The sequence below is a fragment of the Ottowia sp. oral taxon 894 genome, assembly GCF_001262075.1.
GTDB classification, from domain to species: Bacteria; Pseudomonadota; Gammaproteobacteria; order Burkholderiales; family Burkholderiaceae_C; genus Ottowia; species Ottowia massiliensis.
Genome location: NZ_CP012073.1, coordinates 57672 through 281702, shown reverse-complemented (window position 1 = coordinate 281702; position 224031 = coordinate 57672). Strand labels below are relative to the sequence as shown.

Genomic DNA, 224031 nt, shown 5'->3' with positions numbered 1-224031 from the left:
GCCGATGCACCAGTCTTCATCAATCACCGCCACCTGGCGCGGCGCTTCGCTGCCGTTTTCAGGGTTGAGCGGCACGGCGGGCCGCCCCGTGAGCGCCGCCAGCCGCACGATGCCTTCCTGCCCGCCCGGCGAACACTGGTTGATGGGCGCGCCCTCATGGGCAATGGCGTAGGCGTAGGCCGCGCAATCGTCATAGCCGCAGCGGCGGCACTGCGTTTGCGGCAGGGCGTCGAGCACGGCGGCGGCAAGTTCGGCAGGCGTAGGCATCAGGCGAGCGTTCGTGGGAAGGGGCGCGGAAGTTTCCGTGGCGGTTTCCGGATGGCGGATTTTGCCTGCGGCCACGCAGGCGCCGGTCTTGCGGGGTTTTCGCGCGGGCTGCATGAAATGATTGCGGGTATTGCGCATGGCATGCACGAATGCGCCCATTCACGAATGGCCATTCATGGATGCAATTTGGCGCTTTTTCATGCCGCGCGCACAGCGAAGCGCCGTGGATAATCCCCCGCTTTTCACGATTGCGGCTGGCCTGAAAGAGCCTTCAAACACGAAAAGCTGGCCGATGAAACTGGCAATGAACCTCAAATCGAAATTCGCGCAGGCGGCCTTGGGGCTGTGGCTGGCCGCGCCCGCCCTGGCGCTGGCCGCCTCCGCCGCTCCTGAAGCCGCCCCCGACTCCCATTCCGATTCCATTTTTTCGGGCTGGACTTTCGGCTACGCCCCTTACACCTACCATTTTTCGGAAGCGAAGAAAAAGCACGAATTCGAGCCGGACGTCAAACACTCCTACGTCTGGCTGGTGCAGGCTGAAAAACGGCTGGCGGGCCGCAGCGTGGCAGGGCTGGCCCTGTTCAGCAATTCATTTGGCCAGCCCAGCCAATATCTGTACTACGGCTGGCGCTTCACGCCCCTGCGCGCCGCGCCCGGCGTGTTTTTCAAGCTCACGGGCGGCGTGCTGCACGGCTACAAAAAGCCCTTTCACCGCAAGATTCCGCTGAACACTTCCAGCGGCTGGGCTGTCACCATCATTCCGGCGGTGGGCTACAACTTCACTCCGCACATTGGCGCCCAGGTGAACGTGCTGGGCAAATCCGCCCTGATGTTCCAGCTCAATTACAGCTTCTGAAAACCCGCCCCAAACAGGGCCGAAGACAGATCCAGCAGGGTGATTGACGCTCTTGTTTCAGGAGCATGATGTCCTAGTGAAGCCTGCGCGAGACGGCTTTTTCACCCCGCTGAATTTGCTCCTGTTTTCAAGTCAAACGGGCAGGCGCTGCGCTGGCCTGAAAACGCCGTTCAGGCCAGCTTGGCAAACGCTGCCACCACTTCGGGCGGGGCCTGGACCAGCTCGATCAGCACGCCTTCGCCGGCAATGGGAAATTCCTCGCTGGCCTTGGGGTGCAAAAAGGTGATGTCGTAGCCCGCCGCGCCTTTGCGGATGCCGCCGGGCGCAAAGCGCACGCCTTGCGCCGTGAGCCATTCCACGGCCTTGGGCAAGTCGTCAATCCACAGCCCCACGTGGTTGAGCGGGGTGGCGTGAACGGCGGGCTTTTTATGCTCGTCCAGCGGCTGCATCAGATCAACTTCCACCTTGAAGGGGCCGCTGCCCATGGCGCAGATGTCTTCATCCACGTTCTCGCGCTCGCTTTTGAACGTGCCTGTGACTTGCAGGCCCAGCATGTGCACCCACAGTTGTTGCAGGCGCTGCTTGCTGGGGCCGCCAATGGCGATTTGCTGAATGCCCAGAACCTTGAAGGGGCGTGGCGAGGTCATGTGTTTGTCTCCTTGAAGTGGCTTGAGTGGCGCGCCGCAGCGCGGAAAAAGAGGAGGGGACGTCAGCGGTGCAGGCCCTGTTCGTCCGGTTCTTCGGTCGAGGTGCTCACGATGCTGGCGTGCTGCCCTGTGGCTTTGCGCCAGGCGTAAATCAGATAGCCCGAGAGCGCGTAGCCGACGAAGAGCAAAAACAGCATGGTGGCCGGTTCGATGCTGATGACGGCCAGCAGCAGCGCCACCAGCACCAGCATCACGAAAGGCATGCTGCGGCGTCCGCCCAGATCCTTGAAGCTGTAGTAGGGAATGTTGGTCACCATGGTCAGCCCTGCCAGCAAGGTGATGCCAAAGAGCGTCCAGGAGAGATCGCCGCGCTCCAGCGGCGCGCCGCCCAGCAGGGTGAACAGGCTGCGGAAGATGGGCACATCCTTGTGCGCCAGCAGCATGGCGCTGGTCAGCCAGATGAAGCCGCCCACCAGCGCGGCGGCGGCGGGCGAGGGCAGGCCCTGGAAGTAGCGCTTGTCCACCACCGCCGTATTGACGTTGAAGCGCGCCAGCCGCAGCGCCGCGCACGCGCAGTACACGAAGGCGGCGATCCAGCCCCAGCGCCCCAGCGGGCGCAGCGCCCATTCGTAGGCCACCAGCGCAGGAGCCACGCCGAAGCTGACCATGTCGCACAGCGAATCCATTTGCTCGCCAAAGGCGCTTTGCGCGTGCATCATGCGGGCGGCGCGCCCATCCATGCCGTCCAGAATCATGGCGGCGAAGATGCTGGTGGTGGCGTAGTCAAAGCGTCCGTTGATGGCCATGACGATGGCGTAAAAGCCGCAAAACAGCGCCGCCAGCGTGATGGAGTTGGGCACGATGTAGATGCCCTTGCGCAGGCGGCGCACGCCCGCTGGTGCGGCAGGCGCTGGCGGAGACGCCGGAAAAGGCGCGGGGGAACGCGGGTGGTTTTCAGGCGTTTGCGAATCTTGCATGCTGGGGCGGCCTTGTCTCTGGGAATCTCGCCAGGCAGGCCTGCGCCAGCGCGAACGCCTGCGCTGCCCACCCGGCAAGCCGGCCAGTGTAGCGAGCGGAAAACCGCCTTCGCCAAAAGGACTGGCGCCGAATGCAAGAATCGGCCCCTTCCCACAAGCCGCCCACGAGCCGCCGCCCATGAGCACCCCGCAAGAGTACGTTCAGCAAAAGGCCGCCGCCTCCGGCAGCAGCTTCTATTACGCCTTTTTGTTTCTGCCGCCGCCCCGGCGTGCGGCCATCACCGCGTTCTACGCCTTCTGCCGCGAAGTCGATGACGTGGTGGATGAAGTCAGCGACGCGGGCGTGGCCGCCAGCAAGCTGGCCTGGTGGCGCGGCGAAGTGGCGCGCGCCTTCGCGGGCCAGGCCACGCACCCGGCCATGCAGGCGCTCATGCCCCACGCCGCCGCCTACGGCATCGAAAGCCGCCACCTGCTGGCCGTGATTGAAGGCTGCGAGATGGATTTGACGCAAACGCGCTATCTGGACTTTCCCGCGCTGGAGCGCTACTGCCACCTGGTGGCGGGCGTGGTGGGCGAAGTGGCCGCCCGCATCTTCGGCCAGACGCAAGAGGCCACCACCGCCTACGCGCACAAACTGGGCCTGGCGCTGCAACTGACCAACATCATCCGCGACGTGGGCGACGACGCCATGCGCGGCCGCATCTACCTGCCCATCAATGAGCTTCAGCAGTTCGATGTGAAAGCGCACGAAATCACCAACCGCGCGCACTCGCCGCGCTTTGTGGCGCTCATGCAATTTCAGGCCGACCGCGCCCGCCGCTGCTACGACGAGGCCCTGGCCCTGCTGCCCGACGCCGACCGCCGCGCCCAAAAGCCCGGCCTGATGATGGCCAGCATCTACCGCACCTTGCTGGATGAAGTGCAGGCCGAAAACTTCCAGGTGCTGCACCAGCGCATCAGCCTCACGCCCCTGCGCAAGCTCTGGCTGGCCTGGAAGATGCAGGCACTGGGGCGGTTCTGAGAGCATGTTCGGATGGAACATGCAGGAGATCAAGCGCTGCCAGCAACACATCTTCAAGGTATTGCTCAAACGCTGAATTGAGGAGAGAGCCTTTGCTTGGCTGAGTCAATCGAGAAGACTGAGCCAGGGCTACGGGGTCACGGCCCTCTTCAGCCGAAGCATTCGCGAAGATCGCTTGCATTCGGTGCACGGTCAGGCTTCCGGGATGATTTTTGGGACTGGCTCTCAGGGCTGCTGGCCTTCAGGCGCATCCAGCGTCAGCCCCTGCGTCTCACGCCCCAGAAAAGCCACGGCCAGCGCACCGGTGGCAATGGTGAGAGCGAAGAACGTGAAGATGGCGCTTGTGCTCCAGCCCCAGCCGCCCAGCACGGGAATGGCCAGCGGCCCCAGCACGCCGCCCATGCGGCCAACGGCTGCCGCTGCGCCTGCGCCGCTGGCGCGAATGGCGGCGGGATAGTTCTCAGGCGTGTAGGCATACAAAGCGCCCCACGCGCCCAGGTTGAAGAAAGACAGCATCGCGCCTGAAAACAGCAGCGTCGCATCGTAGCCAGCGTTGCCAAAAGCCCAGGCGCTGCCCGCTGTGCCCATCAGGTAGCCCACCAGCACGAACTTGCGGCCCATGCGCTCAATCAGCCAGGCCGCGCTGAAATAGCCTGGCAACTGCGCCAGCGTCATCAGCAACACGTATTCAAAGCTCTGAATGAGTTCAAAACCCTTGCTCACCATCACGCTGGGCAGCCACAGGAACATGCCGTAGTACGACAGCACCACCGTGAACCACAGCACCCACAGCATGAGCGTGGCGCGGCGATGCGGCGCCGACCACAAGGCCGCCAAGCGCCGCAGCCACGGCAAGCGCTGGGCGGCGCCAGCTGGCGCGTCCGCTGGCAGCTTGCGGCGCAGGTACAGCGCATAAAAAGCAGGCAGCGCCCCCAGCAGCAAGGCCACGCGCCAGCCCATGTCAGCCGCGAACAGGGGCATCACGAAATAGGCGATCAGCGCCGCCAGCAGCCAGCCTGCGGCCCAGAAACTCTCCAGCAAAACCACCACGCGGCCGCGCTCATGGGCAGGCACACGCTCGGCCACATAAGTGGCTGCCACCGGCAACTCGCCGCCCAGCCCCATGCCAATGAAAAAGCGCAACGCCACCAGCGCCGCCAGCGATACGCACAGCGCCGACAAGCCGCTGGCCGCAGCAAACAGCAGCAGCGTGGCGATGAACACGCGCTTGCGCCCCACGCGGTCAGCCATCAGCCCGAACGCCACCGCGCCCACGGCCATGCCTATGGAATTGACCGCGCCCAGCCAGCCCATCTCCGCGCGGCTCAGCCCCCAGGCAGCCTGCAAGGCAGCCAGCACAAAGGCCAGCAGCCCCACGTCCAGCGCGTCAAACATCCAGCCCAGGCCGGAAGTCAGCAACAGGCGGTTGCGCGACACGGGCGCCGCCGCAGGACCAGATACAAGGGAAATACTGCTCATGACATCTCCTGAAAAAACAGTCTCAGACGAAAGCGCCTGGCCAAGCGGCATCGCTCCCATTCATGCCTAAAACGATAACCGCAACCTCTAACCCTACCAGACCACACGGGCCATTCATTTTCTGAAAACAGGCCTTGCCAACGGCCCCGGAGCCCTCACCCGGTTTCGCGCATGCCTTGGTGAACTAACTCACAGCCCATAAGCGCAGCGCACAGCCATGCTGCTGCGCGGCGGGCTTTTCCCGGGGTCTTAGTTGTCTTGACATGCGATCCATTCATTGAATTACGCATCTTCCAGATTTTATTCACGACCGCTGGAAGCAGCTATGCAGCAGATAAAATGGCGAACGGCACAGGAAAACAAGTTCTCTCTCTGCCGCACGAAACCCAACCCGCATTCATAATAAGCAAGCAAATTGTCCGCAACAATCACCCCCCGCCATTTTAAAACGGACGAATGGAATCTCCGTGGAATCATGAAATAACATGAATCCATATGGAAACTGCAAGTGGAAGATCATTGCACGCCCAACAGCAAAATAAATTGAACAATACTCAAACTGGCTAAACCATGTTGAATGACACCAAGCACTGTTGAATCCAGCATGCCGGACGCGTAACAGATGCAAGGTAAACAAGGTTCAAAGAAGCCGTCTGATTTGCTCCTTGATTGATAGCATGAAGTCCCCGTACTTACTGCGACAAATGGCTTTTTAATAGGGTTGAATTTGCTCCTGCTTTTGATGTGGCAAGAGGCTGGTGATGCAGCATTGACAGTCTTGGTGAATCCGGCCTTGATTGCGGGATCATTCTCCCGCAACGAAATGAGGCGAAGCCTTTTTCTCGCACTGCTGTTCATGGTGGCATGATTGAAGTCATCAGCAGGCAAACCTTCTTTGAGTGGCAAGGCGGCAATATTTCAAAGATAAGGTGAATTGCCTTCTTTCAGCCTTTTACGCACTTCCGCAAAAGTTTTGTCCAGTTCCCAGGGGCCAATATCAATGGCCCCATTTTCTTGTCTAAAACCATTCATAACGTAAAGATAGTTTGACATAAGAAAAGCTATTCCGGTATATTTTTCATAGATTTGACCTAAATAATCAAAAACCAAACTTTCAACAACGCTGTCAGCACAATGAAGTCTTAATAAAACCTGGAGAGCAGCGTGTTTTTGGTCAAAATTTAGGCTCGGATACAATGATAAGATATTGTTTCTTATGTATGAAATGTCGTTGCTATCAAGAGGTTCATCCCACAGATGCTCCCATAGATAAAATATAGCCTGCTTCTTTCTTTTTCCATGCAGCCTTTTTATTTTCTCAATCTGAGTAGTGTGTTTAGACATGATTATTGCTTGAAATTCGTTCCATAAAGATTATCGACATCAATGCGAAAGCATGTCTTTTTATACATTTGTTGCGACGAAACCGCATCGATATTTCCGATTTTTTAAGGACACCAGAGATGTTGCATAAATAGTTGCTACAAATATATTTCGTTGAAATATGGGTATATATTTGTCACTATCCATATACTCGTGCAGTGAATGTAATATATCTTCTCGTCATGAACAATGGACTGAAAAGCAAATCCAGTGGAGAAATTTTCAATCAATCTCAAACCACATAATTTATTTCACTATGCTTATGACCGTGTTTCTGTAAACAATTTATATCCCGATGTAATTGCGCAAACAATGGATGCAGAGGTTCCCAGGTAAAAAACAAAATCTTCTTTTGAATAAAATACGATTGATATTATGAAAACCAGTAAAAAACATAGAAAAGACATGAAATGCCAACTATATTTTTTGGTTTTATGGGTTGCGTATGTGTCTATGATTACGCCAAGGATAAATATTATAATTAATAAGATGTTCAGTACTTGCATGTGTTTGTTCATAGAGAAAGTTGTGCGCAATGCCATGTTGAGACATGATGTTTGAGATAGGTTGTCTTGTAGTCGGTAATCAACTCATCAAAGCACATGGCGTCTAAATGCCGCTATCGGAATGACTGATACATCATAATAGTCTGCATGGCTATTAGTGATACGATAATAAACCACCATGTGAACGGCGACTTCTCATAAGATATCTCCCCATTTGTTTTTGGCAGACTGATTTTTTTTGCGACTACCCAAATAAAAAATAGGAAAACGCTGACCCAACCTAATATCTTCAGTAAAGTCATTATTAGCCTTTCAGGAAAAGGATGCTTCTTATAAGAAACCAGAGAATACTTCCTCTAGATCCCAAACTTGGTAAAAAGGTCATTGCTGTCATGAATCGCTCATTAGGCTCAAACCTTTCATTTGGTTCGTCAAAATGATAGGCTAGCTCTGTCACGATAAGTGTGATGGCGGTGACCGCCATTAAAAGCCAAGTGGCTATAACAGGCGCTGCCAAAGTTATGTCGATTAGCGCAAATATGGTGCTGTTATTGGTGTCAGAATTGCCACAATATACATAGATATCACAATGTGGGCAACTTTTGCCGCGCCATCTGCGCGTTGGCCTTGTTGATCGTGTAAATCTTCTGTCCTTCGGCTTGTGCGATGGCAATAGCCTTTACGGCGGATATGCCTTCCGCGTACGGATTTAATGTCGGGATCTGGATTCGCCCGTTTTCATCCGTATAGCTGCACTTCGTTTTATCCACCCAGAACGCCTCCGGCGCCGCATGCTCCATTGCGCTGGCGTATTGGCCTCTCATCTTGTTGTAGGCAATCCAGCGGTTTTGCGCCGCGCTTTTGTTGTTCTGCTTCAGCTCGGGCCTGTCGTTGATCTGGCTCTTTGGATCATCATCTTTTACCCAGCGCACATGCCGCAAGTGGCCTATGTCCATAGCCAGACTCTCAATCAACAACGCTAAATTCTGCGCTCGTAACTACGTCTAGATCATATTTTATTAAACACGCAACTCGACCAAACGTTTTTGATCCATAGATCAAACCTGTATCATCGCTAAATGAAAATTTTAGATTCTTATTGCTTGATCGGACACTTAGTTCAGATATTTTTAATTCTAACGAATTGCTGCAAATCTCCCTGATTTCATCATGTTCTGATTTGATCTGATAGACCAAATAAACAGCGAATAGAAATATCAAAAGAAATACCCAAACTCTTTTCATTGACGAATCCCTGCACATCCAAAATTTGCACAATATCCACCATATAGGCCGGCAATCAGCTGATCCCAAGTCACCGGACTACCTCTGAATGGCGAATATCCCTGGAGTATTAGGTTGGACAACGCTTTCACAATCCAATATCCCTCTGTAGCTATTGCATTAACAAGCCATCCTTGTTCAGGCGTAAGATGCTGAAGTGCATATAAGAAATGCTCAGCTTCCCGATAGTTGGCATTAAGCTGGCCTGTGATGGATTGTAGGGTGATCCTGTCTTGGCGAATTTTTTCCCAAGCCATTGGGCCATACAAAATTAGGTAATTATTTGCCAAAGCAAGCCATCCCCCATTCCCACTCCCTTCTATGATATAAGCACCCGCCCCGGTTTCCGGATCAATCACAATATACCCAAACCCCTTCCACCCGTGCTTGTTGATGCTTTTCTCATGCACGGTCACTTCCTTGCCAGCATTGACGGCATTCCTGATGATAAAATATAGCCTGCTCCTTTCTTTTTCCATGCAGTTCTTTTATTTTCCCAATCTGAGTATTATGTTTAGACATGATTATTGCTTAAAATTCGTGCCATAAAGATTATCGACATCAATGCGAAAGCATTACCCTTTTATACATTTGTTGCGACGAAACCGCATCGATATTTCAGATCTTACTCACTCCATAAGGACGTAATTGCTGCAACTTGGACAATGTCTGAACACTCATTGATGCTAGGCCAGGTAAAACTTGTTTGGAATCCAAGGCGCTACTGCCGCTCTCGCCAGTAATTTTCCATGCCTTGTTCACCATGGTATAACCAAGAGCGTATATAGTGCCAAATGTTAAAAATATATCCAAGCAGGCACCCAAAAGAAATAAACCTCGCCTCCTAGCCTATAATATCACGAATAAAATTCTTCAGGCACATAGCATACATGTGCTCATTAATTCTTATTAATTCGCATTATATGATATGAGAAGGCCATTAATAATATATACATCAGTTTGATGAATAATTTTTCGTTGTAATATCCTACGAACACCAGCAAAAATAACGAATAACTTCCAATAACCAATATTGATAATACTATGGAGAGTTTGTGATTTTTCAACTTGGCAAAGTAGAAGACAAGTAAAAAGGACGCCAAGGTTATGATATCAAGCATATCTTTAGCCATTTTACACCTCAAGAAGCGAAGCAGGCTTTCGCGCCTGATGCAGCACCAACAGTTGTTCCCCAAAAAGCGCCTTCCAGATGGACTAAACTAAGTATCTGCTTGGCAACCTTGGCAGTCACTCCGACTGGAAGCGTAATCATTGATGTGGCCAATGTTTGAAAGAACATTTGCGCACAAGGATTATTATTGAGATTTTTTTCTGCGCTTATCCATAATGCCAGTCCAGAAAGGATAACAGATATGGCAGCCGCCGTGAAGACCCCTGTGACTGCAGCAATGGCAGAAAATGTGGTTATTAGCAATGGGGCAAACACTGCTAAAATTATTGTAGCTACCACGATTGCAAATATGATGGCAAAAATTACACATCCATTACCGCCCCCCTCAATCAAATAAGCCCCGGCCCCCGTCTCCGGATCAATAACAATATAGCCAAACCCCTTCCATCCGTGCTTGTTGATGCTTTTCTCATGCACGGTCACTTCCTTGCCAGCATTGACGGCATTCCTGATTTCACTGCCCACTTCTCCTCCTATGGGCAGCTTCGCCAGCGCCATCTGCGCGTTGGCCTTGTTGATCGTGTAAATCTTCTGCCCTTCGGCTTGTGCGATGGCAATAGCCTTTACGGCGGATATGCCTTCCGCGTACGGATCTAATGTCGGGATCTGGATTCGCCTGTTTTTATCCGCATGGCTGCACTTCGTTTTATCCACCCAGAACGCCTCCGGCGCCGCATGCTCCATTGCACTGGCGTATTGGCCTCTCATCTTGTTGTAGGCAATCCAGCGGTTTTGCGCGGCCGTTTTGCCGTTTTGGGCGAGATTGGGGTCCTTGTTGATCTGGCTCTTGGGATCATCATCTTTCACCCAGCGCACATGCCGCAAGTGGCCTATATCCATATTCAAGCCCTGAAACGTGACGCCCCGGTTGACAAGGCCATACAGCTTGTTGGGTTTGACTTGCGCATGAAACAGCCCATAGCTCAAGGCGGGCGCATCCACCATCTGCGCCTGTGATGCGGCAATCAGCCCCTGGCTTTGCAAACTGGCAAAGTAGCCCCATACCGTGGCCGTGAGCATGTCTCCCGTGAGCTTGTCTCCGGTGATGCCCTTCAGGATCTGCTCGCGCTGGCTTTCGGGCGCAGCCTGCGCGCGCTCCAGCGTCTGTTTGGTTTCTTCCATCCGGGCCTTGAGCCTTTCTTCTATTCGAACATATACTTTTTTATGAGCAAGACGAAAAAACATAAAGAGCATATTAGAGCAGCATACTTTTTAGATATGCGGTAAGACTCGCAAAAATCCGAATTGAGGCGCTTTTTGGATATATGGACAATGCCTCCCATTGTCACCAAGAATAGACATTGAAAGATCATGTAATATATGAAATTCTGATTTCTAAATATAAAGACGGCCAATGCGGTTTCAAAATAGAAAATCAGCATTGCGATAATACGCCATTTTTCTAGCTTTGCATGATTCACCATGCGGTTCCATATAGACATATCAGCAACCTTCAACTGCTGACTTATATGTATCAGCCGCAGCGCCAAAAAAGATCAGCCTGAGAGCATTTGAGATAGAGTTGGCTGCTTTAAAAGCGGCGAATCCGGGCAATATGTTTCCAATAAATTTGCCAATTGCCCTGTAACACCCCTCCAAGAAGAAGTGCGAGTATGTCCATATCCCAAGTCCAATTACAGCGAGCTTGCCAGCTAAACTCAATCCTGCAAATGCAACTCCAAGCATTGGAATGCCGAACGAGATAAATGTTAAGATGGCTCCACCAATCAATATAAATAGTGATGACATCCCCACGATTACCAAGAACCATAAGAAAAATAATAGCGCATGCGTGAAAATGGTGAATAGGATGCCCCCATTCCCGCTCCCCTCAATCAAATAAGCCCCCGCTCCGGTCTCCGGATCAATAACAATATACCCAAACCCCTTCCATCCGTGCTTGTTGATGCTTTTCTCATGCACGGTCACTTCCTTGCCAGCATTGACGGCATTCCTGATTTCACTGCCCACTTCTCCGCCTATGGGCAACTTTTGCAGCGCCGTCTGCGCATTCTGTTTGTTGATCGTGTAAATCTTCTGCCCTTCGGCTTGTGCGATGGCAATAGCCTTTACGGCGGATATGCCTTCCGCGCACGGATTTAATGTCGGGTTCTGGATTCGCCCGTTTTCATCCGTATGGCTGCACTTCATTTTATCTACCCAGAACGCCTCCGGCGCTGCATGCTCCATCGCGCTGGCGTATTGGCCTCTCATCTTGTTGTAGGCAATCCAGCGGTTTTGCGCGGCCGTTTTGCCGTTTTGGGCGAGATTGGGGTCTTTGTTGATCTGGCTCTTGGGATCATCGTCTTTAACCCATCGAATATGCCGCAAGTGGCCTATGTCCATATTCAAACCTTGAAACGTGACGCCCCGATTGACAAGACCATATAACTTGTTGGGTTTGACTTGTGCGTGAAACAGACCATAGCTCAATGCTGGCTGATCTATCATGCCAGTCTGGCTGGATATGATTGCTCCATAACCTTGCAGGCTGGCGAAGTAGCCCCACACGGTAGCTGTGAGCATGTCGCCTGTAATTTCATCGCCAGTAATGTTCTGAATAATGCCAGCGTGTTGATTTTCTGGTGCGGACTGTAGCTGCTCCAGTGTTTTTTTCGTTGCTCCTATACGAGCTTGCAGTTTTTCTATCTGAGCCGCAGAAACACCTTGAATGGAAAGCCCCAATGCCGTTTGCTGCCCGGCGATGAGCTGATCATACGTTTCATCCCATTGGCGGCTGCCGTACTGGGTAAAGGCCCCGGCGCCGACCGGCTCGCTGCCCGCTCTCAAGGCGCTGCCTTCGACCTTGACAGCGCCCTCCACCAAAATCTGCGGCTTCAGGCTGATGCTGGCGGGCAGCCCTCTGGGCAAATCTTGCGGCTTGAGCGTCTGTCCGGGGCGTGGCGCAGGAATCAGCGCCTCTATGGCCCGCTGATCGGCATCGCTGGCCGCCACCCAGGCCAGCGTCAGCTTCTTGCCCGCCAGACTGGCCGTGTCCGCTTCAAATTGCAAGATGGGGCTGCCCTCGAGCACGGCGCTTTGCTTGTCGGGATAGATGGCGTATCTGAACCTGGCCTTGAGGCTGTCAGGAATGGCGCCGAAAGACTGGCTTCGGGCCTTGACTTCATAAGGCAGCGTAGCGGCAAAAAAGGGCAGGGGATCGATTTGCGCCGTGCGCTGGCCCAGCACCTGGCCGACAGTGCTTTGGCCGCCGTTCTGGCGGTCGATATAGGCTTTGAGCCTTTGCTGATAAGCGCCGAGCTGGCCTTGCAAGGCAGCGGTGTTCAAGTGCTGCACCCAGCCCTCGGCCTCATTGACTTGCGCGCCTTGCCCGGCGGCGCTGATCAGGGCAGCCGCATCCAGCGGCACGGCCTGCTGAAGATCCATGCCGTCGCTGTAGGTGTATTGCTTGAAGCTGGCGTCCATGGGAATCCAGGCGTCGGGTGTGTAGCGGGTGCAAAGTGAACAAGGTTCAAAGAAGCAGCCTGACTTGCTCCTTGATTGATAGCATGAAGTCCCCGTACTTACTGCGACAAATGGCTTTTTGATAGGGGTTGAATTTGCTCCTGTTTTTGAGGACACAAGAGGCAATGAAATGGCATAAATATCCCACTACACATTTATCACGATGATTTATTTCTTTTTCTCAAAATTAGCAGCATGATTGCCGCAAAGCTCGAAATATATAACATAAAAATACCCATGAAATTCAGGGCGGGTTTGATATAGGTTAAGGATATAGAATAGGGAAAAGCTATCAATATATAAAATAATATTATTGATGATTGTTTGTTTTCATTAAAATTAACACATGCTCCCATGAGCACCAGAGAGGTTGCATAGATAATCGCAACAAATATATTTTGTTGAAATATAGGGCATATATTTGCTATTATCCATATGCCCCATACGATGGGTGTAATATGTTTTCTCATCATGAGCAATGGTCTGAGAAGGCAAATCCACTAAAGAAATTTCCAGCAGCTTGCCCCATCACCATACCAAGAACATTAAATGAGAGGGCAAGCATACTCAAGCTTGCTCCTGCGTAAACGCTCATAAAGGCTGCACATATTCTTTTGTTTCCTGTAGCAAGCATCAAGCCAGCCATGTATATTGATATGCCTGCTATAAGAAAATTAGCAAATGCAATCAATCCGGTGCCGGCTGCAATTAATCCCAATCCTCCTGTGCTGGCTCCAATAGTAATAAATAAAATAAGCGCCGCCATCATATAAATGACGCCAATTAGCATTAATATGGCCCCATTCCCGCTCCCCTCAATCAAATAAGCCCCCGCCCCGGTTTCCGGATCAATAACAATATACCCAAACCCCTTCCATCCGTGCTTGTTGATGCTTTTCTCATGCACGGTCACTTCCTTGCCAGCATTGACGGCATTCCTGATGATAAAATATAGCCTGCTCCTTTCTTTTTCCATGCAGTTTTTTTATTTCCCCAATCTGAGTATTATGTTTAGACATGATTATTGCTTGAAATTCGTTCCATAAAGATTATTGACATCAATGCGAAAGCATTGCCCTTTTATACATTTGTTGCGACGAAACCGCATCGATATTTCCGATCTTACTCACTCCATAAGGACGTGATTGCTGCAACTTTGACAATGTCTGAACACTCATTGATGCTAGGTCAGGTAAAAGCTTGTTTGGGATCCAAGGCGCTACTGCCGCTCTCGCCAGTAATCTTCCCATGCCTTGCTCAGCTTGCGTAATGGTTACGCCGACACCGATTTCGCCTTTAATGATTTCTCTAGGCAGAGTATTAAATGTTGTGCCTCCAAAATTATTGCAATACTGACTCGCTTCCTGTGGATATTAATTCATGCATTGGGAGAAGGATTTAGAGCGATGTCGACAGATAAGCCGCAACTGGCCAATCTCTCTATTATGGCTGCATTAAGAAAGAAACCTGCTGGTTCATCCGCCTCCTGAACAATCAAGAATTTTCTAAACAGATCTCCCTTTGAACATTTAAAAAATAGATCTATTGTTGTTGCATGCCTGTCAATATAATCTTGGATTGCTGTTTGAGACAATATGAAATTCTGATACATGTAAACGATTTGTTTCTCGGTAGACTCATTAGTTGTCTTGTGTCTTAGTTTTTTAAACTTTATTTTATAATATTCGGGCTTCTCGAGCGGAACTCTGCCATTGGCCCATCTATAAATTCTCCCTTTTTCAATAGAAAAATCTCTCATGGAAACTGCTTGACTTTTCAGAAAGGCACCTTCGTCAAAATCAAAGGCGCCACACAATATCTCACATTCAAACGACATTTATTTCCACCTGAAATCTGTTATTATTGGTATTGCTCCAACGGGAATGCTGCCACATTTTTGCACCTCCCATATCACGATGCCTCCATCCTTGCAGCTGCATATATCGAATCTGCTAACAGGAGTGGCTCCATATTCAGCCTTGAATTCATGCTCTCTGCCCAATATCGGTTCTGGCATGGTAATCTTTAGGATTTGAGGCGTTGCTTTTGTGCAATCTATAAAACAACTTGTCCTAGAACTGGCAGCCATGGCTGGCTTTGATGCCAGTGCAACTACTATAACTGCAGCAGGAGCAAGGGCTGGGGCATTTCGTATCACAGCAACAATTAGCGCCAAGATAATTGCTAGCACAAGTATATTGATAATCAGCTCACTATTGCATTTCAGCCAAGCACTAACCGTGAGGGCGGCATGTTCAACCATACTTAATACACGATTAAGCATGCCTAAATTATAAGTCATTATTGATTGTTTGATTCTGTCTGGAGCAAGCTGATTAATATTCAATGCCTTAGCAATTGCAGCATCTATCTGTTCTCCACCATTCCCACTCCCCTCAATCAAATAAGCCCCGGCCCCGGTTTCCGGATCAATAACAATATACCCAAACCCCTTCCATCCGTGCTTGTTGATGCTTTTCTCATGCACGGTCACTTCCTTGCCAGCATTGACGGCATTCCTGATTTCACTGCCCACTTCTCCGCCTATAGGCAACTTTTGCAGCGCCGTCTGCGCGTTGGCCTTGTTGATCGTGTAAATCTTCTGCCCTTCGCTTTGGGCAATGGCAATGGCCTTCACGGCGGATATGCCTTCCGCACACGGATTCAATGTCGGGTTCTGGATTCGCCCGTTTTCATCCGTATGGCTGCACTTCGTTTTATCCACCCAGAACGCCTCCGGCGCCGCATGCTCCATCGCGCTGGCGTATTGGCCTCTCATCCTGTTGTAGGCAATCCAGCGGTTTTGTGCGGCCGTTTTGCCGTTTTGGGCGAGATTGGGGTCCTTGTTGATCTGGCTCTTGGGATCATCATCCTTCACCCAGCGCACATGCCGCAAGTGGCCTATGTCTATGTTCAGGCCCTGAAACGTGACGCCCCGATGATTTATGAGCACATAAAATTCCACATTGAAACTACATTAATAAATCCGCAAACAATATGCAACCAATAAATACAACGAGAATAATTTGACCAGTCAAAAATATTCTAGCATTAAAATGATATTTACCCATATTGCCATTAATAATAATAAAGCAAAAAAATAATGTAAATAGGATCTCATATATATAACTAATATTGATATTAACCCCAAAAATAATTCTAATTGCGTAAATCAAGATGGACGCCTCGCTAATCATAGGCGCTTTTGATTCTTGCAAGGTTGTTAGTAGCGCCTTTTTAATATTTTTGGTTATTTTATATGTAGTCACGATAGATGTTACTATAAAAATATATAAATGAATTGCAATCAGTAACAGTATATTTACGGAATGATTATTTGAATCCCAGAGGTTATTCATGTTGCACTTATTTAAAACAATTGCTTGAGGTCTCTGTTGGTGTATTTGAAGATATCACTGCAATTATTAAAGAGGTCGATGCTATTGTAATAGTTCCTCCCGGAAGAGGATGTCCCGATAATTTTCCCAAAATTGCTATAGCGACATTTGCACTTGCTAGCCCTAAGCCGATCCCGGTGACGAAACATTGTTGAGCTTTATCGCCATACAATGCCCCATAAGCCTGCCATATTACTGCGATTGACGCCAGTTCAAGAGCAAGCGCCGTCAGCATAGGACCAATAAATGCAGACGAGGCTTTTGAAGCAATGGCGGCATCAAGCCCAAGCATGGTATAGCCAAGAGCGAAACCATACAAGGAGCCAATTGCTAAAAATATTCCCCCATTCCCGCTCCCCTCAATCAAATAAGCCCCCGCTCCGGTCTCCGGATCAATAACAATATACCCAAACCCCTTCCATCCGTGCTTGTTGATGCTTTTCTCATGCACGGTCACTTCCTTGCCAGCATTGACGGCATTCCTGATTTCACTGCCCACTTCTCCGCCTATGGGCAACTTTTGCAGCGCCGTCTGCGCATTCTGTTTGTTGATCGTGTAAATCTTCTGCCCTTCGGCTTGTGCGATGGCAATAGCCTTTACGGCGGATATGCCTTCCGCGCACGGATTTAATGTCGGGTTCTGGATTCGCCCGTTTTCATCCGTATGGCTGCACTTCATTTTATCTACCCAGAACGCCTCCGGCGCTGCATGCTCCATCGCGCTGGCGTATTGGCCTCTCATCTTGTTGTAGGCAATCCAGCGGTTTTGCGCGGCCGTTTTGCCGTTTTGGGCGAGATTGGGGTCTTTGTTGATCTGGCTCTTGGGATCATCATCTTTCACCCAGCGCACATGCCGCAAGTGGCCTATGTCCATATTCAAGCCCTGAAACGTGACGCCCCGGTTGACAAGGCCATACAGCTTGTTGGGTTTGACTTGCGCATGAAACAGCCCATAGCTCAAGGCGGGCGCATCCACCATTTGCGCCTGTGATGCGGCAATCAGCCCCTGGCTTTGCAAACTGGCAAAGTAGCCCCACACCGTGGCCGTGAGCATGTCTCCCGTGAGCTTGTCTCCGGTGATGCCCTTCAGGATCTGCCCGCGCTGGCTTTCGGGCGCAGCCTGCGCGCGCTCCAGCGTCTGTTTGGTTTCTTCCATCCGGGCCTTGAGCCTTTCCATCTGCGCCTGGCTGATGCCCTGAATACTCAGCCCCAATGCCGTTTGCTGCCCGGCGATGAGCTGGTCATACGTTTCATCCCATTGGCGGCTGCCGTACTGGGTAAAGGCCCCGGCGCCGACCGGCTCGCTGCCCGCTCTCAAGGCGCTGCCTTCGGCCTTGACAGCGCCCTCCACCAAAATCTGCGGCTTCAGGCTGATGCTGGCGGGCAGCCCTCTGGGCAAATCTTGCGGCTTGAGCGTCTGTCCGGGGCGCACCTGGGGAATCAGCGCCTCAATGGCCCGCTGATCGGCATCGCTGGCCGCCACCCAGGCCAGCGTCAGCTTCTTGCCCGCCAGACTGGCCGTGTCTGCTTCAAATTGCAAGATGGGGCTGCCCTCGAGCACGGCGCTTTGCTTGTCAGGATAGATGGCGTATCTGAACCTGGCCTTGAGACTGTCAGGAATGGCGCCGAAAGACTGGCTTCGGGCCTTGACTTCATAAGGCAGCGTAGCGGCAAAAAAGGGCAGGGGATCGATTTGCGCCGTGCGCTGGCCCAGCACCTGGCCGACAGTGCTTTGGCCGCCGTTCTGGCGGTCGATATAGGCTTTGAGCCTTTGCTGATAAGCGCTGAGCTGGCCTTGCAAGGCAGCGGTGTTCAAGTGCTGCACCCAGCCCTCGGCCTCATTGACTTGCGCGCCTTGCCCGGCGGCGCTGATCAGGGCGGCCGCATCCAGCGGCACGGCCTGCTGAAGATCCATGCCGTCGCTGTAGGTGTATTGCTTGAAGCTGGCGTCCATGGGAATCCAGGCGTCGGGTGTGCTCTGGCCGGGCACATGGCGCGCGCCCCAGCCGGGGTGGTACTGAATGAAGGCTTCGGCCCACACATGCTCCATGCGAATGGCCACAGGCTGGCCGCCCTTGACCAGCAGGGTGTTGGCAATGCCGCCCTGGCCCAGGATTTGTTGCAGGGCTTCAGGCGTTTTCAGGCCCCCGGCCCAGTTCTGCGCTTGCGCCAGCGGAATATCCACCGTGCCATAGACATAGCGGGCGGCGATACCGCTGCTGCGCAGCAAGGCAATGAGCAAGCTGGCGGTGTCTGTGGCGTTGCCCGCCTTTTTGTCCAGGGTGTCGGCCGCGCCTTGCACGCTGCCCTGGGTGGGCGTGTAGTGAATGTGGTCATGCACCCACTGGTAAATCTTCAAAGGGTTGCGCTCCAGCTTTTGGGCCAGCTGGCGGATTTCGGGGCTGTCGGGCGCTTCCGGCGTGAAGGCCGTGTCGGCAGCCGTGGCGGCGCTGGCGGCTTTGGCTTGCGGCAGGCCGAGCTTTTGTTGCAGGGCGGCTTCGCTTTCGGCGGGCCGGGCTTCAAGGGGTTTTTGCACTTGCCAGGGCAGGCGCTGCCAATCAATGAGCGAGGGAGCCGGGCGCGGGGCGTTGTCTGCCAGAAACTGTTGCAGGGCGCGGCGGGCGGATGCCTGGGCGCTGGCGCTGCTTTTGGCTGCGGGGCCTTGCGCAGCTTCAAGCGGGGCCATCAGACGATGGTGCTTGTCAAGAAACTGCTGCTCAAGAGCCGCTTGCCTTTCAAGGATGGCAGCCTCCACGCCTGCGGCTTGCCACTGCTGGCGCAGCTGCTGCGATTGCTGCCGGATGCCCTCGGCGTAGGTTTGCAGGGTTTGCGCGCTGGCCAGGGCTGCGGCGGACATGGCTTTGGCGCGGCCCTGGCTTTCGCCCTGGTTTTCGTTTTGCAGCGCCTGTTCAATGGCTTGCAGGGCCTGGGCGTAGCGCTGTTCGTCGGAAGCGGCGCTGTCTTCAGCGGCCTGTGCAGCGGCCAGCTGTCTTTGATGCTGCATGGCGCGCGCCAGCGGCGCGAAGCTGGTGTTCAGCAAGGCGGCAATGACCAGCCAGGACACAAGCCGCAAGGCGCGCCCGCCCAGGCCGCAGAAGGCAGGGCGGTCCAGGCCGCCGTGCTGCACTAAAAGCTGGCGGCGTGCGCCCGTTTGCAGCGAATGGAGCAGAAAGCGGGCGGTCATGGCTGGGTCTCCTGTGTGGCGTGGTCAAGATGGCAGGGGTGATGGGCGGCGCGGCGAATGGCGCCGTTTTTGCGGCGGCGCGCGGTCAGGGCCACAGCTGCGGCAAGCAGCGCCAGCGCGGCCGGACTGCTGGCGGGCACGGCAGCGATGCGGCCTGACGGGCTGGGCGTCGGTGTTGGCGTTGGTGTCGGTGTTGGTGTCGGCGTCGGTGTTGGCGTCGGTGTTGGCGTCGGTGTTGGCGTCGGTGTTGGCGTCGGTGTTGGCGTCGGTGTTGGCGTCGGCGTTGGCGTCGGCGTTGGCGTCGGCGTTGGCGTTGGCGTCGGCGTTGGCGTTGGCGTTGGCGTTGGCGTTGGCGTTGGCGTTGCGGTGTTTTTCTGCACCGTGTATTGCGCCGTTGCGGTGGCCAGGGTCACGCCGGTGTCGTAGGTCTTGCGGGCTGTATGTCGCTTGAGGTTGTGGCCGCTGCCGATGAGGCTGGCCTGCACGGTGTAGATGCCTTCGGGGGCATTGCGCAGTTTTTGAATCCCATTGGTTATACGGATTGCGAATGCATTCAATTGCCCTATAGGTAATCTATCCGTATAGATAATTTGTCTATTGGGAGCAGTTGCTTTAAGTAGAACGTAAACATCATTCAGATTGGCATTTGAAGTTAGATTGTGAGCATAGGAAGTAATATGCACGTTATCACTGCTGGAGTAGGCGGCACGGTCTGTTTTGACCTCAAGAGTTGCTTTTGGATTATTTATATGACCAGCAGCAATGGAAAACAGACTGCTATCCGTATCAACAACATGCCCGGAGGTATCTATTAATGAACCTGTCAAGGTGTATATTCCCGCCGGATAGTTGGCAGTATTCCAGGATTGCTGATAATGTACTGATTGCCCAGGTTCCGGGCTATCCAGTGCATGCGGAGAAAACCGCATGATCTCACTGCCATCTGAGCTATGCAGACGCAACAGCAGACGTAATTTAGAAGCGGTCGTCCCGCTGTTATGCACATCGGCTTGCAATATGACTGGAGAATCAGCCGGATATACTGGTTGATCAGTAGTAACGTTCAGCTGTCCACTGAACGGTGGAACTGATGCGCCGGGAGAATAATTGGCCCCCAGAAAAGTGTAATAACTATCATAAATTCTATAACCTGAAATGAACGCAAGGAAGGGTAGATCCGCCTCAATTTTTCCTGCTCCTTCGGGGATAGACAAATAACCTGTGCTGTAGCTTGTATTTTGAACAGTACGGAAAGTTGACGTATCAACCCGAGCGCCATTGAGCTTTAGCGTTGGCAATGCTGTATTAGGTATAACCAGATTCAACGTGTTGACGGGATAGGCTGCCTGTCCAGTGGGGGTAGTGAATACGTAGCTTTTCAGCGCTTGTTCGATGCCCAATAAGTAGGTGAAGGATGGATCAGCCTTACCATTTGTAGCGCCTGCACCTTTCATGAACTGCCCTACTAGCACTGGACGGTTACTAGTGATGTGCAGGTCGGTGTCCACATCTTTCTGGTAAAACTGTCCAGCTTGCAGACTGGCCACCAGTTTGCCGTTGATGGTGATATGTGTGTCGTCATCTGCAGCAAGAATTCGTGTTAAGGTGCTTGCCCCACTTATTTGTGTTAAGGCTGGCACAATATACTCATTAACCCATTGTTCCACAGGAGGCAACTGGGTAAATAAATGATCACAAGCAGCCGTTTGAGCAGGAATGTTGGCGCATTTTACTCCCGCGAATACAGCTATGGGTTTATTGGAGTGAATTTGACTGCCGGTCATGTCGGAACCGTATGTGGCGTGATAGATAACAGACTGGCCTTTGTTTAATCTGATTGTGAATGGGTTTCCTGGCTTTTGACCAGACGAAAATTTCTTTGCTGGAATAATCGTTATATTTGTGTCATGCTCGATTGCTGTTACAGACATCTGCATGATGCCTGAATCCCAGTTCATCACTCGATAGTGCGTACCTAGCGCCGCTGCGTCCAAAAGATAGGTCATATCTGTTGAGTGATTCTCTCTGTTTAGAAATGAGGCACTCACAGAATTATTTGCGTAAATAAAAAGCGCTTTTTCTTGCACTATATTTTCAGTTGCAAGAAACTGGCTGGCTGGCACGATGATGTCAGAAATGCCAGTGTTATCAATAATGAAATTCTGATCCAGAATACCATCATTGCTTCTAATTGCACCGGATGTGCCTGGTTGCCCAAAAATGAATAAATGCCCTATTGCGCGAGTAGAGCTATTAGAATGGCCTGCCACAACAGCACGCAATGTATCCAGGCCAGATTGTTCGTTGCTGCTGGCGAGCAGCTGAATATCAGCGCGAGCGCTGGCAGTCAGATCCAAAATACGGGTGTTACTGTAGTAGCCAGTTTTTGTTGCAGAAAGGTGCCACCTTCCTTGGTGCAGACCTGCAAACTCGTAATATCCACTAGTATCGGTCGCAGTTTGCATGCCATTTAGTCCGGACAGATTGACGCGAACGTTAGGTAATGGTTGTCCACTGGACGCATCTAGCACTTGTCCATGAATGCGGAAGCCTCCTGAATTTCGTGGATCCAGTTTTATCGGAATTGAATAAGTACCACCAGCTTTGAATTCAATATCAAAATGGTTCTCTTCATATCCGGTCGCTTCTGCTTTGATATGCGAAATTCCAGCGTTTAGGCCACTAATACTGGCGTGCCCTTGCTTGTCAGTTTGCAGAGTTCGGGCGTTGACGCCTCCTATAACAATTTGAGCGTTGGGAACTGGCTGCTTGCTTGTACTGTTAAGCACTATGAATTGCGCGTTAATAGACTGTGCTGCATCTATTTGCTGTGCCAATGATACATTAAACTCATGAATATAATTTTGCCGCAGATTTAATGTCTGCGCTTGACTGTTGTAATTGGATTTTTCAATCAAGATTTTATTTTGTCCTGCGGGCACATCACTTAGAATGTAATGTCCATCTGTTCCAGTGCGGGTTAATAGATTCGTATTGAAAATGCGCACAGTTGCATCAGGTATGGGGAGGTGGGTCTCTGCGTCTGTGATTAGCCCTTGCAGCGTTGTGGAGGTTGTGCCTCGCGTATCAGGTGTGAGGGTGACAGGAAGAAGTATATGCTGCGCTCCCCGTATTTTTATGTGCATGCTGCGTGAAATATATCCTTCGGCAGAAATGCTCACAAAATTGTTTTCAGTAGCCAGTTCAGAAGAAAAAGTGAGTTCACCATTAATATTAACGGTATGTTCAATACCGTTAAGACTAACGATAGCATTGGGTAAGGGTTGGCCGGAAGATGCATCAGTAACTACCACTTTAACGGATCGGTTCCAGCTAAGGTGAGTAAATTTGGGATCGAAGCGTATTTGCTCGCCCGCTTGAGCTGTAAGCGAGGTTTCAATTGTATTGAAGTTTGCGTATGCTGAATTGGAATATTCAGCGCGAATATTTAAGGTGCCGGGAGTTATATTATTTAAAACGTATTCTCCTTTCCAGTTTGTTGAGGTAAAAAGCATTCCAACACTGATCCTTGCATTGCTAGCTGGAAGCCATTTGTAGCCGTCTATGCTGTAGTGCGCTACTCCAGAAATAGAAAAAGTATGTGAATTGCTGGGGCCAAGTGCTTTAAGAATAATTTTCCCCAGATTGAGTAATTGGCCAGGCATCAAGGATAAGCTGGCTGAATAATTTTGCATTCCATCAGTTTTTATATGTAATGTATCGATTCCTGCTGGCAAACCAGAAAAAACGAATTCTCCTCGAATGTCAGTATTTGTTTGCTGTGTGTTGCGGGCCAATTGCACAGATAGGCCTGCGATAGGTTTGCCGGCTTCATCCACCACCTGCCCCCGCACGCTGGCCAGATCAGGATTGGTGGCGGGTTGCGCGGCCAGCCGCAGCGCGCGCAGAGCCAGCGCTGTCAGGTGTGGATCGCCCGCCCAGCTGCCATCAGGCCGCTGGGCCTGTTTCAGTGCCGTGAGGGCGGGCTGCATGGCTGCTGCCGTGTCCAGCCCCGGCAGCACGGCCAGCAGGGCCTGGGCAGTATGCAGATTGCTGCTCCAGGCTTGTTGCGGATTGCGCTGAGCAGTGAGCCAGGCGCGCGCTTTGGCAAGGGCGGCCTGCGCGGCGGGCTGTTGCCGCCAAGGCAGCAGGGCCTGGGCGGCAAGGGCGGTGGTGATGGTGGCGTCGCCATCTGGCGCAAGGGGCCAGGAGCCGTCAGCGTGCTGGGCGCTGGCCAGCCATTGCAGCGCCTTGAGTGTGGCCTGGGCGCTGGCGCGGCTGGCGGCCAGGGCGCGCAAGGCCCAGGCTGTGTCCAGCGCATTGCCGGGCAGGCCCTGTGCGGCACCAAAGCTGCCATTGGGGTTTTGCAGCGCGGCCAGTGCGTCCAGCAGACTGGCATCGTCCGCGCCTGCCTGCTGGCGCGTAAGGGCGCGCTGGGCAAGGTAGCGGGTGGCGGGGGCCGTGAAGCCGTCCATGCCTGCAATCAAGGTGGCAGGCACGCTGGCGTTCAGCGCCTTGAGCGTGGTAACCGTTTCATGGCGCGATTGCGCGGGCAGCGCAGGCGAGGCGGCTTCGCTCGCCAGGCTGCCATCGGGCTTGGTCTGGGCTTGCAGCCATTGCTGGCCTTTTTGTAGCGCGGGGTCTGGCCCGCCTTGCGCCACGGCCTGGCAGGCCATGAACAGCAGCATGAGCAGGCATACCAAGCCGTGACGTGCGGATTGACCGCCCTGTGCCCTAAACCACTGCATTTCTGCTCCCCGTGCAAGAGTTGTTTCTGACGAATGGATACAGAATAAACGAATTCAGCAATGAAAGACACATGGCACGCGCGCAAGCAAGCAGCGGATTGCGCGAACGAATTCACGCAATCCGCCGTTTTTACGGCTGCCAGGGCCGCTGCATGGCGCAGGTGGTGGGCATTTCGGCCTGGCTGGCGGGGATGTCGCGCACGATGCGAAAGCCGTAGCCGCTGCCTTCCACGTCAAAAGGCACGCCGGGCGCGCCTTGCTTGTCCATCACGCCGACAACGAGGTTTTGCTGGAACTGGTGGTCTTGCGCGCGCATGTGGCCGCTGCGGCCGGCCAGTTGCACTTTGGCGTTTTCAAGGCTGGCGGCGATGTGGGCGGCGGTGGGGCCGCCAGGGCGCTTGCTGGCGGCGTCGATGGCTTGCGCCAGCGCCTCAATGAGCAGTTGCTGGCGCAGGTGCACGTAGTCGTCTTCGGGTTTGGGAAAACGCTCGCGGAAGGCCTTGTAGAAGGCGGCGCTTTCGGGCGCGGGCACGTTGGGCATCCAGTCGGCCACGGCAAAAACCTTGCCTATGCCCGCTTCGCCAATGGCGGCGGGCGCGCCCAGGGCGTTGCCGTAGAAGGTGTAGAAGCGCCCGTCAAAGCCTGCTTCGCGCACGGCCTTGACGAGCAAGGTGAGGTCGTTGCCCCAGTTGCCGGTGAGCACGGCTTGCGCGCCGCTGTTTTTGATTTTGGCGGCGTAGGGGGCGAAGTCTTTCACGCGGCCCACGGGGTGGAGTTCGTCGCCCACGATTTGCACGTCGGGCCGCTCTTTTTCGAGCTGGCGGCGCGCTTCGCGCAGCACGGCCTGGCCAAAGCTGTAGTCCTGCCCGATGAGGTAGATGCGCTTGAGGTCTTTGTCTTCTTTGATGACTTGCATGAGCGCGGCCATGCGCATGTCGGCATGCGCGTCAAAGCGGAAATGCCAGGGGCTGCAACGCTCGTTGGTCAGGGCCGGGTCGATGGCCGAGTAGTTGAGAAACAGCACTTGCCGCTCTGGCTCGCGGCGGTTGTGTTTGTTGATGGCGTCTATCAGCGCGGCGGCCACGGCCGATGAGTTGCCTTGCAGCACCACGCTCGCGCCGTGGTCGATGGCCGCGCGCAAGGCGGCCAGCGATTCGTCCACCTGGCCTTTGTTGTCGTAGCGGCGCAGTTCGATTTGTGCGCCGCCACGGGCATTGACGCGCTCGCTGGCCATGAGCAGGTTGCGCCAGACGGATTCGCCCGTGTTGGCAAAGGGGCCGGACAGGGCTTCGATGAAGGCCACCTGCACGGGCGCGGGCTTGCCAGCGGGTTGAACAGGGGCCGCTTCAGCGGCCAGAGCCGCGCCAGGCAGGGCGGCGCAGGCGGCCAGAGCCAGCAGGTTTTGCAGCAGGGCGCGGCGGGGGGGATGTGTCATGGGGGTGCTCCTTGGATGGGGGAAAAAACGGGAATGCTAGGCGCTGGATGAGCGGGGCAGAACACTTGCCATTATTTAGCTTCTCTTTCTGTAGCAATGGGTCCTAGTGGAATGGGCGCAAGAGCCTGTTTCGTACCCCTGAATTTGCTCCTGTTTCTGATGATCAAGAGCGCTTGTCAAGACTTGCTCATGGCTTGCCGCAAAGGGCGGCGCAAGGTGGTTCCGCTCTATTTCTTTTTCTGAAAAAGGGGACAGAGAGCAGGTCGGCAGTTCGCACAAACCAGTCCAGCCACTCCGCGCTCCAGCCTTGTCAGAGAGCTTGCCCACAATCTGTTCGCGAGTGTCTGTTCGCCAGTGCAGTAAGTGCGGCCTTGGGGCGGCCTCGGGCGCTTGTGACCGTTGCAAATCTCAAATGAGGCGTGAGGTCCACCTGCGCTTTGCGCCCATCCCGATGCGCCTTTTTGCCCCTCATGGTCAGATCGTGGGCAGGTGCTGATAAAAAACCATCGCCCGAGCAAGCCGGGAATGCAGGCGGCCTGCGAGGTAATAGGAGAGAAAAGCGGATCGAATCCGCTCCTTAATCAATAGCATGAGGTCCTAGTAGAGCGTGCGCAAAGAGGCCTTTCGACCCCCTCAAATTTGCTCCTGTTTTTGCCGCCGCCCGGCCGCGCTCACTGCCAGCGCAGGGTCGCCAGGTCATTGACCGAGATGGGCATCTGCTCCCATAGCCCTTGCAGACCCTTGCGGGCGGCGGTCAGCCAGTGCGGCTGGTACAGGAAGATGGCAGCGGCGTCTTCGGCCAGCAGGCGCTGGGCTTGCTCCAGCAGCTTCAGCCGCTCGCCTTCATCGGCGCTGGCGCGCAGGCGCTGGTAGAGGGCGTCGAAGGCGGGGTTTTCGTAGCCCCAGTAGTAGCCGGGCTTGCTCCAGTTGCCCAGATCGAGCGGCTCGACGTGGCTGATGAGGGTGAGGTCAAACTGCGCCTGCCCGTAAACGTGGCTGAGCCACTGCGCCCATTCCACGTTTTGCACTTTCACGCGCACGCCCGCCTGCGACAGCTGCGCGGCCACGACTTCGCCGCCCTGGCGGGCGTAGGGCGTGGGCGGCAGGGTGAGGGTGAGCGACAGGGGGCCATCGGGCAGGGCCTCTTTGAGCAGCTGGCGGGCTTTGTCCAGGTCATAGGCATTGACGCCGGTCAGGTCCACATAGCCGGGGCTGCCGGGGGTGTAGTAGCTGCCGATGGGCGTGCCCAGGCCGTTTTGGCCCGCTTGCAGCACGGCCTGGCGGTCAATGGCGGCGCACAGGGCGCGGCGCACGCGCACATCGCGCAAGGCCGCGTGGCGGTGGTTGAATGCGACGATGGTTTTGGCGCGCGAGCCGCTTTGCAGCAGCGCAAAGCGTCCATCGGCCTTCAGGCGCGCGGCGCCGCGCTCGCTCATGCGGACAAAGGCATCCACATCGCCCGCCAGCAGCGCGGCCACTTGCGCGGCCGGGTCGCTGATGAAGCGAAAGACGGCGCGGCCAATGGCGATGGCGCCCGCCTCGCGCCACTGCGGCCAGGCCTTGAGGGTGAGGGAAGCGCCGCGCTGCCATTTGTCCAGCACGTAAGGGCCGCTGCCGACGGGGCGCGTGGCGTTGCCGGCGGCGCTGCCCGGCTCGACGATGATGGCGGTGGCCTGGCCCAGCTTGAAGGGCAGATCGGCATCGGGCTGCTCCAGCTCGATGCGCACGGTGCGCTCATCAGGCGCGGCAATCTGGCGCATGGCGGTGAAAGTGCGCCGGTCTTTGTTGGTGCTGCCTTCGCTGGCAGCGCGCGTGAAGGCCCATTGCACGGTTTGCGCCGTCAGCGGCGCGCCGTTGGAAAAGCGTGCGTTGTCGCGCAGCTGAAAAGTCCACTGCTTCAGATCAGGCGAGCTGTGCCAGCTTTGCGCCAGCAGCGGGCCGACGCTGGCGTCGGGGCGGATTTTGGTGAGCGTCTCAAAGACGTTGTAGAGCATGATTTCGGCGATGGCCGAGGCTGCGCCAGCCGTGGGGTCCAGCCCGGGCGGCTCCAGCGTCATGCCCAGCGTGAGCGAGTGGGGCGAGCGAGCCAGCGCGGGCTGCGCCAGGGCGGCCAGGGCTGGCAGGGCCAGGGTGAAATGGCGGCGGCGTATCGAGACAGTCATGTGAGAGGAAAGCGCTCAGAGACAAAAGGGCGCGCATGGTAGCGCGCCAGCCTGTGAAGCTGGTCTGCCTGGCCGGCATTTGCCACTTGCTTCGGCTTCGGATGGGAGGATACGTGTTTCGTATGAAGGTTATTTGCATGGAAACCCATGCGACAAACAGATGCCAGAGCCGTCGCATTGAGGCTATTTCTGGTTTTGGGCTTTTGTTGGATATTCCGAAGCAAGGAGTTGATATATAACCCCGAATTGGCAGGCCACGAAAAACATGCGCGTGGCAATGAATAATATGATTCCGAACGAAAATGCGCCTGCCACACTGCCTCTTGATGGAGACGCTGACAATTGAGCAAACCCCTTTCTTCCCTGATTCATCATTTCATTCTTCTGGCAAGTGGAATGTTCATCATGACTTTTACGGCAGATACCGCTGCCGCCTCCGCGCTGGAGCGCGTTCTTGCCCAGGCGGAGGCCGAATCGAACTGGCCTCGATCACAAGTGGAAGCCAGCGTCATTGACGTTCTGACGCGCAACGGCTGCACGTTTTATGGCGTGCGAAACAAGCAGCAAATGGATGGCCCCCGGTATGGATATGTCGCGCTGCCTGACGGATCTATTTTGGGCGTGCGCGAAGAAAACCGGGCCGAACGCGCTTTGAATGCCTGCGGCCGGGGAGCCGATTCCGTATGGTGGGCCGGCGTGATTGCCCGTCTGGAAAATGCAGGGGGCGTATTGGTGACTGAAACAGCGCCTTTGGCTGTTCAGCAAATCAGGAAAGCAGGCATTGAAAACGCCTTGCCAGACATGAAACGCAGCGCCGACGGGACGGTTTTATTGCATTTTCATACCTATGATCCGGACCGGAATCTGATTCATCAGGTTGATGCAATTCTGCCACCCCAGGGGCATTTGGAAATCAGGAAATCCGTCATTCAGTCATCAGACTGAAACCGTGAACAGGACGAAGCGGGGATGGGGCTGTGGAAAGAATGGCTCAAGGGTGGCTTGGCTTGTATAGCTGGCTGCGCGGAGCCGTTTTTTCGCATTTAGGGTCAAACGCTAAAGCGATTTCCGCCGTTTCTGGACATTCCGTGGGCCGCAAGTCCTGGCCGAACGGGCCTGGGCCGCTTTTATTTCAAGAGCAGAAAAACCTGCACCAGCCGCCCCTGCAAGTAAGACACCCCCACGCCCAGTAGATAGAGAACCAGCAGCACGAGCAGCGGTGACCAGTCAATGCCCTTGAACGGCGGCAGCAGGCGGCGTGCGGGGGCCAGCAGCGGGCGGGTGAGGCGCTCCAGCCAGCGCAGCTCATCCATGCCGGGCCGCAGCCAGGAAGCCAGCGCGGCCAGCAGCACCATGACCTGCGCCACGGAAAGGGCCATCCACAGCACACCCAATAGCGCCAGCGGCAGCCATGCGCTCCAAGGCGGCTGGCGCAGGGCCGAGAGCAGAACGGCCTGTCGCAGCAGCTCCAGCACGAAGGCCACCAGCAGGCTGATCACGTCCCAGCGCTGGCCAGGCTGGTTCACTGGCAGGCGCAGCGCCTGTGCCAGCGTTTCAAGCGGAGTGACCAGCCAGCCGGTCAGCACGGTCAGCAAAGGAGCCAGCACCAGTTTTTGCCACGACTCGCCGCGCAGGCGCAGCCATACACGCAACAGGCACGCGCCCCCCACCACGGAAGCCAGAATTTGTGTCAGCAGATTGAGAAAGTCATGCAGCATGGCGTTTCCAAAAGCAAAAAGATCGGTGCAGTGGATGATAGACGCTAGCAATCGTTCGCAACGCAATCGTGTGGCGACGCGTGAGCGCGCGAGGCCAGAGGCGCTTCGCACGAAGACGCGCAAAAATGGCTGGCAGCCTGTGAATTGCGGGCCTGCGTCTTTCACTTTTCATTCAGACCACCAGCTTAATCAATGCGTTTGTATTTGTATAATTTTTGCCTGCTGATGAAACGGGTGGCCTGATGGGATTGACCGATATGCAGCCAATCAGACGGGCCGCAATGGTGCGATTCGCCTGGAATTGCCGTAAAACTGCCACACCGCACTGAATAACGGAAAGCCTGAACATGAATTCCAGAAATCCCTCCATTTTTGGCGGCGCCATGATCATTGCCGGCACGGTTATTGGCGCGGGTATGCTCGCCAATCCAACGGCTACTTCAGGCGTCTGGTTCATTGGTTCGCTGGCGGTGCTGCTTTACACCTGGTTTTCCATGCTGTCGTCGGGGCTGATGATTCTGGAGGCCACCACGCATTATCCGCGCGGCGCCAATTTCGACACCATCGTCAAAGACCTGCTAGGCCCGGCCTGGAGCGCCGTCAATGGCCTTTCTGTCGCTTTCGTGCTGTATTTGCTCACGTATGCCTATATTTTTACGGGCGGCAATCTCACGGCGCATGCATTGGGGCAGCCCTTGTGGGTGGGGCAAATCATTTTCACACTGATTTTCTCGGCTTGCGTTTGGTGGTCGGTTTATTGGGTAGACCGCGCGACCACTATTTTGATTGGCGGCATGGTCATCAGCTTTTTATGGGCCAATGGCGGCTTGCTTGCTTCGGCGCAGCCAGGTATTTTGCTTGATGCGGCTTCAGGCGGCCAGGCGCATTACTGGATTTATGCGGGCGCGGCCCTGCCCGTGTGCCTGGCTTCATTCGGCTTTCATGGCAACGTGTCGGGCCTGTTTGACTATTTCAAGGGCGATGCGCGCAAGGTGGCCCGCTCGCTGTGGCTGGGCACATTGATTGCGCTGCTGATTTACGCGCTCTGGCAATTTGCCGTGCAAGGCAATCTGCCGCGCAGCGAATTCGGCCCGGTGATTGCCGCGCAGGACAACGTGGCCGCCTTGCTTGACGCGCTGGCGGGTGTGGCAGGCAGCGGGCTGGTCAGGGTGCTATCGTTTTTCTCCTACATGGCCATTGCTTCGTCGTTTCTTGGCGTCACGCTGGGCTTGCTGGATTACCTGAGCGACCTGTTCGGATTTGACTCCAGCCGCGCCGGGCGCAGCAAGGCCGCCGCTCTGACTTTTTTGCCGCCGCTGGCAGCCTGTTTGCTGTTTCCCACAGGATTCGTGCTGGCAATCAGCTACGTAGGCTTCGCCGCCACGGTATGGACGGCTTTCGTGCCTGCCTTGCTGCTGCATGCGTGCCGCAAGAAATTTGGCGCAGGTAAGGGCTACCACGTGTATGGCGGCCTGTGGCTGATGGTTTGGGTTTTTTTGTTTGGCGTGCTCAACGTTCTGGCGCAGATTCTCAGTCGCGCCGATGTTCTGCCGGTTTTCAAAGGCTGAAAACGCCATTTACGCCTTTTCAGAAGGCCGATTGCATAAAAAAAGCCCGGGAATGCTTTCCGGGCTTTTTTTATGGCATGAATTGACGCCTATTTTTCTTCCTGGCCGGGCGGCTGCAATTTCACCGGGCAGGTGCTCAGGCCCAGCAGCCGGTATGCTGGACAAAACTGGAAAATCCCCGTTACCAGCGGCGCTACGCCGATATAACCCCACCAGCCAATGTAGCCCAGCGCCGCTGCCACAATCAGCGCCAGCCCTACGAGAATACGCAAAATGCGGTCAATGCCGCCAACGTTGAGTTTCATGGCTTGTCTCCTTTCTGGATATGCCTGGGTTGATGAAACCATCGTGGGGAATTCATGCCGCCGTGGCGGCCTTTTCGCCGCCAAATTCCTCGTAGGCGGCCAGTGCGTTGGCAGCATACATCAGAGAGGGGCCGCCGCCCATGTAAACGCACACCGCCAGCATTTCTTCCAGCTCCGCCCGCGTGCAGCCCAGCCGTACCAGCGCCTGTGCGTGATAGCCCAGGCAAGGGTCGCAGCGCGCCGCCACGCCCAGCGCCAAGGCGATCAATTCCTTGGTCTTCTTGTCCAGCGCTCCATCGCCTTGCCCCGCCTGCGACAGCGCGTGAAACGCCTGCATGGTTTGCGGGATATCCTTGCGCAGCGGCCCCAGCCAGGAAGTCACGTGTTCAATGATGTCGCGGTAGCTTTTGCTCATGAGGGTGCACTCCTTTCAGTTAAGAAAGCAATAGTATATAAAAATATAGATTGTATGGACGCCTCTGTTCTCTCCGTCACCCCCGAAGCCATGCGCAGCGGCGCGGCGGCCGCCGTGCGCATGCTCAAGATGCTGGCCAATGAAGACCGCCTGCTGCTGCTGTGCCAGCTCTCGCAAGGCGAAAGCTGCGTGAGCGATCTGGAAGCCGCGCTGGGCATTCGCCAGCCTACGCTCTCGCAGCAACTGGCCGTGCTCCGCGGCGAAGAGCTGGTCAGCACCCGCCGCGACGGCAAGAACATCTACTACGCCATCGCCCGCCCGGATGTGCTGCGTCTGCTGCAAACGCTGCATGAGCTGCACTGTCCCGCTGCCTCAGGGTGATGTGCCGAAGGTGAATCACGCGAAAGGCGCCAAAGCGCCTTGGCAGATCGCGCCAAGGGAAGTCTGCCCGGCAGTGATAAAGCACGGCATCGACAAACAGTCTCGTGCTTGAAGCGTGGCCAACGCGATTGGCTATTGGCTTGCGTCCGCGTGCCTTGCCTTTCTGTCCAGCGCTTCTCTTGCGGAAAAGGGCAATTGGCTGCCGGAAAGCGGGGGCCGCAGATTTCTGAATGGCCGCCGCAATCCACCTGGCTTTCAGGAATGTGCGGCGCGGGCCTGGGTGAAGAGAAAACGCGGGGCATCAAAAACAGAAGCGGATTCAACGCCCTGAAAACGGCGTTTGCGCCCGTTTGGATGGGAGTTGCTGCTATCGAATGAAGAGCGAATCCAGGCCGCTGGCCTGAGCCGCCCAGGGCTGAGCATGAAAGCAGGCGGACAGTCTGCCCGCCGCGCCCAGCCACTACAATCGCGCCCCGACGGGCCTTCCCGCATGGGGAAGCGGCCAACCGGGTCAGGTGGGGAACCAAGCAGCCCTAACCGTGGAGCCAGTGCCGGGGTCAAGGCTCGTCATCCTTTCTTCTCCCTCCTCTCCCGCTCCGGCGGCGCGCCTGAACGAAAACGCGCAACGCGATGCCCCCAGACGAACGCCCGCCGCCAGCCGGATTCGCGCCCCAGCCGGTTGAGCATTACGAAAACTTTCCCGTCGCTTCCTGGCTGTGCCCGCCGCGCCTGCGCGCGCCCATTGCCGCCATTTACCACTTCGCCCGCACGGCGGATGACCTGGCCGATGAAGGCGATGCGCCCGCCGCCGCCCGGCTGCGCGATCTGGCCCGCTACCGCGCTGACCTGCTGGCCGTAGCGCAAGGCCAGCCGCCTTCGCCCCGCTGGCCGCAGGTGTTTGTTCCGCTGGCAGCGCAGATGCGCGCCTTCGGCCTGCCCGCGCAGCCGCTGGACGATTTGCTCAGCGCCTTCGTACAAGACGTGACGATGACGCGCGACGGCGCCGCCTACGCCGATATGCCCGCCTTGCTGAACTACTGCCGCCGCTCGGCCAACCCCGTGGGCCGCCTGCTGCTGCACCTGTATGGCGTGACGCAAGAGCAGGCCCTGCGCGAGAGCGACGCCATTTGCACTGCGCTGCAACTCATCAACTTCTGGCAAGACTTGAGCGTGGACATTCCCCGTGGCCGCTACTACCTGCCGCTGGCCGAATGCGCCGCGCACGGCATTGCCATCACCGCCCCGCGCGAGCAGTTCGCGGCCCTGCGCCCAGACGATGAGCGCGCCGCCCGCCTGCTGGAATCGCTCACCCGCCACGCCCGCGCCACCATGCTGCAAGGCGAGCCGCTGGTGCATCGCGTTCCGGGCCGCGCGGGCTGGGAATTGCGCGCCGTGGTGCAAGCCGCCCTGAGCGTGCTGGCGCAGACCCGCGCCCTCGGCCCGCGCGCCCTGGCCACGCGCCCCGTGCTGCGCCGCCGCGACGCGCCGCGCGTGCTGTGGCGCTGCCTGCTCATGTGAGAGGCGGCTCACCCGTGCGTTCGTGAGCGCAAAAAGCACGGACTTGGGCCTTGCGAACCCTTGCCTGGCCCCAAGCAAGCCGCAAAACCCGCGCTGTCGTGGCAACAAATGTTCAATCAAGTTCCATGGCAAATCCGCAAGGGCGCATCTGCGTATCGCGCTCCCGTTTCCGATGCCGCCCGGCTAGCGCCAGAACGCAGGTGGGCTGCTTTGAAAAGGCTCTTAAAGCAGGCCGGCCTGCCGTGCGAAAGCGTTCAACGCCCGGGCGAATTCGGCATAGCCTTGGGCGTTGGCATGCACGGCGTCGCTGCGCAGAGCGGGCTGGGCGAGCACGCGGCTCCAGCCGTTCGCAAACAGGGGCAGTTGCAGCTCGCCAGCCAGGTTGGCGTAGAGCGCGTGGTCATTCAAGCGCCCCAGGGCGGCGGAAAGGGTGAGGGCGGGTACGGCCACCAGCAGCACTTGCGCGCCGCTGGCCTTGGCTTGCTCGCAGATGGCGCGGATGTGGCGGTATGTGTTGGCTTCGGGCAGGCGGCGCAGAAAGTCATTGCCGCCAATGCTGACGATGACCAGTTGCGGCGCGTGTTCTTGCAGCAGTCCGGGCAGGCGTTGCAAGGCTTGCGCGGCGGTGTCGCCGGGCACGCCGCCATTGGCGATGCGCCAGCCCGTCAGCGCCGCCAACACGGCTGGGTAGCTGGTTTCAGGCGTCGCGCCAACGCCCCAGGTGAGCGAGTCGCCCAAGGCCAGCACGGGCGCACCAGGCGGCACACGCGTGACGGGTGGCTTTTTGCGGCCGCAGGCGGGCAGCAGGCAGGCACAAGCAAGCAGGAGGAAGGCGCAGCGGCGCGAGGGCATGGAAGAGAGAAAAATCAGGCGGATGCGTCCGGCCTTGGCCATTGCGCCCAGGTTTGCGGCACGTGGTTTGCGCTGTCTGCGCCACTTGCCTTGCGGGGAGGAAAGAGCAGTACGGGGCGTTTGATGAGACTGGGGCGGACCAGCATCAGGGCACTGGTGCCGTCTTGCGCCAGTGCAGCGGGCAGCGCGCCCTGCTTTTTGAAATCATGAAAAACCAAGGCCACGGCTGGCGACGCACTGACGGCTTTTGCAGGCGGCCATGCTGTAGGACATGGGACTGTCGCAGAGCTGGGCATGGGCGCGGCTTTCAGGCCTGGGGCGACAGGCGCGCGGGCGAGGTGTATTCGCGGCGGTATTGCTCGAAGCTGAGGGTGTCGCTCACTTCAATTGCATGCTGCTGCGCGCGCGATTGCACGGCCATTTCGGCAAAGCGCTGGCGCAAGGCGGCGTCGGGCGGCTGCGCCAGCATGAGGGAGCGAATTTGCTGCGAGCGGTCAAGCATGAAGGCCACGTAGCTGTCGCCATAGCCGGGCAGCGCCGCCAGCACGCGGGCCGAGGGCAGCAAGGCGGGGTTGTGCAGGGCTTGCTGCGCGGCCTGCACGGCGGCTTGGTGGCCGTCGCCGCCCAGGGCTTCGTCCAGTGCGCGGGCCAGCGCGGGCAGCTCGCCCAGCACCTGGGCGGCCCAGTCGGTCAGCGCCACTTCCATGCCGCCGCAGGCAAGCTTGAGGCCCGGCTCGCGGCCGCGCTCGGCCACCAGATGCTGGTTGCGCTTGAGCGCCTCGATTTCGGCGGGGCTGTCGGGCGGGCTGTCGCTGAGCAGGCAGTGCAGCAAGAACACATCCAGAAAGCGCATGGTCTGCTCGTCTATGCCCACGGGCAGGAAGGGATTGAGGTCCATCAGCCGCACTTCCACGTATTCCACGCCGCGCGCGCGCAAGGCGTGCAGGGGGCGCTCGCCCGGCTCGATCACGCGCTTGGGGCGAATGGTGCCGTAGAACTCGTTTTCAATTTGCAGCAGCGTGACGGCCAGCTGGTTGTAGTCGCCGCTGGGCGCCTGAATGCCGATGGCTTCATACGCGGGCCAGGGGCGCGTGAGCGCGTCTTGCAGCGAGGCGGCGTAGCCTTCCAGGCCGTTGTAGCTGACGGCCAGCGTGGATTGCGCATCGCTCTGGTACCCCAGCCGCCCCATGCGCAGCGACGTGGCGTGCGGCAAATACATGGCCCGGCTGCCCAGCGGCTGCAAGGCATGCTGGCGGCCCTGCACGAAAGTGCCGCACACAACGGGCGAGGCGCCAAACAGGTACAGCAGCAAAAAGGCGTGGCGGCGGAAGTTGCGGATCAGCCCGAAATACTGCTCGCTGCCCGCGCCCGGCAGCGACCAGTTGTAGTGAATGCCCGAAATGGTCTGCATGCGCCGCCCGTAGCGGTGCCCCAGCCCCATGCGATAGACGCTCTTGGCGCGGCCCACGTTGCTGGTGCCGTAGTAGCCCAGCGGAATCATTTCATCAGGCGGCAGCTTGCAGGGCATGCTGGAAGCCCACAGCATCTCATCGCCCAGCACCGCCATTTCGGCATACACCACCTGGTGAATCTGCCGCAGCTCATCCAGGCAAGCCTGCACGCTGCCATGCGTGCCCGTGACCAGCTCCGGCTGCGACTCGCTGAAATCCGTGGTGATGTGCGGGTGCGTGAGCGGCGAGCCAAGCGCCGCCGGATGCGGCGTGAGCGCCAGCGCGCCATCTGGCGCGGCGCGCAGGCTTTCTTTTTCCAGCCCGCGCCGCATGCCCGGCAGGGCCTCGGGCGGCAAGGCCGCCAGGCGGCGCAAAAGCAAATCACTGGATGCGTTCATGTCGTCAAGCCCCGGGGTCGTTCAATGGCAGAGGAAGGTAACACACGGCCCCCGCGCGGCGGGCCGAGCGTCTTTCTGCGTCTGTCTCGTGTTTGTTCAGCGCCTGTCGCACGCCCGTTCCACGCTTTTTCCGCCCAATTCGCGTTGATGGCCAAGCAGAAAGCATGCAGGTCGGTTTAGCTATTTAATCAATAGCATGATGTCCTAGTGGAATGTGCGCAACAAGGCATTTTTGACCCCGTGAATCTGCTCCTGTTTTTGGGTGGCGCTGGCATGAAGGCCCTGCCAGCCATTGACCGCGCTCTGCGGTTTGGCGGGATTGGCAAGCCCTCAGGCCCGGTTGGAGACTTGCGCGGATTCAAACGTGGCCATTTCGTTCAGGATGGCGCAGGCGCTTTGCAGCAGCGGCCAAGCCAGCATGGCGCCGGTGCCTTCGCCTAGGCGCAGGCCCAGATCGAGCAGCGCCTGGGCGTGCAGGCGCTCCAGCATGAGCGTGTGGCCGCGCTCTTGCGAGTGGTGGGCGAATACGCAGTAGGGGCGCGCGTTGGGCGCGAGTTCGCAGGCCGCCAGCGCGGCGGCGGTGGTGATGAAGCCATCGACGACGATCACGCGCCGCTCGCTTGCCGCTTGCAGCAGCGCGCCGGTGAGCGTGGCGATTTCAAAGCCGCCCAGCGCGGCCAGCGCGGCCAGCGGCGTGCGCGCGCCGGCATTGGCCGCCAGGGCGCGCGCCAGTGTTTCGCACTTGCGTTGCAGGCCCGCGTCGTCCAGGCCGGAGCCGCGCCCCACGCATGCGGCCAGCGCGGCGCCGCTTTCGCGCCCTGTCAGCCGCGCCAGCAGCAAGGAGGCGGCGCTGGTGTTGCCGATGCCCATTTCGCCCAGCAGCACGGCGTTGCCCGGCAGGCTTTGCACCAGCGCGCGGCCATTGCGGATGGCCTGCTCGCACTGCGCCAGGCTCATGGCCGGCCCTTGCGTGCTGTCGGCCGTGCCGGCGGCAATGCGCATCTGGCGCAGGCCGGGCGCGTTTTCAAAGGGCTGGCGAACGCCGCAGTCGGCCACCGTGAGCGCGACGCCGTGCTGGCGCGCCAGCACGCTGATGGCGGCGCCGCCAGCGAGAAAGTTGCGCACCATCTGCCAAGTCACGTCCACCGGGAAGGGCGAGACGCCTTGCGCGGCAATGCCGTGGTCGGCCGCGCACACCAGCATTTGCGGCTGCGCCAGGCGCGGCGCTTCGCTGCCCAGCGCCTGGCCGATTTGCACGGCCAGCGCTTCCAGGCGGCCCAGCGAGCCGGTCGGCTTGGTTTTGCTGTCGAGCAGGCTCTGAATGCGCGTGGCCAGGGCGGTGTCGGGGGCGGCGATGTCTGGAATGAGGCCGGGCAGTTCGGATGTCATGGTGTTTGTCCTTGCGAGGTGGAAGAAATGCCGTCACCAGAGACTTTCAGGCGCGGAATCGGGCGTTTGTCCTTGTGCAGTCAGCGCATGCCGCTATTGTTTGAGGAGCGATGGGCCGGTTTTGCCGAGGGCGCGGCTGGCGGTTTTTCCCGCGCTTGTTCTTGCAGCCATTGCAGCACGGGAATCGTGCCGGGCAGCACGGGCGCCACTTGCACGGGCAGGGTTTGCCAGGCGTGCTGCTGGCCTTCGCGCATTTGCGGCTGGCCGCGCCAAGCGTGGACTTTGCAAAAGTGCAGGCGCACCAGGGCGTGGGGGTAGTCCACCAGTTGCTGGCGCCAGGGACGGATGGCGGCGGCCTCCAGCGTCAGGCCCAGCTCTTCATTGAGTTCGCGCGCCAGGGCCTGGGCGACGGTTTCGCCCGCTTCGAGCTTGCCGCCCGGAAATTCCCAGTAGCCCGCGTAGGCTTTGCCGGGCGGGCGCGTGGTGAGCAGGAATGAGCCGTCTGCGCGGATGAGGATGCCGACGGCCACGTCGATGGCCTGGCGCTGCGCCTGCTGCGCGCCGCCCGTGCGGGGCAGCTGCGGGTCGGCGTGGAGGATGCGGCCGTTCATGCCGGGCCGCCTTGCGTGGTGGCTGGCGCGGCGGCTGCCGGGGGTTGATCAGATGCGCGCCGCCCCATGTAGTCGCGCGCGAATTGCTGCGCCACGCGGCCGCTGCGCGAGCCGCGCTCCAGCGCCCAGACCAGGGCTTCGGGCCGCGCGGCGGCGATTTGCGCGGGGCTGGCGCCCAGCGCGGCCAGCCACTGGGCGGCGATGCGCAGGTATTCGTCCTGGCTGAAGGGGTAAAAGCTCGCCCACAGGCCGAAGCGCTCGGAGAGGGAGACTTTTTCCTCGATGGCCTCGCCCGGGTGCAGCTCGCCGTTTTCGCCGTGGCGGGCGGCCAGGTTGTCGCGCATGGTTTCGGGCAGCAGGTGGCGGCGGTTGCTGGTGGCGTAGATGAGCGCGTTGGGCGCGGCGGCGGCCACGCTGCCGTCGAGCGCGCTTTTGAGGGCCTTGTAGCCCGGCTCGCCTTCGTCAAAGCTGAGGTCGTCGCAGTAGATGATGAATTTTTCGGGGCGGACCGCCACCAGGGCCATGATGTCGGGCAGGTCGGGCAGGTCGGCCTTGTCCACTTCAATCAGGCGCAGGCCCTGCGCGGCCCATTCGTTCAGGCAGGCGCGGATGAGCGATGACTTGCCCGTGCCGCGCGCGCCGGTGAGCAGCACGTTGTTGGCCGGGCGGCCTTGCAGAAATTGCAGGGTGTTGCGCGCGACTTTTTCTTTTTGCGCGTCGATTTCCTTCAGGTCGCCCAGGGCGATGGCGCCCACGCTGGGCACCGGCTCGAACTGGCAGATGCTGCCGCGCTTGCGGTAGCGCCAGGCCACGGCGCGCGGCCAGTCGGGCGCGGCCAGCGGGCGGGGCAGGGCGGCGTCCAGCCGCTCGGTCAGGCGCTCCACGCGGGCGATGAGGGTGGCCAGCAACTCTTCCAGCGCGGTCATGGCTGGCTCCCTGGCGCCTGAATGCGGGCAGCCGCTTCATCGGCGCATTCAACGACGCAGAAGCTGGCGGCGTATTCGCTCTCGTCCGTGAGGCTGATGTGCGCGCGCAGGCCGCGTTCGGCAAACCAGCTTTGGAGCGCGCCGTGCAGCACCACTTGCGGCGCGCCGCCGGGGCGGTTGGCGATTTCACACAGCTGCCACTGCATGGGGCCGCTCATGCCCGTGCCGATGGCCTTGCTGAACGCTTCCTTGGCCGAAAAGCGCGTGGCCAGGTAGCGCAGGCCGCGCTCGGGCCAGCGGGCGCTGCGGCGGCGCCACACGGCCAGCTCGCCGCCGGAGAGAATTTTTTCGGCGAAGCGCTCGCCATGCCGCCCGAAGCTGGCGCGGATGCGGCGGATGTCGCAGATGTCAGTGCCGATGCCGTAGATCATGGTGAGGCGCAAGAGTGCAGAAGGTTGAAGGGCAGGAAGAAAGGGCAGGGCGGGGCAGAATCAGCTCCTTGATCCATAGCATGATGTCCTAGCCGAATGTGCGCTGAACGCCCTTTTGATGGGTCTGAATTCGCTCCTGATTCAGGAGTGTTTTCGGGGCATTGCAGGCGGCCTTCCGGCTTGCTCACAGCTTCCAGCGGGCCATGAGCTTTTCGGGCGGCAGTTCGTCGTAGTTCTCGAAGGGCTGGTGTATCCAGGGGTTGGTGGGCAGGCGCTCCACGCAGTAGTCGGGCTGGAAGCTGGAGCAGCCTTTGCTCCAGAGCACGGCGGTGCGCATTTCGGTGATGGGCGGGTAGCTGCTGCGCAGGCGCTGCACCACGGCTTGCAGCGTGACGCCGGTGTCGGCCAGGTCATCAACGAGCAGCACGCGGCCTGCAATCTGGCCCTGGGGCGTGGTGATGTAGTGGGCAATGTCCAGGTGGCCTTGCACCTTGCCCGCTGCGGCGCGGTAGCTGCTGGTGGACATGATGGCCAGCGGCACGCCGAAGATGCGGCTGAGGATGTCGCCGGGCCGCATGCCGCCGCGCGCCAGGCACAAGATGGTGTCAAAGCGCCAGCCCGAGAGGTGGATTTTGAGGGCGAGCTTTTCGATGAGCTGGTGGTATTCGTCGTAGCTCACATACAGGTGTTTGCCGTCTTCGGTCAGCATCAGCGGGGTCCTTGCAGGGAAACAATGTCATTGGGCAGCCACTGCACGCGCCAGCCTTGCTGGTCAATGAAGGCTTGCACGGCATCCAGCGTGGGCAGTTGCGCATCGGCCGTCCGCAGCGTGCCGCCGGGGCCGTTCCACCACTGGCACACCAGGCAGCCGCTGTCGCCCTGGATGATGTGGATGCGGTGCCGCAGCCGCCCGCTGCCGCTGACGGCGCCCAGCATGAACAGGGTGCTCATGGGGCCAGGAAGGGGTGCCGCGTCATGATGGTGTGATCGCGGTCGGGGCTGGTGGAGATGAGGTGGATGGGCACGCCCGTGGCGTGTTCGATGCGCTGCAAATACAGGCGCGCGTTGATGGGCAGCTTGTCGTATTCGGTCAGGCCCACGGTGCTGTCGCTCCAGCCTTCCAGCGTTTCATAGATGGGTTTGCAGCGGGCGATGTCGTCTGCGCCCAGGGGCAGCAGGTCGATGTGGCGGCCGTCCAGTTCGTAGCCCACGCAGAGTTTGAGTTCGGGCAGGCCGTCCAGCACGTCGAGCTTGGTGATGCACAGGCCCGAGAGGCCATTGACTTGCGCGCTGCGCTTGAGCAAGGCGGCGTCAAACCAGCCGCAGCGGCGCGGGCGGCCCGTGGTGACGCCGCGCTCGGCGCCCACGGTGCTCATGTGCCAGCCGGGGGTGCCTTCCTTTTCCCATTCCAGCTCGGTGGGGAAGGGGCCGCCGCCCACGCGGGTGCAGTAGGCCTTGGTGATGCCCAGCACGTAATGCAGCAGGCCGGGGCCGATGCCCGCGCCAGCGGCGGCGTTGCCCGCCACGCAGTTGCTGCTGGTCACGAAGGGGTAGGTGCCGTGGTCCACGTCCAGCAAGGTGCCTTGCGCGCCTTCAAACAGCAGGTTGTCGCCGCGCAGGTGGGCTTCGTTCAGCTCGCGCGAGACATCGGCCAGCATGGGGCGGATGGCTTCGGCCTGCTGCATGGCCTCGGCGTAGATGGGTTCAAATAGCAGCTCGCCGTCTTTCATGTAGGGCGCCAGCGCGGGGCCGAAGGGGTGCTGGCGCGAATTGAGCAAGCCGGTGAGGATGAAGTTGTAGAGATGCAGCAGCTCGCGCAGCTTGGCGGCAAAGCGGCCAGGGTGGCGCAAGTCTTGCGCGCGCAGGGCGCGGCGGGCCACTTTGTCTTCGTAGGCGGGGCCGATGCCCCGGCCCGTGGTGCCGATTTTTTCGCTGCCGCCTTGCTCGCGCGCGGCTTCGCGGGCCACGTCCAGCGCGGCGTGCAGGGGCAGGATGAGCGGGCAGGCTTCGCTCACGCGCAGGCGCAGGCGCACTTGCACGCCGGCTTTTTCCAGCTCGGCAATTTCTTCCAGCAGCTTGGCCGGCGAGAGCACGACGCCGTTGCCGATGTAGCATGTCACGCCCGCGCGCATGATGCCGCTGGGTATGAGGTGCAGCGCCGTGCGCTGGCCGCCAATGACCAGGGTGTGGCCCGCGTTGTGCCCGCCCTGAAAGCGCACCACGCCTTGCGCGCTTTCGGTGAGCCAGTCCACCAGCTTGCCCTTGCCTTCATCGCCCCACTGGGAGCCGACGACAACGACGTTGCGTCCGCTTGTGCTTTTCATGAAATGCGCTCCTGAAAAAGAAAAAAGAGAAGGCTCGCGGCCATTTTTGCGGCCATTTATGTGTGCTGCACGATCCATTCGCCGGCGATTTCCACCAGCTGCAACTCGCACGCGAATTCGTCGGGCTGGCACTCGGTGCCCGGCAGGTCGCTGATCACCGTTTCGCCGCGTGCGCGCAGCGCGGCAATGGCGGCGGCCAGTTGCGGCGCTTCGGCGGGCGTGGCCCACGGCGCGCGTATGGCGGCGCGGCGCGCGCGCGGGGCCGTGGCGCGGGCCAGGTGGCGCACATCCAGGCTGAAGCCCACGGCGGGGCGTTCGCGCTCCACATAAGGGTTGAAAACGGCGCCCACGCCGTCGTAGCGGCCGCCGCGCAAAACGGCATCAGCTCCCCGGGCCTGGCGGCGCGCCTGCTCGGCGCTGGAAAGCGCCTGCGCGTCGTCTTCGCACGCGGGCGAGCCGGCGTACACCGCAAAGCGCATGCCGCTGTAGTAGGCGTAGCCGCGCGCGTCGGCCAGGTCAAAGCTCACGCGCACATCCGGCCCCAGCCGCGCGGCCAGCCAGCGCAAATCTTTCAGCGCCTGGCGCAGCAGCGGGGCCGTGCCCAGCGTGCGCTCGGCGCGCGCCAGCATGTTTTCGTCGCCATACAGGCCGGGCAGGGCCAGCAGGCGCTGGCGCGTGTCGGAAGGAAAGTCGCGCGTGAGCGCGTCCAGCCGGCTTTCATCCTTGGCGGCCAGCGCGGCCAGCACTTCGTCCAGCGCGCCCGCTTCCAGCGGCAGGCCCGCCAGCAGCGCGCGGGGAATGCGGGCATCGGCCAGATCGACCGTGAGCGGCCCTTGCGCGGCCAGGCCGGTGGCGCGCAGGCAGTCCAGCGCCAGCAGCAGGATTTCCAGATCGGCCTCGCGCCCGGCGTAGCCGTAAATTTCCGCGCCCATTTGCAGCGGCTCGCGTGAAGCCAGCGCGCGCTCGGGCCGCGTGTGCAGCACCGGCCCGCAGTAGCAAAGGCGCGCCACGCCTTCGCGCCCCAGCAGGTGCGAGTCAATGCGGGCCACTTGCGGCGTGGTGTCGGCGCGCACGCCCAGCGTTTTGCCCGAAAGCTGATCGACCAGCTTGAAGGTTTGCAGCTCCAGCGCGCTGCCCGTGCCGGTGAGCAGCGAATCCAGATACTCCACCAGCGGCGGCATGACCAGCTCGTAGCCATAGGCGCAGGCCGCGTCCAGCAGCTGGCGGCGCAAGTCTTCAATGTGCCGCGCCTCGGCGGGCAGGGCATCGGCAATGTGATCCGGCAGGAGCCAGGCAGACATAGGCAGTGAAGGCAGTCGAAAAAGGGGAAATTCTATCGGCGCGGCTGCGGATGTAAGCGTCTGTAGCCGCCGCAGGCCGCGCCTTCGCCGCCGGAAGCGGCAGCGTGCATTAAAAAGAAGAGCGAATTCAAGCCGCTTGAAACCGGCGTTCCCGCACATTCGGCGAGGAGGTCTTGCTATGAATCAAGGAGCGAAAAACGACGCTTTGCTTCCTTCGCCGCATCTCCGCCTGCCCCAGGCTCATGGCGCAAGCGCGCGACGGCCTGCACGGATGCCGCTCACGCCGTCTCCAATCATTTCACCCCGCCATTCGGCCATTCGGATAGGCCCTGTTTTTGCGCCTGCCTGGCATGGATAATGGAAATCCAAATGAACGGCGAGCATGGATATTGAATCAGGGTGCATCAAAATCGGGCTGGCCGCGCTCTGGCGAGTTGGAAAGATATTCGGGAAACAGCGTTTTTCCAGTATTCTTAAGGATTTTCTGAATGATTTCTCGCGCGCATGTCAGGGAAAGAAAGTCTTTTTTCACGCCATGAGGAAGAGTTGTTGAAACCGGGCGGCTGAAAGGCCCGGTTTTGCTGGCTCATTCGGGCCATATTTGCATTTTATTTTTACGCGCAAGCAGGAGCTTTTATGGTGTTTTTGGTTTTTAGCGTGTTTCTCAGCATCATTTTGTTAATTTGCTATGAATGCCTCAAAATAAAAACAAAATGGTGGCAGCGAATGGCAGCGGCCTTATTGATTGCCCCGGCTATGATGTTCATTCTGGTCGGCGGAACGCGGGATAAATTCTGGCTTGCCGCGCTGGTGTTCGCATTTGTTTACGCGTTTCTGGCATCAGCTTTTTGCGAATGGGCGCTTTATATTCGCGGCGGCTTGAGGCGCCAAATGGAGGACATGAAAAAATCCGCTGCGGGCGGCGGGGCCGGCAGCGGATTTTCCAGAAATATCCGGAAAGAAAAGGCATGACGCCCGTTTCGGGCCTGCCGCGCCTTTCCGGGGCCGCATCAGCGCATCAGGCGGCGATTTTTTCGCATTCCTTGATGCAGGCCAGGCAAGACTCGTGGCAAGCCTTGCATTCGGCGTGGTGCGCGGCGTGCTCCTTGCAGGCGTCGGCGCATTCCTTGCAGGCTTTGGCGCAAACCTTGGCCAGCGCGGGCGTGAGGGCGGAGTTTTGCGCGGCCAGGCTTTGCAGCGCGCCGCACAGGGCCAGCATCTGGTTCACGCTCTTGGCGCACTGGGCCATGCTGGTGTCGCCCTTGGAGAGCTGGCGAATGCAGTGGTCCAGACACACCTGACCGGCGCTCAGGCAGTGGGCGGCGGCCAGGCGGGCGGCGTCATAGGGGTTGGGCGCGGCCTTGGCGGCAGCGTGGTCGCCGTGCTGGTGCTCTTCGGCGGCGATGGCGGCAGCCGACAGGGCGGCAAGGGAGACGGCAGCGGCGCTGCCCACGAATGAACGACGGTTCATGTTGATATGGCTCACAAATGAAAGATCAAAAAAACAGATGCGGCCCGGATTGGCCGCACCGGCGCGGATATTAGGGGAAACCTGAATTGCATGAGTGACGAATGGCTTTCCGCAAGCGCGCGGGCCAGCAGGGCAGGGCGCTTCACGCGCCAAATTTCATTCTTGACAGAAATTTCAGCCAGCCTACAATCCGCGCTCATGGAACTCACTGACATTCAGCAACGCTTCGTCATCCACTGGGGCGAGATGGGTTCGGCCTGGGGCGTGAACCGCACGGTGGCGCAGATTCACGCGCTGCTGTTCATTCACGGCAGGCCGCTGCACGCCGAGGAGCTGGCGGCCACGCTGGGCGTGGCGCGCTCGAACGTGAGCAACAGCCTCAAGGAATTGCAGAACTGGGGCCTGGTGCGCGTGACCCACACGCTGGGCGACCGGCGCGACTATTTCGAAACTTCAGGCGATGTGTGGGAGCTGTTCCGCACCATCGTGCGCGGCCGCAAGGAGCGCGAGTTCGACCCCACCACGCGCCTGCTGGCCGAGCTGGCCGCGCGCGAAGACTTCGCCCAGGAGCCACCCGAGGCGCAAGACCGCGTGCGTGAAACGCTGCGCCTGATGCAGGCGCTGGGCGCGTGGACGGAGGAGATGCTGCGCCTGTCGCCCCACACGCTGGAGAAAGTGCTGCGCCTGGGTGCGAGCGTGCAACGCTTCGTGCGCGACAAGCCGGACTGAGGCAGGACTGGGCGCCGGCGCGAAGGGTTCAGCGCTTCGCAATGGCACCAGGCGCAGACGGCGGGCGTGCGGCTTTTTCTAGCTCCTTTCTTCATAGCATGATGTCTTGGTGAAATCTGCGAGGAACGGTATTTCTGACCCTTTGAATTTGCTTCTGTTTTTGATAAAGGTTTGAACGATGGCGCCTTTGCTTTCACCCCTTCGCCGGGCTGGCCCGCTCTTGTTTCGCGGCGCGGGCGCTTTGGCTTCGCCTCTGGCCGGGCTGCGGACAGCGGCTGGAGCGGGGCTTCAGGCTTCGCGCTGCGGCGCGCCACCCCTTTTTTGTCCATCATTTTCATTTTCAACTGAAATTTTGAAAGCAACTGCCATGACTGATGAAAATAGCTGCGCCAACCCGGCCAGCCAGGCCGATGCCGCCCAGGCGCATCAAGAAAAGGAGCAGACATGAAAGCTCAAGAACCTGTTCAAAGGCTGCCGACAGGCGCGAAAAGCGCGGCCTTCAGGCGGTCTGCGCCCCCTCATGGCCAGGCTCCGGGCAGGTTCCCAAACCGCGAAACGTCCCCACAAAAACGGAAAGGCCCTGCGCCATTGATGCGGTAGCGAATGCATTGCCTCAACCCAACCGGAGAAAACCATGTCCCTGTCCCCCTTTGCCGCTTTGCTCATCTCCCTGGCGCTTGCCGTCGCCGGGCCGCTGGCCGCCATGCGCTATTTGCGCCCCATCCTCATGCAGACCATTGGCCGCCTGTGTGACGACGGGCAGGGCAGCGGCCCCATTGCCGCCGATTTCTGGACGCGCGCCGCCTATGTGCTGGCCATCAGCGGCACGGCCCTGCTGGTGCTGCTGTGGGGCGATTTCGACGCCATTCACCCCATGCAGGCCCTGCGGCGCGGGCTGCTGCTGGTGTCAGGCGGCGTGTTTGCCAGCGTGGCTTTCATTGCTTTCAATGTGTGGAAGCACGTGGCGGCCCTGCTGGCCGCCCGCCGCCCGCCTGGGGCCGTGCCCGCGCCCGCGCCTGCTGTGTGCTGGCCTGAAGACGGGGAGTCCAGCTCATGAGCGCCCAAGCCGCAACTCCATCTGCTGCATCCGCCGCATCCGCCGCATCCGCTGCCCCGCCCCTTGCGCTGCTGTGCGGCGCCAGCGGCTTCATTGGCCGCCACATCGCCTGCGCCCTGCGGGCCGCCGGCTGGCAAGTGCGCCCCGCCAGCCGCCGCAGCGCCCCGGCGGTGGACTACACCCGCGCCACCCACGCCAGCGACTGGCAGCCCCTGCTGCAAGGCGCCAGCGCCGTCATCAATGCCGTGGGCGTGCTGCGCGACAGCCGCGCGCGCCCCATGCAGGCGCTGCATGCGGATGCGCCCTGCGCCCTGTTTGAAGCCTGCGCGGCCAGTGGCGTGCGGCGCGTCATCCACATCTCCGCCCTGGGCATAGACGGCGACGGCCCCGCCGCCCGCACGCCCTATGCCCGCACCAAGCGCCAGGCCGAAGAGCGCCTGCTCGCCCTCACCGCGCAGGGCCGGCTCGATGGCATCGCCTTGCGCCCCAGCCTGGTTTTTGGCGCGGGCGGCGCCAGCACCCGCCTTTTTCTGGCCCTGGCCCGCCTGCCCGTGCTCGCGCTGCCGCGCTGCGCCTTCACCGCCCGCGTGCAGCCCCTGGCCGTGTGGGATTTGGCCGAAGCCGTGGCCCGCCTGGCTGCAAGCCCTGCCGCCAGCCATGCGGCGAACGCCCGCCCCCTCACCGGCCTGCTGGAGCTGGCAGGCCCCCAGCCGCTGACGCTGGCCGCCTACATCCAGCAACTGCGCGCCAGTCAGGGCCGCCCGCCCGCCCGCGCGCTGGCGCTGCCCGCCTGCATCACCCGCGCCAGCGCCCGCCTGGGCGACGCGCTGCCCTTTTCGCCGTGGTGCACCCAGTCGCTGCACCTGCTGTCTGCCGGCAACGTGGCCAGCCCCGCAGCTTTACCGGAGCTGCTGGGCCGCCCCGCCACCGCCCCCGCGCAATTCATGCAGGCTTTGGCCGCTGCCGCCCAGGCGGACGCGCCCGGGGTGCGAAAGCCTCAAAACGGCAGAGACGAAGGAGGCGCGCCATGAGCCACAGAACGCACGGAGCGCCTGCATGCCCGCGCGCTTCAGCGCCCGGAACGCCTGAAGCAGGCGGAACGCCCAGCCCGGCTGAATTCGCTCATGTTTCCATAGCAATACGTCCTAGTGGAATCTGCGCAAGGCGGAATTCACGGCCCCTGAATTCGCTCCTGTTTTTGATGACCTGCGGCCTTCTTCATGGCCTGACGGCAAGAAGCCCGCAGCCGCGCCTGGCCCAACGCCATCCGGTCCCGTTTCCGCCTTTGCCTGCCATGACTTTGCCTGCCATGACCTCTCCCGCCATGCCTACTGCTTTGCGCCCCCATTCGCCTGACGACGCCCGCCTGCTGCGCGCAAGCCTGATCGCCGTCTGGCTCATCACCATCGCCGCCAGCCTGCTGGAATGCAACGGCCAGAGCCTGGCGCTGCTGCGGCAAGGCGGCGTGCATTCGCTGCCCTTGGCGCACGCCCTCATCGCCGCAGGCGTGGCGCTGGACGCCGCGCTGGCGCTGGCCCTGATCTGGCGGCCCGGCCGCGCCGCCTATGCCCTGGCGGCGGCCAGCGTCATCGGCCTGACCCTCACCGCCACGGCGCTGCTGCCCGCGCTGTGGCTGCACCCCATCGGGCCATTGAGCAAGAACCTGCCCATCCTCGCCATCCTGGCCGTGTTGTGGAAGCGCGCGCCATGAGCCACGCCTTCAGCCTCTATCTGGCCGTCAAGTGGCTGCACATCGTCAGCAGCGTTTTCATGGTGGGCACGGGCTTTGGCTCGGCCTTCTACATGTTCTTTGCCAACCGCAGCGGCAGCGTGGCCGCCCAGGCCGTCGTCAGCCGCCTGCTCGTGCGCGCCGACTGGTGGTTCACCACGCCCGCCATCCTCATCCAGCCCGCCAGCGGCCTGTGGCTGGCCCACGCCGCAGGCTGGCCGCTGGGCGCGCCGTGGATCGTGCTCACCCTGGCTCTTTACGCCCTGGCTGGCGCATGCTGGCTGCCCGTCGTCTGGCTGCAACTGCGCATGGCCCGCATGGCGCAAGCCGCCCACGCCCAGGGCGCGCCCCTGCCCCCGCTCTACTGGCGCTACGCCCGCCGCTGGGAGGCGCTGGGCTACCCCGCCTTCGCAGCCATGGGCGTGATCTACTGGCTCATGGTGAACAAGCCCGCGCTGTGGGGCGGCTGAAGGCGCGCCCAATACGCCAATGGCCACACACCCGTTGCTTCAAGACAAGGCGAATTGAATTGCCTGCGCGAATGATGAATAAACGCTCTGAATACCGAATGGCATTCAGGCACATTGTCATCCGGTTTCCCTCTTTTTTGATTCATGCCCCTGTTCCACGGAGCAATCAACCATGCTTTGAAAAGAACAATCAAGCGTGAAAAAAATTCACCTGCATGCATCATGCAAGGCGATAAATATTATCTTCCAATTATTCGCTTTGCATGAAGCGGCTGAAACGTATTGTTCGGCGAACAGTCTGGAATGAAAAATAATGTTCAATGAGAACCGGCCCTTGCCATCAAACTTCGCTTGCCAACAAGAGTACGATCAATATACCGCTTGATTTCCCTTGCCTGCTCATCCGTCAAACATTCTTGCCCGAGCACTGCCAAAAAATATCTGACTGATCTGCGGGAAGGTATATGCCTGGATGGCGCGCGTGCATATAAAATGCCCAGCTCATACGCCGCGTCAAAATCGCCCAACGCATATGCTTTCTTGAACCAGAACCTGGCTAATCTCTTTCGCCCAGCATTTTTGTAAACAAGGCCGAGATTAAAGCATGCGACAAAATATCCTTTGCTTGCAGCCAGGCGATACCATTGAATGGCAAGCCTGCGGTTTTTTTTCACGCCCCGCCCATGATCATACAAGAAACCAATGCTATTCAATGAATCTGGTCCTCCGTCTTGTGCATCCTGCATGAAAAGGCGAAATGCTTTATCTGCATCTCCACAATCCAGCGCCTTATTGGCCGCATCAAACAAAGAAGTATTCATTCCGGTCGCTCCTGATGCAAACTGTTTTCTTCTGCTTTCGTGAATGATCAAACCCGGACTGCCTTGTTTTTTTGTCTTTCCCGGTTTGACGGCCGGTTCAAATATTCCTGAAATTTGTCAGGTGCGGCCATGCGATGTTTGCATGGATTATCTGTATGTCGCCCTGAAGAACCTTTTGCTGCTCCCTTTTCACCCCCGCTGCCCATGGCAAACGGAAAAACAGCTGGCGGATGCTCTGCAAGACGGGTAGCGGCAAGGCCTGAGCCAGGAGCAGGCAAAGGAAGACGAGGGACGAGCTTTGCTCTTTCTTTGCTCCTTAACTGATAGCTGCAAGTCCTAGTGCAAACTGCGCAATAGGCGTTTTTCTGCCCTTTGAATTTGCTCCTCTTCTTGAGTCGGCCCGGCCCTGTGAGCAGGCGCTCAGGCATCATGCCCGGCCATGACGGAACGCGCTGCTCTTTCCCGCTGGCTTTTTTTCTTGCCGCGCAGGCTGGCCTGGCATTTCATGAATCCGGCGGCTTCGCCTGTGCTGGCGGCCTGGCGCGTGCTGATGCGGCGCTGCGCGCAGGAGCGGCTGGGCGTGACGGCCGGCTCGCTGACTTTCACCACGGTGCTGGCGCTGGTGCCGCTGGCGGTGGTGGCGCTGTCGCTTTTCACGGCTTTTCCTTCGTTTGAGCGGCTGCGGCTGGCGCTGCAAGAGTGGCTGGCGGGCAACCTGATTCCGGCCGGCATTGCCCAGAGCGTGCTGGAGAACCTGACGGCTTTTGCGGGCAAGGCCAGCCAGCTTGGCGCGGCGGGGCTGGCGGTGCTGGTGTTCACTTCGCTGTCGCTGATGCTCACCATTGACCACGCGCTGGGGGGCATTTGGCGCGTGCCGCGCCCGCGCCCGCTGGGGCAGCGCCTGCTGGTGTATTGGGCGGCGCTGACGCTGGGGCCGCTGCTGCTGGGCGCCAGCCTGGCGATTACGAGCTATGTGATGTCGCAATCCGGCGCGTGGCTGGCCTGGCTGCCGCAGGAGGCGGGGGTGGCCCGGCATGCCCAGCAGGGCGCCGTGGCGGCGCTGCGCGCTTTGCAGCTGCTGCTGCCGATGGGCGGGCTGGCGCTGCTGTACCACTATGTGCCCAATACGGCCGTGCTTTGGCGGCACGCGCTGGCGGGCGGCGCTTTTGCCGCGCTGGGGCTAGCCGCACTGCGCTGGGGCATGGGGCTGTATCTGGCGCAGGCGCCCAGCTATTCGCTCATTTACGGCGCTTTCGCCGCCGTGCCGCTGCTGCTGCTGTGGATGCATCTTTCGTGGTTCATCGTGCTTTTGGGTGCGGTGCTTGCGGCCAGCCTGCCTTTGTTGCAGGAGGCGGCAGGCGCGGCCCGCGCGCGCTTGCGCTGCGGCCAGACGCCAGGCTGGCCTTTCCAGTTGGCCGCTGAAGCCTTGCAGCAGCTGGCCGCCGCCCGCGACACGCCCGCGCATGGCCTCACGCTGATGGAGCTGGCCGCCGCTTTGCGCGCCGATCCGCTGCAATTGCCGCCCGTGCTGCAAACCTTGCAGGAGCTGGGCTGGACGGGGCAGCTGAGCGCGCAGGGCGCCTGCCCGCTGCCGCGCTACGTGCTGCTGGCCGATCCGGCGCGCACGCCGCTGGCGCCGCTGGTGGAGCGCCTGTTGCTGGCCCCGCCGCAGGCTGGCGCCGGTGCGCCGCTGGATGCCTCGCCAGACGCCCCGCCCGCCTTGCCCGCGCTGTGGCGGCACTGGCGGGCGCTGAAGTTGCTGGATTTGCTGGAGCCGGGCCGAGCGGCTGGCAGGGCCGCTTGGGCAGCGGAGCAGCATGCGCGGGGCGCATCGCCCGGGCCATAGCCCGCCAGCGGGTGGTCTGTGCGCGGCAGGCGGCTGCCGCAAGGCGGGCATACCCGGCGGCGGCTGCGCCACTATGCTTTGCGCCCTTGTTTGGTTTAAAGGCAGCCTGAAAGGAGGGAAATCCGTTTTCAGGCTGCCGTGCGAATGAACGGGGTTATTCGTTGCGCAAAATGCGGTAGGCGGCGGATGGGGCGAGGCGCAGCAGCCATTTGAGCAGGCGTATTTTGCCGATGCAGGTCTCGGCGCGACCGCTTTCAATGGCGCGGACGACTGCATCAGCGACCGCTTCGGGACTGAGCTTGCCGCTGCCGCGTCCGGCGGTCATGCGGGTGTCAACCAGGGGCGGCACGATTTCCTGTACGCGGATGTGTGGCGCGGCGGCTTCCGTTTGGTAGCGCAGGGCGCGGGTGAAGTTGTGCAGTCCTGCCTTGGCAGCGCAGTAAACGGGGGCGCTTTTTTTCGGCGCGAGGGCAAGGCCGGTGGTGATGTTGACCACGGCGGCCTGCGGCTGGCGAGCCAGCACAGGCAGCAGCGCGGCGGTCAGGGCAACGGGGGCTTCAAGGTTGACCGCCAGCTCCTGTGCGAGGTTTTGCAGCAGGGCTGCGCGTTCGCCGCCGACAAAATCAAGCGTGTGCTGCACGGCGGCGTTGTTGATTAAAACGGCGGTATCGGGATGTTCCTCGCGCACCCATGCGGCCAGCGCGTCGCGTTCGGCGGGCAGGGATAAATCGCAGCGGCGGAAGGTAATGCCGCCTGGCAGCGGTTCCGGCAGGTGGCGGGCGCAGGTCAGCACGTGTGCGCCGCGACGGTGCAGGGCTTTTGCCAGGGCGGCACCGATGCCGCTGCTGCCGCCGGTAAGAAGGATTTTTTTGTCGGTCAGGTTCATGTGGTTCTCCGTTAAGCGTGGTGGAAGAGCCTGTTTTTCAGGCTGCCTTTGGTTTAGAGCCTTGCAGCTTGGGTCTTGTAGCGATACTCACAAAGTTCTGTACGGCGAAGCGGCGCAACGCTGTATGAAGCTTTCGGTGGATGGCTATAAATGCCCGACCTGCACGGCTGAAAAAATACTTCGGCCACAACTCACTCAATTTTTTCATTGGCCGCTATCTCACGAAAAAGTAAAAACAGCGGGAGCGCGAAAGAGATGCCGATTAACAAGCACAAAACAGACCACATCATCCATGCTTTTCCTGCCTTTAAGGATTCTGAAACCACGAAGGCAATAAAAACCAGCACGGACACTATCACGTCAAGCGCAAAAAAGGTGCTGATATGGCTATAAAACAATTCATTGAAGAACAAGCCCGCATCAACCCCATTTTCCAAAAGGAAAAAGCAAAACGGGGTCAAAGGAAGCAAAGCACCCAAAAAACTCAGCAGAGCGTATAGAGCGAATCAAGGAAAAGTTGTGGAAACAGATAATAGTGGCGGCCTGCACTGCCCAACGCGGTGTAGAGCGCAGCCGCATCTTGAGCCGTATATCCGCCCGAACGCATAATGTCATCTTCCCCATCGCCTTCTTCGCCTCGCCTTTCAGATGTTTTCGCGCGCGCCCATCTGGTGCTGGGCGGCCAGAAAAGCGGCAAATCCCGCTGGGCCGAAGAGGCGGCGGCCCGCTGGCTGGCGGCAGACTGCGCCCATGAAGCCGTGCTGCTGGCCACCGCCTGGCCGCACGGGCCGGAAATGCGCGAGCGCATCGCCCGCCACCAGCGCGAGCGCGCCGGGCGGGCGCCGGGCATGCGCACGCAAGAAGCCTGGCGCGATCTGCCCGCAGCCATTGCTGGCGCAGGCGGCGAGCGAACCCTGCGCGTGGTGGACTGCCTCACGCTCTGGCTCACGCAAATCATGCTGCCGCCGCCGGGCATGCCCGCCTTGCGGCAGCCGCCTGACGCCTTTCTGGCCGCGCCCGCCGCCCCGGCCTGGCAGGCGCAGGCTGCCTGGCTGCTGGACGCCGCGCGGGCCTGCCCCGGCCCGCTGGTGCTGGTGAGCAATGAAATCGGGCTGGGCGTCATCCCCCTGGGGCGCGAGACGCGCGCGTTTGCCGACGCCCTGGGCTGGCTCAACCAGCAGGCCGCCGCCTGCTGCGAGCGCGTGACCTTCATGGCCGCCGGGCTGCCCCTGCACCTCAAGGCATGAGCGCGCGGCGGCAAGCGAAGGCGCGCGAAGCTGGCAGGCATGAAAGAGCGCTGATTCAGCTCCTTGATCAATAGCGTGATGTCCTAGTGGAAACTGCGCGAACAGCCTTTTCACACCCCTTGAATTCGCTCCTTTTTTTGATGAAAGAAATGCCATGATTTCTGAACCTCGCTTGCCAGCCGCTGCGCCTTGCACTGGCGGCCCCAATCTGGCTTGGCTGGCCCGTCTGGCCCGTCTGGCCGCCGTGGCGCTGCTGCTGGCCGGCGCAAGCGGGCTGGCGCAGGCGGCGCAGGGCTACGAAGCGCGGGATGACCGCGGCCAGCTCCTGCGCTTTGCCGCGCCGCCGCAGCGCGTGGTGAGCCTGCTGCCATCCATCACCGAAAGCATTTGCGCACTGGGCGCGTGCCAGCGCCTGGCAGGGGTGGACCGCTACGCCAACTGGCCCGCCAGCGTGCAGGCGCTGCCGCGCGTGGGCGGCGGGCAAGACCCGGACGTGGAGGCCATTCTGGCGCTCAAGCCCGATCTGGTTTTCATGGCCGCAGGCTCGCGCGCCGCGCCGCGCCTGCAAGCGCTGGGCCTGCGCGTGGCGCAGCTCGACACCCGCACGCAGGCCGACGTGCGCCGCGTGCTGCACACGCTGGCGGCCATGCTGGCGCTGCCCGGCGGGCAGGCCGAGCAGACATGGCAATCCATTGAAAACGCGGTGGATGAAGCCGCGCGCGGCATGCCCGCGCAGGCCCGTGGCGCGAGCGTGTTCTTTGAAGTCAGCAGCGGCCCCTACGCAGCGGGCGAAAGCTCCTTCATCGGCGAAACGCTCCAGCGCCTGGGCGTGCGCAACGTAGTGGGCGCCGCGCTAGGCCCCTTCCCGCACCTCAACCCCGAATACGTGCTCGAACACCGCCCCGACGTGCTGATGGCCACCAGCCGCAGCCAGCTGGTCGCGCAGCCCTACCCCGGCTGGGAAAAGCTGCCCGCCTGGCGCGAAGGGCGCCTTTGCATCTTCAACGCCGAAGAAACCGACACCCTCATCCGCCCCGGCCCCCGCATGGCCGAGGCCGCCCGCCTCATGGCCCGCTGCCTGGCCGAAAAAGCGCCGCGCGCAAGCCCTGGCCAGGCCCGCGCAACGCCCCGGCCCTGAAGCGTTTGAATATCTGACGGCCCCGCGAGCGCTTTGCGGCCCGCCGTTTTCAGGGCGCGCTCCGCGCCGTTCGACCATTTATCTGGCCATTTGAAACCGGAAAACGCACAATACGCCAAGGCCGGTTATTGCACGGCGGCGCGAAAAACCGCCCGCCCGGCGAACCGGAAAAACGCGCCATTTTCAGCAACCTCTGCCCCAAAACTGCCATGAAAAACCTTTTTCAGCCTTTCACCTTCAATAACGGCGTTGAAATTCCAAACCGCCTGGCCGTGGCGCCGATGACCCATTTTGCTTCCACGCCGCAAGGGCGCATCAGCGAAGAAGAGCGCCTGTTTCTGCAAGGGCGCGCCAGTGGTTTCGGCCTTTTCATCGCTGCTGCCACGCTGGTTTCGCCCGAAGGCCAATCCTTTGAAGGCGAGCCTTATGCCATCAGCGCCGCCGATGTGCCCAGCCTGAGCGAAGTCGCGAAAATCATTCAGGCCCAGGGCGCCAAAGCCATTTTGCAATTGCACCACGGCGGCAAACTGGCGGAAAAGCATTTGATTGGCAGCCTGGACAAAATCGCTCCCAGCGACGACAGCGCCACCGGCTCGCGCGCCATGACAGAGGCGGAAATCGCCCGCGTCATCGCCGCATTCGGCCACGCCGCCGAATGGGCCATTCAGGCCGGATTTGACGGCGTGGAAATTCACGGCGCCAATGGCTATCTTTTGCAGCAGTTTTATTCCGGCCACAGCAACCGCCGTGCTGACGAATGGGGCCAAAACCGCCTGCGCTTTCCCCTGGCCGTGACGGACGCCGTGCTGGCCGCGCGCGAAAAGCACCGCCGCCCCGGCTTCATCATCGGCTACCGCTTCTCGCCCGAAGAGCCGCAAGAAAACGGCATCACCATGACCGAAACCTTCGCGCTGGTGGACGCGCTTGTGCAAAAGCCGCTGCAATACCTGCACGTTTCCCTGCACGACTTTTTCAGCTGCGCCCGCCGTGGCGCAGACAGCCAGCGCATGCGCGTGGATTTGCTGCACCAGCATATTGGCGGCAAACTGCCCCTCATGGCCGTAGGCGGCCTGCTGACCGCTGCGCAAATTGAAAAAGCCTGGGCCACCGGCGCGGCGGAACTGATCGCGCTGGGCCGCGCCGTTTTGCTCAATTCCAATATGGCCGAACTGCTGAAAAGCGGCGAATATGACCGCATTGAAACCGAGCTGGACCCCGCGCAAAAAGCCAAATACCGCTATCCCGAAAACCTGTGGAAACGCAATATGCAGAATGCGGGATTTCTGCCCAAAGTCAAGGGAGCGTGAAAATCATGCACAGGCATGCCCGTTTTTGGTTTTTTGCGCTGCTTGTTTGCCTGCTGGCCGCCCGTGCAGCCGGCGCCGCTGAAACCGCCGGCCCCAAGCCCGCCGATTTATGGACGGGCGACTGGCTGACCGTTTGCGATAACACGGGCAGCTGCCGCACGGCAGGCTACAACGCTAATGGCGCTGAACGCCTCATTACCTTGTCTTTTTATCGCAAGGCAGGCGCCCAAGCCAAGGTTGCAGGCCTCTGGTTTGCCATTTATCGCGGCAGCGACGAGCCATTGCCTGAAGGCGGCAGTTTGCGGATTGACGGCAAACCGCTCACTCGCAATGAAATACTCACGCCGCAGGAAATTGCCGCGCTGCTCGAGGCACTCAAGCGCGGCAGCAGCATCACTTGGGCGGCTGAGGGCGGGCCAGTCTGGCAGCTTTCCAACAATGGCGCGCTTGCTGCCCTGCGCTTCATGGACGATTACCAGCAACGCAGCGGCACGCCATCCGCGCTCATTGACAAAGGCCACTCGCGGCGCCCCGTGCGAGCGCCTGCCGCCGTGCCCAAAATTCAGGCGGCGGCTGCCACGGCCACGGAGCAAAGGCGCGTGCTGGCGCATTCCGATCCGCAATTTGCCGCCTTGCGCGAAATGCTGGAAAAAAAGGAAAACGCGAATAAATGGGGGCTGGATGGGTGCGATGTGTTCATTCACGACGAATGGCGGACCATCACGCTTGACCCTCTGACTTCCAATCTCACGCTGGCAGAAATTCCCTGCGCGCATACGGGTTTCAACAGCCATAATGCCTATGCCGTGCTGACTCGCGATCTGAATCACGTTGTGGACGTAATTGACAGCCATATCACTAACGATTATGGGCTTGACGAACAAGGCGTTTTGACCATTACCGGATACTGGAAAGAAACGGCCCCGGGCGATGGGCAATCATGGGAAACCTGGGTGTGGACAGGCAGGCGTTTTGTTCTGGCCAGCAAAAGCAACAGCGGCATGGCGCGCGGTTTTGACGGATTTGCCGGTATTCCGCCTTTGGAATTTACGCAGTACACCAGCCAGGTGTTGCCGCCCAAAAAGAAACGCCGCTCAGGAAAACCGTAAAGGCCGCATATTCGGATGGTTTGAGGGTCGCACATTCAGCCGGGAGCGGCAGCGCCTGCTGGCGGGAGCGCCATTCACTCCCCGCCTTGGCCGGTTTCCGCCGGGCCAATGCCGGCATCTCACGGGAAAAGCCGCGTCCATGCCCTCGCATGAAAGCCGCCTTGCGCGCCAGCCTGATGCGGCATCTGACGGCCACGCCCGCCGGGAGCATCACATCAGAATCAGGAGCAAATCCAAGGGGGTTGAAATGCCGCTTCGCGCAATATCCACTAGGACATCATGCTATTGAATAAGGAGCGAATATGAGCCGGTCTGCTTTGCCGGCGCCTACCAGGCGTGGGGCGGCAGCTCAATGACGGGTTCGCCTGTGCGCTGGTCGATGAGCGGCAGGGGCAGGGGGCTGCGGGGGCGGCCATAGATGCGGCGGATGCGCTCGGGCAGCGGCGGGTGCGTGGCAAGAAAGCGGCCCAGGCGGCCCGGGTTTTCGGGGGTGGGCCACTGGCCGTCGTCGGCCACCAGAAAGAGGTGGGAAGCGCGGCTGAGCCGCAGCAGCGGGCGGGCCAGGGGGCGCCGGGCGGCGGCTTCCTGTTGCTGGGTGAGGATTTTGCGCAGGGTGCGGCCCAGGCCGTCGGCCTGGCGCGTCCATTGCACGGCGCGGGCGTCGGCCAGGTATTCGCGCTCGCGCGAGACGGCTGCTTGCAGGATGTGGCCGGCCAGCCAGCCCAGCCAGCCTACGGCCATGATGATGGGGCCGAAAACAAGGCCGAGCGCGGCCAGCGGCGTCTGGAAGGTGCGCAGCTGCCAGCGCCAGTCTTCGTTGCGCCGCTCGTCGTCCGCCTCTGGTTCAGGGATGAGGCTGCGGCCAAAGTCCCACACCATTTCCAGGCCGGCCACCATGCCCATCAGGCGCATGTTCAGGGCGGTGTCGCCTTCTTTGAAGTGGCTGCATTCATGGGCGATGAGGCCCATGAGTTCGTCGCGCGTGAGGCGCTCGAGCGCGCCATCGGTGACGGTGACGGCCCAGTCCAGCGGCGTGGTGCCGGTGGCAAAGGCGTTGATGCCTTCATGGCGCGGCAGCACCATGACGGCGGGTGCGGGCATGTGCGCGGCAATGCAGATTTCGCCGACGATGTTCACCAGCCGCTGCTCGGCAAAGCGCGTGCCCGGCTGCGCGCGGCGCGCGCCCAGCTTTTCGGCCAGGCGCACGCCGTGGCGGCAGTTGCTGCTTTCAATCCACCAGCCGCCCAGAATGAGCAGCAGCGTCAGCCCGATGTTGATGGGCATGAAGCCCAGCGGATACGCGGCGTAATGGGGGGCGAACGCATTCCAGATGACCCACGGCAGCGACAGCGCCAGGTTCATGCCCACGGCGGTGGCCGCCACCGCCAGCGCGAAAGCCCATGAGAGCTGGCGGGAACGGGTGCGGGCGTCGGCTTGCTGGTCAAAAAAGCGCATGTTTTCTGAAATCAGATGGAGATGGCTGGATAAAACCGCTGCAAATCACCTTGTTTAATATGCAGCACGGATGGCGCTTATTTTTCCAGGCTTCTTGAGACGAAAATACTGACGCGATGCTGGCTCATGTCGAAATTGACGTTTCTCGCCTCTATTGAAACTCTGGTTTCGGGGCACGCCAAGCGCCATTTTCCGGGTTTGAGAAGCAGTGTTTTGATCCAGATTCCCTTGCTGTTCATTCCCGTGGATGTTTCGAGAAGATTGATGTCGTGCCGCTCGGTCACGCCATGGGACGAAAAGGAAAGCGTGGCATTTCCCGCAATGGCCTTGCTGAAGTTCGCGAAATCAGCCACGGGAAGCGGAGGAGCAATCTCGAAGCCAATTTCCATTGCATGAAAGCGGTTGCATGGAACTTCAAATTCTGCCCGGAACCCGTTTTTGAAAATGGAAGGCTCGTGCATTTCTTTTTCCCTGAGTTCAGAAAAGAACAGAAAACCCAGGGCCAGCGCAGGCGCCAGGATCAATATCATGGCGCAGAGCATTTGCTTTTTTGTTTTCATGAACAGGGCTGCATGCCAATGGCAAATAGCGGGCCGGAGTGGCCCGCTTTGCGGCTTGGGCCGCGTTCAGAAGGCCACGCGCGGCGCGGCGCGTTCGGCTTCGCTGGCGGTGGATTCCAGCGGTGCGGCGGGGGCGAAGCCGGTCAGGCGGGCGAGCAGCACATCAGGGAAAGCCTGCACGGCGTTGTTCAGGTCAAGCACGGCGTCGTTGTAGGCCTGGCGGGCGAAGCCGATGCGGTTTTCGGTGCTGGTGATTTCCTCGCTCAGCTCGCGCATGTTCTGGTCGGCTTTGAGCGCGGGGTAGCTTTCAGAGACGGCCAGCAGGCGGCCTACCTGCCCCATGAGCGCCTGCTCGGCCACGGCCAGCGCGCCGATGGCCGCCGCGTTGCCCGGGTTGGCGCGCGCTGCCGTCACGGCCCCCTGCGCCTGCCCGCGCGCCTGGATGACGGCGATGAGCGTGGCGTTTTCATGTTCCATGTACTTGCGGGCGACTTCCACCAGGTTGGGAATGAGGTCGTGGCGGCGCTTGAGCTGCACGTCAATCTGCCCGAAGGCATTGGCGATGCGGTTGCGCAGCTCCACCATGCGGTTGTAGGCGCGCACGGCCCACAGCAGCACGCCTGCAATCAGCGCGCACACGATGATGAGACCCATGAAAGAAACCGGCATGGCGTTTTTCCCTTTCTGGCAATGGAGGTTGGAAGGTTTGCAAATGTATCAAATAAGCGGCCATGTTATGTCTGATTCTGGCTTTTCGTGTCGCTTTTTTTTGCTTATCCCAAGGGCAGGGCGCAGGTGGCGCGGCTGAGTTCGTCGTGCCAGTCCAGCACGGGACGGACGTTGATATCGATCTGTCCGGCGCCCAGCGTTTCGATGAAGGCGCAGGCGGCCCAGGCGCTGGCCGTTTGCTCGTAGCGGGCGATCCAGGCGTCGCGCTCGGCCTGCCTGCCGGGGGCGATGGGCCATGCCCGGCTCCCGTTCCGGATGCGGGCATTGATGCCGATGCGCCAGGGCTTGGCCGTGACGCGGGCGCGAAAGCACTGTTGCAACAGGCACATGCGCTGATAGACCGGATCAACCCGCACGGCTTTGAACAGCTCCTGAACGGCGGGATCGCCGGGCGTGAAGGTGCGGTGCGTGGCCAGCAGGCGCAGGCCCGCCGGTGTTTGGTAGAGGCGCAGGCTCCAGTCCGGGCGGGCTGAGGCGAAGCGGCGAATTCTTTCCAGTGAGGCGCGGCGCGCGGCGGCGGGGCGATGGCGCCAGCGCTGCCAGCGTGCGTAAATCCATGCGGATAGCAGCAGCGCGCACGAGATGTAAAAGGGCTGCGGCGAGCGCGGCGGCTTGCAGGCTGGGGAGAGCAGCCAGCAAAGCGCGCAAAGCAGCGTGACCAGGGCCAGCAGCGCGATCAGGCAGCCGATGCCGTAGCCGGTGTATTGGGCATCGTCCACGTCGGCAAACAGCACGTCGGGCGTGTTGATGCAGTGCGCGCCATAGCTGTTGCGCGTGAGCACGGCGCTGCCGTGGCGGGCCAGCACTTCCTCGCAGATGGGCAGGCCCTGCGCGCCGTTGTAGCCGGGGTGGTTTTCATGGGCGCTGGCCTGGCCTTGCGCGTAGGCGGCCAGCGCCTGCCGCAGGCGCTCTTGCGCGTGCGCTTCGGCGGCCTGCTGGCTGTCGTCAGACCAGCCCCAGCGGCGCACGGTGACGGTGTGGCGCCAGCGGTTTTGGGCGGGGGCGGAGGCGCTGGCCCAGTATTTCGGAATCAGCATGGCGGGTGAAGGCAGGCGAGGCAGGTTTCAGAATGTGACGATTGTGATGCTGCCAGCGGAGCAGTCCAGGCGCCCAGTCCAGACGCCTCGTCTGCCCCAGAGAAAAACCGCCTTGCAGCCCATCCCGATCCGCACTTGCGCCCCTTGCGGCCCGATCATGTGCAGGACCCCATTGCGCGCAGGCTTTGGGTGAAGGCGCAACGGAGCCGTTCTGGAGGCTCTTTGCCGCTGGATGCGCAACGAGGGTTTGCCATGGATAAAAGAGCAGGCGAATTCCTTGCATGGCCAAACCAGCGGCTGGCCGTTGTGCCCGCAGCCTTTGCCCGGAACGGCGCTGCCGCTCTGTTATGGCTTGTATTCGTTTGCAACAATCGCGCGCTTTGGCTCGTCCGGTTTTGCGGCTGTCCCGCCCGTCACGGTCATTGGCTTTTTTCCGCTGCCCTGCCAGCGCCTGCCCCGTATGTTCCAGTACCTGTTAGACCTGCTGTTCAAGTTTCTGCAAAACCTGCCGCGCATTGTTCGCGTATTGCTGTGGGCGGTGGCGCTGCCTCTGGCCGTGGCGGCTGTAGGGGCGTGGCAGCTGGCGCTGTATCCCGATGGGCAGGCCCAGCGGCAGGAAGAAATCCGCCAGCTGGAAGGTATTCAGGCCGATTTGCAGGCTGCGCTGCAAGCCCGCCCCGCCGCCCCGCTGCTGGCAGAGGTGACTGACGAACAGCAGGTAGGGCAGGCCGCGCAAATGCAGGTGGAACGCCGCCTGCAACGCCTGCGCGAGGAGGCGGCGGCCGCGCCTGACGGCGATGAGCGCGCAGTCCGCCTGGTGCGGCTTGCGGCGCAGGTGACGGTGGCCGCAGGCGTGGCGGCGGCGCTGTGGGGCGGCCTGGGCATTTGGGTGGCGCGCCGCTCGGGGCGGCGGGCCATGCGCTCGCGTGACGAATTGATCAGCGCCTTTTCACGCTGGCGGCATGGGCTAGGGCGCTATCTGGGGCTGCTGCTCGCACTGCTGGCGTTGGCCCTGGTGGCGCTGTTGGTAGCGCGCGCGGCCGCCATGTGGGCGGCGCTGGCGGGTGACGGCGCGGCGCGGAGCCATATGCGGGGCGGCGTCTGGATGTTGCTGCTGGTGGCCTTTGCCGCCCTGGGCGCGCTGGCGGCTCTGTGGCGGCTGCGGCATGCCATGCCGGAGGCCGATGAACCGGGCGAAGTGCTGGGCATGCTGCTTTCGCATGGGCAGGCGCCCGGTTTGTGGCGGCACGTGACCGACTTGGCCCGCCGCGTGGGCACCGCGCCGCCCGATCACATGGTGCTGGGCATGACCGAAAGCTTTTACGTCACCTGCGCCCGCCAGCGCGTGATGCCCGGCGGGCAGCTGCTGGAGGGCCGCACGCTGCATCTGCCGCTGACTTACCTGAGCTTGCTGCGGCGTGATGAGACGGATGCCATCCTCGCCCACGAGCTGGGCCATTTTCTGGGGGAAGACAGCGCCTACAGCGTCCGCTTTGCACCCATGTACGCCAGCATGATGCACGCTCTCGACAGCGTGGCCGACGGCGATGAGGACCGGATTTCCTGGGGCTGCATCTCTGCCGTCATCTTTGGCGAATACGTTCTGGAGAGCTTTCACCGTGCCGTAAGCCACTGGAGCCGCGTGCGCGAGTTGCAGGCCGACGCTGTCAGCGCCCGCGTGGCCGGCCCCGAAGCCGCAGCCCGCGCGCTGGTGCATGTGAGCGCGCTGGAGCCGGTGGTGTATGAACGCCTGAGCGCCATTGCCCGCCGCCCCGCCGAGGCCGGGCAAGACCTCATCGCCATGCTTCAGGCCGACGTGCAGGCCCACCCCTTGCAGGCGCATGACCTTGACGCCGAAGCCGCCACCAGCCACCCCTTTGACAGCCACCCGCCCACGCTGGAGCGCCTGCGCGCCCTTGGCGCTCTGCCAGAAGGCAGCGGCAGCGCCAGCGCTCTGCCCGCGCTGGCCGCGCCCGATGCCGACTCGCTTGCCTGGGTGCGTTCCCTGTTTGCCGACAGCGACGCCGTGCAGCGCCAGCTGCTGCAAGACTTCAAAACTGACGCCGCCATGCACAACGAAGAAAGGCGCCGTGAACTGACCGAAATCCGTGACCAGGTGCATGGCGAGGTCATCGTGCACGAGGGGCGCTTTTTTCTGGGGCTGACCGCGTTCATCACCCTGGGTCTGGGCGCTGCCGTTTGCGCCTGCGTCATGCACCGCGCCTGGCATGCCGCATTGGGGCTGCTGGCCGCCTGCGCCTTTTTCGCCTTCATGACCCGCTGGTTCTGGCTGCGCTGCCGCCACCCGGTGATGACCCTGACGCCCGCCGCCTTGCTTTTGCCCGGCCTGGCCGCGCCCCTGGCGTGGGGCGATATTGAAGATTTCAGCGCTCAAGACATCGGCAACTTCTTCACCATCACCTTCCAGCTCACTTCCGAAGCCGCCTTGCCCGTCCGCCAGCACGGCAACTATCAGCGCTTGAGCGTGAAGGCCAAAAAACGCAGCGTCATTGCACAAATGTCCAGCCCCAGAGGCCTGAAAAGACAGCGGCTGCTCGACTTGCTCGTTATCTACTTGCGCGCCTGGCATGCCAGTGAGGCGCTCAGGCAGATGTGAGCGTCCGCGCGCTTGCGGGCCGGTTGCGAACAGGTTCTGAAAACCGGCTCTTGCGGCTTGCCCATCAGCTGCCCCGGCTGGCGGCGGCGCAGCGGCGTCTCCAGTTCGCTTCCCGCCCGCCAGGCTGCATCAAAGACAGGAGCAAATTCAAGGGGGCAAAAATCCCATTTCGCGCAGTTTCCACTAGGACCTCATGCTACGAATACAGTAGCGAAAATAAGCGTCTGCCAGCGGCGCTTGCACGAACGGATTGCGAACGGATTCCCGGAATGCGGCGACGGTGATGCCGCCAGCGGGGCAGCCCAGACGCCTTGTCTGGCTCAAATAAAAACCGCCTTGCAGACGGCGAATCTGCAAGGCGGCTGATGAGAAGGCGGCAAGGCCGCCCGTGTGTCGGTCAGGCTTCGGCCTTGGCCTGCTGCTTGGCCACGCGGCTGGGCAGCTTTTCCTTGATGCGGGCGCTCTTGCCGCTGCGGCTGCGCAGGTAGTACAGCTTGGCGCGGCGCACGTCGCCACGGCGCTTGACTTCAATGCTGGCAATCAGCGGGCTGTAGGTCTGGAACGTGCGTTCCACGCCTTCGCCGCTGGAAATCTTGCGCACGATGAAGCTGCTGTTCAGGCCGCGGTTGCGCTTGGCGATGACCACGCCTTCATAGGCCTGGGCGCGCTTGCGGTTGCCTTCCACCACGTTCACGTTCACCACCACGGTGTCGCCGGGGGCGAAGTCAGGAATTTGCTTGCCGAGACGCTCGATTTCTTCTTTTTCGAGCTGTTGAATCAGGTTCATGAAAGTCCTCGTTTTCCGATCATGCTCACGCTACGCTAAAGGCGGCAACCCTGGGGGAAAGGACTCCCGCAGGGCCTGGGGTTCCGTGCCGCGGCTGGCAGAGGATCGCAAAGCCCGCCATTATAGCCAGCGCGGATGGTTGAGGCGCAGGCACCCGGCTACTCTTCGACGAAGGCTTCTTCGCGCTTTTTGCGGATGGCTGGCAGCAGCACGACAGCCAGCAGCGAGGCGGCGGCGGCCAGCAGCGCGGCGGAAATGGGGTGCGTGACAAACACGCTCCAGTCTCCGCGCGAGAGCAGCAGGGCGCGGCGCAGGTTCTCTTCCATCATCTGCCCCAGGATCAGGCCCAGCAGCAGCGGCGCCGGCTCCATGCCGAGCTTGATGAACACGTAGCCGATGATGCCGAACCAGCCCAGCAGCCACACGTCCCAGGTGTTGTTGTTGAGCGAGTAAACGCCGATGGCGCAAAACAGCACGATGGCCGGAAACAGCCAGCGGTAGGGCACTTTCAGCAGCCGCACCCAGATGCCGATGAGCGGCAGATTGAGGATGACCAGCATCAGATTGCCGATCCACATGCTGGCGACCAGGCCCCAGAAGAGATCCGGGTTGCCCGTCATCACCTGTGGGCCGGGCTGAATGTCGTGAATGGTCATGGCGCCCACCATCAGCGCCATCACGGCATTGGGCGGAATGCCCAGAATCAGCAGCGGAATGAAGGATGTTTGCGAGCCTGCGTTGTTGGCCGACTCCGGCGCGGTCACGCCACGGATGTTGCCCTGGCCGAAGGGCACCTCTCCCGGGCGCAGGCGCGTTTTCTTTTCGACGGTGTAGGCGGCAAAGGCCGAGAGCATGGCGCCGCCGCCGGGCAGCACGCCCAGCGCCGCGCCCAGCGCCGTGCCGCGCAGCATGGCGGGCATCATCAGGCGGAAGTCTTCCCGGGTGGGATACACGTGTTCCAGTTTGCCCGTGAAGACTTCGCGTTTTTCAGTGTGCGAGAGGTTGGAGATGATTTCGCCATAGCCGAAGATGCCCATGGCAATCACGATGAAGCTGATGCCGTCGCTCAGCTCCGGCACGTCGAACGTGTAGCGCATCACGCCCGAATTCACGTCCGTGCCCACCATGCCCAGCAGCAGGCCCAGAACGACCATGCCCACGGCCTTGAGCAGCGAACCGGAGGCCAGCACCACCGCGCCGACCAGCCCCAGCACCAGCAGCGAGAAGTATTCGGCCGCGCCGAACTTGAAAGCCAGCTCCGCCAGCGGCGCCGCGAAAGCCGCCAGCGTGAGCGTGCCCACGCAGCCGGCGAAAAACGAGCCAATGGCCGCCGCCGACAGCGCCGGCCCCGCGCGCCCGCGCCGCGCCATCTGGTAGCCGTCAATCACCGTGACCACGGACGAGGCTTCGCCCGGCAGGTTCACCAGAATGGCCGTGGTGGAGCCGCCGTACTGCGCGCCGTAGTAAATGCCCGCCAGCATGATCAGCGCCGCCGTGGGCGGCAGCCCGTAAGTGGCGGGCAGCAGCATGGCAATGGTGGAAACCGGCCCAATGCCGGGCAGCACGCCAATGAGCGTGCCCAGCAGGCAGCCCACCAGCGCGTACAGCAGGTTTTCAACCGTGAAGGCGACGGAAAAGCCCAGCGACAGGTGCCCTTGCAGTTCCATCAGGGCGGGGGCGAAACCCGCCGCCCACTGACTCAGAGTTTCCATTTTTCTTGTTGTTGCGGCTATCGGGGCCTGATCACCCGGAAATGAAAGCGGGCCAAACCTGGAACGGCAGCTTCAGCCCCACGACGAAAGCGCCCCAGCAACCCAGCGCCAGGACGGTGGCCAGCGCCAGCGATTCCTTCAGGCGCGATTCGCGGCTGGCCAGCGACGCCACCAGCACCAGCGCGTACACCGCAGCGATCAGGCCCATCGGCGGCAATCCCAGCCAGGGCGCGCCGCCCAGCAGCACGCCAAACAGCACGTTGGCCAGCGTCACGAAAAACAGCGGCCGCCAGGCCCAGCGCCCGACCGGCTCGCCGTCGGCGGTCTCAATGACCAGCGCCTTGAAGGCGATCACGGCTCCCAGCGCCGCCAGCAGCGCGCCCAGCGCCATGGGAAAGTAGCCCGGCCCCATGCGCGCCGTGCCGCCCAGTTCGTAATCCGTGGCGCCCCATGCAAAGCCCAGGCCAATGGCGATGAACAGCAAGCCGGCGAAAAAATCCTTCTGGCTTTTGATGAGCACGGCTCTCTTCTCCTCGCTCGTGTGTGAATGAATGGGGGCGATTGTTGCCAGCCGCATGAATGTTTTTCTTGTGGATGCCACCTATGAATTCATAAGCAGTGGCGCATCGCGCGCCCTGCCGGAAGGGAGGGGGCGGCGGACGGGCAGCGCCGCGCCAGCCGTCCGCAGCAGCCCTTTCAAGCCAGCACGCGGCCCGGGTTCATGATGTTTTGCGGGTCCAGCGCGCCCTTGATGGCGCGCATCAAATCCAGCGCCACGGCGGGCTTGTAATGCGGCAGCGTGTGCGCCTTGAGGCTGCCCACGCCGTGCTCGGCGCTGATGGAGCCGCCGTGCGCCTTCACGCTGCCATAGACGATGTCGTTGATGCGCTCTTCTTGCGTGCGCAGGAATTCGGCGGCATCCGCGCCTTCGGGCGCCTGCACGTTGTAGTGCAGGTTGCCATCGCCCAAGTGGCCGAAATCGACCAGGCGCACGCCCGGTATGGCCTGGGTGAGCAGCGCGTCGGTGGCTTGCACGAATTCGGGAATGCGCGAGATGGGAATGCTGATGTCGTGCTTGATGTTCAGCCCCTCGGCGGCTTGCGCCAGCGGCACGCTTTCGCGGATGTGCCACAGGTTCTTGGCTTGCGCCAGGCTTTCGGCCACCACGGCGTCGCTCACGCAGCCCGCTTCCAGCGCGGCTTCCAGCAGGGCCTCAAAGCGCGCGCGGGCGTGGGCCTCGCTCTCGTCGTCGGAGTTTTCCAGCAGCACGCACCAGGGGCTGCCCTGCCACAAGGGCACGCGCAGCTGCGGGTAGTGCCGGTCCACCAGCTGGAGCGCAAATTGGCACATGGCCTCAAAGCCGGTCAGGCTGGAGCCGAGAAACTTTTGCGCCAGCCCCAGCAAATCAACGGCGGCGGCAATCGATGGCACGGCGGCCCAGGCCGTCAGCCGCGCGGCAGGCAGCGGATAGAGCTTGAGCGTGGCGGCCGTGATCAGCCCCAGCGTGCCTTCGCTGCCGATGTAGAGGTTGCGCAAGTCATAGCCCGTGTTGTCCTTGCGCAGGCCTGTCAGGCCGTTCCAGATGTCGCCTTGCGGCGTGACCACTTCCAGCCCCAGGCACAGCTCGCGCGCGTTGCCGTAGCGCAGCACTTGCGTGCCGCCCGCGTTGGCGGCCAGATTGCCGCCGATGGTGCAGCTGCCTTCGGCCGCCAGGCTCAGGGGAAAGAGCAGGCCTGCGTCACGCGCGGCTTGCTGCACGTTTTGCAGCACGCAGCCGGCTTCGGCGGTCATGGTGAGATTGGCCGCGTCAATGCCGCGCACGGCATTCAGGCGCGTGGTGGAAAGCACGACCTGGCGGCCGCTGGCATCGGGCACGGAGCCGACCACCAGCCCCGTGTTGCCCCCCTGCGGCACGATGGCCACGCCATGCGCGGCGCACGCGCGCACGCAAGCGGCCGCCTCCGCCGTGCTGCCGGGGCGCAGCACGGCCAGCGCCTTGCCGCGCATGCGCTGGCGCCAGTCCTGCTCCCAGGCCGAAAGATCGCCTTCAGTGAGCACGTGTTCGGCGCCAATGGCGCTGCGAAAAGTATCGAGAACAGGATGGGACATGAATATCTGGCTATTTGCAGTGGGAGAAAAAAGGAAAGGCTGATTTTCAAGCGCCCGCCGCTTCCTGCCTGGCGGTCTGCATGGCCTGCGCAGCCAGCCGGCCCGCCTTCAGCCGCGCCCGGATGTGCAGCACGCACGCGGCAAACAGCCCCAGGCACAGCAGCACCTCGCCCAGCGCCAGCCAGCGCGCAGGCGCGCCTTCTGTCGTGGCGCGCACCACGCCTTCGGTGAAATACAGCCACAAAAACAGGCTCACCCAGCGGTAGGTATAGAGCCGGTAGCGCCACAGCCCGCCCAGCGGCAGCAGCACGGGCAGCGCCTTCAGCGCCACCCACGAGCCGCCTGGCCGCAGCGGGGCCAGCCACAGCTCCCAGGCCAGCGCCAGCAGCGCCAGCGCCAGCACGCAGGCCACGGCGGCAGCGCGCGTGGCGCGCGCGGCAGGCGAAGGCCGGGCGGGGCAGGGCGCGCAAGCTGGCAAAGGAGCGGAAACAGCGGTCATGACAAGGCGGCGGGCATCATACCGGCCTGCATTGATGCGTGGATGGACAGTCTGGCCGCACCCGGATGGGCAGGCACAGACGCCAGGGCCAGCAGCGCAAGAAGAGTGGAATAGCCCCAAAAAAATAGAGCAAATCCAGAAGGCCAAAAAAGGCTTCTGCGCCCGTTCCACTAGGACCTCATGCTATCGATACAGAAGCAAAATAAGCTTTCCCCATCCTGGGTAAACAGCTTCTGCAACCCGCCCTTTTCGACATACCGCTGCCTGGCGCGCCACGCTGCTCTGGGCGCAAGCCGCGCTGGCCCGCTGGCTGAATGGCGGCCCCGGCAGCAATGACAAATCAGATGCGGCATGAAAGATTGAAGCAATGGCTGCCGCGAATTTCAGAAAGTTTTGTCGCGCGCATGACGCTGGCGGCTTTGATTGATGAGCTGGCCTCGTTGCCTCTGCGCATCCGGCACAGTCTTTCGCCTGACAATGGTTTTACCCGCCTGGCTGCACGTCATTAACCAATTGAATTTCACTGCTTTCACAAAACGCCGGAAAACAGCCGGCGCCCATGCGAAATAAACCCCATATTGATGCATGCGGACACCTTTGGTGGCGCTGTCGATGATTCAAAAAGAGCAGCGTTTATAAAAAAGGCTCTTGCACCCTTGATTGACGCCAGCCCTGGAGCCAGACGGCAAAGCAAAGCGGGTTTTTGAAGGGGGCAGACCGGCGTGGAAAACGGCGCGGAAAACGGCGCGGAAACGGCGCGGACAGGGGCGCGAGGCTTTCCGGCGCCAAGCCTTCCGATAATCGCCCGCTTCGCCACTCGAACATGCCGCGCACCATGCTCCTCACCATTGCCACCCGCGAAAGCCGCCTGGCCTTATGGCAGGCCGAACACGTCAAAACGCTGCTCCAGCAGCAAGGGCATGCGGCCGCCCTGCTGGGCATGACCACGCGCGGCGACCAGATTCTGGACGTGGCGCTGAGCAAAGTCGGCGGCAAGGGCCTGTTCGTGAAAGAGCTGGAAACGGCGCTGCATGAAGGCCGCGCCGATCTGGCCGTGCACTCGCTCAAAGATGTGCCCATGGAGCTGCCGCCCGGCTTCGCGCTGGCCTGCGTGATGCGGCGCGAAGACCCGCGCGATGCCTGGGTGTCGCCCGGCTGCGCCAGCCTGGAGGAGCTGCCGCCGGGCGCGGCCGTTGGCACTTCCAGCCTGCGCCGCACCGTGCTGCTGCGCGCGCGGCTGGCGGCGCTGGGGCGGGCTGACGTGCGCATTGAGCCGCTGCGCGGCAACCTGGACACGCGCCTTCGCAAGCTGGACGAAGGGCGCTACGCCGCCATCGTGCTGGCTGCCGCCGGCCTCAAGCGCCTGGGGCTGGGCGGGCGCATCCGCCGCCTTTTTTCTACTGACGAAATGCTGCCTGCCGCTGGGCAGGGCGCTTTGGGTATCGAAATTTGCGAAGGCCGCGCTGATGTGCAAGCCGCGCTGGCACCGCTGGCGGATCAGGCCACCTGGCTGGCCGTGGAGGCCGAGCGCGCCGTCAGCCGCGCCTTGGGCGGCAGTTGCTCCATGCCGCTGGCCGCCCATGCCACGCTGGAAGGCGGCGCCATGCGCCTGCTCGCCGCCTGGGGCGATCCGCAGGGACAGCCGCGCCTGGTGACCGCGCAAGGCAGCGCCGCCGTCGCCACGCAGGCCGAAGCGCGCGCCCTGGGCCAGCGCGTGGCGGCCGATTTGCAAGCGGGCGGCGCCAGGCCCTGAAAGCCTGCTCAACGTCAGGCCGTAGGGGCAAAAAGCGCGGCCTCAGGCGGCCTGCGGCCTTGGAAATCCTCGCCGAGTCACAAAGCCCGCTTGTGGTTTGTGATTCGCGCCGCGCAGCCCCCGATCCGCCGCCCCCACAGCCAGATGGCAGACGGGATCTGTGCGACTGCTTGCGACTGATGCCGGAGCAAGTGGCGGTATGCCCGCCATGCGGCATTAAAAACAGGAGCGGATTTGATGGGGCAGAAATGCCTTTCTGCGCACGTTCTACTAGGGCGTTACGCTATGAATAAAGGAGCGAAAATGTCCCTTCGTTATCGCTTTAAACGCCATAGCCCGCCCTTTCCGCCCTTGCTGCCAGGTTACGGGCAGTCTCCGGACTTTGGTGAAAAAACAGCAGGATCAGCACAGCTTTTTTGGCGGCAGCCTTGTGTGACGGGCATTTTTCAAACACGGCAAAAATGCTTTTTGCAAATATGGGCATTGCGGCTTTGAAAATGGCGGTTTTCGTGTGTTGAATGGCCCTTGAACCGGGGTGCGCGGCGCCGCGCGCGGGACGAGCGGGGCCGGTGCACAGGCAATGGCGTGACAAAATGCGCGGAAATCCGTTTGGACGGAAATTTTTTTGTTTTTCCCTTCCGTTTTTCGAGTAGTTGACGATCATGACCGAGCTTCTTTGCCCCCGCGCCCTCATTACCCGTCCGGAGCCTGAAGCCAGCCGCTGGGTGCAGGCGCTGGCCTCGCGGGGAGTGCCCGCGCATGTGCTGCCGCTCATCGCCATTCAGCCCGTGCCGGATGCAGCGGCGCTGATCGACACATTTGCACGCCTGGGCAACTATTCGGCGCTGATGTTCGTGAGCGGCAATGCGGCGCGGCACTTTTTCATGGCCTTCAAGCGCTTTGCGCCCAAGTTGCTGGAATCGGGCTTGCTGGAGATGGCCGCCTGGTCGCCTGGCCCCGGCACCAGCGCAGTGTTGCGCGAATGCGGCTGGCCTACGGCGTTGATCGTGCAGCCTGCGGCGGATGCGCCGCAATTCGATTCCGAATCGCTATGGCAGAGCGTGCGCGAAAACGTGCGCCCCGGCGAGCGCGTGCTGATCGTGCGCGGCGGCGATGCCCAGGGGCGCAGCCAGGGGCGCGACTGGCTGGCCGAGCAGCTGACGGAGGCGGGCGTGACAGTGGAGCAGGTGGTGGCCTACTGCCGCACCGCGCCCATCTTCAGCGCTGAGCAAAAGGCGCTGGCGCGCCAGGCGGCGGGCGATGGCACGGTGTGGGTGTTCAGCAGCTCCGAAGCCATTTCCAACCTGCGCAAGTCCGCGCCCGGGCAAAACTGGCAGAAGGCCCGCGCGCTGACCACGCATCCGCGCATCGCGCAGGTAGCGCGCGAGGCGGGCTTTGGCACAGTGCGCGAATCCCGCCCTGTCATGCAGGCCGTGGTGCAGGCGCTGCGCTGCTGGGACGAGCCGCAGCAGGAGCCTGCGCAGGAGCAGGGCGCGCCGCAGCCCTGAAAAAGCGGCGCACATGAAAATAACGCTCGGATTCCGTCAGATCAATGGTTTGAAAATCGCTGAAATCCGCTCGCCAGAGCGGGCGATTGGCCATATTGGAGATGCGCTGGATTGACTGGGCGATGTGTCTTTCAAGACAAAGATGGCCGGATAAATACGGCAACAATTTGCCGCCCGTCGCTTTCGCCTCGTCATTAGGGGTGATTTTCAAGGTATTCAGCGCATGACGGCAGGCGGGCGTTTTCAGATTCGCCATTGCGCCATGCCGGGCATGGGTTTGTCTAGCGCTATTTCTTCGATAGGCTTGCATGAAGCGCTGGCGTGCGTCTGAAAGACGCCGCTGTTTCAGGATTCAGGGTATTTGCGATGCCGCGCCGGATTTTGAATGCGCTTGAATGAATGGCTGAAATGAATATCGCCAGAGCGCATGGCGATGCTGGAAATGGATATTTCCTGTTGTTTGCGGCGCCGGGCGTTTGCCGGTTTGCATCAAGCTGAAAAAGGCAAAAAGGCGAAAACGGCAGCGCTGGAGATTTAGCGGCTAGCCAGCTGCGGCAGCATCCAGACGGGAGTAAGGCCCGCAGGCAGGGGCGGCAGGCGGCCCAGGTCGGTGCGGCTTTCGCGGGGGCTGTGAAAGTCGCTGCCGCGCGAGGCGGCCAGGTTGAATTCCCGGGCGATGCTGGCGTAGTGCGCGATTTCGGCCGGGGTGTGGCTGCTGGTGACCACTTCAATGCCATGCCCGCCGTGCGCCTTGAATTCGGTGAACAGCGCGTATTTTTCGACGGGCGTGAGCCGGTAGCGCGCCGGGTGGGCAATGACGGCCACGCCGCCCGCCTGCGTGATCCAGCCTATGGCCTCGCTCAGCCCGGCCCAGTGGTGGGGCACATAGCCGGGCTTGCCGGCGGTGAGGAAACGGCGGAAGACTTCGCCGTTGTCGCGGCACACGCCGGTTTCAATCAGAAAGCGGGCGAAATGGGTGCGGGCGATGAGGGCGGGGCTGCCCGCATGGCGCAATGCGCCTTCGTAAGCGCCTGAAATGCCTGCCTTGGCCAGCCCTTCGGCCATCTTCTGGGCGCGGGGGCCGCGCCCGTCACGGTTGGCGGCCAGGCCGCGCGCCAGGGCGGTGCTTTCCGCCGGGTCAAAGCCCAGGCCGACGATGTGGACGGTATCGCTTGCGAAGCTGACGGAAATTTCCACGCCGGTGAGATAGCGCATGCCGCAGGCGCTGGCGGCGGCATGCGCGCGCGCCTGGCCGCTGATGACGTCGTGATCGGTCAGCGACCACAACTGCACGCCGTTGGCAGCGGCGCGCTCGGCCAGCGCTTCAGGCTCCAGGGTGCCGTCAGAGGCAGTGGAGTGGCTGTGCAGGTCGGCATTGAGTTCGGACGAGAGGGGGGAGATGGAGGTTCTGGGGCGGCTGGTGTTCACGTAGGCATTCTAGGAGGAAGGCAAGGGCGGACAGGCCTGGAAAACCACCTAAACGAAGGGCTGAAAAAGCTTTTTCTGCTTTGAATTTAATAGCATGAAAACACGAGTGGACTAGGACATAAGGCCGTTTTGATGCTTGCTCAGCCAGATGTCACAGATGTATTTGAAAATCATTTTCTTTCTTGAAAAAGGTTTGGAGCCTGTTTTGCTTCTCACGGCCAGATTGCAAACAGGCGCTTAGCGGGGGCCTAGCCTTCAGCGGCCGGGCGGCTGCTGGGCGGCGCGGGCGGCAGCAGGGTTTGCGCCGCGCTCTCGGGCAAGGCTTCCACCTGTTTGAGGGCGCGGTGCATCACGTTGCTGCGCGTTTGCGCCTGCTCGAGCGTGTTGAGCACGGTTTGCGTCTGGCTGCGGATGCGCGCGAGCACGTCACCGAACTTGCCGAATTCGGTTTTCACCGCGCCCAGCACCTGCCAGACTTCGCTGCTGCGCTTTTGCAGCGCCAGCGTGCGAAAGCCCATTTGCAGGCTGTTGAGCATGGCCAGCAAGGTGACGGGGCCGGCCAGGGTGATGCGGCATTCGCGCTGCAAGGCTTGCAGCAGGCCGGGGCGGCGCAGGGCTTCGGCATACAGGCCTTCGGCGGGCAGAAAGAGGATGCCGAAGTCGGTGGTGTGCGGCGGCTGCAGGTATTTGTCGGCCATGCTGCGCGCTTCTTGCCGCAAGCGCGCTTCCAGCGCGCGGGCGGCGGCTTCGGCGGCAGGCGCGTCGGCTCTTTGCTGGGCGTCCAGCAGGCGCTCGTAGTCTTCGGTGGGAAATTTGGCGTCGATGGGCAGCCAGACGCTTTCGCCGTCTTCGCCCCGGCCCGGCAGGCGGATGGCGAAGTCCACGGCCTGGCGGCTGCCGGGGCGCGTGGCCACTTGCGCGGCGTATTGCTCCGGTGTGAAGACCTGCTCGAGCAGGCCGGCCAGCTGCGCTTCGCCAAAGATGCCGCGCGTTTTCACGTTGGCCAGCAGGTGCTTGAGGTCGCCCACGCCTTGCGCCAGGGTGTGCATTTCGCCCAGGCCGCGATGCACTTGCTCCAGCCGCTCGGCCACTTGTCGGAAGCTCTCGCCCAGGCGCTGCTCCAGCGTGGTTTGCAGTTTTTCATCGACGGTGCGGCGCATTTCGTCCAGTTTTTCGGCGTTGCCTTGTTGCAGGCGGGCCAGCTCTTGCTGCAAGGCGCCGCGCACTTCCTGCAAGCGGCGGGCGTTGTTTTCGCTGAGCGATTGCAGTTGCGTGACCAGCGTGTCGGCCAGCGTTTTTTGCAGCAGGGCCAGCTGCTGGGCGAAGGCGTCTATCTGCGCATTTTGCGTGCGGGTGGCTTCGGCGTTTTGGCGGGTGATGGTTTGCTGAAAGGCGGTGAGCGCGTGCAGGCTTTCTTGCCGCCCTTCGCGCGCGCCTTGGGCGATTTGCTGGCGCAGTTCGCGCTCCAGGCGCACGGAGGTTTCACGCTGCTCCTGCGCATGCGCGGCAGCCTGTGCGGCAGCGCTTTGGGTCAGCAGCTGCATGTCTTGCAGCGAAGGCGCATCCGCCGCGCGCTGCGGCCTGCGCAGCAGCACGGCGATGAGCAGCGCGGCATTCAGCAGGCCCAAGGCCAGGGCGGCCCAGAAAAGAAAAGCAGGGTGGTTCATGGAAGCGAGCCGGTCCGGTCTCAATGACTGCCGTGGTGCGCCCGGATGGCGGCCACGATGCCCAGGGTGAAAAGAAGGGCGGCGGCCAGTTGCATGCCATCAAGCCAGGCGCGCGCCCAGAGCGCGTCGTAACACAGCGCGAAGAGGGTTTCGCTCACGATGAGCTGCCCGCACAGGCTGGCGGGCAGGCGCTGGCTGGCGACGTTCCACAGCACGGTGGCCAGCCAGCTTGCGCAAAAGCCGATGGCGAAGGCCACCAACAAAAAAACGCCCAGGCCGGGTGTGGCGGCCAGCCGCGTGGCGGGCGTGCCGACGGCCAGCCACATGAGCGCGCCGCCCAGGCCCGTGGCCACGCCCAGCCAGTTGGTCCAGTCGCGGGCGCCGACATCAGGATGGCGCTTGAGCCAGGCGGCGTTGAGCAGCGCGAAGGCCGTCCAGCTTGCCAGGCCGCCGCAAGCCAGCGCCAGGCCTGCGGCGTCTAAGCGGCCCGTGGCTGCGTGTTGCGCGCTGTGCAGTCCCATCAGCCACAGGCCTGCCGCCGTGAGCGCCAGCCCCGGCAGCAGGGCGGCCCAGCGCAGGGATTGGGGCTTGCCCAGCAACATCACCCAGATGGGCACGGTGCCCATGATGAGCGCGGGCAGCGCCACGCCCAGCCGCCGGATGGACAGCACGACCAGCAGGTAGTAGCCCGTGAAGCCCAGCACCGACAGCGCCAGCGCCGCCAGCGAGTGCCGCAAACCGGGCAGACGGCTGGGAGCGAAGCGCCAGGCCATCATGAGCAGCGCCGTCAGGCCATAAACGATGAAGCGGGCCGCGCTGACATCCAATGCCGAAAAAGCCGGAACCACGCGCGGCGCCAGAAAGGAAAAGCCCCAGAACGCGCCCGCGCCCAAGCCCGCAAAAACGCCAATCCACATGCTTAGAGCTTCGCCCGAAAAACGTTCATTTGCACACGCGCAACTCCTGAAAGGATAGCAGCGAATCAGGGCCGCGTAACGGGCTGGCCAGCGTTGAAAGCAGGTTCAGTGACCCACCTCAATACCTTGTATTACGGCGCGCTCCAGCCCTGTGCTGTTCCTTCGTTTTGACGGAAGGCATATTTACAATGAGAAGTGATCTTCTCCCACTCACAAGAAAGAGACAAAACCATGAGTACAGCACAAGCCATTTTGGAGCAGTACGGCCCGCGCGAGGCCATGGAATACGACGTGGTGATCGTTGGCGGCGGCCCCGCCGGCCTGTCAGCCGCCATCCGGCTCAAGCAGCTGGCCGCCCAAGACGGAAAAGAGCTTTCTGTCGTGGTGCTGGAAAAAGGTTCGGAGCCGGGCGCGCACATTCTTTCAGGCGCCATCATGGATCCGCGATCGCTGAACGAGCTGATTCCCGACTGGAAGGAAAAAGGCGCGCCGCTGAACCAGCCCGTCACGGACGAAGCCTATGTCTTTCTGAACCGCAACGGCGGCGGCGCGCGGGTGCCCGGCGTGCTGCTGCCGCCTTTTGCCGACAGCCACGGCTGCTACATCGTCAGCTTGGGCAACGTCACGCGCTGGCTGGCCGCGCAGGCCGAAGAGCTTGGCGTGGAAATCTTCCCCGGCTTTCCCGCCGCCGAAGTGCTGTATGACGAAGAGGGCCGCGTCAAGGGCGTGGCCACGGGCAACATGGGCGTGGGCAAAGACGGCGAGCCGACCGAAAACTTCCAGCTGGGCATGGAGCTGCTGGGCAAATACACGCTGTTTGCCGAAGGCTCGCGCGGCCAGCTGGGCAAGCAGCTCATCGCCCGCTACAAGCTCGACGCCGAAAGCGACCCGCAAAGCTACGCCATCGGCATCAAGGAGCTGTGGGAAATCGACCCCTCGCGCCACACCCCCGGCTTTGCCATGCACACCGCCGGCTGGCCCATGGACGAAATGACCTACGGCGGCGCCTTCATGTACCACGCCGAAAACAACCTGATGTATTGCGGCTTCGTCATCGGCCTGAACTACACCAACCCCTACCTCAGCCCCTTCGAGGAATTCCAGCGCTGGAAAACGCACCCGCGCATCAGCTGGTATTTCACCGACGACCACGGCAACGTGAACGCCAAGCGCGTGTCCTACGGCGCGCGCGCCATCACCGCTGGCGGCGTGTTGTCGCTGCCCAAGCTGGTGTTTCCGGGCGGCGCGCTGCTGGGCTGCAACGCGGGCTTTCTGAACGTCAGCCGCATCAAGGGCGCGCATGCGGCCATCAAAAGCGGCATGCTGGCCGCCAAAGCCGCCTATGACGCCGTGACGCAAGGCCGCCAGCAAGACGAACTCACCGATTACCCGCGCACCTTCTATTCAAGCTGGCTTTATGCCGAGCTGGAAAAAGACCGCAACTTCAAGAACTGGTTCAAGAAGGGCCTGACGGTGGGCAGCCTGATGAACGGCTTCGAGCAAATGGCGCTGCGCGGCCACATGCCTTGGACGCTGCACCGCCACCAGCCCGACCACGTGCAGCTCAAGCCCGCCGCCCAGTGCCAGCCCATTGATTACCCCAAGCCTGACGGCAAACTCACCTTTGACCGCCTCTCGGGCGTTTTCATCAGCAACACCAGCCACGAGGAAAACCAGCCCTCGCACCTCACGCTGAAAGACCCCGATGTGCCCGTGAAGGTGAACCTGGCCAAATACGCAGGCCCCGAGGCGCGCTACTGCCCCGCCGCCGTGTACGAATACGTGCCCGACGAAACCAAAGGCGGCAACGCCCAGCGCCTGCAAATCAACGCCTCCAACTGTCTGCACTGCAAAACCTGCGACATCAAGGACCCCACGCAAAACATCGTGTGGGTTGCGCCCGAAGGCGGCGGCGGCCCCAACTATTCAGGCATGTAAAGCCATATGACCCTCAAATACACACCAGAGCATCAATGGCTGCGCGTGGACGATGCGGCGGCGGGCATGGCCACCGTAGGCATCACGATTCATGCGCAAGACGCGCTGGGCGATATCGTTTACGTGAGGTGCCCTGATGTGGGCCAAGTCATTGCCAAGGATGCCATTGCCGCTGTGATTGAGTCCGTGAAAACCGCCGCAGACGTTTTCATGCCCGCTTCGGGTGAAATTGTCGAAACCAATGCCAGCGCCCTGGCAGCCAATCCAGCCCTGCTCAACACCGACCCGATGGGGGCGGGCTGGATTTTCAAGGTCAAACTGAGCGATCCATCCCAGCTGGAAACCCTGCTGGATGAAGCGGACTACCTGGCACTGACGCGAGCGCCTTAAGATCCTGTTGACGGTCGGCTGTGAACAGGTTTTATGCAACCTGAAGGGGTTCCCCGACTTTCAAGCGCCTGTTTCAGGCGCTTTTTTTATGCCTGCGGGAATAGCTGTCTGCGCTGGACACATGCCAACGCGAAAAGCAGCAAAGCGGGTTTTGAGCTGCTGCGCGAACCGGTTTCGACGCTTCTCTTTGTTGTGAGCAGAGGCGAATTGCCAAGCATCCAGGAAAACGCGTCCGGATACGCTGGAAATGGACGCAAGCGCCAGGCGGTTGCGTATCTTTTGTTTCAAGGTGCCTGTTTTATTTGCCTTGCAGCGGAATGGGCGCTTAAACTTCGGGCGTTTTTTTGCCCCATCTTCCTCCTGCCGGTGCTGTCATGCTGAACAAATTGCTGCCCCTGTGTCTGGCCTTGACGGCCTTTGCCGTCCATGCCTCGCCCGAGCAGGACCCACTGGCAGCCTTGCTGGCCAGCCGGGGGCTTTTGCCAGTCAGCACGCCGGTTAGCGGCCCATCCGTCAGCCCGGATCAAGCCAGCAAGCTGCTGATGACGGCGCTGGGGTTCAGCGGCAGCACCTACCGGATGGGCGGCACTTCGGTGGAAACGGGTTTTGATTGCAGCGGCTTTGTGCAGCACATGTACCGGGACGCGGTGGGCTTGAAACTGCCGCGTGATACCGCATCGCAAGCGGCGGCCACGCAACCCATTGACGCGGCTCATCTGGCACCGGGCGATCTGGTTTTTTTCAATACGCAGCGCCGCGCCCATAGCCATGTGGGCATTTACGTGGGGGACGGCAAATTCATTCACGCCCCGCGCACGGGCGAGAAGGTGCGTCTGGAGAGCATGAATGCCCGTTATTGGCAGCAACGCTTTGATGGCGCGCGCCGCGTGTTGTCCGGCCTCAAGCCGCCGGTGCCTTCAGCCATTGCCGCTCCGTTGATGCCGCCGCCTTCATCGCCCACGGAAGCGGCCGAGTCGGCCATTGCCGCTGCTGAAAGAGCAGGCTTGCTGCCCCGGCGGTCGCGCTGAGAGCCTGATGCTGAAACGGCCAGCATGGCCGCGCGTCTGGCAGAACCCGCCCTTGGCATGAAAGCGAGCGGCGAAGGGTGAGGGGCTGGCGCAACAAGTCGCCTGCGCATGCCTGGAGTCAGCAAAAACAGGAGCGAATTTGAGCGGCCTGAAATGCCGCTCCGCGCAGTTTCCACTAGGACGTTATGCTATGAAACAAGGAGCTGAAATATCCCGTGCATTCGGGCTTTGTCCGTGCGGTGCGCTCCATCCCGATTTGCTCTTTGAGGCCAGACCATGAACCCTTCCGAATCAGACATTCCCTTCAAGCCTGGCCTGGCCGCTGCGGGCATTCCCATGCGGGACGGCATCTGGCAGTGCCTGGACGCGAGCCAGGTGCAGGGCAGCAATGCCAGATATATGCGCATGTACGACCGCCTCGCCCGCTGGTACGACCTGGGCGAGCGCTGGATAGGCCGGCTGCTTTATGGCCGCTCCATCGCCCGCATGCGCCGCGAGCTGATGGCCAGCCTGCCCTGGCGGCCTGGCTGCCGGGCGCTGTATGTTTCCATCGGCACGGGCATGGATCTGGCCTCTATCCCGGCGGATCTGAACGCCATCCGCCTCATTGGGGCGGATCTGTCGCAGGGCATGCTTTGCCGCTGCCGCGCTGTCTGGGCGCGGAAAGCGCGCCTTGAGCTGGTGCGCTGCCAGGCGGAAGAGCTGCCGTTTCAGGATGGCGCTTTCGACATCGTTTTTCACGTGGGCGGCATCAACTTCTTCAGCGACCCGGCGCAGGCCGTGCGGGAGATGCTGCGCGTGGCCCGCCCTGGCGCGGCCCTGCTCATTGCGGATGAAACGGCTGAGCACATCGAGCGCCAGTACAAGCGCAGCCTTTTCACGCGCCGGGATTTCCGCGACGCGCGCTTTGACCTCTCCGCCATTGAAAGCTGCATTCCGCCCGGTGTTTTGAACCGCCGCACGCGCCTGCTCTGGCAGGGGCGCTTTTACTGCATTACTTTTTCCAAAGAAGGAGCGCGACCATGCAACCCGGCCTGACGGGCATTTCCGAAACCATGCTCTGGACGCTGCACAACCGCGCCAGCGAAGCCGCCCGCCCTGACGGCTGCCTGCGCGATCCCATGTGCCTGCACATCTACCGCGCCCTGCATTACGACTACGAGCGCCACTTTGGCCATGCCGATGGCTCGCACGGCGTGCGCTCGCAGCTGTTTGATGAGCACCTGCGCATCTTTCTGGCCGCTCATCCCCGCGCCGCCATCGTCAATTTGGGCGAGGGGCTGGAAACCCAGCGTTACCGCATTGATGCGCCCGAGGCCCTGTGGATCAGCGTGGATGTGCCCGAGGCCCTTGCCATCCGCGAGCGTTTCATCCAGCCTGACGCGCGCCACCTGCACGTGCGCGCCAGCGCTCTGGACACCGCCGCCTGGTTCGGCGCCGTGCCGCCAGAGCGCCCCTGCTTCATCACCGCCCAGGGCCTGTTCATGTATTTCAGCGAAGAGGAAATGGCCCGCTTCGCGCGGGCGCTGGCGCAGCGTTTTCCCGGCGCCATCCTCATGTTCGACTACATCAGCCGCAGCCTCTCGCGCCGCACCTTGAGCAAGCATGGCTGGATGAAAACGCCCTACTACCGCACGCCGCCCATGCCCTGGGGCGTGAACCGCGACGAGCTGGAGCCGCTCTTTTCGCGCTGGCTGGGCCAGCCCGTGCGGGTGCACAACGTCACCTTTGTTTTTCCGCGCGGCCCCCTGCATTGGCTCATTCCCATGAGCGAGCATTACCTGCCCTGGCTGGCCAATCATTTCCCTGGCGTGTGCTGGCTGCAATTGCCGCAGGAAGGGCCGTCTGGCCAAGAGTCCGTTTCCGCCTAGAAAAAAGCAGGCAGGGCGGGGGCGCAAGGCGGCAGGCGGGCTGGCGGCGGCGGGCTGGGCCTGACCGTTTTTTCGCCAGCCGCTGCGTGCCCGGCCCGCGCTTGCGGGCGATTGGGCCGCGCGAAAAAGCGGCCTCTGGCGCAAAGCGGCGGATCACATGGCCTGGCGGGCCAGCCAGCGCTTGAGCGCAGGCAGCTGATTGACGCCGCTCAGCCCCCAGTTGCGCAGGGCGGCCAGCGGGGCGCAGTCCGGCTGGCCAAAGAGCTGTTGCAGCCCGTCGGTGGCGCACTGCATGGCGGCCACCGGCAGGGCGCGGGCGCGGGCGTAGCGGCGCAGCAGGCGGGCATCGCCCACGCTGCGCCAGTATTCGCGCTGCGCCAGCGTGGCGGCCAGGCAGGCCACGTCGCCCAGGCCGGTGTTCAGGCCCTGGCCCGCAAGCGGGTGCATGGCGTGGGCGGCATCGCCCGCCAGCGCCCAGCTTTGGCCGGGGCGCCCGGGCATGGGGCCGCTCCAGCGGCTGGCGCGGCCCAGCATGAGCGGCCAGCAGGCGCGCTCGCCCTCCAGCGCCAGCGCGCCCAGCGCGTGTTCGCTGGCAGCAGCGGCTTCTGCGGCAAAGGCTTCGGGTGGCAGCGCCATCAGCTGCGCCGCGTGTTCCGGGCGGGCGGACCACACCAGCGCCACGCGGCGGCCCGCCGGGCCATCCAGCGGCAGCAGGGCGGCGATTTCGCCCTCTGGCGTGAACCACTGCCGCGCCACTTGCTCATGGGGGCGCTCGCACGCCAGCCGCGCGGCCACGGCGTGCTGCGGGTAGGGCACGGCCTGCCAGCCCGCGCTCAAGGCTTCGCGCGTGGCGCTGTCGCGGCCCTCGCAAATCACCGTCAGCGGCGCAGGCACAGCCTCGGGCGTGACTTCAATGCCCGGCGCAAAGCGCACGGCCTCGGCCAGCAGGTTTTCCAGAACCGGCACATCCACGATCCAGTTCAGCGCCGGCACGCCCTGCATGGCGGCAGTAAAGCGCAACTGGCCGTGCTGGTCGCCGCGCACCTGCATCTCCATCACGGGCGTGGCGTGCTCCGGCGCGGGCCAGCAGCGCAGGCCGGCCAGCAGCTTTTGCCCGGCGGGGTTGATGGCGTAGGCGCGCACGTCAGGCGCTTTGGACGCACGCTCAGGCGGGGCCGTCAGCGCCACGCGCAGTTTTTCACGCGCCAGCAAAAGCGCCAGCACACGGCCCGTAATGCCCGCGCCGCGTATGCAGATGTCAGCTTGAAATGCACTCATGGCGGCGGATTTTAGGCGGGGCAGGGGAGCAGAAAACCCGAAAGCGCGGCCATTGAAGACGAAAAAACAGAATGGGCATGTTTCTCGCGGCGGGAAAGCGGGGTTTGCTGAAAATGCCACGCTCACTCCGTTTTACCCCTGTTCAGCAGATGGAGCCATGACAGCCCGCGTTTTCAACCCTGTCTGGGAATGGCTCATTTCATGCTTTAACCCAACGCATGAGACAGGCGTCACGCTCCCGGGTTGTAATGGAAATAGAAAAGCGCTTCGCCTTTTTCGACAGCGTGCCGCCCGTGCGAATGTTCAAAGGCTCGCCCGAAATGGCCGCCAGGCTCAAGGCCATGCCGTGGAAGGAGCGGCTGCTGGTTCTGAACAACTGGTTTGCCTTCTTTTTCACATTCATCTACGTCGGCTTTTTCCTGAAACTGTGGAAACAGGCACTCATGATCTTTGGCCTGGCCATGCTGGCAGGCGTAATTGGCGCCATTTTCGACTTGTCTGACAATGTCATTCGCGCCCTGGGTTTCAGCATTTCGTATCTGTTTTCCTTGCGCGCCAATTACTGGTATTACCTGAGCAAGGCCAAGGGCAAGAATATTGGCTGGATGCTGTAATACTGGCGCCCGGCGTTGGCCGAATAAATGAGCGGGGAATTGGAAACCGGGAAAGCCGCGCGCGTTCCGGTTTCACTTGACCGCGCGCCTGGCGCAGCGTGGCAGCCAGTTTCCCGGCGGCTAGCAAAACCGCCTTGATGAAACGCCCGGCCCGCCCGCATTTCTGATGCCTTTCCCGCCCCGCCAGCGTGGGAAGGGCCGTGCCTTGGGGCAGGCCGTGCTTGCCAAATGACATCAGAAACAGGAGCAGATTTAAAGGGTATAAAAAGCCGTTTCGCGCAGTATCCACTAGGACCTCATGCTATGAATGAAGGAGCAAAAAAACGCTGCGTGCAGCAAAGCAGCATCCTGCACAGTCCGCGTTCGCTCCTGCGCGGCTTTTTCACGCTTGCAACCAGATCGGAAACGGCAAAAAACGGCTTTTGACGAAAGGCCCGATTTTCAGATTTCAGACTGAATGCTGCGGCCCTTCGCCACTGCGTTCGCAACGCTGGAAAATTGGGCGGGCGGATAAAAGCCGCCGCGCTGAAGGGCGGCATTTTCATGCTGGCGCTTCAGGGGCGTGATTTCATTTCACGGGCAGGCGAAAAGCTCCGGGCGGCTATGCGCATGGCAATGGGCTTGCCTCGAATTCATCTGCCGCACGATGTTTTCTGATGCCCGGAACTGCTGCCAAACTGCGCCAGCTGAAATGATGGGCCGCCATTCCGATATGGCTTTTGCCTGAAGTTGATTTGCGGGCCGAATGGAGAGAACTGGCTGGCATTTGATTCGGATATTTTCAGATGGCCTTGTTCTATTTTTTTTGCCGGTTTTCTTTTTTGCTCCGAAACATTGGAGTCAGGCGATTTTGCTGCTATGGTTTACCCCTTTTGAATTGCTTGTGCCGGCGTCGATTCACGGCGCTGAAAATGATCGGCCAGTCTGAAAACCGGCCGCTCGTGCAATGACTGGCTTCTTGCGCAGCGCCAGCCAATCATCATTTGCATGAATCATGCACGGTCTGCCGGTTTGGCTGATGCGTCATGAAGAAATGGGCGCGTGCGTTTTTGGCGATGGCCTGAATGGGAAAAGTTTTTTCCGGAAGAAGCGGCATTCATTTTCATGGCCGGCAAGCGCAAGGGCATTCTTCAGGCATGCGCTTTCTGCCGCCTTTTCGCGCCTAGGGCCTGACCAGCAGCGCCACGGCGCGCGCCTCCATGCTTTCGCCCCGGCCTACGGGGCCGAGCTTTTCGGCGGTTTTGGCTTTCACGTTCACCTGTTCGGGCGCCACACCCAGGGCGCTGGCGATGCGCTGCGTCATGGCCGGGCGGTGGGGGCCGATGCGCGGGGCCTGGGCGATGACGGTGCAGTCCACATTGGCGATGCGCCAGCCGGCGGCGCGCACGCGGCGGGCGGCTTCTTGCAGCAGGGCGTGCGAATCGGCCCCGGCAAAGGCGGCATCCGTGTCGGGAAAGTGCGTGCCGATATCGCCCAGGCCCGCCGCGCCGAGCACGGCGTCGGTGATGGCGTGCAGCAGCGCGTCGGCGTCTGAATGGCCCGCCAGGCCGTGGGTGTGGGGCACGTGCACGCCGCCCAGAATGAGCGGGCGGCCCTGGACGAGGGCGTGGGTGTCCCAGCCTTCGCCCACGCGCATGGGCGGCCAGTCGGCAGGATCGGCAGAGGTGTTTTCAGGCAGGTTCATGGCGGGTTTGCAAAAGGGCGGCGGCCAGGGCGAAATCTTCCGGCCAGGTGACTTTGATGTTGTGGGCGCTGCCGCGCACCAGCAGCGGGCGGCTGCCAGCGGCTTCCATCGCGCTGGCTTCGTCGGTGATGCCCGCAAAACCGCTGGCCGCGCGCGCCGCCAGCGCGGCATGCAAGGGGGCGATGCGGAACATCTGCGGCGTTTGCGCCAGCCACTTGCCCTCGCGCGGCAGCGTGGTGGCGGCGCGCCCCGCAGCGTCAGCGGTCTTGAGCGTGTCAGGCAGGGGCATGGCCAGCAGGGCGCCAGACAGGCCGCCTTCTTCGTTGGCGCTGGCGGCATTCAGGCAGGCGTCAATCAGGCGGTTGATGAGCGCGGGGGTGATGAGGCAGCGGGCGGCGTCGTGCACCAGCACCCAGTCGCTGCCAGCCGCTCCGCGCTGCAACAGGCGCTCCAGCCCGTTGAACACGCTTTCGGCGCGGCTGGCGCCGCCGCAATCGGCCAGCGCGAAAGCGTCATGGGGCAGGCGGTCAAGCAGGCGGGCGGCCAGCGCGTCATCGCCCGGCGCGGTCACGATCAGCGTCTGCGCAATGCGCGGCACGCCCGCAAAGGCCGCCAGCGTGTGCCACACCAGCGGCGCGCCGCCGATGGGCTGGTATTGCTTGGGCTGCGCCGCGCCCGCGCGCGAGCCGCTGCCCGCGCAGGGAATCAGGGCATGGCAGCGGGCAACGCAGCGATTGGGAGCGGCGGATTTCATGGGCAGGGCAGAAGCTGGCGTGCAGCGCAAAAAGCGCGATTTTCATGGAAATGAAATTGGCGGAAGATATGTATTTTTATTGATTCGCCGCATTCAACTTTGCCTGCCGCCCCGCCACCCCGCAAACACATTCGCGTTCCGCAAATCATCAAGGCCAAGCCAGGGCCGTATGGAAGAAAAACATGAAAGACATGGCTGACAACTTTTTTGCCAACCCGCGCCCAGTCGAGGGACGCCTGCGGCAACTCTTCATGGCGCGGCCTGGCAGCTAGCCAGTCCATCTTTTGGAGTGGCAGAAAGCCTTGCCAGCGGTGGAATTTTCCCCATTCAAATGTATGAGCATTACTAACGCAACGGGCGTTGCAGGAGGCAGCGGCGAGTTTTGGGAACGGCGCACTTAATTGATATGGCAAAAACCGCCATGCACGGCTTATGATGGATTCCGCTATTTAAACGAGTGACCACTTACGGAAAGGAGCGATGCAATGCAACTGGAACATTTGTCAATCGACGGGCGGCGCAAGCTGCCGTTTTGCGGCTTTCATGCGCTGCTGGGGTGCTGGCTCCGGTGGGCCTTGCTGGCCATGCTGGCGCTGGGCTGGCAGGCGGCGATGGCGACGCCAATTTATGTGGAGCCTGGGTCGGAAATCGTGGTGGATGTTCCCAATCCACAGCCGGGCATACCGGTGGATGAATTCGAGATGAAGTTCTCATTCATCCGGCTGGAAAAGGGCCTGCATGGCAAGATCAAATTCAAGGTGGTTGGAGCCAATCACCGGGATTTGACGGGCATTGAGGTGCCATCGGAGTTGCCGCTGGATAGCCCGGGGCCGACGGCAGAGGCTAAATTCAGGCCAAAATTTTTGAAAGCTGGCTGGTACGACATTTTAGCTGATTTTGAATCCAATGAATTCAATGGCGGAATACAATTCAGCATCTTGCTGTATAACGGAAAGGTTTATTACAGCTGGGTTGGGACAGACCTGCTGAATTCAATGGCCAGATTCAATCTCAGGAACCACGATGAATATCAGTCATTGGTCTCTAAATTCAATAAAAAGCGCGATCAATGGAAAAAAAGCCATCCAGGGGAAGAAGAACTGCTTTTTTCTGAAAGGTGGCTGAGCAAGGAAGAATCGAAGCGGGCTACGGAGATCGTTCTGGAGGAAGAAGGTCGTATCTATAGATCCATCCAGCAGGAGTCCAAGCCACACCCAGAAAAGTCAGAAGATTCTGACAAGAAAATATCCAAAGGGGATGCTGTAATAATCAGGGTTAAATTTGCCATAGATCATGGGTTCTCCAAGTTTTTGCCATTGCATGGCGCCGTGATTCGCGTTACACACACTGGAAAGGTGCCTCCAGGACTGGCTGAGCTGATTGCTTATGGCCGGTTGGATGAAAAAGGGGAGCTTAAATTCATATCTCCCGTTGATGATCTGAAATACCAGGTGCAGCTTCTTGGCAAGCACGATAGATTTAATATTGGTATTTTTAAAGATGCCGATAATTTTACCCCCCCTTGATATCGCTGTTTGATCAAAAAGAAGAAATAAACATCAAACCTGATGATGCACATAAAGATAACAAATACCACATCAGCGAAGCCGAAGCCAACTCCTGGTCCGTTTTCCAGGCCCTGTATGAACTGACGGAGCATGTCAAACCCATCGCAGGTATTCCCGAAGCGCCCGTTTTCAAGAAAGTCGTCACCAACCGTCCCACGCCAAGAGAGGCTTTTCACGGGGCTGGCAGCGATGGAGGGAAAAAAGTGTCTGAAATGCACCTGGGTTCTCTCAAGTCTTTTGACTGAGACGTGATGGCGCACGAATACGGCCATGCCGTGGCTTACCTGCAAGGCGCAACCAGGGCGGAAGGCGGCTTTCATGACGGAAGCAACCCGTACGACATTGACAAAGACACTTCTATCTCCTGGCGTGCTGCGGTATGAATTGGTCTTTTTTATTTTCACCGGTATGGCTGGATGCGAACGGCAGTTTCATCGAAGACAAAACCGGCAAATACAGATTGGACAAAGACGATTTGCTGATAGAAAATATTTCGGCAGGAATTGGCGTGCCAAATTTGGCGGCCACCGTGCCGACGTTGCTGAAACAAAGAAAATTTGTCTGAATGCTTTACCATGGCTGCCATATAATGGCTCTTAAACAAGAGCCGATTGAAAACCTTGAACATCAGGTTTTTAGTCGGCCTATCCCCTTTACCAAAAGGAAACTCAAAATGAAAAACATCTGTCTTGCGGCAATAGGGCTGATTTCATTCATGCTGCATTTCAATTTGACTATTGTCGCATTCATGAAATCATCTGCGCTATATGCGGATGAAAAAACGATCTTATGGAGAAGTGTTCTTGAATATTTGTCTATTCCAATTGCCTATATCGATGGATATCTATTCATTGACAATGTAATTGTATTGATCATGCTCAACAGTCTGATCTGGACATGCCTGATCGTATTTGTAATTTGGCGTCTGTGGATGTTCAAGAAAACATGAAATATACGAAAGTTTTGCTTTTAGATATTGGGCGGTTGTCATGAATCAGATTGGCCACTTGAAGGTTCTTATTGAGCTGGGCGCCGGTATGAAAGCAAAAACGCCGGACTCTCCGCCCGAGACCTTGATGCAGGTGGCCAAAAGAATGATGTCCCGTGAAATCATTGAACTTTTGGGATCTTATGGCGTACGGTCTTGACTCTGAAGCGCCACGCCGTTGATTTTATGGCTCATAAATATACAGCGGAGATTGGATTTCAAGGCGCCAATCTTGATGTGGATTTTCTGACTTCTTTTCTGTATCTCACTCCTTCAATGACAAGAAAAAAAGAAAGCGGCAGATTCAAAAGGTGCTGGAGCTATAACGGACATTTGGAAGCCGGATTCAAAAAGGAGTGGGATACATTGGAGGAAGGTCTCGTTTTATATTAGGAAAAACTCTCGCAAATGGGTTGCCGGCGCTCGATTTCAATGATTAAAGATATGGGAAATTTATGGCGGTAGCATGTGGATTATTTATGTTGCTTCATTTTATAATTTTCTGGGTTGAGGAGGTGGTGGCAAAACGTTTTTACAAAAAAATCATGGAAAAACAGATGGATATCATCTTAAAAAGGTCTTGAAAAGCATAAAGAATGGCGATCTGGATGATGAATTTTCCGGGGTGGCGAGAAAAATAATGATCCTGGACCGTTTCTCATTGATATTTTTAGTGCTTGCATTTATTTGTTTTTATGTGTCTTTATTGACCCAAAATCAACCAGCTTGAACAAATGGATCGCTTAGGCCGTGAGGGGTAGAAGGGTGGAGCGTGTCGCAAAGCACGCCGATGAAAGGGAGGAAAGGGGGGGGAAACGCTGTTTTCCGCTCCTTTGTTCATAGCGCGCTGTCCGCGCCGCTGAAGCGGCAGATGCCTTTAAGCCCTGGCTGAATTTGCTCCTCTTTTAGATGCAATCCGGCATGTCAGGCGCTGCGTAGCGCGCGTAGCCTGAGAAGCTGTTCAAAGAAGAAGCGGGGCCTGCAAGCCCCGCTTCTTTGTTGGCATGCGGCGTGCGTTGGGTTATTCACCCTGGCTGCCCAGGGCGCGGGTGACGACTTCGCGCACGTCGCGGCTGAGGGTGTCGCGGGCGGCGACGGTTTGCAAGGCGGCGCGGGCGCTGCTGCGGTATGGCTCGGCCAGGGTGGCCCAGCGGTCGAGGGCGCGGGCCAGGCGGGCGGCCACTTGCGGGTTGAGGGCGTCGAGCGCCAGCACTTGTTCAGCCCAGAAGGCGTGGCCTGCGCCGTCGGCGCGGTGAAAGGCGGCGGGGTTGTTCAGGCAGTAGGTGAAGATGAGGGCGCGGGCGCGGTTGGGGTTTTTGAGCGTGAAGTCGGGGCGCTGCATGAGCTGGCGCACGAGCGGCAGCACATGGCCGTCTGCGTCGGGCGTGCGCGCTTGCAGGGCGAACCATTTGTCAAGGGCCAGGGCGTCTTCGGCAAAGAGGGCGTGGTAGCGGGCCAGGGCTTTTCCGGCCAGCGGGTGATGGGTGTGGATGAGGGCGGTGAGGGCGGCCAGGCGTTCGGTCATGTTGCCGGCGTCTTTGGCGCGCTGGTAGGCCTTGCCGGGCCAGACGGCGTCGCCGGTGGCCTGGGCGTTCAGGCAGAGCATGAGCAGGGCCAGGCCGGCGAGGGCGCGGCGGCCGCTGCTGGCGGCGTCGGGCTGGTAAGCGCCGCTGCCCTGGTGCGCTTGCCAGGCCCATTGCCAGTCGGCTTGCAGGGCGCTGGCGATTTGGGCGAGCATGGCCTGGCGCGTGGCGTGGATGCGTTGCGGATCAACAGGCTGGCCCTGGCTGGCCATGTGTTCGGCAATGTCGCTTTCGGCGGGCAGGGTGAGGGCCAGGGCCTTGAAGGCGGCGTCCAGCTGCGGGTGGCGAAGCACGGCGCGCAGGGCTTCCATCTGGGCGCCGTTCAGCGCGGGTTCGCCGGGGTTCGCGGATGCGCTGGCGTGGCGGGTGGCGGCTTGCAGCAGCAGGGTCTGGCCGGCTTCCCAGCGGTTGAAGGGGTCGCTGTCGTGGGCCAGGCGGTGCAGCAGTTGCGCGGGGGTTTCGGCGTATTGCAGCCGCACGGGGGCTGAGAAGCCGCGCAGGAGCGAGGGGGCGCAGCCCGCAGGCACGTTGGTGAAGGTGAAGCTGGCTTTTTCTTCGGTGAGCAGGGCGGTAAAGGTGGCGGCGGGGGCGGCAGCGGGGGCGCTTTCGCCTTGCTGGCCTTCTTGCGTTTGCAGGGGCGCGTCTTGCCCGTCCGGGCCGACAAGGCCAATGCGCACGGGAATGACGAGCGGCTCTTTGACAGCCTGGCCGGGGGTGGGCGGGGTGTGCTGGGCGAGGGTGAGCGTCCAGGTCTGCGCGGCTTCGTCGTAGCGGCTTTCGGCTGTGACCACGGGCGTGCCGGCCTGGCTGTACCAGCGCTTGAACTGCGGCAGCAGGGCGGGCAGGGGGCTTTGCGGGTTGGCGTCGCTCATGGCCTGGGCGAAGTCGTCGCAGGTGACGGCCTGGCCGTCGTGGCGCTGAAAGTACAGGTCCATGCCGCGCCTGAAGCCTTCGCGGCCCAGCAGGGTTTGGTACATGCGCACCACTTCGGCGCCTTTTTCGTAGATGGTGGTGGTGTAGAAGTTGTTGATTTCCTGGTATTCGTCGGGCCGCACGGGGTGGGCCAGGGGGCCGGCGTCTTCAGGGAACTGGTGGGCGCGAAGGACGATGACGTCTTCAATGCGCTTGACGGCGCGGGCCGATTCGCTGCCGGCCATGTCCTGGCTGAATTCCTGGTCGCGAAAAACGGTAAGGCCCTCTTTGAGCGAGAGCTGGAACCAGTCGCGGCAGGTCACGCGGTTGCCCGTCCAGTTATGAAAGTATTCGTGGCCGATCACGCTTTCCACGCCTGCAAAGTCGGCATCGGTGGCGGTGGCGGGCTTGGCGAGCACGAACCGGGTGTTGAAGATGTTCAGGCCCTTGTTTTCCATGGCGCCCATGTTGAAGTCGCTGGTGGCCACCACCATGAAGCGCTCCAGATCCAGCGGCAGGCCAAAGCGCGCTTCGTCCCAGGCCACGGCGGCCATGAGCGAGCGCATGGCGTGGCCGGTCTGGTCCAGATCGCCCGGGCGCACAAAGACTTGCAGCAAGTGCTCCTTGCCCGCGCGGGTGGTGATGCGCTGCTCGCGGGCCACCAGGCGGCCAGCCACCACGGCGAACAGGTAGCTGGGCTTTTTGTGCGGATCGTGCCAGATGGCGAAATGGCGGCCATCGTCCAGATCGCCGCTTTCAACCAGGTTGCCGTTGGACAGCAGCACGGGCCAGCGCGCCTTGTCGGCGCGCAGGGTGACGGTGTAGGTGGCCATCACGTCGGGCCGGTCCAGAAAGTAGGTGATGCGGCGAAAGCCCTCGGCCTCGCACTGCGTGAAAAAGTCGCCGCCGCTCATGTACAGGCCCATGAGGCGCGTGTTTTTTTCAGGGCAGCAGGTGGTGAAGATTTCCAGCTCGAACGGCTCCGGCCCTTCGGGCAGGTTTTCCAGCACCAGCGTCTGGCCGTCCATGCGAAAAGAGCAGCCCTGCCCGCCCAGCAGCACGCGCGAGAGGCTGAGTTCATCGCCATCCAGCCGCAGCGGCTGCGCGGGCACGGCCATGTTGCGGCGCAGCGTCATGCGGTTGAGCACGCGGGTCTTGGCCGGATCCAGGTCAAAAGTGAGGTTCACGCTGTCGATCCAGAACGCGGGCGGGGCGTAGTCGGCGCGGCGGATAGTGGCGGCTTGCGGATGGTTCATGGCGGTGTGGTGCAGGAAAAGGAATGCGGGAAGGGCAGGGCGGTGTTCCGCCCTGCGGCGCATGAGAAAGAGTTCAAAAAGAGAAGCAGATCCGGATGGGGCAAAAACGGCTTTCGCGCAGTCTCCACTAGGACATCACGCTATGGTTATAAGAGCAAAATCAGTTTTTCTTTCCAGGTGACGAATGGCATAAAAAAGGCAACGGCGCCACGCCCATGCGGCTTCAGCGCGAGAGGCGGTTGCTGCTGCTGGCCAGCTGGTTGCAGTTGCGCGCCACCTTGCCGGGCGAGCCGTCCACCATCCAGCCGCCGCAGCCTTCAAGCATCATGCGTTCGCCTTGGTTGTAGGGCTTTTTGCCGCGAACGCGGCGCACACGCTCCTTGGCGGCCACGAGAAATGGCTCAATGCTGCTTTCAAACGCGCTCCACATGGGCTGCCCGCCTTCATGCGCCTTGGCGTAGGCCAGGGTTGCGTCGGCAGCCTTTTCAAAGCTGACCATCGGGGCGGCGGCCTTTTCCACACGGGCCAGCCCGGCGGCATAGAAGTTTTCCATCGCCGGTGTCAGCGCGCCTACATCTTTCAGGCAGTCGCTCACTGCGTTATCGCCGAGGGCACAGAGGCCATCAACCATGCGCTCCCTGCCCGCAGGGCCTGTCTTCATGTTTGCCACCCGGTTGGCGTAACGCTCCATGCCTTGTATGGCGCGGCCATCCACGCTGTTGCAGCAGCCGATATAGGCGGAGACTTTGGCGGACGGGTCATCTGCCGACGCGAGCGCTTCATCCGGCTTGCCCGAGCGGGCGGCGAGCAAGGCCGGAACCAAAGTGGCGTGAAGCGTGTTTTTCATATGCAGAGCGAAGGTTGAAAAAGGCGAACGCGGGGAATGCAGACGATGAAAATGCCGCCGCCTGCCGCCAGAGGCCCCGGCGCGGGGCAGGGCGGCCGGGCTGGCTTGGGCCTCACACGCCCTGCTTCAGGCTGGCTTCGATGAAGGCGTCCAGGTCGCCGTCGAGCACTTTTTGCGTGTTGCTGATTTCCACGCCCGTGCGCAGGTCTTTGATGCGGCTTTGGTCGAGCACGTAGCTGCGGATCTGGTGGCCCCAGCCCACGTCGGTTTTGCTGTCTTCGAGCTTTTGCTGCTCTTCCATGCGCTTGCGCATTTCATGGTCGTAGAGGCGGCTGCGCAGGCGGCGCCAGGCCACGTCGCGGTTGGAGTGCTGGCTGCGGCTGTCCTGGCACTGCACGACGATGCCGGTGGGCAGGTGCGTCAGGCGCACGGCCGAGTCGGTTTTGTTGATGTGCTGGCCGCCCGCGCCGCTGGCGCGGTAGGTGTCCACGCGCACGTCGGCGGGGTTGATGTTGATTTCGATGGAGTCGTCAATTTCCGGGTAGACGAAGATGGACGCAAACGAGGTGTGCCGCCCGCCGGCCGAGTCAAAGGGCGATTTGCGCACCAGCCGGTGCACGCCCGTTTCGGTGCGCAGCAGGCCGAAGGCGTATTCGCCTTCCACTTTGATGGTGGCGCTTTTGATGCCGGCGGTTTCGCCCGGCGTTTCGTCTTCCAGATCGGTTTTGAAGCCTTTGCGCTCGGCGTATTTCAGGTACTGGCGCAGCAGCATGCTGGCCCAGTCTTGCGCTTCGGTGCCGCCCGCGCCGGCCTGGATGTCGATGAAGCAATTGCTGGGATCGGCGGGCTGGTTGAACATGCGGCGAAATTCCAGCTGCTCGACCGTGCCTTGCAGGCGCTGCACGTCGTCGGCAATGGCCAGCAAGGCGGCTTCGTCGCCTTCTTCGCGGCTCATTTCATACAGCTCGGCGCTGTCGGCCAGGTTGCGCGCCAGGTCGTCGAGCACGAGCACCACGTCGTCGAGGCGCTTTTTTTCCTTGCCCAGCTCCTGGGCTTTTTGGGGGGCGTTCCAGACGGCGGGGTCTTCCAGCGCGGCGTTCACCGTGCGCAGGCGGTCGGCCTTGGCAGGGTAGTCAAAGATACCCCCGTAGCTCGGCGGTGCGGGCGGTGAGGTCTGCGATCTGGCTGCCAATCTGGTTGATGCGTTCTGCGTCCATGGTGTTTTCCGGGTGTTTCTTGAGAAAAAAGCGGGCGATTCTCGCATGCGGGTCTCTCGGGAGCCTGCCTGCGGCAGGCTTTGCCGCCTTTGCGCGGCTGGCGGCGGCGCGGCGGCATTTGGCGGTTTGCTTCCCGTCCGCCAGACTGCATCAAAAACAGGAGCGAATTCAGGGGGGCAAAATGCCGTTTCGCGCAGATTCCACTAGGACCTCATGCTACGAATAAAGTAGTGAGAATGACCGTCTGCCCGCAGCCCTGCGCGGACAGATTGCGAACAGGTTCTCAGAGCTTCGCCAGCGTGCGCAGCAGGGCCTCTTGCACCGGCGGGGGCGCGACGGCCATGCGCACGTGGCCGGGCAGGCCGAAGCTGGCGCAGTCGCGCAGCTTGAAGCCTTGGGCGCGCAGGGCGGCCAGCAGCGCGGGCAGCTCGTGCGCCGCCAGCGGCGGGCGGGCGGTGAAAAAGCTGGTTTGGCTGGGCAGCGCTTGCCAGCCCGCTTGCGCCAGCCCGTCAAGCTGCCGCGCGCGCCACTGGCGCAAGGTGGCGCGGCACGCATGCAGCCAGGCGGCGGCGGCGGGGCTGGCCCAGGCTTGCAGCAGGGCTTGTCCGTGCGCGCCCAGCGGCCAGGAAGGGGCCAGCGCCTGCACGCGTGCGAGCAAGGCGGCATCCGCATGCAAGGGGGCGATGGCGTAGGCGGCGCGCACGCCGGTCAGGCCCAGCGCCTTGTTGGGGGTGATGAGGCGCCAGGCGCGTTGCAAGGCGGCTTCGTCCAGGCTGGGCGCGCCTTGCAGGCGCAAGGGGGCGTAGGCCTCGTCCAGCGCCAGCGTTTGCTGCGGCGCGAGGGCGGCGGCCAGTGCGGGCAGGTCAGTTTGCGGCTGGCCCAGCGGGCTGGATGGCTCGCAGGCCCATAGCAGCGCGGCTTGCGCGGGCGCGGCAGCCAGCGGCAGGCCGTGGGCCTGGGCGGCGCGGGCGTAGTCGCCGTAGGCGTGGCGGGGCAGCCAGACGGCGGGCGGCGCGCCGCCATCGCGCGCGGCGGTGCCTTGCAAAGCTACAGCGGCGGTCAGGCGCTGGATGAATTCGCTGCCGCTGGCGGCCACGAAGATGCGGCTGGCCGCCACGCCGTGCCACTGGCCCAGCAGCGCGCGCAGGCGGGTGTAGGCGGGGTCGGGGTAGCGGCGCGCGTCGGCCCGCTCCAGCGCCCGCACGGCCAGCGGGCAGGGGCCGCAGGCGTTGGCGTTGGTTGAAAGATCGTGCTCGGGCGCGCCCAGGGCATCAGGGCCGCCGTGAAGGGGGGTGGGGCCGGGCATGGCGGCAGGTTCGGTGTGCTGCAAAAAGTGAGCGGCCCGCGCTGATTCCACGGGGGCTTGGGGCCGTTTGATGCTGATTGGGCGCTGATTGAAAGAAAAGCGCGACGGCGCTTCAAGGCAGTTCCGCCCCGGTTTCTTCCTGCGGCGCGGGCGGCGCAATGCGCCCCAGGCGCTGGGCCAGGGACTGGGGCTGGCCGGTGAGCAAGGCGGCGTAATCGACGGTGTTGGAGAGCACGTTTTTGACGTAGGTGCGGGTTTCGTCGAAGGGAATGTTTTCCACCCAGGCCGCGCCTTCCAGCTCGGGGCCGGCGCCGTCATCGGGGGCGCGCCACTGGCGGGCGCGGTTGGGGCCGGCGTTGTAGGCGGCGGCGGCCAGGGGCAGGGCGCCGTCAAAGCGCTCCAGCGCCAGCTTCAGGTAGTGGGAGCCGATTTGCAAGTTGGTGTCCAGCTCGTTGATTTGCGCGGGCTTGAAGCCCTTGAGGCCGAGCTGGCGCGCCGTCCAGCGGGCGGTGGCGGGCATGATTTGCATCAGGCCCGATGCGCCCGCGCGCGAGCGGGCGGCGGTGACAAAGCGGCTTTCCTGCCGGATGAGGCCATAGACGTAGGCCGCTTCCAGCCCGCTGGCGCTGGCGTGGCTGAGCACTTCGGCGCGGTGCGGGGTGGGAAAGCGCAGGGCTTCGTCGCTGAAGGGCAGGCGTTCGCTGGCGCTGATGCAGCGGTCCCACACTTCGTGCTGGCAGGCGTAGGCGGCTGCGGCGTGGCGCTGTCCGTCGCTCATGCCGCCGGGCGTGTGCAGATTGACGGTGTAGTTCCATTCGCGCACGCCTTCACTGCGCAGGCCCAGCAAGATGGCCAGCAGCGCGCGGTTCAGGCCCGCGTTGTGCCGCACGGCCTGCTGCATGGCGGCGGGCACGGGCGGGGCGGCGGGGGCGCGTTGCAGGCGCTGGCCCAGGCGCTCGGCAGCGAGCTTTTCGTAAAAGCCGCCGCCGCTGGCGCGGGCGATGGATTGGTAAAGCGGCTGCGCCTGCGCGGCCTGCCCCGTGGCGGCCAGTGCGCGCGCCTTCCAGTACACCCATACGGGCTGGCTGGCCTGGGCGGCGGGCATGGCGCTGATGGCGCGCAGCACTTCAGGCCACTGCCCGGCGCGCAAGGCGGCGCGAGCCATCCATTCGCGCGCTTCGGGCAGCAGCCAAGCGGGCTGGCGCACGTGGCTGAAGTAGGAGGGCGCGTCGGCGGAAAGGCGCAGCGCGGCTTTGTGGCCGGCGGCGGCCCAGACCCAGTCGCGGCCTTCTTCGCTCATTTGCCCGGCCCACTGGGGCATCCAGGCGCTGGCTTGCGCGGGGTCGGCGCTGGCAAGCCGGGCCAGCGCCAGGGTGGTGAGTTCGCGGCGCAAGGCGGCATCGGCCACGGCGGCGGGCTGCGCGGCCAGCCAGCGGGCGGGGCTGGCGGCAATGGCTTCAATGTGCGGCAGCGCTTCAGGGTGCAGCAGGGCGACGGCGGCGCGCGCCAGCGGGGTTTTGCCCGCCAGCAAGGCAGCGCGCGCCTTGCGCCAGACGGCGGACGGCGGCACTTGCCCATCGTCCAGCAGGCGCGAGACGGCCCAGAGGCACCCGTCGTCAGCGTCTTTTTGCGCCAGCCACAGGCGGGCGGCTTCTTCGCCCGCGCCCGCCGCCGTTTCCGGATGCGTCAGATGCGCCAGCCCCAGCGCGTAGCAGCGCACTTGCGCGTCATCTCGCATGCGGTAGGGCGGCTCGTAGGCCAGAAAGCGGCCCCAGTCGCGCCGCTGCCCCAGCAGCAGCAGCCAGTCGTTGCGCAGGCGGTCTTCCTGATACGTGCCCGCGTGGCGCTGCAAGAAGGCATCCACCTCGGCGGGCTGCGCCAGCGGCAGGCGCGCTTTCAGCTCCCAGTAATCGGCCCACGGCTCCAGCGCATGGCCCGCCGCCAGCGGCAGCAGGGCCGCAAGCTGCGCCCGGTCACTCTTGCGGAAGGCGGCGCGCATTTGCACGATGACGGCGTCGGCGGCGCCAAGGGCCTGCGCGCCGGGCGCGTCGGGCGCATCAGGGTTCGAGCCGGTTTGCGCCCCGGCCAGGGGAGCGGCCAGCGCCAGCAGCAATGTCAGAATCTTTCGCATATTGATTCAATTATGAGCACCCGCCCCGACAAAAAAGCCCTGCGCCAGCGCCTGATGGCCCAGCGCCAGAGCCTGCCCGGCCGCGCGGCGCGCTCGGCCGCCCTGCATGCGGCGCTGCAGGCCTGGCTGGCGGGCCGGCCCGAAACCTGCATGGGCGCTTACTGGCCCATCAAGGGCGAGTTCGATCCCCTGCCTGCCCTGTGCCATTGGCAACAAGAAGGCCAGCAGCAGGAAGGCCAGCAGGCGAACCAGCGCCGCCGCATCGGCCTGCCCGTGATGGACAAGGCCAGCAAAACCCTGGCCTTTCACGACTGGCGCCCCGGCTGCCCGATGGAGATGGACGCCTGGGGCATACCCCAGCCCAAGGGCACGCCAGCCATTGCGCCCGATCTGCTGCTGGTGCCTTGCGTGGGCTATGCGCCCGGCGGCGTGCGCCTGGGCTACGGCGGCGGCTTTTATGACCGCACCCTGGCCGCGCTGCGCCCGCGCCCCTATGCCGTGGGCCTGGCCTTCGCCTGCGCCTTCGTGGCCGACTTGCCGCCCGAGCCGCACGACGCGCCGCTGGACGCCATCCTCACCGACTGCGGCTGGGCCTGGCCCGCCGAGGCCGAATCGCATTGAAAACAGGAGCAAATTCAAGACCCATGAAAACGGCTCTCGCGCAGTTTCCACTAGGACCTCATGCTATTCAAAAAGGAGCAAAAAAAGACCCTTCATCCAGCCCCGCCAGGCGGCTGCCCGGCTTGAAAAAGAACGGGGCAGCCGCAACTGCCCTGTGTCATTGGGAGCGTGCGCACTGCACGCTCACGAAAGGAGAAAACACTGATGCGAGCCGACAAATTCACCACCAAATTTCAAGACGCGCTGGGCGACGCCCAGTCGCTGGCGCTGGGCAAAGACCACGCCTACATCCAGCCCGAGCACTTGCTGGCCGCCATGCTGCGGCAAGAAGGCGGCCCCAAATCGCTTTTGCAGCGTGCGGGCGTGAACACGCAGCAGCTGGCGCAGGCGCTGGACGCTGCCGTACAGCGCCTGCCGCAAGTGCAGGGCCAGGAGCAGGTGCAGCCCAGCCCTGATCTGATGAAGCTGCTGCAAGCCACCGAAAAAGAATCCATCAAGCGCGGCGACCAGTTCATCCCCAGCGAAATGTTTTTGCTGGCGCTCACCGAAGCCAAAGGCGAAGCCGCCCGCATCGCCAAGGAAGCGGGGCTGACGCGCAAGGCGCTGGAAGCGGCCATTGACGCCGTGCGCGGCGGCCAGACGATGGACAGCGCCGACGGCGAAAGCCAGCGCGAGGCGCTGAAGAAATACACGCTCGATCTGACCGAGCGCGCACGCCAGGGCAAGCTGGACCCGGTGATTGGTCGCGACGACGAAATCCGCCGCGCCATTCAGGTGCTGCAACGCCGCAGCAAGAACAACCCCGTGCTCATTGGCGAGCCGGGCGTGGGCAAAACGGCCATCGTGGAAGGGCTGGCCCAGCGCATCGTGGCCGGCGAAGTGCCCGACACCTTGCGCGACAAGCGCGTGCTGGTGCTGGACATGGCGGGCCTGCTGGCCGGAGCCAAGTACCGGGGCGAGTTCGAGGAGCGCCTCAAATCCGTGCTCAAGGAAGTGGCGCAGGACGAAGGCCGCATCATCTTGTTCATCGACGAAATCCACACGATGGTGGGCGCGGGCAAGGCCGAAGGCGCAATGGACGCGGGCAACATGCTCAAGCCCGCCTTGTCGCGCGGCGAGCTGCACTGCATTGGCGCCACAACGCTGGACGAATACCGCAAATACATCGAAAAAGACGCCGCGCTGGAGCGGCGCTTCCAGAAAGTGCTGGTCGATGAACCCAGCGTGGAAGACACCATCGCCATCTTGCGCGGCCTGCAGGAAAAGTACGAAGTGCACCACGGCGTGGACATCACCGACCCGGCCATCGTCGCCGCCGCCGAGCTGAGCCAGCGCTACATCACCGACCGCTTCCTGCCCGACAAGGCTATTGACCTCATTGACGAAGCGGCGGCCAAGATCAAGATCGAAATCGACTCCAAGCCCGAAGAAATGGACAAGCTGGAGCGCCGCATGATCCAGCTCAAGATCGAGCGCGAAGCCATGAAGAAGGAAACCGACGAGGCTTCCCGCAAGCGCCTGGCGCTCATTGAAGACGACCTGGCCAAGCTGGAAAAGGAATACGCCGATCTGGACGAAATCTGGAAGGCCGAAAAAGCCAGCGCCCAGGGCAGCGAGCAAATCCGCAAGCAGATTGACCAGATTCGCTTCCAGATTGACGAATTCACCCGCAAGGGCGACTTCAACAAAGTGGCCGAGCTGCAATACGGCCAGCTGCCCGCGCTGGAAAAACAGCTCAAGGAAGCGCAGGCCACCGAAGTGGCCGGCGAGCGCGCCGCGCCCAAGCTGCTGCGCACGCAAGTGGGCGCGGAAGAAATCGCCGAAGTCGTCAGCCGCGCCACCGGCATCCCGGTCAGCAAAATGATGCAGGGCGAGCGCGAAAAGCTGCTGCACATGGAAGAGGCCCTGCACCGCCGCGTGGTCGGCCAAAACGAAGCCGTGAACGCCGTGGCCGACGCCATCCGCCGCTCGCGCTCAGGCCTGTCAGACCCGAACCGGCCCCTGGGCAGCTTCTTGTTCCTCGGCCCCACCGGCGTGGGCAAAACCGAACTGTGCAAGGCGTTGGCGGGCTTCTTGTTCGACAGCGAAGAGCACCTCATCCGCATCGACATGAGCGAGTTCATGGAAAAACACTCCGTGGCCCGGCTCATTGGCGCGCCCCCCGGCTACGTGGGCTACGACGAAGGCGGCTACCTCACCGAAGCCGTGCGCCGCAAGCCCTACAGCGTGGTGCTGCTCGACGAAGTGGAAAAAGCCCACCCCGACGTCTTCAACGTGCTGCTGCAAGTGCTTGACGACGGGCGCCTCACCGACGGCCAGGGCCGCACCGTGGACTTCAAAAACACCGTCATCGTGATGACCAGCAACATCGGCAGCGCCCAGATTCAAAGCCTGGCCGGCCAGCCGTATGAAGACATCAAGGAAGTCGTGTGGGCCGAGCTGAAAAACCACTTCCGCCCGGAATTTCTCAACCGCATCGACGAAACCGTGGTCTTTCACGGGCTGGACGCCAAACACATTGGCGAAATCGCCCGCATCCAGCTGCAAGTGCTCAAGGCGCGGCTGGAAAAAATGGACCTCACGCTCGACGTGAGCGAACAGGCCTTGGAGGAATTGGCCAAAGTCGGGTTCGATCCCGTCTTCGGCGCGCGCCCGCTCAAGCGCGCCATTCAGCAGCGCATTGAAAACCCGCTGTCCAAGCTGCTGCTGGAAGGCAAATTCCCGCCCAAATCCACCATCCACGTCAAAGTGGACCCGGTGCAAAACCCCGGCGTCTTCGAATTCAGCGCCTGACAGCCGTACCCATGCCGGGCGGCCCGCCCCATGCGCCGCCCGGCAGCCCGCCAGGATGGCAGCAGGCGCGGGCCACAGCCTGATTTGATCCTGAAAAAAGAGCAAATTTCAGGGGCTAAAAAGGCCTCTTGCGCCCGTTTCACCAGGACCTCATGCTATTGATCTGGTAGCTGATTCCTGGTGGCTGATAGCAAACACGGATACCACGAACGGACGGCCTCGCCTGCTCGCGCCGCCTTGACCTTTGCAGCGCCTGCCTACTTGACCACCGGATAAAACGGCGCAGCCTGAAAACTCTGCGGCTGCCGCATCATCAGCGCCAGCATCACCGGCAGCACGCTGCCCAGAATGGCCCGCCCGTCGCACACCTGCGCCCGGTTGATGGAGCTGCCCCAGGTCGCGCCGCCGTGCATGAGCTGGTTGCGCAAGGTGTAAAGGCGCACCAGCACGGTTTTCAGCACCTCGGCCGTTTCGCGCGCTGCCATCGCGCGCTTGACCAGGCGGCCTTCCTGCTCAAAGCGCCTTTTCCAGTTGCATTGCAGCGTGGGGGCATTGAGCTGATCCCAGAAAGGCTGAAAAACATAGCGGTTTTCCAGCAGCAACTGAATCGGCCCGGCGTATTGCTCCCAAATCAGCGCGGCCAGCTCGCCTTGCCCGTCCAGCTCGCAAATCTTTTCAATGAACTGCGAGTGCATGAACTTTTCATTCATCCCAATGGCGTCTTTCTGCGCGTAAGCCGAGTTGAAGGCAATCCACAGGCAGATGAACGCCACATCGTCGTCATCGCCCGCCGCCTGCGCGCGCCCCAGCCAGCTGATCGCGCGCCGCATGCGCAGCGTGAAAGCGGAGCGCTTTTCCCCTTCAGCCGCCGCCAGCGCCAGGCGCGTCTGCTCCAGTTCTTGCAATGTGTGAGGCATAAGTGCAGCCGCTTCCTTCATTCAGATGCAATCAAAGCCGCCGCCGCCCCGCCAGAGACAGATGCAGGGCAGGGCGCTGGCAGCCCGGCAGCAAAGAGCTTTTTTTGCTCCTTTATTCATAGCATGAAGTCCGCACCGAATGGGCGATATCTACGTTTTTCATGCCCATGAATCAGCTCCTTTTTTTAAAGCGCTGCGCCAGGCTGGCGGGCCTGACGCGGCGCTCTGGGCAGGCTTTCACGGCTTGCGCGTTTGCTCCTGAAGCCGCTGCATGGCTTCGTGCAATTGCTGCTGGCCGCCTTGCGCCAGCGCCGCATCGCGTGCCCGGGCGCTGGCGTGCAGGGCGGCGTGGGCTTGCAGCACGTCGCGGATGCGGCCCAGGCACGCGCGCGTGTCTTGCCAGCCTTGCTCCATCCAGTCGGCAATCAGGCGGTTGTCAAAGCCCAGCACGTCGCGCACGCGGCCTTTGCGCCTGATGCCGCTGGGGCGGATTTCAATGATTTCCGCCTGCTGCGCAAAGCTGCGGCGGCTCCACAGCGAGCCGTCTTCAAGGTGCGTCACCACCACGGCGCGGCAGCCCGCTTGCAGCAGCGGCTCGATGGGCGTGTTGCCTTGCAGCGTGGCCCAGCCGCCCTGGCCGCCGTCGCTGTAGAGCTGCCCGTTCACGGCCTGCGGCGTAAACAGCAGCGGCAGTGCCGCCGAGGCCATGAGCGCCTTTTTCTGCTCGTCGGCAGGCAGCGCCTGCACGTGCACGAAATGCGAATCGGGCGTCTGCGACAGCCCCATTTCCGCGCACGCCAGTTTCATCAAGTCCAGCGCCGTGTCTTCCGTGGGATAGAGCGAGACGTAAAGCGGCACGCGCGCGGGCAGGCCGCCAGCGGGCAGGTATTCATCCAGCAGCGCCTTCACCGGCTGGTTGCTTAGCCAGCCGCTCACCGCATCGGGGCCGGGCAGCAGCTTTTCAAGCAAAGGCAGGTGCGACAGCAGCGCCTCGCGCCAGGCGGCGGGCAGCGAAGGCAGGCGCGCGGCCAGCCTAGCCACCGGCGCCGCCTTCAGCGCCAGCGGCCCCAGCGCGGCCAGCAGCGCCATCAGCGGCCGTAGCGCGGCGGGCGTCATGCCGAAAGAAGCCAGCAGCATCACATAAGCAGGCACGCTTTGGGCCAGCCGCTGCGCGGCCGAGGCATCGGCCTGCAAGGGCGATTGCTGCGCCAGCGTGTTCCATAGCTGCTGCAAATGCTCCACCGCCGCCTGCTGCGTGGGCGCGGCCGCCACCAGCGCCCCGTTCAGCGCCCCAATGCTGGCGCCGGCCACGTGCGTGGCCGCCACGCCCTCTTCCGTCAGCGCGCGCAGCACGCCCGCCTGATAGGCCCCCTTGGCCCCGCCGCCCGAAAGCACCAGGCCCAGGCTGCCGCCTTGCGGCTGTTGCGGCTGCTGCGTCAGTTCCTTGTGTGTCATGCGCCTTCTCCTTCGCGCTGTTGCGCCAGCGGGGCCAGCGCCGCATCGGCCAGCAGGGCCGCCATGCGGTCGGCCGTGGCCAGGCGCGGCATCTTCAGCGGCAGCGCCATGTCTTCCTTGCGCTCCAGCAGCGGCCACTGGCTGCACACCTTCAGCACGCCTTGCGGCCCATCCAGCGCCACGCTGCCGCCCAGCCAGTCCAGCCCTTCCAGAAAAGCGCGCGTTTGCGGCGGCTGCTGCGTGCCGCCGCCCGGCAGCGCCAGCCAGGCGCGCAGGCCCAGCGGATCGTTGGCGTCCATGTTCTCCTCGCGAATGTCTGCCTGAAGGCGGATGGCCGTGTCCTTGATGGCCGATTCGCGCAGCGTTTGCGCCTCTTGCGGGCGCCGCGCCAGAAACTCGCCAAACACGCCCCAGCGCAGCTCCTGCAAGGCCGCGCTGGCGCGCGAAGCCAGCGGCAAATGCCTGAAGTCGCCCGCCGCCCAGCGCTTGAATACCAGGCCCAGCTGCTCATGGGCCGCCACGCGCAAATCCAGCGTTTGCAGCCGCTCGTCCACGCGCAGGCGCTCGCTTTCCACTGTTTTCGCCAGCGCATCCAGCGCCTGGCGCTGATCCAGCGCCAGATGGGCTACTTGCGCCAGCGAGCGCTCCACGGCGCCCAGCCGCCCGCCCACTTCAGCCAGCGCCAGATTGGTATCGCTCAACTCGCGGGCCAAATGCGTGGTGACATTCACCACCTCGCGCAGCGTGGTCTGCTGGCTTTGCGCAATGGCGGCGTCGCGCCGGCCGCCCTGGCCCGAGAAAAAGTCGAACATGCGCGGGAAAAAACTCTGGCGCCGCTCTTTCACGCGCAAATGGTCATCGGCCACGTCCAGGCAGTTCACCATGTCAATCAGCATGCGGCTTTTGACGGCGCTGGGCAGCGCCTTGGCGAAATGGGCTATTGCGGTATCGGTCATTTTCATTTCTCCTTGCGGTATTTCATTTGCGCTTTTATTTGCGCGCCAGCGCGGCGGCATGTTTTTCCAGTTGCACGGCGGCCCATTGATTCAGACTGGCGGCGTCCTCTTCTCCACCATCGTGCTGCTGCTGAAGGTTTTTCAATTCAGCGCGAATCGCCATGCGCTCCTCTTCTTCGCGCTTCTGGTCATGCAGCCCTTTTTGCAGGCTGTCCTGCACTTGTTCAAAGCATTGCTGAATTTGTGCAAAAAAATCGTCGAAACTGTTTTCCAGAGGCTGCATGAAATCATCCTGGACTTGTTTGCGCATATTCTGCAGCGCCCGGGTGATTTTGCCATTCCAGTAGTTTCTTAATCCTTCGGTATCTAGGCGGGCGTATTTTTCCTCTTTCTCTACATCGTCATATCCCCAACCTTCATCAATCCAGTTGAAAAGACGTTTAAAACCACCCCAGGTGCTGTTTTGACGCACACGCACAGTATATGTTTTTGTTTTCGTCTCGATGAGATCGGGCTGATTCACTTCATCCGGTTCATCAAACGCCCATTCATCCAGATATGAGGGTATATTGAACGCCAGCGCATCTAGATTGATCTTTCTGGCTTCTTCCGAGAAATCGTTAATTTGTTGTTTTACCTCGTCACGCAATTCAATCAATTGGGCGGCCAGGATTTCTGTCTTGGCTTTGGTTTGCTCTCCAATTTGATTTCCAGTATTCCTCAGTATGAGTTGTGCGCTGTCAGCGATTCTATTTATGACCTCATTGGCAGCTTTCTCGCTCTCATAGGTGTCGCCGAGACCCTTTGAATCAAAAAGGGTGGTAAATAAACCGCTGAACTGGGTGGGTTTTGTTTTTCTTTTTGTGCCGATTATCCGGTCAAGCAGGTTTTGTGTGGGTGGTTTTTCTTCAATTTGACCGGCAATAATGTCCATCATATCATTGAGTGAAGAAAATCTATTTTTATCTTCGAGCCTCTTGATTATGGAGAGATAGGTGTTATAATCATCTGGTAGTTGCTCTATCAACCCATCCAGCCTCCTTTTCGTGTCGTCTTTATTGCTAGTGGAAAACCATTTCTGACTTTCTGCCATCTGAAGGACGATGTCTCTTGTGTATTCAGCCATGTTCAGCTTTCCCTTCTCCAAAAGCTGGGCAATGTTTTTTTTAGTCACTTCCTCTGCGCACTCCACGATTCGCTCGATAGCGTGCTGGGCGCCTTTGAATTCATCAAGCAGCTTTCTTCTGATTTTTTGGCGCGCCTTTTTGAGCTGTTCGATTTGCGTCTGGGCGCTTTCGATCAATTCGCGCAGCTTTTCAGGGTCGGCATCCTGCGCCTGAAGGCGGCCTTTGATGAAACGTGTCAGCTCCTGCGCGTTGTGGGCCAGCACGCCTGCGGCAGCGGCCACGGCCAGCAAGGCAGCCGTCTGGTGGCCGTATTGAATGACTTTTTGCAGGGGTGCCTCAAACAGGGATTTCTTCCACATCGAACCAGCGCGCTTCTGAACCTTTGTGCTATCGGCAATATCGTCTTCCCAAAACTCCCCAAATGCTTTCTTGCCAAAATCATCTATCCAGCTAACGGGCTGGCCTTCCTGCCATTGAATGCCGCCTTCGGTCAGCGCCAATTGGGCGCGCTGGGCCAAATAGGCGTTGCGCGATGAAACGGGAAAAATATTCTCTGAATTATTAAGTTGAGGCAGCAGTTGTTTGGCAACATATTTGCACGTCTTTTCGGCGTTGTCGCTGTTGCTGTCCTGATTGTCAAATTTATTGACAAGCGCGAACATGCGGTCCCGGGCATGTCGTGCGATTTGCTCCAGCTCATCGCGCAAGTCTTTTTCCGATTCGGATTTGAGCTGCGTGTAATCGAGCACGGCCAGCACGGCCGAAGCTTTTTCAAGCTGTTCGCGCATCATGGGCAGCAAATGCTCTTGTTGCCCGGCTTCATTGAAGCCGGGCGTGTCCAGAATCATGAATTTGCCTTGTCCGGCCTGATTTTGATTGCGCAGGTGGAAAAACTCCACTTCAATGCGCGGAAAATCGGCCACGCCGGCATAGGCTTCAAAAGGAAAGGGCACTTTCAGCGCGGCAGACAGGCGCACCAGGTCATTGAGCCAGGCCAGAAAGTCAAAAATGGCTTCTTCGCCTTGATACGCTTCGGCAATGTTGCGGGTTTGATGGAGCTTTTGCAGCGCGTCTTGCAAATGGCTGTCGCCCTCCAGCCTTTCCTGCAATGATTCAGGTTTGAGTTTTTGGGCTTTTTCTTCCAGCTTTTCAAGCAGATCCAGAATGGGCTGGCGTTTTTCAAAATATAAAACGGGAGTTTTTTGCCCGGGCGCGTGTTCGATGAGCGTGGGCAGCGCCGTCATGGGGCGGTTGCGGTTGGGCAGTATTTCGCGGCCCACGATGGCGTTGATGGTGGTGGATTTGCCGGCTTTCATGGTGCCCACCACGGCCAGCACCATTTCAAGTTTTTCGGTTTTGCGCCGGTTTTCGGCCAGTATTTCCAGTTTTTTCGCTATTTCCGCCGGCGAGAAAAAGCGGGGGGCTTCACCCTCATTTATTGTCGATTGTCGATCGTCGATCGTCGATTGTCGATTGTCGATTGTATTTCAGAATCAGCTTGCAGTATTTTGCTGTCGCGTATTTGTTCCAGCAAGCTGCTTTGCAGGTCTATCAGCCGCAAGGCTTCGGCCTGCACGTCTTCGATGGAGAAGGAGGGGTTCATGGCGCTTGGCTTCCGGGTGGCAAAAACAGAATGAAACATTCCAATTATTACAGATTCACTCCGACATACCCTGTCGCATTTAGGGTGTATGGGCGCGCGCTGGCGGCGCTGTGCAGGCAGGCACGCTTGTTGATTGGATGAAGCGGGCCAGGCTTGCGCTGATGCTTGCGCAAGCGAGGGATTTGAAGCGTGGCAGCGGGCCGAGAGCGGGAGAGGCCGCGCCTTACCCCGCTGCGCCCAGCACGCGAGTTTTGAGCAGGGCGAGCTGGTCGCGCGCCTGGGCGGCCTGCTCGAATTCCAGATTGCGGGCGTGTTCCAGCATTTGTTTTTCCAGGCGCTTGATTTCGCGGGCCAGGTCTTTTTCGCTCATTTCCTCGACCTCGCGGCGGGCGGCGGCGCGCTCGCGGGCCTGCTGGGCCTGACGGTCTGATTTTTCGGAATACACGCCGTCGATGAGGTCGCGCACTTTTTTGACGATGCCGCGCGGGGTGATGCCGTGCGCCTGGTTGTAGGCCATTTGCTTGTCGCGGCGGCGGCGGGTTTCGTCAATCGCCTTTTTCATGGATTCGGTGACGTGGTCGGCATACAAAATGGCCGTGCCGTGCGCGTTGCGCGCGGCGCGCCCGATGGTCTGGATGAGGCTGCGTTCGGCGCGCAGAAAGCCTTCCTTGTCGGCGTCCAGAATGGCCACGAGCGAGACTTCCGGTATGTCCAGCCCTTCGCGCAGCAGGTTGATGCCCACCAGCACGTCAAACGCGCCCAGGCGCAAATCACGAATGATTTCCACGCGCTCGACGGTGTCCACATCGCTGTGCAGGTAGCGCACTTTCACGCCGTTTTCATTCAGGTATTCGGTGAGCTGCTCGGCCATGCGTTTGGTGAGCGTGGTAATCAGCACGCGCTCGCCTTGTTGCACGCGCTGGCGGATTTCCTGCAACACATCGTCCACTTGGTGCGTGGCGGGGCGCACTTGCACTTCGGGGTCGAGCAGCCCCGTGGGGCGCACCACTTGTTCCACCACTTGTCCGGCGTGCTCTTTTTCGTAATCCGCCGGGGTGGCGCTCACGAAGATGACCTGGCGCATGCGCTGCTCGAATTCGGCGAATTTCAGGGGCCGGTTGTCCAGCGCGCTGGGCAGGCGAAAGCCGTATTCCACCAGCGTGGTTTTGCGGGCGCGGTCGCCGTTGTACATGGCGTTGAGCTGGCCGATCATCTGGTGGCTTTCGTCCAGAAACATGATGGCGTCGCGCGGCAGGTAGTCGGTGAGCGTGGGGGGCGGATCGCCCGGCCGCGCGCCCGACAGGTGCCGCGTGTAGTTTTCAATGCCCTTGCAGTGGCCCAGCTCGGTGAGCATTTCCAGGTCAAAGCGGGTGCGCTGCTCCAGCCGCTGCGCTTCCACCAGCTTGCCTTCGGCGGTGAAGAATTTCAGGCGTTCATTGAGTTCCTGCTTGATGGTTTCTACCGCCGCCAGCGTTTTTTCGCGCGGGGTGACGTAATGGCTGGAGGGGTAAATCACGAAACGCGGCACGTTTTGCTGAATGCGGCCCGTGAGCGGGTCAAACAGGGCGATGCTTTCAATTTCGTCGTCAAACAGCTCAAAGCGCACGGCCAGTTCCGAATGCTCGGAGGGGAACACGTCTATCGTGTCGCCGCGCACGCGGAAGGTGCCGCGCGAAAAATCCATTTCACTGCGCTGGTATTGCATGCGCACCAGCTGCGCAATGGCCTCGCGCTGGCCCTGCTTGCCGCCCACCTTCAAGATCATGCGCATTTGCAAATAATCATCGGGCGCGCCAATGCCGTAAATGGCCGAAACCGTGGCCACAATCACCACATCGCGCCGCTCCAGCACGCTTTTGGTGGCCGAAAGGCGCATTTGCTCGATATGGTCGTTAATGGCACTGTCTTTTTCAATGAACAAATCGCGCTGCGGCACATAAGCTTCCGGCTGGTAGTAATCGTAATAACTCACGAAATATTCCACCGCGTTTTTCGGGAAAAACTCGCGGAATTCACTGTAGAGCTGCGCCGCCAGCGTTTTGTTGGGCGCAAACACAATGGCCGGCCGCCCCAGCCGCGCAATCACATTGGCCATGGTGAAGGTTTTGCCCGAGCCGGTCACGCCCAGCAGGGTCTGAAACACCTCGCCATCGCGCACGCCTTCCACCAGCTGCGCAATGGCCGTGGGCTGGTCGCCCGCTGGCGGGTAGGGCTGCCAAAGCTGAAAGGGCGAATCAGGGAAGGTGACGAAGCGGCCTTCCGGGGCGGCGGTTGATGCGGAAACAGGCGTGGAGTCTGGCGTGGCGGGCGGCATGGCTGGCGGCAAGGCGGGCAAAACTAGGCATCGTATAGCGCCCGGGCTGCCCGCGCGGCGCGTTGGCGTGGGCAACGGTGCGTTGCTATTGCCTTGATAGCTGCCCGCGCCCGTATTCAGAGGGCTGGCGCTGGTTTTGGGCTGAATTGAAATGGCGCGCTGCGGCTCCAGAAGCAATCAAGGCTGCCGCAATCCGGAAGGATGAGCTGTTGATGCTCCAGGCAGAACGGCAGAACCCACAGGCGCAAGCCAGGCGGCTGAAACTCGAAAACAGGCAGCGCCTGCCTGAAAGCATCCGTTTTTGGGTAAATCAGCGCCATGTCGCCTTGCCCTTTGAGATAAGTCTGGCCGTAGGCGTGCAGCTGATAGAAGTCTGCCTGGCTCAGTCCGTACTTGTCTTCGCTGTTGCCGCGTGCGTTGTCAAGCAGCTTCCACTTTGTGTCCAGCACCAGACGGTTTTCTCCTGATTGCTGAACCAGCAAATCAGGCTTCAGGCGAAACCAGCCTTGCTCCCTGTGCCTGACCAGCGAATGGCTGCCAGCTTGCACGCGCAGGGTCAAAGGCGGCGCGAGCTGCCGCTTCAGATGCCTGGCCACGCAGGCTTCAAATATTTCCGCCATCGGAAACAGCAGCGAGGGCGCGTCATGCCCGCCCGCGCCGGTAAGGGGCGATTCGTTTTGCAAGATCAGACGCGCCCACGCCAGCGCGCTGGCGTAATGCGCCATGCTGCGGTCCAGCCGCGTCCGACGGAAATCCTGCGCGGGTTGCGCTGACTGCGGAATTTGAGCGAACACGAAGCACAGTTCGCGCGCCAGTTGCTGGTGCGCGGGCCAGGCTGTCCACGAAAGAGTCCGCCGCAGCGCAGAGTGCAGCAGGCGGTTTTCGGGGCGATCGCTTGAAAACTCGTCGAACTCGCAAAAAAAGCGGTCGCGCTGGCACAGGTTCCGCCGCAGATGCGCGGCCATTTGCAGCTTGCCGCGCAGTGCGAACACATTGCCGCGCCGCGCAACGTAGTCGCCACGCAGGCCGCGTTTGACAACGCGCTCTGCGGCGCGCAGGAATTCGCCGATGAACACCTCCAGCAGGGGCATGCGCGCGGCCTTCAGGCAAGCGCTTTCGGTTTGAATGTGGCGAAACCGCGCCAGGCAGCACAGCATCCTGATGAAAAGCTGCCGCGTCCGGGCATCAGCCTGATCGCCGCTTGTGGCCCTGCCAATCTTTGGCAGCACTTCAATCTGATAGCCGCCCGGCGCGCGAATCACCCCGGCATATCCTCCAAGCGCCTGCACGGCGCGGCGGCCGCCTTTTTGCATCAGGCGCAGCCAGGCCGTGCCGCCCGCCAGCGCCTGGGCCTCCAGCCAATCGAAAACCGGCTTCGGCACTGCGCGCAGCCCGCTGGCGTTGGGTGCGGACGGCGGGCATGCCGTCAGCGCGTCGAATTCGTAAATCGTGATGCCAGCCATCCGCGCGCCTGCCGCCTGTCAGTTGGAAGAGAAAGACTGATAAATACCGATATAAGCGTCAGGTTCGGAAAACGCCTTTTCCTGCAATACGTAATGGCGCTTGAGGGCGTGGTTTTCAAGCTCATGGTTTTCACCAAACAAGGCATTCAGGTCCGTCTCACTTTCAGTCATGAACTGATGCGCCTTCTCTTTCTGGTTATCGCCCAGCACCAGGCGAATCTTTTGCCAGTCATCGAAAAAATACTCTTCCAGCAGCGCAATGATGCGATGGCGGAAAACATTTTTCAAATCGTCAAAATGTTTTACACCCATCAGATAGGCATGGCCGATGCAGTGGTCGCGGTCATACAGCGCCTCAATGCGCGCGTTCATTTTTTCCAGCATTTGGCACAGGTTGATTTCCTTGTTTTCAAAAACCACCTTCCCCAGCAGTGCGCCATCCGGCAGCAAGGGCCTGAACTCAAACCGGCGGCGCAAGGCCATATCCAGCAAGGCCAGCGAGCGGTCGGCCGTGTTCATCGTGCCATAGATATCCACATTGGCCGGCACGGAGAATTTTTCGCCGGAATACGGCAGAACCACTTCGATGGGCGGTTTTTCTCCATTCAGCGGATCGCGCTTGTCCGCTTCAATCAGCGTGATCAGCTCGCCAAAAATCTTGCTGATATTGCCCCGGTTGATTTCGTCAATCACCATCGCAAACCGCTGGCCGGGCGACTGCCTTGCCTCATCGCACAGTTGCTTGAATACGCCCGGGCGAATTTCATAGGCCACTTCTCCCTGGGCCGTTTCATCATTCAATACAGGGCGCAATCCCTCGACAAATTCCTCATAGCCATAGGACTGATGGAAGGTGACAAAGCGGTAGCGCTGAATGACGCTGGCTTCTTGCGGCCCACGCTTGAACTCATCAACAAGCGCAATCAAATCAGCGCAGGCATCTTCCCAGTCCCCCGCCAATTTCCATACCGAACTGGCGTTCTTATCGAACACGGCAGGGGCCGCACGGTTTTGTGTTGCCACAATGGAACCTTCGATTGCGTGGTGCTGTAAAGCGCCCCACAAGGTGGCCCGCAAATTTTGGATGCTTTTGGTCTTTGCAATGGCCTGGATAAATGGATGGCGGGTCATTTGCGTGACATCGGCTTCTCCGCCCAAGTCATACAACACGGCGGCCGCGCTTTCCCACCATTTCAAGGTTGTAATCTTTTCGGCGATGAATCGATTACGCCATTCTTCCGGAGAAACATTCGTTTGAGCATATTCATGTTCAAGAATTTCGTTTAACTTATGGGTCTTTCCCGTGCCAGGCGGGCCGTAATAAATGAGATTGGTGCAAGGCGCGGGCGGCGGCGCAGCGCCGCCATTTTTTTGCTGCTGCGTCATCCCTATCTGCCGCCCATATTCCAGAATACCCATGCCCGCCGGGCGTTTTGCAATGGCGGCTTTCTGCAAGGCGGTCATGCTTTCGCTAGCGTCGCGGCCCGTGTATGCGGCCAAAAGCGCAGGCTTGAAAACGTCCACGATCACCGGGTTTTGCCGGTTTTGATAGTGAAAGGCGACTTTCCATCTGAATGCTTCGCCTTCGGCCTCTTTGATTCGTAGGCTGCGCCCTTCGCTGTCTTTGAAACTGAGCGCCCCAATGCTGTCCACATCTCCTTGCGAGGCCAGTTCCGCAATCTGAATCACGTAATCGCGCACCTTTTCAAAAGCTTCTTCAGCCGTTGCGCCCAGAGCCGAATACCAGGCATGCGAGTCGCAATAGCGCAACCTGCCATGACTTTCTTTTGGCTCATCGTTTGCGCGCGAAAAAATGCCAAATTTCGAGGCCCATATGCCCCGGATGCTGCCCAGATCACGAAGCCGCCATTCAAGCCAGTAGGTAAAAGTATCTTTTGAGCCAGCCTGGGTGTATTCATCCAGCGTCATCGTACGCAGGCGCTGGGCGGGCCATTCCTTCAAAAATTCATCCCACAGGGTGTAAAGCTGTTCAATATCTTTCATGAATCAATGGCCTTCCTGGCGTTGAAAGTGCAGGCATTTTTGAAATGTATGCGAATGAGCGCATTGGTCCGCTGGCGGCCAGGGCAGCCAAGACCAGAAAGGGCGGGCGGCAAGCGGGCGCCGATGCAGCCTTCAGCGGCTGGCTTGCAAGCGGATTTGAAGGCGTGCACTGAAGGCGTGCGCATTGCGGACGCGGGCACTCATCAGTTGCTCCATACGCTTTAGGAAGCCAAAAACAGGAGCAGATTCAGGGGGGGCGGAATACCGCTTCGCGCCCGTTCCACTAGGACCTCATGCTATGTTTTTAGAAGCGCCTAAGGCTGGCGGATGAATGACGCCAGATCCGGCGGCAGCGCGGCTTGCAGCTCAATGGCCTGGCCGGTGGCCGGGTGCGCAAAGCGCAGGCGCCAGGCGTGCAGGAACATGCGTTTGAGGCCGTGCTTTTGCAGGGCGCGGTTCAGGGCGAAGTCGCCGTATTTGTCGTCACCCGCAATGGGGTGGCCGCTGCTGGCCAGGTGCACGCGGATTTGGTGGGTGCGGCCGGTTTTGATGGTGACTTCCAGCAGGCTGCCTTCGGGCAGGCCGGGCGCAAAAGCGGGCAGGCGCTGCTGCACGCGCACAAGGGTGATGGCGCGCAGGCCCTGGGGGTCGTCACGGCTGGCAATTTGCACGCGGCGCTCGCCTTCGCCAGCCGCGCCAGCGGGCACGATGAGCTTGCGCAGCGGCGCGTCAATCACTTTGCGCCCGGCAGGCCATGCGCCCAGCGCCAGCGCGAGATAGGTTTTGCCGGTGGCGCGGTCGCGGAACTGGTCTTGCAACTGCTTGAGGGCGCTGCGTTTTTTGGCGATGAGCAGGATGCCGCTGGTTTCGCGGTCCAGCCGGTGCACCAGCTCCAGATAGCGGGCTTGCGGACGGGCGCGGCGCAGCTGCTCGATGACGCCAAAGCTCACGCCGGAGCCGCCATGCACGGCCACGCCAGCGGGTTTGTCAATGGCGATGAGGTGCTCGTCTTCCATCAGCACGGCAAATTCGCGCGCGGGAGCCGCCGGCTGGGGCTTGGCGGCAATGCGGATGGGCGGCACGCGCACGGCGTCGCCCGCTTGCAGGCGCGTGTCGGCGCTGGCGCGCGCCTTGTTCACGCGCACTTCGCCGCTGCGGATGATGCGGTAGACATGTGTTTTGGGCACGCCCTTGAGATGCCGCATGAGAAAGTTGTCCAGCCGCTGGCCGGCGCTTTCGGCGTCCACGGACAAGGAGCTGGCCTGGCTGGCGCAGGCCAGCGCCAGGGGCGCGCGGGCAGGCATGGAAGCTGGCATGGATGGGGCGGCGGCCATCAGCGCGAAGCACGGCACGATGCACGCGGGGCGCGCCTGCAATAAGTGAAAAAACGGATGAATGGAGTCGGCATTTTCAGGCGGAGGCAGAAAACGGGCAAAAGCGATGGGCGCGCGGCCTGTCTGGTTTTGCATCCAGAAAAAGGAGCAAATCCAGGCCATCAAAAAAGCGCTCAGCGCACGAAACACGGGGACATCATGCTATGAAACAAGGAGCTGAATTTGCCGCCTTCTTGCGCCTTGGCCGGGCCGCCTGAAAAGCGCGGCGGATTGTACAAACGCAGTGCCATGCCCCAGACGGCGCGGCAGGCCCCGCGCCTATAATCCGCGCCTGTCCGCGCCCATAGCCTGAAACCTGCTGATTCATACAGCCCGGCAACTTCGTGAAACAGGCGCCGCGCGGGCAAGGTTCATGCCACGCGCCACGCGCCCGGCTGCCGCTTGCGGCCCCCGGCGGTGGCGGCAGGCCGGATCGAAACACTCGGACACTGAAACGGATTTTTCTTCCGGCAGGCCCCTTTGCAATGCCTGCCGGTCTTTTCTGGACAGGCAATGCTTTTTTTGTGGGTTTGGCTGGCTTCACTCTGGCGCGGGCGTCAAGCCGCCGCGCCAGCGTTTGGCGGCCTCTTTCCGCCTTCTGCCGCGCCCGCCGCACCCGCTGCGGCGGCCCCGGCAGGCAGCGGGCTGGCCCACGGCCTGTTTTGCGCCTGCCCGCACGCGCCGCCGTGGCGCCTGATGCGCCCCGCCATGCCCCGCCTGGGGTGAACGGCTGACTGGCGCGCGCCCGTTTCCCTTTCCTTTGTTTCGCTTCGCGCTCCTGCTGCGGCATGAGGTGCGGCCCCCTGGCGGGCCTGTTTTGATTTGCAAGAGACAAAGGACAGCGCATCATGAAACGGATGCTGATCAATGCCACGCAGGCCGAAGAGTGCCGCCTGGCGATCGTCGATGGACAAAAACTGCTTGACTACGAAGTCGAAGTCGAGGGGCGCGAGCAGCGCAAGGGCAACATTTACAAAGCCGTGGTCACGCGCGTGGAGCCATCGCTGGAGGCGTGCTTTGTGGACTACGGCGAGGAGCGCCACGGCTTTCTGCCTTTCAAGGAAATCTCGCGCCAGTACTTCGCCGAGGGCGTGCCCGTTTCGCAGGCGCGCATCAGCGACGTCATCAAGGAAGGCCAGGAGCTGCTGGTGCAGGTGGAAAAAGAAGAGCGCGGCAACAAGGGCGCGGCGCTCACCACCTTCATCAGCCTGGCCGGGCGCTACGTGGTGCTCATGCCCAACAACGCGCGCGGCGGCGGCGTTTCGCGCCGCATCGAAGGCGACGAGCGCGCCGAGCTGAAAGAGGCGATGGACCAGCTCGAATACCCCAAGGGCATGTCCATCATCGCCCGCACCGCCGGCATAGGCCGCAGCGCGACCGACCTGCAATGGGACCTGAACTACCTGCTCAAGCTCTGGGGCGCCATTGACGACGCGGCCAAAGGCGGCAAGGGCGCCATGCTGATCTACCCCGAAAGCAGCCTGGTCATCCGCTCCATGCGCGACTACTTCAGCAGCGACATTGGCGAAATCCTGATCGACACCGACGACATGTTCGAGCAGGCCCAGCAGTTCATGAGCCACGTGATGCCCGAGCACGCCAGCCGCGTCAAGCGCTACCGCGACGCTGCGCCGCTGTTTTCGCGCTTCCAGATCGAGCACCAGGTGGAAAGCGCCTACAGCCGCACCGTGCAGCTGCCCTCGGGCGGCGCCATCGTCATCGACCACACCGAAGCCCTCGTGGCGGTGGACGTGAACTCCGCCCGCGCTATCAAGGGCGGCGACATCGAAGAAACCGCCACCCGCACCAACCTCGAAGCCGCAGACGAAGTGGCCCGCCAGATGCGCCTGCGCGATTTGGGCGGCCTCATCGTCATCGACTTCATCGACATGGAGGAAAGCAAAAACCGCCGCGAAGTGGAAAACCGCCTGCGCGAAGCCCTGCGCCAGGACCGCGCCCGCGTGCAATTTGGCTCCATCAGCAAATTCGGCCTGCTGGAAATGAGCCGCCAGCGCCTCAAGCCCGCCCTCTCCGAAGGCGCATCCATTCCCTGCCCGCGCTGCGGCGGCTCCGGCCACGTGCGCGACACCGAATCGAGCGCGCTGCAAATCCTGCGCGTCATCCAGGAAGAGTCCATGAAGGACAACACCGCCGCCGTGCACGTGCAAGTGCCGGTGGAAGTGGCCAGCTTCCTGCTCAACGAAAAGCGCGCCGAAGTCGCCAAGATCGAGCTGCGCCAGCGCGTGGCCGTCGTCCTTGTGCCCAACAAAACGCTGGAAACGCCCCACTACAAGCTCGAGCGCCTCAAGCACGACGACCCGCGCCTTGACGCCCTGGCCTCCAGCTACAAACTGGCCGAAACGTTTGAAGACCCCACCGTCGTCACCCGCCGCAGCCAGGAGCCGACCAACCGCCAGCAGCCCGTCATCAAGGGCGTGCTGCACGACGCGCCCGCGCCCATCGCGCCGCCAGCGGCGCAGCCCGCTGCGCGCCCCATGCCCGGCGGCCATCCGGCCTACCCCGGCGGCCAGCCCGCCAGCTTCATGGCCTGGCTCAAGCTCTGGCTGCAAAACCTCTTTGGCGGCCACCCGGCCGCCCCCGCCCCGGCGGCTGACCCCGCTGGCAAGCCCCGCGAAGCGAGCCGCAACGGCCAGCGCCGCGACAACAACCGCAACAGCCGCAACCGCAACGGCCAGCGCCGCGACAACCGAGACGAGCGCACCGCAGAACGCAACGCCGAACGCAACGATCGCCCCGCCGACAGCGACACGCGCCGCCCGCCGCGCGACAACGGCCCAGGCAGCGAAAACCGTGACAGCCGCGAAGGCCGGGAAAGCCGCGAAAACCGCGCCAGCCGTGAAGGCGGCGAACGCAGTCGCCCGCCGCGCGCCGAACGGCAAGACCGGCCCGACCGCTCCGACCGCCCCCGCCGCGACCCGCTGCCCGCTGATGCAGCCGATACGGCAGGCAACGCGCCCGTAGCCGCGCCCATCGAAACCAGCGCCGAACCCCGCCGCAGCGAAAACGGCCGTAGCGAGCCTCGCAAGCCACGCGCACAAGCCGCAGCCGCCGAAAGCGACACCCGCCAGCCGCCAGCCGCCCAGGCTGACGCCGCAAGCCAGAGCGCCGCTCTTGCCGAAGGCGAAAGCACGCCAGAAAACACGGCAGAAAACACGGCAGAAAGCGCCCCCCAAGGCGAGCGCCGTGAACGCCGCGCCCGCGACCGCTATGGCCGCGACCGCCGCCGCAACAGCGAAAGCGCCGACAACACCAGCGAAAGCGCCCATGAAGGCGGCAGCACCGCCAGCGCCGATGCCGCTTTGGAAGAAGCCGTGCCCGCCTCCTACTTCAGCCGTGGCGCAGCCCCGGCAGCCGCCAGCGCGCCGACTGCCAGCGCCGAAGCCGCGCCAGCCGCCGCACCAGAGCCTGCCCCCGCAGCGCCAGCTGACCAGGCCGCGCCTGAAAAAGCGCCCCCGGCCCGCGCCAAACCCGAAGCAGCGCAGCCCTACGACCTGCCCGTCGCCCAGCTATCCGGGCTGATTGAAAGCGCGGGCCTGCAATGGGTGCAATCTGACCCCGACCGCGTCGCCGCCACCCAGCAGGCCATCGCCGCCGAGCCGCCGCCGCAGCGCACGCCGCGCGAACGCGCGCCCTTGCCCGTGCTGGACGAAGGCCCGCTGATCCTGGTGGAAACACGGCAAGACCTGCGCCAGGCCGCCATGCCTTTTGACAACGCCTCATAAGCCCTGGCCGGCCCGCCTCACAAACGCGGGCTTCTCCCAAAACAACAGACGCTGAGTCCGCAATGGATTTAGCGTCTGTTTTTATTTTTCTGAATTGATTCATCCATGAGCGGCAAAATCATTGTCATTGACCTCGAAGCCACCTGCTGGGAAGGAAATCCCCCGCCAGGAGAAATCAGCGAAATCATAGAAATAGGCGTCTGCGTGCTGGATCAGGGCACTGGCGCCATCGATAAAAACAGGGGCATTCTGATAAAACCTGTGCATTCCGCAATCAGCCCGTTTTGCACGCAACTGACGACCATCACCCCCGATTTGATCGGGAAAGAAGGCATTTCTTTTGAAGAGGCCTTGCATATTCTTGAGAAAGAATATCAGGCGGGCCAGCATGCATGGGCCAGCTACGGCATGTACGACAAAAACATGCTGCAAAAACAGTGCGCTTTGCGGCATATTCTTTACCCCATGCACCATGAGCACATCAATGTGAAGGAGCTGTTCCGGCAAGTGACCCGCATTCCCAGAAAAGTGGGAATGAGCCAGGCCCTGGATATTCTGGGCTATCCGCTGCAAGGAACGCACCACCGGGGCGGAGACGACGCCTTCAATATCGCCAGGATATTGCGTTATTGCCTGAATCATTCTGAAGCCGCTATTGAATAAAAGCCCGTTCAGGGCGGATGCCGGCCATGCCGCCAAAGTCTGCAACAGGCGCTGTGTCCGGGCGCAGGGGCGGCGCAGCGGCCCGCCTGCTTTTTTGCCGCGTGCGGCATATCGCAAGCAGACCGAAAACGAGCCATTGGGGCAGGCAGGCGGGTATCAAAAACAAGAGCGAATTCAGAAGCAAAAAATTGGCTTCTACGCCCGTTTTACTAGGACCTCATGCTATGGATAGAGTAGCGAATAGAAGCGCTCTCTGAACCGGCTTGCGGCCAAGCGATGAACAGGCGCTCAGGCCTGCCCGCAGTGCAGGCAAGCGTGCTCGTGGCCGTGCGGGTGGCTGTGGCCGTCCATGTGACCCCATAGCAGCCAGGCATCGCGCCCTTCCAGCAGCAGCTCCACGCGCGCGCCCACGGGCAGCAGCACTTTGGTGGGCACGTGGCCCATGGGCAGGCCGCTGAGGATGGGCGTGCGCGTTTGCGTGCGCAGCCAGTGCACGGCTTCATGGAGGTTGAACCCCCGGTCGTGCGGCACAGGCTTGTAGGCCGAAAAGCTGCCCAGCAGCACGGCTTGCTGCGCGTCCAGCACGCCCGCATGCAGCAGCTGGCAGAGCATGCGCTCGATGCGGTAAGGGTGCTCGCCCACGTCTTCCAGAAACAGCACGCCGCCCTGAATGGACGGCAGCCACGGCGTGCCCGCCAGCGCGCAAAGGGTGGAGAGGTTGCCGCCCCACAGCAGCGCGTCTTGCACGTGCAGCTTGCCGGGCAGCGGCGCGGGCTGGGGTGCGAGCAGCGGCGCGCTTTTGGCCGGGCGCGGCGCGGGCAGCCGCCAGCCCGTGCCTTCGCCTTCGCCCGCGAGCAAGTCACCAAAGCAGGCCTGCATGATTTCGTCTGGCTCGCCAGGGCAGCCGAAGTCGGCGCACAGGGTCGGGCCGGCCCAGGTGATGGCACCGGTTTGCGCCAGCAAGGCCATTTGCAGGGCGGTGAAGTCGCTCAGGCCCACAAAGCGCGTGCCTTGCTGCGCGGCGCGGGCAAGGGCCTCATAGGGCAGGGCGGGCAACAGGCGCGTGAGGCCGTAGCCGCCGCGCGTGATCAGCGCCACGTCAGCGCCGCTGGCCGCCGCGCGGGCAATGGCGGCCAGGCGCGTGGCGTCGTCGCCCGCGAAGCGCTGATGGCTGGCCAGGGCGGCTTCATCCACCTGCACTTCATGGCCCAGGGCCTGCAGGCGGCGCACGCCGCGCCGCAGGGCCGCGCGATCGCGCACCGCGCCGGAAGGAGAGTAGATGTAGATGCGAGGCATGAGTGGCTTTCAGCGTTTTTTTCAGTGTTGCGGAGCAGCGTCAGGAACCGGCAGGCGGCGAATGGACGGCATTTTCGGCGCGCGGCAGGGCTTGGCGGAGCAAATGGAGCTGGCTGGCAGCCGTTTCAAAATGGCCTTGTCCAGGCTGCCTGAAACGGCATTCACAAACTCACGCCGTCCTGCTCCATTTTGGCGGACAAGGCCGCCAGTTTTTTCGCCGGGTCAAGCAAGGGATTTAGCAGGTGGGCGGCGCAATCTTCGGCAGATTGGGCGATGGCCTGCCCGTCGGCAACCACTGCGCCGTGAAATACAAACGGCGGCAGAAACGGCGTTTTCAGCAGGTTTGCCGTCTGCTGCAGCGGTTTCAGAAATTCGCTCATGGAAAAGCTGTTGTAGCCGCCCGCCTGATACGAATCGGCAGGCCCGCCCGTAGAAATGGCGCAGACCCATTCTTTTCCCGCCAAAACCCCGCCTTTTGGCCCGTATGCCCAGTTGTAGGTCAGCACATCGTCCAGCCATTGTTTCATCAGCGGCGGAATGGAATACCAGTAAAACGGATGCTGAAAGACCAATCTGTCGTGCGCCAGCAGCGCAGCTTGTTCGGCCGCAATATCAATTTTGCTGTCGGGATACAGCTCGTATGGCTTGCGGACGGTCACATTGGGTTCGCGCGCCAAACGTTGCGCCCATGCGCGGTTTACTTTGGATTGAGAGAGATGGGGGTGAAACAAATTAATCAGTATTTTCATGGCGCTTCCTTTTTCAAATGGGCCGGACTGGGTGGTTTCAGAATGGGCCGGCTTTCCCGTCAGGGCGGACTGGCGGGCTGGCATGCCTGCGCCCAAACAGGCGAAAGAGCGCATACGCCAGCGTGGCAAAGGGCCACAGCCAGCCGACCCACTGGGCCAGGCCGTAAAAGTGGATGAAGCGGCCCTGCTCCCACTGCTGCAAATTGGCGGCGTCGTAGGCGCTCAAAGGAGCCTCGTTGAGCAGCCACAGCTGCGCGCCCAGCGCCACGGCCAGCAGGGCCAGGCAGGCGCGCTGCGGCAGGGGCAGCGCCAGCAAGGCCATGAGAGCGCCGCCTGCCAGCCCGCCAATTTGCGGCGCGCGCAGCCAGCCCCAGGCAGAGGCAGGCCCCCAGGTGAGCGCGAAGGAAAGGGCCAGCGTGGCCACGCCCGCCAGCAGCGCGGCCAGCGCAAACGGAACGCGGCGGGCCGCGCCTTGCATCACGCCATAGCCCAGCAGGCAGGGCGCGGCCGCGCCCAGGGCGACGCACAGCACTTGCACGCCAGGCAGCAGCGGCTGCAGCTCGAATTCACGCAGGGGCAGCCATTCCAGCCAGGGCGTGTCTTTCAACAAGGCGGCCAAGGCCGCTTCAACGCGCTCGTACACGTGCCCCAGGCCAAGCGCCACAGGCGTGGGGTAAAGCAGCCCCACGGGCCACAAGGCCAGCAGCACCAGCGCGCCGCGCGCATCGGGCGCAAACCAGCGGCGGCGAAAGCGCCGCCAGCGGCCAGCCAGCCCGGTTTTCTCCAGCGCCAGGGCGGCCATCGCGCCTGCGGCGGCCCCGGCGGCGTTCAGGGCCAGGTCAAGATTGGAGGCAATGCGCAGCGGCAAATAGGTTTGCAGCGCTTCCAGCACGAACGACAGCGCGGCGGCGGCCAGCGCAGCCAGCAGCGCGGCCAGCCAGGGGCGCAGGCGGCCGCTGGCAGACCAGGCCAGCGTCAGCAGCAGGCCCAGCGGGGCATAGCCCGCAAAGTTGGCAAGCACGTCAAAGCGCGTCCAGTACTGCGGCAGGGCTTCGTCAATGTAGGCCCACGGCATCAGCCCCTGATTGCGCCATCCCGTGAAGGGAAAGAGACTGGCGTAGGCAATGAGCGCCACCCAGCACAGCGCCAACGGCGCGGCGGCGGACTTTTCGCTGGGCGGCGGTTTGGCGGTCATGGGCGGCGCAACAGGCGAGGCTGGTCAGAACGGCTTGAGCACCACGAGCAGCACGGCAGCCAGCATCATCAGCACGGGGCCTTCATTGAACCAGCGGAACCACACATGGCCGTGAGTGGGCAGCCGCGCCTCAAAGCGCCGCAGCAGCCGCCAGCACCAGAAGTGATAGGCCAGCAGCAGCAGCACAACGGCCAGCTTGGCATGCATCCAGCCATTGCCCGGTCCCAGCCCGATGCCGTAGCCCAGCCACAGCCACAGGCCCAGCGCCAGCGCAGGCGCGGCCAGCAGCGTCATGAAGCGGTAGAGCTTGCGCGCCATCAGCAACAGCCGCTCGTATTCGGCGCGCGAATCGGGCGCCACCATCGCCAGATTGACGTAAATGCGCGGCAAATAAAACAAGCCTGCGAACCAGCTTGCGATGAAAACAATGTGCAGGGCCTTGATCCACAACATGCACGCAAGTGTAGGGCGCGCCAGAGGGCGCAGAACGCGGGCGGCATGATCTGCTTCAAGCTGCCTGCCGCCGGAAAAAAGAAAACCCCTGATCCGCAAGGACCAGGGGCTGAAAAGCCTCTCGTCAGAAAGGCTCCCGCTCAGGGAGGAAAAGCAGGGCGCCCGAAGGCGCGGACGGGAATATAGCAAAAAAGCTGCCACTTCGTGAAATAGTGCACGATTTTTTTGCCTTCCGACGAGCGGTTGATTGGACTGGCTGAATGGATGCGCATGATGTCCAATCAGACAACTGCATCCTTGAATGTGCGCCGCAAGCGCAGCGCTTCGCCACAAAAGGCCAGCTGCCGCGCTTTCAGAGCCTGCTCAAATTCCTTTGAACAGGCGCTCAACGCTTGATTGCCAGCACCAGCACGCCAGCGGCAACCAGCCCCAGGCCGCCCCACTCATGCGGCCTGGGGCGCTCGCCCAGGAAAACCACGGCCAGCAGCGCCACGAGCACCAGGCTGAATTTGTCCACCGGGGCCACCCTGGAGGCGTCGCCCAGCTGCAGCGCCTTGAAGTACGCCAGCCACGACGCGCCCGTGGCCAGCCCGGAAAGCACGAGAAACAGCCAGTTGCACGCCGTGAAGGCCGCCACACCTTGCCATTTGCCTGCCCAGGTGAGAAACAGCGCCAGAGCGGCCAGGATGACAAGCGTGCGGATGAAAGTGGCGAAGTCCGAATCAATGCCTTGCAGGCCCGCCTTGGCGAAGATGGCCGTCAGCGCCGCGAAGAAGGCCGAGGTCAGCGCCCAGAAAAACCACGTGTGTCCGTTCATGAAAGTGCTCCGCAGGCCCGGATTTTGGAGGCGAACCGGGCGCCTGCCTGCAACGAGGCGGCTCCAGAGCCTGTTCAGCGCTTGGGGCCGCGAGGGCGAAAGTGCGGCCCGAAGCGAGCTGCCGCGCCGCTTTTTCCCCGCCCTGCGCGGCCAGCCCTGAATAGACCAGGCGCGCAGAACGACAATACGCCTTTCCACTCACTGAAAGAGAGCTTGCCATGATCGATCTCTACTCCTGGACCACGCCCAACGGCTTCAAGGCCACCATCATGCTGGAAGAGTGCGGCCTGGCCTATCGCCTGCACCCCGTCAATATTGGCAAGAACGAGCAGTTCGCTCCCGACTTTCTCAAGATCAGCCCCAACAACAAGATTCCGGCGCTGGTCGATAGCGAAGGCCCTGGCGGGCAGCCGCTGCCGCTGTTCGAGTCTGGCGCCATCCTCATTTACCTGGCCGACAAAACGGGCCGCCTGCTGCCCGCTGCGGGCGCGGCGCGCTACACCGTGCTGCAATGGCTCATGTTCCAGATGGGCGGCGTCGGCCCCATGCTGGGGCAGGCCGGGCACTTTCGCTTCTTCGCCACTGAAAAAGTGCCCTACGGCATTGAGCGCTACACCGCCGAGGCCAAGCGCCTCTACGGCGTGATGAACGGGCAGATCGAGCGCACGGGCGCCTTCATCGCCGGCAGCGACTACTCCATCGCCGACATCGCCATCTACCCCTGGCTCATCCACCACGAGCGGCACGGCATCGACTGGGCCGATTACCCGGCGCTCAAAGCCTGGTTCGACCGCATCAGCCAGCGCCCTGCGGTGCAAAAGGGCCTGAAGGCATTTGAAAAACAAGGCTAGAATCGCCCGCTTTCACGGAACGTAGCGCAGTCTGGTAGCGCATCTGCTTTGGGAGCAGAGGGTCGCGAGTTCGAATCCCGCCGTTCCGACCATCCCAATAACCGCCAGCGCCCGGCAACAGCCGCGCTGGCGGTTTTTTTTCATTCTGGCGCGGGCGCTTGCGTTGCCAGAAGGCATGAAAAACAGGAGCGGATTTGATGGGGTGAAAAATGGCGTCTGCGCTCTTTCCACTAGGACATCGTGCTATGGATTACATAGCGAAAATAATGCAGCTTGCCCTTGCCCTTGCCCATCTCATGCGAAGGCCCGGGTCTGTTCCTTACCCAACCGCAAGCCGGTGAACTGGCAAAGGCCCGTCGCGGTGCGCAGTTCGTGCGGCTCGCCGTGGGCGTGAGGGGCGCAGAAAGCATGAGGGCCGCGCGCCGTGCCTTCTTCGGGCATAGCCGCCTGCACTGCATAATCGCGCGCTTCGCGCCGTTTCGTCATGACCTTGGCATTTGCCGCTGGCTCTTGTCGTTCGGCAGCAAAACAGCCTGGCGGTTTCCGCCCTGGCGAAAGGCCCGGCTGGCCGGGTTTCCATCTTTTTGCTGGCCCGTTTTTTCGTCTGCCCGTAGCTCAACTGGATAGAGCAGCTGCCTTCTAAGCAGCAGGTCGGGGGTTCGAGTCCCTCCGGGCAGGCTCCGCCGGAGCTGGCGCAGGCATCCGGAAAGCTTGACTCCATGCCCTACATGAATCGCGCCCTGGCCCTGGGCCGGCAGGCTCCCAATGACGCCGATCCCAATCCCCGCATTGGCTGCGTGCTGGCGGCCGCCGATGGCCGCGTCATCGGCGAAGGCTGCACCCAGCGCGCAGGCGGCCCCCACGCAGAAATCATGGCGCTGCGCGCCGCGCAGGCCGCTGGCCAAAGCACGCAAGGCGCCACGGCCTATGTGACGCTGGAGCCTTGCTCGCACCAGGGCCGCACCGGCCCCTGCGCTGATGCCCTGATCGCCGCTGGCGTGGCCCGCGTGGTGGCCGCCCTGCCTGACCCCAACCCCCGCGTGGCCGGACAGGGCTTTGCGCGCTTGCGCGCCGCTGGCGTGCAGGTGCAAACCGGCCCGGGCGCACGGCAGGCTTTTGAAGACAACATCGGCTTTTTCAGCCGCATGGTGCGCGGCCTGCCCTGGGTACGGCTGAAACTGGCCGCCTCGCTGGATGGCGCCACGGCCTTGTCCAACGGCCAAAGCCAGTGGATTACGGGCGAAGCCGCCCGCGCCAACGGCCATGCCTGGCGCGCCCGCGCCAGCGCCATCCTCACCGGCATCGGCACCGTGCTGCAAGATGACCCGCTGCTGAATGTGCGCCACGCCAGCGCCGCCCGCCAGCCCGCCCTGTTCATTGCTGATAGCCAATTGCGCACGCCGCTGGCCGCCCGTCTGTGGCAAACGCCGGGCCGTTGCATCCACATTTGCACCACCGTGGACAGCGCCGAGCGGCACGCCCCCTACCTGGCCCAAGGCGCGCGCCTGCACGTCATTCCCGCCACGCCGCAGGGCCGCTTGCACCTGCCCGCCTTGCTGCACACGCTGGCCGCGCTCGAAGTGAACGAGCTGCACGTGGAAGCCGGCCAGCGCCTTGCAGGCGCGCTGCTGCAAGCGGGCCTGGCTGACGAATGCCTGCTGTACTTGGCCCCGCTGCTGCTTGGCCCTGGCCGGGGGCTGGCGGATATCGGCCCGCTGGACTCGCTGGCAGCGGGCGTGCCCCTGCGCTTTCACGCCATTGACCGCATAGGCGAAGACCTGCGCCTGATCGCCCGACCGCCGGAGCGCGACAGATTCTGGGCTTTTGACGCGGCGGGCCGCCAGCAGTGACGGCGCGGCGCCCAGGCCGTCTGGCGAACCGGCGTTGACCAAAGAAAAAAACGCCTGGCACGGCCAACAAAAAAGCTGGCAGCCGCTTGCGTTGCGGCCGCCAGCTTTTCGCGCTTCAGGCAGAGAATGTTTCAGCGTTCAGCGTGCGCGCGAGACTTTCGCGCCCTGCACGGATACCCCCGCTTCCAGCCCCACATTGGTGAGCACGAAGCTGGTCACAGGCTGCTCGCTGGTGCGGCTGTCCACCATGCCATTGGCGCCCAGATGGCCGATGGCGGCCGTGGCGTCGATGCCGATGGTCCAGCCATTGCTGCGGCGGAACATTTCCAGCGCCTCGGGCGAGTTGAAAACGTAGATGACCGACTTGGCCTGCCCGCCCGCCTGAAAGCCCAGCGACCCGGCATTGATGGTGTATTCCTGCGGCTGCGTGTTGCCGGCCACGTATAGCAGGCCACGGCCATGCTCCACGCCCACGATCAGGCTGCCGCCCACCACTTGCGGAAACACCAGCGCGCCCGCCGAACGGGCCACCAGCGCCTCGGAGCCTGGCGCGGCGCGATACAGGCGCGACAAGGCTTCATTGACCTGCGCCTGGAGCGACTCCTGCTGCACTTTCTGGTTGGCGTTGTCATAAAGACCGGTCGTGGTGCAGCCCGTGGTGAAGGCGGCCGCGCCAGCAGCCAGCATGGCAGTGGCGGCAAGGCGGGTGAAAGCGGTGGTTTTGTTCATGATGTGCGTCCTTGAAAAAAGGAAGAAGCGGCTACGCCGCCAGGCCCTCTGACGGCAGCCGGGCATAAATGTAACGTGCGCCGCGCCCACGCCGCCGTGCCAGGGCGGGTGCGGAAAGGCTTCAGGTTGCTCAGGTTGGCCTGGTTGCATTAAAAAAAGAGCAAATTTGAGGGGTAAAAATACTGCGCAGCACTTATTCCAGTAAGACATAACGCTACGGATATAAGAGCAAATCCGATCTCTTTTTGCTTTTTCCTTTCTCATTTGAAGGCCGCCAGAGGGCCTTCAGGATTGCTTGCCGAGTTTGGGGTCGTCCAGCGGGCCGAGGTGCGAGGAGCCGAAGCCTGTGGTGCGGTCAAAGCCTGATGAGCCAAAGCCCGTGGTGCGGAAGGCGCTGTTGTGCACGTCCAGCGTGATGTCGGTGAACGAAGGCTCGTCGGCAATCGCGTCTTCATGCATGTGCGCCTGCTGGGCGGCGATGTGGCGGCTGGTGTCGTTTTGCAGGCGCCAGAGCAGGTTGGTGGGCGAGTCGGCGTAGGCCAGGCCTTCTTTGCGGTCGATGCGGCCTTCGTTGATCAGGCGCGCCAGGTCGGCTTCAAAGGTCTGCGAGCCTTCGGCCATGGAGTTTTCCATGGCTTCTTTCACGCCGGTGAAGTCGCCTTTTTCAATGAGGTCGGCCACGAGTTTGGTGTTGAGCATGACTTCCACCGCCGGGGTGCGCAGGCCGTCCACGGTGCGGATGAGGCGCTGCGAGACGATGGATTTGAGCGCCGAGGCCAGATCGCCCAGCAGCGTGGGCCGCACTTCCACGGGGTAGAAGGAGAGGATGCGGTTGAGCGCGTGGTAGCTGTTGTTGGCGTGCAGCGTGGCCAGGCACAGGTGGCCGGACTGGGCGTAGGCGATGGAGGCGCTCATGGTTTCGCGGTCGCGGATTTCGCCAATCATGATGACGTCAGGCGCCTGGCGCAGGGCGTTTTTCAGGCCGATTTGCAAGCTGGCGGTGTCGCTGCCCACTTCGCGCTGGTTCACGATGGATTTTTTGTTGGTGAACATGTATTCCAGCGGGTCTTCAATGGTGAGGATGTGGCCGGTCATGTTCTCGTTGCGGTGGTCGAGCATGGCCGCCAGCGTGGTGGATTTGCCCGCGCCGGTGGCGCCCACCATGAGGATGAGGCCGCGCTTTTCGAGCACGAGGGTGCGCAGCACGTCGGGCAGGTTGAGCGTGTGCAGCGGCGGGATGTCGGGGCTGATGAAGCGGATGACGGCTGAGTACATGCCGCGCTGGCGCATGGCCGAGAGGCGGAAGTTGCCCACGCCGTGCAGCGGAATGGCGGTGTTGAGTTCGCCGGTTTCCTTCAGCTCTTCAATGCGGTTGGGCGGCACGATGTCCAGCAGCAGGTTCATCGGCCCGTCCACGGGCAGCGGCTGCGAGTTGATGGGCAGGTATTCGCCGTTGATCTTGATGGTGGCGGGCGCGCGCGGCGAGAGGTAGACGTCAGACGCCTTTTTTTCCGCCATCAGGTGCAGGATGCGCTCCATCATGGAAGCGGGTGCGTTGGACATGGTGTGTTTTCCTTTCCCTTGAGAGATATGTGCAGTGTGGGCCGGGTGCGGGTTGCGGGGGGGCGTAGAGCGGTTTTGCATTGAAAAGAGGAGCGAATTCAAGCCGCTAGAAATGGCGTTTGCGCACGTTCCACTAAGACCCAATGCTATGAATCGAGGAGCTAGATCATCTCCGCAACCCATCCCCTTTGGCCTTCAGGGGCGCAGCAGGTCGTTGATGCTGGTTTTGGCGCGCGTTTGCGCGTCCACGCGCTTGACGATGACGGCGGCATACAGGCTGTAGGGCTGGCCGCTGGCGGTCTGCCGGGGCAGGCTGCCGCTGACCACCACGCTGCCCGCTGGCACGCGGCCATAGCTGATTTCACCGGTTTCGCGGTTGAAGATGGGCGTGCTCTGGCCCAGGTACACGCCCATGCCGAGCACCGAGTTTTCTTCCACGATCACGCCTTCCACCACTTCAGAGCGCGCGCCGATGAAGCAGTTGTCTTCAATGATGGTGGGGTTGGCCTGCAAAGGCTCCAGCACGCCGCCCAGCCCCACGCCGCCTGACAGGTGCACGTTTTTGCCCACTTGCGCGCAGCTGCCCACGGTGGCCCAGGTGTCCACCATCGCGCCTTCATCCACGTAGGCTCCAATGTTCACGTAAGAGGGCATGAGCACCACGCCCTTGCCGATAAAGCTGCCGCGCCGCGCTACGGCGGGCGGCGCCACGCGCACGCCGCTGGCAGCCAGCGCAGCGTCGTCCATGCCGCCGAATTTGGTGGGCACCTTGTCAAAAAAGGCCAATTCGCCCGCCCGCACGGGCGCGTTGTCAGTCAGGCGAAAGGAAAGCAGCACGGCTTTTTTGATCCACTGATGCACCGTCCACCGCCCCACGCCTTCGCGCGTGGCCACGCGCAGGCGCCCCGCGTCCAGCTCGGCCAGCACGTGCCGCACGGCCTCGCGCACGTCAGCCGGGGCTTGCGCGGGGGAAATTTGCGCGCGGTTTTCCCACGCGGCATCAATGGTTTGCTGCAATAGCTGGGTCATGGGTTTCTTTCGGGTTGAGTGAGTGAATCAGGGAGATCAAGCAAGGCGCGCCATCACCACGTTGGGTCTTGGCCGTAATCGTTGCGGCCTTCTTCGCTGGGCTGCACGAGCCAGAACAGCAAGACCAATGCGCCGATGATCGTGATGTAGAGCAGCTGCCACCAGCCGCTGCGGCCCACGTCGTGCAGGCGGCGGGCGCCCACGGCAAAGTTGGGGATCAGAAAGGCCAGGCTGAGAACGAGCGACAGGTTATCGGCAAGGCTTTGGGACACAAAAGTCAAAACCAAAAGCGCCATGTTCAGCAAAAACTGAAACAGCATGAAATACCAGTATTCCGCCCGCCGCGCGCGCCCGGAAAAGTCGAAATATTTCCGGAAGCACTGCTGAATGGCCCACAAAAAGCCGGCGCTGCCGTCATCGCTGCTGGAACGGCGGCCTGCGCGGCTTGATCTGCTGGCCGCTGCTGCGCCGCCAGCGGACCATTCATGCGCATGGCCGCCAGGCGGCACGGAAGACGGCCCTTGAGCGCGGTGCGCCACTTCCAGCTCTGGCACGGCGGCCACGGCGCGGCCGGGCGCGGCTGGCGGCGGGGGCGGCAGCTGCTCGCTGGCATGCGGAGCCGGGGGCTGGGTCGCCCGCTCCCACAGTTTGGTGAGCTTGCTGGCGCGCACCCACTCGGTCATGCCTTCGCGCCAGACGAGCGTGTCAGGCATGACAGTGCCCTTGCGCGCCAGCCGCGCCAGTTCGCCGCCCGTGCACGGGCCGAATTTCTCTTGCCCAACGGCGTACCACCAGATTTTTTCTGAACTGTCACTCATCACTCATTTCCTCAGGGTTTGAAATCGGTAAAACCAGCGTTCAATCAGGGTTGCCGCTGATGAACGCCGCGATGCGCCGCGCCGCTTGCACGCATTCATCCACCGGCGCCACCAGCGCCAGGCGCACGCGGCCCGCGCCCGGGTTGAAGCCCGCCGCCTCGCGCGCCAGAAAGCTGCCTGGCAGCACCGTCACATGGCACGCGGCATACAGCGCGCGGGCAAAGGCCGCGTCATCGCCGCCAAAGGCGGGCGGCACTCCGGCCCACAGGTAAAACGACGCATCGGGCAGGCGCACATCCATCACCGGCTGCAAGATGGGCATGACTTGCGCGAACTTGTCGCGGTACAGCCGCCGGTTTTCACGCACGTGCGCTTCGTCGCCCCAGGCAGCGGCGCTGGCCGCCTGCACTGCGCCGCCCATCGCGCTGCCGTGGTAGGTGCGGTAGAGCAAAAACGATTTGAGCAGCTGCGCATCGCCCGCCACGAAGCCCGAACGCAGCCCCGGCACGCTGCTGCGCTTGGACAGGCTGGTGAGCATGACGAGATTGCGCCAGCCGCGCCCCAGCTGCATGGCCGCCTGCAAGCCGCCCAGCGGCGGGGCGGCGTCGTCAAAGTAAATCTCGCTGTAGCACTCGTCAGAGGCAATGACGAAGCCGTGCCGCTCGCTCAGCTCAAACAGCATGCGCCATTCGTCCAGCGGCATCACCGCGCCCGTGGGATTGCCGGGCGAGCACACGTAGGCCAGCTGCGTGCGCTGCCACACGGCCTGAGGCACCTGGTCCCAGCGCGGCGCGAAATTGCGCGCCGCGTCGCTGGGCACGTAATGCGGCTCGGCGCCAGCCAGCAAGGCCGCGCCTTCGTAGATTTGATAGAAGGGGTTGGGGCAAACCACCGTGGGCCGCGCCCGCGTGGGGTCAATCACCGTCTGCGCCAGCGCAAACAGCGCCTCGCGCGAACCCAGCGTGGGCAGCACTTGCGTGGCCGCGTCCGCCTGCACGCCGTAGCGCCGCCGCAGCCAGGCCGCGCAAGCTTCGCGTAACAGCGGCAGCCCCGCCGTGGCAGGGTAGCCCGCCAGGCCATCGGCCAGCGCTTCATCCAGCGCCTGCCTGATCAGCGGCGGCGCGGCGTGGCGCGGCTCGCCGATACCTAGGTTGATGTGGCGCAGCGCCGCAGGCGGCTGCACACCGGCAAACAACTGGCGCAGCCGCTCAAAGGGATAGGGCTGCAAACGGGCAAGGCGAGGATTCATGAAACAGGCCGTAAACGAGAAGGGCCGATTGTGACGGACTTGCGACGGCCGCAAAGCCCCCGCCCGCTGATTCGCGCAGGCCGGCGTGGCAAATCTGCGGCACTTCCATCTGCAGCGCTTTCATTTGTGGCGCTGGGCTTGCGGCGGGCCGCTGAGGCCCGCTTCAGCGCTTTTCCTGGCTTTCTGGCAAGATGTCATCAGAAACAGGAGCAAATTTAATGGGGTTCAAATGCCGCTCATCGCAGATTCCACTAGGACGTCATGCTATGGATTGATGAGCAATAAAAGAGGCTTTCAGAACTGTGCAACGCTTGCGGGCGCTGGAGCGGGGCAGTTTCTGGGGCCGCCATAGAGCAGGCATTGGCTTTGTGATGGATGCCGCCCGCGCCCTTTTGGGGGCGCGTTGGGGGCGCGCTTTTGCTTGCTTGCCTACCTGCACTTGCGTCCGGCGCGCGCCTGGCTGGCTGCGCCGGCGGCCATGAGGGCGAGCAGGGCGCAGATGGCGATCAGGCGCTGCCAGTCGGTTTCGTCGCTGCCATCAGGCGGAGGGGGCGGCTGCTGGCGTTCGAGCTGCATGCCGCGCACGGTTTCGGCGGGCGGGGCGTCGGCGGCTTGTTCGGGCGGTTGTTCAGCCTGCGGCTGGGCGGGCTGCTCGGCCGGGGCGGCCGCAGCGGGCGCTTCCAGGCCGAAGCCGGGGGCCGGGGCTGTGCTGGCGGGGTCATTGACGAAGGCGGTGAACGGGGCGTTTTCGCTGCGCACGTCGTATTTGCGCGCGAGTTCGACGTAGCGGGCTTTCAGATCGGCCAGCGTTTGCTCGTCGGTGCGCCAGTAACCCTGGCGGATGGCTTCGACCATGCGCTCGATGGTTTGGGCCTGGGCGTGGGGGTTGTGCTTTTCAAACCACTGGTTCAGGCCCAGCTGGTGTTTGTCGCGCACGTAGACGTCCATCATTTCCTGCCATTGGTCGTCGCGCACGATTTCGCGGGAGACGGCGGTCCAGCCCCAGAAGTTGTTGGTGGCGTCGAGCACTTCGAGCGTGCCGGCGTAGCCTTCGGCCATCAGGCCCTTGATGTAGCCGGGGTGGAACTGGCGGGTGGACAGTTCTTTGGCCAGGAACTGGGCGGCGGTTTCGAGCCGTTCGCCGCCCGCCTTGCGCAGGTTGCTGATGTACAGCTGCGGCGCTTTGCCGTCGAGGTGGCGCACGGCCAGGCCAATGCCGCCGAGGAACTGGAAGGGGTCGTCGGTGGTGAGCATGCCGTAGACGTTGGAGGTGCGCGAGAGCACGGCGCCTTCGGTGCCGCGCAATTGTTCGGCGTAGAGGTTGGGGGCGTCTTGGGCGCTGGTTTTGCCGCTTTCTTTTCCGCTGGCTTTGCCGCCGCCTTCATCTTCGCCATCGCCTGCCAGGGTGCTGCCCCATTTGGCGGCATTGGGGCCGTAGGCGTATTGCATGCGCGAGAGGTAAAGGCGGGCGAGCTTGCGGTCGCCCTCGGCCTTGCCTTGCCACTGGTCGGTGTCCATGGCGGCGTGGTTGATGCCGGTGCCGTAGCGGCCCGAGGCGGAGGAGAAGATGCGCGTTTGCGCGGCGTCCAGCGCGTCGGCTTCGCTCATGCCGCCTGCGCGCAGCTTGCTGGCAATGCGGCGGGTGTTGGCGGCAATGGGGTTGTCGGCTTCGCTTTCGCCTTCGGCCTCGGAGGCGAGCTTGGCGGCCTGGGCGAGCTTTTCCATGATGTTGGGGAAGTGGTCGCGGTACAGGCCGGTGGCGGAGATGACCACGTCCACGCGCGGGCGGCCCAGCTCCTGGCGGGGGATGAGGCGCACGCCTTCCACGCGCCCGCCCGCGTTCCACACCGGCTCCACGCCCATGAGCCACAGCGCCTGCGCTTCGAGCAGGCCCTGGTGGCGCATGGTTTCGGCAGACCACAAGGAAAAGGCGATCTTGGCGGGGTATTTGCCGCCGTTTTGCTGGCGGTGGGCTTCAATGAGGGCGTCGCCCGCTTTTTTGCCCGCTTCCCATGCCTGTTTGGGCGGCACGCGGCTGGGGTCAAAGCCGTAGAGGTTGCGGCCCGTGCGCAAGGTGTCGGGGTTGCGCACGGGGTCGCCCCCGGTGCTGGTGGGCACGTAGCGGCCTGCCAGGGCTTGCAGCAGGCCTTCGTTTTCGCTGCTGGCGTCCAGCGCCTGCCACCACGCTTTGCCTTGCTCCAGCTGCTTTTGCAGCTCTTCGGGCAGATTGGCGGGGGTTTTGCCGTCAAGGTAGTCGGCCAGCAGGCGGTAGCCGGGGTTTTGGTCCAGCGCTTCGTAGTTGATGACGAGGGCTTCGTCCAGCTCGCTTTCAGGCACGCCGGCCTGGCGGGCGGCGGCTTCCTGGTACGGCTGGCCCAGCATCATCATGGCGGTGGCGATGCGGTGCCCGGGCGTGGCGGCTTCGCCGAAGGTGTGCAGGCCGATGGGCTGGATGGTTTGCGCCAGCTCGTGCAGGTGCACGTGCAGCGCGTCCACAAAGGCGGGGAATTCGGCCCTGGCTTTTTCGGGCGCCCAGGCCATGTCGGCCATGAGGCGCTCTTTTTCGGCCATTTTCAAAATGTCGGCGGCGTATTGCGCCTTGACGGCGCCTTCGTCTTGCGCCAGCCATTTGTGCAGCAGCTCGTGGATTTCTTCCAGCTTGTCGTGCAGGCCCGCCGGGCGCAGGGCGGCGGTCTGGTGGCTGATGGTGACGGCGCGCCCCCGGCGCTTGGCCTGGGTGGCTTCGCCCACGTTGTCGATGATGTAGGGATAGACCACGGGCACGTCGCCCACGGCGAGCATGGGCGGGTCGAACAGGGACAGGCCCCGTTCCTTGCCCGGCAGCCACTCTTGCGTGCCGTGGGTGCCGAAGTGAATGAGCGCGTCGCGCGCGGGCGAGGCAGCGGGCGGCAGCGGGTGTTTTTTGGCCGCTTGCAGGGCTTTTTCATCCATCGCGCCCTGGCGCACCCAGAGGTAGGCGGCCAGATACGAGTGGGGCGGCAGCGCGTCGGCCTTGGTGGAGTGGTAGAGGGCGGCTTCGCTCAGGCTGCCTTCGCCTGCGTTTTTGTCCACGCCTTTGTCGCTGCGGCCCATGAGGGGCAGCAGGGCCAGGCGGCCCATTTGCAGGCGGGGAATGACGAAGTAGCTTTTGCCGCCTTGTTGGATGACGTAGGCCGAGCGTTCCGGCTCGCCCCAGCGCTTGCGCATGGCCGCTTGCGTGGCCGCAGGCAGGCTTTGCAGCCACTGGCGGTATTGCGCCACGGGCAGCAAGGCGGCCAGGCCGTCTTTGAGTAGGCCGGGCAGCTCGCCGTCGCGGTAGCCGGGGGCCAGCAGGCGCTGCACGTCGGCAATGAGTTTTTCTTCTTCGGGCGGCTCGGGCACGTCATAGCCTGCCGCGTGCAGGGCTTTCATCACGCTGATGAGGCTGCGCGGCACGTTCATGAATGAAGCGGCCACGTTTTTTTCGCCGCCGGGGTGGTTCCAGAAGATGAGCGCCAGCTCTTTGTGCGCGTTGGGCTTGCGGCGCAGGGCGGCCAAGTTCAGCGCCTTGCCGGCCATGGACTGCATTTGTGCAGGAATGGCGGCGATGGCTTCATCGCCGCCCTGGCGCACGGCAGAGGCAATCTGGATGTCGGCCACGCCGGCCATTTCAGGCTGCGTCATGTAAAAGGGAATGCTGGCCATGGGCAGGCCGTGTTCGTCGGCGGCCCAGGCGGCTTCGTCGCCCGTGCGGTAGGTGGTGGCCTGAATGACGGGCAGGCCCAATTCTTCAAATTCTTTCCGGCGGCCTTCGGCGTTGAGCGTGATTTGAAAGCTGACGATGGCGTCGGCCAGCGGGGCGGCATCGGGCTGCTCGTTAGCAAAGGGACGCAGCAGCTTGCCAATGTCGCCAGCGGGCAGCATGCGGTCGTAAATGGGCATGGCAATGGCGCCTGTTTTTTCGATGCGCTGCACCAGGTCGTCAATAAAGCCCGTTTGCATGCCCGAGATGTATTCCTGATGGATGGACAAGGCGATGATGGGCGGCCGCTCGGCCTGGCCCTGAATCTGCGCCTGGCTCAATCCCTTGAATTTCAGAAATTCGGGCACGCTGGCAAAAACCAGATCGGGCGCTTTGGGGTGATATACGGCGGATTTTGGAAAGACCACGGGCGCGGGCAAATCAGCCGGGGCGGGCTTTTTGTGAACAATGGCCGAAAGCAGCGCGAGAAAGTTTTTCATGTTGCGCTCGCCGCCATTTTCATAATAGGCAATCAGCTTTTGAAGCTGCTTTTCGTCAAAACCGCCGGCCAGCGGCGTTTCCGATTCATGCAGCCAGGCGAAATAAGGCGCCTCAATGTTTTTCACGATGTCGCCCATGGCCGCCAGGGTTTGCGGGCGCATGGGCAAATCCAGCAAAACGGCTTCATGGCCCTTGAGCCGCTGCGGCTCCAGCGCGCTTGCGCCTGCGCCCAACGGCACGATGTATGAATCCACGGCCAGGCCGTAGGGCGCGGCCATTTGGGCCAGTTCGTGAAATTTGCCCTTGGGCACGTTGGACGTGGCGATGAACAGCAGTTTGTGCGGCGCGCCGCCTGCTGGCGGCTGGGCCAGGGCAGGGCAGGCCAGCCAGCAGGCGGCCAGCCAGAAAAGAAGAAAACGGCGCAAAAGACCAAGGGCGAGACGGGACATGGCGTGTCTGGCTGGGCGGTTGGAAAAGAGGCGGTTGTGCGGGCAGCGGACCGGGTGGCAGGTTTTGGGCATCCAATCGGCCGCAAGTCCTGATGGAATCAGCGCGGGCAGCTATCTTTTTTGAAGTCCATGACGGGCGCAAGCATGGCTCTTGCGCGAAAGCGGCCCGCAGAGCAGGGCGCTGATTCAGGAAAAAGCATATTCATCACTGCCATCCGGAATGAATCCGGCCATGCGCATGAACGGATATTTCCGGATGGGCGGGCCAGGTGAAAACGGACAAATGACATGGCTGAAGATTCGGCGCTTTCATTTCGCCAATGTGCGGCGGCATTTCCGGTGCCGTATTTCATTCATGGGCCTTCCGGGCCGCGCGCCCCTGCTTGAGCAGGGGCTGCTTCTCATCAAAAACAGAAGCAAATACAGACCCCACAAAAGGGCATCCTGCGCAATCTCCTTGCGGACCTCATGCTATCAAACAAGGAGCGAAAAAAGCCTTTTCGCAAGGGCTGCGCAAGCGCATCAGAAATCGGCCCGCACGTTCACGGCCAAGGTGCGGCCGCGAATGGCGTAGCCGAAGTCTTCGGACTTGTCGGCCAGGCGCACGTTGCCAATGTTGTCCACTCCCACGCGCCAGCTCAGCATCTTGTTGACTTGCTGGCCCACGCTGAGGTTGAACAGGGTGTAGGCGGGCAGGCGGCCGCCGCTTTGGCTGATGCGCTGGCGGCCCGTGTAGTCCAGCCCCAGGCGCGCGCTCAGGCCCCAGGCGCCTTGCCATTGCAGTTGCGAGTGCAGCACCTGGCGCGGGCGGCCGGTCAGTTCCACGCCGGAGTTGCTGTCTTTGGTGCGCAGCAAGGTGAGGTCGTTGTTCCACTTGAAGCCAGGGGCGAAGGCCCAGCTCAGGCCCAGCTCCGCGCCGCGCACGGTGGCGCGGTTCACGTTGTCGTACTGGTAGGTGACGCGCACCAGCCGCCCCATGCGCTGGCGGCTGACTTCGCGGAAATAGATCAGGTCTTTGACGCGGGTGTGAAACAGCGTGCCGCGCAGCGAAAGCGGCCCGGTGGTGTAGTCGGCCCCCACTTCAAACGAGGTGGAGCTTTCGGGCTTGATGCGGGCGTTGCCCAAGAAGGTGTGCGGGCCTTCGGCGCCCACGTAGTTGGGCGATATCTGCTTGAGCGTGGGCGCCTTGAACGCGCCGCCCACGCCGCCTTTGATGACGAGGTTTTCATTCGGCTCCCAGACCAGGTAGGCGCGGGGGCTGACGTGGTTGCCAAAGATCTGGTGATGGTCCACCCGCACGCCCAGCGTGGCGATGAGGTGGCTGGCAAAGGCGAATTCATCTTGCGCGAACAGGGCCTTGTGCGTGGCGCTGTCTTTGCCGCCGGTCAGCCCGGCGTTGATGAGCTTTTCGCGCCGCCATTCGCCGCCGGCGGTGAGGCGGTGGCTGCCCATGCGCCACTGCACGAAGCCATCGCCCACCACGTCGCGCATGTCTTGCGGGCGCGTGGGCGCAACGCCGTTGGTGCGGTGCGTGCTCACGCCAATGGCGCTGCGGTAGGCGCGCAGCTGCGCTTTGACGTCGTTGCCGAAAACGCCGTTCCACTGGCCGTAGCCGTGGTCGCGATTGACTTTGTAGGTGTTTTGGTAGGGCGTGGCCCGGGCGCTGCGCGCCACGTCGTCGTAGAAGCGGTCTTCGCTGCCGTGCTGAATGCCTGCCTCGAAGGTGTGGCGGGCGTTGAGCGCGTAGCGCGCCGAGAGGCTGCCGGAAGTGCTCCTGCGGCCTTCGATTTCGCTATAGCGCCGGTCTTCGCGCAAGGCCACGGGATTGACGTGGCTGCGCTCGGCATTGACGCGCAGCGCCAGCCCTTGCGCCACGGGGCCGCCCGCGTACACAGCGGTTTTGCCGCCCGTGCCGCCCCATTTGGCGCTGCTGGCGCGCTGGCCGGAGAGGCTGACCGAGCCTTCCCATTTGTCGGTGGGCCAGCGGGTGATGATGTTCACCACGCCGCCCAGCGCCTCGGAGCCATACAGGGCCGAGAGCGGGCCGCGAATGACTTCCACCCGCTCGATGGCGGAGGCGGGAACCCAGCCGTACTGGTAATCAGAGTGGCCCACCACGTCGTCCGAGGCGGCAATGCGGCGGCCATCCATGAGCACCAGCGTGTGCGAATCGTTCATGCCGCGCAGGGTGAAGGTTTTGCGCCCGCCCACCTGGCGCGCCGAAAGCGTCAGGCCCGGCGCGTCTTCAATCAGGGTGAGCAAGTCTTCATCAGGGCGGCTGCTTTGCTGGAGTGTCTGGCGGTCAAACACCGTGACGGAAGCGGGCGCGGTGCGGGCGTCTTCTTCGCTGCGCGTGGCCGTCACGGTCACTTGCGGCAGCACGGCCTGATCCTGGTTTTTTTTCTGCTTCTGCACATGGGCATGGCCCGCGTGCAAATCCTGCGACTGCGCGGCTCCGGCGCAAACCAGCAGGCTGGCAGCGGCCAAAACACTGAAACTCAAAGGGTGGCGCGACATGAAACAAGTCTCCTTCTAGCTGCGAAGCTAGTTATTTTGTCACAGCGAATAACAAGCGTTATCAGTCAGGGTCTATGCGCCAGCGGCGCTCTATTCAGGTTTCATCCAGAAGCGCCAGCCTTGGACTGGGCTATATTCATTTCCTTCTTTTCCCCGCACTCAAGAGGCCGCCATGAAAGTCAGCGATATTTTGCGAATCAGGGGCAATACCCTGTTTACCGTGCAAGCTGGCGAAACCCTGGAGGCGGCCATTGCCGTCATGGCTGAAAAAGACATTGGCTCGCTGGTGGTTGTGGAGCATGGCGAGCTGGCGGGCCTGCTCACTTTTCGTGAAGTCATTCTGGCGCTGGCGCAAAACCGTCCGCTGGACAGCATTCACGTGCGCAGCGTGATGAATGACAGCCCCCTGACTTGCACGCCCGAAACCGACATGGAAGAAGTCAGCCGCATGATGCTCAAACACCATGCCCGCTACATGCCCGTGATGGATCAGAAAATGCTCATGGGCATCATCAGCTTTCACGACATGGCCCATGCCGTGGTGAGCAGCCAGGATTTTGAAAACCGCCTGCTCAAGGCATTTATCCGGCAATGGCCGCAAACCGACGGCGGCGAACAGGGCAGGGCGGCATAAAAATGGCAGGCAACACGCTGGGCACTTTGTTTGCCGTGACCAACTTCGGAGAATCCCACGGCCCGGCCATCGGCTGCGTGATTGACGGCTGCCCGCCCGGCATGGCGTTGGCCGAATCTGACATCCAGCCCGAGCTGGACCGCCGCCGCCCTGGCAGCAGCGCCTTTGTCACGCAGCGCCAGGAAGCCGACCGGGTGGAAATCCTCTCGGGCGTGTATCAGGGCCAAACCACCGGCACACCCATCTGCCTGCTGATTCGCAACACCGACCAGCGCAGCAAAGACTATTCAGACATCGCGCAAGCCTTTCGCCCTGGCCACGCCGATTACGCCTACTACCGCAAATACGGCATCCGCGACCCGCGCGGCGGCGGCCGCTCATCCGCGCGCCTGACGGCCCCCACCGTGGCCGCAGGCGCCGTGGCGCGCAAATGGCTGCGCGAGCGCCACGGCACGCAATTTCAGGGCTGCATGACGCAGCTGGGCGAGCTGCCCATCGCCTTTGAAAGCTGGGACTACGTGGCGCAAAACCCGTTTTTCGCCCCTGTGGCCGACACCGCCGCGCTGGAAAACTACATGCGCGCGTTGCGCAAAAGCGGCGACTCCTGCGGCGCACGCCTGCGCGTGACGGCCCGGAACATGCCCGCCGGGCTGGGCGAGCCTTTGTATGACCGGCTGGACGCCGACATCGCCCACGCCATGATGGGCCTGAACGCCGTCAAGGGCGTGGAAATTGGCGACGGCTTTGCCTGCGTCACCCAAAAAGGCAGCGAACATGGCGACGCCATGTTCCCGGGCGAAGCGGGCCGCCCGCGTTTTGCCAGCAACCACGCTGGCGGCATCCTGGGCGGCATCAGCACGGGGCAAGACCTGGAGGTGAGCGTCGCCATCAAGCCCACCAGCTCCATCCTCATTCCCCGTCCTTCCATCAACACGGCAGGCGAAGCGGTCGAACTCATCACCAAAGGCCGCCACGATCCTTGCGTCGGCATTCGCGCCACGCCCATCCTGGAAGCATTGCTTGCTTTGGTCGTCATGAATCATGCGATGCATCAGCAAGCGCGCGCTACGGCTTAATTTTTTGGATGAGGAAAAGCTAGCCCGACGCTATCCGCCGAGAGCAGTTCGACCGAGAACAGTTCGAGCTTGCGCATTCTTTGTTCGAGAGAAGACTATTAAACTTAACATAAGGCAAATTATGGGAAGCTATTGGGTGAAGCGCGATGCTAAGGGTGAAGCGCGATGCTAAGAACGATGCTTGCCGCTCAATCCCATCATAGGCAAGGTGAGGTTGCTGGTAACGCAGGACATGCATGCTTTTTCCAGCAACTTGAGGAGTACCTTCAATGAGCCTTCGCCAGCGCGTAGAGCGTCCACAGCTTCTAATCAGCGCCAAAAGCGGCAGGCCCGCAAGGCACAGCAGCCTGCGGCTTGTCTAACCCCATGTCTGACTCTCATCCATGAAAATCCGGCCGATTTGGGCCGTTCGTGATTCATGCCTGCCGTTTTCCGTCTTGTTTTCGCCTTGTCGTTGGCTGGCATCGCCTTGGCCTGCCTGGGGCTGGGCGTGGGCAGCACGGGCTGGCGCAGTTTGTGGCAGGTGTGGGGCGATGCAGCGGCCTGGCAGATCGTGTGGGATGTGCGCCTGCCGCGCACGCTGGGCGCCTGGCTGGCCGGGGCGCTGCTGGGGCTGGCCGGGGCGGTGGCGCAGGGGCTGTTTCGCAATGCGCTGGCGGATCCGTTTTTGCTGGGCAGCGCCTCGGGGGCCACGCTGGCCGTGGCGCTGGCGCTGGCCGTCATGGGCCTGCCGCTGGCTGCCGCTGGCTGGCTGGCGCGGCTGGGGCTGACGGGGGCCGCTTTTGCGGGGGCGCTGGGCGGCGTGCTGCTGGCGCTGGCGCTGGCGCAAGGGGCGCAGCACACGCCGCGCCTGTTGCTGGCAGGCGTGGTGGCGGGCTATGCGCTGGGGGCATGCAAGGATCTGATCACGCTGGCCGCGCCTGACATCTTGCAGGCCATGCAGCTTTTCATGCTGGGCAGCAGCGCCTTCGTGGGCTGGGCGGGCTGCGCGCTGATGGCCGCCGCGCTGGCGGCCTGCCTGCTGGCGGCCTGGGCGCTGGCCCGCGTGCTGGACGCCCTCTCGCTGGGCGAGGCCACGGCGCGGAGCCTGGGCCTGCCCTTGCCTGCCGCCCGCGCCGCGCTGGTAGCGGTGCTGGCGCTGGCCACGGGGGCGGCGGTGGCGCAAACGGGGCTGATTGCTTTTGTCGGCCTGGCTGCGCCGCACGTGGTGCGCCAGCTCGCTCCGGTGCGCCATGCCTGGCTGCTGCCCCTGGCGGCGCTGGCGGGCGGCACGCTGCTGCTGGCAGCTGACATCGGCGCGCGCTGGCTGCTGGCGCCGCAGGAGCTGCCTGTGGGCGTGCTCACAGCCACGCTGGGCGGCGGTTATCTGCTGTGGCTGATGCGCCAGCAGGCGCGCAGGGAATGAAGCCGCTTGGAAGGATTGATTTCGCTCCATTATCCATAGCAATACGTCCTAGTAGAACGTGCGCGAAAGGCGTTTTTAAACCACTTGAATTCGCTCCTCTTTCTGATGCCCCAGATGCATTGCCCAGAAACCGTTTCGCCGTGAATCCGAACCCCCATCCACCCAACCCCCCTGCCCTGCAAGCTGAAAACATCACCCTGCGCCGTGACGGTCAGAGCGTGCTGTGCGGCGTGCGCCTGAGCGTGCCGCTTGGGCGCTGGCTGGCCGTGGCGGGGCCGAACGGCGCGGGCAAATCCACCTTGCTGCAATGCCTGGCCGGGCTGCTGCTGCCACATGAAGGGCAGACGCGCGTGCTGGGGCAGCCGCTGGCGGCGCTGACCGGGCCGCAGCGCGCGCGGCGCGTGGCCTGGCTGGGGCAGGCCGAAGCCGTTTCAGGCGAGCTGACGGCGTGGGATGTGGCCATGCTGGGCCGCCTGCCGCACCAAGGCTGGCTGGCCACGCCCTCGGCCGCCGATCGTGAAGCGGCCGAATCCGCCTTGCGCGACACCGGCGCGTGGGCCTGGCGCGGCAGGCCGCTGGGCCAGCTCTCTGGCGGCGAACGCCAGCGCGTGCTGCTGGCCCGCGCCCTGGCCACGCAAGCGCCCGTGCTGCTGCTGGACGAGCCGCTGGCCAATCTGGACCCGCCCCACCAGGCCGACTGGATGGCGCTGATGCGCCGCCACGTGGCAGCGGGCGGCGCCGTCATCAGCGTGCTGCACGAGCTGGGCATGGCCTTGCAGGCCGATGACCTGCTGCTGATGCGGGCGGGCGGCGTCTTTCACTGCGGCCCCGTGCAGGAAGATGCCACGCGCCGCGCCCTGCAAGCGGTGTTCGATGACCGCATCGCCATCCACCCCTTGCCGCCAGCGGCTGACGGCAGGCCCCAATGGGCAGCCATTGCCGTGTGAAACGGATTTTGAAACGGGCTTTGAAAATGGCCTTTTTTCTTTTTTAACCAGGTTTCAACGCCAAAAATGCAAATCGAAAACCCACCCGCCGAACGCACAACCCCCCGCCCCGAAGGCGAAAGGCGCGGCCTGATCATCATCAACACCGGCAATGGCAAGGGCAAAAGCACCGCCGCATTCGGCCTGGCCTTGCGGGCATTCGGGCGCACGCACGTTCACGGCAAAAAAATTCACATCTTCCAATTCATGAAAGTGCCCAGCGCCCGTTTTGGCGAGCATCGCGCTTTTGAAAAACTGGGCATTCCCATCGAAGGGCTGGGCGACGGCTTTTCATGGATGAGCAAGGATATTGAGAAAACCGCCGAACTGGCGCGCCAGGGCTGGCAAAAAGCGCGCGCGGCCATTCTGGATGGCGAGCATTTTCTGGTGGTGCTGGATGAAATCACTTACCCGCTCATCTACGGCTGGCTGCCTTTGCAAGATGTGCTGCAAACCCTGGCCGAACGCCCGCGCCACGTGCACGTGTGCCTGACGGGCCGCCGCTGCCCGCAGGAGCTGATGGACGTGGCCGACACCGTGACGGTGATGGAAATGCGCAAACACGCCTTCAGGGCCGGCATTCCGGCGCAGCGTGGCATTGAAGATTGAATAGGCCGGCTGACGGCCCGGAAATGAATCCGAAACACATCTGAAACACCCCGCGCCCAGCCGCCGCATTTCTTCTTCCGAATCGGCACGCGCACATGATGCCATGATTTGGAATCAGATGGCATAGGGCGCTTACAAGCAAGCAAAACCGCGACTTAATGGCTTCGTCGGCGGGCAATACGTCGTGCGAACACACGGCACCTTGTGGTGCTAAACCGTGTTCGCGCCGTGGCCCGCTTCACTCGGAGCCAACGCATGCAATCCAAGATAACACAGGCCCTCGTCGAGAGGGCGCCAGCACCCGACAGGGGCAAGTCCGTCCTCTACGCCGACAGCGAGATGCGCGGCTTCTACCTGATCGTCACGCCAACGAAGCGCAGCTTCTACGTGCAGTCCCTCGTCAACGGCAAGCAGGTCCGCACGAAGCTGGGCGACCACCCGAGCCTCGACGCCAAGCAAGCCCGCGACCTCGCCCGAAGGACGCTCGTGGACATGCGGGCGGGCGCGAACCCGAACGAGGAGCGCCGCAAGGCCAAGGCGCGCGGCATCACCCTGCGCGACGCGCTCGACCTGCACCTCGCCGCCAAGCCGCTGTCCCCGCGCACCAAGCAGGACTACCGCTACAACTGCGAGCAGTACCTCGGGGAGTGGATGGACAAGCCGCTGGCCGAGCTCGGCGCGGACCGCGCGGGCGTGCGCGAGCGCCACCGCAAGATCACCGAGAAGCACGGCGCGCCCTCGGCCGACAACGTCTTCCGCATCTTCCGCGCCGTCTACAACCGCGGGCTGCGGGAGCACCCGGACCTGCCCGCGAACCCGACCGCGAACGTGGACTACCACGGGCTGCGGCGGCGCAAGGTGGACTCGAACGCTGACAAGCTGAGGGCGTGGGGCAAGGCGGTGCTCGACCTCCACCCCGTGCGGCGCGACCTGCACCTGTTCTCCCTGCTTACCGGCATGAGGCGTAGCGCGACGTGCGAGGCGCGGGCGTCGGACCTGCACCTAGACAGGAAGATCCTTCACGTCCCGAAGCCCAAGGGCGGATCGGCCCGGGCGTTCGATTTGGCTCTCTCCGATGCCCTTTGCGACCTGCTCGACCACCGGCTGCGCGAATCACCCCGCCTACAGCGCAAGGGTCAGTGGCTATTCCCCGCCGACTCGAAGTCGGGCCACGTCGCCGAGGTGGCGCAGCACGAACTCGGCGGCCTCACAGGGCATGCGCTCCGGCACTGCTATTCAACGCTGGCGGTCGAGGCCGGCGTCCCGCTGCTTGAACTGAAGTACCTCCTCAACCACGCGGCGAGCAACGTCACGATGGGCTACATCCACGTCGGGCCCGAGCATCTGCGCAAGTATCAGGAGCTGGCATCCCGCTACATCCTCAACAAGATCGGACTGGAGTGGACGCCCGGCACCTGGCCGCCACGTCTAGCGTCGTCACCCGAAACGGTGGCCCCCGCCGATCGATCGGCGCAGCAGCATGTAGGTATGAACTGTGATTGAGGGGCCGGAGATGGTGGAATCCGAGGAAGAACTGCTAAGGCGGAAAAAGCGGGAGGCAAGCGCCCGCTGGTATGCAAAGAACCAAGAGGAAGCACGCAGGAGCGCGCGTGAGCGGGCAGCCCGCCGGTACGCCAAGGACCCCGAGAAGGAGCGCGAGCGCAGCCGCAATTGGGGTGCCGAGAACCCAGAGCGGAAGCGCGAGACGAACAAGCGTTGGTACACGCAGAACCCAGCAAAGAAGTTGCTACAGCAGTGCCGTGGAAGCGCGAAGCGGCGCGGGCATGAGTGCACGATCACGGTCGAGGACATCGAAGCCATGCTGGCGCCGATGGCCTGCTCGGTCACTGGTCTGCCTCTGTCGCTGGACTACGATGGCGAATCGAGGAATAACCCCTGGGCGCCATCAGTGGACAGGATTGACTCTCGTGTGGGCTACTACGTTCTCGGTAACGTTCGGGTTGCGTGCTGCGCCTTCAACCTTGCCCGCAACGAGTGGCCTGACGACGTGCTGCGCACGCTGTTCGAGGCTGGCCTCCGGGCGCTGCAGTAGACGGGTTACACGTCCTTTCGCGCCACCCACTGCGTGTGCTCACGAGAGAAGGCATTCTCAGCGTCACCCACGAACAACGAGAACTTCTCGGGGGTGTCGGGGAGCATGGATTGTTCTTTGATGAGGCCAATCTCGTGGGCAGCAAGCGCGTATGAGGCTGCCAACTCAGAGAACCTCTTGGCCTGCATCCAGCTCAAGACGCTGGCCGCCATCGCAACGAATACATCCGTGGGCCAAAAGGGCTGGTCCACGTAGACCATGCGCAGCACCGCGCAGACCACTGCAACCGTATTCACTCCGATCAGCGCCCAGAAGAAATACCGCGACATCCGGCGATTGAACGCGGCCTTCTTCGCATACCAAGTTAGCTGGTCTTTGATCCGGCAGCCCGCGTAGGTCTCTCGGCGCTCTTCCAAGGAGCGAGCGCGCATCTGCTCCATCACGGGCGTGAACTGCTGGCCGTCGAGATGCTCCGTCAGCGACTGGCACACCTCGCGGTTCTGCTCGACGATCTGCTTGAGCGTCTGGCGGAAGTCGTTGTGGGCGCTCGCATCATCTCCCTGGAACGGCTCTGCTCGGCAGACGTAGCGCCAGGTGATGGTCTTGATCGATTCGGCCACTGCCCTGCCTGCGTACCAGAATCGGTCGGGGCGCATGGCAAACAGGTAGATCGAGCAGCCTAGAGCACCCAGTAGGGCGAGAAGTTGGGCTGCTGCGACCGACCAATGCGGGATGCTGACGATCGACAGGATCGCGGCGACCACGAGCGTGACAAGGTGAACTCGGAGCGCACGAAAGAAGTGCTTCTGCGACTTCAAGGACAGGTCATCGGCGGATCGATAGAGCGCGGGGAAGTCTTGTTCTTGCATGCAGCCCGCCCCCTTCACTTGTAGCCGAGCTTCTTGTAGACCTCGTCCGGGTAGTGCCAGTTTCCCTTGTCGTGCATCTTGAAGTTCTCAAGGGCGTAGGCAACGATCTTCGGGGAGAACGGAACAAAGACGGCGCCAATATCCTTGATGATGGGTGGGCACGTGGCATCGACCATCTGCCGCGAGCCGTCGAGATTGATCCCGATAATCCGGCAGCCCTTTTCCCGAGCTACCTCCATCTCCCAACGCACGTATTTGTGCTTGCTGCTGGTGTCCTGCCCGATGAGCACCGCAAACGTACCTGCCATGTCGATGCGCTCTCGGCACTTGCGCTTGATGTAAGCCTCGTCCTCTGAGTTGATTTCCTGCCCAAGCTGGCAATTGGCGAAGTTGAAATCGATGTGCTCGTTCTCCTTCCAGGCGAGCATCAAGCGGTAGCAGTGAATGTCGGTGCTGCTGAACCCGACGAAAGTTCTAGGAAGTCCCATCCCCTCACCCCAAAAAGTTATTTCAAATTGGCGATATGGGGGAGCTTAGCCGGATTTCAAGTGGCAACCGCTCAGCGAAGCGCCTCCCCGGTCTCACCAGGCGGCCCGTGGCGAGCCCGGACGCCTCGGCCTAGGCGCAGAGCAGCGCGCGGCCGACCGGACGCGCCAAGGACTCACCGGGAGCCGTGCGGAACGTTGGTATTTCTCGCCGAGCCCTTGTGGCATATTCGTTTCTGTCGGGCGACGCCACCCGCCCGACGAAGTCCCGCGCCGCCCGCGGGCAAGGCCCTGCACGGGGCTTAGATCGTGCCGCCCGCCCCACCGACTGAGGGGACCACACGGGCGCTTCTCCGTGACGCACATCGGGCAGTCATCCGCCGACCGGCAATCCCGCCGGCCGGGAGCCCGATGAGGTACGAGAGATGACGAACCCCACCCCACTTGCGCTGACGCTCGCCGAGCTGCGCGAGCTCCACGCGCTGCCCGACGAGGCGCTGCTCAACGTCCAGGAGGCCGCCGCCTTCCTGCGACTCAGCCCCAACGCCTTGAATTGGTATCGCAGCCAGCGCCGCGGCCCGACCTACCAGCGCATCGGCCCCAAGACCATCCGCTACCGCGTGGGCGACCTGCGCGCCTACATGGTTGAGGTGCAGCCGCTGTCGCGCTCCTACGAGTCCCGCACCGCCCGCCGCAAGCTCGCCGAGATGGCGACCGAGCGCGCGAGCGCGGAGGGCTGACCGATGAGCGCACAAAAGAAAACGCCCACGGGGGATGAGTCCGTGGGCGCAAACGATCAACAAGCAGAGGAAGCGGGCATGACGACCCACGGGAAAGATCATGCCGCGACCAGGTCGGCCGCAAAGCCATCGATCGACGCCGAGAGCCTGCTCCGCGCGGGCCTGACGCTGATCCCGCTGCACCGCTGGGACGCGAGGGACGCCAAGGGCCGCGCCTGCGGCAAGTCGCCGATCGACGGCGCGTGGCAGTCCCGCGACTACGACAGCCGCGAGGTGCTGGCCCAGGCCGAGCGCCGCGGCCTCAACGTCGGCGTGCGCCTGCCGCCGAGCTGGATGGTCCTCGACGTAGATCCCCGCAACTTCCCCGAGGGCCGCGACCCGCTGGCCGAGCTCGCCGCCGACGCGTGCCTCGACCTGGACGCCTGCCCCGCGTGCACACCGGGTCGGGCGGGCGCCACTACTGGTTCCGCAAGCCGGCAGACGTGCAGGTGCTCGACAGCCTGGAGGACTACCCCGGCGTGGAGTTCAAGAGCCACGGCCGGCAGGTCGTCTCGCCCGGCTCGATCCACCCGAACGGCACGGTCTATCGCTGGAACGACCTCGCGCCGTTCCCCGAGGAGGCGCCGCAGGTGCCCGACACGCTGCTGCGCCTCATCCGCCGCCCGACCCGCGCGCACGGCGAGGCCGCGGGCCTCGGCGAGCTCACCCCCGAGATGCTGGCGGAGACCCTGGAGCAGCTCGACCCCGAGGACTTCAGGGAGCACGGCGACTGGCTCAACCTCATGATGGCCTGCCACCACGCGACCGACGGCGAGGGCCGGCAGGAGTTCATCGAGTGGTCCACGCAGGACGCGAAGTACCAGGACGACGCCTGGATCATCGGCAGGCGCTGGGACTCGCTGCACTCGACCGCGTCGCGCGGCGGGCGCCCGATCACCATCAAGTACCTGCACAAGGTCGTGCAGGCGGCAGGCGGCGAGGTGGCGCGCGCGGAGCCCGAGGACGACTTCGACGCCTGGGAGGACCCCGCCGAGCTCGGCCAGGGCGTGGACGACTCGACGCTGCGGCAGCCGCCGAAGGCGCAGGGCGTCGATGCGGTCATCGAGGAGATGAACGCGCGGCACTACGTGGTGATGGAGGGCGGCAAGTTCCGCATCGTCACCGAGGAGGCCGACCCCGTGCTTAACGGGCGCACGATCTACCAGCGCTCGACGAAGGAGGACTTCGAGAACCTCTACTGCAACCAGCTCGTCGAGAAGGGCGACAAGCTCGTCAGCAGGTCCAGCCTGTGGCTCAGGCACCCGCACCGCCGGCAGTACAAGGGCGTGGTGTTCGACCCCGAGCGGGACCACGAGGGCTGGCTCAACCTGTGGAAGGGCTGGTCCGTCGAGCCGCGCAAGGGCGACTGGTCCCTGCTGCGCGAGCTCATCCGCGACGTGCTGACGGACGGCGACGCCGAGAGCTTCGAGTACGTCCTCAACTGGATCGCGCACATGGTCCAGCGCCCCGGCCGCCCCGCCGAGGTGGCGCTCGCCTTCCGCGGCGACAAGGGCACGGGCAAGGGGACGTTCGGCCGCGCCCTGGCCGAGCTCGCCGGGGCCAGCGGCCTGCACATCGCCAACCCGTCGCAGCTCGTGGGGCGCTTCAACTCCCACCTTCAGAACTGCATCCTCCTGTTCGCGGACGAGGCGTTCTGGGCCGGCGACAAGGCGGGCGAGTCGGTGCTCAAGGCGCTCGTGACCGAGCCGACGATCACCTACGAGGGCAAGGGCCGCGACGCGGTGTCTGGCAAGAACCTGATCCACATCGTCATGGCCTCCAACTCGGACTGGGTGGTCCCGGCGGGCCTCGGGGACGAGCGGCGCTTCGCGGTGTTCGAGGTCAACGGCAGCCGCCGCGGCGACAAGGCGTTCTTCGACGCGCTCAACGCGCAGCTCTACGGGGACGACCGCGCCGGCCTCGCCGCCTTCCTGCACGAGATGCTGACCCGGAACATCGAGGGGTGGGCGCCGCGCGACAGCGTGCCGCAGACGCGGGCGCTTGAGGAGCAGAAGCTGCGCGGGCTGGACATCCAGCAGGAGTGGTGGCTCTCGCTCCTCCAGTCGGGAGACCGGCCCTACGACGGCACCGACCACAAGGGCGATTGGGCCGAGCGCGAGGTCAGGGTGCTCTGCGAGTCGGTGCACTCCTCGTACCGCGACTACGCGAGGGCCAAGGGCCGCCAGTGGCTCGCGCCCGACCAGCTCGGCCGCGTGCTCAAGACCTACGGCGTGAGGCGCTGCCAGCTTGGGAGTGGCGAGCTCCGCGGGAAGATGGCCTACGTCCTGCCCGCCCTCGGCCACGCGCTCGCGACCTTCTCCGAGCTCACGGGCATCCCCATGAAGCGCCTGCATGGTGACTGAGTAAGCGCCAGAGGCGTGTTTACGTAAGCTCCGAACGTAAACGCCTCGGCGCGACCAAAAAGGAATACGGATCAACGCCTTGCGTCGTCCGTAAGCGCAGTAAGCGCGAAAACGCGCTCCGGGTTCTTTCAGGAAAAAAGCGCGCCGTGCCGAGCGCCGACCGACCGCCGCGACATCAGACCGACAGAGAATTTCCTGGATTGACTCAGAGAGTATTTACAGCACTTACAGTATTTACGATCTAAATAACGTATTGATTTATAAAGAAAAAACCGTAAATGCTTCCGTAAGCACTGCAAGCAGTAGGAGCCCTCCGGGCCCGAATCCCCGTGAGGCCGCGTCAGCAAGACCAGAGCCTGGCCGACCGTGGCGGGCGTGGCGATCGATGCGGGGAACGCGGCCGATTCGGCGTCCGACCTGCTGCGCCGAGACCTTCGCGCGCGAGGCCAACTTCCCCGGCCGCCTCACCCCCTGATCGTCGATTCGCGGGCCAAGGCCCTCCAAGCCGTTGATGCGCTTGAAAGAACGATGGCGTGCCTGCGCGCACAAGCACGACACGATTACTCCGTAAGCCATTTTTCGGAGAACAGACGTGAGCCGCCCATCTATCCCCAACACCTTCACACCGGAGAGGAAGGCGATCTTCCTTGCGGTGCTCGAAGACACGGCGAGCCCCAAGGCTGCGGCAGCCGCTGCGGGGATCGTGCGCTCGACGGCCTTCTATCACAAGGCCAACGACCTGGAGTTCCGCACGCAGTGGGAGGCCGCCGTCGAGGTGGCGCTCGACAGCCTGCTCGAAGAAGCCTACCGGCGTGCTGCCGTCGGCGTCGATGAGCCCGTCATCCATCAGGGCCGCGTCTCGACCGTGGCCGACCCCGAGACCGGCGACGAGCGCCCGCTGACGGTGCGCAAGTACAGCGACAGGCTGATGGAGGTCCTTCTCAAGTGGCGCTACGGCGACCAGATGGCGGACCGCCTGCGCGTCAAGGTGGACTCCACGGGCCTCGACGCCGAGGCCCTGCTGCGCATGCCGGCCGACGAGCGTAAGGCCCTGACAGCACTGCTCTCCAAGTACCACGAGAACAAGGAGCAAGACGATGAGTGAGAAGCTGACAGTCGCCGAGGCGCTGGAGCGCGCCGAGCAGATCGACCGCAACCTGGATGCCTTCGACAAGACGGCACCGCAGACAGTCGCGGCGATGGGCTGGCGTGATGCCCTTGCTCAATGCTGCGAGATGACCTGCATCGGCCCGATCCCGCGCATCGACGCGGACGCATGGCAGGCCATGTCGAACGAGTACGAGGCAGGCCGCCAGCATGGCAGCGTCAACCGCGGGCAGTAACGGGCACGCCGTCGCCATCGAGGTCGAAGGGGTGCGATACCCCAGCGCCCGGCAGGCGGCCCTGACTCTCGGTATGAGCACGGGCACCGTGCAGCAGCGAGCGCACAGCCTGAACTTCCCGGCCTATCGCTGGCTCGGCGCGACGCCTGGCCCTCGTAAGGTCAGAACACCCGAGGACTGCCTCGTTGCCAAAGAAATCATCGAGCCGGCATATTGGGCCTTCGACGGCGGCGCGCGACGCGCCAACGTCCTGGACCCCAACTTCGACCCACCGCGCGTCATCCGGCGCGTGGGCTGGGTGAAGTGCATGCACTGCCAGCGCTTCCACTTCAGCGGCAACGTGGTGTCGGTGAGGCTCTGCTCGGTCTGCGGCGGCGCGGGCGGCTGGCCTGTTGGCGCCGATCCCCACGAAGACGCCTGACTCTCGATCAGGGGGCGGCGAGACGCCAAGCCCTTGAAGCACAAGCCACCGTGACGGCGGCGCAGAACAGATGAACACGATCGAAGAACGATGGCGTTCTCGGCCAACGTACCACGACACATTGAAAGCATCCGGTCAGCGCATTGGCGCGCATGACCACCCCGCGGCTGGGGATGCGCTTGAAGGCGACCGGAGGACCCTAAACCTCTTTGGAGCCAACAAGCCATGAACCTGAATCAAGTCTCCCCGCTACTCAGCCCGCAACAGATCGGCGAGCTCGCGTCCAACCTGGACGCCATCTACTCCCGCGCCCTCAAGGCCATTCAGCGCCTTCAGTCTGACATCGACGCGCGCAAGGCAGAGATTGCCAACCGCTGGAAGTCCGCCGGCATCGACGCTGCCGACAAGGCCCGCTTCGCGCAGAGCGAGACCGTGGCCGCCGTCCGGCAGATCAAGGACAACTCCGCCAAGGAGCTCGACAAGCTGCTGAAGGACGCGGGCGCACCCCATGCCCAGCTCGTCTCGCAGCGCGAGTTCTACTCCAGCCCCGCCAAGGTGTTGGCCCGCGCCGCTCTCGGCGACCCCAAGCGCACCGAGTACCTGCACCAGCTCGTCTACGCCGGCCCCGCCGAGCTCGGGCACATGGCCCAGGTCGCCGTCGCCACGCAGAACATCCCCCTCGCTTCCGCGCTGCTGAGCCTGCTGGACCGCATGCCGTCGAAGGACCGCCCGGTCGGCCCTGCCGAGCTCGCCGCCGCGATGAAGCTGGACGACTACCTGAAGGTGCAGGAGTACATCAAGCTGGGCGACGCGCGCTTCCAGGGCATCCTGGTCGCCATCCGCTCGTGGAACTCCGGCAAGTCGAACCCGCTGAACACCGTACAACTCGCCCTGCGCGAGCAGGCCATCGACCGCGACCTGATCGGGGGCGGCGATGAATAAGCAGGCCGTCTACCCCGCGCACCACCCGGTGGCCCTTGCGCTCACGGGTCTCGCGTGCGCCCTGCGCACGGGCTGCGAGGTCATCGACGCCCTGGCCGAGCGTGCCGCCAGCGTGGGCGTGCCCTTCGGCTGCGAGACCTTCGACGACGCGGCGGCGCTGGCTGGGGTGCCGTACTCGCGCCCGCTGGACCTGTACGTGGACCGCGAGACCAAGCGCCGCGCCGACGCCCTCCCTTACGACCGCCTGCATCTGGCGTTCATGCACTGAGTTTGGTGCCAGCGGCCGGGGTCGGAACAGAGGCCGAGGTTGCCCCGGCCGTGCTTCGGAGGGGATGCCCACAAGGCATCCCCTTCTTTTTCAAGCGCTTACGGATCACGGCCTGCTGATGGACAGTCAGCGGGTCACTTGAGCGCTGATGCAATTTGGCCGAACGCTTCTTTGCTCTTCGTCGTAATGTCGAGGGACAACGACTTTTCGCCAGAGACGAGTGCGTCGGCGTATTCAACAAAGTTGGTCAGCCCCTTGGGGTCTTCATCAAAAATCTCAGCGATCTCGTCGAGTGACATCTTCTGCTGGAGTTCTTTCACGCGGGCATAGCTCGTTACCAAACGTGCCATGCCAACGGGGTCTTTTGCGATGCGAGTAAAGGTGCTCATGGGGATCTCCGAATAAAAGGTGAACGGCCCCGCCAACGAAAGTAGCCGGGGTCCAAACATGGGGCCACTGAGCGACTTTTCAAGGGCCCCCCCGCTCCCGAATTCCCACGAACACGACCTAATGACCTCACACCCAACCACCTGGAGCGTGAGATGAACCTGCAAGAGATGAGCACCAAGGACCTGCTAGCCCTGCACAACCGGATCGCCGACAAGGCCGCTGGACCCAAGACCTTCGCGACCCGAGGCAAGCTGCTCGACCGAATCGAGTCCATAGCCAAGGCCAAGAACATCGATGTCGCGTCGTTCGGGCAGCCGCAGGCCGCCGAGGTGGCCGAGCCGCATGCACAGCAGCAGGCCGATGCCGTCGAAGCGACAGAAGCCCCGACAGAGACCGAGAAGAAGCCCAGCGGCAAGGGCATCGGACGACTTGCCCGCGAGCTGCTGATGGACCCCGCTGGCTACCCGCACGGCGTCATCGCCGAGATGGTCAACGCGCAGATCGAGGGCGCGCAGGCATCCGCCAAGTCGGTCAGGTGGTACGCCCACGACATGCGCAAGAAGGGCACCGCGGTGCCTGAGCGTCAGCGCGCCGAGCGCGGGGAGGACGAGCCTTGCTGAGGCCGCGCCCCAAGATCAGACCCTGGCGCGTGAAGGTGCGCCGCTCGGCAGGCGGGGACGTGTTCGTCATCCGCGTGGCCGACTTCCCTGAGGGCGACAGGACGGGCGACGCCGCACTGGCTTGGCGTGAGGCGTGGTTCCACACTTGGGTGTGCCTGCCCGACCTGCTGGACGAGCCGGGGCCGTTCGACCTCGCCGTCGAGGAGTGCGCGGTGCCCGTGCCGCCCGAGGTCGGTTGGGACGACGAGGCGTGCGCGACCCTCATGCGCCCGACGCTGCTCAAGCGAGACCTTACCCTCGGCCAGCTCGGCGGTGCCCTCCTGCACTACCTGAGGAAGAGCCGCGGCCCGCAGGCCGTAGACATCCCGCTATGACGCGTGCCGCATCAAGCAAAAAGGGCAGCCCGTGTGGGCTGCCCTTCTCACTTTTTTGGTGCCGCTTGCCGGATTCGAACTGGCGACCTTTTCATTACGAATGAACTGCTCTACCAACTGAGCTAAAGCGGCGAAACCTAAAAACTTGTCTAAACCGTGTCTGCTACAACCCCGTAGTACCTCGCTGGCAGCCCGAAAGCCTTGCTGCGCTTAGCTTTCTTACCCGTCGCCAAGACACTGCTGTCCCGATTACGAAAAAAAAGCAGAAGGCGCAACGCAAAACGGCTCATGTGGGGGCCAGCCGTTTCTGGCCTTGGCCTCGTCTGACAGCAAAACGGCCGGCTGCCCGCACAGTCATAACGGCGAGAGAAGAAAGAACTTGGGCAAAGGCCCAATTTCGCTTCTGAATTCATAGCTGCATGTCCTAGAAGAAATTGCGCAAGACGGTTTTTTGGGCCCCTTGAATTTGCTCCTGTTTCTGAAGTCATTCAGCGGATGCAGGCCGCCCCTAAACCCTGTGCAGTAGCCATCCAGCCCGGCCAAGATTGGCAAGGCCGCAGAGCGCCCGAGTCCGCGCTTTCGCGCCTGCGGACGGCCATTGAACAGTCTTTCAGGGCATCCGCCGCCTGCCGGCCTGCCGCAGGCCGGACAATCCGCCCCTCATCCGGCAGCCGCCTGCCGCAACCGAAGGAAGCCCCATGTTTGAACTGCGCCTTGTCGCCCCTGAAGACCGCGTCGAAACCCTGTGCGACGCGCTGGATGCCCTGCAAGCCCTGAGCGTTTCGGTGGAAGACGCCGATGCCGATACATCCGCCGAGCGCGCCCTGTTTGGCGAGCCGGGCCTGCCTGCGCCCGCGCCAGGCTGGGCGCGCTCCTGCCTCGTGGCCCTTTTTGCTCATGAAAACGAAGCCCGCGAAGCCGCCCGTTTGCTGGCCCCTCAAGACTTCTTCGCGGGCTGCGCCGTGGCCTCTCTTGGCCCTGTGCCCGAGCAAGACTGGGTGCGCCTGACGCAATCGCAGTTCGCGCCGGTTGAAGTGGCTCCCGGTTTTTGGATCGTGCCCACCTGGCACGAAGTGCCGGACGGCGCGCGCCAAGTCATGCGCCTGGACCCGGGCCTGGCTTTTGGCACCGGCACGCATCCCACCACGCAGATGTGCCTGCGCTGGATTGCCCACCAGCCCATGCAGGGCCGGCGCGTGCTCGATTACGGCTGCGGCAGCGGCATTCTGGCCATTGGCGCAGCCCTGCACGGCGCGGACGAAATCGACGCGGTGGATATTGATCCCGAAGCCGTGGCCGCCACGCAAGGCAACGCCGCTGCCAACGGCGCGCGCGTGCGCAGCGGCCTGCCCGAGGCGGCCAGCGGCCTGTATGACGTGGTGCTGGCCAACATCCTCGCTTCGCCGCTCAAAGTGCTAGCCCCGCTGCTGTGCGGCCACGTTGCCGCTGGCGGCCACCTGGTGCTGGCCGGCGTGCTTGAGCGCCAGACGCAAGAGCTGCAAACCGCCTATGCCCCCTGGCTGGCGCTGCAAGTGGCCGACACGCAAGACGGCTGGGTTTTGCTGACGGCGCAACGCCCTGTCTGATGGCCTGCGTGTGATGGCCTGCGTGGCCTTCATTGATTTCCCATCGGTCAAGACCGTCTCAAAAGGGGCAGCGTAGATATGACGCAGGCAAAAGAGTCAAAGAGCACAAGCGCCATATAAGCCGTAGACACAAAATCAGCTCCTGTATTAATAGCATGATGTCCTGATAGGTACTGCGCGAAAGCCTCTTTTTAGTTCCTGAATTTGCTCCTGTTTTTAAATCTTTTCTGCGCTTTCCCGCAGGCGCGGCCCGTGTCACCAAGACCGCAAGGCAAGGCGCTGGCACGCGCGGAAAAGCGGGCAAAAGCGGGGACAATAGCCGCCGTTTTTCGTTCTCCTCTTCAGGCCGCAGCGGCCCTTTTGTTCATGTTCCCCTTCTCCCGCGACAGCAAAGACCAGCCCGAAACCCCTGCTACCAAGCCCGCAGCCGAGGCGCACCCGCTGGATGCGCTCACGGGCGGCGCATTTTCAGCACCCACATCGGGCGAGCGCGCCGCGCGCATCCGCGCCTGGCTGGCCACCAACCCGCCAGCGGAGCAAATGCAGCAAGTGCACAAGGAACTTTCCGCCAAAGACAAAGGTGCGGCCAAGGCGCTGCGCGAGCGGCTGGACGAAATCAAGCGCGCCCACAGCCAGCAAGCCGTGGCTGCCGAATGGGCCGCCAAAGCCGAAGCCCTGCTGCAAGCCGCACGCCTGAACATTGCCGACGCCCTGGCCTGGAAGCGCGACGCCGCCCGCGCGGGCGCGCCCCTGTCACGCGAGCCGCTGCTGGGCCTGCGCAGCCAGCTGGACGAACGCATCAAGGCGCTGGAAGATTTGCAACAGCGCGCGCTGGTGCAGCGCGAAGCGGCTGCGTTGCTGCATCAGCGCATTGAACTGCTGTCCACCAAGCCCTGGGCCGACGCTGATGCTGCGCGCGCCAGCCTGCAAGCCGATGTGGACCACTGGCGCGAGCAAACCGCCGCCTTGCAAGCCGACGCCAACTGGGCCAGCGTGGATTTGCGCTACCCCCGCAAATCGAAGCCGCGCAGGCACAACTGACTGCCGTGTGGGACGCCTTCAGCGCTGCACTGGAACAGACCCGCGCCGCCGCGCAAGACGCCGCTGCTGCGCTGCCTCCCGTGCCTGTGTGGGCCGATGAAATCCGCGCCGCCCGTGGCCTGCCTACCGAAGCAGGCGAAAAAGCCGCCGCCGAAAAAGCCGCTGCGCGTGCCAAGATTGACCCCGCCCAGCGCCAGGCCGCCACAAAAGCTGTTGAAGCGGGCGTGATGTTGCTGGAACAAGCCGTGCAGGCCGGCAACAGCAAAGACACCCACAGCGCCGCCGCCGCGCTGCGCCAATCGCTCAAAAAACATGGCCGTCTGATAGACGATGAAAAACTGGAAGCGCGCGTACACGCAGCCCTGGTTTCTGCAGGAGAGCTGCAAGGCTGGCAGCGCTGGAGCGCCGACCAAATCCGCGAGCAGCTCGTAGCCAAGGCCGAAGCCCTGCTCATCCGCCGCCCGGCCAAACCCGCTGAGGCCACGGCCCAAGCGCAAAAAGCGCCGGAAACCGCCCCTTCTGCGGACATTCCTTCGGACATTTCACCAGCCGCTTCGCCTGCCGAAGCCCCCCAGGCCAGCGAAAGCGGCGCGCTGCCCGCCGATGCGCCCGCCAGCGCGCCGGAAACCGCCGCCAGCGCCGCCCCCGAGGTCGACGCTGCGGCCCCGCAAGCGCCTGCCGCCGAAGAAATCCTGACCCCCGCCCTCACGGGCCGCAAACTGCAAGAAACCCTGCGCAAACTGCGCGAAGAATGGAAAGCCGCCGACCAGGGCAGCGCCCCCAACCACGCCCTCTGGAAACGCTTTGACCACGCCTGCAACCAGGCCCACCAATTCGTTGAGCAATGGCTGGAAAAAGCCCGCGAAGAAAGCGCCGCCCACAAAGCCGCCCGCCTGAGCCTCATTGAAGAAGCCAAAACCTGGGCTGCCGCCCTGCAAGGCCAGGCCCAGTCTGACTGGAAAGCCATCAACCGCCAGCTCCACCAGTTCGCCGACCGCTGGCGCAACGCGGGCCACCTTTCCGAAAAAGCCTTTGCGGAACTGCAAACGCAGTGGAAAGCCGCCCTGGCCGCCGCCTCCGCCGGGCTGCAAGCCGCGCAAAAGCAAAGCGCCGAACGCCGCCAGGCGCTCATTGAAGAAGCGCGAGAGCTGGCCGCTGCCGCCACCTTGCGCGTGGATGCCGTCAAAGCGCTGCAACAGCGCTGGCAGGCCGAAGCACAAGCCGTGCCGCTGGAGCGCCGCCACGAACAAAAACTCTGGGACGCCTTCCGCAAACCGCTGGACGAAGCCTTTGGCCGCAAGAGCGCCGAACGCGAAAAAGCCCAAGCCGCCAGCAGCGCCCATGACCAGGCCGTCATGCAAGCCGCCCAAGCCCTGGAAGCGGCCAACGCAGCCGGCGGCGCCGCCCAAATCCGTGCCGCCATGACGGCGCTGGAAGCCGCCCTGCGCAGCCAACCTGCCGCCCCGGTCGCCGAAGCCGCGCCGCAAGCTGCCGAAGCTGCGCCCGCTGAAGCCGCCAATACCGCGCCAGCCCCCGAAGCCCCGGCCGCCGAAGCCGCGCCTGCTGATGATGCGGCGCAAGCTGAAAAACCCGCCGCGCCCAAACCCGCCCGCCCCCTCATCGCCATGCGCGGCGACGACCGCCCCGGCATGAAAAAAACCGAAGCGGCCAAACCCGGCCGCCCCGGCGACCGCAGCCGCTTTGGCGATGACCGGCGCGAAAGCCGCCGCGACAACCGACGCGACGGACGCGAAGGCCCCGGCAGCCGTGATGGCCGCCGCCCGCTGCGCGACACCCGCGAGCCGCGAGCCGAACGCGCCCGCCTGGGCGACGCCGCCTTCCGTGCCCAGCGCGAAGCGCTCGAACACGCCCAAAGCGCCCTCAAGAAGCTGGCCGCGCAAGCCCACGGCGAAGCTCTGACCCAGCTCATGACCGCCTGGCAAGAGCGCGACGCCGCCCGCCTGCCCCCCGCCGGCGAACTGGGCAGCGCCCTCACCGCAGCGGCCCGCAACGCCTGGGCGCAAGCCATCGGCAGCGCCGCCAGCGCCCCTGCCAGCGAAGCCGCCACCGCCTTGCTGCGCCTGGAAATGGCCTCTGAAACCCCCACGCCCGCCGAGCACCTCACGGCCCGCCGCGCCCTGCAACTGCAACTGCTCACGCGCCGCAACGACCCCGCCCCGGCCGACACCTGGACGCAAGACGCCGCCCAGGTTTTCGCCAGCGCCTGGACCGAAGCCGACGCCCGCCGCCTGCAAACCGCGCTCAAGGCGCTGCTGCGCGGCAGGAAATAAACGAAAAATCCCCTCGGCAGAAGGCCACGCCCCTACAATCGCGCGCTTTTGCCGCTCAGCCGCCATAGTTCAATGGATAGAACGAACGCCTCCTAAGCGTTAGATGCAGGTTCGATTCCTGCTGGTGGTACCAAATTCAAGTCTTCAAGCCCGTCCTGCTTTGCCTGACGGGCTTTTTTCTGGAGCGCGGATCAAGATGGGCTGTCAGCAGCGCTGTATTCGCACTCTTTGCACTCCAGCGGCTGGTTTTCTTTGGCGCCATGACGAAGCGGGCAATATCGCGTCAATCCAAAGCGGGCTGGGAAATTACAACGCCTTTTGAGCGTAACCTGGGCGTGAAAACGCGAGTCAGCTACACGGCGATAACGGCGCAGGGTCAGCAGTTTGTTTGAGTTCTGGCTGTTTCTGACTTTGATGAGTACGGACCTTTGCAGCACGTCGGAGCTTAGTTATCTTGACTGATTAATCAAAAGAACACTCCCCTTTCTTGTAGATATCATCTTTTTCGCGTCATCGACAGCGCCTCCAAAATGGTCCGCATGGAGCATGATTGGCGCTATCTCACAACGACATGGGTTCTCTTCTTTGGGCTTGTAAAGATAATGAAATTCATATGTTTCATCGGGCCTAAAATAAGCTTTAGGATAGTCGCCGCGAAAATCAATTCCGTGAAAATAATATGATCTTATATTTTCATTGCGTGCGATATTTGGATTGTAACCAAAGATATTCACGGGAACGAATCCAACACCAAATTCTTGTTTCACTGGAACTCCTTCAACACAGAACATCAACTCGCCTTTTCTTTTGATTGCGATCTTCAAAGTGCCAAGTTTCGGACACGGACATTCTCCAAGTTCATAACCAACTTTATATCCGCCTTCCAGAAAATTGGAAACGCTGAACCTTGCATCCTGGATATCTCGAACGCGGAAACTGCTGACACTGCCATAAATCGTTGTACTTTCATATTTCCATATCCCCTTTCCTCCGCTGACCAGTGGCTTTGCCAGCATGTGGCTGAAAGCACTGCAACCCGTCAGAAATACGGCAGTGAAACATAATAGTAAGACCTTCTGCATTTCAGGCTCCTCTCGATTTCGGCATGGGAAACGCCGGTTTTTCTGGTTGCTTTTTCCTGTTCCTAGGATAAATCTGTTGCCTGCCATCGGCGTACGGAACATTTTCTGGTTTATTGATCCCGGTTCTTCATGATACTTTGAACAGCCTCATCATAACGCCTTTCATAATTTTCATCCCCGCATGGCGATATGCGCTTTAATTCGGATATTTTATTGATCAACAGCTTGACATTTTCATGGCAATCGTCCCACATGGCCCTTTGCATCACGACAAGCATTGGATCCATGATATCAAATTCATCTGCCGAACAATGATCCAGATATTCAATATAAGCCTTCACATAATATTCAAACGCATTTTTGCCCATCCACCCCAAGTCTTCGGCATAATATTCCTTTTCGGCAAACATGGCTACAGCCTCCTTGAGTGATTTGCCAAAAAAATGCTGAAAGGCTATCCGCTCATCCAGGTTCAGAAGATGGGTCGGGCTTATATCGGCAAGACTTGGCAGCTTCATGTTATTCAATCCATCCAGAATAGCTTTGGCATAATATTTGTTCCCCGCATGACACGATCCATGAATAAAATCGCGTTTTGCAGCAGGATCCAAATAGATTTCCAAGAAAGCAGCGGGGTTGTATGCATTAGAGTCAATTTTGGAAATTGAGTCCGAACATTCTGCCCGATGGATTGTCTCCTTGGCCTTCAGCACATTGCCTGGCTTTTGCGCGTGCCCTGGCGCCGTGCAGTTCACTTGCGCTTCCACTCCCGGGCATGGCGGCCGGTATCGCGTCATCTGGCTGTTGGCTTTGCATGGCCCACGCCCCTGCCTGGCGCACGCTGCTGGCGCGATGGCCCACGGCGTTCGGCTGGCGGGCAAAGCTGTTTCAAAATCTGGCGTTTTGTCCGGCGGCTTGCCAGACAGAAGGCCGTCATTCGGGGCCGCTCTGCAAGGTCTCGCCCGAAAGTGGCTGTTGCCGCCGCCGTTTTTCACATTCTGATTTTTCAAGCCTTTCGTCATGCCCGCCTATTCGTTTGAAGCCTTGCAGCCCGACGGCAAGACCCGCAAGGGCGTGCTGGATGCCGATACCGCCCGCGCCGCGCGCGCCCAGTTGCGCGCGCAGGGTCTTGCGCCACTGAACGTGCAGGCCATTTCTGCGGGCGATGCCCAGCGCGCCCTGGGCGGCGCAAGCCGCCGCCGCGCGTTTGACAGCGCCCAGCTTGCCGTGTGGACGCGCCAGCTTGCGGGCCTGGTGGCCGCCGGTTTGCCGCTGGAGCGCGCACTGTCCGCGCTGGCTGACGAGGCGGAAGACGAGGCGCAGCGCCACTGCATCGCCGCGCTGCGCTCGGAGGTCAATGCGGGCGCGCCGCTGGCGCGCGCCATGTCGCAGCACCCGCGCGATTTTTCGGGCATCTACACCGCCGTCATCGCCGCTGGCGAGCAGGGCGGCCATCTGGAGCAGGTGCTGGAGCGGCTGGCCGACGATCTGGAAGAGCGCCAGGCGCTGAAAGCCAAGCTCCTGGGCGCGGCGCTGTATCCGGCCATCGTCACGCTGGTGGCCATCGTCATCGTCATTTTTCTGGTCAGCTACGTGGTGCCGCAGGTGGCTGCCGTTTTCGCGGGCGCCAAGCGGGCGCTGCCCTGGCTGACGGTGGCGATGCTGGGCATCAGCGATTTCGTGCGTGCCTGGGGCTGGTGGCTGCTGGCGGCGCTGGCGCTGGGCGCGGCCAGCTTGCGGCTGGCGTTGCGCAATGCCGCTTTGCGCCAAAGTTTTGATGCCGCCTGGCTGCGCCTGCCGCTGCTGGGGCGCCTTTCGCGCGGCTACAACGCCGCGCGCTTTGCCAGCACGCTGGCCATGCTGGCTGCCGCTGGCGTGCCCATCTTGCGCGCCTTGCAGGCCGCCGCTGAAACCCTGGGCAACCAGGCCATGCGGGCCGATGCCGAAGACGCGCTGGTGATGGTGCGCGAAGGCGCGCCGCTGGCCAGCGCCCTGGCGCAGAAAAAGCGCTTTCCGGGCCTGCTGGCCATGTTTGCGCGCCTGGGCGAGCAGACGGGCGCGCTGCCCGCCATGCTGCAACGCGCCGCCGGGCAGCTGGGCGCGGACGTGCAGCGCCGCGCCATGCAGGCGGCCACGGTGCTGGAGCCGCTGCTCATCGTCGTCATGGGCGCGGTGGTCATGCTCATCGTTCTGGCGGTCATGCTGCCCATCATCCAGCTCAATCAGTGGGTGAAGTAGCTGAAAGGGCGGGCTTGATTCGCTCATTTCTTCATAGCATGAAGTCCTAGTGGAAATTGCGCGGAAGCCGTTTCTCACCCCTTCAAATTAGCTCTTCTTTTGAAAGCAAACTACGCCGCTAACCTCCCGTCCTGCCCCGCCCTGCCCTGCGCGCAACAAACGCCCGGCCTGAACCCGGGCATCCCACCTATTCCATTCATCAGGGAGCCACTTTTTCCATCCACCCAAAGGAGTAACCCAGCCGTGAACCCCATCGAAACCGCCATGTACGGCGTCAGCCAGCTTTTTCTCACCCCCGTGCTCATCCTTGTGGCCGCGCTCTTTGCCTACGCCTTCTTTGCCCTGGGCGCATTCATCTGGCAATCCGTGCAACGCGCCAGCGCCGCCCGCCGTGGCGACACGGCCGGGCACGAGCTGCTGCAAGCCTGGAGCCAGAACCCTGCCCTCACGCAAAGCGAGCTGCAAGCCCTGGCCCTCAAACGCATGGAAGCCGCCCGCATCGCCGCCCGCGTCGCCCCCCTGCTCGGCCTGGTGGCCACCATGATCCCCATGGGGCCTGCCCTGCAAGCCCTGGCTGAAGGCCAGCTCACCGAAATGTCGCGCGGCCTGACCATTGCCTTTTCCGCCGTCATCCTGGCCCTCATTGCCGCTGCCATCACCTACGCCACCGTCCACGTGCGCCGCCGCTGGTACGCGCAAGACCTGCTCGCCATCGAACGCCTGCGCCAGGCCCCGCAACTTGAAGAACCGGCAGGAGCGCAGCCATGAACGCCAGCCGCCCAACCAGCCTGCTGGACGACATCGAAGACGACGATCCCCTGCTGTCCGTCGTCAATCTCATCGACGTCTTTCTCGTCATCATCGCCGCCCTTTTGCTGGCCGTGGCCAGCAGCCCCATCAACCCCTTCACGGCGCAAAACGTCACCATCATCAAAAACGAAGGCCAGCCCAACATGGAAATCATCATCAAGCAGGGCGAAAAACTGGAGCACTACCAATCCAGCGGCGCCATCGGCGAAGGCCAGGGCACCAAAGCCGGCGTGGCCTACCGCATGAAAGACGGCAGCATGGTCTATGTGCCCGAAACCGGCGCAAGCGGCGCGGCCAGCACGAAGCCAGCCAACGCAGCCCGGCCCTGAAAACCTGCCCAAAGCCCGCCCGCAGGCAGATTGCGAACAAACTCGCAAACCCGGATCCGCCCGCGCGCTGATCAGATTTACTGAGCATGGCAATGCGTTTGAACTCCTTGAGCTTGCCCAAGAAGTTTTCAATGAGACCAGAACGAACTTGAGCAGATTGCCTAGCGCATGGCACAAGGCCCGTATCTTGGCTCTCACGCCTCTGCGTGAGTGGCCTATGGCTTGGTTTTGAACCCCCTTGCGCCTTGGCCGTGACGATGCACTTTCACGATCACGGCATCGGCCATGACGTATTCCATATCTGGCTGGCCGCTGACGGCATCAAAGCGTTTTTGCCAGACAGGCCCTAGGACATCATGTATGGATAAAGGAGCGTAAATGGCGTTTGCGTCCTGTCTGTCTTGGGCTGTGCCCTGCTCATTTTTCGCTTGTTCCAAGCCCGCAGGCTCACGCGGTGAGGCCGTGCGAACGGAAACGCTCATGGCTTGTTCAGCGCGGCCAGGGTCTGCTCGTCTTGCGCCGTCAGGCAGCCTGCGGCGCGGGCGGCGGCCAGCAAGTCGGGGCGCTGGCGGGCGGTGAGTTGCAGGCTCTGGGCGCGGCGCCATTGCTCGATGCGGGCATGGTGGCCGCTGAGCAGCTCGGCGGGCACGCTTTGGCCTTGCCACACTTCGGGGCGGGTGTAGTGCGGGCAGTCGAGCAGGCCGTCCAGCGCGGGGTTGAAGCTGTCGAGCTGGTGGCTGCCCGCGTCGCCCAGCACGCCCGGTTGCAGGCGGGCCACGGCGTCCAGCAGGGCCAGCGCCGCGATTTCGCCGCCGGAGAGCACGAAGTCGCCCAGGCTGATTTGGTGAGTGACGTGGCGGTCGATGAAGCGCTGGTCAATGCCTTCGTAGCGCCCGCAAATGAGGATGGCGCCACGGCTTGCGGCCCAGCTTTGCACGGCGGCGTGGTTCATGCGCGGGCCTGTGGGGGAAAAGAGCACGACGGGGACGGGGGCGCTTTCTTGTTCAGCGCCCTGCCCTGCCGCGTGCGGCGGGCCGCTTTGCGGCCCGCTTGCCAGCCGGTCGGCCTGCGCGGCGGCCAGGCAGCGCGCCAGCGGCTCGGCCAGCATGACCATGCCGGGGCCGCCGCCAAAGGGGCGGTCGTCCACGCGGCGGTAGCGGCCTTCGGCCCAGTCGCGCGGGTTCCAGAGCTTCAGGCGCATCTGGCCATCCGCCCAGGCGCGGCGCGTGATGCCCGCATGCAAAAAAGGGGCGAAAAGCTCGGGAAAGAGCGTGAGCACGTCAAAGCGCAGGGCCACGGCTTGCTTTTTTGAGGCGGTTTTTGGGGGGCGGCCCGATGCAGGTTCTGCGCTTATTGCAGGCCCTGCGGCGCTTGCGGCTGCTGGGCGGGCGGAGTGAAAAGGCGGGCCACGTCCACGGCGTCAAAGCGGTACTGCTGGCCGCAGAAGTCGCAGCCCACTTCGATGCGGCCTTGCTCGCGCAGGATGTCTTCGGCCTCATGCCGGCCCAGTCCGGCAATCATGGCGGCCACGCGCTCGCGGCTGCAAGAGCAGGCAAAGCGCGCGGTTTGCGGCTCAAAGCGCAGCACGCGCTCTTGCCAGAACAGGCGGTGCAGGATTTCATCGGCGCTCAAAGAGAGCAGTTCCTGGCGTTGCAGGCTTTGCGCCAGCAGGCTGATGCGGCGCCAGTCATCCCCGCCAGCATCGCCCGCATCCTCGCGCGCCACATGGCTTTGCGAGAGGTTGCCCTGGCCTTGCACGGGCAGGCGCTGGATAAGCAGGCCCGCCGCCACGTGTTCGTCGGCGGCCAGAACCAGCGTGGTGTCCAGCTGTTCGGACTGGCGCATGTAGTGCGCAAGCGCCGTGGCCACATCGGGCGCGTCTGCCAGCGACACCACGCCCTGGTAGGGCGGATGGCCGGGCAGGCGGCCGCGCGCGTCCAGCGTGATGGCGCAGCGGCCCTTGCCGTGGACATTGACCATATCTGCCAGCGTGGCGCCCGGGGGCACTTCGCCCGCCACGGTGGCGGTGGCGCGCAGGCGCAAATCAGACTGCACCTCCGCCACGGCCAGCTTGACGGGACCGTCGCCCATCATTTGCAGCACCAGCGCGCCGTCAAACTTGATGCCTGCCTGCATCAGCGCGGCGGCGGCCGTCATCTCGCCCAGCAGCGCGGCCACAGGCTGCGGCCAGGGGCCGGTTTGCGTGTTGGCTGCGCGGCGGGCCAGCACTTGCTGCCAGGCGTCCGTCAGGCGCACCAGCTGGCCGCGCACGGGCAGGCCATCGAAGATGAATTTGTGTAGTTCAGACATGGGCGCTCACATGGGGCCGGGGGCGGTTTTGTCAATGGCGTCAAGGGACAGGCGAGGGGGTTACTGCGCCGTCCAGCCGCCGTCGTTGGACCAGGCGATGCCGCGCATGTTGTCAGCGGCGGGAGAGCACAGAAAAACAGCCATCTGGCCCAGTTGCTGCGGGGTGGTGAATTGCAGGGAAGGCTCTTTTTCGCGCAGCAGGTTTTCCTGCGCCTGCTGCACGCTGATGCCTTGCTGCGCGGCGCGGTCGTCAATCTGCTTTTGCACCAGAGGGGTGAGAACCCAGCCGGGGCAGATGGCGTTGCAGGTGACGCCGGTGGTGGCGTTTTCCAGCGCCACGGCCTTGGTCAGGCCGATGAGGCCGTGCTTGGCAGCCACGTAAGCGCTTTTGCCAGCAGAGGCCGCCAGGCCGTGAGCGGAAGCGACGTTGATGATGCGGCCCCAGTTGCGGCGCAGCATGTGCGGCAGCGCCAGGCGCGTGGTGTGGAAGGCGGAGCTGAGGTTGATGGCGAGGATGGCGTCCCACTTTTCGGGCGGAAAGTCCTGCACGCTGGCCACATGCTGAATGCCGGCGTTATTGACCAGCACGTCCACGCCGCCAAAGCGGCTGGCGGCGAATTCCATCATGGCGGCAATGTCGGCAGGGCGGCTCATGTCGGCGGGGTGGTGCTCCACGCGCGCGCCCAGCGCGGCAATCTGCGCCTTGGCCGCTTCGGCGTCGCCAAAGCCGTTCAGCACGAGGCTGGCGCCCTGGCGCGCCAGTTCAATGGCGATGCCCAGGCCGATGCCGCTGGTGGAGCCGGTGACGAGCGCGGTTTTGCCCTGGAGGGAGAAGGTCATGATGTTTCCTTTCGGGTGATGGCGTGGGAGCCTGTTCAAAGTCTGGCCGCAAAGGGCGAAAGGGCCGATCATGACAGGGCGGCGGCAGGCAGCGCCGTTAAACTCTCGCGCCGTTTTTTCCCCTTGCTTCCCCCTGCGCGCGGATGGCCCATGATCATTGAAAGCCTGCTCGATACCGATCTGTACAAGTTCACCATGATGCAGGTGGTGCTGCATCAGTTTCCGGGCGCGCAGGTGGAGTACCGCTTCAAGTGCCGCAACCCGGGCATCCGGCTGGCGCCGTATGTGGAGGAGATTCGCGAGGAAATCCGCCATTTGTGTTCGCTGCGTTTCGCGGAGCAGGAGCTGGCCTATCTGCGTTCGCTGCGTTTCATCAAGAGCGACTTTGCCGATTTCCTGGGCATCTTCCGCCTCAACGAAAAGTACGTGACGCTCCAGCCGCTGCCCAATGAGGAAATCAGCATCGTCATCCAGGGGCCGTGGCTGCACACCATCTTGTTCGAGATTCCGCTGCTGGCCATCGTCAATGAGGTGTACTTCCGCAACACGCAGCCGCGCCCCGACCTGGCCGAGGGCGACCGCCGCCTGCACGGCAAGATGGCCCAGCTCAAGGCCGACGGGCTGCAAGAACTCAAGATTGCCGATTACGGCACGCGCCGGCGCTTTTCGCGCGTGTGGCACGAGGGGCTGCTGCGCCAGCTGATGCAAGGGCTGGGCACGGGCGCCAGCGGCCAGCTGGCGGGCACGAGCAATGTGCTGTACGCCATGCAGCTGGGGCTGACGCCGCTGGGCACCATGGCGCACGAATACCTGCAAGCCTGCCAGGCGCTGGGGCCGCGCCTGCGCGACAGCCAGATTTTCGGTTTCGAGAAATGGGCCAAGGAGTACCGGGGTGATCTGGGCATTGCCTTGTCTGACGTGTACGGCATGGCCGCTTTCTTGCGCGACTTCGATCTGTATTTCTGCAAGCTCTTTGACGGCGCGCGCCACGACAGCGGCGATCCCTTTTCCTGGGGCGAGCGCATGCTGGCGCACTACGCGCAGCACCGCATCAATCCGCGCACCAAAACGCTCATCTTCTCTGACGGCCTGACGGTGCCGCGCACCATTGAGCTGTATCAGCGCTTCAAGGGGCGCTGCCAGCTGGCCTTCGGCATCGGCACCAACCTCACCAACGATCTGGGCTACGAGCCGCTGCAAATCGTGATCAAGATGACGCGCTGCAACGGCCAGCCCGTGGCCAAGGTGTCTGACACGCCCGGCAAGGGCATGTGCGACGACGAGAACTATCTGGCCTACCTGCGGCAGGTATTCCAGATTCCGCCGCCCGCCGTCTGAAGCTGACGGCCGTCTTCCGGCCGCCAGCCTTCTTGCCTTTTCCCCGTCTTGCGCTCCGAATAAGAACAATGCTCCCGCTCCACGCGTTCCGCCCCTTTGCCTTGCTGACTTTGCTGCTGGCCTGTCCCGCCCTGGCGCGGGCGGCGGGGCCGGACGGCAGCCAGCTGCACCCGCTCTGGGGCGTACCGTTCGTGGGCGTGCTCGCTTCCATTGCGCTGCTGCCCATGGCCGCGCCGCGCTTTTGGCACCAGCATTTCGGCAAGGTCACGGCAGGCTGGTCCCTGCTGTTTTTGCTGCCTTTTGCCGCTGTTTTCGGCGTGCAGGCGGCGCTGCTGGGGCTGGCGCACGCGCTGGTGGCCGAATACATCCCTTTCATCTTGCTGCTGCTGGCGCTGTTCACGGTGGCGGGCGGCATTCACGTGCGCAGCAGCTTGCGCGCCACGCCGCTGGTGAATGCGGGCTTTCTGGCCGTGGGGGCGCTGCTGGCCAGCGTGATGGGCACCACGGGCGCGTCGATGGTGCTGATTCGCCCGCTGCTCAAGGCCAATGAAGGGCGGCGGGCAGTGGCGCACGTGGTCATTTTTTTCATCTTCATCGTCTCCAACGCGGGCGGCGCGCTCACGCCGCTGGGCGATCCGCCGCTGTTTCTGGGCTTTCTGGCGGGCGTGGATTTTTTCTGGACGCTCAAACACCTGTGGCCGCACACGCTGCTGCTGATTGGCGCGCTGCTGGCCCTGTTTTTCGCCATTGACACCTGGCACGCGCGCCGCGAATCGCACCGGCCCGGGCCGCAGCCCCAGGCCGCTGGCGCCGCGCCCGGCCAGCCGCTGTTGCAATTCGAGGGCAAGGTCAATCTGGCCCTGCTGCCTTTCATTCCCGCGCTGGTGCTGATGAGCGGGGCCTGGCACAGCGGCGTGCAGTGGCAAGTGGCGGGCGCGCACATTTCGCTGCCCGATGTGCTGCGCGATGCGGGGCTGGTGGCCGTCACGGCCCTGTCGCTCTGGCTCACGCCCGCCGCTGCGCACCGGAGCAACCAGTTCACCTGGGAGCCGATGCTGGAAGTGGCCAAGCTCTTTGCGGGCATCTTCATCACCATCGCGCCCGTCATCGCCATGCTGCAAGCAGGCATGCAGGGGCCTTTCGCGGGCATCCTGCACGCCGTCACGCGGCCTGACGGCGCGCCCATTCCCGCCATGTATTTCTGGGCCTCCGGCGCGCTCAGCTCCGTGCTGGACAACGCGCCCACTTACCTGGTCTTTTTCAACACCGCCGGCGGCAGCGCGCCCGCCCTCATGGGGCCGCTGGCCAGCACCCTGGCGGCCATTTCGGCGGGCGCGGTCTTCATGGGGGCCAACACCTACATCGGCAACGCGCCCAATCTCATGGTCAAGTCCATCGCCGAAGAGCGCGGCGTGCGCATGCCCAGCTTCTTTGGCTACATGCTGTGGTCGGTGGGGCTGCTCACGCCCTTGTTCGTGGCGCTGACGCTGCTGTTTTTCTGACAGATGCTACGGAAACCATAGCGGCCCGCGCTGATTCCACTAGGACTTCAGGCCGATTTCATGCCTAAGGCCCGCCAGCCTCCGTTCCACCATGCCTCATACCGCTTCCCCTTTTCCTCCCCTTGAAACGCGCCTGCCCGGCGTGGGCGACAACATCTTCAGCGCCATGTCCGCGCTGGCGGCGCGGCACCAGGCCATCAACCTCGGCCAAGGCTTTCCCGACTTTGCCTGCGACGCCGCGCTGACTGACGCCGTGACCCAGGCCATGCGCGCAGGCCACAACCAGTACGCCCCCATGCCGGGCGTGCCCGCGCTGCGCCAGGCCATTGCCGCGCAGCTTCAGGCCCTTTACGGCCGCGCTTACAGCGCCGAGAGCGAAATCACCATCACCGCCGGAGCCACGCAGGCCATCTTCACCGCCATTCTTTGCTGCACGCAGCCAGGCGACGAAGTCATCGTGCTCGAACCCTGCTACGACAGCTACCTGCCCGGCATCCGCCTGGCGGGCGCGGCGGCCGTGCGCGTGCCGCTGGCGCCGGGAAGCTTCCGGCCCGACTTTGACCGCCTGGCCGCCGCCATCACCCCGCGCACGCGCGCGCTGATCATCAACACCCCGCACAACCCTACCGGCACTGTGTGGTCCGCCGCCGACATGCAGCGCCTGCAAGAAATCCTTGCTCCCACGCGCATCGCGCTCATCAGCGACGAGGTTTACGCCCACATGGTCTATGCCCCCCTGCGGCACGAAAGCGCCGCGCGCCTGCCGGGCCTGGCCAGCCGCGCGTTCGTCATTGGCAGCTTTGGCAAAACCTTCCACGTCACGGGCTGGAAGGTGGGCTACGTGGCCGCCCCGGCGGCTCTCACGGCCGAGCTGCGCCGCCTGCATCAGTTCAACGTGTTTTGCGTGAACACGCCCATGCAGCACGGCATTGCCGCCTACATGCAAAACCCCGCGCCCTGGCAGCAGCTGCCAGCCTTCTATGCCGCCAAGCGCGACCGCTTTCGCGCGGGCCTGGCGCAAACGCGCTTTCGCCTGCTGCCCTGCGAGGGCGCCTACTTTCAGTGCGCCGATATTTCAGAGCTTCACGTGCCCGAGCGCGACTTGCCCGAGGCGACGTTTTGCGAATGGCTCACACGCGAAATCGGCGTGGCCGCCATTCCGCTTTCGGCCTTCTACGCCGATGGCCTGGACCAAAAACTCATCCGCTTTTGCTTCGCCAAGAAAGACGAAACCCTGCAAGCCGCGCTACAGCGGCTGGCGCGCCTGTAAGGGCCTGTCACCAAAAAGGAAATTTGCGGCAAACGACCGTCATTTATCCAAGTGACACGACCGTTGAACAGTGGGGTGCAAAAGCACTTTCCGGCAGGTCAGCGTAAAGGCAGGCCCCGGGTGCATAGCGCCCGGAACATGATCAACGCCATCTTTTATGTGCAGGCCACGGGCTGCCAAACCACTGACCGTCGATAGCGCGCACTACCCAAGGACTACCCGCCCTGGTGTCTGCCATGCGAAGCAGGCACGAAAACAGGCCCGCATGCCTTACCGGAAGCATGCGGGCCTGTGAGGCGGGTGGAAAGGAAAATGATTGGCCCTGGCTTACTGCTGCGCCTGCTTGCCGTGCACGACCAGCACGGGCAAGGTGGCGCCGGAGAGCACGCGCTGGGCCACGCTGCCGAGCACGAGTTTTTCAAGGCCGCGGCGGCCATGCGATCCCATCACGATGAGATCAGCGCCCACGGCTTGCGCGGCTTCCAGAATGCCGCGCGAGGCCGAGTTGGCCTCTACCACGCGCTTGTGCACCTTCACGCCGGCTTCTTCAAGGCGCGCGGCCACGGCATCGACGGCGGCATTGGCCTCAGCGGTGGCGGCGGTCAGGTACTGGTCTTGGCCATAGGCAAAATCTGCGCCCACGCCAGTAAAGGGGTAGGGGTCAATCACATAGACCGTCGTGACCTCGCTGCCGAATGCCTTGGCCAGGGCCTGCGCGTTGTCTACGGCGGAAAAGGCCGTGGCGGAACCATCAACGGGCACCAGAATGTGTTTGAACATGACGGACATCTCCTTTCAGGGGTTGGCAACAAAAACCTCTCTCGCAGGCATTGTGCCTGCGCCGCCCATGCGCGTGATTGACGGCTGTCAAAAATGACTAGGGCGCTGTATCGCAGGCGGCAGCTGGCGCGCGCCGTGGCGGGCCTGGCCGCGCTGGGGCTGCTGGCTTTTGGCTGGCTTGGCTGGCAGGTGATGTCCGCCCGGCCTGCCGCAGAGCTGGCTGCTGCGCAAGGGTTGTACGTGGCGAATCTGGCGCCTGGCCGCTATCGCTGGGCCGAGGCGCCCGCGCTGCCAAGGGGCGCGCAACTGCCGGAGGGCGCAAGCTTGCACGTTTTGCTGCTGCGTTTGCCAGATGGGGCGCTGCACGCCTTTTACGCCACGGCGGTGGAGGGCCGCCCTGCCCTGCCTGCGGGCGGCGGGCATTTGGGCGCGGCGGGGCTGCCGTGCGCGGATTTCGCGCCCGATTTCGCCCGGCAGGACATTGCCTGCCGCCAGGCTGCACCCGGGTTTGAATTCGCGCTGCGCCACCGCTGGTCGCTCACGGGGCAGCCGCTGACGCCCAATACGCCGCCTTTGCCCGTGGCCGCAGGGCACGAAACGGGCGGGCAATGGCTGCCTGATCTGGCTGCGCAGGCAGCGCTGCCATGAGAAAATCAGCCGCTTTTGCCAGCGCCAGCGTTTTTCCGCGTTTCTTTTCCTTATGTCGTTTTCCCTGCACCCCATGCTCAATGTCGCCATCAAGGCCGCCCGCGCCGCTGGCTCCATCATCAACCGCGCGGCACTGGATGTGGAGGCGGTGCGCGTGTCGCAAAAGCAGGTGAATGATTTCGTGACGGAGGTGGATTACGCGAGCGAAAACGCCATCATTGAAACGCTGCTTTCGGCTTATCCGCAGCACGGCATTTTGGCGGAGGAGTCGGGCCAGGAGCGGGGCAACCGCCAGTCGGATCACGTCTGGATCATTGACCCGCTGGACGGCACCACCAATTTCATTCACGGCTTTCCCGTTTATTGCGTGAGCATCGCGCTGAGCGTGCGCGGGCGCGTGGAACAGGCCGTGGTGTACGACCCTTCGCGCAATGACCTGTTCATGGCCTCGCACGGGCGCGGCGCGTATCTAAACAACCGCCGCATCCGCGTGAGCCGCCGCACGCAGCTGGGCGACTGCCTGGTCGCCACGGGCTTTCCCTTCCGCAAGGGTGACGACTTTCAGGGCTACCTGCAAATCATGGCCGAGATGATGAAACGCACCGCCGGCTTGCGCCGCCCCGGCGCAGCCGCGCTGGACCTGGCCTACGTGGCCGCTGGTTTTTCCGACGGCTTTTTTGAAACTGGCCTGCAAGCCTGGGACACCGCAGCCGGTGCGCTGCTGGTCACGGAGGCGGGCGGCCTGGTGGGCAACTTCACGGGCGAGGCCGACTTCATCACGCCGCGCGAATGCCTGGCCGGCAATCCGCGCGTCTATGCCCAGCTGGTGAACGTGCTGCGCCCCTACTCGCGCGCGCAGCCGCCCGCACCCGCTCGCAAGCGGCCCAAGGCCAAGCCGCAAGATGCCGCCAGCGCTTCTTCCGTCACACCCGCCATCACGCCTGAAACCGCACTGGCCCACGCGCTGGGCGGCACCCCGCCAGCCAGCGGCGCAGCAGCTCCCACGGAACACGACACGCCGTGACCGCTCTGCCCGAAACCCGTGCCGCCGCTGCGCCTGGCGCGCTTGATGAGGCTGGCGCGCCCGTCAGCGCGGCGCGCCCCCGCGCCATCCGCAGCTTCGTCACCCGCGCGGGCCGCGTTACCACCGGGCAGGCCCGCGCCTTGGCCGAGCTGGGGCCGCGCTATGTGCTGCCTTTCGATCCGGCCACTACGGATCTGATAGCAAGCTTTTCAGCCTGCGCCAGCGCAAACGGCCAAAAACGCTATGAAAAAGCCGTGCTTGAAATCGGCTTTGGCATGGGCCAGGCCACGGCGCACATCGCCCGCCTCATGCCGCAAACGCTGTTCATCGGCTGCGAAGTGCATGCGCCCGGCGTGGGCGCGCTGCTCAAGCTCATGGGCGAGCAAGGGCTGGACAACATCCGCATCCTTCAGCACGACGCGGTGCAGGTGCTCGAAAGCATGATCGCCCCCGGCAGCCTGCACGGCATCCACATCTTCTTTCCCGATCCCTGGCACAAAAAGCGCCACAACAAGCGCCGCCTCATCCAGCCCGCCTTCGCGCATGAGCTGGCCCTGCGCCTGGCCCCCGGCGGCTACCTGCACTGCGCCACCGATTGGCAGCCCTACGCCGAGCAAATGCTGCAAGTGCTCAGCGCCGAAGCCCTGCTGCAAAACACGGCCAGCGGCTACGCCCCCCGGCCCGCCTACCGCCCCCTGACGAAGTTCGAGCAGCGCGGCTTGCGCCTGGGCCACGGCGTGTGGGATCTGGTCTTCACGCGCGCCGCTGAACCGCCCGCCGTCTCTTGCCCTTCGCCATGCCCCCTGCCATGACGGCCTTGCCATGAGCACCATCTTCTGCCCCAACTGCGGCGCTCCCAACCGCGAAACCGCCAAATACTGCGGCAAATGCGCCGGGCTGCTCGCCCCGCTTTCGCCCGCAACCATGGTCATGGACTACGAGCCAGAGCGCAAACGCAGGCGCAGACGCCGCAGCGGCAGCAGGCGCGCCGCCCGGCCCGCCAAGCGTTCGCCCTGGCCCTTCGTGCTCATCGTGTGCCTGGCTTTGGGCGCGGGCTTGGCCAGCGCATGGATCACGCAGCAGTACGCCGCCCGCAACGCGGCGCCCGCCCCTGCCCTGCAAGCTGCCGCCCCGGCAGCAGCCACGCCCCCTCCGCCGCCCGCGCCTGCTCCCGCCGCACAAACACCTGCTCCCGAACCCGCACCCAGCCCGGCGCCTGAAGACGCAGCCGCGCCAGACACACCTGCACCTGACGACAGCGCCGCACCTTCGCCAGCAAACGGCGAAACCGCCAGCCAAGCCGCCGATGAAGAGCAGGCCCCTGCGCCTGCCGTCGAAACGCCTGCCGCCACGGCTCACGCCCAGCCGGCTGCCCGCCTTGAGCACCGCAAAACCTTGCCGCCAGGCAACCGCCGGGCAGCCGCGCCCAGGCCCGCCACGGCGCCCGCGCACGCCGCCGCCCCTCTGCCTGAGCCGCCGCCTGCGGCAGCTCCCACACCCGTTGCGCCGCCCCCGCCCACTCCCGCGCAAGCCTGCGCAGGCCGCCAGTTCCTGGCCCGCTCCATCTGCCTGCAACAGGAATGCAGCAAGCCGGGCATGGGCCGGCACGCCGTCTGCGTACAGATGCGCGAACGCGAACGCGCGCTCCAGCAAGGCAGCGGCGGCGCGTGACGCGTCTCACCACATGAAAAAGGGCTGCCTGAAAGCAGCCCTTTTCTTTTCCAGCCGCCCCGCCATCCAGCGCAGCCAGACCATCACGCGCGCAGGCATGGCGAAGCGCCAGACGCATTCAATGGCTTATTCCCGGCTCGAATTTCGCTCCTCTATTTATAGCTATACGTCCTAGTCAAATGGGCGCAAGCGCCTTTTTGGCATGCCCAAATTCGCTCCTCTTTTTGATTATCCATCCAGCTGCCGCAGCAGCTTTGCCAGACCTGCCGCGCAGTCCTGTGCCCTTTTTCTGATTTCTTTCTCTCCATAAAGCACAGAAGAAGCGCCATAAAAATAAAACGGGTCTGTCTATATAGCGCATTTGGGTTAATAAGCAGCTTGCTCTGGGGTCTTGCATAGATCACGCGCACAAAAAATGCGCCTTACCATCAGCGCGATAATCCTGTTCAAGCGCGCCAACCATTATGCAGGGAATGAAATTGCCCCCTTTAAATTACCGCCTTCATCGCCACGGGAAAACCGTTCGCAAACATGCAATCAAAATACTGATTCAGAATGGCGGGGATGCTATGCAATATAAAGATTGGAGCCAATGCTGTTAATCCGCCTTGCTTGTTGCCTCCTTCATGCCGCGCCTTCTGCTCTCTAGCTGGCAAGTGCTTTTATGGCAGCCATCCGGGCAGTTTCTTCTACTCTGGAAGCGCTCTTGCTCCGTGATGACTTCGCCAGCCGCCGATTGAATGCACCCGGGCGCTATCTTTCTCTGGCTTGCAAACTGCGATATTCGTCCGGGGAGGACGCCGCAAAACAGGCTAAAGAGCATGAAAAAACGCCCTTCAAATCTGATGATTCTCCGGGCGTTTGCCGAGGGCGTTTCAATGAGCCGGCATCACGAGCCTTTCTGGAAGCGCGCCAGCTCGCGGCGTATGCCTTCGATGTCGCTCTTGTTGCGGTCAATGGCGTCTTTCATCTTGCTGACGCGGTCGTTATAGAAGGCGGGGTTTCGCATTTCAATCGCATTCTTTTCTGGCTGGCCATTGTTGTATTCGCGCTCCAGCTGGGCCTGCACGCTCTCGGCGCGTTGTAGCTCGTTTTCAAGAATGGCGCGCGCATCGGCATCGCGCGCGCGCTGGGCGGGCGAATCATTGCGGGGAGCGGCGGATGCGCTGCCGCCGCCACTGCTGCTGCCGCCACCGCCGCTGGCGCGCGGGGCGGCATTGCCGGGGGCGCGATAGCCGCTGATGACCGTTACGTTGCCGCCTTCGATCAGCTTGCAGTCCTTGCGCTTGTCCACCTTGCCGTTGGTGTACTCATTGCCGCAGCGGTAGATGCGGTCTTGCGCGGCAGCTGGCGCTGCGGCCATGGCGGCGCAGGCCAGAGCGGCAAGAAAACAGGCATATGCAATGGGTTGTTTCATGGGTGCGGCCTTCATCTCGAATGAGGGAATTCACAAAGTATCGTTGATACAGCCTGTTTCAACAAGCCGGAAATTTGTAAAAGGGAAAGGACAGCGCGGGCCGTCCTTGGCGCTGCCCTTTCCCTGCGCGGCTGGGGCGCAGCCGGAGCGCGCCAGAACCCGCTCAGGGCCTGGCCGCGCTTTTCATGCCCTTGAACGGACCTTGAACAGGTTCTCAGAGCGAGAAATACATGTCGTATTCCACGGGATTGACTTGCACGCGCACGCGATTGACTTCAAGCATTTTCAGCTCGATGAAGGCATCGAGCATGCTGTTGGTGAAAACGCCGCCTTTGGTGAGGAAGGCGCGGTCAGCATCCAGCGCCTGAAGCGCCTGGTCAAGGCTGTGGCACACGGTGGGCACCAGGCGGTCTTCTTCAGGCGGCAGGTGGTAGAGGTCTTTGGTGGCGGCTTCGCCGGGGTGGATTTTGTTTTCGATGCCGTCCAGCCCCGCCATCAGCAAGGCGGCAAAGCACAGGTAGGGGTTGGCCATGGGGTCGGGAAAGCGCGCTTCCACGCGGCGCGCCTTGTCGCTGCTGACGTGCGGGATGCGGATGGCGGCGGAGCGGTTGCGGCCCGAGTAGGCCAGCTTCACGGGCGCTTCAAAGTGCGGCACCAGGCGCTTGTAGCTGTTGGTGGTGGGGTTGGTGATGGCGTTGAGCGCGCGCGCGTGCTGGATGATGCCGCCGATGTAGTAGAGCGCATCGTCTGACAGGCCCGCATAGCCATTGCCCGCAAACAGGTTGCGCCCGCCTTTCCAGATGGACTGGTGCACGTGCATGCCGCTGCCGTTGTCGCCGTGGTAGGGCTTGGGCATGAAGGTGGCGGTTTTGCCGTAGGCGCTGGCCACGTTCCAGATGACGTATTTCATGCGCTGCGTCCAGTCGGCGCGCTCGACCAGCGTGCTGAAGCGGGTGCCGATTTCCATTTGCCCCGCGCCGCCCACTTCGTGGTGGAACACTTCCACGGGGATGCCCAGCTCTTCGAGAATCAGCACCATTTGCGCGCGCATGTCTTGCGCGCCGTCCACGGGCGGCACGGGAAAGTAGCCGCCCTTGACGCAGGGGCGGTGGCCGAAGTTGCCGCCTTCCATGTCAGTGCCGCTGTTCCACGGCGCCTGGTAGGAGTCCACTTGGTAGAAGGTGTGGTTCGGCTCGGTGCCCCATCGCACATTGTCAAACACGAAAAACTCCGGCTCGGGGCCGAAATAGGCCGTGTCGCCCACGCCGCTGGCTTTCAGGTACGCCTCGGCGCGGCGGGCGATGGAGCGCGGGTCGCGGTCATAAGCCTTGCAGTCATCAGGCTCCAGCACGTCGCAGGTGAGCACGAGCGTGGGTTCTTCAAAGAAGGGGTCGATGAAGGCGGTGGCCGGATCGGGCATGAGCAGCATGTCAGACGCTTCAATGCCCTTCCAGCCCGCGATGGAAGAGCCGTCAAAGGCATGTCCATCGCTGAATTTGTCTTCATCAAAGGCCGAAACGGGCACGCTGGTGTGGTGCTCTTTGCCCAGCGTGTCGGTGAAGCGCAAATCAACGAACTTGCATTCGTTTTCGCTCACCAGCTTCATGACATCGGCGACGGTTTTTGTCATTCAGAAATCTCCTGCGAAAGTGGGATAGGCGGCGCAGCAGGCCGCAGAAACGCACGCACGGCCCAGCGCACCATCAAGCGCCCCATTGTGCCGCGCGCCTGCACGGCTGGCAGCGGTAGGCTTTGTGAAACGCATGACGCGCTTTCAGCGTGCGCCAGAAAACCGCTCGCGATCCGCGCAGCCCCACCAAGCTGCCGCAGCGCTTGAAGATCACAAGCGTCACCGCACAAAACTTATACGCCCAGCAACATGGCAAGGCCGGAGCCATTCAGAGGCTGTCTTTAGCCAGTGGCGAGCGCTACCCTGGGACTACCACAGGTCTGCAAACACCTTTGCCCGCTGGCGTTAGCGCGGCGTGTGGGATGTGTTGCTGGCGCTGCTGCGCCAGCAAGCGCGCGCCAAGGCAGGCAGGCGGGCCAGGCCACGCTGCGCACCGTTTTTTGCGCCGCAGCCTGACAATCCGCCGCCTGGCAGAAAAAGCCGCCGCGCGCCGCGCTGGCGAATACCTCATCGACACAAGCAATGACCTACCTCTGGAATGAATACCTCGCCACCTTGCCAGCTTCGCTGCGGGAATGGATGCGGGGCCTGCTGCCGCTGCTGCAAATTCTGCTGATTGCCATTGGAGCCGTACTGCTGCAAAGGCTGCTGCGGCGCGTGACGAACCGCGTGGCCGAGCGCTACCGCCTGCCCGCCGAATTCAACTTCATCACCCGCCGCCTGCTCACTTTCGTGGTGTATGGCAGCGCCTGGCTGCTGGCGCTGGAGCGCCTGGGCGTATCGGGCGCGGTGCTCTGGAGCGCCTTCACTGGCTTTGCCGCCGTGGCCGCCGTGGCCTTTTTTGCCGCGTGGAGCGTGCTATCCAACATTTTTTGTTCGCTGCTGATATTCACCACCGGCATATTCAGGCTGAATGACCGCATCGAAGTGCTTGAAAACGGCGAAAAAGCCGGCCTCAAAGGCCGCGTGATAGACATCAACCTGATCTACACCACGCTCGAGGAAAGCGGCAATGGCCGCGAAGGCACCGTGCTGAAAGTGCCCAACAGCCTGCTATTTCAGCGCGCCCTGCGCCAATGGCGCGCCGGCTCGCAGCAAGTGGCTGTGCCTGCGCGGCCTTATCACGAAACACCGCCCGAAGAGCCGCCGCAAGAGCCAGCAAAAATGAATTGAACGGTTGATTGAAGTGACGCCCGTTCCCTCGATATAAAAAGGCCGCATTCATTTTGAATCGCATATGGACTCGTATAGGGATGCAAAAACATTGACGTTATTGAAGTCAAACTGAGCGGCCCCCACGCCAGCGGCGCCACGCCGCCGCTTCCTGGCGGGCGCTGGGGGTTCAAAACTGAAGGCTGATCAGACTGGTGATTCAGCCCATCTTTATGTCAGGCATATGATGAAAATCATTGACAGATGTTCATGCGGATCCATTGGCTTTGGGGCCGTTTTTTTTCTTTTCTTGTGGAGCGCAGCCATGCTGACCTCTCATGCCGCTGAAAATTTTCTGTCATCATTTCCTGCGCCAGCCTATTCCAGCCCGGCCTCTGAAGACCTGCCTCAAGCCCGCGCGCTGAAGCAGCATGTGCGCGACTTCGTTTCAAGCCAATATCATGTCAGTTCGGAATATCCACCGCGCTTTTTCAAAGTAGCGGCGGATGCGACTCCCGACATGATCAGAAAAAATTTTTCCAATTGGGTGCTCGAACATGGCAGCAAATCGTTGCCTTTTGATGGGCCGGAATTGTTCGATTATGATTTGAATATTCTTGCCTTGTTCGAGAGCGGATTCATGTGGAACAGAAAGATATTCGGCATCGCCATGTCGGAAACGCATCCAGGGCAGATGGAAGATGCTTTGGTAATCTATTTTGTTCTGGAGCCGGCAAGCTGATGGCCGCGTTCCGCTTTCCGTTCAGCAGCTTGCATGTGAAGCGGACAAAATGCCCTTCAAAACCCAATGAAGCGCAGGGTCGCGCGCGCTCCGGAAAACGATTTTTTTTGACGGGCATGAAAATCATCGGATGACCGCCACGCCATCCGCGATTTCAGAAACCGTGCTGCCCCGTCAACTTACCCCTGCCATGCGCGCCCTGCTGGAACGCATGGGCCGTGCAGGCCGCCCGCCCCTCGAAAGCCTGCCGCCTGCACAGGCGCGCGCCTTTTATGAGCGCAATGCGGGCGTGCTGGACATTGCCCCCGCGCCCCTGCCGCGCGTGCAGGATGTGCGCATCCCGGCCCGGGACGGCGCCGCTTTGCACGCACGCCTTTACGCACCCCGCCCGGCTGAAGAAGGGCCGCCGCTGCCCGCCCTGCTGTATCTGCATGGCGGCGGCTTCACGCTGGGCAGCGTGGCCACGCATGAGAGCCTGTGCCGCGCACTGGCTGCACAAAGCGGCGTGGCCGTGCTTGCGCTGGACTACCGCCTGGCGCCCGAGCACCGCTTTCCCACTGCCGTGCATGACGTGTGGGACGCGCTGCGCTGGCTGGCCGCTGAAGGCGCGGCCCTGGGGCTGGATGCTTCGCGCCTGGCTGTGGGGGGCGATTCGGCGGGCGGCACCCTGGCGGCGGTGGCGGCCATCCATGCACGCGATGAGGGCCTGCCGCTGGCGCTGCAACTGCTGATCTACCCCGGCACAACGGCGCATCAAGACACCGAATCACACCAGCGCCTGCGCCACGCGCCGCCGCTGACCGAAGCGGCCATTTCCTGGCTGTTTGGCAACTACATCGCCCCGCACGAACGCACCGACTGGCGCTTTGCCCCCCTGCTGCATGACGACGTGGCAGGCGTGGCGCCCGCCTGGCTGGCCCTGGCCGAATGCGACCCGCTGGTCGATGAAGGCCTGGCCTACGCCGACAAACTGCGCATGGCGGGCGTGCCCGTGCAGCTGGAGCTGTACCGGGGCATGGTGCACGGCTTCATCCAGTTTGGCCGCGTCATCCCTGAAGCACTAACCGCCCAGCAAGAAGCCGCTGCTGAGCTGGCGCAGGCGCTGCTGGCTTGAGAGGGTTGTTTACCGTCCGCCCGTGGGCGCAAAAAGCGTGGATTCGGGCGGTCTGCGGCGTGTTGCCAATCCTCGCTGTGCTGCGCCATTGGGCCGTAAAGCCCGTTTGACCCTCACGGTCAGATTGCAAGCAGGCTCTGAAAAGAAGGGCTAGGCGCAAGCTGGAGACAGGCAAGTATTTTGCTCCTATATCACTAGCATAGTGTCCTAGTGGAAACTGCGCGAAGCTTCATTTTAACACCCTTCGATTTGCTCCTTTTTCTGATGTTATCTGCCGGGCAACAGGCGGCTTCTGAGTCGAGCCAGCGGCCTGTGGCCTGCAATGACCGTGTCTGAAACGGGCAGGGCGAAGCTGGGGGCGGATGAGGCGTGCGTGCCGTGACGCAGCCTTTCACCCGGCCTGCGCTTCTGGCTTGTGCTTGCGCGCCCACGGATGGATTGCAAACAGGCCCTGATTTCTGCGGCCCCTCTCGCACGCCGCGCGGGCATGCCGCGCCCTAAAATCCGCCCCGTTTTTGTTTGCCGCGCGCGCCGCCAGCCTTTGCCGCTGGCGTTTTTCATGGCGCGGCGCTTTTTCATGCTTTTGCCCACGAGTTTTGCCATGCCCCATTCACTGACCGGCGCCGCGCCGCTGCCGAGGTAAGGCCGCCATGTCGCTGTTTTCTTTCATGGGGGCGCTGGAGATGGGCTTCATCTTCGCGCTGGTGGCGCTGGGGGTGCTGCTCTCGTTTCGCATTCTGGACTTTCCCGATCTCACGGCCGATGGCAGCTTTCCGCTGGGCGGGGCAACGGCGGCGGTGCTCATCGTGGCGGGCTGGAACCCGTGGCTGGCCTGCCTGGCGGCGGCGGTGGCGGGCGCGGCGGCGGGGCTGCTGACGGCCTGGCTTTACGTGCGGCTGGGCATCATGCAGCTGCTCGCTTCCATCCTGACGATGATTGCGCTGTATTCGGTGAATCTGCGCATCATGGGCGCGCCCAATCTGTCGCTGCTGGGCGAGCCTTCGGTTTTCTCGCCCTTTCTCACCGATGACAACGCCATGTGGGCCAGGCCGCTGGCGCTGGGGCTGGTGGTGCTGGCGGTCAAGCTGGGGCTGGACGGGTTTTTTGCCTCGCAAACGGGGCTGGCGCTGCGGGCCACGGGGGCCAATCCGCGCATGGCGCGCGCGCAGGGCGTGCCCACGGGGCGGCTCACGCTGGGGGGCATGGCGCTGTCCAACGCGCTGATTGCGCTGGGCGGCGCGCTGTATGTGCAAGTGCAGGGCGGGGCCGACGTTTCCATGGGCGTGGGCACCATCGTCATTGGCCTGGCGGCGGTGATCATTGGCGAGACGCTGCTGTCCGCGCGCCTGATCTGGGTGGTGACGCTGGCCACGGCGCTGGGCGCGCTGGCATACCGCCTGTTCATCGCGCTGGCGCTGGAGGCCGATTTCATCGGCCTGCAAGCGCAAGACCTGAACCTGGTGACGGCCACGCTGGTGGCCGTGGCGCTGGTGCTGCCCAAGATCAAGGCGCGGCTGTGGCCGCGCCGCGCCGCGCCTGCATCGTCACCATCATCTCGCGCACCGCAAGCAAAGGGCTGACGCCATGCTCCAAGCCAAGGCATTGCACAAAACCTTCAACCCCGGCACGGTGATCGAAAACCACGCGCTGCGGGGCCTGAGCCTGACCATTGACGAGGGCGAATTCATCACCGTCATCGGCAGCAACGGCGCGGGCAAATCCACTTTTCTGAACGCCATCAGCGGCGACTTGAAGGTGGACGAAGGCCAAATCATCATCGACGGCCAGGACGTCACCCGCAAAACCGCCTGGCAGCGCGCCGCGCAAGTGGCCCGCGTGTTCCAGGACCCGATGGCCGGCACTTGCGAGAGCCTGAGCATCGAAGAAAACCTGGCGCTGGCCTGGCAGCGCGGCCAGCGCCGCCATCTGCTGCGCCGCGCCGTGCGCGCCAGCCAGCGCGCGCTGTTTCGCGACAAGCTCGCCACGCTCGGCCTGGGGCTGGAAGCGCGCCTGACCGACCGCATGGGCCTGCTGTCTGGCGGGCAGCGGCAGGCGGTGAGCCTGCTGATGGCCTCGCTCCAGCCCTCGCGCCTGCTGCTGCTGGACGAGCACACCGCCGCGCTCGATCCCAAAACCGCCGCCTTCGTGCTGCGGCTGACCGACCAGATCGTGCAAAGCCAGGGCCTGACGGCGCTCATGGTCACCCACTCCATGCGCCAGGCGCTGGACCACGGCACGCGCACCGTCATGCTGCATCAGGGGCAGGTGGTACTGGACGTTCGCGGCGCCGAGCGCGCCGCGCTGGACGTGCCCGATTTGCTCGCCATGTTCAGCCGCGTGCGCGGCGAAGCGGTGGACGACGACAAGCTGCTGCTGGGCTGAAAGGCTTGCAGAAAAAGGCCGCCTTCAGAGCCATTTTTGTTCTCTTTTTTGCTCCTTGATTGATAGCGTGAGGTCCTAATGGAAAGGGCGCAAGCGCCGTTTCAAAGCCCCTGAATTTGCTCCTGTTTTAGTTAAAGACAGCCCTCGCGCTGGCGAACAAGGCGCGCGCTTTTGTGCTTTTGTGAATGAAGGCGCAACGCGTGGAGATGAACGCCCCCGCTTGCGGCGGCGGCAATTGCGGCTGCGGAAAATCAGGCGCCGCAAATTGCCCGGAGCCGCGCTTTTCGCGCCTGCGGGCCGATTGCAAACAGGTTTTCTCCATCAGCAACGCAAAAAACACACCATGCAGACACCGCAAGACCTCTGGCGCGTGGGCGACATCGCCTTCAGCAGCCGCTTTCTTCTGGGCACCGCCCGCTACCCGTCCCCTGCCGTGCTGCGCGAAGCCATGCGCGCCGCAGGCAGCCAGATCGTCACCGTGGGCCTGAAGCGCCAGACGGCGGCCAGCGGCAGCGACAACGGCTTCATCGACATGGTGCGCCAGGCCCTGCGCGAAACCGGCGCGCGCCTGCTGCCCAACACCGCCGGCTGCGCCAGCGCGCGCGAAGCCGTGCAGCTGGCCCACATGGCGCGCGAGCTGTACGGCACGCCGTGGATCAAGCTGGAAGTCATCGGCGACGACTACACCCTCCAGCCCGACCCGCAGGAGCTGGTGCGCGCCGCCGCCGAACTCGTGCGCGAAGGCTTCACCGTCTTTCCCTACTGCACGGACGATCTGGTGACCTGCCGCCGCCTGCTGGATGCGGGCTGCCCGCTGCTCATGCCCTGGGGCGCGCCCATCGGCTCCGGCCAGGGCCTCACAAACCCCTTTGCCCTGCGCCTGCTGCGCGAGCGCCTGCCTGAGGCCACGCTCATCATCGACGCGGGCATTGGCGCGCCCAGCCACGCCGCGCAAGCCATGGAAATGGGCTTTGACGCCGTGCTGCTCAACAGCGCCATCAGCTACTCGCCCGACCCGGTGCGCATGGCAGGCGCCTTCCGCCAGGCCATCGAGGCGGGCCGCGCCGCGTACCGGGCGGGCATCATGGCCAAGCAAGACTTCGCCGTGCCCAGCACGCCCGTCACGGGCAGCCCGTTTCTGATTGGCTGAAGCCGCCGGGCATGTGCAAGCCAGGCCAGGCAAGCCGGGACAAGCGCTGTGCTACATTCCGCCGCCATGTTCCACAGCGCCCTTTGCCTGCTACTAGCGCCCCGCGCGGGCGGCGGCATGGGCGCGCGCCTGGGAAGCTGACGGCAGCTTTTCCACGGCGCATCCTTTTTTCCCATTTCCGCAAAACGGCCCGCATGCATTCGCAGCGGGCCGTTTTTTTGTCTGGCGGATGCGTTTTTCCAACTTTCGGCATCTACAAGGAGAAAACCCATGACCGAGCAACTCATCATTTTTGACACCACCTTGCGCGATGGCGAGCAATCGCCCGGCGCGAGCATGACGCGCGATGAAAAACTGCGCATCGCCCGCCAGCTGGAGCGCCTGCGCGTGGACGTGATCGAGGCCGGCTTTGCCGCCGCCAGCGAGGGCGACTTTGAATGCGTCAAGGCCATTGCCGAGGCGGTGAAAGACTCCACCGTCTGCTCGCTCTCGCGCGCCAACGAGCGCGACATCACCCGCGCCGCCGAGGCCTTGAAAGGCGCGCAGCGCGCGCGCATTCACACCTTCATCGCCACCAGCGCGCTGCACATGGAGAAAAAACTGCGCATGACGCCCGAGCAAGTGCTCGAGCAGGCCCGCCAGTCGGTGCGGCTGGCGCGCAGCCTGTGCGCCGACGTGGAATTCAGCCCCGAAGACGGCTACCGCAGCGACCCGGACTTTCTTTGCCGCGTGATTGAAGCGGCCATTGCCGAAGGCGCCCGCACCATCAACGTGCCCGACACCGTGGGCTACGCCATACCGGAGCTGTTTGGCCAGTTCATCCGCAACCTGCGCGAGCGCGTGCCCAACAGCGACCAGGCCATCTGGAGCGTGCACTGCCACAACGACCTGGGCATGGCCGTGGCCAACAGCCTGGCGGGCGTGAAGATAGGCGGCGCGCGGCAAGTGGAATGCACCATCAACGGCCTGGGCGAGCGTGCGGGCAACTGCGCGCTGGAAGAAGTGGTGATGGCCGTGAAAACGCGGCGCGACTACTTCGGGCTGGACGTGGCCATTGACACCCGCCAGATCGTGCCCGCCAGCCGCATGGTCAGCCAGACCACGGGTTTTGCAGTGCAGCCCAACAAGGCCGTGGTGGGCGCCAACGCCTTCGCGCACGCCAGCGGCATTCACCAAGACGGCGTGCTCAAGGCGCGCGACACCTACGAAATCATGCGCGCCGAAGACGTGGGCTGGACGGCCAACAAAATCGTGCTCGGCAAGCTCAGCGGCCGCAACGCCTTCAAGCAGCGCCTGGACGAGCTGGGCGTGCACTTTGGCAGCGAAAGCGACATCAACGTGGCTTTCTCCAAATTCAAGGAACTGGCCGACCGCAAAAGCGAAATCTTCGACGAGGACATCCTCGCGCTGGTCAGCGACGAAAGCGTCACGCCCGGCAAGGAAGCCTACGGCCTGGTCTCCCTGGCCCAGCGCAGCGAAACCGGCGAGCGCCCCAGCGCCAGCATCGTCTTCACCGAAAACGGCCAGGAGCGCCGCGCCAGCGCCGAAGGCAACGGCCCCGTGGACGCCACCTTCAAAGCCATCGAATCGCAAGTGAACAGCGGCGCGGAACTGCTGCTTTTTTCCATCAACGCCATCACCAGCGGCTCCACCGAAAGCCAGGGCGAAGTCACCGTGCGCCTGCAACACGCGGGCCGCGTGGTCAATGGCGTGGGCGCCGATCCGGACATCGTCATCGCCGCCGCCAAGGCCTACCTGAGCGCCTTGAGCCGCCTGCGCGGCAAATCCGAAAAGGTGAAGGCGCAAGACTGGATCTGAACGGCCGCCCCGGTTCGCCAGGCTCCCGCCGCCAGAGCCGGAAACGGGGCCGCGAGCCAGAAAAAGGAACGCGCAGCCCGGATAATCCGCCGCGCGCTTTCCTATCCTGCTATCTGTTTTTTTCCCCCCTTTTTTCCAATCCGCAAGCGAAAGGCACTGGTCCATGCGAACTGAAATCTGGCTGGCCCTGGGCATCATCATCGGCGCGCTCGTCGGCTGGGCGCATGGCCGCGCTGAAGGCGAGCTGGTCATCGGCATTTTCTTTGGCGTCCTCGCAGGCGCCATGGCGGGCCTGTTCCTGCGCATGGCGCTGCCGCCCAAATACAAGAAAAAGCCGCAGGCGGACGAGCCGCCTGCCGAAGAGCGCAAACCGCGCTGATTTCTTCAAAGGCCGGGCTTTGCCGGCCTTTTTCATGGGCCAAACCGCGCGCGGTCAGTGCGCCAGCAGCAGCTGCCCGGCCACCTCGTCGCGCTTGGCTTTGCCAGCCAGCTGCTCCACCAGCGCCAGAGCGAAGTCCAGCGTCAGGCCGGGGCCTCGGCCCGTGGTGACAAGGCCATCGACAACCACGGCGCTGCCCGCCTGCAGGCGCGCGCCAGTCAGGCGGTCTTCAAAACCGGGGTAGCAAGTGGCGCTCTTGCCTTGCAGCAGGCCGATGCCGCCCAACAGTGCAGGAGAGGCGCAAATGGCCGCCACCTTGCCGCCTTGCTGCGCAAAAGCCAGCAGCCGCTGCTTCAGGCCGTCATGCTCGGCGTACTTCACGGTGCCGCCAGGCACCACGAGCATTTGCGCGGCGCTGAAATCGGCCATTTCAAACAGAACGTCGGCCTGCACCGTGACCTGATGGCCGCCTGTCACCTGCCGCTCGCCCGTGAGCGAGACGGTCTGCACGTCCAGTTGCGCGCGGCGCAGCACATCAACCGTGGCCAGGGCCTCGATTTCTTCAAAGCCAGTGGTGAGAAAAACGAAAACGTGTGCCATTGAAGCTCTCCTTTGGGTGGTGGAAAAAAGGAACGGGTCCACAGAGTCTGCGGATTGTCAGCCGCAGCTTTGCGGAAAGGTTTTCTGCGGCGGGACTGGCGATGCCTCCAAAGACCATTTCCGCGCGCAACAGCCAGCGGACGGGAATATGCCAGGCGGCACCCTCTGGAGAAGGCACTGGCGTGACCGACTCAGAAACTGCCAGCGAGCGCGGTTTGGCACGAACGGGCCGCGAGTAGAAGATGCAACCCTGCACTCGACTACCGCAGCGCCAGCACACCCGCGCTGGCTGGACTGCTACAAGGAAAGCGTCAGAAACAGGAGCAAATTTGCGGGGCAGAAATGCCGTTCAGCGCTGATTCCACTAGGACATCCCGCTATGAATAGATGAGCAAAAAAAGCCACTGCTGCTTCTCCCCGCGCTCCTTATTCCGGCCCGCTTTCTCACACCCGCGCTGCCGCGTCTGCGGCCAAATCGGGAGCTGGCGCCCGGAACAGACTCTCAAATCATGGCCGCCGGATCGTCGGCCATGTTGACGAACACGCGCGCGCGGCGGGGGCTGATGCGCACGGCGTCGCCTTCTTTCAGGCCCAGCGCCTGCCATTCGGCGACGGGCAGGTGCGCTTCCAGAATCTGGCCGCGCGGCTCCAGGGCGCTGAGTTCGAGCCGGGCCAGGGGACCGATGACGAGGGCGCGGTCCAGGCGCGCGGGCAGGCCGCTGGCGCCGGGCGCGTCGGCGCTGACGGCCAGGTCGGCAGGGCGCACGAAGGCCAGGGCTTCGGCGTCGGCGGCGTGGGGCGCGTCGGGCGCGGCCAGTTGCCAGTCGCCCACTTGCATCTGGCCGCCGCTGGCGCGGCCATGAAAGAGGTTCACGTCGCCCAGAAAGCCGTAGACGAAGGGGCTGGCGGGGTGCTCCCACACTTCTTGCGGCGTGCCTTGCTGTTCGATGCGGCCTTTGTTCATGACGACGACGCGGTCGGCCACTTCAAGCGCTTCTTCCTGGTCGTGCGTGACGAAGATGCTGGTGACGTTCAGCTCTTCGTGCAGGCGGCGCAGCCAGCGGCGCAGTTCCTTGCGCACTTTGGCATCGAGCGCGCCAAAGGGTTCGTCCAGCAGCAGCACTTTGGGGGCGACGGCCAGCGCGCGCGCCAGGGCGATGCGCTGGCGCTGCCCGCCCGAGAGCTGCGAGGGGTAGCGGCCCGCCAGCCAGTCCAGCTGCACCATTTGCAGCAGCTCGTGCACGCGCGCCTGGATGTGCGCTTCATCCGGGCGCTCTTTGCGGGGCTTGACGCGCAGGCCGAAGGCCACGTTGTCAAACACGGTCATGTGCCGGAACAGCGCGTAGTGCTGGAAGACAAAGCCCACGCCGCGCTGGCGCACGTGGACATCGGTCGTGTCCTGGCCGCCAAAGAGGATTTGCCCCGTGTCGGCGCTTTCCAGCCCGGCAATGATGCGCAGCAGCGTGGTTTTGCCGCAGCCCGAAGGCCCCAGCAGCGCCACCAGTTCGCCGCTGCCGATGTTCAGGCTGACGTCGCTCAGGGCCTGGAAGTTGCCGAATTGCTTGCTGATGTGCTGAATGTCGATGCTCATGGGTGTTTCGGGTGTGTGTCTGCCAGCGGCCATGAAGCCGGTTTTTTTGCTCCCGGTTTCATAGCATGATCTCAAGATAGGTCTGCGGCAAAGGCCGTTTCAGGCCTCTTCAATTTGCTCCTGTTTCTGAAGCCCTGCGCGCGCCTGCCATGCGCCAAGCAGCCCATACGCCGCGCCCGCCAGCAGCAGCGCGGCGGCCCAGCCGGGGGGCAGGTATTTGCCGACGGCGATGGCGGCCAGGCACAGGGCGCTGGCGGCCGAGGCGTGAACGAGGGCGCGGCGGCAGGTCATGGCGCAGTCCTTTCAGCGGGCGGGGCGGCGGGTGGGGCGGGTTCGGGCAGGGCGGCGGCGTCTTGCAGCTCCTTGGCGTGGCGCCACTCCACCAGGGTTTTGAGCGCGAGCGTGACCAGCGCCAGCAGCGCCAGCAGGCTGGCCACGGCAAAGGCGGCCTGGCCCTGGTATTCGTTGTAGAGCACTTCCACGTGCAGGGGCATGGTGTTGGTCTGCCCCCGGATGTGGCCGCTGACGACCGAGACGGCGCCGAATTCGCCCATTGCCCGCGCGTTGCACAGGATCACGCCATACAGCAGGCCCCAGCGGATGTTGGGCAGCGTCACGTGCCAGAAGGTCTGCCAGCCGCTGGCGCCCAGCACCTGCGCGGCCTGCTCCTCGTCGCTGCCTTGCGCCTGCATGAGCGGAATCAGCTCGCGCGCAATGAAGGGAAAGGTGACGAACACCGTCGCCAGCAAGATGCCCGGCACGGCGAAGATGACCTTGATGTCATGCGCGGCCAGCCACGGCCCCAGCCAGCCTTGCGCACCAAACACCAGCACGTAGCACAGCCCCGCCACCACGGGCGAGACGGAAAAAGGCAAGTCGATCAGCGTGATGAGAAACGGCTTGCCCCGGAACTCGAAGCGCGCCACGCACCAGGCCGCCGCCACGCCAAACACCAGGTTCAGCGGCACGGCAATGGCCGCCGTCAGCAGCGTCAGCCGCACGGCGGCCAGCGCGTCGGGCTGGCGCAGCGCCTCCACATAAGCCTGCCAGCCCGCGCCCAGCGCCTCGGCAAACACGGCCGCCAGCGGCAGCGCCAGAAACAGCGCCATGAAGCTAAGCGCCAGCGCCGTGAGCAGCCAGCGCACGGGCGCGCTCTCGGTGGTGCGCACGCGCTTGGGAACGGCGGGCGCGGCAGATGCAGGCGCGGCAGATGCGGACGGTTTCACGGACGCGCTCATGCGGCCTCTCCCTTGCGCCGGCGGCCCCAGGCTTGCAGCGCGTTGATGGCCAGCAGCATGGCAAAGGAAATCAGCAGCATCACCGTGGCCACGGCAGCGGCGCCCGCCGTGTCGTACTGCTCCAGCTTGCCGATGATGATGAGCGGCGCGATTTCGGAAACCATCGGCATGTTGCCCGCGATGAAGATGACCGAGCCGTATTCGCCCACCGCGCGCGCAAACGCCAGCGCAAAGCCCGTCACCAGCGCAGGCGCAATGGCCGGAAAGATGACGTGGCGAAACGTCTGCCAGCGCGTCGCGCCCAGGCAGGCGGCGGCCTCTTCCAGCTCTTTTTCCGCCTCTTGCAGCACCGGCTGCACCGTGCGCACCACAAAGGGCAGCCCGATGAAGATGAGCGCCACCACGATGCCCGCCGGCTTGAACGCCAGCTCCAGCCCCAGCGGCTCCAGCCAGCGCCCCACCCAGCCATTGCCCGCCAGCACCGCCGCCAGCGCAATGCCCGCCACCGCCGTGGGCAGCGCAAAGGGCAAATCCACCAGCGCATCAGCCAGCTTGCGCCCCGGAAATTCATAGCGCACCAGCACCCAGGCCAGCAGCAGGCCCGCCGCCACGTTCACCAGCGCCGCCGCCAGCGAAGCGCCAAACGTCAGCCTGAATGCCGCCAGCACGCGCGGCGCGGACACCGTGGCCCAGAAATCGCCCCAGCTCATTGAAAGCGAATAAGCCAGCAGCGCGCCCAGCGGCATCAGCACCACCAGGCCCAGATAAAGCAGCGTGTAGCCCAGCGTCAGGCCGAAGCCAGGCAGCACGCGAACCGTTTTACGGGGCCGCATAAATATACCTATATATTAAGTAATTATATTAGTAAATGCTTGCTAATTCTACTTTATACTCTTCAAGTATAAAATTAATTGGAACAAATGCAGTAATAGGAGCAGGTACGCTACCGAAAGATCCAGTGAATGCACATATATCTGTACTGGCTACAACAATACCTACTGCTAAATTTCCACCTCTTTCCGTGTTTCCTGTTACTACTGGGCCGCCAGAATCTCCAGGCTTACTACACACAGATAAAGACGAAAGATTTCTTATTTGCCTTCCATTGTAAAAATATGTCGCATTGATAGTAGTAGTTTTTCCACATTTCCACCCACTGACTGCACCGGCAGCACAGTATTGCTCATGAACTGAAGGATTTTTGCTTCCAACTATTAATCCCTCTCTTCTGATTTCACTTCTCCAGTATACAGGTGATCCAGAATAAGTTGGACTAATAATGTATACATATTTACCAGGGGTACTATGCTTAAAATTATCGTTCCCAATAATTCCATAATCTGTCCTATCGCCAGACATGAAAACTGTATTTGAAATGGCTCCATAAAAATCTCCACCGAACCAACCAAACTTCTGTGTATCCATTTTGTCCCCTGCCTGGCCGCAATGCCCAGCTATGATAGTGAATGGAAAAATTCCGCCAACCACATTAAACCCAGCCGTACAAGTGATACCTCTATAGGATAAGCCAGCTTGAGTTGTATTTCTTAAAGGCATTCCTGCCCAGAGATCTGGCGATGCAGTCGCACTCATTGGGCTAGAAACTTTAAAATAAAATAGGATTTTACTAAGCTCGCCATCACCTTGAATGATATTTCTAATAGATTCTATTGCTTGCGGCTCCGTAAATATAATAAATTTTTGTTGTATGGTGTCATATCCTACCCCCACTAAACCTCTGATGCCAGAATCCCAAATTTTATTGGCGATCCTTGAGTTCATAGCACTTATTTCCTTCTTATTATAGAGAGAGGATTCAAAAATAACACCAGAAAATCTCTCTTCAATATTTTTCTTTTCTTTCTCATTTAGTCCCTTGATCCATATATGCAAGACTGGTTCGCCAATCTGTGCATCATCAACATCTCCGCCAGAAAATCTTAATGGAAACTCATTTTCTATTTCTGTTGCCAGTTCACTCAAGCGGCGAGCCCTCCTCATGTGTTTCAATGCATCTGCATCTGGTATATCATCACCTTGCAATTTTTTTCCATTCATTTTATATCTTTTGGCCTCAATTTCAGGCACACTCTCAGCCAGTGATTTTTTATACTCTTTTAAATAAGGTGGAATAAAGTTCTCATCATTAGTTTCAAGATTGTCTTGAGCATTCACATGGCCAATCAAAGAAATTAATAAAACCAATACGAATGACTTAACTCTCATATTCATCTCCCAAGTAAGAATTACCTGCCGGCAGGCTGGTAGAGCTTGTCGAACTGGCCGCCGTCGTTGAAATGCACTTTCTGCGCTTCACCCAGCGAGCCGAAATACTCTTTCACCGTGAAGAGCTTCAGGTTTTTGAAGGTGTCGGCGTGCTTTTTCAGAATGTCCGCGTTGCGCGGGCGCAAGCCGTGTTTGGCGGCAATTTCCTGGCCTTCGTCGGAATACAGGTAATCCAGATACGCCTTGGCTTGTGCGGCGGTGCCTTTTTTCTTCACCGTGCGCTCGACCACGGCCACGGGGTTTTCCGTGACGATGCTGGCCCAGGGATAGACCACTTCCACGCGGCCCTTGCCGAATTCGCGCTCTACCGACACCACTTCGGACTCGAAGGTGATGAGCACATCGCCCACGTTGCGTTGCAAAAACATGCCCGTGGCGTCGCGTCCGCCGCGCGCCAGCGCGGGCACGTTTTTGTAGAGCCGCGCCACAAAATCGGCGGCCTTGGCGTCGTCGCCGCCCTTGGCGCGCGCCTGGCCCCAGGCGGCCAGATAGGCCATGCGGCCATTGCCGCCTGTTTTGGGATTGACGACAACCACTTTCACGTCGGGGCGCGTCAGATCGTCCCAGTCCTTGATGTTCTTCGGGTTGCCCTTGCGCACCAGAAACAGCATGGTCGAGGTGTTGGGCGCGGCTTCGTGCGGGAACTGCTTTTGCCAGTCGGCGGCTACGGCGCCTTTGGCGGCAAGAAAGTCCACATCGGTGGTGGTGTTCATCGTGACCACATCGGCCTCCAGCCCGTCGGCCACGGCGCGCGCCTGCGTGCTGGAGCCGGCGTGCGACTGATCGACGCGGATGTCCTGCCCCGTGCTTTGCTTGTAGTGCCTGATGAAGGCGGCGTTGTAGTCGCGGTAGAACTCGCGCGTGACGTCGTAGGAGGCGTTGAGCAGCGTGGTTTCGGCATGGGCCGCGCCAGCAGCGGCCAGAACGAGGGCGGAGGCAATGAGCTTGAGCTTTTTCATGGGGGGCCTTTGAAAACGTGAAACAGGCGCTGGGCGCCCGAGGCCCGCAAGTGTCACAACGAAGCCTTCAAACTCAAACGAATTTTTTATTGTTTTTTTATAGGGCGGCGCATCTATGGCCGCCGCTGACCAAACCGCTTCCGGCGGTTTTTTGCCTTGCTCCTGATGCTCCGCCAGAACGAAAAGCCGATTGGCCGCGCCTGCCCAGCCACATCAGAAACAGGAGCAAATTCAAGGGCCTTGAATGCCGCCTTGCGCAATATCCACTAGGACCTCATGCTATGGATAGAGTAGCTAAAAATGCCGCGCTTTCAACCCTGCGGCCAGCGCCCTGTGAATGTGCCGCGCCGCCACAATCGCGCTCCATGTTCCGCCCTTCGCTCCGATGCCTTCTGCCTTCTTTTCTGCCCGCTGCCTGGCTGGCGGCCCTGCTGGCCGCCGCCCCGGCCCATTCCAGCAGCGCGCCAACATTCGCGCAGGTCAAGGCGGATTTCCGTTCTTCCGAAACCTGGCTGCTGGATCGCAGCGGCCAGCCGCTGCACCGCCTGCGCACCGATGACAGCGCGCGCCGGGGCGCGTGGGTGGCGCTGGCCGATGTGTCGCCCGCGCTGCGCCAGGCGCTGGTGCTCTCGGAAGACAAGCGCTTTTACGAACACAGCGGGGTGGATTGGCGGGCCGTGGGCGCGGCCGCCTGGGGCAATTTGTGGAACGAGAAAACGCGCGGCGCCAGCACGCTGACCATGCAGCTGGCCGGTCTGCTCGATGAAGATTTGCGCCAGGGCGGCAGCGGCCGCAGCCTGCGCCAAAAGCTGGGGCAGGCCGTGATGGCGCGGCGGCTGGAGGGCGGCTGGCGCAAGGACGAAATCCTGGAGGCGTATCTGAACCTCGTGCCCTTCCGGGGCGAGCTGGTGGGGCTGGACGCGCTGGCGCGCACGCTGTTTGGCAAAGCCCCCCACGGCCTGAACGACGCCGAAGCCGCGCTGGCCGCCGCGCTGGTGCGCGCGCCCAACGCCAGCGCCGCCCGCGTGGCGCAGCGCGCCTGCGGCGTGCTCTCGCTCATGCGGGCCGGGCAGTCTGCTGAAGAAAAACGGCAGGGCTGCATCACGCTGGAGCTGCTGGCCGCTGGCGCCCTGCCCCGCCGCGCCTGGCCCGCCAGCGAAGGACCAGCCCCCCACCTGGCCCGCCGCCTGATTGCCGAGGCCGCCCGCGCCGCGCCCGATGGCCTGCCCCCGCCCGCCGTGCCCAGCACGCTGGACGGCCCCACCCAGCGCCTGGCCCTGCAAACCCTGCGCCAGCACCTGCGCGAGCTGCAAGGCCGCAACGTGCAAGACGGCGCCGTGCTGGTGCTGGACAACGCCACGGGCGAAGCGCTGGCCTGGGTCGGCTCCAGCGGCAGCGATTTGAGCCAGGCGGCAGAGGTGGACGGCGTGACCGCCCTGCGCCAGCCCGGCAGCGCGCTCAAACCTTTTCTCTACGCGCAGGCCATTGCCCAGCGGCGCATCACGGCGGCCACGCTGCTTGACGACTCCCCCGCGCGGCTGCAAACCGGCGGCGGGCTTTACATCCCGCACAACCATGACCGGCGCTACCACGGCTGGGTCTCGGCGCGCGTGGCGCTGGCCTCCTCGCTCAACATCCCGGCCGTGCGCGTGCTCGGCATGGTCTCGCCTGAAGCCTTTCACCGCCAGCTGCACGATCTGGGCATGCGCCTGCCCGAAACCAGCGGCTACTACGGCCTGAGCCTGGCGCTGGGCAGCGCCGAAGTCACGCTGCTGCAACTGGCCAACGCCTACCGCGCGCTGGCCAATGGCGGGCGGCTGTGCCCCGTGCGCCTGCACCGCGCCAGCGCAGCGGAACAAGCCGCGCCCTGCCCCGCCGCGCTGGACGCGGGCGCCGCCTTCATCGTGGGCGACATCCTCTCCGACCGCAACGCGCGCGCCCTCACCTTCGGCATGGACTCCGTGCTGGGCACGCGCTTTTGGAGCGCCGCCAAAACCGGCACCAGCAAAGACATGCGCGACAACTGGGCCGTGGGCTACACCCCGCGCCACACCGTCGCCGTGTGGGTCGGCAACGCCAGCGGCCAGCCCATGCACGACGTCAGCGGCGCCAGCGGCGCGGCCCCCGTCTGGGCCGCCCTCATGCGCCACCTGCACCAGCTGGCCCCGTCGCCCGCGCCCGCCGCGCCCGAAGGGCTGGAGCGCGTGAGCGTGCGCTTTGACAACCCGCCGGACGGCGAGCCGCCCCGCGCCGAATGGTTTCTGCCCGGCACTGTGCAAGCCCTTTTCGCAAGAGATTCGGCGCAAAGCGCACAAGACGCACCGCAGGCCGACGCCGCCAGCGCCCCCAAGCCCCGCATCACCAGCCCCGTCAGCGGCTCCATCATCGCGCTGGACCCCGACATCCCCCCCGCCAACCAGCGCCTGCGCCTGACCGCCGCCGTGCCCGCCGGCGCCGCCGCCCGCGCCCTGCGCTGGCAAGCCGCAGGCCGCACCATCGGCCACGGCCCCAGCGCCGCCTGGCTGCCCCTGCCAGGCCGCCACACCATCCGCCTGCTCGACCGCCACGGCCAAGTGCTTGACGAAACGAATATCGAAGTGCGCGGCGCGGCCTTGCGCGTGAACGCGCCCGGCCCGCCCCGCTAAAAAGCCGCACGCGGCAGCGCCAGCAAGCCCGAATCAGGCGGCGGCGCGCAAGCATCCGCCGAAGAAGCCGGAGGGGCTGAAGGGGCCTGAGGGGCCGTGCAGGCTGTGGGTTGCATGGCGCGTTTCAGATTGCCTGCCCGGCGCGTACCGGCCCGGCGCGGCGCACAGGCGTGCCAGCGCCCTCTGCACGCGGCACGGCATGGCGTGCAAGAAGCCTCATTTCAGCTATCGGATCAATAGCATAATGTCCCCGTGGAATGGGCGCTGATGGCATTTTGACAGGGGTCAATTTCGCTCCTGTTTTTGGGTCAATGGGCAGGCCGCAGGCAGGGCTTGCCCGCCGCTTCGGCCTGCCCCCCGCTTCACGCGCTGGCTGCCAGCAGGGGCCGGAAACCGCCGGGCTGCGCTTCAAGGCTGGCCGGGCCGGTTTGCGCGCTGGCTGCCGCCGGCGGCGCAAAGCTGGCCAGCGCGCCTGCCAGGCGCTGGGCTTGGGCTGTGGCGCTGAAGTCTTCCGCCATGAGCATGCGCCGCGCCCATGCGGACGGCACGTAGGCCGCTGGCTGCGGCGCGCCCTCGGCCTGCTGCCCGCCTTCTTGCCCAAACTCGCTCATGGCCTGCGCCAGCGCGTCGGCTTCAACCCACGGCCCTTTGTGGTTGTGGATGAGTTCATCTTCAACCCACGGCCCTTTGTGGTTGTGGATGAGTTCACCTTCAGCCCACGGCCCTTTGTGGTTGTGGATGAGTTCATCTTCAGCCCACGGCCCTTTGTGGTTATGGATGAATTCATCTTCAGCCCACGGCCCTTTGTGGTTGTGAATAAACGCGCCTTCGACAAAGCCCGTGGCGGGCGCGGCGGAACGCATGAGGCTGGGCGCGGCGGCCAAGGGCGTGTCTTGGGCCTGCTGCCCGAATTCGCTCATGGCCTGCACCAAGGCGTCGGCTTCGGCCCACGGTCCTTTGTGGTTGTGGATGAGTTCACCTTCAACCCACGGCCCTTTGTGGTTGTGAATAAGCGCGCCTTCCTGGCCGAACGGGCTGCTGGCCTGCTGCGGGGTTTGGCCTGGTTCGATGATGCCGGGGCGGATGGCGGGCGCGGCGCTGGCGCTGCGGATGAGGACGTCTGGCGCCGCCGCCCGTCTCGCCGCTGTCAGGCTGCCGTTTTTGCGGTTTTGCCGTTCGCTTTGTTCCAGCCGTTGCACCAGTTGCGCGGCGCTGAGGGTGACACCGTCGGCAAAGCGCACTTGTTCGATGGCGTGGCCGCCTGCGGCCAGCTGGCCGCGCAGGGTGAGGGTTTGGCCTTCAAAGCCGAGGATGAGGTCCTGGCCCTGGCGGGTGAGCTTCCAGTTGGCTGTGGAGGCGATGTGCTGCAGGCGCACGGTGTCGATGTCCTGGGCTGTGGCAGCGCTGCTGTCTTCTTCGATGGTGTCGCTGCCTTGGGCGCGGCCCCAGATGTAGGTGTCGCTGCCTGCGCCGCCAATGAGATGGTCGTCGCCCTGGTGGCCGGCAAGGAAGTCGTTGCCTGTGCCGCCCCAGAGGCGGTCGTCGCCCAGGCCACCGTGGATTTCGTCGTTGCCTTCTCCCCCGTAGAGCCAGTCGTCGCCGCCTTCGCCGTAGAGGTGGTCGTCTCCGGCTTCGCCGCTGAGGGTGTCTTGGCCCTGGCCGCCGTAGAGCCAGTCGCCGCCTTGGCCGCCGAAGATGCGGTCGTTGCCGCCTTCGCCGTAGAGGTGGTCTTCATCCGCGCCGCCATGAAGCTGGTCGTCGCCTTCCGCTCCGTAGAGCCAGTCTGCGCCTTGGCCGCCGCTGGCGATGTCGTCACCCGCGCTGCCGTGTAGACGGTCTGCGCCTGCGCCGCCAGCCAGGGTGGGCGTTGCGGGTTCAGGCTGCGGCACGGGATTGCCTTGGGCGTCAAGCACAAGGCCAGGCGTTGGCGTCGGCGTTGGCGTCGGAGTTGGTGTCGGTGTCGGTGTCGGAGTTGGCGTCGGAGTCGGAGTTGGCGTCGGCGTTGGTGTCGGATCGGGATTGGGTACAGGTTGCGGATCAGGATTCGGCTTCGGATCAGGATTCGGCTTCGGATCGGGGTTCGGCTTCGGATCAGGGTTCGGCTTCGGATCAGGGTTCGGCTTCGGATCAGGGTTCGGTTTCGGATCGGGGTTCGGTTTCGGATCGGGCTGCGCCGGTGTGTATTCAGGCAGTTGCAGTCCCAAGAACGCACTGCTGCCCCGGAAGAAGTCGCGCACGTGTACGTGGCCCGCGCTGCCTTGTCCTCCCGCGCTTGCACGTATGACCAGGTCCGCCCCTTGCCGCGTGAGGCGGGCTTTGCCGTCGCTGCTTTGCCATTGGTCTTTGCCTGTGGCCTTTACGCTTTCTCGCGTGAGGGCCGTGCCGTCAAACAGGAGGCTGCCTTGGCCGTCTTTGTCGGCAATGACGGTGCTGCCGCCTTGTTGCAGCATGCCGCTGTAGAGGTGGTAGGTGTCCTGGCCGCTTTGGTCGGTGATGGTGTCATTGCCTGCGCTGAGGTGGTAGGTGTCGTTTCCGCTTTCGTCGGTGAGGCGGTCGTCTCCCGCTCCGCCTGCAAAGGTGTCGTCTCCCGCTCCGCCGTCCAGCCAGCTGCCGTCGCTGCCTGCGGCCAGCCGGTCGTCTCCTGCTCCGCCGTGCAGTTCGTCATGGCCGCTGCCGCCAATGAGGGTGTCATCGCCGTCTTCTCCGTAGAGCTGGTCTTGCTGGCCGTCGTCGTCGCTGGCGTCCAGGCTGTCGTGGCCTGCGCCGCCATAGAGCCTGTCATGGCCCGCGCCGGCATAAAGCTGGTCGTCTCCGCTGGCCGCGTGGGCAGGCATGTCTTGCGCGTCGTCTCCGTAGAGGGTGTCGTCGCCTTCGCCTCCGTAGAGGATGTCGTTGCCCGCCTGTCCGGCGATCCAGTCGTGGCCTGCGCCGCCGTCCAGGATGTCGTCGGCTCCGCCTTCGGCTACGCGCTGCTGCTGCATGAAGCTGATGCCCGCGCCCAGGGTGAAGCGGTAACCCGTTCCGTGCGGCTCGGCTTGCCAGTCCCATTCATGGATGCGGCCATTGGGGATCACAACGGGGTTCATGGCGTAGGCGCCGTCTGTGCGGGCCTGCTGAAACTCTTGCGTGGCCGCATTCCAGCTGTAGCTGCGCGTGCCTGCGCCTGCGTAGGGCAGTATAGACGGATTGAATGTGGCTCATTGTGATTCCCCTTTCTCTAAAAGATTGCCAATGTTAACCATATGATCAATATTTCTCGCATCCTTAGGAAAACAAAGACTAGTGCTGGTATTATTCACCGCTAAATTCCGCGCAAGAAATCCCCATTTCATTTTGCAATAAGTATAAGAAAGAAATATCTTACCATTATCCAGATCTTGATACTTCATTTTGGAACATGAAATGGGAACTGTATATCCTAAACGCCCAAATGACAAATTTTCTTCTGGCGCCAATCCTGCGCGCTTCACGTCTTTCCAGTCAGCCGCGAGTTTTGTTTCGGTTTTGAGATGACACACATATTCAAATTGAATCATGCCAATAATATGATCGAAAAACAATATAAAAAATATGCCAAAAAAGACCCCCGCGCGCAAAAGAAATAATTTATTGGGAGACAACGAGCACCCGAAAATTTTGACCAACTGGTTGCTGATGAAGACGGCAATCAAGATAAATCCGCCTAAAATGGCATAGGCAATCATTCCAATCATGCCTCGGATCCTTTCTAAAGCGTATTGAGAAACTTGTTTAAGATGGTGTGAAATCGTCAATGTATTGAGTCAGCACGGATAAATCATGCTTTTCATTAATGAACGCGCCTGCATATCGGTAAATCCTGATCCACCTTCTCGAGACGGATCTTTGATCAGATTTTCTTGTCCATGAGCAGTTCTCAGGTCTCCATAAGAAGCCTGAGACAATTGCGCAAGAAGACTGAGATTTTGACTAACTTTCATGGTTGCTCCTTAGAAAAAACCGTTTCCAGCATGGTCAGTCTATCGCCCGGCACTTTGCAGACATAGGCATCGTCAGGCACTGGCAATGGAATAACATGTCCACCCCATCGACCATATTTAATAAATTCACCGAGTATCTTTCCATCGCCGCATCGCATCACATAATCTCTGTACTTATATAAAATCGGATTGCTAGATTTTCTCACTGGCGTTTGAGAACCATCTATAGCATAAATAGGATATTCGCTTGAAACTGAGCAGTCAAAAGATCTACCAAATATTTTTTTGATTGCCATTCGGTTGATCTGCCTGCTCCGATTATCAAGATAGGCCCCAGGCAAATAGTCAGAATAGCCACCCGGAAGATAAACTTTCTCATAGATATGAATTCCGCCTTCCTTCGCGCAGAGACGATTCACTTCCCAGTCCGTCAAAAAGACACGCAGTTTGATAACTCCGGCATATGACAGAAAGCAGGCAACAATAGATAGAAATAGCATGCCTATGATGGAACGCCCATAAATATATTTTTGATTGACTTTCATGGTTGCTCCTTAGAAAAAACCGTTTCCAGCATGGTCAGCCTATCGCCCGACACTTTGCAGTCATAGCCGCCATCAGGCCCCAGGGTTGGGGTAATTCTTCCCCCACTCCGGCCATATCTGATGAACTCCCCAAGAATCTTTTTATCGCTGCATCTCATTACATAACTTGTCATCTTATATAGCGTTGGATTGGCGGATCTTCCTATCGGGATTTCAGTGCCGCCAATCGCATATGGCGCATGTTCGTCTGGATTTGAGCACCCAAAGGATCTTCTAAATATCTTTTCATTTGCCGTCCAATTATAGGCGTAGCCACCCGGCAGATAGGCCTTTTCATAAATATGAATGCCGCCTTCTTTCGCGCAGAGCCGATCCGCCTCCCAGTCCATCAGAAAGACACGTAGTTTAATGACTCCGATATACGACAGAAAGCAGGCAATAATAGATAGAAATAGCATGCCTATGATGGAACGGCCTTGTTGATATTTATTCATGGGTGCGTCCACTCAAAAAATGAATCAATACTGAAGCTCAGGTCTAGACAGATTTCATTTCCTACGCTCCCAAAAGCGAAATTTGCCTGCCTGACATTTGCTGCCCGCCAAGCAAGGCCCATGCAGCAGCTATTACTTGTTTGAACCCGTTATAAATAAAGTGCCGCACGGCATCCAGCACACCCTCCAGCGAGCCTTTGGCAATGTGGCTGCCCGATGAAACGATTTGGTTCAGGGCTTCAATGCTCAAATCAGGCGCGAGTTTTTCCAGCGCATGGCCCAGCGCAAGCATGTCCGTGAGGCGGTATATGCTGTGATTGCCCGTACCCGTAGTTTCTTCCTGAAACAGGCCCACGCGCTGGCCCATCTGGGTAAACCACCAGTTATTGGTGGTGAAATTAATGCCATTCTCGGTAAAATAGTTGCTCTGGCTGCTGGAAACCGCTGACATGGGCTGGCCTTTGCCCAGCAGGTTGTCAATTTTGTCGAAGAAAAGCTCGGCAGTGCTTTGCAAAAAACCGGCGCTATTGAAGGTGGAGATGTGTTCTATGGAGAGGCTGCCGCCAAAAATGCGCACAAAGGCCGAGGCCAGATGCCCGCCCAGGCTGTGGCCATTGATGGAAATTGAATTGACGCCTGTCAGTCTGCCCGTCCCTTGGGCCGGAAGGCCGGGAACGACCAGGGATAGGGGCGAAGGAATGGGCACGCCAGTCGGAGTGGGTATGTTGACCAGTTGCCTGACGGTTTCCGTGGCCGGCGTGGTCTCGCGTAACCATCAGTTGACCATGTCAATAATCTGGCTGTGAGCCGATGAACTCAAGGCCAAATCGAGGTCTGCGCCAAACATATCCTCTCCCGGCTGAGTTCCCCGGGTCGAAACAAAAACTTTTCCTTCATAAGGCGTGCCTTTGCGACCTTTCCAGACAATGGCATCAAATCCAGAGCCAAGTCCAGGGAAATCATTCTTGTATTCATTGCTGATGACTTCGAAATTGTCGGCTATGAATTTTGCCAATGGGGGCGTCATGCGTTTTGAAAGTGCCCCTTTTTTGGGATCTTCCCATTGATCTCGGCTTATAGCACCTACTGGCAAATCTATATAGGCCGCATCTGCAAGTAATGCATTGATATAGGCGGATTGAATGTAGCTCATTGTGAATCTCCTTTCTCTATAAGAGCATCAATATTAGTAGCACGCAAAATATCTGGCAACTCTTTGGCAACACAGGATTCACCACCATGATCACCATTAAAAGCTATTGTTTCCAAGAGAATGCCGCCCCCTCTGTAGCATTGAGTAAAAGATAAAAAGATTTTTCCAGTATCCATATCCTGATAATTATGGTCTGCGCAGGAAGTTGGAACTAAATATCCCTTAGGATTAATCTCTTTTATCTCAAATTTTGCACGTCGCACTTTTATCCAGTCGGGATCAAGTTTCACCGTCGCTTTGTGATGACATACATATTCAAATTGAATTACTCCAATAATATGATCGAAAAATAATATGAAAAATATGCCAAAAAAGACTCCCACGCGCAAAAGAAATAATTTATTGGGTGACAGCGACCACCCGAAAATCTTGACCAGCCGGTTGCTGATGAACACGGCAATCAAGATGAATCCACCCAAAATGGCGTATACAATCATTCCTATCATGCACCGATTCCTTATTTAGATAATATACATATTGGCAAACTTGTTCTGGTTGACGAGCTTTGCTCACGCCAAAGACTCTGCCGCTTCACGTCATGTGGACAACCAGCAACATTGCGATTTGCTCTCAACGGGACGCTTTATACACCCGGTTTTTGCTTATGCCGGCCCTTATTTCATGAAAAGCATGAACGATTTCCGCTTTTCAGGCCCAGCCTCCGATAAAAGGCGACATTGGGGCGATGAACGGCATATTCGGTTGATGGCAAAAAAACGTCTGCGGCCAGTTGTCATCGTCGGCTCCGCCTTCGGCTACGCGCTGCTGCTGCATGAAGCTGATGCCCGCGCCCAGTGAAGCGGTAACCCGTTCCGTGCGGCTCGGCTTGCCAGTCCCATTCGTGGATGCGGCCATTGGGGACCACAACGGGGTTCATGGCGTAGGCGCCGTCTGTGCGGGCCTGCTGAAACTCTTGCGTGGCCGCATTCCAGCTGTAGCTGCGCGTGCCTGCGCCTGCGTAGGACTGCGCTATGACGCGGCTTGCCACGCTGTATTGCGCGTCTCCCAGGATGAGGTCATCGCCTGCGCCGCCTTTGATGTCATCGCTGCCCGCGCCGCCAAAGAGCACATCTTTTGCGCTGCTGCCGTAAATGTGGTCGCTGCCCGCTTCGCCGCTGATCCAGTCGCCTCTTTGGTGGCTTTGGCCGTTGTGCCGCTGCCATTGATCATCGTCACTGGCGCCCCATAGCCAGTCGTCGCCTGCGCCGCCGTAGATCATGTCGGTGTTTGGGCCGCCGTAGACGGTGTCGTCATCAACCATCCCCGGCCGCGTGAAGGCCTGGCCCGCGCGGATGTACTCGCGCCCTTCTCCTCCAATTACCACGTCGCTGCCGCTGCCAGCCATGACGTAGTTGCCATTGCCGTCTCCTGTGCTGATGTGGTCGGCATGGTTGGAGCCGATAAAAGAATTGGACTGGCTGTTGCCTGCAAGGGAGACGCCTTTGTCGGCCTGGCCTGCGTTGATGTGGATGTAGCCGCTGGTTCCCGATTGGTCGAGACCCAAGCCGGATTGGGTTCCGCCCGGGCCGGGCTGGGGGTCAGGCGCTTTGTCCGTCATGCTCAAGCCCAGCTGGCCATTGGTCCAGTTGCGGATGCGCGCAATGATGTGGCCCGATTTTTTGTTTTTCACCAGCAGGTAAGTGTTCGCTCCGCTGCCTGTGAGGCTGTAGAGGATGCCTTGCTCTTCATTGACCCAGACTTTGTCTGCCTTGCGCTGGCCGCCTTGCAGCGTGTGGCCATCAAATTCCAGGTGGCCGTCCCCGTCGCTGTCGTAGATGGTGTTTCTGCATACTTCCGACGCGCGCATCACGTAGGTGTCATGGCCCGCGCCGCCTGCCAGTTCATTGACGCCGCTGCCGCCTTCCAGCCGGTCCGCGCCTTCTCCCCCTATGAGGATGTCACCCTTGGCGCCGCCTACAAAGTGGTCGTCTCCCGCATTGCCCACGAACAGGCTCTTTTTGTCCGGCTCGGCTGCTTGCACGCTGGCGCCTTGCCCGCCTTGCACCACGTGCCAGACTTGCGCGGCCATGTTCATGCTGAATAGCACGTTGCGCCCCAGCAGCGGCTCCAGCCACTGGCTGACGTAGTGCTGCGCCTTGTCTTGCGCCCCAGGCAGCCCGGCGCCAACCGCCGTAACGTAGTGCAGCACCTGGTTTTCTACCGTGAAAAACTCCTGGCCCGCGTAGCTGCTGCCTTGCCAGTAATACCACTCCATGGCTTGCGCCCATAGCGCCTTTTGCGCTTCTTGCGACAGACCGTCTGTAATTTTGTACAGATCATTGGTGAAGTGGCTCAGCTGGCTGTCTGCGCTGCCGATGCCTTTTTGCAGTGTGTCAGCCACCAGCCCCGTTACGAAGTCGCGCGTGGAGTAGTTGGGGTCGCTGGCGTAAAAGGCCGTGTCCAGCAGCATGGGGGTGAAGTCGGGACGGTCTTTCATGTATTGCCGCAGCCGGTCTTCATACAGCAAGGCCGCGTGCAGGTTCATGCTGTGCAGCGATAGGCTCTCTGACAGCGGCCTGTCTCCTATGCTGATTTCGCGGTCTTCGCCCATGACGGTGGGCGTGACTGCACGCAGATATTGAAGAAACTCGCCGCTTACGTGATGGTTGATGACTTTTTTCTCGCGCTCTCCATATTCTGAAGGAATAATCAGATCGCGCAAATTTTTGATTTCTTTCAATACTGCCATGCTTTGCACAATGGCAGCATGGGCCGTCAGTGTAGCCGCTGTTAGGGTTATTGTGGCGGGATTATTGACTGCAGCTTCAAATGGCGCTTCCGCAAAAGTTGTTGCAGGGCGATTGAACCAAACAGCCATGTTCGAGGCCAGCCCGCCACCCAGGCTGTGACCTGTGAAGCTGATTTTCTGGGGATCCTTGCCGTTTTCTGCGGCCCAATTGACCACGGCCAAAAAATATTGCGCAGCCAGCATTTGCTGGATGTGATACGGCCCCAGTTTTCTGACAAGCGCCATGCCTACGTCTGTGACGAGATCGGCTATCGTGTTGTAAATGCGGTCATCCAGCAAGAAATCGGTGCCCTTGTAGGCAATGACTATTTCTCCCGTGGCTTCGTTCAGATAAGCTCCGGCCGTGAAACTCACCGGATTCCATTCGTTCAGGTTGTCACCGGGCGCAAAACCTAGATCAGATAGATTTTTCCAACCCGGAGGAACAGGAAGTTTATTGTTAGCATTTTCACTGATACCATCTCCTCTTTGATCATTATAGACATACGCAGAAAATGCTGCATATTCGTTAGTTGTCGCCATGACATCTCCTCTTAAAAAAATCAGTCAGAAATCGGCTCTCCGCCACCCAGCCTCGCATAAAATGCGGCCAATTCTCTATAATCAGAAAGAATAATTTTTTTTCCAAATCTCCAACGATCTCCACTAACAGGACACCATTGCCCATCTTTTTCAACGATTGAAATCACTTTCATTTGATTTCTTTCGCATGGATAAACATTTTCCTCGTTCCTTATGTTTTCAGGGATAGACAGAAAAGGTATCCTCACGAAATCAGCGCCATTCCAGACAAATCCAACCATATAATTCTTGGGGTATCTATAGTATTGGTTTTGCTTTATGCCGCGAGGCTTCCCAAAAACATAGACCTTGCCATCTACAACATCCACTCTTTGCGGTCGTAGGCGGGAATGCCAGACCCGCTTTCCTCCCAGCTCCGGCAAATCAATCGTGACCCAGCTTTCAGCCGTTCCGTAATTTTCATAATACCGCCGTCTCTGCTTGATCGTGATAATCCTTCCATCAGACAATCTCACTTCCTCGTACCAGCTCGGATACCGCTCACGGTAAAGCGCCCAGCCGCTCCAGGCCAGCACGCTGGCAGCCGCCGCCAGCAAGGCCATTCCCATCATTGATTTCAGTTTCACACTACCCATCCAAATCAAAAAAATACCGGAACCGCTTTCCGCAAGGAGATTCATGTGTCGCGCGCAGCTGGCTATCGGCGCCTTTCAAGAACTATTTCTCCCCGTGGTTTCATTCAAACAAACTCCAGCCGTGAAACTCACAGCGCCAGCAGACCGCCAAGGTTGCTTCACGTGTCATGGTCATTTCTGATCTCCTGAATCAATCAAGGTTGAGGAATGGCGGGAGGTTGAACTCCTCTGACATTGATAAGGTCTCCGTCACCTGCGCCGCGCGGATACTTTTTCCAGTGCGCCTCTTTGGCAGCAATGGTAAGCAACTTGCCATTGAAGTGGAGTACGCCAGCTGCATTCGGCGTCGGCGGCATAATATTAGATTTTTTAAAATAAGGGACCTGCCCCCATTCAGACGCTGCAACTTCTTTCCTGTCTGGATGAACAATTAATATAGGCACTTTTTCGCTAACTACTCTATTCCTAACAAACCCAATCTCGCTTAGCGCGATATACCAATACTCTTTATTTTTATAGATGTAACGGACATCATAGTTATCAAACTTTCTTTTGAAAACGCCAATTCGCCCACCCGCATCAAAGGTGATCTCCACGCTGCGCTGGATTGACCTGAGATCCGGATCAAAAATAGAACTGGTTCGTTCATAGCCACGCTTGATGTGGACAATAATAATTTTGCCGCAGAACAGCTCGACTTCTTCATCCCATTCAACATCGAAATAACGGCTGAACTTGCAGCCACCGAACAGCAAAGGTGACAACATAGCTGCCATGAGTTTTCTACGGCTATTTCTCACCTGGTCATATCCCATTCGTTCAGGTTGTCACCAGGCGCAAAACCTAGATCAGATAGACTTTTCCAGCCAGGGGGAATGGGGAGCTCATTATTTAACGCATTAGCACCTCCCCCGCGTTGCTCATTATAAACATGAGCAGAGAAAGCTGCGTATTCATTGGTTGTAGCCATGACATCTCCTTTCATCAAAAAATTAATCCGATCGCACCGTTGCGTTATCAAGACCCGCATAGGCATCTGCTAACGCCCTATAATTATTTAAATCAATAATCTTTCCAAATTTCCATCTATCTCCCCTTACGGGACACCATTGCCCATCTTTTTCAACGATTGAAATCACTTTCATTTGGTTTCTTTCGCATGGATAAACATTTTCCTCGTTTCTTATGTTTTCAGGAATAGACAGGAAAGGTATTCTCACGAAATCAGCGCCATTCCAGAAAAATCCAACCATATAATTCTTGGGGTATCTATAGTATTGGTTTTGCTTTATGCCGCGAGGCTGGCCAAATACATACACTTTCCCCTCATGTACATCTATTCGTTGTGGCATTAAAAATGAATGCCAGATCCGCTTTCCTCCCAGCTCCGGCAAATCAATCGTGACCCAGCTTTCAGCCGTTCCGTAATTTTCATAATACCGCCGTCTCTGCTTGATCGTGATGATCCTTCTATCAGACAATCTCACTTCCTCGTACCAGCTCGGATACCGCTCACGGTAAAGCGCCCAGCCGCCCCAGGCCAGCATGCTGGCAGCCGCCGCCAGCAAGGCCATTCCCATCATTGATTTCAGTTTCACGCTACCCATCCAAATCAAAAAATACCGGAACCGCTCTCCGCAAGGAGATTCATGCGCCGTGCGCAGCCGGCTATAGGCGCCTTTCAAGAACTCAAAACCCAGCCCGCGCGCAAATTGGCAAGAAGTTTTTCATGATTGACAATTGGGCCAGCGCAAAACCTCTGTCGCTGATGCCGCCATCGGCAGCGCTCTTGCCATCACGCTCATAGTCGCCTCCTTTGTCTCTGGGCTGAAATTCGGTTGAACGGAAAGACAGGGTGTATTCTCCGCTTTCCTTGTTGCGAAACAGCGTGCAGGAAAATCCCGTGTTGTCATTGGGATAGTGCGTGACGATTTCGTAGTTCCGAGTGAACCTGTCAATTTGCCTGCCGGTAAAACGCGTGGCACTGGATAAAATGGAATCACTTGGACTCTTTCCCTGAAGATGCGCTTTGTTGGCGCCTTCCTCGAGTATTTTTCTCAATGTTTTTCGATCATTGACGCCATCTAAATAACATTCAGCTGCACTTTGAAGCAGTGCAAAATTCAGAACTTCACTAGCTTTGAACGGAACGGACATATGGCCTCCTTAAAGGTTTACTGAGTAGAAAAACGAAATCGAAAGAGGTTGACAGGATCAATTGGAGTCAGAACCTGAGAAATAAACGGCTCCGGATAGGATAGCTTATCGACTACTCGCTTTCCCTTATTAAGCAGCTCAGGGCAAAAATACGAAAATTCCCATCCAATACCCGTCTTGTAAAGCGAGGCAAAAGCAAAGCTCCTGCGCACGCCCAAAATTTCTCCGGTAATTCGATCCAGCACAATCAGTTCGCCGCCTGCAATGTCATATTGGCGGTCATAAGGACGCCGGATGCCGCGCCAAGTATAGGCATAGCGTGATTTCAATTGATCTCGCGGACTGGCGTCACCTGTCATTTCATCACCTGTTTCCTTGTAATCTGAGACATAAAGCCAATGCGGTTTTTTCAAAAGATCATTTGATTCTTTTATTTTCCAGTATTTGAAAAAACCTCCCCATCATTTCCAGCGGTGACCAATTGGTTTCATAAAATCTGAAGCCAGTTGTAGGGCCGCCAATAAAAATAGAAGGCGCATGCATATCCTGCGAATTTGACCAATCCGCCGGGTCCTCAAACCCATACCGGTCTGCGAACATGCGCGCGTTCCACTTGGGCACCCGTCTCATCTGGTAAATGCCTTCCACTTTCTCCACTTTCCGGAAAACGTATTCCCCCGCTTCCGTCTCGCAAAGATGCTTGAAATAGGCCAGCCCGGTTTGCCTGCGGTTGGACAGAAGATGGCGCATGAAATTAAATGGCGCCGGTTTAAATGGCGCCGGTTTGGGCAGGCTCTCGGGCAGTTTCAGGCTGTGGGCGTATTCATAGGCGGCCAGATCACGCGGCTCCGTCGGTTTGTCCCAGTCACGCCATTGCCCAGGCCCCCATTTCCAGCCCTTGGGCATGGAGGACTTCCCCTTGCTCAAAACGAATACCAGCCATTCCCTTCCAGCTGGCGCACCCAGCAGCAGCACTGCGGCCACTAGCAGCGTCCATTTGCCAAAGCAGCGCGATTGGCTTTGCTCCTTGCAGGAAAGTCGACCCAGAAAGCGGGGCAGCTTGAAAGTCATATCAACAAAAGCAGAGGATAAAAATACGGGCGCCTTTACCGCATATTCATAAAGCGACAGGTTTAATGCTGCTCCTGAAAACCAGGTCAGTATTGGCCTCTGGCCCGGAGAGGCTTTCGCCGCACTCCGTCTAACAAAGAGCGTTGTCAGCTTCAGTTTGCTCCGACTCCAACAGCGCCAGATTGCCGCACGAATAATGATTTGTTCTTGACCCGGACGGCTTTGTATGCCTTGCTTCAATCTTTGTCTATCCGTGGCGTCCGGATGAGTTGCGTACTTTTTCCGGTTTTCAGGTTTTTTGTCCAGCTTCCGGAGGCATGCTTTTCCCCGCCGCGCTTGAAAAGCCTGCGCCCAGCCCAACATGCCGGGCGGATGTTCCCTTCCTTCATTTCCGAAAAGAACCATGAATCAGAACCCTGAAAACGGCCTGCCGCGCGAAATGCTGCCTGAAGAGCTGGAAGCCGCGCAGGCGGCCAATGAGGCTGATGCGCTGGCGCAGCTGGAAAACCTGCAAGCCGAGCTGGCGGCCTTACAGGCCAAAAACGCCGAGCTGGCTGACCAGGCCCTGCGCGCGCAAGCCGAGGCGCAAAACGCCCGCCGCCGGGCCGAAGAAGAAATTGCCAAGGGCCGCAAGTTCGCCATTGAAGGCTTCGCCGCAAGCCTGCTGCCCGTGCTGGACAGCCTGGAGGCGGCGCTGGCTGTGGAAAACGCCAGCAGCGAGCAGCTGCGCGAAGGCACCGAGGCCACGCTGCGCCAGCTTTTGAGCGCGCTGGAGCGCAACAAGGTGCTGCCCGTGGCGCCGGAGCCGGGCAGCGCCTTCAATCCGGAGCAGCAGCAGGCCATCAGCATGGTGCCTTCCGATCTGCCCGCCAATACCGTGGCGGGCCTGCTGCAAAAAGGCTACGTGATCGCTGACCGCGTTTTGCGCCCCGCACTGGTGACAGTGGCCGCGCCCCAATAGAGGCCAGGCAGGGATTAACGGCCAGAGCGGAAGCGTCCGTAAAAACGCGGTCTTGCGCGAAATGGGCTGCACAGGCCGGACGGCCCCTTGAATTCGCCGCCCTCATCCGCAACTGGGCCGCATCCAGACATTTTCCGAAAGACATTCACAGGAGAAACCAACATGGGAAAAATCATTGGCATCGACTTGGGCACGACCAATTCCTGCGTTTCCGTCATGGAAGGCAGCTCGCCCAAAGTGATTGAAAACGCCGAAGGCGCGCGCACCACGCCTTCCATCGTGGCCTACAAGGACGATGGCGAAATCCTCGTGGGCACGACGGCCAAGCGCCAGGCCGTTACCAATCCGAAAAACACCATTTACGCCGTCAAGCGCCTGATTGGCCGCAAGTTCGACGAAAAAGAGGTGCAAAAAGACATTCACCTGATGCCCTACCAGATCGTCAAGGCCGACAACGGCGATGCCTGGGTGGAAGTGCGCGGCCAAAAACTCGCGCCGCAGCAAATCAGCGCCGAAATCCTGCGTAAGATGAAAAAGACGGCGGAGGACTACCTGGGCGAGCCGGTGACGGAAGCCGTCATCACCGTGCCCGCCTACTTCAACGACAGCCAGCGCCAGGCCACCAAGGACGCAGGCCGCATCGCCGGGCTGGAAGTCAAGCGCATCATCAACGAGCCGACGGCGGCCGCGCTGGCCTTTGGCCTGGACAAGCAGGAAAAGGGCGACCGCCGCATTGCCGTGTATGACCTGGGCGGCGGCACCTTCGATATCTCCATCATCGAAATCGCCGATGTCGATGGCGAAAAGCAGTTTGAAGTGCTCTCCACCAACGGCGACACCTTCCTGGGCGGCGAAGACTTCGACCAGCGCATCATCGACTACATCATTGGCGAATTCAAGAAAGAGCAAGGCGTCGATCTCAAAAGCGACGTGCTGGCCCTTCAGCGCCTGAAAGAAGCCGCCGAAAAAGCCAAGATCGAACTCTCCAGCAGCCAGTCCACCGACATCAACCTGCCCTACATCACGGCAGACGCCAGCGGCCCCAAGCACCTGAACGTCAAGCTCACGCGCGCCAAGCTCGAAGCCCTGGTGGAAGACCTGATCGAGCGCTCCATCGAACCCTGCCGCATCGCCATCAAGGATGCTGGCATTTCCGTGGGCGAAATCAACGACGTCATCCTCGTGGGCGGCCAAACGCGCATGCCCAAAGTGCAAGACAAGGTGAAAGAGTTCTTCGGCAAAGAGCCGCGCAAGGACGTCAACCCCGACGAAGCCGTGGCCGTGGGCGCCGCCATTCAGGGCCAGGTGCTCTCCGGCGGCCGCAAAGACGTGCTGCTGCTTGACGTCACGCCCCTTTCCCTGGGCATCGAAACCCTGGGCGGCGTGATGACCAAGATGATCACCAAGAACACCACCATCCCGACCAAGCACGCGCAGACCTTCTCCACGGCCGACGACAACCAGCCCGCCGTGACCATCAAGGTCTTCCAGGGCGAGCGCGAGATGGCCAGCGGCAACAAGCTGCTGGGCGAATTCAATCTGGAAGGCATTCCGCCCGCGCCGCGCGGCCTGCCGCAAATTGAAGTCACCTTCGACATTGACGCCAACGGCATCCTGCACGTGAGCGCCAAAGACAAAGGCACCGGCAAGGAAAACACCATCACCATCAAGGCCAACTCGGGCCTGTCGGAAGCCGAAATCCAGCAAATGGTCAAAGACGCCGAACTCAACGCCGCCGAAGACAAGAAAAAGCTGGAAATCGTGCAGTCCCGCAACCAGGGCGACGCCGCCTTGCACACCGTGCGCAAGAGCCTGGCCGAGCACGGCGACAAGCTCGAGGCGGCCGAGAAAGAAAAAATCGAAGCCGCCGCCAAAGAGCTGGAAGAAGCCCTCAAGGGCGACGACAAGGCCGCCATCGACAGCAAGACCGAAGCCCTGATGGCCGCTGGTCAGAAGCTGGGCGAGAAGATGTACGCCGACGCCCAGGCCGCTGCGGCTGCCGCAAACGCAGCGGGCGCAGCCCCCGGCGGCGCATCGTCCGCCCCGGCTGATGACAATGTGGTGGATGCCGAAGTCAAAGAGGTCAAAAAAGACTGACCCGGCCAGATGACTGACGGCCCGCAGGCGCTTGCGTACATTGAAACGCGCCCGCAGCAAAGCCTCGATCGCGCCCGCGCCCATCGAGGCTTTTGCTTTGTAAGAACCTGTTCAGAGTCTGGCCGTGAGGAGGCGAAAACGCGAATCGGGATGGGCTGCAAACCGCAGACGGGCTTCGTGGCCCGCGAGGATTTGCAGCGCCACAGAGCGCTTCAAGGCCGCATTTTTCGCACCCGCAGGCAGAAACCTTGAACCAATTCCAAGACTGCCGCCGCTTTCCCGCCGCCGCTTTCCTTTCCCCCTGCCAATGAAATTGAGGTCCTGTTCATGGCGACCAAACGCGACTACTACGAAATCCTGGGCGTGCCCCGCAACGCCAGCGAAGATGAAATCAAGAAGGCTTATCGCAAGCTCTCTTCCAAATACCACCCGGACCGCCACCAGGGCGACGACGCCAAAGCCGCCGCCGAAGCCAAGTTCAAGGAAGGCAAAGAGGCCTACGAAGTCCTGTCTGACGCGCAAAAACGCGCCGCCTACGACCAGTACGGCCACGCGGGCGTGGACCCGAACATGCGCGGCGGCCCTGAAGGCTTTGGCGGCGACTTCGCCGAAGCCTTTGGCGGCATCTTTGGCGACATCTTCGGCGCGGCCGGCATGGCTGGCGGCGCGCGGCGCAGCGGGCGGCAAATCTACCGTGGCGCCGACCTGAACTACGCCATCGAAATCACCCTGGAAGAAGCCGCTGCCGGCAAAGACGAATCCATCCGCGTGCCCAGCTGGGACGAATGCCACACCTGCGGCGGCAGCGGCGCGCGCCCCGGCACCAGCGCCAAAACCTGTCCGCACTGCCACGGCCAGGGCGTCATGCAAATGCGCCAGGGCTTTTTCAGCGTGCAGCAAACCTGCCCGCACTGCCGGGGCAGCGGCAAGCTGATCGAAGACCCCTGCTCCACCTGCCACGGCCAGGGCAAGGTCAAAACGCACAAGACGCTGGAAATCAAGATTCCCGCCGGCATCGACGACGGCATGCGCCTGCGCTCCACCGGCAACGGCGAACCCGGCGTGAACGGCGGCCCGCCCGGCGACCTCTACATTGAAGTGCGCGTGAAAAAGCACGACATCTTCGAGCGCGACGGCGACGACCTGCACTGCATCGTGCCCATCAGCTTCCCCACGGCGGCCATCGGCGGTGAAACCGAAGTGCCCACGCTCGAAGGCAAGGCCGTCATCACCATCCCCGAAGGCACGCAAAACGGCAAACAGTTCCGCCTGCGCGGCAAAGGCGTCAAGGGCCTGAACTCCAGCATCAAGGGCGACCTGTACTGCCACGTGCGCGTGGAAACCCCCGTCAAGCTCACCGAGCAGCAGCGCAAGCTCTTCCGCGAACTGCAAGCCTCCCTCCAGCAAGGCGGCAACAAACACTCCCCCGGCGAAGAAAGCTGGACCGACCGGCTCAAGAACTTCTTCGGCGCCTGAACCAGAGGCGCTGGAAAGGGCCACAGAACCTGCTCAAGCCCTGTTTCCGGAAAAAAGAGAGCGGCAAAAGGGCGAGAGCAGCGAACAGCAAATAGCCGCGCCAGCCAGGCTGCGCGGTTTTTTGCTCTTCTATTCATAGCGAGATGTCCTAGTGGGATCTGCGCAGAACGGTATTTAAGCCCCCTTGAATTTGCTCCTGTTTCTGATGTCTTCTGGCGGACTGCGGGCGGCTTCAGGAGCGCTTCGGGGGATCAGGCCGCCGCCTTCTGCCGCGCTTCGGCCAGGGCCAGCAGGGCGTGGATGGCGCCGACCACGAGGCTGGAGCCGCCTTTGCGGCCACGGATGATGATCCAGGGCGTTTCGCTGACTTGCGCCAGCAAGTCTTTGGACTCGGCGGCGGAAACAAAGCCGACGGGCATGCCAATGACCAGGGCCGGGCGCGCGCCGTCTTCGCGGATCATGCGCACGATTTCGATGAGGGCGGTGGGGGCGTTGCCAATGGCGAGGATGGCCCCGTCGATCAGGCCCAGGCGCTGCGCCTTGCGCATGGCCTGCACGGCGCGGGTGGTGTCTTCGCGGCGGGCGGCTTCGATCACGTCGTCGTCGTTGATGAATTCGTGCGTGCGCAGGCCGAAATGCTCCAGCCGGGGGCGCGAGAGGCCCGTGCAAATCATGCCGACATCAGCCACGATGGGCGCGCCGCCGCGCAAGATGGCTTGCAGGCCCGCTTCGGTGGCGCGGGGGTGGAATTCGGTCAGGCCGTTGAATTCAAAGTCGGCATTGGCGTGAATCATGCGGCGCACGATGGGCCACTGATCGGCGGTGTAGCTGTGCGGGCCGGCTTCGGCGTCAATGATGGCGAAGCTGCCGTGCTCGATGCTTTGCCCGGCGCGGGTGAGCTGCTCGGTCACGGTATTGGCTGGGGCGGGGGCGGTGGTCATGCGTCGGGTCCTTGCGGGTGGTCAGGGGCATTGCCATCGTGAGGGTGATGGCCGTGGTGATGGCCGTGGCGGCCGTTGCTTTCATGCGGGTGTTCGTGCGGATGGCCGTGCGCCAGTGCGGGGCGCGGGGCGCTGCCGTCGTGGGGCAGGCAGGGGCGGCCTTCGCGCAAGTCGCTGGTGTAGCGCTCCAGCAGGCTGAAGATTTCAGGCTCCAGGCCAAAGTGCGGCGTATAGGCAAAGCGTATTTGCGGGTACTGGGCGCGCAGGTGCTGAACCTGGCGCTGAATGCGCTGCATGAGCACGCCCGTGAACAGGTAATAGGGCAGCACCACGATTTGCCCCATGCCCAGGCGGGCCTGGCGCTGCGCCACGCGCTCCAGCCTGGGCCAGGTCACGCCGGTAAAGGCCAGATCAACCAGCTCGTGCCCCGGCTCGCTTTCGTAGAGCCAGCGCGCCATGCGCGCCATGTCGCCATTGGCGTGCATGTCGGAAGAGCCGCGCCCCAGCAAGATGATGCCGGTGGTGGCGGGGTCAGGCATGTCCAGCGTGAGCATGGCCTGCGCCAGCCGCCGCTGCAAAACCTGAAGCACGGGCTGGCAGGCCGACAGGTGCGGGGCGGTCAGGAAAAGCGTGTCCGGGCACTGGCGGCGCGCCTGGGCCACGGCTTCGGGAATGTCGCCGCGCACATGCCCGGCGGCATTGAGGATGAGCGGCAGCACGATCACGCGCGCGGCCTGCCGCCCTGCTTCGAGCAGGGCCGCGTCCAGCGCGGGGCGGCCAAATTCGATGAAGCCGCACTCAATGCGCCAATCGGGGTGGCGCAGCCGCCACTGGGCGACGAAATCGCGCACTTCCTGGTTGCCCGCCTCTTCGCGCGAGCCGTGGCCGACCACGAGAATGAGATCGCCATGCGTGTGAGAAAAAGAAGATGCAGCCGTCATGCGCTGGCCTTTCTGAAACGGTGGGTGAAAGCGGGGTCATACAGGCGCGAATGCGCCAGATCGGGCCAGTGCAGCGCGCCCAGCGTGGGGCTGGCCACGATCATGGCTTGCGAGGCGATGCCCGCCTGGCGGCAGCGCTCCTTGATGTCGGCCAGCGTGCCGCGCACGATGCGCTCTTGCTGCGCCCAGCTGGCCTTGTGCACCACCAGCATGGGCGCGTCTTCCGCCCAGCCGGCCTGCCGCAAGGCGGCCTGCACCTTGTGCAGCAAGGTGATGGACAAAAAAATGCACAGCGTGCAGCGATGCGCGGCCAGCGCCGCCAGATCTTCGCCTTCCGGCATGGGCGTGCGGCCCGCCACGCGGGTCAGCACCACGGTCTGCGTGACTTCGGGCAGCGTCAGCGACTCGCCCGCCGCCGCCATGGCCGCCATGGCCGACGACACGCCGGGCACCACTGCCCACTCGATGCCCGCCGCGCTCAAAGGCCGGGCCATTTCAATCAGCGCGCCATACAGCGCCGGATCGCCCGTTTGCAGCCGCACCACGGTGGCGTGGCGGCGCGCCTGCTGGGTCAGCCAATCGGTCATCTCCTGCAAGGCCATGCGGCTGGAATCACGCACCTCGCAGCCCGCCGGGGCAAAGCGCGTCACAGCCTCGTTCACCAGCGAACCGGCAAACAGCACCGCGCCCGCTTGCGCCAGCAGGCGCTGGCCTTTGAGGGTGATGAGTTCCGGATCGCCCGGCCCCGCGCCGACGAACCAGACTTTGCCGCGCGCGCCAGGCGCAGCCGGGGGGATGTGCATTCAAAAAACTCCGTCAGAAACCAATGGCGGACGGCAGAAGGCCAGCGCTCCGCCATGCCCGCAAACAGCGGCGGATGCTACCTGCTGCCCAGGCTCAGAGAAGGCAAGACAAACAAACTGCAAGCTTTCTCGCGGCTGATGTTGCTCGGATCACTTTCCTTTCTGATCCCATGAGCTTCTCATTTCCTGGAAGAGACTTTGAGCAGGTTCTGATGAAAGGGACGCGGGCAGCTATGATTTTGATAGCCGCTTTGCTTCCATCGCCTTTCCATCCGTCTTTCCTCCGCCATGCCCGCTGCCTGCACCCTGCCTCTGATCGCCCTGGCCGGCCCCACGGCCAGCGGCAAGACGGGCGTGGCTGTGGCGTTGGCGCACTGGCTGGCCGCGCGCGGGCAGGCGGCGGAAATCATCAGCGTAGATTCGGCGCTGGTGTATCGCGGCATGGATATTGGCACCGCCAAGCCCACGCTGGCCGAGCGCGGCGGCGTGCCGCACCACTTGCTGGACGTGCGCGATCCGCTGCACGCCTACAGCGCGGCCGACTTCACGCGCGATGCCACGGCGCTGATGGCCGACATCCGCGCACGCGGCGCGCTGCCGTTGCTGGCTGGCGGCACCATGCTTTATTTCAAGGCGCTGGCCGAAGGGCTGCACCACATGCCTGCCGCGCAGCAAGACATTCGCCGCCAGATTGAGGCCGAGGCCGCCGAACGCGGCTGGCCCGCGTTGCACGCCGAACTGGCGCGGGTGGATGCGGCTACGGCAGCCCGCCTGGCCCCGGCAGACAGCCAGCGCATCCAGCGCGCGCTGGAGGTGTGGCGCGCCACGGGGCGGCCCCTATCCAGCTTTCACGCCCAGGCGCGCCGCGCGCCTGAGCCTGATGATGGCGAGCCGACAGACGCGCTGGGCTACAGCCAGGAGCACCTGTTTTCGCTGGAGCCAGCCGATCGCGCCTGGCTGCACGCGCGCATTGCCGCGCGGTTTGAGGCCATGCTGCAAAACGGCTTTGTGGACGAAGTGCGGGCGCTGCGCCAAAGAGGCGATTTGCATGCCGGTTTGCCCGCCATGCGCTGCGTGGGCTACCGCCAGGCCTGGCAGGCGCTGGAAGAAAACTGGCCGCTGGCCGAACTGCGCGAAAAAGGCATTGCCGCCACGCGCCAGCTCGCCAAGCGGCAACTGACCTGGCTGCGCAGCATGCCCCGCCGCCAGGCGATTGCCACGGGCGAGGGCCAGACGCCGCAGCAGCTGGCGCAGGCCATCGCGGCAGCCTGGGCGCGGCAGGCGCGGGGCGGGTAGCGCGCCAGCGGCAAGGCCAGCAGGCCGCTTGCTGGCAGATCAATCGTCAGCCAATGGAGCTGGCTGCGGCTCGTCTGGCGGCAAAGGCTGGCAAGCGTTGCGCAAAAGGGCGCTTCCTATAATTTCAATTTCCACCCCGGCGAAGGCCCGCCGCCTTCGCATCTCACCCCGACATGACCAAATTCGTCTTCGTCACCGGCGGCGTGGTGTCGTCCCTGGGCAAGGGCATCGCCGCCGCCTCGCTGGCTGCCATTCTTGAATCACGCGGCCTCAAAGTCACCCTCATCAAGCTCGATCCCTACATCAACGTCGATCCGGGCACCATGAGTCCCTTCCAGCACGGCGAAGTGTTCGTCACCGACGACGGCGCCGAAACCGACCTGGACCTGGGCCACTACGAACGCTTCATCGAAACGCGCATGAAGCAGGCCAACAACTTCACCACGGGCCGCATCTACCAAAGCGTGCTCGAAAAAGAGCGCCGGGGCGACTACCTGGGCAAAACCGTGCAGGTCATCCCGCACGTGACCAACGAAATCCAGGAGTTCATCAAACGCGGCGCGGGCATCGGCACGCCTGACGCCGTGCAAGTGGCCATCTGCGAAATCGGCGGCACCGTGGGCGACATCGAGTCGCTGCCTTTTCTGGAAGCCGTGCGCCAGCTCAGCCTCAAGCTCGGCCCCAACAACAGCGCCTTCGTGCACCTGAGCTACCTGCCGTGGATCGCCGCCGCAGGCGAGCTGAAAACCAAGCCCACGCAGCACACCGTGCAAAAACTGCGCGAAATCGGCATCCAGCCCGACGCCCTGCTCTGCCGCGCCGACCGCGCCATTCCGCAGGACGAAAAAGAAAAAATCTCGCTCTTTACCAACGTGCCGCTCTGGGGCGTGATCTCTATGCCCGATGTGGACACCATCTACAAAGTGCCCCGCCTGCTGCACGAGCAGGGTCTGGACGGCCTGATCTGCGACAAGCTGCGCCTGAACACCCGCCCCGCCAACTTGCAGCGCTGGGACAGCCTGGTTCACAAAATCAACCACCCCAAAGGCAGCGTGCGCATCGCCATGGTGGGCAAATACGTCGATCTCTCCGACAGCTACAAATCGGTGAACGAGGCGCTGCGCCACGCCGGCCTGGTCAATGGCGTGCAGGTGCAAATCAGCTACATCGACTCCGAAACCCTCACCGCCCAAACCGTGGCCGAGCGCCTGGCCGGGTTTGACGGCGTGCTCGTGCCCGGCGGCTTCGGCTCGCGCGGCGTGGAAGGCAAGATTTGCGCCGCCCGCTACGCGCGCGAAAGCAAAACGCCCTACCTGGGCATTTGCCTGGGCATGCAAGTGGCCACCATCGAATACGCCCGCCACAAAGCCGGGCTGAAAAACGCCAACAGCACCGAATTTGACGCGCACACGCCCGAACCCGTCATCGCCCTCATCGACGAATGGGAAGACGCCGACGGCAGCATCCAAAAACGCGACGCGCAGTCTGACCTGGGCGGCACCATGCGCCTGGGCGCGCAAACCTCTGACGTGCAGCCCGGCACCCTCGCCCACCAGATTTACGGCGACACCGTCACCGAACGCCACCGCCACCGCTACGAGGCCAACACCAAATACCTGGACAAGCTGCGCGAAGCGGGCCTGGTCATCTCCGCCCTCACCCAGCGCGAGCACCTCACCGAAATCATCGAGCTGCCCCAAAGCGAGCACCCCTGGTTCATCGGCGTGCAGTTCCACCCCGAATTCAAAAGCACCCCCTGGGCCGGTCATCCGCTCTTCAACGCTTTCATCCGCGCCGCCATGCAGCGGCACGGCCAGACTGCCTGAGAGCCTTGTTCAAAGAAGCCCGTTCCTAGACACGAAAAGCGCGAACCTGGGCGGCCTGCGGCCTTGCAAACGCCTTGATAGGCAGCAAAAGCGCCATAAAGGCCCGTCTGCGGTTTGCGTCTTGCTATTTCCGCATTCCTCTGCGTATCCACGATCAAGAGCAGCCTTTGAAGCGCCGCGCTCCAATCTCTTGCGGGCCGCGCCAGCTGATTTTTTAAAGCTTGCTCAAGCGGCTAAGGCCTTGTGCATTGACTTCAAACCAGATTTGGATGCTCTTGCGTGCGCCTATCAACAAGAGGTGGATGCGCTCAAGCCATTCACAGCTGATATCGCTTGGGTCCTTTTTCTTTCTTGTCTTCCCAGCTTTTTATTTCTCGGGGAGCCTTTGAATAGGCCCTGGGGGAAGGAAATTTCACACAGATTTGACTATTAATTAGCTCTCGAATTAATAGCATGATGTCCTAGTAAAACCGGCGCAACAGCCATTTTTCACCTTCTGGATTTGCTCCTCTTTTTTAATCAGCAGGGCTACTGCCGCAGTCAGCGCCTGTCTACAGACTGGCCGCGCGTTTGGCTGCATTTGTCATGTTTAGCCGCGCTGGGTGTTTGATATCCGTTTGGCATGCAACGCCAAGGCCGGTCTGAAAAAGCGGCTCAAAGCAGGTTTTGCGCGCCGGGCTGGCCGCAAGCGCTGGCGCGGCCTGCCCGGGCTGCTACCATTTTTTGCATGAAAAACAGCCCTTTGTCCGCCTTCCTGGCCCGTTCGCTCGTCTCTTGCCTGGCTCTTTCATCCGCCCTGCTGGCCATCCAGGCCAGCGCCGCGCCTGACGAAGAAGCGCCGCCTGAATTGAGCGAAGCCGAATTCCAGCGCTGCCTGCGTCAGTTGCAGGCCGCGCCTGCCTTCAAGGGCATCAGCGCGCAGACTTTCGAGCGCTACGCCCTTTCCCTCACGCCCGATGCCACGGTGCTGCCGCTGCTCAAGCGCCAGCCCGAATTCACCCTGCCGCCTTGGGACTACATCGCCATGCTGGTGGATGCCGAGCGTCTGGCTGATGGCCGCGCCGCCGCCGGGCGCTGGCAGGCCGAGCTGGCGCAAATCGCCAGCCAAAGCGGCGTGCCCGCGCCCGTCATCCTGGGCGTGTGGGGCGTGGAGAGCAACTTCGGCCAAAACCTGGGCGGGCGGCCCCTGCTGCGCTCGCTGGGCACGCTTTCATGCTTTGGGCGGCGGCAGGAGTACTTTCGCAGCGAATTCGCCGCCGCCCTGCGCATCGTGCAGGAAGGGCACATCGCCGCCGACCGGCTGAATGGCTCCTGGGCGGGCGCCTTCGGCCACACGCAGTTCATGCCCAGCACCTTCTTGCGCAGCGCGGTGGACTTTGACGGCGATGGCCGGCGCGATCTCATGGACAGCGTGCCCGACGCTCTCGCCTCCACCGCGCGCTTTCTGAAAAACGCGGGCTGGCGCAGCGGCCAGCCCTGGGGCTACGAGGTGCGTCTGCCCCCCGGCTACGACGCCAGCCGCTACAGCCGCAAGACGCAGCGCTCCACAGCCGAATGGGCGCAAGACGGCCTGACCCTGCCCGACGGCAGCCCCCTGCCTTTCACGCTGGCGAAGGCCGGGCTGATTCAGCCCGCGCGCAAGCAAGGCGGCGGCCCGGCCTTTCTCGTCGGCGGCAATTTCAACGCGCTCTACAGCTACAACGCCAGCGAGAACTACGCCCTGTCCATCGCCCGCCTGGCTGACTTGCTGGCCCAGCCGCAAACGCCTGCTGATGACGCCCTGGCCAGCTTCGCCACCCCTTGGCCCACGGACGACCCGGGCCTGACGCGCGCGCAAAACCGCGAGCTGCAAACCCTGCTGCTGGCGCGCGGCCACGCCATTGGCAGCGCCGATGGCCGCATCGGCCCGCAAACGCGCGAGGCCATTCGCGCCGAGCAGGCCCGCCTGGGCCAGCCCGTCACGGGGCGGGCGGGGCAAAAGCTGCTGCGCGCGCTGCAAGCGCCGTAATCACAGCCTGGCCGTGAGGGCGGCGAATCGGGATGGGCGGCCAAGCGCAGATGACCAACCGCCCGGTCCAGCGCTGTTCGCGCCCACAGGCAGATTGCAGACAAGCGCTCACGCTGGCCGGGTTTGGCAGCGGGGGTCGAGCGCGTCGCGCAAGCCGTCGCCCAGCAGGTTCAGGCCCAGCACGGTCAGCGCAATGGCCAGGCCGGGCCAGACGGCCAGCAGCGGCGCGTCGAACATGAGCGATTGCGCTTCGGCCAGCATGCGGCCCCAGCTGGGCTGCGGCGGCTGCACGCCCAGGCCCAGGTAAGACAGGGCCGCTTCAGCCAACACGGCGGTGGCAAAGCGCGAAGTGGCCTGCACCGTCAGCGGCGCGGCAATGTTGGGCAGCACGTGCCGCCAGGTGATGGCCCACGGCCCCAGTCCCAGGGCGCGGGCGGCGCGCGTGTATTCGCGCGCCCAGGCCTGGCTGGCGGCGGCGTGGGTCACGCGGGCAAAGGCCGGTATGCCGTAAATGCCCACGGCCAGCACCACCACGCCCAGCCCCGGCCCCCGGATGGCGGCCAGCATGATGGCCGTGAGAATGGCCGGAAAGGCAAAGGCGAAGTCGGCCACGCGCATGACGGCCTGCTCCACCCAGCCGCGCAGGGCCGCCGCCAGCAGCCCCAGCGCCGCGCCCGCCGCCAGCCCCAGCGCCACGGCCAGCGCTGCGGCGGCCAAAGAAGCGCGCGCGCCCGCCAGCAGCAGCGCGGCCACGTCGCGCCCATAGGCATCGGTGCCCAGCCAGTGCGCCGCACTGGGCGGCAGCAGCTTGTGGTTCATGTCCACCGCGTCAATGGGCCAGGGCAGCCACACCAGCGACAGCAGGGCCGCCAGCAGCGCCAGCAAAGTCAGCGCGCCGCCTGCCAGCAGTGTGGGCGGCAAGGCGTGCAAGGCCATCCAGGAAAAGCGCTTCATGGCGCACGCAGCCTTCGCGCGTGGGTCAGGCGCGGGTCAATCAGGGCGTGCAACGCATCCACCGCCAGGTTGATCAGCGCCACCATGCCCGCCAGCAGCATCACGCAATTGCGCACCACGGCCAAATCGCGATTGGCAATGCCCTGAAACACCAGCCGCCCCAGGCCCGGCAGGTAAAACACGTTTTCCACCACCACGGCGCCCGCCAGCAGCTCGGCAAACTGCATGGCTGCCACCGTGACCACGGGCACCAGCGCGTTGCGCAGCGCATGCCGCATGAGCACGGCATGCCGCCCCAGCCCCTTGGCGCGGGCCGTGCGCACGTAGTCTTCACGCAGCGTCTCCAGCAGTGACGAGCGCACAAAGCGCGCCAGCACCGCCGCCTGCACCGCCGCCAGCGCCAGCGCGGGCAGCAACAGCGCGCGCAGCCCCGCCAGCAGGCCGCTGAACCAGCCTTCGTCAAAAAACCAGCCCTCAAAGCCCCCGGCGGCAAACCATTGCAGCCGCACGGCAAACAGCAGCACCAGCAGCATGCCCAGCCAAAAGCCGGGCACGGCCATGCCCGCTTGCGAAAGCGTCATCAGCGCCCAATCGCTCCAGCGCCCGTGGCGCGCCGCCGCCCACAGCCCCGCGCCCAGCGCCAGCGCGCAAGCCAGCAGCATGGCCATCAGCGCCAGCGGAGCCGTCACTTGCAGCCGCTCGGCCACCAGCTCGGCCACGGGCGTGCCATAGGCATAAGACAGCCCCATGTCGCCGCGCAGCAGCCCGCCCATCCACTGCAAATAGCGGGCGGGCGCGGGCGCATCCAGCCCCAGCTCGGCCGCCTTGGCGGCCACGGCGGCCGGATCGGCATCCGGCCCCATCAGCACCTGGGCGGCATTGCCCGGCAACACCTCCAGCACGGCAAACACCACCACACTGGCAGCCAGCAGCGTAGCCAGCGTGACCAGCAGGCGCTTGATGAGATAGAAAGTCATGCCGCGAAAAACATGTGGGAAGGCATTTGCACAGAGAACCTGCGCAAAGGGCGGGGATTATCGGCATCCGGATAATCCGCAGCGCTTACCCCCAACCCTTCAAAGCAAACGCGCGCCATGGCCCTCCTCATCACGGACGAATGCATCAACTGCGACGTATGCCAGCCCGAATGCCCCAACGGCGCCATCACGCCCGGCGCGCAAATCTACGAAATCGACCCCCACAAATGCACCGAATGCGTGGGCCACTTTGACGAACCGCAATGCCGCCAGGTCTGCCCCGTGGACTGCATCCCGCTGGACCCCAACCATGTGGAAGACCAGGCCACGCTCTGGGCCAAATACAGGCGGCTGATGCTGGCCAAGGCTTGAGCGGAAAACAGGCTTTCAAACCAGGGGTTTGTTTCGCTCTGCTATTCATAGCATGATGTCCTAGTGGAACGTGCGCGAAAGCCGTTTTCAGCCCCTTCAAATTTGCTCCTGACTTTGATGCGGCAACGCCTCATCCCGCCACAGCCAGCCTCTGCCCGTCACGAACGCCCAACCGAAGCCTCTCATGCCC

212 protein-coding genes, 4 tRNA genes and 1 other RNA gene (1 of these 217 cut by a window edge) are annotated in these 224031 nt (G+C 62.1%); 96 read left to right on the top strand and 121 right to left on the bottom strand.

Features of this window, described 5'->3' with window-relative positions; translation table 11 throughout:
• Positions 1–267, bottom strand: the 5' portion of a protein-coding gene (locus tag ADJ79_RS01160) for an RnfABCDGE type electron transport complex subunit B (RefSeq protein ID WP_050716325.1). 432 nt of this gene lie to the left of the window's left edge; 267 of the gene's 699 nt are visible here — the first part of the coding sequence; it begins with the start codon at positions 265–267; its stop codon lies off the left edge, out of view.
• A 304-nt stretch (positions 268–571) separates the two neighbouring features.
• On the opposite strand from ADJ79_RS01160, the gene ADJ79_RS01155 reads away from it, so the two are divergent.
• Entirely contained in the window at positions 572–1123 is a 552-nt protein-coding gene (locus ADJ79_RS01155; protein WP_050716324.1) for a hypothetical protein, read from the top strand.
• Positions 1124–1293: 170 nt separating this feature from the next.
• Here the strand turns inward: ADJ79_RS01155 and ADJ79_RS01150 are convergent, their stop codons facing one another.
• Positions 1294–1770, bottom strand: coding sequence for a VOC family protein (locus ADJ79_RS01150; protein WP_050714422.1), 477 nt, complete (start codon positions 1768–1770; stop codon positions 1294–1296).
• A gap of 62 nt (positions 1771–1832) precedes the next feature.
• Positions 1833–2747 carry a CDP-diacylglycerol--serine O-phosphatidyltransferase gene (pssA, locus tag ADJ79_RS01145; RefSeq protein WP_082202764.1) on the bottom strand — a complete coding sequence of 305 codons (915 nt, stop codon included), beginning with the start codon at positions 2745–2747 and terminating at the stop codon, positions 1833–1835.
• Between the two features lie 178 nt (positions 2748–2925).
• Here pssA and hpnD point away from each other — a divergent pair, with 178 nt between their 5' ends.
• The gene (hpnD, locus tag ADJ79_RS01140) at positions 2926–3768 is read left to right on the top strand and encodes a presqualene diphosphate synthase HpnD (protein ID WP_050714421.1); all 843 of its coding nucleotides are present in this window, start codon (positions 2926–2928) and stop codon (positions 3766–3768) included.
• 225 nt (positions 3769–3993) lie between these two features.
• Here hpnD and ADJ79_RS01135 read toward each other — a convergent pair whose 3' ends face one another.
• The 14 genes from ADJ79_RS01135 to ADJ79_RS01085 form a co-directional block, all read right to left on the bottom strand.
• Positions 3994–5247, bottom strand: a complete 1254-nt coding sequence (locus ADJ79_RS01135; RefSeq protein ID WP_050714420.1) for an MFS transporter — start codon at positions 5245–5247, stop codon at positions 3994–3996.
• A gap of 516 nt (positions 5248–5763) precedes the next feature.
• On the bottom strand, positions 5764–6153 hold the full coding sequence (locus ADJ79_RS13740; RefSeq protein ID WP_156303940.1) for a hypothetical protein: 390 nt from the start codon (positions 6151–6153) through the stop codon (positions 5764–5766).
• A gap of 12 nt (positions 6154–6165) precedes the next feature.
• Positions 6166–6591 carry a hypothetical protein gene (locus ADJ79_RS13735; RefSeq protein WP_156303939.1) on the bottom strand — a complete coding sequence of 142 codons (426 nt, stop codon included), beginning with the start codon at positions 6589–6591 and terminating at the stop codon, positions 6166–6168.
• 1129 nt (positions 6592–7720) lie between these two features.
• The gene (locus ADJ79_RS01130) at positions 7721–8092 is read right to left on the bottom strand and encodes a hypothetical protein (protein WP_050714419.1); all 372 of its coding nucleotides are present in this window, start codon (positions 8090–8092) and stop codon (positions 7721–7723) included.
• A 285-nt stretch (positions 8093–8377) separates the two neighbouring features.
• Positions 8378–8899 (bottom strand): hypothetical protein, encoded by a 522-nt coding sequence (locus ADJ79_RS12885; RefSeq protein WP_082202763.1) that lies wholly within the window; start codon positions 8897–8899, stop codon positions 8378–8380.
• 662 nt (positions 8900–9561) lie between these two features.
• Complete coding sequence (locus ADJ79_RS01120; protein ID WP_050714417.1) at positions 9562–10734, bottom strand: hypothetical protein; 1173 nt, start codon at positions 10732–10734, stop codon at positions 9562–9564.
• Between the two features lie 321 nt (positions 10735–11055).
• Positions 11056–13038, bottom strand: coding sequence for an ABC transporter permease (locus ADJ79_RS01110; protein ID WP_050714415.1), 1983 nt, complete (start codon positions 13036–13038; stop codon positions 11056–11058).
• Between the two features lie 508 nt (positions 13039–13546).
• Positions 13547–14053, bottom strand: a complete 507-nt coding sequence (locus tag ADJ79_RS15095; RefSeq protein WP_216597139.1) for a hypothetical protein — start codon at positions 14051–14053, stop codon at positions 13547–13549.
• A 402-nt stretch (positions 14054–14455) separates the two neighbouring features.
• Positions 14456–14914, bottom strand: coding sequence for a hypothetical protein (locus ADJ79_RS13730; protein WP_156303938.1), 459 nt, complete (start codon positions 14912–14914; stop codon positions 14456–14458).
• Positions 14915–16042 (bottom strand): hypothetical protein, encoded by a 1128-nt coding sequence (locus ADJ79_RS01105; RefSeq protein ID WP_050714414.1) that lies wholly within the window; start codon positions 16040–16042, stop codon positions 14915–14917. It abuts the gene before it with no gap.
• A 401-nt stretch (positions 16043–16443) separates the two neighbouring features.
• Positions 16444–19659, bottom strand: a complete 3216-nt coding sequence (locus ADJ79_RS01100; RefSeq protein ID WP_050714413.1) for a transglutaminase family protein — start codon at positions 19657–19659, stop codon at positions 16444–16446.
• Positions 19656–24347: a carboxypeptidase regulatory-like domain-containing protein gene (locus tag ADJ79_RS13725; protein ID WP_172673997.1), complete on the bottom strand. Its 4692-nt coding sequence runs from the start codon at positions 24345–24347 to the stop codon at positions 19656–19658. Before ADJ79_RS13725 ends, ADJ79_RS01100 begins: the two co-directional genes overlap by 4 nt.
• A 190-nt stretch (positions 24348–24537) precedes the next feature.
• Complete coding sequence (locus ADJ79_RS01090; protein ID WP_050714411.1) at positions 24538–25842, bottom strand: branched-chain amino acid ABC transporter substrate-binding protein; 1305 nt, start codon at positions 25840–25842, stop codon at positions 24538–24540.
• A 671-nt stretch (positions 25843–26513) separates the two neighbouring features.
• Entirely contained in the window at positions 26514–28004 is a 1491-nt protein-coding gene (locus ADJ79_RS01085; RefSeq protein WP_050714410.1) for an ABC transporter substrate-binding protein, read from the bottom strand.
• Positions 28005–28346: 342 nt separating this feature from the next.
• Between ADJ79_RS01085 and ADJ79_RS01080 the strand changes: the two genes are divergently transcribed.
• Positions 28347–28949, top strand: a complete 603-nt coding sequence (locus ADJ79_RS01080; RefSeq protein ID WP_156303936.1) for a hypothetical protein — start codon at positions 28347–28349, stop codon at positions 28947–28949.
• Positions 28950–29131: 182 nt separating this feature from the next.
• Here ADJ79_RS01080 and ADJ79_RS01075 read toward each other — a convergent pair whose 3' ends face one another.
• On the bottom strand, positions 29132–29722 hold the full coding sequence (locus ADJ79_RS01075; protein ID WP_050714408.1) for a YggT family protein: 591 nt from the start codon (positions 29720–29722) through the stop codon (positions 29132–29134).
• A 347-nt stretch (positions 29723–30069) separates the two neighbouring features.
• Between ADJ79_RS01075 and ADJ79_RS01070 the strand changes: the two genes are divergently transcribed.
• A complete protein-coding gene (locus ADJ79_RS01070) occupies positions 30070–31290 on the top strand; it encodes an aromatic amino acid transporter (RefSeq protein WP_050714407.1) in 1221 nt (406 codons plus the stop codon).
• An 89-nt stretch (positions 31291–31379) separates the two neighbouring features.
• On the opposite strand, the gene ADJ79_RS01065 is transcribed toward ADJ79_RS01070, so the two are convergent.
• Complete coding sequence (locus tag ADJ79_RS01065; protein ID WP_050714406.1) at positions 31380–31595, bottom strand: DUF2892 domain-containing protein; 216 nt, start codon at positions 31593–31595, stop codon at positions 31380–31382.
• 52 nt (positions 31596–31647) lie between these two features.
• A complete protein-coding gene (locus ADJ79_RS01060; protein WP_050714405.1) occupies positions 31648–32010 on the bottom strand; it encodes a carboxymuconolactone decarboxylase family protein in 363 nt (120 codons plus the stop codon).
• Positions 32011–32064: 54 nt separating this feature from the next.
• Here ADJ79_RS01060 and ADJ79_RS01055 point away from each other — a divergent pair, with 54 nt between their 5' ends.
• The 4 genes from ADJ79_RS01055 to hpnC all read left to right on the top strand — a co-directional run bounded on the left by ADJ79_RS01055 (position 32065) and on the right by hpnC (position 33909).
• Positions 32065–32391 carry a helix-turn-helix transcriptional regulator gene (locus ADJ79_RS01055; RefSeq protein ID WP_050714404.1) on the top strand — a complete coding sequence of 109 codons (327 nt, stop codon included), beginning with the start codon at positions 32065–32067 and terminating at the stop codon, positions 32389–32391.
• Positions 32392–32430: 39 nt separating this feature from the next.
• Complete coding sequence (locus ADJ79_RS15650; RefSeq protein WP_371256874.1) at positions 32431–32769, top strand: hypothetical protein; 339 nt, start codon at positions 32431–32433, stop codon at positions 32767–32769.
• Positions 32770–32866: 97 nt separating this feature from the next.
• An RNA gene (ffs, locus tag ADJ79_RS12855) (signal recognition particle sRNA small type) lies at positions 32867–32963 on the top strand.
• Positions 32964–33021: 58 nt separating this feature from the next.
• Positions 33022–33909: a squalene synthase HpnC gene (gene hpnC / locus ADJ79_RS01050; RefSeq protein WP_050714403.1), complete on the top strand. Its 888-nt coding sequence runs from the start codon at positions 33022–33024 to the stop codon at positions 33907–33909.
• A 222-nt stretch (positions 33910–34131) separates the two neighbouring features.
• On the opposite strand, the gene ADJ79_RS01045 is transcribed toward hpnC, so the two are convergent.
• From ADJ79_RS01045 to ADJ79_RS00995, 10 genes are all read right to left on the bottom strand, one after another.
• A complete protein-coding gene (locus ADJ79_RS01045; protein WP_371256873.1) occupies positions 34132–34803 on the bottom strand; it encodes a GDSL-type esterase/lipase family protein in 672 nt (223 codons plus the stop codon).
• A gap of 265 nt (positions 34804–35068) precedes the next feature.
• Positions 35069–36610, bottom strand: coding sequence for a glutamate--cysteine ligase (locus tag ADJ79_RS01035; RefSeq protein ID WP_050714401.1), 1542 nt, complete (start codon positions 36608–36610; stop codon positions 35069–35071).
• Positions 36611–36940: 330 nt separating this feature from the next.
• Positions 36941–37999, bottom strand: coding sequence for a nicotinate-nucleotide--dimethylbenzimidazole phosphoribosyltransferase (gene cobT, locus ADJ79_RS01030; protein ID WP_050714400.1), 1059 nt, complete (start codon positions 37997–37999; stop codon positions 36941–36943).
• Positions 38000–38079: 80 nt separating this feature from the next.
• The gene (locus tag ADJ79_RS01025; protein WP_082202760.1) at positions 38080–38610 is read right to left on the bottom strand and encodes an NUDIX domain-containing protein; all 531 of its coding nucleotides are present in this window, start codon (positions 38608–38610) and stop codon (positions 38080–38082) included.
• Positions 38607–39536, bottom strand: coding sequence for an ATP-binding protein (locus ADJ79_RS01020; protein ID WP_050714399.1), 930 nt, complete (start codon positions 39534–39536; stop codon positions 38607–38609). Before ADJ79_RS01020 ends, ADJ79_RS01025 begins: the two co-directional genes overlap by 4 nt.
• Positions 39533–39967: a holo-ACP synthase gene (acpS, locus tag ADJ79_RS01015; protein WP_050716321.1), complete on the bottom strand. Its 435-nt coding sequence runs from the start codon at positions 39965–39967 to the stop codon at positions 39533–39535. The genes ADJ79_RS01020 and acpS overlap by 4 nt, the downstream gene beginning before the upstream one ends.
• Positions 39968–40151: 184 nt before the next feature.
• Positions 40152–40676 carry a phosphoribosyltransferase gene (locus tag ADJ79_RS01010; RefSeq protein WP_050714398.1) on the bottom strand — a complete coding sequence of 175 codons (525 nt, stop codon included), beginning with the start codon at positions 40674–40676 and terminating at the stop codon, positions 40152–40154.
• A complete protein-coding gene (locus tag ADJ79_RS01005; protein WP_050714397.1) occupies positions 40676–40918 on the bottom strand; it encodes a hypothetical protein in 243 nt (80 codons plus the stop codon). Before ADJ79_RS01005 ends, ADJ79_RS01010 begins: the two co-directional genes overlap by 1 nt.
• On the bottom strand, positions 40915–42291 hold the full coding sequence (locus ADJ79_RS01000; protein WP_050714396.1) for an adenylosuccinate synthase: 1377 nt from the start codon (positions 42289–42291) through the stop codon (positions 40915–40917). The genes ADJ79_RS01005 and ADJ79_RS01000 overlap by 4 nt, the downstream gene beginning before the upstream one ends.
• A 56-nt stretch (positions 42292–42347) precedes the next feature.
• Positions 42348–43592 carry an ATP phosphoribosyltransferase regulatory subunit gene (locus tag ADJ79_RS00995; RefSeq protein ID WP_050714395.1) on the bottom strand — a complete coding sequence of 415 codons (1245 nt, stop codon included), beginning with the start codon at positions 43590–43592 and terminating at the stop codon, positions 42348–42350.
• Positions 43593–44228: 636 nt separating this feature from the next.
• Here ADJ79_RS00995 and ADJ79_RS00990 point away from each other — a divergent pair.
• Positions 44229–44564, top strand: coding sequence for a hypothetical protein (locus tag ADJ79_RS00990; RefSeq protein WP_050714394.1), 336 nt, complete (start codon positions 44229–44231; stop codon positions 44562–44564).
• A gap of 46 nt (positions 44565–44610) precedes the next feature.
• On the opposite strand, the gene ADJ79_RS00985 is transcribed toward ADJ79_RS00990, so the two are convergent.
• Positions 44611–45063: a four-helix bundle copper-binding protein gene (locus ADJ79_RS00985; protein ID WP_050714393.1), complete on the bottom strand. Its 453-nt coding sequence runs from the start codon at positions 45061–45063 to the stop codon at positions 44611–44613.
• 198 nt (positions 45064–45261) lie between these two features.
• Here ADJ79_RS00985 and ADJ79_RS00980 point away from each other — a divergent pair, with 198 nt between their 5' ends.
• The 7 genes from ADJ79_RS00980 to ADJ79_RS15545 all read left to right on the top strand — a co-directional run bounded on the left by ADJ79_RS00980 (position 45262) and on the right by ADJ79_RS15545 (position 49315).
• Positions 45262–45792 carry a GbsR/MarR family transcriptional regulator gene (locus ADJ79_RS00980; protein WP_050716320.1) on the top strand — a complete coding sequence of 177 codons (531 nt, stop codon included), beginning with the start codon at positions 45262–45264 and terminating at the stop codon, positions 45790–45792.
• Between the two features lie 178 nt (positions 45793–45970).
• Entirely contained in the window at positions 45971–46240 is a 270-nt protein-coding gene (locus tag ADJ79_RS13715; RefSeq protein ID WP_156303935.1) for a hypothetical protein, read from the top strand.
• A gap of 186 nt (positions 46241–46426) precedes the next feature.
• On the top strand, positions 46427–46849 hold the full coding sequence (locus tag ADJ79_RS00975; RefSeq protein ID WP_050714392.1) for a hypothetical protein: 423 nt from the start codon (positions 46427–46429) through the stop codon (positions 46847–46849).
• Positions 46846–47880, top strand: a complete 1035-nt coding sequence (locus ADJ79_RS00970) for an NAD-dependent epimerase/dehydratase family protein (protein WP_082202758.1) — start codon at positions 46846–46848, stop codon at positions 47878–47880. Before ADJ79_RS00975 ends, ADJ79_RS00970 begins: the two co-directional genes overlap by 4 nt.
• A gap of 263 nt (positions 47881–48143) precedes the next feature.
• Complete coding sequence (locus ADJ79_RS00965; RefSeq protein ID WP_253273842.1) at positions 48144–48560, top strand: DoxX-like family protein; 417 nt, start codon at positions 48144–48146, stop codon at positions 48558–48560.
• Positions 48557–49048, top strand: coding sequence for a DUF2269 domain-containing protein (locus ADJ79_RS00960; RefSeq protein ID WP_050716318.1), 492 nt, complete (start codon positions 48557–48559; stop codon positions 49046–49048). The genes ADJ79_RS00965 and ADJ79_RS00960 overlap by 4 nt, the downstream gene beginning before the upstream one ends.
• Positions 49049–49192: 144 nt before the next feature.
• The gene (locus ADJ79_RS15545; protein WP_256381502.1) at positions 49193–49315 is read left to right on the top strand and encodes a hypothetical protein; all 123 of its coding nucleotides are present in this window, start codon (positions 49193–49195) and stop codon (positions 49313–49315) included.
• A gap of 50 nt (positions 49316–49365) precedes the next feature.
• Here ADJ79_RS15545 and ADJ79_RS12850 read toward each other — a convergent pair whose 3' ends face one another.
• On the bottom strand, positions 49366–49869 hold the full coding sequence (locus tag ADJ79_RS12850) for a tetratricopeptide repeat protein (RefSeq protein ID WP_082202756.1): 504 nt from the start codon (positions 49867–49869) through the stop codon (positions 49366–49368).
• Between the two features lie 439 nt (positions 49870–50308).
• Here ADJ79_RS12850 and ADJ79_RS00955 point away from each other — a divergent pair, with 439 nt between their 5' ends.
• Complete coding sequence (locus ADJ79_RS00955; RefSeq protein ID WP_082202755.1) at positions 50309–51715, top strand: YihY family inner membrane protein; 1407 nt, start codon at positions 50309–50311, stop codon at positions 51713–51715.
• Positions 51716–51869: 154 nt separating this feature from the next.
• Here ADJ79_RS00955 and ADJ79_RS00950 read toward each other — a convergent pair whose 3' ends face one another.
• Both ADJ79_RS00950 and ADJ79_RS00945 read right to left on the bottom strand, forming a co-directional pair.
• Entirely contained in the window at positions 51870–52601 is a 732-nt protein-coding gene (locus ADJ79_RS00950; RefSeq protein ID WP_050714390.1) for an SDR family oxidoreductase, read from the bottom strand.
• A gap of 191 nt (positions 52602–52792) precedes the next feature.
• Positions 52793–53089: a DUF2834 domain-containing protein gene (locus ADJ79_RS00945; protein WP_256381536.1), complete on the bottom strand. Its 297-nt coding sequence runs from the start codon at positions 53087–53089 to the stop codon at positions 52793–52795.
• A gap of 120 nt (positions 53090–53209) precedes the next feature.
• Here ADJ79_RS00945 and ADJ79_RS00940 point away from each other — a divergent pair, with 120 nt between their 5' ends.
• Positions 53210–53848, top strand: a complete 639-nt coding sequence (locus tag ADJ79_RS00940) for a bifunctional adenosylcobinamide kinase/adenosylcobinamide-phosphate guanylyltransferase (protein WP_050714388.1) — start codon at positions 53210–53212, stop codon at positions 53846–53848.
• Positions 53849–54002: 154 nt separating this feature from the next.
• A complete protein-coding gene (locus ADJ79_RS00935; RefSeq protein ID WP_050714387.1) occupies positions 54003–54986 on the top strand; it encodes an ABC transporter substrate-binding protein in 984 nt (327 codons plus the stop codon).
• 125 nt (positions 54987–55111) lie between these two features.
• Here ADJ79_RS00935 and ADJ79_RS14905 read toward each other — a convergent pair whose 3' ends face one another.
• Positions 55112–55276, bottom strand: a complete 165-nt coding sequence (locus tag ADJ79_RS14905; protein ID WP_172673981.1) for a hypothetical protein — start codon at positions 55274–55276, stop codon at positions 55112–55114.
• Between ADJ79_RS14905 and ADJ79_RS00930 the strand changes: the two genes are divergently transcribed.
• Together ADJ79_RS00930 and ADJ79_RS00925 are read left to right on the top strand one after the other, a co-directional pair.
• A complete protein-coding gene (locus ADJ79_RS00930; RefSeq protein WP_253273911.1) occupies positions 55241–56293 on the top strand; it encodes an NADH-dependent flavin oxidoreductase in 1053 nt (350 codons plus the stop codon). The genes ADJ79_RS14905 and ADJ79_RS00930 overlap by 36 nt on opposite strands.
• A complete protein-coding gene (locus ADJ79_RS00925) occupies positions 56239–57402 on the top strand; it encodes a DUF1176 domain-containing protein (protein ID WP_156303934.1) in 1164 nt (387 codons plus the stop codon). The genes ADJ79_RS00930 and ADJ79_RS00925 overlap by 55 nt, the downstream gene beginning before the upstream one ends.
• 327 nt (positions 57403–57729) lie before the next feature.
• On the opposite strand, the gene ADJ79_RS00920 is transcribed toward ADJ79_RS00925, so the two are convergent.
• The 4 genes from ADJ79_RS00920 to ADJ79_RS00905 form a co-directional block, all read right to left on the bottom strand.
• Positions 57730–58857, bottom strand: a complete 1128-nt coding sequence (locus ADJ79_RS00920) for a M48 family metalloprotease (protein ID WP_050714385.1) — start codon at positions 58855–58857, stop codon at positions 57730–57732.
• A 77-nt stretch (positions 58858–58934) separates the two neighbouring features.
• Entirely contained in the window at positions 58935–59417 is a 483-nt protein-coding gene (locus ADJ79_RS00915; RefSeq protein WP_050714384.1) for a hypothetical protein, read from the bottom strand.
• A gap of 66 nt (positions 59418–59483) precedes the next feature.
• The gene (locus ADJ79_RS00910; protein ID WP_050716316.1) at positions 59484–60071 is read right to left on the bottom strand and encodes a LemA family protein; all 588 of its coding nucleotides are present in this window, start codon (positions 60069–60071) and stop codon (positions 59484–59486) included.
• A 119-nt stretch (positions 60072–60190) separates the two neighbouring features.
• The gene (locus tag ADJ79_RS00905; RefSeq protein ID WP_050714383.1) at positions 60191–61183 is read right to left on the bottom strand and encodes a hypothetical protein; all 993 of its coding nucleotides are present in this window, start codon (positions 61181–61183) and stop codon (positions 60191–60193) included.
• Positions 61184–61535: 352 nt separating this feature from the next.
• On the opposite strand from ADJ79_RS00905, the gene ADJ79_RS00900 reads away from it, so the two are divergent.
• Positions 61536–63800, top strand: coding sequence for a M48 family metallopeptidase (locus ADJ79_RS00900; RefSeq protein ID WP_050714382.1), 2265 nt, complete (start codon positions 61536–61538; stop codon positions 63798–63800).
• Between the two features lie 397 nt (positions 63801–64197).
• On the opposite strand, the gene rplS is transcribed toward ADJ79_RS00900, so the two are convergent.
• The 5 genes from rplS to ADJ79_RS00875 all read right to left on the bottom strand — a co-directional run bounded on the left by rplS (position 64198) and on the right by ADJ79_RS00875 (position 68907).
• The gene (rplS, locus tag ADJ79_RS00895; protein ID WP_050714381.1) at positions 64198–64587 is read right to left on the bottom strand and encodes a 50S ribosomal protein L19; all 390 of its coding nucleotides are present in this window, start codon (positions 64585–64587) and stop codon (positions 64198–64200) included.
• A 158-nt stretch (positions 64588–64745) separates the two neighbouring features.
• Entirely contained in the window at positions 64746–66254 is a 1509-nt protein-coding gene (locus tag ADJ79_RS00890) for a tripartite tricarboxylate transporter permease (RefSeq protein WP_050714380.1), read from the bottom strand.
• Between the two features lie 76 nt (positions 66255–66330).
• Complete coding sequence (locus ADJ79_RS00885) at positions 66331–66819, bottom strand: tripartite tricarboxylate transporter TctB family protein (protein ID WP_050714379.1); 489 nt, start codon at positions 66817–66819, stop codon at positions 66331–66333.
• A 176-nt stretch (positions 66820–66995) separates the two neighbouring features.
• Positions 66996–68408, bottom strand: coding sequence for an FAD-binding oxidoreductase (locus ADJ79_RS00880; protein ID WP_050714378.1), 1413 nt, complete (start codon positions 68406–68408; stop codon positions 66996–66998).
• A 46-nt stretch (positions 68409–68454) separates the two neighbouring features.
• Complete coding sequence (locus ADJ79_RS00875) at positions 68455–68907, bottom strand: DUF2069 domain-containing protein (RefSeq protein ID WP_050714377.1); 453 nt, start codon at positions 68905–68907, stop codon at positions 68455–68457.
• A gap of 332 nt (positions 68908–69239) precedes the next feature.
• Between ADJ79_RS00875 and ADJ79_RS13710 the strand changes: the two genes are divergently transcribed.
• Positions 69240–69416 (top strand): hypothetical protein, encoded by a 177-nt coding sequence (locus ADJ79_RS13710; RefSeq protein ID WP_156303932.1) that lies wholly within the window; start codon positions 69240–69242, stop codon positions 69414–69416.
• A gap of 326 nt (positions 69417–69742) precedes the next feature.
• A complete protein-coding gene (gene hemC / locus ADJ79_RS00870; RefSeq protein WP_253273840.1) occupies positions 69743–70660 on the top strand; it encodes a hydroxymethylbilane synthase in 918 nt (305 codons plus the stop codon).
• A 322-nt stretch (positions 70661–70982) separates the two neighbouring features.
• Here the strand turns inward: hemC and ADJ79_RS13705 are convergent, their stop codons facing one another.
• Positions 70983–71324 carry a hypothetical protein gene (locus ADJ79_RS13705; protein WP_156303931.1) on the bottom strand — a complete coding sequence of 114 codons (342 nt, stop codon included), beginning with the start codon at positions 71322–71324 and terminating at the stop codon, positions 70983–70985.
• On the opposite strand from ADJ79_RS13705, the gene ADJ79_RS00865 reads away from it, so the two are divergent.
• On the top strand, positions 71323–72168 hold the full coding sequence (locus ADJ79_RS00865; protein ID WP_050714375.1) for a uroporphyrinogen-III synthase: 846 nt from the start codon (positions 71323–71325) through the stop codon (positions 72166–72168). The genes ADJ79_RS13705 and ADJ79_RS00865 overlap by 2 nt on opposite strands.
• A 534-nt stretch (positions 72169–72702) precedes the next feature.
• On the opposite strand, the gene ADJ79_RS00860 is transcribed toward ADJ79_RS00865, so the two are convergent.
• The 3 genes from ADJ79_RS00860 to ADJ79_RS00850 form a co-directional block, all read right to left on the bottom strand.
• Positions 72703–73596: a 3',5'-nucleoside bisphosphate phosphatase gene (locus tag ADJ79_RS00860; RefSeq protein WP_253273839.1), complete on the bottom strand. Its 894-nt coding sequence runs from the start codon at positions 73594–73596 to the stop codon at positions 72703–72705.
• A gap of 248 nt (positions 73597–73844) precedes the next feature.
• Positions 73845–75263 carry a DNA recombination protein RmuC gene (locus tag ADJ79_RS00855; protein WP_050714374.1) on the bottom strand — a complete coding sequence of 473 codons (1419 nt, stop codon included), beginning with the start codon at positions 75261–75263 and terminating at the stop codon, positions 73845–73847.
• Positions 75264–75283: 20 nt separating this feature from the next.
• On the bottom strand, positions 75284–76180 hold the full coding sequence (locus ADJ79_RS00850; protein WP_050714373.1) for a DMT family transporter: 897 nt from the start codon (positions 76178–76180) through the stop codon (positions 75284–75286).
• 231 nt (positions 76181–76411) lie between these two features.
• Between ADJ79_RS00850 and ADJ79_RS00845 the strand changes: the two genes are divergently transcribed.
• The 6 genes from ADJ79_RS00845 (at position 76412) to ADJ79_RS00825 (ending at position 81407) form a co-directional block, all read left to right on the top strand.
• Positions 76412–78118, top strand: coding sequence for an electron transfer flavoprotein-ubiquinone oxidoreductase (locus ADJ79_RS00845; protein ID WP_050714372.1), 1707 nt, complete (start codon positions 76412–76414; stop codon positions 78116–78118).
• 6 nt (positions 78119–78124) lie between these two features.
• Complete coding sequence (gene gcvH, locus ADJ79_RS00840) at positions 78125–78508, top strand: glycine cleavage system protein GcvH (RefSeq protein WP_050714371.1); 384 nt, start codon at positions 78125–78127, stop codon at positions 78506–78508.
• 33 nt (positions 78509–78541) lie between these two features.
• Positions 78542–78889 (top strand): hypothetical protein, encoded by a 348-nt coding sequence (locus ADJ79_RS13700; protein WP_156303930.1) that lies wholly within the window; start codon positions 78542–78544, stop codon positions 78887–78889.
• Complete coding sequence (locus tag ADJ79_RS00835) at positions 78883–79536, top strand: C40 family peptidase (protein WP_082202754.1); 654 nt, start codon at positions 78883–78885, stop codon at positions 79534–79536. Before ADJ79_RS13700 ends, ADJ79_RS00835 begins: the two co-directional genes overlap by 7 nt.
• Positions 79537–79812: 276 nt before the next feature.
• Positions 79813–80574 carry a class I SAM-dependent methyltransferase gene (locus ADJ79_RS00830; protein ID WP_050714370.1) on the top strand — a complete coding sequence of 254 codons (762 nt, stop codon included), beginning with the start codon at positions 79813–79815 and terminating at the stop codon, positions 80572–80574.
• Positions 80559–81407: a class I SAM-dependent methyltransferase gene (locus ADJ79_RS00825; protein WP_050714369.1), complete on the top strand. Its 849-nt coding sequence runs from the start codon at positions 80559–80561 to the stop codon at positions 81405–81407. Before ADJ79_RS00830 ends, ADJ79_RS00825 begins: the two co-directional genes overlap by 16 nt.
• A gap of 153 nt (positions 81408–81560) precedes the next feature.
• Here the strand turns inward: ADJ79_RS00825 and ADJ79_RS00820 are convergent, their stop codons facing one another.
• Positions 81561–82685 (bottom strand): FAD-dependent monooxygenase, encoded by a 1125-nt coding sequence (locus ADJ79_RS00820; protein WP_050714368.1) that lies wholly within the window; start codon positions 82683–82685, stop codon positions 81561–81563.
• Positions 82686–82933: 248 nt separating this feature from the next.
• Here ADJ79_RS00820 and ADJ79_RS00815 point away from each other — a divergent pair, with 248 nt between their 5' ends.
• Positions 82934–83299, top strand: a complete 366-nt coding sequence (locus ADJ79_RS00815; protein WP_050714367.1) for a DUF2628 domain-containing protein — start codon at positions 82934–82936, stop codon at positions 83297–83299.
• A 296-nt stretch (positions 83300–83595) separates the two neighbouring features.
• Here ADJ79_RS00815 and ADJ79_RS13695 read toward each other — a convergent pair whose 3' ends face one another.
• The 4 genes from ADJ79_RS13695 to ADJ79_RS14900 all read right to left on the bottom strand — a co-directional run bounded on the left by ADJ79_RS13695 (position 83596) and on the right by ADJ79_RS14900 (position 86018).
• On the bottom strand, positions 83596–83844 hold the full coding sequence (locus ADJ79_RS13695) for a hypothetical protein (RefSeq protein WP_156303929.1): 249 nt from the start codon (positions 83842–83844) through the stop codon (positions 83596–83598).
• A gap of 617 nt (positions 83845–84461) precedes the next feature.
• The gene (ispF, locus tag ADJ79_RS00810; protein WP_253273838.1) at positions 84462–84983 is read right to left on the bottom strand and encodes a 2-C-methyl-D-erythritol 2,4-cyclodiphosphate synthase; all 522 of its coding nucleotides are present in this window, start codon (positions 84981–84983) and stop codon (positions 84462–84464) included.
• A complete protein-coding gene (ispD, locus tag ADJ79_RS00805) occupies positions 84970–85737 on the bottom strand; it encodes a 2-C-methyl-D-erythritol 4-phosphate cytidylyltransferase (RefSeq protein WP_050714366.1) in 768 nt (255 codons plus the stop codon). Before ispD ends, ispF begins: the two co-directional genes overlap by 14 nt.
• The gene (locus ADJ79_RS14900) at positions 85734–86018 is read right to left on the bottom strand and encodes a hypothetical protein (RefSeq protein ID WP_172673996.1); all 285 of its coding nucleotides are present in this window, start codon (positions 86016–86018) and stop codon (positions 85734–85736) included. Before ADJ79_RS14900 ends, ispD begins: the two co-directional genes overlap by 4 nt.
• 204 nt (positions 86019–86222) lie before the next feature.
• Here ADJ79_RS14900 and ADJ79_RS00800 point away from each other — a divergent pair, with 204 nt between their 5' ends.
• The 6 genes from ADJ79_RS00800 (at position 86223) to ADJ79_RS13685 (ending at position 88686) form a co-directional block, all read left to right on the top strand.
• Entirely contained in the window at positions 86223–87263 is a 1041-nt protein-coding gene (locus ADJ79_RS00800; RefSeq protein WP_050714365.1) for a hypothetical protein, read from the top strand.
• The gene (locus tag ADJ79_RS00795; protein WP_050714364.1) at positions 87260–87550 is read left to right on the top strand and encodes a hypothetical protein; all 291 of its coding nucleotides are present in this window, start codon (positions 87260–87262) and stop codon (positions 87548–87550) included. Before ADJ79_RS00800 ends, ADJ79_RS00795 begins: the two co-directional genes overlap by 4 nt.
• Before the next feature lie 134 nt (positions 87551–87684).
• Entirely contained in the window at positions 87685–87870 is a 186-nt protein-coding gene (locus ADJ79_RS00790; protein WP_050714363.1) for a hypothetical protein, read from the top strand.
• A gap of 24 nt (positions 87871–87894) precedes the next feature.
• A complete protein-coding gene (locus tag ADJ79_RS00785; RefSeq protein WP_050714362.1) occupies positions 87895–88254 on the top strand; it encodes a hypothetical protein in 360 nt (119 codons plus the stop codon).
• A gap of 40 nt (positions 88255–88294) precedes the next feature.
• Positions 88295–88453, top strand: coding sequence for a hypothetical protein (locus tag ADJ79_RS14895; RefSeq protein ID WP_172673995.1), 159 nt, complete (start codon positions 88295–88297; stop codon positions 88451–88453).
• Positions 88450–88686, top strand: a complete 237-nt coding sequence (locus ADJ79_RS13685) for a hypothetical protein (protein WP_156303926.1) — start codon at positions 88450–88452, stop codon at positions 88684–88686. The genes ADJ79_RS14895 and ADJ79_RS13685 overlap by 4 nt, the downstream gene beginning before the upstream one ends.
• A 628-nt stretch (positions 88687–89314) precedes the next feature.
• On the opposite strand, the gene pepN is transcribed toward ADJ79_RS13685, so the two are convergent.
• The 5 genes from pepN to ADJ79_RS00760 all read right to left on the bottom strand — a co-directional run bounded on the left by pepN (position 89315) and on the right by ADJ79_RS00760 (position 97545).
• The gene (gene pepN, locus ADJ79_RS00780; protein WP_050714361.1) at positions 89315–92044 is read right to left on the bottom strand and encodes an aminopeptidase N; all 2730 of its coding nucleotides are present in this window, start codon (positions 92042–92044) and stop codon (positions 89315–89317) included.
• Positions 92045–92267: 223 nt separating this feature from the next.
• The gene (locus ADJ79_RS00775) at positions 92268–92891 is read right to left on the bottom strand and encodes a DUF3829 domain-containing protein (protein ID WP_050714360.1); all 624 of its coding nucleotides are present in this window, start codon (positions 92889–92891) and stop codon (positions 92268–92270) included.
• A 112-nt stretch (positions 92892–93003) separates the two neighbouring features.
• Positions 93004–94108 (bottom strand): peptide chain release factor 2 gene (gene prfB, locus ADJ79_RS13680; protein ID WP_156303925.1). Its coding sequence is split into 2 segments (ribosomal slippage): positions 93004–94026 and positions 94028–94108, totalling 1104 coding nucleotides; the frame shifts between segments, so codons are not numbered across the junction.
• Between the two features lie 283 nt (positions 94109–94391).
• On the bottom strand, positions 94392–95414 hold the full coding sequence (locus tag ADJ79_RS00765) for an aminotransferase class I/II-fold pyridoxal phosphate-dependent enzyme (RefSeq protein WP_050716312.1): 1023 nt from the start codon (positions 95412–95414) through the stop codon (positions 94392–94394).
• 112 nt (positions 95415–95526) lie between these two features.
• The gene (locus ADJ79_RS00760) at positions 95527–97545 is read right to left on the bottom strand and encodes a lytic transglycosylase domain-containing protein (RefSeq protein WP_253273837.1); all 2019 of its coding nucleotides are present in this window, start codon (positions 97543–97545) and stop codon (positions 95527–95529) included.
• Positions 97546–97557: 12 nt separating this feature from the next.
• On the opposite strand from ADJ79_RS00760, the gene ADJ79_RS00755 reads away from it, so the two are divergent.
• Together ADJ79_RS00755 and clpB are read left to right on the top strand one after the other, a co-directional pair.
• The gene (locus tag ADJ79_RS00755) at positions 97558–98166 is read left to right on the top strand and encodes a 5-formyltetrahydrofolate cyclo-ligase (protein ID WP_050714358.1); all 609 of its coding nucleotides are present in this window, start codon (positions 97558–97560) and stop codon (positions 98164–98166) included.
• Positions 98167–98370: 204 nt separating this feature from the next.
• The gene (clpB, locus tag ADJ79_RS00750) at positions 98371–100959 is read left to right on the top strand and encodes an ATP-dependent chaperone ClpB (RefSeq protein ID WP_050714357.1); all 2589 of its coding nucleotides are present in this window, start codon (positions 98371–98373) and stop codon (positions 100957–100959) included.
• Positions 100960–101216: 257 nt separating this feature from the next.
• Here the strand turns inward: clpB and ADJ79_RS00745 are convergent, their stop codons facing one another.
• The 9 genes from ADJ79_RS00745 to ADJ79_RS00705 form a co-directional block, all read right to left on the bottom strand.
• The gene (locus ADJ79_RS00745; RefSeq protein ID WP_050714356.1) at positions 101217–101876 is read right to left on the bottom strand and encodes a HEPN domain-containing protein; all 660 of its coding nucleotides are present in this window, start codon (positions 101874–101876) and stop codon (positions 101217–101219) included.
• A 237-nt stretch (positions 101877–102113) separates the two neighbouring features.
• Positions 102114–103331 carry a patatin-like phospholipase family protein gene (locus ADJ79_RS00740; protein ID WP_050714355.1) on the bottom strand — a complete coding sequence of 406 codons (1218 nt, stop codon included), beginning with the start codon at positions 103329–103331 and terminating at the stop codon, positions 102114–102116.
• Positions 103328–104287 carry a diguanylate cyclase regulator RdcB family protein gene (locus tag ADJ79_RS00735; RefSeq protein WP_172673994.1) on the bottom strand — a complete coding sequence of 320 codons (960 nt, stop codon included), beginning with the start codon at positions 104285–104287 and terminating at the stop codon, positions 103328–103330. The genes ADJ79_RS00740 and ADJ79_RS00735 overlap by 4 nt, the downstream gene beginning before the upstream one ends.
• Positions 104288–104321: 34 nt before the next feature.
• Positions 104322–106754, bottom strand: a complete 2433-nt coding sequence (locus tag ADJ79_RS00730) for a dynamin family protein (protein ID WP_050714353.1) — start codon at positions 106752–106754, stop codon at positions 104322–104324.
• Positions 106755–106849: 95 nt separating this feature from the next.
• On the bottom strand, positions 106850–107017 hold the full coding sequence (locus tag ADJ79_RS13675) for a hypothetical protein (RefSeq protein ID WP_156303924.1): 168 nt from the start codon (positions 107015–107017) through the stop codon (positions 106850–106852).
• A 223-nt stretch (positions 107018–107240) separates the two neighbouring features.
• Positions 107241–109331, bottom strand: coding sequence for an excinuclease ABC subunit UvrB (gene uvrB, locus ADJ79_RS00725; RefSeq protein WP_050714352.1), 2091 nt, complete (start codon positions 109329–109331; stop codon positions 107241–107243).
• Positions 109332–109447: 116 nt separating this feature from the next.
• On the bottom strand, positions 109448–110794 hold the full coding sequence (locus ADJ79_RS00720; protein ID WP_050714351.1) for an McrC family protein: 1347 nt from the start codon (positions 110792–110794) through the stop codon (positions 109448–109450).
• Between the two features lie 18 nt (positions 110795–110812).
• Positions 110813–112798 carry an AAA family ATPase gene (locus ADJ79_RS00715; RefSeq protein ID WP_050714350.1) on the bottom strand — a complete coding sequence of 662 codons (1986 nt, stop codon included), beginning with the start codon at positions 112796–112798 and terminating at the stop codon, positions 110813–110815.
• A gap of 314 nt (positions 112799–113112) precedes the next feature.
• Positions 113113–114102 (bottom strand): RluA family pseudouridine synthase, encoded by a 990-nt coding sequence (locus ADJ79_RS00705; protein ID WP_050716311.1) that lies wholly within the window; start codon positions 114100–114102, stop codon positions 113113–113115.
• A gap of 582 nt (positions 114103–114684) precedes the next feature.
• Here ADJ79_RS00705 and ADJ79_RS00700 point away from each other — a divergent pair.
• The 3 genes from ADJ79_RS00700 (at position 114685) to ADJ79_RS00690 (ending at position 118577) form a co-directional block, all read left to right on the top strand.
• On the top strand, positions 114685–114897 hold the full coding sequence (locus ADJ79_RS00700) for a hypothetical protein (protein WP_050714348.1): 213 nt from the start codon (positions 114685–114687) through the stop codon (positions 114895–114897).
• A gap of 122 nt (positions 114898–115019) precedes the next feature.
• A complete protein-coding gene (locus tag ADJ79_RS00695; RefSeq protein WP_050714347.1) occupies positions 115020–117914 on the top strand; it encodes an Rne/Rng family ribonuclease in 2895 nt (964 codons plus the stop codon).
• 105 nt (positions 117915–118019) lie between these two features.
• Positions 118020–118577 carry a 3'-5' exonuclease gene (locus tag ADJ79_RS00690; protein ID WP_050714346.1) on the top strand — a complete coding sequence of 186 codons (558 nt, stop codon included), beginning with the start codon at positions 118020–118022 and terminating at the stop codon, positions 118575–118577.
• Between the two features lie 288 nt (positions 118578–118865).
• Here ADJ79_RS00690 and ADJ79_RS00685 read toward each other — a convergent pair whose 3' ends face one another.
• From ADJ79_RS00685 to ADJ79_RS00665, 5 genes are all read right to left on the bottom strand, one after another.
• On the bottom strand, positions 118866–119873 hold the full coding sequence (locus ADJ79_RS00685; protein ID WP_050714345.1) for an LD-carboxypeptidase: 1008 nt from the start codon (positions 119871–119873) through the stop codon (positions 118866–118868).
• Positions 119874–120034: 161 nt separating this feature from the next.
• Positions 120035–120622, bottom strand: a complete 588-nt coding sequence (locus ADJ79_RS00680) for an NAD(P)H-dependent oxidoreductase (RefSeq protein WP_050714344.1) — start codon at positions 120620–120622, stop codon at positions 120035–120037.
• A gap of 37 nt (positions 120623–120659) precedes the next feature.
• Positions 120660–121817 (bottom strand): VanZ family protein, encoded by a 1158-nt coding sequence (locus ADJ79_RS00675; protein WP_050714343.1) that lies wholly within the window; start codon positions 121815–121817, stop codon positions 120660–120662.
• Positions 121818–121841: 24 nt separating this feature from the next.
• A complete protein-coding gene (locus tag ADJ79_RS00670) occupies positions 121842–122270 on the bottom strand; it encodes a CopD family protein (RefSeq protein WP_050716310.1) in 429 nt (142 codons plus the stop codon).
• A 385-nt stretch (positions 122271–122655) separates the two neighbouring features.
• Complete coding sequence (locus ADJ79_RS00665) at positions 122656–123087, bottom strand: EamA family transporter (protein WP_050714342.1); 432 nt, start codon at positions 123085–123087, stop codon at positions 122656–122658.
• A 218-nt stretch (positions 123088–123305) separates the two neighbouring features.
• Here ADJ79_RS00665 and ADJ79_RS00660 point away from each other — a divergent pair, with 218 nt between their 5' ends.
• The 4 genes from ADJ79_RS00660 to ribD all read left to right on the top strand — a co-directional run bounded on the left by ADJ79_RS00660 (position 123306) and on the right by ribD (position 125788).
• Entirely contained in the window at positions 123306–123938 is a 633-nt protein-coding gene (locus tag ADJ79_RS00660) for a glutathione S-transferase family protein (protein WP_050714341.1), read from the top strand.
• A 15-nt stretch (positions 123939–123953) separates the two neighbouring features.
• Positions 123954–124030, top strand: a tRNA-Pro gene (locus ADJ79_RS00655).
• 512 nt (positions 124031–124542) lie between these two features.
• A tRNA-Arg gene (locus ADJ79_RS00650) sits at positions 124543–124616 on the top strand.
• A 41-nt stretch (positions 124617–124657) separates the two neighbouring features.
• Complete coding sequence (gene ribD / locus ADJ79_RS00645) at positions 124658–125788, top strand: bifunctional diaminohydroxyphosphoribosylaminopyrimidine deaminase/5-amino-6-(5-phosphoribosylamino)uracil reductase RibD (protein ID WP_050714340.1); 1131 nt, start codon at positions 124658–124660, stop codon at positions 125786–125788.
• A gap of 138 nt (positions 125789–125926) precedes the next feature.
• Here the strand turns inward: ribD and ADJ79_RS00640 are convergent, their stop codons facing one another.
• The 8 genes from ADJ79_RS00640 to ADJ79_RS00610 all read right to left on the bottom strand — a co-directional run bounded on the left by ADJ79_RS00640 (position 125927) and on the right by ADJ79_RS00610 (position 138364).
• A complete protein-coding gene (locus tag ADJ79_RS00640; RefSeq protein WP_050714339.1) occupies positions 125927–126517 on the bottom strand; it encodes a YSC84-related protein in 591 nt (196 codons plus the stop codon).
• Between the two features lie 285 nt (positions 126518–126802).
• The gene (locus ADJ79_RS00635) at positions 126803–128080 is read right to left on the bottom strand and encodes a PilT/PilU family type 4a pilus ATPase (protein WP_253273836.1); all 1278 of its coding nucleotides are present in this window, start codon (positions 128078–128080) and stop codon (positions 126803–126805) included.
• Positions 128081–128275: 195 nt separating this feature from the next.
• A complete protein-coding gene (dapD, locus tag ADJ79_RS00630; RefSeq protein ID WP_050714338.1) occupies positions 128276–129109 on the bottom strand; it encodes a 2,3,4,5-tetrahydropyridine-2,6-dicarboxylate N-succinyltransferase in 834 nt (277 codons plus the stop codon).
• A gap of 53 nt (positions 129110–129162) precedes the next feature.
• Positions 129163–129927 carry a DUF805 domain-containing protein gene (locus ADJ79_RS15645; RefSeq protein WP_082202752.1) on the bottom strand — a complete coding sequence of 255 codons (765 nt, stop codon included), beginning with the start codon at positions 129925–129927 and terminating at the stop codon, positions 129163–129165.
• A gap of 40 nt (positions 129928–129967) precedes the next feature.
• A complete protein-coding gene (gene dapC / locus ADJ79_RS00620) occupies positions 129968–131176 on the bottom strand; it encodes a succinyldiaminopimelate transaminase (RefSeq protein WP_050714337.1) in 1209 nt (402 codons plus the stop codon).
• A gap of 429 nt (positions 131177–131605) precedes the next feature.
• Positions 131606–135847, bottom strand: coding sequence for a cobaltochelatase subunit CobN (cobN, locus tag ADJ79_RS00615; RefSeq protein WP_082202750.1), 4242 nt, complete (start codon positions 135845–135847; stop codon positions 131606–131608).
• Between the two features lie 98 nt (positions 135848–135945).
• Positions 135946–136200, bottom strand: coding sequence for a hypothetical protein (locus tag ADJ79_RS13670; RefSeq protein ID WP_156303922.1), 255 nt, complete (start codon positions 136198–136200; stop codon positions 135946–135948).
• Positions 136201–136369: 169 nt separating this feature from the next.
• Positions 136370–138364 carry a TonB-dependent siderophore receptor gene (locus ADJ79_RS00610; protein WP_172673993.1) on the bottom strand — a complete coding sequence of 665 codons (1995 nt, stop codon included), beginning with the start codon at positions 138362–138364 and terminating at the stop codon, positions 136370–136372.
• Between the two features lie 172 nt (positions 138365–138536).
• On the opposite strand from ADJ79_RS00610, the gene ADJ79_RS00605 reads away from it, so the two are divergent.
• The 7 genes from ADJ79_RS00605 to ADJ79_RS00575 all read left to right on the top strand — a co-directional run bounded on the left by ADJ79_RS00605 (position 138537) and on the right by ADJ79_RS00575 (position 145127).
• Positions 138537–138998, top strand: a complete 462-nt coding sequence (locus tag ADJ79_RS00605; RefSeq protein WP_050714336.1) for a CBS domain-containing protein — start codon at positions 138537–138539, stop codon at positions 138996–138998.
• Positions 138999–139000: 2 nt separating this feature from the next.
• Positions 139001–140074, top strand: coding sequence for a chorismate synthase (gene aroC / locus ADJ79_RS00600; protein ID WP_050714335.1), 1074 nt, complete (start codon positions 139001–139003; stop codon positions 140072–140074).
• 418 nt (positions 140075–140492) lie between these two features.
• A complete protein-coding gene (locus tag ADJ79_RS00595; protein WP_050714334.1) occupies positions 140493–141479 on the top strand; it encodes an iron ABC transporter permease in 987 nt (328 codons plus the stop codon).
• 140 nt (positions 141480–141619) lie between these two features.
• A complete protein-coding gene (locus ADJ79_RS00590; RefSeq protein ID WP_371256864.1) occupies positions 141620–142426 on the top strand; it encodes an ABC transporter ATP-binding protein in 807 nt (268 codons plus the stop codon).
• A gap of 66 nt (positions 142427–142492) precedes the next feature.
• On the top strand, positions 142493–143074 hold the full coding sequence (cobO, locus tag ADJ79_RS00585) for a cob(I)yrinic acid a,c-diamide adenosyltransferase (protein WP_050714333.1): 582 nt from the start codon (positions 142493–142495) through the stop codon (positions 143072–143074).
• A gap of 255 nt (positions 143075–143329) precedes the next feature.
• Positions 143330–144577 carry an integrase family protein gene (locus ADJ79_RS00580; protein ID WP_050714332.1) on the top strand — a complete coding sequence of 416 codons (1248 nt, stop codon included), beginning with the start codon at positions 143330–143332 and terminating at the stop codon, positions 144575–144577.
• A 10-nt stretch (positions 144578–144587) separates the two neighbouring features.
• Positions 144588–145127, top strand: coding sequence for a hypothetical protein (locus ADJ79_RS00575; RefSeq protein WP_050714331.1), 540 nt, complete (start codon positions 144588–144590; stop codon positions 145125–145127).
• A 5-nt stretch (positions 145128–145132) separates the two neighbouring features.
• Here the strand turns inward: ADJ79_RS00575 and ADJ79_RS00570 are convergent, their stop codons facing one another.
• The gene (locus ADJ79_RS00570) at positions 145133–145996 is read right to left on the bottom strand and encodes a DUF4231 domain-containing protein (protein WP_050714330.1); all 864 of its coding nucleotides are present in this window, start codon (positions 145994–145996) and stop codon (positions 145133–145135) included.
• 14 nt (positions 145997–146010) lie between these two features.
• Positions 146011–146484 carry a TIR domain-containing protein gene (locus ADJ79_RS00565; RefSeq protein WP_050714329.1) on the bottom strand — a complete coding sequence of 158 codons (474 nt, stop codon included), beginning with the start codon at positions 146482–146484 and terminating at the stop codon, positions 146011–146013.
• 422 nt (positions 146485–146906) lie between these two features.
• Here ADJ79_RS00565 and ADJ79_RS00560 point away from each other — a divergent pair, with 422 nt between their 5' ends.
• The 7 genes from ADJ79_RS00560 to ADJ79_RS00530 all read left to right on the top strand — a co-directional run bounded on the left by ADJ79_RS00560 (position 146907) and on the right by ADJ79_RS00530 (position 152597).
• Complete coding sequence (locus tag ADJ79_RS00560; protein ID WP_050714328.1) at positions 146907–147221, top strand: AlpA family transcriptional regulator; 315 nt, start codon at positions 146907–146909, stop codon at positions 147219–147221.
• 242 nt (positions 147222–147463) lie between these two features.
• Positions 147464–149623 (top strand): DUF5906 domain-containing protein, encoded by a 2160-nt coding sequence (locus ADJ79_RS00555; RefSeq protein WP_082202747.1) that lies wholly within the window; start codon positions 147464–147466, stop codon positions 149621–149623.
• Positions 149624–150215: 592 nt separating this feature from the next.
• Positions 150216–150728, top strand: coding sequence for a hypothetical protein (locus tag ADJ79_RS00550; RefSeq protein ID WP_050714326.1), 513 nt, complete (start codon positions 150216–150218; stop codon positions 150726–150728).
• Positions 150721–150966, top strand: a complete 246-nt coding sequence (locus ADJ79_RS00545; RefSeq protein WP_050714325.1) for a hypothetical protein — start codon at positions 150721–150723, stop codon at positions 150964–150966. The genes ADJ79_RS00550 and ADJ79_RS00545 overlap by 8 nt, the downstream gene beginning before the upstream one ends.
• Positions 150967–151039: 73 nt before the next feature.
• Complete coding sequence (locus ADJ79_RS00540; RefSeq protein ID WP_216597136.1) at positions 151040–151387, top strand: hypothetical protein; 348 nt, start codon at positions 151040–151042, stop codon at positions 151385–151387.
• 225 nt (positions 151388–151612) lie between these two features.
• Entirely contained in the window at positions 151613–152329 is a 717-nt protein-coding gene (locus tag ADJ79_RS00535; protein WP_050714323.1) for a hypothetical protein, read from the top strand.
• A complete protein-coding gene (locus ADJ79_RS00530) occupies positions 152322–152597 on the top strand; it encodes a hypothetical protein (RefSeq protein ID WP_050714322.1) in 276 nt (91 codons plus the stop codon). Before ADJ79_RS00535 ends, ADJ79_RS00530 begins: the two co-directional genes overlap by 8 nt.
• Before the next feature lie 134 nt (positions 152598–152731).
• On the opposite strand, the gene ADJ79_RS00525 is transcribed toward ADJ79_RS00530, so the two are convergent.
• Positions 152732–152986, bottom strand: coding sequence for a hypothetical protein (locus tag ADJ79_RS00525; protein WP_050714321.1), 255 nt, complete (start codon positions 152984–152986; stop codon positions 152732–152734).
• A gap of 153 nt (positions 152987–153139) precedes the next feature.
• Between ADJ79_RS00525 and ADJ79_RS00520 the strand changes: the two genes are divergently transcribed.
• Positions 153140–153607, top strand: a complete 468-nt coding sequence (locus ADJ79_RS00520) for a hypothetical protein (RefSeq protein WP_050714320.1) — start codon at positions 153140–153142, stop codon at positions 153605–153607.
• A 59-nt stretch (positions 153608–153666) separates the two neighbouring features.
• On the top strand, positions 153667–153981 hold the full coding sequence (locus ADJ79_RS00515) for a hypothetical protein (RefSeq protein ID WP_156303921.1): 315 nt from the start codon (positions 153667–153669) through the stop codon (positions 153979–153981).
• 56 nt (positions 153982–154037) lie between these two features.
• Here ADJ79_RS00515 and ADJ79_RS00510 read toward each other — a convergent pair.
• Positions 154038–154113 (bottom strand) — tRNA-Thr (locus tag ADJ79_RS00510).
• A gap of 566 nt (positions 154114–154679) precedes the next feature.
• On the opposite strand from ADJ79_RS00510, the gene prmA reads away from it, so the two are divergent.
• The 4 genes from prmA to ADJ79_RS00495 all read left to right on the top strand — a co-directional run bounded on the left by prmA (position 154680) and on the right by ADJ79_RS00495 (position 159032).
• Entirely contained in the window at positions 154680–155567 is an 888-nt protein-coding gene (prmA, locus tag ADJ79_RS00505; protein WP_050714318.1) for a 50S ribosomal protein L11 methyltransferase, read from the top strand.
• A 366-nt stretch (positions 155568–155933) separates the two neighbouring features.
• Positions 155934–156608 carry a hypothetical protein gene (locus ADJ79_RS14890; protein ID WP_172673992.1) on the top strand — a complete coding sequence of 225 codons (675 nt, stop codon included), beginning with the start codon at positions 155934–155936 and terminating at the stop codon, positions 156606–156608.
• A 5-nt stretch (positions 156609–156613) separates the two neighbouring features.
• Positions 156614–158899, top strand: a complete 2286-nt coding sequence (locus tag ADJ79_RS00500; protein WP_253273835.1) for a DUF349 domain-containing protein — start codon at positions 156614–156616, stop codon at positions 158897–158899.
• Positions 158900–158957: 58 nt separating this feature from the next.
• A tRNA-Arg gene (locus ADJ79_RS00495) sits at positions 158958–159032 on the top strand.
• Between the two features lie 316 nt (positions 159033–159348).
• On the opposite strand, the gene ADJ79_RS13665 is transcribed toward ADJ79_RS00495, so the two are convergent.
• Positions 159349–160083, bottom strand: coding sequence for a hypothetical protein (locus tag ADJ79_RS13665; protein ID WP_156303920.1), 735 nt, complete (start codon positions 160081–160083; stop codon positions 159349–159351).
• 8 nt (positions 160084–160091) lie between these two features.
• On the bottom strand, positions 160092–161003 hold the full coding sequence (locus tag ADJ79_RS13660; protein ID WP_156303919.1) for a hypothetical protein: 912 nt from the start codon (positions 161001–161003) through the stop codon (positions 160092–160094).
• Between ADJ79_RS13660 and gspF the strand changes: the two genes are divergently transcribed.
• The 3 genes from gspF (at position 161002) to ADJ79_RS00470 (ending at position 163358) form a co-directional block, all read left to right on the top strand.
• A complete protein-coding gene (gene gspF / locus ADJ79_RS00480; protein WP_050714315.1) occupies positions 161002–162219 on the top strand; it encodes a type II secretion system inner membrane protein GspF in 1218 nt (405 codons plus the stop codon). The genes ADJ79_RS13660 and gspF overlap by 2 nt on opposite strands.
• 243 nt (positions 162220–162462) lie before the next feature.
• Positions 162463–162987: a MotA/TolQ/ExbB proton channel family protein gene (locus ADJ79_RS00475; RefSeq protein WP_253273834.1), complete on the top strand. Its 525-nt coding sequence runs from the start codon at positions 162463–162465 to the stop codon at positions 162985–162987.
• Positions 162984–163358 carry a DUF2149 domain-containing protein gene (locus ADJ79_RS00470; protein ID WP_050714314.1) on the top strand — a complete coding sequence of 125 codons (375 nt, stop codon included), beginning with the start codon at positions 162984–162986 and terminating at the stop codon, positions 163356–163358. The genes ADJ79_RS00475 and ADJ79_RS00470 overlap by 4 nt, the downstream gene beginning before the upstream one ends.
• A 215-nt stretch (positions 163359–163573) precedes the next feature.
• Here ADJ79_RS00470 and ADJ79_RS13655 read toward each other — a convergent pair whose 3' ends face one another.
• Genes ADJ79_RS13655 through ADJ79_RS00455 form a run of 4 tightly spaced genes read right to left on the bottom strand, consistent with a single transcriptional unit; the run spans position 163574 to position 166508 of the window.
• The gene (locus ADJ79_RS13655; protein WP_156303918.1) at positions 163574–163840 is read right to left on the bottom strand and encodes a hypothetical protein; all 267 of its coding nucleotides are present in this window, start codon (positions 163838–163840) and stop codon (positions 163574–163576) included.
• On the bottom strand, positions 163837–164649 hold the full coding sequence (gene trmD, locus ADJ79_RS00465; protein WP_050716305.1) for a tRNA (guanosine(37)-N1)-methyltransferase TrmD: 813 nt from the start codon (positions 164647–164649) through the stop codon (positions 163837–163839). The genes ADJ79_RS13655 and trmD overlap by 4 nt, the downstream gene beginning before the upstream one ends.
• Positions 164650–164708: 59 nt before the next feature.
• The gene (locus ADJ79_RS00460; protein ID WP_050714313.1) at positions 164709–165668 is read right to left on the bottom strand and encodes an Hsp33 family molecular chaperone HslO; all 960 of its coding nucleotides are present in this window, start codon (positions 165666–165668) and stop codon (positions 164709–164711) included.
• Between the two features lie 60 nt (positions 165669–165728).
• Complete coding sequence (locus ADJ79_RS00455; protein ID WP_050714312.1) at positions 165729–166508, bottom strand: 3-hydroxybutyrate dehydrogenase; 780 nt, start codon at positions 166506–166508, stop codon at positions 165729–165731.
• Between the two features lie 150 nt (positions 166509–166658).
• Here ADJ79_RS00455 and pncB point away from each other — a divergent pair, with 150 nt between their 5' ends.
• The 3 genes from pncB to ADJ79_RS00440 all read left to right on the top strand — a co-directional run bounded on the left by pncB (position 166659) and on the right by ADJ79_RS00440 (position 170618).
• A complete protein-coding gene (pncB, locus tag ADJ79_RS00450) occupies positions 166659–167846 on the top strand; it encodes a nicotinate phosphoribosyltransferase (protein ID WP_050714311.1) in 1188 nt (395 codons plus the stop codon).
• 68 nt (positions 167847–167914) lie between these two features.
• Positions 167915–169348 carry a sodium:proton antiporter gene (locus ADJ79_RS00445; protein WP_050714310.1) on the top strand — a complete coding sequence of 478 codons (1434 nt, stop codon included), beginning with the start codon at positions 167915–167917 and terminating at the stop codon, positions 169346–169348.
• A gap of 91 nt (positions 169349–169439) precedes the next feature.
• Entirely contained in the window at positions 169440–170618 is a 1179-nt protein-coding gene (locus tag ADJ79_RS00440) for a pyridoxal phosphate-dependent aminotransferase (protein ID WP_050714309.1), read from the top strand.
• A 327-nt stretch (positions 170619–170945) separates the two neighbouring features.
• Here the strand turns inward: ADJ79_RS00440 and ADJ79_RS00435 are convergent, their stop codons facing one another.
• A complete protein-coding gene (locus ADJ79_RS00435; protein ID WP_050716304.1) occupies positions 170946–171398 on the bottom strand; it encodes a universal stress protein in 453 nt (150 codons plus the stop codon).
• Between the two features lie 93 nt (positions 171399–171491).
• Between ADJ79_RS00435 and ADJ79_RS00430 the strand changes: the two genes are divergently transcribed.
• Genes ADJ79_RS00430 through ADJ79_RS14885 form a run of 5 tightly spaced genes read left to right on the top strand, consistent with a single transcriptional unit; the run spans position 171492 to position 174916 of the window.
• Positions 171492–172046 carry a hypothetical protein gene (locus ADJ79_RS00430; RefSeq protein WP_050714308.1) on the top strand — a complete coding sequence of 185 codons (555 nt, stop codon included), beginning with the start codon at positions 171492–171494 and terminating at the stop codon, positions 172044–172046.
• A 52-nt stretch (positions 172047–172098) separates the two neighbouring features.
• Positions 172099–173070, top strand: a complete 972-nt coding sequence (locus tag ADJ79_RS00425) for an inositol monophosphatase family protein (protein WP_082202744.1) — start codon at positions 172099–172101, stop codon at positions 173068–173070.
• Positions 173067–173882, top strand: a complete 816-nt coding sequence (trmB, locus tag ADJ79_RS00420; protein WP_050714307.1) for a tRNA (guanosine(46)-N7)-methyltransferase TrmB — start codon at positions 173067–173069, stop codon at positions 173880–173882. The genes ADJ79_RS00425 and trmB overlap by 4 nt, the downstream gene beginning before the upstream one ends.
• Before the next feature lie 10 nt (positions 173883–173892).
• Entirely contained in the window at positions 173893–174741 is an 849-nt protein-coding gene (locus ADJ79_RS00415) for a zinc ribbon domain-containing protein (protein WP_050714306.1), read from the top strand.
• A 13-nt stretch (positions 174742–174754) separates the two neighbouring features.
• The gene (locus ADJ79_RS14885) at positions 174755–174916 is read left to right on the top strand and encodes a hypothetical protein (RefSeq protein WP_172673991.1); all 162 of its coding nucleotides are present in this window, start codon (positions 174755–174757) and stop codon (positions 174914–174916) included.
• A 714-nt stretch (positions 174917–175630) separates the two neighbouring features.
• On the opposite strand, the gene ADJ79_RS00405 is transcribed toward ADJ79_RS14885, so the two are convergent.
• Complete coding sequence (locus ADJ79_RS00405; protein ID WP_253273833.1) at positions 175631–176158, bottom strand: hypothetical protein; 528 nt, start codon at positions 176156–176158, stop codon at positions 175631–175633.
• A gap of 214 nt (positions 176159–176372) precedes the next feature.
• On the bottom strand, positions 176373–177788 hold the full coding sequence (gene glnA, locus ADJ79_RS00400; RefSeq protein WP_050714304.1) for a type I glutamate--ammonia ligase: 1416 nt from the start codon (positions 177786–177788) through the stop codon (positions 176373–176375).
• Positions 177789–178310: 522 nt separating this feature from the next.
• Between glnA and ADJ79_RS00395 the strand changes: the two genes are divergently transcribed.
• From ADJ79_RS00395 to ADJ79_RS00350, 8 genes are all read left to right on the top strand, one after another.
• Entirely contained in the window at positions 178311–178961 is a 651-nt protein-coding gene (locus tag ADJ79_RS00395; protein WP_082202743.1) for a mechanosensitive ion channel family protein, read from the top strand.
• Between the two features lie 304 nt (positions 178962–179265).
• On the top strand, positions 179266–179682 hold the full coding sequence (locus tag ADJ79_RS00390) for a hypothetical protein (protein ID WP_156303917.1): 417 nt from the start codon (positions 179266–179268) through the stop codon (positions 179680–179682).
• A 190-nt stretch (positions 179683–179872) separates the two neighbouring features.
• Positions 179873–180796, top strand: a complete 924-nt coding sequence (locus ADJ79_RS00385; protein WP_156304253.1) for an alpha/beta hydrolase — start codon at positions 179873–179875, stop codon at positions 180794–180796.
• Between the two features lie 650 nt (positions 180797–181446).
• A complete protein-coding gene (locus tag ADJ79_RS00375) occupies positions 181447–182376 on the top strand; it encodes an ABC transporter permease (RefSeq protein ID WP_050714300.1) in 930 nt (309 codons plus the stop codon).
• Between the two features lie 4 nt (positions 182377–182380).
• Positions 182381–183178, top strand: coding sequence for an ABC transporter ATP-binding protein (locus tag ADJ79_RS00370; RefSeq protein WP_050714299.1), 798 nt, complete (start codon positions 182381–182383; stop codon positions 183176–183178).
• A 343-nt stretch (positions 183179–183521) separates the two neighbouring features.
• Positions 183522–184328, top strand: coding sequence for a thiazole synthase (locus ADJ79_RS00360; protein WP_050714297.1), 807 nt, complete (start codon positions 183522–183524; stop codon positions 184326–184328).
• Between the two features lie 270 nt (positions 184329–184598).
• On the top strand, positions 184599–186146 hold the full coding sequence (locus ADJ79_RS00355) for a 2-isopropylmalate synthase (RefSeq protein ID WP_050714296.1): 1548 nt from the start codon (positions 184599–184601) through the stop codon (positions 186144–186146).
• A gap of 163 nt (positions 186147–186309) precedes the next feature.
• Complete coding sequence (locus ADJ79_RS00350) at positions 186310–186525, top strand: hypothetical protein (protein WP_050714295.1); 216 nt, start codon at positions 186310–186312, stop codon at positions 186523–186525.
• 54 nt (positions 186526–186579) lie between these two features.
• Here ADJ79_RS00350 and ADJ79_RS00345 read toward each other — a convergent pair whose 3' ends face one another.
• The 7 genes from ADJ79_RS00345 to ADJ79_RS00320 all read right to left on the bottom strand — a co-directional run bounded on the left by ADJ79_RS00345 (position 186580) and on the right by ADJ79_RS00320 (position 193199).
• The gene (locus tag ADJ79_RS00345) at positions 186580–187125 is read right to left on the bottom strand and encodes a DJ-1 family glyoxalase III (RefSeq protein WP_050714294.1); all 546 of its coding nucleotides are present in this window, start codon (positions 187123–187125) and stop codon (positions 186580–186582) included.
• Between the two features lie 502 nt (positions 187126–187627).
• Positions 187628–188716, bottom strand: a complete 1089-nt coding sequence (locus tag ADJ79_RS00340) for a sulfate/molybdate ABC transporter ATP-binding protein (RefSeq protein ID WP_050714293.1) — start codon at positions 188714–188716, stop codon at positions 187628–187630.
• A 99-nt stretch (positions 188717–188815) separates the two neighbouring features.
• Complete coding sequence (locus ADJ79_RS00335) at positions 188816–189007, bottom strand: hypothetical protein (protein ID WP_050714292.1); 192 nt, start codon at positions 189005–189007, stop codon at positions 188816–188818.
• Positions 189004–189954, bottom strand: a complete 951-nt coding sequence (cysW, locus tag ADJ79_RS00330; protein WP_050714291.1) for a sulfate ABC transporter permease subunit CysW — start codon at positions 189952–189954, stop codon at positions 189004–189006. The genes ADJ79_RS00335 and cysW overlap by 4 nt, the downstream gene beginning before the upstream one ends.
• Positions 189951–190787: a sulfate ABC transporter permease subunit CysT gene (gene cysT, locus ADJ79_RS00325; protein ID WP_050714290.1), complete on the bottom strand. Its 837-nt coding sequence runs from the start codon at positions 190785–190787 to the stop codon at positions 189951–189953. Before cysT ends, cysW begins: the two co-directional genes overlap by 4 nt.
• A 28-nt stretch (positions 190788–190815) precedes the next feature.
• Positions 190816–192180, bottom strand: a complete 1365-nt coding sequence (locus ADJ79_RS13650) for a S1 family peptidase (RefSeq protein WP_158241715.1) — start codon at positions 192178–192180, stop codon at positions 190816–190818.
• 20 nt (positions 192181–192200) lie between these two features.
• A complete protein-coding gene (locus ADJ79_RS00320) occupies positions 192201–193199 on the bottom strand; it encodes a sulfate ABC transporter substrate-binding protein (protein WP_050714289.1) in 999 nt (332 codons plus the stop codon).
• Positions 193200–193564: 365 nt separating this feature from the next.
• On the opposite strand from ADJ79_RS00320, the gene pbpC reads away from it, so the two are divergent.
• Positions 193565–195844, top strand: coding sequence for a penicillin-binding protein 1C (gene pbpC / locus ADJ79_RS00315; protein ID WP_050714288.1), 2280 nt, complete (start codon positions 193565–193567; stop codon positions 195842–195844).
• Positions 195845–196206: 362 nt separating this feature from the next.
• Here pbpC and ADJ79_RS15090 read toward each other — a convergent pair whose 3' ends face one another.
• From ADJ79_RS15090 to ADJ79_RS13620, 8 genes are all read right to left on the bottom strand, one after another.
• On the bottom strand, positions 196207–198930 hold the full coding sequence (locus ADJ79_RS15090; protein ID WP_082202736.1) for a calcium-binding protein: 2724 nt from the start codon (positions 198928–198930) through the stop codon (positions 196207–196209).
• Positions 198931–199041: 111 nt separating this feature from the next.
• The gene (locus ADJ79_RS13645; RefSeq protein WP_156303915.1) at positions 199042–199557 is read right to left on the bottom strand and encodes a hypothetical protein; all 516 of its coding nucleotides are present in this window, start codon (positions 199555–199557) and stop codon (positions 199042–199044) included.
• Between the two features lie 69 nt (positions 199558–199626).
• The gene (locus ADJ79_RS13640) at positions 199627–199803 is read right to left on the bottom strand and encodes a hypothetical protein (RefSeq protein ID WP_156303914.1); all 177 of its coding nucleotides are present in this window, start codon (positions 199801–199803) and stop codon (positions 199627–199629) included.
• Positions 199800–200348 (bottom strand): hypothetical protein, encoded by a 549-nt coding sequence (locus tag ADJ79_RS13635; RefSeq protein ID WP_156303913.1) that lies wholly within the window; start codon positions 200346–200348, stop codon positions 199800–199802. The genes ADJ79_RS13640 and ADJ79_RS13635 overlap by 4 nt, the downstream gene beginning before the upstream one ends.
• Complete coding sequence (locus ADJ79_RS13630; RefSeq protein ID WP_156303912.1) at positions 200345–200842, bottom strand: hypothetical protein; 498 nt, start codon at positions 200840–200842, stop codon at positions 200345–200347. The genes ADJ79_RS13635 and ADJ79_RS13630 overlap by 4 nt, the downstream gene beginning before the upstream one ends.
• Before the next feature lie 61 nt (positions 200843–200903).
• Positions 200904–201548 (bottom strand): hypothetical protein, encoded by a 645-nt coding sequence (locus ADJ79_RS00300; RefSeq protein WP_156303911.1) that lies wholly within the window; start codon positions 201546–201548, stop codon positions 200904–200906.
• A 69-nt stretch (positions 201549–201617) separates the two neighbouring features.
• Positions 201618–201995 (bottom strand): hypothetical protein, encoded by a 378-nt coding sequence (locus ADJ79_RS13625; RefSeq protein WP_156303910.1) that lies wholly within the window; start codon positions 201993–201995, stop codon positions 201618–201620.
• Entirely contained in the window at positions 201992–202501 is a 510-nt protein-coding gene (locus tag ADJ79_RS13620) for a hypothetical protein (protein WP_156303909.1), read from the bottom strand. Before ADJ79_RS13620 ends, ADJ79_RS13625 begins: the two co-directional genes overlap by 4 nt.
• 40 nt (positions 202502–202541) lie before the next feature.
• Between ADJ79_RS13620 and ADJ79_RS13615 the strand changes: the two genes are divergently transcribed.
• The gene (locus tag ADJ79_RS13615) at positions 202542–202853 is read left to right on the top strand and encodes a hypothetical protein (RefSeq protein WP_156303908.1); all 312 of its coding nucleotides are present in this window, start codon (positions 202542–202544) and stop codon (positions 202851–202853) included.
• On the opposite strand, the gene ADJ79_RS00295 is transcribed toward ADJ79_RS13615, so the two are convergent.
• Positions 202789–204987 carry a hypothetical protein gene (locus tag ADJ79_RS00295; protein WP_371256958.1) on the bottom strand — a complete coding sequence of 733 codons (2199 nt, stop codon included), beginning with the start codon at positions 204985–204987 and terminating at the stop codon, positions 202789–202791. The two genes, ADJ79_RS13615 and ADJ79_RS00295, sit on opposite strands and share 65 nt — an antisense overlap.
• On the opposite strand from ADJ79_RS00295, the gene ADJ79_RS14845 reads away from it, so the two are divergent.
• Complete coding sequence (locus tag ADJ79_RS14845) at positions 204901–205200, top strand: hypothetical protein (RefSeq protein ID WP_172673989.1); 300 nt, start codon at positions 204901–204903, stop codon at positions 205198–205200. The two genes, ADJ79_RS00295 and ADJ79_RS14845, sit on opposite strands and share 87 nt — an antisense overlap.
• A 146-nt stretch (positions 205201–205346) precedes the next feature.
• Here ADJ79_RS14845 and ADJ79_RS13610 read toward each other — a convergent pair whose 3' ends face one another.
• The 7 genes from ADJ79_RS13610 to ADJ79_RS13585 form a co-directional block, all read right to left on the bottom strand.
• The gene (locus ADJ79_RS13610) at positions 205347–206006 is read right to left on the bottom strand and encodes a hypothetical protein (protein ID WP_156303907.1); all 660 of its coding nucleotides are present in this window, start codon (positions 206004–206006) and stop codon (positions 205347–205349) included.
• Positions 206007–206155: 149 nt separating this feature from the next.
• On the bottom strand, positions 206156–206737 hold the full coding sequence (locus ADJ79_RS00290) for a hypothetical protein (protein WP_156303906.1): 582 nt from the start codon (positions 206735–206737) through the stop codon (positions 206156–206158).
• 20 nt (positions 206738–206757) lie between these two features.
• Positions 206758–206931, bottom strand: a complete 174-nt coding sequence (locus ADJ79_RS13605; RefSeq protein WP_156303905.1) for a hypothetical protein — start codon at positions 206929–206931, stop codon at positions 206758–206760.
• A 22-nt stretch (positions 206932–206953) separates the two neighbouring features.
• Entirely contained in the window at positions 206954–207559 is a 606-nt protein-coding gene (locus ADJ79_RS13600; protein ID WP_156303904.1) for a hypothetical protein, read from the bottom strand.
• A gap of 91 nt (positions 207560–207650) precedes the next feature.
• Complete coding sequence (locus tag ADJ79_RS13595) at positions 207651–208118, bottom strand: hypothetical protein (RefSeq protein WP_156303903.1); 468 nt, start codon at positions 208116–208118, stop codon at positions 207651–207653.
• A 17-nt stretch (positions 208119–208135) separates the two neighbouring features.
• Positions 208136–208531: a hypothetical protein gene (locus tag ADJ79_RS13590; protein ID WP_156303902.1), complete on the bottom strand. Its 396-nt coding sequence runs from the start codon at positions 208529–208531 to the stop codon at positions 208136–208138.
• A 4-nt stretch (positions 208532–208535) separates the two neighbouring features.
• The gene (locus tag ADJ79_RS13585) at positions 208536–209594 is read right to left on the bottom strand and encodes a hypothetical protein (RefSeq protein ID WP_156303901.1); all 1059 of its coding nucleotides are present in this window, start codon (positions 209592–209594) and stop codon (positions 208536–208538) included.
• On the opposite strand from ADJ79_RS13585, the gene grpE reads away from it, so the two are divergent.
• The 3 genes from grpE to dnaJ all read left to right on the top strand — a co-directional run bounded on the left by grpE (position 209593) and on the right by dnaJ (position 213723).
• Positions 209593–210150, top strand: coding sequence for a nucleotide exchange factor GrpE (grpE, locus tag ADJ79_RS00280; protein ID WP_082202734.1), 558 nt, complete (start codon positions 209593–209595; stop codon positions 210148–210150). The genes ADJ79_RS13585 and grpE overlap by 2 nt on opposite strands.
• Positions 210151–210312: 162 nt before the next feature.
• A complete protein-coding gene (dnaK, locus tag ADJ79_RS00275; RefSeq protein WP_050714281.1) occupies positions 210313–212247 on the top strand; it encodes a molecular chaperone DnaK in 1935 nt (644 codons plus the stop codon).
• A 327-nt stretch (positions 212248–212574) separates the two neighbouring features.
• Positions 212575–213723: a molecular chaperone DnaJ gene (gene dnaJ, locus ADJ79_RS00270; protein ID WP_050714280.1), complete on the top strand. Its 1149-nt coding sequence runs from the start codon at positions 212575–212577 to the stop codon at positions 213721–213723.
• Between the two features lie 251 nt (positions 213724–213974).
• On the opposite strand, the gene ADJ79_RS00265 is transcribed toward dnaJ, so the two are convergent.
• From ADJ79_RS00265 to cobM, 3 genes are read right to left on the bottom strand one after another with little or no spacing between them, the layout of a single operon-like run.
• On the bottom strand, positions 213975–214664 hold the full coding sequence (locus tag ADJ79_RS00265) for a precorrin-8X methylmutase (protein WP_050714279.1): 690 nt from the start codon (positions 214662–214664) through the stop codon (positions 213975–213977).
• A complete protein-coding gene (locus ADJ79_RS00260; RefSeq protein WP_050714278.1) occupies positions 214661–215605 on the bottom strand; it encodes a sirohydrochlorin chelatase in 945 nt (314 codons plus the stop codon). Before ADJ79_RS00260 ends, ADJ79_RS00265 begins: the two co-directional genes overlap by 4 nt.
• The gene (cobM, locus tag ADJ79_RS00255; protein WP_050714277.1) at positions 215602–216408 is read right to left on the bottom strand and encodes a precorrin-4 C(11)-methyltransferase; all 807 of its coding nucleotides are present in this window, start codon (positions 216406–216408) and stop codon (positions 215602–215604) included. The genes ADJ79_RS00260 and cobM overlap by 4 nt, the downstream gene beginning before the upstream one ends.
• Positions 216409–216696: 288 nt before the next feature.
• Between cobM and miaA the strand changes: the two genes are divergently transcribed.
• The 3 genes from miaA (at position 216697) to ADJ79_RS00240 (ending at position 221538) form a co-directional block, all read left to right on the top strand.
• Entirely contained in the window at positions 216697–217704 is a 1008-nt protein-coding gene (gene miaA, locus ADJ79_RS00250) for a tRNA (adenosine(37)-N6)-dimethylallyltransferase MiaA (RefSeq protein ID WP_050714276.1), read from the top strand.
• A 173-nt stretch (positions 217705–217877) separates the two neighbouring features.
• On the top strand, positions 217878–219530 hold the full coding sequence (locus ADJ79_RS00245; RefSeq protein WP_050714275.1) for a CTP synthase: 1653 nt from the start codon (positions 217878–217880) through the stop codon (positions 219528–219530).
• Between the two features lie 727 nt (positions 219531–220257).
• A complete protein-coding gene (locus ADJ79_RS00240) occupies positions 220258–221538 on the top strand; it encodes a lytic murein transglycosylase (RefSeq protein ID WP_050714274.1) in 1281 nt (426 codons plus the stop codon).
• Positions 221539–221646: 108 nt separating this feature from the next.
• On the opposite strand, the gene ADJ79_RS00235 is transcribed toward ADJ79_RS00240, so the two are convergent.
• Complete coding sequence (locus ADJ79_RS00235) at positions 221647–222492, bottom strand: ABC transporter permease (protein ID WP_082202733.1); 846 nt, start codon at positions 222490–222492, stop codon at positions 221647–221649.
• A complete protein-coding gene (locus ADJ79_RS00230; RefSeq protein ID WP_050714272.1) occupies positions 222489–223469 on the bottom strand; it encodes an ABC transporter permease in 981 nt (326 codons plus the stop codon). The genes ADJ79_RS00235 and ADJ79_RS00230 overlap by 4 nt, the downstream gene beginning before the upstream one ends.
• Before the next feature lie 117 nt (positions 223470–223586).
• Here ADJ79_RS00230 and ADJ79_RS00225 point away from each other — a divergent pair, with 117 nt between their 5' ends.
• Positions 223587–223841 (top strand): YfhL family 4Fe-4S dicluster ferredoxin, encoded by a 255-nt coding sequence (locus ADJ79_RS00225; protein WP_050714271.1) that lies wholly within the window; start codon positions 223587–223589, stop codon positions 223839–223841.
• Positions 223842–224031: the final 190 nt, after the last annotated feature.

Excerpts from the sequence above, each read along its gene's own strand:
- ADJ79_RS01155 (WP_050716324.1), top strand. The coding sequence starts at position 572 with ATGAACCTCAAATCGAAATTCGCGCAGGCGGCCTTGGGGCTGTGGCTG.
- ADJ79_RS01150 (WP_050714422.1), bottom strand. The coding sequence starts at position 1,770 with ATGACCTCGCCACGCCCCTTCAAGGTTCTGGGCATTCAGCAAATCGCC.
- pssA (WP_082202764.1), bottom strand. The coding sequence starts at position 2,747 with ATGCAAGATTCGCAAACGCCTGAAAACCACCCGCGTTCCCCCGCGCCT.
- hpnD (WP_050714421.1), top strand. The coding sequence starts at position 2,926 with ATGAGCACCCCGCAAGAGTACGTTCAGCAAAAGGCCGCCGCCTCCGGC.
- ADJ79_RS01135 (WP_050714420.1), bottom strand. The coding sequence starts at position 5,247 with ATGAGCAGTATTTCCCTTGTATCTGGTCCTGCGGCGGCGCCCGTGTCG.
- ADJ79_RS13735 (WP_156303939.1), bottom strand. The coding sequence starts at position 6,591 with ATGTCTAAACACACTACTCAGATTGAGAAAATAAAAAGGCTGCATGGA.
- ADJ79_RS01130 (WP_050714419.1), bottom strand. The coding sequence starts at position 8,092 with ATGGACATAGGCCACTTGCGGCATGTGCGCTGGGTAAAAGATGATGAT.
- ADJ79_RS12885 (WP_082202763.1), bottom strand. The coding sequence starts at position 8,899 with ATGGAAAAAGAAAGGAGCAGGCTATATTTTATCATCAGGAATGCCGTC.
- ADJ79_RS01120 (WP_050714417.1), bottom strand. The coding sequence starts at position 10,734 with ATGGAAGAAACCAAACAGACGCTGGAGCGCGCGCAGGCTGCGCCCGAA.
- ADJ79_RS01110 (WP_050714415.1), bottom strand. The coding sequence starts at position 13,038 with ATGGACGCCAGCTTCAAGCAATACACCTACAGCGACGGCATGGATCTT.
- ADJ79_RS15095 (WP_216597139.1), bottom strand. The coding sequence starts at position 14,053 with ATGGAAAAAGAAAGGAGCAGGCTATATTTTATCATCAGGAATGCCGTC.
- ADJ79_RS13730 (WP_156303938.1), bottom strand. The coding sequence starts at position 14,914 with ATGTCGTTTGAATGTGAGATATTGTGTGGCGCCTTTGATTTTGACGAA.
- ADJ79_RS01100 (WP_050714413.1), bottom strand. The coding sequence starts at position 19,659 with ATGACCGCCCGCTTTCTGCTCCATTCGCTGCAAACGGGCGCACGCCGC.
- ADJ79_RS13725 (WP_172673997.1), bottom strand. The coding sequence starts at position 24,347 with ATGCTGCTGTTCATGGCCTGCCAGGCCGTGGCGCAAGGCGGGCCAGAC.
- ADJ79_RS01090 (WP_050714411.1), bottom strand. The coding sequence starts at position 25,842 with ATGACACATCCCCCCCGCCGCGCCCTGCTGCAAAACCTGCTGGCTCTG.
- ADJ79_RS01085 (WP_050714410.1), bottom strand. The coding sequence starts at position 28,004 with ATGACTGTCTCGATACGCCGCCGCCATTTCACCCTGGCCCTGCCAGCC.
- ADJ79_RS01075 (WP_050714408.1), bottom strand. The coding sequence starts at position 29,722 with ATGCTGCATGACTTTCTCAATCTGCTGACACAAATTCTGGCTTCCGTG.
- ADJ79_RS01070 (WP_050714407.1), top strand. The coding sequence starts at position 30,070 with ATGAATTCCAGAAATCCCTCCATTTTTGGCGGCGCCATGATCATTGCC.
- ADJ79_RS01065 (WP_050714406.1), bottom strand. The coding sequence starts at position 31,595 with ATGAAACTCAACGTTGGCGGCATTGACCGCATTTTGCGTATTCTCGTA.
- ADJ79_RS01060 (WP_050714405.1), bottom strand. The coding sequence starts at position 32,010 with ATGAGCAAAAGCTACCGCGACATCATTGAACACGTGACTTCCTGGCTG.
- ADJ79_RS01055 (WP_050714404.1), top strand. The coding sequence starts at position 32,065 with ATGGACGCCTCTGTTCTCTCCGTCACCCCCGAAGCCATGCGCAGCGGC.
- hpnC (WP_050714403.1), top strand. The coding sequence starts at position 33,022 with ATGCCCCCAGACGAACGCCCGCCGCCAGCCGGATTCGCGCCCCAGCCG.
- ADJ79_RS01045 (WP_371256873.1), bottom strand. The coding sequence starts at position 34,803 with ATGGCCAAGGCCGGACGCATCCGCCTGATTTTTCTCTCTTCCATGCCC.
- ADJ79_RS01035 (WP_050714401.1), bottom strand. The coding sequence starts at position 36,610 with ATGAACGCATCCAGTGATTTGCTTTTGCGCCGCCTGGCGGCCTTGCCG.
- cobT (WP_050714400.1), bottom strand. The coding sequence starts at position 37,999 with ATGACATCCGAACTGCCCGGCCTCATTCCAGACATCGCCGCCCCCGAC.
- ADJ79_RS01025 (WP_082202760.1), bottom strand. The coding sequence starts at position 38,610 with ATGAACGGCCGCATCCTCCACGCCGACCCGCAGCTGCCCCGCACGGGC.
- ADJ79_RS01020 (WP_050714399.1), bottom strand. The coding sequence starts at position 39,536 with ATGACCGCGCTGGAAGAGTTGCTGGCCACCCTCATCGCCCGCGTGGAG.
- acpS (WP_050716321.1), bottom strand. The coding sequence starts at position 39,967 with ATGATCTACGGCATCGGCACTGACATCTGCGACATCCGCCGCATCCGC.
- ADJ79_RS01010 (WP_050714398.1), bottom strand. The coding sequence starts at position 40,676 with ATGCTGACCGAAGACGGCAAACACCTGTATGTGAGCTACGACGAATAC.
- ADJ79_RS01005 (WP_050714397.1), bottom strand. The coding sequence starts at position 40,918 with ATGAGCACCCTGTTCATGCTGGGCGCCGTCAGCGGCAGCGGGCGGCTG.
- ADJ79_RS01000 (WP_050714396.1), bottom strand. The coding sequence starts at position 42,291 with ATGAAAAGCACAAGCGGACGCAACGTCGTTGTCGTCGGCTCCCAGTGG.
- ADJ79_RS00995 (WP_050714395.1), bottom strand. The coding sequence starts at position 43,592 with ATGTCTGCCTGGCTCCTGCCGGATCACATTGCCGATGCCCTGCCCGCC.
- ADJ79_RS00990 (WP_050714394.1), top strand. The coding sequence starts at position 44,229 with ATGGTGTTTTTGGTTTTTAGCGTGTTTCTCAGCATCATTTTGTTAATT.
- ADJ79_RS00985 (WP_050714393.1), bottom strand. The coding sequence starts at position 45,063 with ATGAACCGTCGTTCATTCGTGGGCAGCGCCGCTGCCGTCTCCCTTGCC.
- ADJ79_RS00980 (WP_050716320.1), top strand. The coding sequence starts at position 45,262 with ATGGAACTCACTGACATTCAGCAACGCTTCGTCATCCACTGGGGCGAG.
- ADJ79_RS13715 (WP_156303935.1), top strand. The coding sequence starts at position 45,971 with ATGGCGCCTTTGCTTTCACCCCTTCGCCGGGCTGGCCCGCTCTTGTTT.
- ADJ79_RS00975 (WP_050714392.1), top strand. The coding sequence starts at position 46,427 with ATGTCCCTGTCCCCCTTTGCCGCTTTGCTCATCTCCCTGGCGCTTGCC.
- ADJ79_RS00970 (WP_082202758.1), top strand. The coding sequence starts at position 46,846 with ATGAGCGCCCAAGCCGCAACTCCATCTGCTGCATCCGCCGCATCCGCC.
- ADJ79_RS00965 (WP_253273842.1), top strand. The coding sequence starts at position 48,144 with ATGACTTTGCCTGCCATGACCTCTCCCGCCATGCCTACTGCTTTGCGC.
- ADJ79_RS00960 (WP_050716318.1), top strand. The coding sequence starts at position 48,557 with ATGAGCCACGCCTTCAGCCTCTATCTGGCCGTCAAGTGGCTGCACATC.
- ADJ79_RS15545 (WP_256381502.1), top strand. The coding sequence starts at position 49,193 with ATGCCCCTGTTCCACGGAGCAATCAACCATGCTTTGAAAAGAACAATC.
- ADJ79_RS12850 (WP_082202756.1), bottom strand. The coding sequence starts at position 49,869 with ATGAATACTTCTTTGTTTGATGCGGCCAATAAGGCGCTGGATTGTGGA.
- ADJ79_RS00955 (WP_082202755.1), top strand. The coding sequence starts at position 50,309 with ATGACGGAACGCGCTGCTCTTTCCCGCTGGCTTTTTTTCTTGCCGCGC.
- ADJ79_RS00950 (WP_050714390.1), bottom strand. The coding sequence starts at position 52,601 with ATGAACCTGACCGACAAAAAAATCCTTCTTACCGGCGGCAGCAGCGGC.
- ADJ79_RS00940 (WP_050714388.1), top strand. The coding sequence starts at position 53,210 with ATGTCATCTTCCCCATCGCCTTCTTCGCCTCGCCTTTCAGATGTTTTC.
- ADJ79_RS00935 (WP_050714387.1), top strand. The coding sequence starts at position 54,003 with ATGATTTCTGAACCTCGCTTGCCAGCCGCTGCGCCTTGCACTGGCGGC.
- ADJ79_RS14905 (WP_172673981.1), bottom strand. The coding sequence starts at position 55,276 with ATGGGTCATCGGCGCCACGGCCAGGCGGTTTGGAATTTCAACGCCGTT.
- ADJ79_RS00920 (WP_050714385.1), bottom strand. The coding sequence starts at position 58,857 with ATGCGCTTTTTTGACCAGCAAGCCGACGCCCGCACCCGTTCCCGCCAG.
- ADJ79_RS00915 (WP_050714384.1), bottom strand. The coding sequence starts at position 59,417 with ATGAAAACAAAAAAGCAAATGCTCTGCGCCATGATATTGATCCTGGCG.
- ADJ79_RS00910 (WP_050716316.1), bottom strand. The coding sequence starts at position 60,071 with ATGGGTCTCATCATCGTGTGCGCGCTGATTGCAGGCGTGCTGCTGTGG.
- ADJ79_RS00905 (WP_050714383.1), bottom strand. The coding sequence starts at position 61,183 with ATGCTGATTCCGAAATACTGGGCCAGCGCCTCCGCCCCCGCCCAAAAC.
- rplS (WP_050714381.1), bottom strand. The coding sequence starts at position 64,587 with ATGAACCTGATTCAACAGCTCGAAAAAGAAGAAATCGAGCGTCTCGGC.
- ADJ79_RS00890 (WP_050714380.1), bottom strand. The coding sequence starts at position 66,254 with ATGGAACTGCAAGGGCACCTGTCGCTGGGCTTTTCCGTCGCCTTCACG.
- ADJ79_RS00880 (WP_050714378.1), bottom strand. The coding sequence starts at position 68,408 with ATGTCCCATCCTGTTCTCGATACTTTTCGCAGCGCCATTGGCGCCGAA.
- ADJ79_RS00875 (WP_050714377.1), bottom strand. The coding sequence starts at position 68,907 with ATGACCGCTGTTTCCGCTCCTTTGCCAGCTTGCGCGCCCTGCCCCGCC.
- ADJ79_RS13710 (WP_156303932.1), top strand. The coding sequence starts at position 69,240 with ATGACAAATCAGATGCGGCATGAAAGATTGAAGCAATGGCTGCCGCGA.
- hemC (WP_253273840.1), top strand. The coding sequence starts at position 69,743 with ATGCTCCTCACCATTGCCACCCGCGAAAGCCGCCTGGCCTTATGGCAG.
- ADJ79_RS00865 (WP_050714375.1), top strand. The coding sequence starts at position 71,323 with ATGACCGAGCTTCTTTGCCCCCGCGCCCTCATTACCCGTCCGGAGCCT.
- ADJ79_RS13705 (WP_156303931.1), bottom strand. The coding sequence starts at position 71,324 with ATGATCGTCAACTACTCGAAAAACGGAAGGGAAAAACAAAAAAATTTC.
- ADJ79_RS00855 (WP_050714374.1), bottom strand. The coding sequence starts at position 75,263 with ATGAACCACCCTGCTTTTCTTTTCTGGGCCGCCCTGGCCTTGGGCCTG.
- ADJ79_RS00850 (WP_050714373.1), bottom strand. The coding sequence starts at position 76,180 with ATGTGGATTGGCGTTTTTGCGGGCTTGGGCGCGGGCGCGTTCTGGGGC.
- ADJ79_RS00845 (WP_050714372.1), top strand. The coding sequence starts at position 76,412 with ATGAGTACAGCACAAGCCATTTTGGAGCAGTACGGCCCGCGCGAGGCC.
- gcvH (WP_050714371.1), top strand. The coding sequence starts at position 78,125 with ATGACCCTCAAATACACACCAGAGCATCAATGGCTGCGCGTGGACGAT.
- ADJ79_RS13700 (WP_156303930.1), top strand. The coding sequence starts at position 78,542 with ATGCAACCTGAAGGGGTTCCCCGACTTTCAAGCGCCTGTTTCAGGCGC.
- ADJ79_RS00835 (WP_082202754.1), top strand. The coding sequence starts at position 78,883 with ATGCTGAACAAATTGCTGCCCCTGTGTCTGGCCTTGACGGCCTTTGCC.
- ADJ79_RS00830 (WP_050714370.1), top strand. The coding sequence starts at position 79,813 with ATGAACCCTTCCGAATCAGACATTCCCTTCAAGCCTGGCCTGGCCGCT.
- ADJ79_RS00825 (WP_050714369.1), top strand. The coding sequence starts at position 80,559 with ATGCAACCCGGCCTGACGGGCATTTCCGAAACCATGCTCTGGACGCTG.
- ADJ79_RS00820 (WP_050714368.1), bottom strand. The coding sequence starts at position 82,685 with ATGAGTGCATTTCAAGCTGACATCTGCATACGCGGCGCGGGCATTACG.
- ADJ79_RS00815 (WP_050714367.1), top strand. The coding sequence starts at position 82,934 with ATGGAAATAGAAAAGCGCTTCGCCTTTTTCGACAGCGTGCCGCCCGTG.
- ADJ79_RS13695 (WP_156303929.1), bottom strand. The coding sequence starts at position 83,844 with ATGAAAATGCCGCCCTTCAGCGCGGCGGCTTTTATCCGCCCGCCCAAT.
- ispF (WP_253273838.1), bottom strand. The coding sequence starts at position 84,983 with ATGAACCTGCCTGAAAACACCTCTGCCGATCCTGCCGACTGGCCGCCC.
- ispD (WP_050714366.1), bottom strand. The coding sequence starts at position 85,737 with ATGAAATCCGCCGCTCCCAATCGCTGCGTTGCCCGCTGCCATGCCCTG.
- ADJ79_RS14900 (WP_172673996.1), bottom strand. The coding sequence starts at position 86,018 with ATGGACTGGCTAGCTGCCAGGCCGCGCCATGAAGAGTTGCCGCAGGCG.
- ADJ79_RS00800 (WP_050714365.1), top strand. The coding sequence starts at position 86,223 with ATGCAACTGGAACATTTGTCAATCGACGGGCGGCGCAAGCTGCCGTTT.
- ADJ79_RS00790 (WP_050714363.1), top strand. The coding sequence starts at position 87,685 with ATGAATTGGTCTTTTTTATTTTCACCGGTATGGCTGGATGCGAACGGC.
- ADJ79_RS00785 (WP_050714362.1), top strand. The coding sequence starts at position 87,895 with ATGGCTCTTAAACAAGAGCCGATTGAAAACCTTGAACATCAGGTTTTT.
- ADJ79_RS14895 (WP_172673995.1), top strand. The coding sequence starts at position 88,295 with ATGAATCAGATTGGCCACTTGAAGGTTCTTATTGAGCTGGGCGCCGGT.
- pepN (WP_050714361.1), bottom strand. The coding sequence starts at position 92,044 with ATGAACCATCCGCAAGCCGCCACTATCCGCCGCGCCGACTACGCCCCG.
- ADJ79_RS00775 (WP_050714360.1), bottom strand. The coding sequence starts at position 92,891 with ATGAAAAACACGCTTCACGCCACTTTGGTTCCGGCCTTGCTCGCCGCC.
- ADJ79_RS00765 (WP_050716312.1), bottom strand. The coding sequence starts at position 95,414 with ATGCCCGGCCCCACCCCCCTTCACGGCGGCCCTGATGCCCTGGGCGCG.
- ADJ79_RS00760 (WP_253273837.1), bottom strand. The coding sequence starts at position 97,545 with ATGCGAAAGATTCTGACATTGCTGCTGGCGCTGGCCGCTCCCCTGGCC.
- ADJ79_RS00755 (WP_050714358.1), top strand. The coding sequence starts at position 97,558 with ATGAGCACCCGCCCCGACAAAAAAGCCCTGCGCCAGCGCCTGATGGCC.
- clpB (WP_050714357.1), top strand. The coding sequence starts at position 98,371 with ATGCGAGCCGACAAATTCACCACCAAATTTCAAGACGCGCTGGGCGAC.
- ADJ79_RS00745 (WP_050714356.1), bottom strand. The coding sequence starts at position 101,876 with ATGCCTCACACATTGCAAGAACTGGAGCAGACGCGCCTGGCGCTGGCG.
- ADJ79_RS00740 (WP_050714355.1), bottom strand. The coding sequence starts at position 103,331 with ATGACACACAAGGAACTGACGCAGCAGCCGCAACAGCCGCAAGGCGGC.
- ADJ79_RS00735 (WP_172673994.1), bottom strand. The coding sequence starts at position 104,287 with ATGACCGATACCGCAATAGCCCATTTCGCCAAGGCGCTGCCCAGCGCC.
- ADJ79_RS00730 (WP_050714353.1), bottom strand. The coding sequence starts at position 106,754 with ATGGTGCTGGCCGTGGTGGGCACCATGAAAGCCGGCAAATCCACCACC.
- ADJ79_RS13675 (WP_156303924.1), bottom strand. The coding sequence starts at position 107,017 with ATGAACCCCTCCTTCTCCATCGAAGACGTGCAGGCCGAAGCCTTGCGG.
- uvrB (WP_050714352.1), bottom strand. The coding sequence starts at position 109,331 with ATGCCGCCCGCCACGCCAGACTCCACGCCTGTTTCCGCATCAACCGCC.
- ADJ79_RS00720 (WP_050714351.1), bottom strand. The coding sequence starts at position 110,794 with ATGGCTGGCATCACGATTTACGAATTCGACGCGCTGACGGCATGCCCG.
- ADJ79_RS00715 (WP_050714350.1), bottom strand. The coding sequence starts at position 112,798 with ATGAAAGATATTGAACAGCTTTACACCCTGTGGGATGAATTTTTGAAG.
- ADJ79_RS00705 (WP_050716311.1), bottom strand. The coding sequence starts at position 114,102 with ATGCCTGCCCGCGCGCCCCTGGCGCTGGCCTGCGCCAGCCAGGCCAGC.
- ADJ79_RS00700 (WP_050714348.1), top strand. The coding sequence starts at position 114,685 with ATGCTTTTTTTGTGGGTTTGGCTGGCTTCACTCTGGCGCGGGCGTCAA.
- ADJ79_RS00695 (WP_050714347.1), top strand. The coding sequence starts at position 115,020 with ATGAAACGGATGCTGATCAATGCCACGCAGGCCGAAGAGTGCCGCCTG.
- ADJ79_RS00690 (WP_050714346.1), top strand. The coding sequence starts at position 118,020 with ATGAGCGGCAAAATCATTGTCATTGACCTCGAAGCCACCTGCTGGGAA.
- ADJ79_RS00685 (WP_050714345.1), bottom strand. The coding sequence starts at position 119,873 with ATGCCTCGCATCTACATCTACTCTCCTTCCGGCGCGGTGCGCGATCGC.
- ADJ79_RS00680 (WP_050714344.1), bottom strand. The coding sequence starts at position 120,622 with ATGAAAATACTGATTAATTTGTTTCACCCCCATCTCTCTCAATCCAAA.
- ADJ79_RS00675 (WP_050714343.1), bottom strand. The coding sequence starts at position 121,817 with ATGACCGCCAAACCGCCGCCCAGCGAAAAGTCCGCCGCCGCGCCGTTG.
- ADJ79_RS00670 (WP_050716310.1), bottom strand. The coding sequence starts at position 122,270 with ATGTTGTGGATCAAGGCCCTGCACATTGTTTTCATCGCAAGCTGGTTC.
- ADJ79_RS00665 (WP_050714342.1), bottom strand. The coding sequence starts at position 123,087 with ATGAACGGACACACGTGGTTTTTCTGGGCGCTGACCTCGGCCTTCTTC.
- ADJ79_RS00660 (WP_050714341.1), top strand. The coding sequence starts at position 123,306 with ATGATCGATCTCTACTCCTGGACCACGCCCAACGGCTTCAAGGCCACC.
- ribD (WP_050714340.1), top strand. The coding sequence starts at position 124,658 with ATGCCCTACATGAATCGCGCCCTGGCCCTGGGCCGGCAGGCTCCCAAT.
- ADJ79_RS00640 (WP_050714339.1), bottom strand. The coding sequence starts at position 126,517 with ATGAACAAAACCACCGCTTTCACCCGCCTTGCCGCCACTGCCATGCTG.
- ADJ79_RS00635 (WP_253273836.1), bottom strand. The coding sequence starts at position 128,080 with ATGTCCAACGCACCCGCTTCCATGATGGAGCGCATCCTGCACCTGATG.
- dapD (WP_050714338.1), bottom strand. The coding sequence starts at position 129,109 with ATGACCCAGCTATTGCAGCAAACCATTGATGCCGCGTGGGAAAACCGC.
- ADJ79_RS15645 (WP_082202752.1), bottom strand. The coding sequence starts at position 129,927 with ATGAGTGACAGTTCAGAAAAAATCTGGTGGTACGCCGTTGGGCAAGAG.
- dapC (WP_050714337.1), bottom strand. The coding sequence starts at position 131,176 with ATGAATCCTCGCCTTGCCCGTTTGCAGCCCTATCCCTTTGAGCGGCTG.
- cobN (WP_082202750.1), bottom strand. The coding sequence starts at position 135,847 with ATGTCCCGTCTCGCCCTTGGTCTTTTGCGCCGTTTTCTTCTTTTCTGG.
- ADJ79_RS13670 (WP_156303922.1), bottom strand. The coding sequence starts at position 136,200 with ATGAAATACGGCACCGGAAATGCCGCCGCACATTGGCGAAATGAAAGC.
- ADJ79_RS00610 (WP_172673993.1), bottom strand. The coding sequence starts at position 138,364 with ATGTCGCGCCACCCTTTGAGTTTCAGTGTTTTGGCCGCTGCCAGCCTG.
- ADJ79_RS00605 (WP_050714336.1), top strand. The coding sequence starts at position 138,537 with ATGAAAGTCAGCGATATTTTGCGAATCAGGGGCAATACCCTGTTTACC.
- aroC (WP_050714335.1), top strand. The coding sequence starts at position 139,001 with ATGGCAGGCAACACGCTGGGCACTTTGTTTGCCGTGACCAACTTCGGA.
- ADJ79_RS00595 (WP_050714334.1), top strand. The coding sequence starts at position 140,493 with ATGCCTGCCGTTTTCCGTCTTGTTTTCGCCTTGTCGTTGGCTGGCATC.
- cobO (WP_050714333.1), top strand. The coding sequence starts at position 142,493 with ATGCAAATCGAAAACCCACCCGCCGAACGCACAACCCCCCGCCCCGAA.
- ADJ79_RS00580 (WP_050714332.1), top strand. The coding sequence starts at position 143,330 with ATGCAATCCAAGATAACACAGGCCCTCGTCGAGAGGGCGCCAGCACCC.
- ADJ79_RS00575 (WP_050714331.1), top strand. The coding sequence starts at position 144,588 with ATGGTGGAATCCGAGGAAGAACTGCTAAGGCGGAAAAAGCGGGAGGCA.
- ADJ79_RS00570 (WP_050714330.1), bottom strand. The coding sequence starts at position 145,996 with ATGCAAGAACAAGACTTCCCCGCGCTCTATCGATCCGCCGATGACCTG.
- ADJ79_RS00565 (WP_050714329.1), bottom strand. The coding sequence starts at position 146,484 with ATGGGACTTCCTAGAACTTTCGTCGGGTTCAGCAGCACCGACATTCAC.
- ADJ79_RS00560 (WP_050714328.1), top strand. The coding sequence starts at position 146,907 with ATGACGAACCCCACCCCACTTGCGCTGACGCTCGCCGAGCTGCGCGAG.
- ADJ79_RS00545 (WP_050714325.1), top strand. The coding sequence starts at position 150,721 with ATGAGTGAGAAGCTGACAGTCGCCGAGGCGCTGGAGCGCGCCGAGCAG.
- ADJ79_RS00540 (WP_216597136.1), top strand. The coding sequence starts at position 151,040 with ATGAGCACGGGCACCGTGCAGCAGCGAGCGCACAGCCTGAACTTCCCG.
- ADJ79_RS00535 (WP_050714323.1), top strand. The coding sequence starts at position 151,613 with ATGAACCTGAATCAAGTCTCCCCGCTACTCAGCCCGCAACAGATCGGC.
- ADJ79_RS00530 (WP_050714322.1), top strand. The coding sequence starts at position 152,322 with ATGAATAAGCAGGCCGTCTACCCCGCGCACCACCCGGTGGCCCTTGCG.
- ADJ79_RS00525 (WP_050714321.1), bottom strand. The coding sequence starts at position 152,986 with ATGAGCACCTTTACTCGCATCGCAAAAGACCCCGTTGGCATGGCACGT.
- ADJ79_RS00520 (WP_050714320.1), top strand. The coding sequence starts at position 153,140 with ATGAACCTGCAAGAGATGAGCACCAAGGACCTGCTAGCCCTGCACAAC.
- prmA (WP_050714318.1), top strand. The coding sequence starts at position 154,680 with ATGTTTGAACTGCGCCTTGTCGCCCCTGAAGACCGCGTCGAAACCCTG.
- ADJ79_RS14890 (WP_172673992.1), top strand. The coding sequence starts at position 155,934 with ATGTTCCCCTTCTCCCGCGACAGCAAAGACCAGCCCGAAACCCCTGCT.
- ADJ79_RS13665 (WP_156303920.1), bottom strand. The coding sequence starts at position 160,083 with ATGTTCCGTACGCCGATGGCAGGCAACAGATTTATCCTAGGAACAGGA.
- gspF (WP_050714315.1), top strand. The coding sequence starts at position 161,002 with ATGCCCGCCTATTCGTTTGAAGCCTTGCAGCCCGACGGCAAGACCCGC.
- ADJ79_RS13660 (WP_156303919.1), bottom strand. The coding sequence starts at position 161,003 with ATGACGAAAGGCTTGAAAAATCAGAATGTGAAAAACGGCGGCGGCAAC.
- ADJ79_RS00470 (WP_050714314.1), top strand. The coding sequence starts at position 162,984 with ATGAACGCCAGCCGCCCAACCAGCCTGCTGGACGACATCGAAGACGAC.
- ADJ79_RS13655 (WP_156303918.1), bottom strand. The coding sequence starts at position 163,840 with ATGAGCGTTTCCGTTCGCACGGCCTCACCGCGTGAGCCTGCGGGCTTG.
- ADJ79_RS00460 (WP_050714313.1), bottom strand. The coding sequence starts at position 165,668 with ATGTCTGAACTACACAAATTCATCTTCGATGGCCTGCCCGTGCGCGGC.
- ADJ79_RS00455 (WP_050714312.1), bottom strand. The coding sequence starts at position 166,508 with ATGACCTTCTCCCTCCAGGGCAAAACCGCGCTCGTCACCGGCTCCACC.
- pncB (WP_050714311.1), top strand. The coding sequence starts at position 166,659 with ATGATCATTGAAAGCCTGCTCGATACCGATCTGTACAAGTTCACCATG.
- ADJ79_RS00445 (WP_050714310.1), top strand. The coding sequence starts at position 167,915 with ATGCTCCCGCTCCACGCGTTCCGCCCCTTTGCCTTGCTGACTTTGCTG.
- ADJ79_RS00440 (WP_050714309.1), top strand. The coding sequence starts at position 169,440 with ATGCCTCATACCGCTTCCCCTTTTCCTCCCCTTGAAACGCGCCTGCCC.
- ADJ79_RS00435 (WP_050716304.1), bottom strand. The coding sequence starts at position 171,398 with ATGTTCAAACACATTCTGGTGCCCGTTGATGGTTCCGCCACGGCCTTT.
- ADJ79_RS00430 (WP_050714308.1), top strand. The coding sequence starts at position 171,492 with ATGACTAGGGCGCTGTATCGCAGGCGGCAGCTGGCGCGCGCCGTGGCG.
- ADJ79_RS00425 (WP_082202744.1), top strand. The coding sequence starts at position 172,099 with ATGTCGTTTTCCCTGCACCCCATGCTCAATGTCGCCATCAAGGCCGCC.
- ADJ79_RS00415 (WP_050714306.1), top strand. The coding sequence starts at position 173,893 with ATGAGCACCATCTTCTGCCCCAACTGCGGCGCTCCCAACCGCGAAACC.
- ADJ79_RS14885 (WP_172673991.1), top strand. The coding sequence starts at position 174,755 with ATGAAAAAGGGCTGCCTGAAAGCAGCCCTTTTCTTTTCCAGCCGCCCC.
- ADJ79_RS00405 (WP_253273833.1), bottom strand. The coding sequence starts at position 176,158 with ATGAAACAACCCATTGCATATGCCTGTTTTCTTGCCGCTCTGGCCTGC.
- glnA (WP_050714304.1), bottom strand. The coding sequence starts at position 177,788 with ATGACAAAAACCGTCGCCGATGTCATGAAGCTGGTGAGCGAAAACGAA.
- ADJ79_RS00395 (WP_082202743.1), top strand. The coding sequence starts at position 178,311 with ATGACCTACCTCTGGAATGAATACCTCGCCACCTTGCCAGCTTCGCTG.
- ADJ79_RS00390 (WP_156303917.1), top strand. The coding sequence starts at position 179,266 with ATGCTGACCTCTCATGCCGCTGAAAATTTTCTGTCATCATTTCCTGCG.
- ADJ79_RS00385 (WP_156304253.1), top strand. The coding sequence starts at position 179,873 with ATGCGCGCCCTGCTGGAACGCATGGGCCGTGCAGGCCGCCCGCCCCTC.
- ADJ79_RS00375 (WP_050714300.1), top strand. The coding sequence starts at position 181,447 with ATGTCGCTGTTTTCTTTCATGGGGGCGCTGGAGATGGGCTTCATCTTC.
- ADJ79_RS00370 (WP_050714299.1), top strand. The coding sequence starts at position 182,381 with ATGCTCCAAGCCAAGGCATTGCACAAAACCTTCAACCCCGGCACGGTG.
- ADJ79_RS00360 (WP_050714297.1), top strand. The coding sequence starts at position 183,522 with ATGCAGACACCGCAAGACCTCTGGCGCGTGGGCGACATCGCCTTCAGC.
- ADJ79_RS00355 (WP_050714296.1), top strand. The coding sequence starts at position 184,599 with ATGACCGAGCAACTCATCATTTTTGACACCACCTTGCGCGATGGCGAG.
- ADJ79_RS00350 (WP_050714295.1), top strand. The coding sequence starts at position 186,310 with ATGCGAACTGAAATCTGGCTGGCCCTGGGCATCATCATCGGCGCGCTC.
- ADJ79_RS00345 (WP_050714294.1), bottom strand. The coding sequence starts at position 187,125 with ATGGCACACGTTTTCGTTTTTCTCACCACTGGCTTTGAAGAAATCGAG.
- ADJ79_RS00340 (WP_050714293.1), bottom strand. The coding sequence starts at position 188,716 with ATGAGCATCGACATTCAGCACATCAGCAAGCAATTCGGCAACTTCCAG.
- ADJ79_RS00335 (WP_050714292.1), bottom strand. The coding sequence starts at position 189,007 with ATGACCTGCCGCCGCGCCCTCGTTCACGCCTCGGCCGCCAGCGCCCTG.
- cysW (WP_050714291.1), bottom strand. The coding sequence starts at position 189,954 with ATGAGCGCGTCCGTGAAACCGTCCGCATCTGCCGCGCCTGCATCTGCC.
- cysT (WP_050714290.1), bottom strand. The coding sequence starts at position 190,787 with ATGCGGCCCCGTAAAACGGTTCGCGTGCTGCCTGGCTTCGGCCTGACG.
- ADJ79_RS13650 (WP_158241715.1), bottom strand. The coding sequence starts at position 192,180 with ATGAGAGTTAAGTCATTCGTATTGGTTTTATTAATTTCTTTGATTGGC.
- ADJ79_RS00320 (WP_050714289.1), bottom strand. The coding sequence starts at position 193,199 with ATGAAAAAGCTCAAGCTCATTGCCTCCGCCCTCGTTCTGGCCGCTGCT.
- pbpC (WP_050714288.1), top strand. The coding sequence starts at position 193,565 with ATGTTCCGCCCTTCGCTCCGATGCCTTCTGCCTTCTTTTCTGCCCGCT.
- ADJ79_RS15090 (WP_082202736.1), bottom strand. The coding sequence starts at position 198,930 with ATGAACCCCGTTGTGATCCCCAATGGCCGCATCCATGAATGGGACTGG.
- ADJ79_RS13645 (WP_156303915.1), bottom strand. The coding sequence starts at position 199,557 with ATGATTGGAATGATTGCCTATGCCATTTTAGGCGGATTTATCTTGATT.
- ADJ79_RS13640 (WP_156303914.1), bottom strand. The coding sequence starts at position 199,803 with ATGAAAGTTAGTCAAAATCTCAGTCTTCTTGCGCAATTGTCTCAGGCT.
- ADJ79_RS13635 (WP_156303913.1), bottom strand. The coding sequence starts at position 200,348 with ATGAAAGTCAATCAAAAATATATTTATGGGCGTTCCATCATAGGCATG.
- ADJ79_RS13630 (WP_156303912.1), bottom strand. The coding sequence starts at position 200,842 with ATGAATAAATATCAACAAGGCCGTTCCATCATAGGCATGCTATTTCTA.
- ADJ79_RS13625 (WP_156303910.1), bottom strand. The coding sequence starts at position 201,995 with ATGAGCTACATTCAATCCGCCTATATCAATGCATTACTTGCAGATGCG.
- ADJ79_RS13620 (WP_156303909.1), bottom strand. The coding sequence starts at position 202,501 with ATGATAGGAATGATTGTATACGCCATTTTGGGTGGATTCATCTTGATT.
- ADJ79_RS00295 (WP_371256958.1), bottom strand. The coding sequence starts at position 204,987 with ATGCTGGCTGCGCAATATTTTTTGGCCGTGGTCAATTGGGCCGCAGAA.
- ADJ79_RS13610 (WP_156303907.1), bottom strand. The coding sequence starts at position 206,006 with ATGAATCTCCTTGCGGAAAGCGGTTCCGGTATTTTTTTGATTTGGATG.
- ADJ79_RS00290 (WP_156303906.1), bottom strand. The coding sequence starts at position 206,737 with ATGGCAGCTATGTTGTCACCTTTGCTGTTCGGTGGCTGCAAGTTCAGC.
- ADJ79_RS13605 (WP_156303905.1), bottom strand. The coding sequence starts at position 206,931 with ATGGCTACAACCAATGAATACGCAGCTTTCTCTGCTCATGTTTATAAT.
- ADJ79_RS13595 (WP_156303903.1), bottom strand. The coding sequence starts at position 208,118 with ATGTCCGTTCCGTTCAAAGCTAGTGAAGTTCTGAATTTTGCACTGCTT.
- grpE (WP_082202734.1), top strand. The coding sequence starts at position 209,593 with ATGAATCAGAACCCTGAAAACGGCCTGCCGCGCGAAATGCTGCCTGAA.
- ADJ79_RS13585 (WP_156303901.1), bottom strand. The coding sequence starts at position 209,594 with ATGGTTCTTTTCGGAAATGAAGGAAGGGAACATCCGCCCGGCATGTTG.
- dnaK (WP_050714281.1), top strand. The coding sequence starts at position 210,313 with ATGGGAAAAATCATTGGCATCGACTTGGGCACGACCAATTCCTGCGTT.
- dnaJ (WP_050714280.1), top strand. The coding sequence starts at position 212,575 with ATGGCGACCAAACGCGACTACTACGAAATCCTGGGCGTGCCCCGCAAC.
- ADJ79_RS00265 (WP_050714279.1), bottom strand. The coding sequence starts at position 214,664 with ATGACCACCGCCCCCGCCCCAGCCAATACCGTGACCGAGCAGCTCACC.
- ADJ79_RS00260 (WP_050714278.1), bottom strand. The coding sequence starts at position 215,605 with ATGACGGCTGCATCTTCTTTTTCTCACACGCATGGCGATCTCATTCTC.
- cobM (WP_050714277.1), bottom strand. The coding sequence starts at position 216,408 with ATGCACATCCCCCCGGCTGCGCCTGGCGCGCGCGGCAAAGTCTGGTTC.
- miaA (WP_050714276.1), top strand. The coding sequence starts at position 216,697 with ATGCCCGCTGCCTGCACCCTGCCTCTGATCGCCCTGGCCGGCCCCACG.
- ADJ79_RS00245 (WP_050714275.1), top strand. The coding sequence starts at position 217,878 with ATGACCAAATTCGTCTTCGTCACCGGCGGCGTGGTGTCGTCCCTGGGC.
- ADJ79_RS00240 (WP_050714274.1), top strand. The coding sequence starts at position 220,258 with ATGAAAAACAGCCCTTTGTCCGCCTTCCTGGCCCGTTCGCTCGTCTCT.
- ADJ79_RS00235 (WP_082202733.1), bottom strand. The coding sequence starts at position 222,492 with ATGAAGCGCTTTTCCTGGATGGCCTTGCACGCCTTGCCGCCCACACTG.
- ADJ79_RS00230 (WP_050714272.1), bottom strand. The coding sequence starts at position 223,469 with ATGACTTTCTATCTCATCAAGCGCCTGCTGGTCACGCTGGCTACGCTG.
- ADJ79_RS00225 (WP_050714271.1), top strand. The coding sequence starts at position 223,587 with ATGGCCCTCCTCATCACGGACGAATGCATCAACTGCGACGTATGCCAG.